The organism is Shewanella salipaludis (assembly GCF_012911865.1).
Lineage (GTDB): Bacteria > Pseudomonadota > Gammaproteobacteria > Enterobacterales > Shewanellaceae > Shewanella > Shewanella salipaludis.
Window position 1 is genome coordinate 173,014 of the sequence record NZ_JAAXYH010000003.1, and the last position, 174,350, is coordinate 347,363.

Below are 174,350 nucleotides of genomic sequence, written 5' to 3' on the forward strand. Positions count from 1 at the left end.
AAGACTTGGTCGGTCACAGCGAGTGGCTCCATGCCCTCGAAGGCCAAACCAGCAAGCAACAGGGGCTGGATCTGTCGCCTATCCTCTATCGGCCCAAGCTGCCGGCAAGCTCGGCGCTCACCTGGCAGGAAACCAATCCACCGGCGGATCAGGGCTTGTTGAACCAACACTTGCTCAACGAATGCCGGCAGGCGGTGGATCTGGGCGAAACCTTCGAGGCCGCCTATGCCATCAACAACACCGACCGCTCGGTCGGCGCCGCACTGTCGGGCTACATAGCCGGCAAGCTCGGCGTCAAAGGCACGAAGCAAGCCCTGAGGCTTAACTTCAGTGGCAGCGCCGGCCAAAGCTTTGGCGTGTGGAATAGCCCAGGACTCGAACTCAGGCTCTGCGGTGACGCCAACGACTATGTCGGCAAGGGCATGTCCGGCGGCAAGCTGGTCATCAACCCGCCGCTGGGCAGCCCATTCCAGAGTGAGCGCAGCGCCATCGTCGGCAATACCTGTCTGTATGGCGCCACCGGCGGCAAGCTGTTCGCCGCCGGCCAGGCGGGCGAGCGCTTCGCAGTGCGCAACTCTGGGGCCATCGCCGTGGTCGAAGGCACGGGCGATAACGCCTGTGAGTACATGACGGGCGGCATAGTAGTGGTGCTGGGCAAGACGGGCGTCAATTTCGGCGCCGGCATGACGGGCGGCTTCGCCTATGTGTTCGACCAATTCGGCCGCTTCAACCGCAGGGTCAATACCGAGCTGGTCGATACCCAGAAGCTGGAGTCTCCGATCCAACAGCAACACCTGAAGGGCTTGATCCAGGAGCATGTGGCCGAAACCGGCAGCGAACATGCCAGCGCTATCCTGGAGGAGTTCGATAACTGGCTGGACTGTTTTGTGTTGGTGAAACCTAAAAATATCGCCGTCGCCGATCTGCTTAAGATAGAGCAGTCGAGCCCGGAACTAGCAGTAAGAGTGGGGTAAGCAGCATGAGCAATGATTTTCAATTTATCGAGGTCGGACGCCAGGATCCTGCCAAGCACCCGGCGGCCAAACGTGCGACTCAGTTCATCGAGATCTATCAACCCTTCTCCCAGCCCCAGGTGGCCGAGCAGGCGGATCGCTGTCTGGATTGCGGTAACCCTTATTGCGAGTGGAAGTGCCCGCTGCATAACTATATCCCCAACTGGCTGAAGCTCGCCGAGCAGGGGCGCATCATGGAAGCGGCGGATTTGGTCCACGAGACCAATACCCTGCCGGAGATCTGCGGCAGAGTCTGTCCCCAGGACAGGCTCTGTGAGGGCGCCTGTACCCTTAATGAGGGCTTCGGTGCCGTTACCATAGGCAATGTGGAGAAATACATCACAGATACCGCCATCGCCCAGGGCTGGCGGCCGGACATGACCAAGGTCAGCCCGCGCAGCGAGCGGGTCGCCATAGTAGGTGCCGGTCCTGCCGGTCTCGGCTGTGCCGATATCCTGGCGCGCAACGGCGTCAAGGCGGTGGTGTTCGACAAGTATCCCCAGATAGGCGGCCTGCTGACCTATGGTATTCCGTCATTCAAGCTGGACAAGGAAGTGATGGCGACTCGCCGCAGCGTGCTCGAAGGCATGGGCATAGAGTTCAGGCTCGGCGTCACCATAGGCAAAGATCTGGCGTTCGCCCAGCTGCTCGAAGAGTACGATGCCGTCTTCCTCGGCATGGGCACCTATACCGCCATGAAGGGCAACCTGCCGGGCGAGGACGCCCAAGGGGTACACCAGGCACTGCCCTACCTCATAGGCAACACACATCACATAATGGGCACCCAGGATGAGGCCACTCCTTACCTGAGCCTGGCTAACAAGCGGGTGGTGGTGCTGGGCGGCGGCGACACCGCCATGGATTGCGTGCGCACCGCAGTGCGCCAGGGCGCCACCCAGGTGACCTGCGTCTATCGCCGCGACGAGGCCAACATGCCGGGGTCGCGGCGTGAGGTGCAAAATGCCCGCGAAGAAGGGGTCAACTTCCTCTTCAACCGTCAGCCGGTCGAAATCGAGACCGTCGCCGGCCGGGTGAGCGGCATCGCCTGTGTCGAGACCCGGATGGGCGCCGCCGACGCCAGTGGCCGTCAGAGGGCCGAAGCCATCCCCGGCAGCGAGCAGGTGCTGGAGGCAGATGCCATCATCATCGCCTTCGGTTTCCAGCCGAGTCCTGCCCCCTGGTTTGCCGAGCATGACATCGCCCTGGATCAATGGGGTCGGGTCGAGGCCAACAAGCAGAGCGACAACCCCTTCCAGACCAGCAATCCCAAGGTATTTGCCGGGGGCGACATGGTAAGGGGCTCCGACTTGGTGGTCACGGCCATCGCCGAAGGTCGGGATGCCGCCATGGGGATACTCAACTACCTGGATTAACCCGGGCACATAGGGCTCGAGTGAAATGCCGGCGCATCCATGGATGCGCCGGCATTTTTTGCGCCGCCGCCAAACTGGCCCGACGTCTTAGGCGACTAACATTTTCATCACTCTATGCTATATTAGCGCGCATATTTTACCCCGATAAGCCTGCGGACTCACGGCGCAGCTTATTGTTATCAGGAAAGATCCCCATGAAACTAGGTATCATAGGCGCTATGGAGCCGGAAGTGGCTCACCTCATCGCCTCGATGAAGCACCCCAGCTCGCAAACCATTGCCGGCATTGAATTCGTATCCGGCCAACTGGCAGGCAAAGATGTGGTAGTGACTCGCTCCGGCATAGGCAAGGTCGCCGCCAGCATAGCCACGACCCTGCTGATCGAGAAATTCGCCCCGGATGCGGTGATCAACACAGGCTCGGCCGGCGGCTTCGTCGACACCCTGTCCATAGGCGACATAGTCATTTCCTCCGAGGTGCGGCATCACGATGTGGATGTCACCGCCTTCGGTTATGAAATGGGTCAAATGGCACAGCAGCCAGCGGCATTCATCCCGGATGCACGCCTGGTCGCCGCCGCCAAGCAGGCGATTCAGCACCTGGGTGAAGTCCAGGCCATCGAAGGTCTCATCTGTACCGGCGACAGCTTCATCTGCGATCCCGAGCGCACCGCCACCATGCGCAAGCATTTCCCAACCATGGCTGCCTGCGAAATGGAAGGCGCCGCCATTGCCCAGGTATGCCACCAGTTCAAGGTCCCCTTCGTGGTGATCCGTTCCCTGTCGGACAATGCCAACAACGATTCGCCGGTGGATTTCGATGCCTATCTGGTCAAGGCCGGGCACCATTCGGCCTTGATGGTCATGGCACTACTAGAGCAACTCTAAGCGGCAGAGACTGAACCCATGACTACCCCCTTCTATGAGCAATTGGTCCTTGTCGATGGCAACTTGTTTGAGGGATTCCTGGTTCTGTTTTTTGCCCTGCTGTTGGCACGACTGGCACCACTGCCGCGGGAAATGCAGCCGCTGATCTGGTTCGGCCATCTGGCCAAGCGACTGGCCGCCAAGGTCAACAAGCCGGAACGCTCGCCGTCACAGCGGGTCACCGCCGGCTTGCTCGCCAGTCTGCTGTTAATCTTGCCCTTCTGGGGCATCATCAGCTTCCTGCTCGAACTGGCGGCCTTCCCCTGGTTTTTCGAGTTTCTGGTGCTGTACCTCTGCCTCAGTGACGCCAGCTTCAGCCAGGTGGCCGACGATGTCGCCCAGGCGCTGGAGCGGGATGACAATGCCGGCGCCAAGCGCCTGCTCCGTCTCTGGGTGGCGCGTGATACCCAGAATCTCTCCCCCGTGGGGGTGAGTAAGGCCACCATAGAGAAACTGGTCTCCTCGCCGGTTTACGGCACGGCGGCCACCCTGTTCTTCTTCGGCCTGGCCGGCGCCTCGGCGGTATTGGCCGTGCGCATGCTCAAGCAGCTGGAACTGGCTTGGCCGGCACTGGACCCACGCTATCGCCACTTTAACCGCCCCGTGTACCTAACCAGCTCAGTGCTGCTGCTCATCCCCTCCTGGTTATGGAGCTTTTCGCTGGCGATCCAGGGCGGGCCCAGGGCGCTGAAGGCGCTACTGAGTCCACCCGTCAGCCGCTTCCCGCTGGGAAATACGCTGCTGAGTCTGCATGTCAGCGCCACCATATTGGGCCTGGAACTGGGCGGACCGCAGAAGTTCAACAACATACGGATCGCCGTCGAGCCCATAGGCCGGGGGCCGCTGCCCAACGGCGCCCAGATCCGCCCTGCGGTGAAACTCGCCTCCCGCGCCTGCGCGCTCTGGTTCAGTTCCGTGGTCATTTTACCTCTGCTATGGGCAGGCCTGCGCTGGCAACAGAGCCTCTAACCACTTGTTTTAAAAGATACCCATGAGTCATACTCTTTGGGCCATATTCCAGAGTCATTAGTTCATAGAAAGAGGCTGCCATCTTGCTGGAAAATATACACCTGTCGCTGACGACCCCCGCCCTGCTATTCCCGGCGATATCTTTGCTGTTACTGGCCTATACCAATCGCTTCTTCGCCCTGGCGGCATTGATCAGGAGCCTGAGCGGCGAGAATAAACCCGTACATGACGATCAGATCAAAAATTTACGTCAGCGGATAGTGCTGATCCGCAGGATGCAGGAGGCCGGCGTCTCCAGCTTCGCCCTGTGCGTGCTATGCATGATCTTCCTCTACGCAGGCTTCACCCAGACAGGCTCGGTGATCTTCGGTTGCAGCCTGCTCCTGCTGCTGTATTCGCTGATCTTGTCCGTGATAGAGATACGCATCTCTGTCATCGCCTTGAATATTCACCTCAAAGAGATGAGCAAGTAAGCGAGTGCCGCCGACAAAGCCCGGGTTGCAGAGCCAATGCCATGGTCCCTGCATCCCGAGCTTGATCGCAGCCCCATGAGTAGGCATTATTCGAATATTGTGTCTGGCGAGCCGCCCCATACGCCCGAGCCCTGGCTTACCCGGGCCTGACATACCACAAGCCGCGCGGCGGCTGATATAAAAACAAAGAGACCTTAGTGTGCGAATACTCTGCTTCATCCTCAGCCTCTTGTGTTTGCCCGTGTCGGCAAATTCGGGTGACATGCCCGAGGAACAACGGCTGGCGATGCGTTATCTGCAGGCGCTGACCGAGCATGATTACCCTGCCTTGAAACGCTTCTACAACCGCGACAGTGTCTTTTATGACAGGACCGCCGACCGCAAATACAAGGGACAGCGCCACATCATAGCTTTCCTCGAGCGAGCCCATGAAGGGGTGCTCGAATATGAATTCAATATCGAGCATATGTTCAACTCCGGCTCCCTGGTGGTGATGATAGGCAACTATCATTTCAAGGGGCCGGGCGAACAATTCGGCAAACCAGGCAAGATCATCGACATCGCCATTCCCGGGGTGACCAGCCTCAAGCTGGACATGCAGCATAGGCGAGTGATGGAACACTTGGATCTGATGGACTATCAGACCATGTCGGATCAATTGGCCGGCCAATAGGCGTTAGGCCGCAACGACGCCCACAAAAAAGGGTCTGTACTCAGTACAGACCCTTTTTTAATCGGCTCGAAAACACGCTATGAGTCAGCTCACACTGACCTTGGCGAACTTGCGCTTGCCGACCTGGAACACAGCTTGGGTACCCGCGGGCAGCAACAGCCGGCTGTCATCCAGCTTGTCGCCGTCCATCTTGACCGCACCTTGCTTGATCATCCGCATCGCATCCGAGGTCGAGGCGACCAAACCTGCGTCTTTGAGCAGGTTGGCGATCGGCAGGCCCTCAGGGGCAATCAAGGCCACTTCGGGGATGTCATCCGGGATGGCACCCTTCTGGAATCTGTCGATAAAGGCCTGGTGGGCCGCTTCGGCAGAGGCTGCATCGTGGAAGCGGGTGATGATTTCCTTCGCCAGGAGTATCTTGGTATCCCGCGGGTTGGCGCCCTGGGCAATATCCTGCCTGAACTGTTCGATTTCGGCCAAGGGACGGAATGACAGCAGCTCAAAGTAACGCCACATCAGCTCATCCGAGATAGACATTATCTTGCCGAACATCTCGTTGGCCGGCTCGCTCACGCCTATATAGTTGTTGGCCGACTTGGACATCTTCTTGACGCCGTCCAGGCCTTCGAGCAGTGGCATCATGATCACCGCCTGGGGCTTCTGGCCTTCGGCCTTCTGCAACTCACGCCCCATCAGCAGGTTGAACTTCTGATCCGTGCCGCCCAGCTCGACGTCGGCCTCGAGGGCAACAGAATCATAGCCCTGCAGCAGAGGATACATAAATTCGTGAATGGCGATCGACTGGCCGGAAGCATAACGCTTCTTGAAATCGTCCCTTTCCATCATACGGGCAACCGTCTGCTTCGACGCCAGGCGTATCATGCCGGCGGCGCCGAGCGGCTCCAGCCAGCTGGAATTGAATTCGATGCGGGTCTTGGCCGGGTCCAGGATCTTATACACCTGTTCCTTGTAGGTCTCGGCATTGGCCAGCACTTGCTCACGGGTCAGTGGCGGGCGCGTGCTGTTCTTGCCGCTCGGATCACCCACCATGCCGGTGAAATCACCTATGAGAAAGATGACCTCATGGCCCAGCTCCTGGAACGCTCTGAGTTTATTCAGAATAACCGTGTGTCCCAGGTGAATATCCGGCGCCGTGGGATCGGCACCCAACTTGATCCTTAAGGGGCGGCCTTCCTTGAGTTTTTCCAACAGATCCGCTTCGAGCAAGATCTCGTCGGTACCACGTTTAATTTCTGCTAATACTTGGTCTAAATCAGCCATCTGGGCAGCGACTCCTGGGCCTTACGCATAAAATAATGGCGCTTATGTTACTTGTTAGCCAGTCTAAATGAAAGTGTGTACACTAAGGGGATAATAAAGAGCTCAGGAAATTGGTACAGTCGTCGATGGGAAAGGTCATTAGGGTATTCAAATTACTGCCGAAAAAGCATCAAATACTGCTCAGCATCCTCATGGTTATCCTGACCGTCACAGTATTGCTGCCCGCCGAAGATGCCGAAGCGTCCAGACAAACCCGGGACCAGACTATCGAGATCAATACCCGTTATCCAGTGCCCTTGGCATTTCGCACTCCGACACCGCCTTCGGCCACCGAGACCAAGGCAGCGGCAGACACCTCGGCCCAGTCCCAGCCCTTGTTACAGTCCCAATCACAATCTCAATTACAATCACAGTCACAGCCTGAAGCAGAGTCGGCTCAGCCGCTCCCAGACACAGCAGAGGCGACCGAGCTCGCCAGACATGCAGACGTTGAGCATTTTGAAGTCAAAGCGGGCGACACCCTGGCGGCGCTGTTCAATCGCGCCGGCCTGAGTGCCAGAGAAGTCTATGACATCACCCAGTTGCCACTGGCGAAGAAAAACCTGTTGAAAATCATGCCAGGGGAAGAAATTGTCATCGCCAAAGATGCCAAGGGTGAACTGACAGAGGTCAGTTACCGGGTCGATGCCATCACGACCTTGCTGATCAGCAAGCAAAACCAGCAATACCAGGAGCGCATGTCGGTCAAGAAGGTCGAAGTACGCACCCAGTTTGCCAGCGCCAATATCAAGAGTAACTTCTGGAATGCCGCCATAGATGCCGGCATGACCCCAAACCAGGTGATGCAGCTGGCGACTGTCTTCGGCTGGGACATAGACTTTGCCTTGGATCTCAGAAAAGGCGACAACTTTGCCCTCCTCTATGAACAGGAATATGCCGACGGTGAGTTCTTGCGCAACGGCAACATACTGGCAGCCGAATTCATCAATCAGGGTGAGCGCTATACCGCGGTGCGCTATAGCGATGGCAATTATTATTCGGAAAGCGGCAACAGCATGCGCAAGGCCTTCCTGCGCTCACCGGTCGACTTCAAATACGTCAGCTCCAACTTCAACCCCAAGCGCCTGCACCCGGTAACGGGCCAGGTCAGGGCCCATAGAGGCGTGGACTATGTCGCCGCCATAGGCACGCCGATCAAGGCGGCCGGCCGCGGCAAGGTCGTAGCGTCAAGCTACAATCAGTACAACGGCAACTATGTGTTCATCAAACACAATGACACTTATACCACCAAATACCTGCACCTGAGCAAACGCCTGGTCAAACAGGGACAAACCATCAAGCAGGGGCAGATCATCGGCAAGCTGGGCAAGACAGGCCGGGTCACTGGCGCCCACTTGCACTATGAATTTATCGTCAACGGGGTGCACCGCAACCCCCGCACCATCAGCCTGCCCAAGGCCGAAGCCATAGATAAGCGCGAAAAACAGCAATTTACCGCCCTCAGCCAACAACTCATGGCTACACTTCAACATGACAAGCAAGTACAAGTTGCCATGCAATCAGCCAGCGGACCCGAATCATGAAAACCGCCTATTACATTGGACTCATGTCAGGCACCAGCATGGATGGTGTCGATGCCGTACTGGTGGACTTCGCCGACGGCCAGCCCAGGCTCATCGCCAGCCATAGCGAAATGATCCCGGCGCACTTGCTCAAGGGATTGCAGCGCTTATGCCAGTCCGATAGCGATGAAATCAACCGCCTGGGCAGGCTGGACCGCAGTGTGGGGCAACTCTTCGGCACGACGGTCAATCGCCTCATAGAGATGAGCGGCGTCGCCAGGGAAGACATAATAGCCATAGGCAGCCATGGACAGACTGTCAGGCATATGCCCAATCTCGAAATGGGCTTCACCCTGCAGATAGGCGATCCCAACACTATTTCAGTCGAGACAGGCATAGACGTGATCGCCGACTTTCGCCGCAAGGATATCGCCCTCGGCGGTCAGGGCGCCCCCTTGGTGCCGGCCTTCCACCAGCAGATCTTCGCCGCCGCCGGCCGGCAGCGGGTGATACTCAACATAGGCGGCATAGCCAATGTGACTTACCTGCCCGGCGACAGCGACCAGGTGCTGGGCTTCGACACAGGCCCAGGCAATACCCTGATCGACGGCTGGATCCAACAGGTCAAGAACGAAGCCTTCGACTTCGATGGCCAATGGGCCGAGTCGGGCAAGACAGATGACGGCCTGCTGCAGCACCTCTTGTCTCATCCCTATTTCGCCCTGGATTACCCCAAGAGTACGGGACGGGAACTGTTCAACCAAGCCTGGCTGGAGCAACAGATGGCGCCCTATGCCAATCTGGACGAGGAAGACATACAGTCGACCCTGCTGGATTTGACTTGCCACAGCATAGCCAATGACATCAACAAGCTCTCCCCCCGGGGTGAACTCTTCGTCTGCGGCGGCGGCGCCCTCAACAAGACGCTGATGCAGAGACTGACCGCCCTGCTGCCGGGTTATCAGGTGCAAACCACCTCTGTGCTGGGCATAGACGCCAAATGGGTCGAGGCCATCGCCTTCGCCTGGCTCGCCATGCGCCATCATCTGGGGCTGCCGGCAAACTTGCCTGCGGTCACGGGCGCCTCGCGTCCGGCCGTACTCGGCGGTCGCTTCAGCGCCAAGTAGCGGCCATTGACTGAGTCCGGACCAGGCACCTGGCGCCACCAACAGTGACAAATGCGGACTTAGTCGGCTCTTCTCTTTTTCAATTCCACCGCAGATGATACCATGCCCCATCTGGCTTTTTTGCTGCGTCGCCCCCGGGCCACCCATCAAGCTCGCCGCAGCAGTTACCACCTATTTATCACAGACAATCCAAGCACGAGAGATACCTATACCATGAGCGACACTGCAAAAAAACTGGCCGAGATCACCGCCATGACTCCGGAAGCACGTTACGATTATATGGTCGAGCAAATCAAGGCAGATAAGACCCTCTGGACACTGCAAGATCAAGACGGCTGCGTCATGCTGACCACGGAAGAAGAAGACTGCATTCCCATGTGGCCAAACGAAGAGAGTGCCGCACTCTGGGCGGTCGACGAATGGAAAGACTGCCAGCCTCTGGCGATCCCACTCAATGAATGGCAGGAAAGATGGGTTTCCGGCATGGAAGACGATGATCTGTTCGTCGCCGTATTCCCGGTGCAGGACGATCTCGGTGTGGTGATCCCGCCTTATGAGCTGGACCAAAGACTCACTCCCAAGACACGTCACTGAGCCGGGTCGTGAAGGAGGAAACAGCCTTGAGCGAGAAAGCAGCCTTGAGCGAAAAAGCAGCCCTGAGCCAAGAAACAGACTTGAGCGAGGAACGAGCCCAGGAAGAAGCCGCTGTCGCGAGCGAGTCGAGCCCCAAGCCCAAGGCGAAACTCCCCAAGCGCTTAGCCGCGCTGATGCTGCTCTATGTGGCGGCCTCCGTCAGCGGCCTGCTGGCCAAGCAAGGAGTACTCTTCTGCGTGCTGACGCTGTTCATGGTAGTGGCTGTACTGGGGCGACAGAAGACGGCCTTGATTCTGCTCAGGGGCTACACCTTGGTGCAGTTGTTCCTGCTGAGTCTGCTGCCGCTGGTCCTGTATGACCCGGACAACCTGGTGGCCGGCCCAACCACGGTCCACCTGGGCGAGTGGCAAGCCAAGCTGCCCGACTATCTGATCTTCATCGCACTGCTGCTGTTGGCCCTGCTGCAAGTCTGGATAGCCTTCAACGCCAAGGTGAAGGCCTGGTTCAAGCCCAGGATCAATCTCAACATCATGGGCTGAGCGGCTCAATGAGCCCGCAGACTTCCCTCTGCGGGCTTTTTTACAAGAGCACAGACGAAACCCAAGCTCACAGCCCATGTCAGCCCCTAGCCAGCCATACCTAGCCAGCCCCTATCCAGCCGCTCATGTTTAGCCGGCCAAAGGGTCTGTTCGCCGGCAATTCAGTCCCCAGCAGAACGCACATACAGGCCACAAGTTCCCGGCTTCTTTCATCCCTGCTTCTTTCATTCCGGCATCTGGCAGCCGAGGCCGCTATTTAGTAAACTGCCAGGCATCATAGGTCACTTAAGATGAAGATAAATGGCTCAGTTTGTATACAGCATGCTGCGGGTGGGCAAGATAGTCCCGCCCAAGAAGCAGATCCTTAAAGATATCTCCCTCAGCTTTTTCCCCGGCGCCAAGATAGGTGTGCTGGGCCTCAACGGCTCGGGTAAGTCGACCCTGCTGCGCATCATGGCCGGCATAGACACGGAAATCGAAGGCGAAGCCCGCCCCATGCCTGGACTGAAGATAGGCTATCTGCCCCAGGAGCCCAGGCTCAATCCCAACCAGACGGTGCGCGAAGCCATAGAAGAGGCGGTGTTCGAGGCCAAGAATGCCCTGACCCGCCTGGACGAGGTCTACGCCGCCTATGCCGAGCCGGATGCGGATTTCGACGCCTTGGCCAAGGAGCAGGGTGAGCTGGAAGCCATCATCCAGTCTCAGGATGCCCACAACCTGGATCACATACTCGAGCGCGCCGCCAACGCCCTGCGCCTGCCGGACTGGGACGAGAAGATCGAAGTCCTGTCCGGTGGTGAACGCCGCCGGGTCGCTATCTGTCGCCTGCTGCTGGAAAAACCCGAGATGCTGCTGCTCGACGAGCCGACCAACCACTTGGACGCCGAATCCGTCGCCTGGCTGGAGCACTTCCTGCAGGAATACGCCGGCACTGTGGTGGCCATCACCCACGATCGCTACTTCCTCGACAACGCCGCCGGCTGGATCCTGGAACTGGACCGTGGCGAAGGCATTCCCTGGGAAGGCAACTACTCTTCCTGGCTGGAGCAGAAAGACGCCCGTCTGCAGCAGGAATCCGCCACAGAGAGCGCCCGCCAGAAGACCATAGCCAAGGAATTGGAGTGGGTGCGTCAGGGAGCCAAGGGACGTCAGTCCAAGGGCAAGGCCCGCCTGGCCCGCTTCGAGGAGCTGAACACCAATGACTATCAGAAGCGCAACGAGACCAACGAGCTCTTCATTCCGCCAGGCCCACGCCTCGGTGACAAGGTCATTGAAATCAACAATCTGACTAAGTCATACGGCGATCGCGTGTTGATCGACAACCTGTCGTTTACCGTGCCCAAGGGTGCGATAGTCGGCATCATAGGCGCCAACGGTGCCGGTAAGTCGACCCTGTTCCGCATGTTGTCCGGCGCCGAACAGCCCGACAGCGGCACCATAGACATAGGGGATACGGTGCAGCTGGCGTCGGTGGAGCAGTTCCGCGATTCCATGAACGACAAGAATACCGTCTGGCAGGAGATCTCCGGCGGCCTGGACATCATGCGCATCAACAACACGGAAATCCCCAGCCGCGCCTATGTCGGTCGCTTCAACTTCCGCGGCGGCGATCAGCAGAAGATCATAGGCACACTGTCGGGCGGTGAGCGCAACCGGGTGCACCTGGCCAAGCTGCTGCAGGCCGGCGGCAACGTGTTGCTGCTCGACGAACCGACCAACGATCTGGACGTCGAAACCCTGCGCGCGCTGGAAGAAGCCCTGTTGGAATTCCCCGGCTGCGCCATGGTGATCTCGCACGACCGTTGGTTCCTCGACCGCATCGCGACCCATATCCTGGACTACCGCGACGAAGGCCAGGTCAACTTTTACGAGGGCAACTACACAGAGTACACAGCCTGGTTGAAGAACACCTATGGCGCCGATGTAGTCGAGCCCCATAAGCTGAAGTACAAGCGCATGAGCAAGTAAGGCGGCGAAGACAAGAACGGAGACCCTGGGTCTCCGTTTTTTTTCCTGCTGTGCACTCAAGCTTCACTGGGCGGCGAAATGTGCCACCAGGCTGTCCAGCATCAGCCTGAGCGCCGGCGGCAAGTGTTTGCGGGATTGATAGACACCATAGATACCCAAGGACTGGGGTCGATAATCGGGCAACAGCAGCTGCAATTGCCCCGAGTCCAGATAGGGCTGCGCCGCCAGCACAGGCTGCATGGCAACCCCCTCGCCGGCTAAGGCCGCCTCCAACACCACCATGGAATCGTTGGCGCTGAAATTCCCCCGCACCGGCACCTTGAAACTCCGCCCTTCGCGCTCGAATTGCCACAGTGCATCACCAAAATAGGAATAACTCAGGCAGTTATGCAAGGTTAAATCTTCCGGCGAGTTCAGACCGGGTCGCGATGCCAAATAGGCAGGCGCGGCGCAGATGACAGAATCACAGCGCCCCAAGCGTCTGGCGATCAGACCGGGATCCAGTTCATTGGTGATGCGAATGGTGAGATCTATGCGCTCGGCGATCAGATCCACCGTCTGGCTGCTCACGTGCAAATTCACACTCGCCTCCGGATAGCTCGCCAGATACTGCCGCACCACGGGGGCGAGTATCTGATGCGCGACAAACTGGGAGCAGCCGATGCGCAGCAACCCCCTCGGCATGGCCGTGCCATGATCCACCGCCGGCACTTCGTTGGCCAGCTCCAGCAATCTATGGCAATGGCCCAGCACTCGCTCGCCGGCCGGTGTCAGGCTCAGGCTGCGGGTCGAACGGTGCAACAAGCGTGACCCAGACCAGTCCTCCATTTCCGCTAAATAGCGGGTCACCATGGAGCGGGACATCGCCAGCGCGTTCGCCGCCGCGACCAGGCTGCCACGCTCTACTATGGTCACAAATACGTTCGCCGCCGTGAGTCTATCCATTATTCGCTCGATTCATGCAACAAAGATGGGCAAATACTAGCGTTTATCCGATGATTTTTGCAACCTATACTGGGCTCACTCCTGCAGCAGCGACTGTCGGCAGACTATTATTCGAGACGAGAAGCGAGCCCATGATGCACATATTACCCCTTAGCCTTTCCAACCCTCTTTCTACCCGCCTTTCTGCCACAGTATTGAGCTCGGCCTTACTGCTGACGGTTTTGAGTCCCGGGGTCGATGCCGCCCCGCTGCAAGTGACGCATTTCAACCCCGGCGCCGACAGCATCTTTCCCGTGACGTCCAGTTTCATCAGCGGCGAGCACGAACTGGTCCTGGTCGATGCCCAGTTCCAAACTAATGATGCCCAGACCTTGGTGGATACCATCAAGGCCAGTGGCAAACGCCTGACCAAGGTGTTCATCAGTCACGGCGATCCGGATTTTTACTTCGGTCTGGCCCTAATCAGGGCCAACTTCCCCAAAGCGGAAATCCTCGCCACCCCAAGCACCCGTGCCCATATCCAGTCCTCCATGGCGAGTAAACTGGCCTACTGGGGACCGATACTGAAAGACAATGCCCCCAAGGAGCTAGTCCTGCCCGAGGCGATCACCGGCGATAGCTTCAGTGTCGATGGTGAAACCGTCAGAATAATTGGCTACCGGAGCCAAGATCCCGAGCATAGCTTCCTCTGGGTACCTTCGGCCAAGACCATCACAGGCGGGGTCGAAGTGTTCGACGGTATGCATATGTGGATGGCGGACACCCAGACAAAGGCATCACGCCAGAACTGGTTGCAGCATCTCGATACCATGTTGGCCTTGCAGCCAGAGGCGGTGATCCCCGGCCATTACCTGGTGAACCCTGAGCAGGGCAAAGCCTCCCTGGATAAGCGTGCCATAACCGCCACCCGCGACTATGTACAGACATTCGAACAAGCGGCGAGCCAGGCAGACAACGCGGCTCAACTGATACATAAGATGCAGCAGAGCTACCCAGAATACCGCGGCGCCGGCCTGCTCGACATCAGTGCCAAGGTGATCATGGGCGAGATGGCCTGGCCACAATAAGCCGCCGACTCGACTTTCCTGAAGACCAAGGCCGGGGCATTGCCCGGCCCGATACCCAAGAGAATACCCCATGACACAGACAGCCAGACTCCACGCCATCATAGATCCCCTCTGCGGCTGGTGTTATGCCGCGGCGCCACTCTTGGCTGCGGCCGCAGCGGCGGGCTTTAACATAACACTGCACGCCGGCGGCATGCTGACAGGCACCAGGTGCAGACAGATAGATGCCGCATGGCGCGACTATGTGATCCCCCAGGACTTACGCATCGCCGAACTCAGCGGTCAGCCCTTCGGCGCCGCCTACTTCGACGGCCTGTTGCGCGACACCTCAATCCTGCTGGACTCGGCCCCGCCCAGCATCGCCATGCTGGCGGTAGCCGCCATGGGCGGCGACAGCCTGGCATTCTTGCACCGAGTGCAGCTGGCCCACTATCGCGACGGACACTGCGCCAGCGACAAGGCCGGATTAACGGCACTGGCACAGGCGCAGGGATTGGCGAGTGATAGCTTCTTGGCTCACTATGCCCTGAGTGCCGCCGGGCTGACACCACATCTGGAGGCTTCGCGGGCGTTGCTCCGGCGCCTGGGGGCCCGGGGATTTCCGGCCATCGCCATGGAACAGGCGAACGGCGACCTACGGCAGCTAAACATCAACCGCTTCTACGGCCAGGCCGATGCCTGGGTCGCCTACCTGGAAACCCGGTACGCCGCTATGCACTCCTGAGGCACTCCTGAGATGCTCAAAGCAGCACTCGCCCAAGAGCAAAAAACGAATGCCTGCCGTTGAGGCAGGTATCTATCAATCAATATTTGAGCACTGATGCAGCTGATTTTAATCCGGATCGGCTTAACGCGCCGATAAACAGGTTATCCATCTCAAACTTCGTCAAATTAATATCCAAAGTCAATTTAATGACACGATTTTAAATTATTAAAATCAATTTTAAACAGGTTGTTTTTCACTCCAACTCAGTACATAAATAAGCCAAGACAACCTATCCCGGCTTATTTTTTCGGCATGAGAAAGAAGGGTAATCCCTTGTAAAACAAAAATCTTGCCACAGGAAAAGCCAATAAAACAGGGCTGGACAGCATATAACCAATTCCTGGGATACACGGAACATTGGCTCTAACCGTATGACTTACTAATAAGAATATTTTCATGTTATTATTTGGCTACGATTTTATCGATTGATCATCCAGGGTTTGCCAATGAAGTTAAACAGCCTGAAAATAAGACATAGAATTGTCTTGCTCACCTTTGTGGCCATCGCCTCATTCGTTGTTTCTTTAATAATCAACAATCAGAGTGTGCAACAAAATGCTGAGCGCTTAAATGGACTTCAAACTCAGCTCTACCCTGTGCTTAATTTAGCCACTGTCAATCAAGGCCTGCTCATTCAGCTGGAGCAGCACATACAGACGGCTGTGACCACAGGGGAAGAAGACAGCTTGACCACGGCCAACAGCATGGTGGAACAAATATTCAGCAACCTGAACAAAATCAAAACCTTGCTTCCGACAGAAACGTCCGACGCGGCCAGGTTACAGGCTGAATTGACCTTGTACCACACCAACGCCAAGGCCTTGGTGACCGAATTTTTGAAGGACGATGTCGACTTCAACAGCATCAAACGTCAGGCGGCCGATAATGCCGGGCGTTATGAAGACTTGGTAGCACAATTTAACGGCAAACAAGCCGCCTTTGACGAGCTATTCCAGGAGAGCATCCAAACGACCCTGGCCAGTTCGAACAGTGCCGTAAAATCTATGTTATCAATAGGTTTGTTGGCTTCTGTCATCTTGATAGTGGTCGGCTACCTGGTCAACCGCTCGATTATCGTCACCCTGGAGAATGTGACGGACTCGCTGCAAAATATCTCTGAAGGCGAAGGGGATCTGCGGGCGCGCATAAGCTATGACGGCAAGGATGAGATTGCCACCCTGGTCCATTGGTTCAATCAATTTGTCGCCAAGCTGCAGGTTTCGATCGCCGATACCCAGCAGACCAGCGACAGCCTGAGCTCAGTGTCCAGCAGTTTATTGGCCAGCAGCACCAACAGTGAACTGACGGTAAAACAACAAAATGCCGCCATAGAAGAGATCTCTCACGCCATGCGGGAAATGTTCATCAGCGTCGGGCAGATAGCCGAATATGCCACCAATGCCGCATCCGAGGCCGACCATGCCAACCTGGAAGCACTTGAGGGCCAGAAAGTGGTCGCCAATGCCGTCAAGACCATAGAGCAACTCGCCGCAGAAGTGCAGACCACGGCCGTCATAGTCAATCAGTTGGAAGCCTTTACCAGCAATGTGAACGATATTCTGGATACCATCAGGGGCATTGCCGATCAGACCAACCTGCTCGCCCTCAATGCCGCCATAGAAGCCGCCAGAGCCGGCGAGCAAGGACGGGGCTTCGCCGTGGTGGCCGATGAAGTCAGGACCCTGGCTTCACGCACCCAGGCATCGACCCAGGAAATTCAGCAGGTACTGCAGGAATTGCGCTCGACATCCAAGCAGGCCGTCGATGCCATGCAGCGTGGCATAGAAACGGCCGCCGAAGGGGTCAAATCGACCTCGCTGGCGGGAGATGCCTTAACCAGCATCACGGCCAAAGTCAGCGCCATCACGGTAGTCAACGACCAAATTGCCGCCGCCACAGAAGAGCAACACAATACCTCTGAACAGATCCAGGACTATGTGGCCGACATAGAGAAGTACTCGCTAAACGTTAAAACAACGACAGATGAAATGGGTAATATCAGTGCCGACATTCAGAATATCAGTCGGCGCCTGCAATCTATTACGGGTCAATTTAAAGTTTAACGGGATAATTAACCAGCCCGACTGGATAAATATAATAAGTCCTAATGGACAATATAATAACTGGAGTAACACTATGAAGTTTAACTTGAAAACGCTGACTGCAGCGGTTTCGTGCGCTTTATTGCCGACGATGGCCATGGCGGCACAAACCACAGATGAGAAACTGGCACAGCTTGAACAGCAAATTAAAACCTTGCAGACTCAACAAACGGCCAATTTAACCGAAAAATTTAATTTCAACGGTTTCATCAGTGGCGCCTATATAAGTTCAGACAATGATGCCGGCTATGATTATGCGGGCAGCAGTGCCAATTTCGACCAAGACAGTAAGTTTGGTTTGCAAGGTGCGTTTCAGGTCAACGACAGCACTCAAGCCGTCATGCAATTAATGATGCGTGGCGAAGACAATTGGGATCCTGAATTGGAGTGGGCGTATCTCTCACACAGTTTCGCCAATGGTATCCAGGTCCGCGGCGGTAAATTACGTTTGCCCTTGTTCATGTACTCAGATTATCTGGATGTAGGTTATGCCCAGCCTTGGGCCAGGCCACCGGAAGAAGTCTATAACGGTGTGCCGGTATCCGCCTACACAGGGTTGGACATCAGCTATGATCTCGAGCTTGCGGACTCGACCCTGACCTTCCAGGGTTTCGGCGGCTCTTCCAGGGTCAATGCCAATGCCGATCTGAAAAATAGCCTGGGCGGCAACCTGAGCTGGACAGATGAAACCTGGACCCTGAGGGCGACCTATGCCCAGGGGACATTGGAAGGCAAGGTCACCACCCAAGTTAACCTGTCTCCCGATCCGAGCGCGCCTGTCTATGCCGACTACACCCTGATAGCCTTCGATGATGACAAGGCGACCTTCACGGGTGTCGGTGCCAGTTATGATAACGGCAACTACCTGGTGGTTGGCGAATGGACCCGCTCCGAAATCGATGGCCTCTACCCGGATACAGATTCGGGCTACCTGACCCTGGGCTACCGGATTAACGACTTCACCCCCTATGCCACCCTGGCCTATTTAGCCACCCAGGATGACGCACAGCGCACACAGGATGACGCACAGCGCACAATAGTCGATCAGCAATCGGCCGTTTTAGCCGCCGCCTTCAACGCCGAGCGCACCTCATACAGCCTGGGGCTGCGTTGGGATGTCATGGCCAATATCGCACTCAAGTTTGATGCCACCTACGCCCATAAGTTTGGTGACACTTCCGGTCGTTTGCCTGGCAATCTTGGCCGGAGTTTCGATGACACCTTAGTGTACACAGTCAAATTCGACGCAGTATTTTAATAGGGAGCGATGAAATGAAGAAGTTACTTGCTGTTTTAGCGCTCGGTTTGAGTTGTATAAGCTATGCCAATGCTGCAGTCGTCGTCATAGGCAATAATGCGGGTCCAGGCGATATGTCCAAGGCCGATGCCAAGAAATTATTCCTGGGCAAAGGGGCACTATCCAATGGGGCTGCGGCACTGGTATTTGAATTGGACGAAGGCAACCCGCTGCGCAGCCAATTTCATGAACTGGTCACAGGCAAATCGGATGCGCAATTAAAAGCCTTCTGGTCGAAACAAGTCTTTACCGGCAAAGGCAATCCACCGGCGACAGTTGCCAGCGCCGCCGCCATGAAAACGGCCGTCGCCTCGGCGCCCAATGCCATAGGTTATCTGGATGAAGCCGATGTCGATGCCAGCGTCAAGGTGATCTTGAAACCCTGACACTCACACAGATATTGCGCCTGTCTTAATATCTGCGTTGTATTTCTGGAGCCGGGGCCATCATGGCCCCGGCTCTTTTCATTCAGGTCAAGTTCACCCCTCCAGCATAGCGCTCTGGCCCCTGCGGAACAGGGCCTGCTTCCTCTGGGTCAGCAAATTCCCCGTCAGCACCAGCATGAGCCCAAGACTCGAGTACCAGGTCCAGCGGTAGCCCTCGAATAGGCTGGACACCAGCAAGGCGATCACCGGGGTTATCAGCAGCAGGTAGGCGGCATTGTTGGCGCCCATGCGATCGACCAGCATCAGGTAAACGGTGAAGCCTATGACGGATGCTGGAATGGCCAGATACAGGAGGCTGGCGACATACTGCGGCTGCCAGTCCAGCTCCAGACTCAGGCCCTTGGCGGCTATGATGAGCAACAAGGCCAGGCAACCATAGGCCATGGCATAACTTGTGGCCGTGAAGGGTTGGATGCTGTTGCGGCTGTTGCGCATGCTGATCATATTCCCCATGGAGAAAAACCAGGTACCCGCCAGTGAGAAGCCCAGCCCCAGCAACACCTGGCTCGACCAGTGAGTGATGGCCAAGTCGGCGCCGAACAGCAGGCCTATGCCTGCCAGCCCGATGAACATGCCAGGCCAAAAGTTGGCACTGACGTCGATGCGGTAAAACAGCTTGCCATGCACCGCATTGAAGATGGGGGCGCTCGCCATCACCACGGCCGTCAGGCCACTGGCAATGTAGTGGGTGGCGTTGTAGAAGGCCAGAAAATTGCAGCAAAACAGACATAGCCCCTGCAGGGCGAAGAAGGCCTGTTGTTGCAGGGTGGTTTTTTGCAATTTATTGAAGAGCTTGCCTATGATGAACATCAACATGGCCGCTATGGCGAAACGGTACAGAATAGAGACTTCGGTCGACACCTCGCCCTGCTGCCATTTTATCGCTATCCAGGAGAAACCCCACACCCCTATCATCAAGCCATACATGAGTGCTGTCATCTTTGTCGCCCGCCAAGCTGTTAGAGTGCCTTATGTTGTCAGCGGATTATCAACCCTGGGGCAGGCTTTGTCTGTCACTATCTTGAGCCTGATAACACTATCTTGCGGTTTTATTTAACCGTCTGGATTGAGTGGCAAAAAGCCAGCAGATATGATGCTCTCATGAGCGCAAAACCCAAAATCGTCAGCTTCGAACAATCATCCAAAGTCTGCTTCCGGCACCAATCTCTGACGGAGGCCTTGTCCTGGGCCCATTACCAGAATGCCGACGATCGCCTCTATTACCAGAACGATCGCCAACATACCCTGAGCATGTATCTCGCCGGCGGTTATCAGACCCATAGAACCGATGTTCGCGCCGACTATGGGGCGCCCGGACGCTTCTGCCTCATGCCACTTGGCAGCCAAAGCCATTGGCAGTTGGGCGCGCCGCAGCAGTTTATGCACTTGTACTTCGACGATGCCCACCTCAAGCAGCTGGCCATCCGGGTGTTCGACATGGATCCCCGCACAGTGCAGCTGCCCGAGCAGACCTTCATCAGCAACCCTGGGCTCGAGGCCCTGTATCGCCATAACATGGCGCCTCTGGATTGGTCGGCCGGCGAGAACAAGCTGCTGCTGATGCAGATCACAGATACCATACTGGTGACCATGTTGCAGAGCATGGGATTAACCAAGCCGCTGGGACGGCTCAAGGGGGGACTGTCACCCGTCATCGCCGGGCGGGTAAAAGATTTCATCCAGGCCAACTTTGCGCGGCAGCTCTATTTGCAGGAACTCGCCGCCATTGCCCAGCTGAGCGAATACCACTTCTGCCGCATGTTCAAGACGAGTTTCGCCGTCACGCCGCAGGAATACCTGATGCAGATCAGAGTCGAGCGGGTCAAGCAGCGGCTGATACAAGGCGATGCAAGCTTGAGCGACATAGCCCTGAGCTGCGGCTTCTCCAACCAGAGTCATATGGGGCGCTACTTCAAGAAATGGGTCGGGCTCACCCCGGGCGAGTTCCAGAAACTGCAGCGCCCATGAGGCCAAGGGCGGCTCTATGCACACTGACTCGCCACTTTTGTGGCTCTTTTGCCACTCTTTTGCCTAAGAATGGCGGCGGGGATGTATCGGCAGCGATTTTTATAGTATAAGCATCGTCAATTTCGTCTTCTCACTAGAGGCTCCCCGGATGTCTGATAAATTTTTCTTCAAAGGCCGTAAAACCCCCAAGCCAAAACACGAAAGTTTCGGCTATAACACCAAACGCGCCGCCAAACTCGGCACCCAAGCCTTTCCCCTGACCCTGACTGTGACCAGTGAGGCCCGCAGGCTCGAAGTCCAGGCGCTGCTCGACACCCATGGGCTGTTTGCCAAGCTGGATCTCGATGCCAAGGGGCAGGAAGATCTGCTCGAGCTGGATGCCTGGTTGAACAAACCCAAGACCACCAGCTTCGAGAAGAAACCCAACCGTAACGAGGCCTGTCCCTGTGGCAGCGGCGACAAATACAAGAAGTGCTGCGGCCAGTAAGCCAACCTGTGGCTCAGACCTGCTTCTTTTTCAAAATTTTCTTGGCTGCCTTGGTTAAGCTGCCGTCATCGCTGATGCTGAGAGCCTGGTTCGCCCAGGTCTTGGCCTGGCTCAACTCACCTTTGGCCAGCAGCAACTGGGCCATACGCAGTTGTGCCCAGCCCTGATACTTGTCCCATTGCACACTATCGCCACCTGTCATCAGGCGCTGCAGACTGATTATGCCCAGCTCTGTCTGGCTGCCCGACTTGGCGCAATATTTCCCCAATTGGTAGTACACATCTGCCAGCAGCCCGGTTTGTTCTTCCGTGGCGGCAGGGTAATCTTTGGCCCGGGAGAGTATGGCGATGGCCCGCTCGGGCTTGTCCTCGAACTGGCGAGCCTCTATCAGGGCGAGACTCAAATCCTGTGGAAACGCTTGCTTGGTCTCCAGCAACAAGGCATCGAATGCCTCTCGCTTGTCCTCTTTGGCATAGTATTGCAGCAGCGCCAAGGCCCCCTCGCGCGGGGCTGAGTCCCGCAAGGCTTGAGCGACGGCCAAGGCCTTGTCGGCATCGCCGCCGGCCATGCCCGGGGCATACAAATAGAAGGAGAATAAGGCATCGGCAATCTGTGGCGTTGCAGGCGCCAGTCGGTAGGCTTGCTCATAATTGTGGCGCGCCTGCTTGGCGTAGCCCAAGGCGGAAAAAATACTGGTGTGTTGCGCCATGGCGGCATAGACATCTCCGGCCATTTTCAGTACCAGCGGCGCCTCCGCCCTCTTCGACAGATATTGCTGCGTCAGTTGCTCGGCGTCATCCAGCTCATCTTGTTCCACCAGGGCCATCAGCTTAACGGCGTAGAGCTCGATACTCGCCTGGGCATCTATCTGGCTTACCAGCTCGGCATAGTGTTTCTTGCTGAAGAGGTTATTGGCTTCTTTCTGTGTGAGTCCGAAACCCGGAGCCGACAGCATGGCCAGGGAAAGTGTCAATGCCGGCAACATCAGGCGGATCCTTTGCATATTACGTCCTTTTTTGTGGGTACCCTAGGCCCGAGGCGAGCCTAATGTTTAATATTAGCTTTGGGGTTGGAGCACTAAGCCAGAGAAAAGTTCAATAAATTCAAGCTAGTTACCAGATGAAGGAGTCTTATCGGTAGATGGCGCCGATTTCAGTTGCCGTCAGTTCACGACTCTCGCCGGGTGCCAGTCCGGGATCCAGGCTGATATCGCCGATGGACAGCCTATGCAGCGCCAGCACAGGATTGCGGAAGCGACCGAACATGCGCTTTATCTGATGGTACTTGCCCTCACTCAGGGTCACCCGGGCAAGATGCTCACCGAGGATCTCCAGCTTGGCCGGCGCCGTGGTGATGTCTTCGAAGCCAAAATACATGCCCTCGGCGAAGGCCGCCACATAGTCGCAGGTCAAGGGGTTTTCCAGGGTTACAAGATAGACTTTGTCGACCTTATGCTCGGGAGATGTCAGCGCCGCCGACCAGCGGCCATCGTTGGTGATAAGCAGCAAGCCCGAGGAATTAAGATCCAGCCGGCCGGCGATATGCATATGGGTTTTATCTATCCCGCAGAGCAGGTCCAGCGCCGTCTTGTGTTGCTCATCCCGGGTGGCGCTCACCACGCCGACGGGTTTATGCAGCATCAAATAGCTGGGCGTATTGGCCTGCAGCAGCCGGGAGTCGACGCTGATCCGGGAGAACTCATCGACCAGCCTGTCCATCTGGGTGACTATGACAGAATCCACCTCGACCCTGCCCGCCAGCAACAGCAGGCGGACCTCTTTGCGACTGATTTGCAGCTTGGTGCAGATGAAGCGGTCCAACCGCCCACGTTTGGATTGCATGCAGAATTTTTACTGGCTGTGATTTTAGCGGCCAGTTTACCAGCAGGGGCCGCAATTCGATAGCCGGACCCGCAGCCGAAACCTAAGCCGCTTGCCGCGTTAATCGGCTGAATAGGCAATCCGATGAGACTCATCCCGAGGTAATTTGTTAGGCTGGGAGGCCAGGCACACGCAAATGTGCACAGACGATGCCGGATTTTCACCGAAAATAGGAATGAATCACTATGACCCGCACTCTCATGTTGGCCTTCAGCCTCGCCCTGCTGGGGCTTTCCACCGTCGCTTGGGCGACGGACTCAGCTGCGGTTCAACCTCAGTCCCAGGGCGGCATCTTCGACAAACCCCTCATGGAAAGGTATGTGCTCGATGAGCTCAAGTCACTGCGTCACGATCAACAAGATCTGGAGCGCAAATTGACGGTCGACATTACCGACAGGGAATTATCCGTCGCCGACAAATCCCTCAACTACGCCAATGTGACTGTGACTTACTTCTTCTACATCATAGCCGGCGTCGCCTCCCTGGTAGCTTTCATTGGCTGGCAATCCTTGCGGGAAATCAAGACCAACACGGCCAAACTCGCCGCCAACCAGCTGCAAAACATAGCCGAACAATACGAAGAAAAATTTAAACTGCTGGAGCAGGATCTGAAGCGCAAGAGCCGCATCATCACCGAAAACAACCGTGAAATTGAAATCATCAACGAAGTCCATACCCTGTGGTTGCATGCCCAGGGGGCACAAACGCCGGAGCAGAAAATTGATGTCTACGATGAGATCTTGAGCATACGCCCGGGCGATTTGGAGGCGCTCACCTACAAAGCCGATGCCGCCATGGAAATGCGGGAATTCAACTGGGCCCTGAGTCTATGCAACAGGGTACTGGAAGTGGACACCACCAATGCCCACGCCCTGTATCAAAGAGCCTGTGCGTTCGCCTGTCTCGGCCGGGAAGACAGAGCCATCTCAGATCTGGAGCGCGCCATCAACTACAGCGCTTCTTTCAGAGAAGTGGCCGCCGAGGAAGCCGATTTTGCCCCGCTGAAAGAAAATCCCAAATATGAGGCCCTGGTCAAGGCTCCCGAGTCCTAATTGGGAAGGAAGCAGGCGCAAATTCTGCTCATAGCGCCGGGATCTAATCCGGCGCTAATCCGGCGCTGGGTGTCGAGCCGGCATCTTATGCAGCCAGCCGTCCCGTCACTGGGCCAAGGGCACCAATTTATAGGCACAGCGGCGGGCCCCTTCGATGATGTGCTCCTCCCGCGTCACACTGGCTAACCCCGCAAAGAGCGTCTGAAACAGCTGCAGTTCGGAGCGGCAGAAGTTCTGACAACTGCTGGCGGCTGCACAAATGGGGCAATGATTTTCCAGCAACCAGTACACCCCTTGCTGCACCTCGACACAGGCCATGTAGCCTTCATCGCTGCGCAATTTTGCCAAGACGCCGAGCTTAGCCTCCATGTCATCGACCCGCATCAATGCCTGTCCATAAGAGGTCAAGGATGCCTGCTCTCTATGGGCGATCAATTGCTCCAAACCCTGCTCACCGAAGACGGTTTTAACCGAGGTAATGAGTTGCACAGTGAGCTCATCATGACGATCGACAAAATGGCTGTTGCTGCTCTGGGTCAAGGCCCAATAGCGCGCCGGCCGGCCACGGCCTTCGGCCCTGTCTTCGAATGTCACATCGCCATCATCTTCCAGAGCCTGCAAATGCTGGCGCACACCCATGGTGGTCAATGCCAGTTCCGCCGCCAGACTCTTGGCCGTCATAGGGCCCTGGAGCTTCAACAGCTGTATGATCTTATCTGTAGTCTTCATTCCTACCTCCGTCCCTCATTATTGCCGATCGACAGATTAAGTAAACTTTTTTATTTACTTTCACTTTACTTTATTAAGTAAAGCTATTACCTTACAAATAAATTAATAAACAAAAAGGTTTACTTAACATGAATCTACTCATCGTCAGCAGCAGTCAAAGATTGCCATCGGAAAGTGCCAAAGTCGCCGAATATATAGCGAAAACCAGTCAGGGATACGATGAGATATTCCACCTGGAACTCTGCCGCTACCAGCTTCCTTTCTGGAATGGTGAGTCCTTGGCCAAGGGAGAGGATTGGGATGAGATAGAGCTAAGGCTATCCAAGGCCGATGCCTTAGTCCTGGTCACTCCTGAGTGGGGAGGCATGGCATCGCCGCTGCTGAAGAATTTCTTGCTCATGTGTGACCGCCAGACAACGGCCCATAAGCCTGCTCTGCTGGTCTCTGTATGCAGCGGCATCAGTGGCGCTTACCCTATCGCCGAATTGCGGATGAATTCGTTTAAAAACAATAAACTCGTCGCCATCCCGGATCATCTCATCATCAGGGATGTCAACAATATGCTGGGTGAACTCTGCAGTGGTGAGCATGACATAAACCTCAGGTCCAGGGTGGCCTACAGCCTGCATATGCTAAAGCAATACAGTCAGGCGTTAAGCCAGATACGCATGGCCCATGCGGCTCAAGCCTATCCCATGGAACAAGAATACGCTTACGGCATGTAAGCAACTGAAAAACAAACACAATAGACAAGGAGTGCATCATGATACATCTGGAACATCTCAACCTGGTCGTTGCCGATATCCCTTCAACATTGAACTTCTATCGGGCCGCCTTGCCCCACTGGCGCATTCGCGGTGGCGATAAGGGCTCCTGGTATGGCAAGCCCCGCAACTGGGTCCACTTCGGTGATGATTACCAATACCTGACCTTCAACGACTCGGGTGAAGGCCAGAATCGGGAGCTCAGCGGTCATCAAGTCGGACTGGCACACTTCGCCTTAGTCACCAGCAACGTCAGACCACATCGATACAATGGTGGTTTGAGCCCAAATGAGTCAGAGAGAAGATACTGGCTTAACTATAAACCTGTGACCAGTTTTACTTGACCACTACATAGCCAGGCTCGCCCAAGCGGGCTTTCCCATTGCCAAGGATGGGGCAGAAGATCCCTATCGCAAGAACGTGTATTTCGTCGATCCCTCGGGCTATGAGGTCGAGTTTGTCGAATACTTGAGTGACTTGCCTTCGCAGCGCAATAGCTACTGAGATCCAAACAGGCTGTCCGCCAGACATGGCGACAGCCTGTTTGCGCCGCCCCGGAAGCAGTGGATGATGTTAATTTTTAGCTTGCTCAATTTCCTGGCGTTGCTCCGCCAATGCATTTTTCAGGTTTTTCTGTGCCCGCTCGAAATAGCTCGGCGAGCTGTCTATCGCCTTCTGAAACAACTCGATCGCCTGGGCGTATTGGCCTTCCAGCATCAGAAAATAGCCGAGATCATTTAAGGCATCGGCCGGACTCATGGTCTGCTCCAAGGTAGAGAGCGCCTTGGCATACCAACCTTGCCTGATATAAATCAGCCCCAAATTAGTTCTGGCTCGCTTAAACCCAGGGTCCTCACTGATGGCGCGTTTGAGGTAGTGCTCGGCGGTGATAAACTCCCCGGTCAAATAATATGAATAGCCAAGATTGGTGGCTATCATTGCCGATTGCGGCTGAAAGTCGAGCACCAACCTGAAATAGTCTCTCGCCGCTTCATGCTGATTCTCCAAATCATCCAGAATCGCCAACGCGTTATAGACCCTCAATGGCGAGTCTTGATCTAAAGGAAAGTGTGACTTGAGTTGAGTGCTGTTCTGCAGCGCCTCCAACCTATGCTGATCCAGGCCGACGGCTTTTTCCAGGTGCAGACGTGCCTGGTGATATTGCCTCTGCTCCATCTCTATCACCCCCAACTCGGCATGCGCCAGCATATGCTCAGGATTGAGCACCAGGGCCTCCTGGTAGGCCCTATAGGCTATGGGAGCATTGCCCCTGACGGACTGAACATTGGCAATATGATACAGGGTGTCGGCGTTGGACTCGTTGAAATCCAATGCCTGTATGTAGGAATATAAAGCCTTATCCAAATGACCGGCGCGCTCTTCTGCCGCGGCCCTATCCAGGGCTTCCTGTTCCGTCCTGGGTGGGGCATCTGGGCTCGCCGTCGGTACGGATTGACCACCGAAGAGGTCCTGCCTTTGGGGCGGCTTAACGGCCCCGACTTCTGACTGTGTCGACGAACATCCCGCGATACTGAGCACGCCGCAGAGCAGCAAGAAGCTCATCAACGCCTGGCTCTTTATCCTATTTATCAATAGAGTCCCCATACCTACTCCAATTACTATCCCCGAAATCCCGGTCCTTCAATGGGTTGGCTAGAATGCCTGCCCCCATACCTTCATGACTTTCAACACGGCGGGCCCGACAGCGACGATGAAGAAGGAGGGCCAGATGCAAAACATCATGGGAAATATCATTTTCACCGCCAATTTTGCCGCCTGCTCTTCCGCCTGTTGCAGCCGCTTATTCCGGTACTCATCGGAGAATACCCGCAAGGTTTCCGCTATCCCTGTGCCTAATCTTATGCTCTGGGAAATAGCCGAATTAAGCCCCCTGATATCTTCCAATCCGGTACGGTCGGTAAACTCCTGCAATGCCACCTTGATGGTGAGCCCTGCCCTCACCTTGGCGCAAACCAATTCGAGTTCGCTCGCCAGATTGGGATGACTTATGGATAACTCCCTGGCGACACGCTGCAAGGCGGCCAACAGGCCCAAGCCCGCTTCACAACACACGACCAAGAGGTCGAGTGCATCCGGAAATCCCACTCTCAGGGAACGCATCCGCCGTTTGGCAAGCATCTGCAACACGAGTGAAGGGGTTAAGAAAGCCCCACCCAGGATGAGGCACACTATATAAGCACTCATTAACCCTGAGACTTCGGGAAATAAACCCAGGACAACCACAGACACCACGGCACCGATGAGTAATAACAACAGCCTGATGGCGCTGAATACCGCCAAGGCCCCCTCGGAATGTAACCCCGCGTGTATCAGCAAGCGACGGGTTTCATCATTGGAAAGGTTCAGATAGGGTTGTTTGGCAAGTTTGCCTATGCCATGCTCCAGCGTCTTGCTGACATCTTGACTTTCCTGAGCCTGTGTTGGCGCATTTTTATTCAGCACCTGCATCCGCTTGCGGATCGGGGAATATACGCCACTGATAAGGTATGAGAGAGACACGGCCAGGGTCACTCCGGCAATGGCGGCGACGGCATAGATAGCCCATTCCACATGCTGGGGATCATCGAATGTGGCGCTGAAAAGTCCAATTAAGTAGTCCATATCACATATCTATCCTAATCAGTTTACTAATCCATAGACCACCGGCAGTCATACCTATGGCCCCCCACATCAATAACCTGTTGCCATCCTCCGTGCCCGTCAACTCGGCAACATAACCCGGGGTTTGCAGGTAAATAACGGCAAATAGCACGAAGGGTAGCAAAATCAATATCCAGGCAGATAAACGCCCTTCTGCAGACAGGGTCCTGACGCGACGCCTGAAGGTAAATCTCTGTCGTATCACCCTGGATAAGTTATCGATATTCTCGGCGAGATTACCGCCGGTTTCTTTCTGCACCATGACGGCGCTGGCGAAGGCCATCGCCGACACACTGGGGATCCGCTCGATAAAGGCTAAAATCGCGCGTTTGGTATCTTTGCTGTAGTTAATGTTGGCAAACATCAGGCTGAACTCTTTCGCCAGGGGGCCCTCCATTTCTTCGGTGACCAATTTCACCGCATCGGAGAAAGAATAACCAGCCTGTAATGCCCGCCTCAAGACATCGAGCGCGTCGGGGAAACTGCCCTCGATGGCATCCATTCGCTTAGTCGTATCCCTGCTCAATTTGAAATGAAACAGCATGATGGTGATCCACACCACGAAAGCACTGAGAACCGGCTCCCTGAAATAAAACCAGCTCGCAATCCCCGACACCGCAGCGCAAAAGAGTGCCAGAGCCAAGAACTGATGCCCCAACATCTTATAATCGGCCAGCTCGAGGCGATAGCTCAGGTTTTCAATGAATTCAATGCCCTCCAAACCCCGGCCAACGGGGCCCAGCTTACTCAAACGGCTCTTTCGCAGCAGTGATGTTTCAAAATTGCCATCACCCGAATCTTGCGACAGTTTTTTCAGGCGCTTACGCACCAGGGCCGCATTGGCTCTCTGGGGACTGTAGACAGGCAAAAAGAGTGCCTGGGATAGAAAGATAACGGCGACGAAAATAAGCCCGAGAAAGATAATCTCATTGGAAAACATCAGAATTTCTCCTAAAAATTCGCAAAGGGATCACCACAGTTAAACAAGTGATAAGGTAGATCTATGCCGTGTTGTTTCAGCTTGGTATGGAAGCCAGGGATCACCCCAGTGGCAGCAAACTTGCCCTTAATATTGCCGTTTTCATCTATCCCCTCACGGCTAAAGCGGAAGATTTCAGACATAGTAATGATGTCGCCTTCCATACCATTGATTTCCTGAATGCTGGTGACCCGCCGACGACCATCTTCCTGGCGCTCCAACTGCACTACTATGTCTATTGCCGAGGCAATTTGCGTGCGAATATTACTGACGGGCATCTCGAACCCCGCCATGCACACCATGTACTCCAGGCGGCCTAAGGCGTCCCTGGGACTATTGGCATGCAGGGTGGTGAGCGAGCCCTCATGACCAGTATTCATCGCAGTCAACATGTCCAGCGCCTCGCCACCACGCACCTCACCTATCACTATCCTGTCGGGTCGCATCCGCAAACAATTTTTCACCAGATCTCTTTGGGTCACTTCCCCACGTCCCTCAATGTTCTGTGGGCGAGTCTCCAGTCTCACAACATGGGGTTGTTGTAATTGCAACTCGGCAGAATCCTCTATGGTCACTATGCGCTCATCGCTCGGAATATATCCGGATAACATGTTGAGCAAGGTGGTTTTACCGCTGCCTGTTCCGCCTGAGACCAGGACATTGAGTTTGCCTTTCACGGCGCCACGCAGCAGTTCGACCATGGATTCTGTAATTGAGCCATAATCGATCAATTCCTTGGCGGTGAGTTTATCGACGGCAAACCTGCGTATCGACAGGGAAGGACCGTCCAGGGCCAATGGCGGTATGATGGCGTTGACCCGGGAACCATCGGCGAGTCTGGCATCCACCATGGGCGAGGATTCATCGATGCGACGCCCCACACTGGACACTATGCGATCTATGATATTGAGCAAATGGGCATTGCTGTGGAATTTAATATTAACGGCTTCGAGTTTCCCCTTGCGTTCAACATAAACCCTGTCGAAGGAGTTGACCAAGATGTCCGATATTGTCGGATCTGCCAACAAGGTCTCCAGGGGACCCAGGCCTAACACCTCATCGATAACAAGCTTTATCAATCTTTTACGTAGAGATAGATTAATAGGTAAATGCAGATCATTGATAAGCTGTTCACTGATGTCACTGATCTGCTGACGCGCCTGTTCTTTCGAGATAGTTTCAATCAAAGACAGGTCCATCACGCTTAACAGTCGATCGTACAGCTGTATCTTGATCTCCTGCTCTTCGGCACTCAGAGGTTGATACTGTACTGCCGGAGCCATAGATGCTCGATTTTCCATAATTTACTTCCCTAAGATGCGCGCCCAAAACCCAGTTGCTTTTTTGCTGGGATCTTCCGTTGCCGGTAAAAAACGCTCTGTGATGAGCTTCAGGTCTTGCAGCATGCGCTGGCGTTTAGCCACTTTGGTGATAGGTTTTCCCAGATCGGCACACTCGCTCGCGAGTTTGTAGTCATTGGCGATCACGAATATCGATTCGATACCCACGGCATTCTGTATATCTATGAGTTTTATCGCCGTATTGGACTTGTCATAGCGATTAACCACCAAATGAATTTTATCTTTCGCTATGCCCATGTTCGTCATCAATTGTTGCACCAGGGCCTTGGTCTCACGCACTATCATTAAATTCTGCTGCGTCACGATAAGAATATCGGCATTGCGGAGCAGTTCACCGTTCCAGTTTTCCGGCCCTCTGGATAGATCTACTATGACCTGGTTATAGTGTTGCCGGCATTTCCATAGCAAGTCGTAGATATTGCCTAGCTTGATATCCTCATAGGAATTAAGCATGGAGAAAGGGGCCGCCGCCAGAAGATGCAATTTTCCCCGGCTCGTCATGGCGCTTTTTAAGGCGACTTCATCCATATCCCCCAGTGCCTGCAAGGCGTCTGAAATGAAATAGGTAGGCTCGAACCCCAAGATGTGTGCCAATGAACCATAGTGTAAATCTGTGTCCAACAAGGCCACGTCTTTGTCATTACGATCTGCGGCAATGACGGCCAAGCTGGAGGCGATGAAACTGGCACCCGAGCCCCCTTTACCGTTGACCACCACCAACACTGAGGCCAATTCGGTTTTCTCGCTCAGCTGAAGCGCTATTTTCTTCAAGGCTTGGAATAGCTCGATATCCGGCGCATCCAATGGGATGAAATCACTCACACCATGTTGAAATGCCAGCCTTAATACGGACTGAGGAGTGTCCTGGCCCAGGATGATAATGTCGGCACCATAACTGGAAGCACATTTGAGGGCTTGCTGAGCAAGCAAGTCATCATGGGGGATGACCAGGAGGATCAAATTGAAGGGTTTGCCCGATGATTTACTCGTCTTAATGCCACTTAAATCTGAGGTTTTTTCCCAACTCAAGTTGATACAGCGGGTCAGGTTGGCCTCGAGTTGAGGTAAAAACTCTTTCTGAGCATCGATGAGGAGCGCATTGATGGGGAAAGGCATGGCAAAAACGACATGCTCCTCTGACTGGGGCGCATCCTGGGTATCTGACATCAATAATTCCAGCGGCTTATCCATGGTCTACCCCTTCCTTGCACGTAAAAACCTTATGTTTACTATAGTATTCATTTCCTGCTTGATGATTTTATTTAGCTGCATGTCGTGGTCCCCCCGCGGAAGACACCCAGACTCTCTCTGGGCAAGGTGGTAAAAAAAGTTGGAGAATTGAGTGTCCTATATAGACCCGGTACCAAGAACTGGTGTTGATAATTGCGTATCTCTGCCCGTACCAAATAAATATCTGAACCATCGGGTGCCGAGGCATCATTGCCATTCTTATTTAAGTAGCGGATAACCAGGTTACTCGGGCCGAGATTGGGAACCAGCTCAGCGCCATTGAACAGTGCCAGGTTGTCTATGTCTGTACTGGGATGGCACACGACGGCGAGTCTGGCCGCACGTCTGGAAGCTTCCTGCAACACACTGTAGGTGTAGAGCAGGCGTCCCACTTCGATGGCGCCGAACAGGAGCAGGAAAAACACCCCGGCGACGATGGAAAATTCAACCATGTAGATACCTTTATGCTGTTTCATAATGCCGTCACCGCGTAACTGGTATTTAAGTTAAAACTCAGATCCAGGGTGTCACCCAGCCCGAAGGTATTGAAGCTATCGCCAAACAACGGCTGCCAATTGTAGCTGACCGACACCACCAGCCGCCGGCTGCCCGCTGGGGACTCGAGGATAGTCACATCGGCCGTGGATAACCCATTGAGTAAGGGAGTCCCGCCTGAAGCCATATTGCCGTACACAAGGAGATTTTTGGTTTCGGTAATGCAGTTACCACAGCCGGCATCTGTCAGGGGGTTAGGTAAATTACCCGTCTGTCTGGTATCTGCGGTACCGGCCAAGTACCTGGCGGCATCCCGCACCAGGAGGGTCAGGGTACTGTATTGATACATGGCCCGGCCAAATTCGGCGGTAGCGAATACTATGAGGAGCAATAGAGGCAGCAAGATGGTTAACTCAACCGCCGCAACTCCCTTTTGTCGCAAGAAATGCATCTCGGCCTCCTATCCTAAGAGTCTGGACTATCGGGATCTCGGTACAGGACTATGGTGTAGTTATTGCTGACGAAGTTGGGATCGATCGAGGCATTGCCTGTACCGGCACACTCCTCGACAAACTCGCCGACGATGAATGACTCCTGCCCGCCTTGATCCATGTCCTGTACCAGGAAGAAACACCCGATACTGAGCACATCGATATCGTTGCGCCCGTTGGCCAAGCCATCGCACAAGCCTATGACCACAGGCATTTCCCGCCTGCCGTTCACTTCTATGGTCGTATCTATGCAGCTGTCGATATCGTCATCGTTCAGATACTGCCCATGGGTATAGAAAGCCGCTGCCTCGTTGGCTATGTTGCCATCGGCATCGAGTGTGACTCGCTCGCCCTGACATATGTTTCTGTCTCTGGGATGATCTATGGAGTTCAGGCCGCCGCCCTGCCACTGACCGAAACGGGTATTGATCCCCTGAGAGACGGGACCGACGTTGTTGCCCGGCTCGGTTGGCACTGTGTCGCCGGCGCCGACACAGGCATCGGGCGAGTATTCCCCCGCCAAAGATTTACGCACTATGTTACCGCCTGTGCCCGACAGCGCCAGCAGCTGGAAATTCCCCGGACCTATGGTGGAACTGTCCTGCGCCGAACCGGATTTCATCGCATACAGCTTCTCGGTTTCAATGCCATAGGGCCCATTGGGATCATCCGGATCTTCGCTGGCGGCGCAGACGAGCAGGGGCACTATTTTATGGTTGCACATGATATCCGTGCTGCGACCCGCGACGGCAGAGGCCCTGAGACGCTTATTGAAACTCATGATTTGCGCCAGGAAATTGCCCTGGGCAATATTCTCCACCCTCACCCGCACATACTCGCTGCCTTCAGCCAGGGTAGGAATAAAGGGGTCCGGTAACGCGGAAAACTCGACAGATATATTACTCGTGACTTGAGTGATGTTGTAATTCGGCGCGCTGAAACTGACATGGGTTTCCAGCGCATTGTTTTCGGCGTACGCCAGATTTTGTGCCAGCATGACAACGGCAGCCTGACGCGCCTCGGCGAGCGTAGCGCCATCATCCAGGGCTTTGGCCGCATGTAAGGCCGACGCATCGACCGCATTCTGTATCCGCCCCTTATTGAGCAGCATGTCACCGCCATCCAGGGCCAGGGCGGCAACGGCAATGATTGCAAACAGCCCTATGGTGAACATCACCAGTATGGCACCAGCTTGTCGCTGCATTCCCCCGTCAATAGATACTGCCGGTCTAGGCCTAGGTTGCATGGTATTCATATCCCCCTCCAAAGACGGATATCAATTCGAAGAAATAATCGACTTACCCATATCCTTGGCGGTGGCGGGAGCCACATTGCTTTCCCTATAGGTCACCATGACCCTGCGACCATAATTTCCCTCCAGGCTGAGTACAATACCGTCGTTGCGCTCGGCCGCGCCGGGATCAAGGATCTGCACTTGTCTGACCTGGTTGTAACTCGCATCCATGGGAAAGTCATGAAGCTGGGCACAAGCAGATAGAAACAACAGCCCAGCCACTGACACACAACGACAGATCACAGTCATACTCTTAAAGAAAATAGCCATTTAACCAACCTCCACACTATAGTGAATGCCCGTATTTTTGCTGGGTCCCACTGTCTTCTGCTGTTGTGCCCGCCTCGACAGGCTCGTATGGCATATCGCCCCGCGCCTGACGGCGTTCTTTATGCGATAACTTGCCTAACAAGTAAAATTCGACATCTGACGGAGAGACGAAACCATCCGTTGGCAGTGAAATATCTTTCTTGTTGAAAGGACGAACCAGACGAGGTGTCACCAAGATCACCAATTCACTCTGGCCACTGCGGAAATTCTTGCTCGAGAACAATTGCCCCAATACGGGCACATCTCCCAAGCCGGGGATCTTATCGACATTCTCCCTCAGGGTGTCGCTTATCAAACCACTGATGGCAATGGTCTGGCCATCGGCCAATTCGACCGTAGTCGCAGTGCTGCGTTTAACCAGAGACGGGACAATCAACACGGACGAAGTCGAGTTGGCAGCAACAGAGACGGAATTGGCATTACTCAGCTCACTCACCACCACATTCAAGTTCAGGTTTATCTGCCCGGAATCCAATACCGTAGGCACAAATTTAACCCCTACACCGAAGTCCCGATATTGTATGGTCGTGCTGCCATTCTTATCGGGCACAGGAATAGGGAACTCACCACCGGATAAAAACTCTGCCGGTTGGCCGCTGAGTGCTGTGACATTGGGTTCTGCCAGTACCTTGGCCAGGCCATTCTGTTTCGCCACATCCAAGGCGAAATTCATCAAGAGATCCTTATTGATGTACTGAGCGAAGAAGCCCTTGCTGGTCACCCCACCTATGTTGGAATTAAAACCACCACCTCCGCCGACTATGCCTCCCGAGAGATGCGAGCCCTGATTGAATATCAAGAATTTGGAATCGAACTGCCGAGCGACCTCACGTTGCACCTCTGCGACGACGACTTCAAGCATCACCTGATGACCACCGCCTATGGTCATCATGTTAAGCACATTGCTCTTGGATTTACCTACTGTGGCGGCATCCACGTACCCCTGAGCCAATTCAACTGCAGTATTCATCTTCTGTAAATTAGAGGCTTGTCCGCTGAGCAACAACTGCCCCTGAGAGGTTTGCACCCCCAGTTTTTCACTCGGCAAAAACTCATGTAAACGTGACTTCAGGCCATTGAGGTCATGGGTGACCTCTATGTCTATCACGTTGTTCAGCACCTCATTTTCATCCCAAACCATCACATTGGTACTGCCCAGCTGCTTACCCAAGAGATACAGCTCATTGTTGGGCAAGAGTTTGATATCTGCTATGTCGGGATTGCCGACCGATACCCTGTGAACCTGCTTGGGTAGCTTGAGAACCCGGGATTTGAAGATAGGAATGAGCTTAATGTCATTCCGCCCCCCCATGGGTCCGCCCGCAAAGGCCGTACCCTGAAGTAGCATCGAGCATAAAGCCAGTAAACAGCATCCCAGCTTCATCATATTGTGAATTGAACGCGGCATGGTGCACTCCTTTTTAAACTCTCTTGTTGTCGCCCATAAACCCTGAAATGATCAGTTTTCCAATTTAACCTCTTGCTCGCGTACCCCTCTCAGCAAGTAGACCTTCTCTCTCCCCTTGGGTGCCGGAACATAAACCACTCTTTCCACGGGTTTGGGATCTGTGACTTTTGCTGCAACCGGCTCCGGCGGCTTATTCATGTCGGCCAAACTCACCTCGGTTTCATCGTTGGGATTTCTCAGCGCCAGCTGCAAAGACCCACGCCCCTCGGCGATCATCAGGATTTCAGCCTGTTTCAGGTTCAATTCCAAGGTGACGGCCCGCACCAGTACAGGCTTATTCTCATCATTCGATGCACGCTGATCTATGGCGAGGATTTTGACATTCGACAGCACCACGTCAGTCTTAAAGCCGTCATTCTTATATAGGTTAATGACGTCGACACGATTACCGGGTAACAGAAAACCTGCCACCCCGACCACATCATTGACCCTAATGGTTACCGCACGCATTTGTGGTTTAATCAGGCTCGCCAGGGTACTGCCCTCACCCTTCTTGGTCAGCCTTTCTTCCCGCAATACTTCGCCCTGATACAGCTTCTGATTGACCACTTTGCCTTCGGCATCCTCAAGCTTTCTCACCGACCCCAGGGGCACCAGAGACTCAGGCACAGGTGTCACGGCAAGGTGTTTTCTTTCTATGATGGTGCCCATGGGAACCATAGTCGCCATGGTGATGACGTTACTCGTCTGTTCTGTGGTTGCACTATTGCCGCTATTTGACTTCAACCAGTTTTGCGCCAGATAAACGGCAAACACGCCAAAGACCAGCGACAAGAGAACAAATAAGATGGTTTTGTTGTTCATAATGAGCTCCTTTCGTTTAACGACTGGATGCAGTCATCAATAACGCTAAACAAAATATATTGACCATGCCGAATCGATCAGGGATTGAGTCACCACGGGTTCATATCTCATGAAATGAATTTGGTCTGACATAATTCCCAACAAATCCCTTGGATAACACGGAATCAGCGGACGTTCATAACGCTTGTGATATTCAAGAAGTAAGTATTGAAACACTTCTTCACTGCAACTCAGGCCCAAGTCCTGGCAAACCTGAAACCAAATCTGTCGATATAAGTCTTGATCTAAGGCATCGAAATGAATTTTGTAGCCCAAGCGTCGCAGGAACGCCTCATCCACTAATTCCTTGGGATCAAGGTTAGTAGAGAAAAGCAAGATAAGCTCAAATGGAATTTCAAAATGTTCACCCGACTGCAGGCTTAAAAAATCCCTGCGCTCTTCCATAGGAATGATCCAGCGATTAAATAGTTGTTTGGCGCTGATACGCTGCCGTCCGAGGTCATCGAGTAATAAGATGCCATTGTTCGCTTTTAATTGCAGGGGGGCCATGTAAGTGCGGCTGTGAGTATCGAATTGCACCTCAAGCATTTCAGATGTCAATTCACCACCCGTTATCCGCAACGGCCTATGGCACCGAATCCACCTGGGATCATGTCCCTTGGCCAAGTCCAGGGGGTTCAATTTTCTTTCATCTTTCACACTGTGATGCAGCTCAGGATCGAATACCTGAATGATCTCGTTGCCTATTGCCAAAGCATAGGGGATAAGGACATCGTCGCCGATAGTAAGGTTGAGGTGCCGGCATAGATAACTCTTCCCGGTTCCCGGTGGGCCATAGATGAGTACCGGACGACTCGAATTCATCGCCGGGCCTATCTTATAGAGCAGCTCCTTGGGCAGTACCAAGGCCTTCAGCCCTTGAGCCAACATCTCATAGGTGATGGGATTGGCCCGGCTCGATTGCAGCTTACAGACAGGAATATATTGTTTCAGCGGTATTGGGGCTAACCCCAGATAACCATTGCGGGCAAAGGCTTGTTTGGCATGGATTTCCCCCGCAAGGCTCAAGGCATAACGCATCTGGCCATCCGCTGTGGTTTGGCGGTTTTCAACCCAGCCAAGTTTCTTGGCGGTATCCAATAACGCTTGCAGTATCCCACCTGTGACGCCGATTTTGGCAACCATTTGCTCTTTGGTCAGCACACCCGAGGTGAATATATGTTTAGCCACCAGATCCAGTAACAAAGACTCGGACAGTCCGGTATCGGCCATGGTTGTCGGCCGGGGCGCCAACTGAGTCGCATCCAAGGACGGCTGTGACTGAGGGTTTATTTGATAGAGAGGTGTTTTTTCTGAATTTGTTCCTGGGCTGGATTGCAACATATCATGCCCCCAAAGTACCAAAATATTGATTCAATTCAACATAAAGACCGACCACCTGATTATCCAGGGAACAGGCCCAAATCCAGCCTAGCGCGAGGGCCGGTGCATAAGGCACTTTCTGCCCCGCCGCTTCCCCGGGTTCGGGTCGAAAATAAGTTCGGCAATAGACACAATACCAATAGCGCTTGAGTGTCTTGACCAGGCCGGAGAAACCCGTCTTCCACATGATCAACATCAGGCTGGTAATAGCGCCGGCCGCCACGCCGTATGCCAGACTCCAGAATAATAACTGGGGGCCCATCAGGGCACCTATTCCCATCATGAGTTTCACGTCTCCCGCCCCCAGGATGCGTATTGCGAAAACAGGGAACAAAACCACAAATGCCAGCGCAAAACCCAAACTTGCCAACAAGACACCCTGCAGCTGGGCAAAGTAGCCATTGATGGCAAAACCACAGAAGATAGCCCACAGACATAAGGCATTGGGAATTTTCTCTCTGGAAAGATCGAAGCCTATGGCCAGGATGAAGAATAGGCCAGAGAGCAATAGCTGTAGTGTTAATTGGGGATCACTCATGACAGTTTATATCCCTATTCCTGTCTCAGTCATCTGACTGAGATAATACCCAGACCGAGGACCGGTCCGGGTATTATGGGAGGCTATCTAACTAAGGTGCACAATTAGTGCTGACACCATTTACGGCAGAAGCTAAACATTCGATTTTTGCTGTCGCATTTTCACCCAAGAGATTAAATGCAGCGATCATTCCTCCGACAACCAGCCCCCCCGCAATCGCGTATTCCACTGCGGTCAGACCGCTTTCGTCTTCAACAAATTCTGTCAGTAAATTTTTAAGATTCATAACCGTTATCTCCTAACGACAAGATGCAGCACGTACCGAGATAACCGAGTAACACTCATATTTTGAATGACGCTCTTCTAGGGCTCACTCATATGCTACTCAATACTCTTTTCCGTGTAGTCCAAATTAGTCAACATGCATAACATCATCTTCCATCGTTCCATCGACCTCACCTTCCATCGGCTAGCCTGCCAACCTCAACAACACCTTAACTGCCCACTCAATATGAACGCTAAAGCTGTACTTAAAGGTAGCAAAGCCAATCAACTTACTTTGTATTGATTAAATTAGTGCCCTATCTGTTGTCTGGTGACAAAATACCGACCAGAGATACGATTTACAATGCAAGCCATTATATTAATAGGAAGTTTTATATCGTGGCGGGCGATAACGCCACGAAACAGGACAGGCCATTCCAGCCGACAGTGAACACAGTTAAAATATAGGCTATTGATATTAAATTAAAAAAATATCGAAGCCCAGTCAGAGCAACTCAAGCCCTTGCAAGTTAAAAATTTGTAAACAGAAGCAAAATCAGGCCACTTTATTAATCAGTAATTCATGTTGAACAAAAGCATCCAAAGGATTAATTCCTTGTTTCACAATATTAATTCTCATTCAGAAACTATGGCCTGATGTTGGCTCACAAGGATGGACTTGCAAACAGACTCCAAAACAAGGAAACAAGAGAGATAAAAAGGAGGCGAACCGAGCTTAGATATCACCCGGGCCCTAGGTGAAAACATTAACATGGGATGACGACTGCCTGGCCATAGAGCTTAAGGCTTAAGCCTTAAGTGAACGGCATAAATTGAGAAGATTAGGCTCTGGCATCAAAAATAAGCCGGGCAAAAAACCGTCGGCAGACTCAACAACCTAGCTTCAAGACAAGCCCAGACGGCTTAAAATACGGTAGACGCTCGATATTTCATAGTCGATACCGAATGAAGATGAAATGTATGCTTTGATTTCGGGCCCACCGATCTTGTCTTTATCCATTTTCTTCAATCTTTTGGTCACATAAGCAGACAACTGCGACTCTTGTTCCGGCGTCAGGAAGGGAGGCCGCCCCGAATGCTTCTTATCCTTTAGCCCTTTCAAACCATGGGACAGATAACTGCTTATCCATTTATTGACACTGGTGCGACTGACTTTTAAATAAGCGGCTATCTGATAGCGGGACTTGCCATCATGAAAATGCAGCAAGGCTAACAGTTTCAACCGCATTCGGGCGTTCTTCTCTTTGCGAATGAGTTGCGTGAGCTCCTTGGCCTGAACTTCCATAGCCTCATCCTTTATGATCTAAATGATAGATATCGGGGCGGATCTGCAGCACTCCGGCATCATCGACCCAAGTCGTGTGATAGGTGATATACACTGGCATAGGTCTGGGCAGGTTAAAGTCACTTGGATGCTGCTGAGCCGCCAAATTATCGATAACGGCCGCATTCAGTGCGGCATTTTTTCGCAGCAAATACTTTAACAGAGCCTGTGGTTGTTCGAGACGGATACAGCCATGGCTCAGGGCGCGGTTGCGCTTGCGAAATAGCGACTTCACCGGCGTATCATGCAGATAAATGGCATTGGTATTGGGAATGGAAAATCTCAGCTTGCCGAGCGCATTTCTCGTGCCCGGCGCCTGAACCAACTGGTATTCCGACAAATGCCCGGCTATCTGACTGGCCGACATATCGGCGAGCGGGAGCACCTGGGCCTCATTAGCTCTTGGCTTGCGCAACTCGAAGCCCTGACTCGATAAATACCCGGGCTCCCGGCTATTTTTGGGTATCAGTTCACCATAGATGATGCTGGCCGGCGGGGTCCAGGTCGGATTGAGGGTAAAACGGGTCAAATGCGTCGTAAACTGAGGGGTTGGGGTAGATGATTTGCCCACTATCACCTTCATGCTCATCACCTCTACGGCGCTGTCGATGACATCCAACCTGAACGCCGGGAGATTGATCCACAGATAGTCCTCGGGCAAGGCGGGGAGTTCAAGCCAACGCCAAAGATTGGCTTGCATCTGTGAGATGCGTGCCTCGGGAGGGGTATTCAATGCCTGCAGCGTGGCGCCGTCGAGCTCGCCATTTATCGCCAATCCATGCCTTTGCTGGAAATGTTTTATCGCCGAGACCAGAGCCGGCTCATAGATAGCCTCCCGATACGCATCCGCCTCTGCCGCGGCCAGATCTCCCAGCTGGCGTAACATCCACCTGAGCTTAGCAATCTGTGGCGATCTCTGTCCCAACTTGAACTCCAGCTGTTCCAGCGAAGGCCAAACATAGCGGGTCATGTCCCGATAGCGCCTGATCATCTGCCGCAGCCGGGTCACTTCCCCTGGCTGTGGCAACATTTGCTTGATGAAGGACGGCAGCTGTCCTTGGCTGGCTTTGAGCCTCAGCGCCTGAGGCGTGAGTGGCACATCCAGACCGCGCTCCCTGGCGACGCTATTGAGCAGGGTCAGAAACAGCCGAGTATAACTGGCATCCAACTCGGCCGTGGCAGCGGCGCCAACCCCGGGTCTGGTTTCCTGTGACGATGACGGTATCGAGCCCAGATCTTCGGCCCAAGACAAGAGCTCAGAGGTCAAGGCCTTGGGCCCATTGCCATCGAACCAGAGCAAACTCTGCGCTGCGTGAGTTTCCTGTGCCGATGACACTGCATTGACGGCCTGGTTTGCCGCCAGCGCAGTGCAATGACCAAGAAGGCAAGCGAGAGCGAGCCAAAGACCAGGGCATCGCCGCCCCACGACCTTGCCATGACTGAGCGCCAACGGCGAGGCATGCAGCCATTGCCGACAGGGCCGCGCCTGCTGCCTGGAGGAAAGAGTGCCGGATATGCCTGTCACTGAGCTGGTCTTTGTATCCATAATTCCCGTCTGCTCAAACAAATAACCGAATAAAACGGCGAGCCCCAATAACTCAAAAGACGCATTGCAACCCAATTCAGGGGCGAGTCATGGGCAAGGCTCGTGTAGCAAGCTTGTATAAAGCTCTAGTACAAAACCAGGCCAACGACAACTCGGGAGAGCGGCTCAGCCCCTTGGCCACGCCGATATTTTTTAGTCCAGGGAAAATTCATGACTATACTTTTTAAGTGTTGCCATTCGATGGTTTAGCTTGTCCACCACAGGATTGGCGTTAGACGAAGGGAGTTGTGAGTGACATGAAGCTAAGCAAAACACATTCAGCACAAATCATTCTGACACTCATCATCTTGCTCTTGTTTGCCGTCATACTCTTCCCAGCCTGGAGCCTTGTAAACGCCCGCTTCGCGGTGCAATCGGAACGGGAATCCGGGGCCACATTGGCGGAGCGTTATCTCATTCTGGGAGACTGGCCATCGGGCCGGGGTGAAGATGCATTGCGCCACTACGGCGATTTCCAGGTGCATGACGACGCCCAACCCCATGACCCCATGGCAGCTGAGGATAATGGTGACTAGGAGTCATGGCAGCTAAAAAATATGGCCTGGGCCAAGATGATAGGCTCACAGAGGCACACCAAGTACAGGAAGAGCAGGACATGCAGGAAGCGCAGGAATGAAGGGATGAGTCGGGGGACATAACACATGCCGGAAACCCAGAGCCAAGCAGCACAGATCTCGCTGATGCGTACCTACCTGAGAACGCTGGCATTCATGCTGTTTCTATTAGTCATTCTGTTCAATTACAAACACTTGATACAATACTACTCCGCCTTTTCGCTCGCCAATGCCATGACACGCCTGGACCCGGAGCAGCTGTTGAGCGAGGGGCTCATCCTGGATATCGGCTATTTCCTTGGGGTCGTCATAGTGCTGCATGCCTGTTGGGCCGCCGTCATCACCCTGTCCTGTCGTCCCTGGTTCAAGCTGATCCGCAATGAGAATATCAAGACCCAGATCTGGCTGGTCCTGCTCCTGCTGCACCTGATACTGGCGTTGGCGGCAAACTCCTACTTTTACCCAACCTCCCTGTTAGGCATCTTCCGCGGCACCCCTCTGGCCAGCGCGCCCTTCATCGGCTTGCTGGCCAGTCTGTTGGCGGCCAATTTCCTCTATGGCCTCATAGGCAGCCTCTACGCCTCATTGGGCATAACCAGAGTGAACACACTGCTCGCATCCATGCTGCTGCTCACGGCCCTGCTCTCAATCAATAGCCCCAAGAGTGGTAACAGCACCGCCAGCCAGACGCCGAATATCTTCATCATAGGCATAGATGCCTTGCGTCCGGATCATCTGGCCTATCGGGGAGGAGATAGCAAACTGGCCCCCAATCTCAATGCCCTGCTCGCCAAGGCCACTGTCTATAACAAGGCATATACCCCCCAGGGGCGCACCTATGTCGCCTGGATGAGCATCCTGTCCGGCCAATACCCGACCACCAATGGCGCCAGATTCAACCTGGCACCGCCCGAGTTGGTAGAGCACAAGTTCCCGCTGTTGAGCGAATTATCGGCCCTTGGCTATCAGACCAGCTACGCCATGGATGAGCGGCGCTTCAATCAAATAGATGAAGACTATGGCTTCGATATCAGCATAGGCCCCAAAATCGGTGCCGCCGATGCCGTCATCGCCAGCCTCGCCGATCTGCCACTGGTCAATCTGCTGAGCAATACCCTGGGCTCCCGCTATCTATTCCCTTATCTGTTTATCAACAGGGCCTATGGCAAGGCCTATGATCCCGAGGTTTTCAACCATGAGGTCCTCTCCGGGCTCGCCATGGACAGGCCCAATTTCCTGGCGATCCATTTCTGCCAGCTGCATTGGCCCTTCACCTCGAAAGACTTTGTCGAACTCGAACCTGCCCGCTGGGATGGCAACTACAACCACTATATGTATCAACAAATGCTCAAGAAGGTCGACAGGCAAGTGGCTGACTTTATCCAGGGGCTGGCGCGGCTTGGGCTGCTGGACAATGCCCTTGTGTATCTGCTGTCGGATCATGGCGAGGGCTTCATGCTGTCACAGGATAGACTCATGGCCGCTACCTCGGCGGACAAGGCGTCCCAGAGTCATGGGAAGCTCAAGGTGGCCGCCTGGGGTCATGGCACCAATCTCCTGGCTCAGGAGCAATCGGATGTACTGCTGGCCCGGCTGAGATACCGTAACGGCCGGGTCGTGAGTGCTCCACAGCGAGTGGATGGCCTCTTCTCCCTGGTCGATCTGGCACCCAGCATATTCAAGGAGCTCGGCCTGGGGGCAAAATCCAAGGCGGCCAAGTTCGACGGTGAGCCGCTGCCCAGACCATGGATGCCCAAGGATCTGGAGCGCAAAATCTATGTCGAGTCCTCTATTCCCGTGCGTTCAGTCAATGCCAGCTTCATAGATGAGAAGCGGGTCCTGTCGGAGACGGCTTCATTCTATGAAGTCAGGGATAATGGCAGGGCCGTGATGAAACCCGAGGATTACAAGCTCAGTATCGCCCTGAAACAGAGGGCGGTTTACTACCGCCAGTGGCAACTGACCCTGCTTCCCAAGGAAGACAGGCTCATACTGGTCGACACCCAAGCCAAGAATTGGCAGAGCCTGGCCGATTACCGGGGGGCAGCCCCCTGGCGCGAGATGCTGGCCGCCCTGTGTGCTCACTATGCCAAGGACCCAGGCTTTCCCGGGCCGAGGCAATGTGTTGACAAGTATCTGGCGAGCAACCTGGGCGGCGCGGCGCGGCAAGCCCCCGGCTCTCCGCCTTAACGGCCAGAGCCTTAACACCCAGCGCCTCAATATAAGCGATAAGCGCCTTAACATGAGCGGCCACCCGATAGACACAGCCACCAGGAAGCAGACATGGACACATTCGAAAGCGGCGCCAGGCTCCCGGCATGCGAGCCGACGGCAAGCAGTGCGCTCCGGGTCGGGCGCCAGGAGCATACTCAGGTCAAGCTGCTGCTCGGCTTGCTCGGACTGGCCTTCGGCGCCCGCTTATTTGTCGCCTTTCGCTATGAAATAAATTGGGATGAGTTTTACTTCTTGTCGCTCATCTATCGATATCTGGATGGCGAGCTGTCCAGCGGCTTGCAGACATTTCATGTGCGACTCTTCACTTGGATACGCTGGTTAGGCGGCGATGAAGTAGAGCAGATAATACTGCTCAGGCTATTGATGTTGGGCCTGCAACTGCTGACCTGCGGCTTCATCTACCGTATCTGTCGCCGCTACACGGGCCCTGCCGCCGCCCTGTTCGCCGTGCTGGCCTACGCCTCTGTGTCCTACAATGTCAGGATGGGCGCGAGTTTCAGGGCAGATCCTCTGGTGACTTGCTGCTTGATGGCCAGCCTGGATTGGCTGCTCGCCAAAAAATCCGGGCTCACCGCCTACCTGCTGGCCGGTGCCGCAACCGCATTGGCGCTGCTGCTGACGCTCAAGTCGGCCCTGTATCTGCCGACGCTGGGCATCATAATGCTGGTCCCGATACTGACCTCGGCCAAGCCCAAAACCGCCGTCTTCAGGCTCCTGGCCTTTAGTCTGGCGGGACTGGTTATCTTCTGGCTGCTCTATCTTTATCACAGGACAGGAGTCAATGTCATAGACGCAGACAAAGATGTTTCCATGCTGGCCAACAGCTTCGACAAGACGGTCAAACACCCAGGCCTGCTCCCCAGGAAACGCTATCTCTTCCGGAGTTTCATCCTGGATATGGCCTATTGGTTGACTCTGCTCTACGGCGTCAGGCATGTCTTGGCCGCCATGGTTAACGGGCCGAAGGCGGCCCGGATCAGGGGCTGCATACTGCTGGCCTTGCTCTTGCCATTGGCCTCAGTGTTGTTTTATCGCAATGCCTTCCCCTATTTTTACGCCTTCATCTTGGCGCCGGCCAGCCTACTATGCGCCATCGCCTGGGATAGCCTGGGGAAACAAACAGACATGCGCGCGGCACCAAATGCGAGAGAAGAGAGAGAAGCGAGAGAGGCAAATATCATCAAGGGCCTGGTGCTGCTCGGCCTAGGCATCAGCCTAATAGGCAATGGCCTGGTGCTGCCGCAAACCCGGAATCTGGATCGCCAACGGCAACTCCTGGCCCTGGTCCACAGGGCATTTCCAGCTCCGACAACTTATTTGGATCGCTGCGCCATGGTCGCCTCCTACCCCAGAGTGGGATTCTTCATGAGCACCTGGGGGATGGACAACTATCGCCGGCAAAACCGCCCCCTGCTGGCACAGGCCATAGAAGAGCGGAAGCCTAAATTTTTCATCGCCAACCTGGGCTCGCTCGATGTCGAGCACAAGACCAACCTGAAAAGCGTGGCGGCATACCGCCTCCTGGATCCGGATCAACGGGCGCTGAGTGACAATTACATCCATCATTGGGGGGAGCTCTATGTCGCGGGTAAACGCTTTACCCTGGAGAACGCCGCCAGCGAGATACGCTTTCCCATCATCATAGACGGCCGTTACACACTCGAGAGCGAGGCCAAGGTCTCGATAGACGAGATTCGGCTTGCCCCTGGAGAGACCCTGTGGCTCGAGGCCGGAAACCACAAGATCCAAGGCGCAGCGGCCCCGGGACGCTATACACTGAGATGGGGGGAGCACTTGTATCGCCCGAGCGAGCCAGCGCCGAACACAGACATTTTCACCGGGTTCTAAAGCCTGCAATCAATACGGATAGCTAATACGGATAGCCGAGGTATGGAAGATGAAACTGATAGTGCAAATTCCCTGCTACAACGAAGCCGCCAACCTCACCTCAGTCATCGAGGCGATCCCCAGGCGCATTCCCGGCATCGACAGCATAGAAACCCTGGTCATAGATGATGGCTCCACCGATGGCACGGCCGAGGTCGCCAGAAAGGCCGGGGTGCAGCACATCATAGTCAATACCGGCAATAAAGGGCTGGCGCGCAGCTTCCATACCGGCATAGAGACCTGCCTGCACCTGGGAGCCGACATCATAGTCAACACGGACGGTGACAACCAATACTGCGGCGAAGACATAGCGCGCCTGGTGCAACCCGTCCTGGGCGGTCGGGCGGATATCGTCGTCGGCGACAGGGGCGGTTATCGCAATCCGCACTTTTCGTTTTTTAAACGCAGCCTGCAGGTGTTAGGCAGTTTCATCATTAGAAAAGCCCTGGCGCTGGACATAGCCGATGCCGTCAGCGGTTTCAGGGCGATTTCCCGCACCGCCGCCCAACAGCTCAACATAGTCTCGGACTTCAGCTACACCATAGAGATGCTGGTGCAGGCGAGCGCCAAGCGCCTGAGTGTGCAATCTGTCCCGATACGCACCAACGGTAAACTGCGCGCCTCGCGCTTATTTCGCAACATCCCCCAGTTCCTTTACCTCTCCTGCAGCACCCTGGTGCGCATCTATACCATGTACCGGCCGCTGCGGGTGTTTTTCAGCCTGGGGCTGCTGGCGGTCATCATAGGCGGCGTGCCTATCATACGCTTCCTCTATTTCTATTTTCAGGGCATGGGTGATGGCCATGTGCAATCCTTGATCCTCGGCGGCACCCTGTTGGTGCTGGGCTTCATCATACTGCTGATCGGCCTGGTGGCAGATCTCATCAACTTCAATCGCAAGCTGATGGAAAAAATGCTCTATCGCATGGAGAAACTGGAGCAAATGCTGGCCGACACCCGGGCGGACGGCTATGTTTTAATTAGCGGCAGCAATGAGATTAACAACAAGAGCAGCAAAGACTTAGATGTCCTTAAGCAGCAGGGGCCGCCGGAGTGCCGGGTCGCAGCCACGGACACAAATACAGACACACAGACAGAAGCCAATCTCAGATGATGGGCGGACTTGGGAGCAGAGATGACACAGGCACGAGCCGGCGGGCATGGGGGACATGACAAGAGACGTGTCCTCTGCGTCACCTCCAACTACCCCAGATGGGAAGGCGACAGCACCACGCCCTTTGTACAGCACTTGGCCCAGGATCTCCTGGCCTTGGGCTGGGAGGTGGATGTGCTGGCCCCCCACGCGCCGAGCGCGGCGAGCCGGGAACAACTCAATGGCATCAGTGTCGACCGCTTTCACTACCTCTGGCCCGAGCGCCTGGAGACAGTCTGTTACCAGGGAGGCGCCTTGCTGAATTTGCAAAAGAACAAGTTGAATTACCTCAAGTTACCCGCGCTGGTGTTCTTTCAATGGACGGCGATAGTCAAACGCCTGCTGTCGGGTCACTATGATCTGCTGCACTCCCACTGGATACTGCCCCAGGGATTCACAGGTGTCCTCGCCGCCAGGCCCTTTAACCTGCCCCATGTGGTAACGGTACACGGCAGCGATGCCTTCGCACTCAAGGGCGAACTGCTGAGCAAGTTTAAGGCCTTCTCCCTGATGGGCGCCGATGCTGTGACAGTCAACAGCTCGGCGACCCGGCAACAGGTGCTTGCCATCGCCCCCGAATTGACCGCACTCAGCCTGATCCCCATGGGGATAGCCCTCAACCAGCCCAACCCGGACAGGGTCGCCCAGTTGCGGCAGCAATTCCGCGGCGACCAGGGGCCGCTGTTGATCTATGTCGGGCGCCTGGTCGAGCAAAAGGGCATAGGCGACTTGCTCAGGGCCGTGGCGCTGCTGAGCCAAACGCTCACGGATTGTCGCTTGCTCATTCTGGGGGAAGGCCCCTGGCGTGATGCCTTGGTGAGCCTAGCGGACCGCCTGGGCATAAGCCAAAGAGTGAGCTTCATTGGCTGGGTTGAGCCCTCGGACGTCCCCAATTACCTCGCCGCCGCCGACATCTTCGTCGGCCCTTCGAAGCAGATGCCCGACGGCAGCACAGAAGCCCAGGGGCTGAGCTTCATCGAAGCCATGCAGGCCGGCACCCCCGTCATAGCCACGGATGTCGGCGGCATAGGGGATACGGTAAAACACGAGGAAACCGGACTCCTGGTGCCCCAAGACGATCCCGGGGCCATCGCCGGCAGCGTGTTGCGCCTGCTGTCCGAACCCCAGTTGGCAGACAAGTTAATCTTCCAGGCGAAACAAGCGACCAAACATTACACCAGAGAGGCCACGGCGGTACAATTTGCCCAGCTTTTCGACGCCATGCTCCACCACAAATCCCATAGAAGTTAAGGCTTGGCGCAAGCCTGGGCTACAGGGACAACCAGAGCACACTCGGTTTTTGCATTGAGTCTTACGGCACTCGGTTGGCTTAACAACAAGGAGCGATGAAAAGGAGCAATGAAATGACAGAACGACTCGATCTCCGGCAACGTCAAGGGCTGCACGGTGCCGACTATGTCGCTCGCTATCGCCGGAAATCACCGCTGCGATTATGCCGTCTGGTTGATTTGATGACGGCCAGCAGGAGCCAAGGGCTACAAGGTGCGGATGTTGTCGATTTCGGCTGCGGTGATGCAGTGATCGTCGAGTACATCAGAGATAAGGTAAGCACTTACAAGGGGGTCGACTTCTCGGCAGAGTTTATCCAGGTGGCCAATCAAAGAAAGGCCGCGCTGAAGGCCAGCAATGTGGATTTCAGCTGTGATTCCATAACCCATTTCGGCCGACAACATAGGGATTGTTTCGACATTGGGTTTTCTTTCGATTTAAGTGAACATGTCTATGATGATGAATGGCAAGAAATTGTAAATTCAATGTATTCCTGCCTACGTCCAGGCGGGCACCTGTATCTGCATACACCCAACGCCGATTTTCTATTGGAAATAATGAAAAAACACAATTTTTTGCTGAAACAATTCCCGGAACACATAGCGGTAAGAAACGTCCAGGAAAATTGTCACTTCCTGGCTGAGGCTGGATTTGAGGATGTCAGCGCGCAGGTTATCCCACACTATAATATTGCACGCATAGTTCACCCATTATCACTGCTGCCTTGGGTAGGCAAATACTTCCAGGCGCGCCTTTTTATTACGGCCAAGAAGCCAATGACGGCCTGACTGAGGGGGACGATTGAACACACTAGTGCGCTGCTGCGGCCTGATCCTGGTCCTGTTAACCAGTCTATTCTTTGTCAAATACGCACTGGACAACTGGTCTCTCATCGCCGGCAGCCTGATCTATGCCGATACCTTGCCCAGCGTCTTGGCCGGGCTCTTCTGCTATCTCAATGCCTTCCTGATAAGCGCCATTGCCTGGCACCTCTTGCTGCGTGCCGTCGGCGCCAGCCCCAGGCTGCCTGGGGTATTGACTGCGCTGCTGCTCTCCCAATTTGCCAAGTACCTGCCGGGCAATGTTGGCCAGCATATCAGCCGGGCAGTATTGGCCCACAAGATGGGTCTGACCAATGCCAGTATCGCGGTGACCATGGTACTGGAGATCCTGCTGGTCATACTGGCAGCCGGCGGCACCGGCCTGCTCGCCCTCTGGCTGAATAACAGCCTCCTGCTCTCCAGCCTGCCTCAGGTGGCGGCGCCCGGCAAGATCGCCCTCCTTTGTCTGCTGCCGCTGGCGCTGCTGGCCGGCCTCTGGTTGGCCAAGTCTTTCGGCCTGAAGAGACTGACCGCCAGGTTCGGGATAACGAGCGTCAGCCTGCCGAGGCCCCCCTGCCTGCTGGCTTGCTATCTGCTCTACAGTGTCAACTTCCTCATCATGGGGCTGATCCTATATCTGCTGATGGCGGCATTCGGCGGTGGGCCGGCGACGGATTTCTGGTTGTTGACCGGGGTCTTCTCCCTCGCCTGGATTGCCGGCTTCATCACCCCGGGCGCACCCGCCGGCATAGGGCTGCGCGAGGCAGTGCTGGTCGCCACCCTGGATCCCCTCTATGGCTCGGCTATGGCCTTGTCACTGGCCATAGCACTGCGCCTCATCACCACCTCGGGTGACGGCCTGGGTTTTCTCATCGGCATGGCGTTGCGGCAGTGGCTTAAACGCAACCCCAGGCGGGTCATCAACTAGCAAACGGGCATGCCATGACGGCAAAAAAATATCACCGAAATTGGCAGTCTTTCTCAATATCTTTATGAGGTTAGCGGTGCTAGATTGCTGGTGTAAATGGCACTGAATTCGAGACGGGATCCGAGCGGTTCGCATCATGGCCATTGGTTGTGGTATTCAAATAACAAAAGGAAAAATCATGAAAATTTTATCCAGCCTGCCCTTCAGCGCCAAGATCCTTATCGCCTCGGCATTGATGAGCTTTACGTCATTCGCAGCAGAAGAAGAGACCCTGCCCATGGCAACGGATGCGGATGTCGCCGAACTCACGGCAGCTTGTCAGCAGATGGCGGCCGAAGATCAGGTGGAAGACGCAGACCTGCCCCAATACCTGCTCGATTGTGTCAACGATCAGCTCACGGAAATGGGCTACCAAACACTCCCGGAACTCAAATGAGCACTCAAGTAAGCACTCGAGTGAGCACCGCGGCACCCGAGTGAATGAGGGGACCTGTCGGCTCAGGCCCTTCTGTTCAGACTATCTTGTCAAAATAGCCTGGTGCAGATAAGCGACCCGCCACACAAGAGAGGGGCATCGAATCGATGCCCCTCTTTCATTCAGGCAAGAGCCCAATCCATGGCCGGTAATGGCGGCAGCTTGGCTAAACCACAAGTTGCCGCTGTTCCTCGTTGCCCATGGCCAGCATCACGGGATCTTGCTGCTGCCGCGCCGTGAAATCCCCCTTGGCATGCCAGTCGAACCAACGTATGCCAATCAGACTCTGGGCCACAGGGCCGCCCAAGGTATTGCCAGGCCCGAGTATGATGACCTTGTCCGGGGCAAACTCTTTCACCGCCACCTGCAACGCCAGGGTGAAATCATAGGGCTCCACCACCTGATGCCCCAAGGTGTAGTCCCGCAACTTGTCGACATCCGCCCCATAGCTGGTCCAGATGCTACCGCTGCCGTCTATCAGTGGCAGCTGTGGCCGCTTGAATAGTTCGGGCCCCAGGAGGGCCAAACCTCTGGCCGAGACCCCCTGCAACAGCGGCGAGTGAAAGGCGCCATGGTTGTAGAGCCGCAGCGGATAGCGTTCATCCAGTGGCGGCAACCGCGCCTCGGCCAGCTTGAGTCCGGCCTCGTTACCCGCCAGCACCCGATAGCCGCCCAGGTAGATGGAAGTGAAGATCTCGGCGCCATCCTCGGCATTGATGTCCCTGATGCAAGCATCTATGAGTGCCGTCTTGGCCGGATCTTTCACCCAGTCGGCATCCATTTCCGGGTAGATGAGCTGGCCGCCGATCAAACCGTCCTGCATCATGGAGCCCATGGTGTTGATCAGGGTAATCGCCGCCTTGGGGTCGAGCGCACCGGCACAGGCCAGGGCGATATACCAGCCCATGGAGTTGCCCGTGACTGCGACTATCTCGTACTTGTCCCTGTCTATGTCCATGAAGTCGGCCATGGCGCAGGCATAGATGAGTGCCGAGGCATTTTCGCCTGGGGTATGCAGCTTGAAGGCATACTTGGCTGCGGCGTCCAGTTTCGCCACCCCGGGTTGTTTCTGGCTCGCCCTGTAGTCATCTATGGCGGCGATGAACTCTGTCTTGCCGCCATGAAAACGCTGCAAATAACCCAGTTCGTCTTTGTTGTAACAGCCCCGCCCCGGGGCGACCACCAGCACACGCTGGCGGGCCTTGGGCTGGCTCGTCTCAGAGCCGTCCAGGGCTTGGGCATCAAGAGTCTTGTGATTGAGAGTTCCGTTCATGCTACGCCTCCCTCTGACGTTGTTGCGGTACCGTGTTTGCCAGCAGGGCCTGCGCCGCCGCCACTATGCCGTCTTTGCCCGGCAGTGGCAGGGTTGCCGCCCCGGCCAGCGGAATGAAACTGTCTTCGGCGGTAACCCTGGCCAGCGGCGGGCACTCGGCCCCCAGCGCCTCATGCAGGCAGGTCACTATGGCTTCACTTATGGATGCCGTCCTGCGGCATTCGTCGACGATCAACACATGGCGACACTCTCTGGCGGCCGCTATGATGGCCTGCTGATTGAGCGGTGCCAACCAGCGCAGGTCCAGCACCCGCGCCGCCACCCCCTGTTCGGCCAGCAGCTTAGCGGCCTGGCGGCTGAGATAATAACCGTTGCCATAACTTATGATGCAGAGCTCTTCACCCGTGCCGTGCTGGCCCGGCGTACCCAGCGCCAAGGGGGCGGCCGCATGCTCGGGCACATAGTCGAAACTCCATAGGGCATCGCCCGCCTCATGCAGATCCCGGGTCATGTAGAGGGCGATAGGCTCGAGGAAGATCACCACCCTCTGTTCCTCCCGCGCCAGCCTGACGGACTCGCGCAGCATGGCGACGGCATCGGCGCCATTGGAGGGACAGGCGATGATGAGCCCGGGAATATCCCGGAACACGGCGAAGGAATTGTCGTTGTGGAAGTGGCCACCGAAGCCCTTCTGATAGGCGAGCCCGGCGATGCGGATCACCATGGGGTTGCTGAATTGGCCGTTGGAGAAGAAAGGCAAGGTGGCGGCCTCGCCGCGGATCTGATCTTCAGCATTATGCACATAGGCCAGGAACTGGATCTCGGGGATCGGCAGTATGCCATTGTGGGCCATGCCGATCCCCAATCCGAGGATCGAGGTCTCGTCCAGCAGGGTATTGATCACCCTGTTGGGGCCGAAACGCTCCACCAGACGTGAGGTGACATTGTATACCCCGCCCTTCTTGCCCACGTCTTCCCCGCAGACCAGCACATTGTCGAACCTGGCCATCAGCTCGGTCAGCGCCAGGTTGATCAGCTTGCCCATGTGCTGCGGCTTGCTCAGGGCCAGCTTATCCGTGCTCAGCAGCCGGCTCAGCTGTTCCTCGGTCAGGCAGGCAACCTCGGGAACCTTCGCTCTGGGCGGGATCACCCCGGCAATCACCTGCTCGGCCGTGGTCAGCTTGGGACGGGTGACGGCCTGGCGGGAAATCGCCTCTATCCTGGCTTTCAGCGTCTGGTACATGTCGACTATCTGTTCCGCCGACAGCAGGCCCGCCTGAATGAGCTGCAGGGCGCTGATCAGCAGGGGATCCTGCGCCTCGTTGTCTCTGATTTGTTGTTTCGTCAGATAGGCCACCTCGGCATCGCTGCCGGCATGGCCCATGAGGCGCACCGTGCGTACATGCAAAAACACGGGTTTGCGGTGGGTACGGGCAAAATCGGCGGCCGCTTTACTCACCTTGTAGCAGTCGAGAATGTCCCGGCCATCACAGTAGAAGTACTTGAGTTCTGGCCTGTTGCCGAAATTGGCCCGGATCCAGCCTTTTGGGGTCGGCGTCGATATGCCTATGCCATTGTCTTCACAGATGAACACCAGGGGCAGAGGCACATTCTGGTACGCGGCCCAGCAGGCGGCGTTGATGGCGGTCTGGGCACTGGCGTGGTTGGCGGAGGCATCGCCGAAATTGCACAGCACCAGGCTGTCGTAAGGCATGTTAGCCGCCAGGCCCAGGCGCTGCGTCAGTGGAATGCTCAGCGCGGCACCGACGGCCTTGGGCAGGTGCGAGGCTATGGTGGAGGTCTGCGGCGGGATCGCCAGCCGCTTGCTGCCAAGCACCTTATGGCGGCCACCCGAAATAGGATCCTCGCTGGAGGCGGCGAAGGACAACAACATGTCGTAGAGCTGGGTTTCACCTGCAAGCTGGCGTCCACGCTCTATCATGAAGGCGGCACTGCGGTAATGCAGGAAGGCCATGTCCGTCGGCCTGAAGGCCAGGCCATAGGCGGCGTTGCCCTCATGCCCCGAACTGCCTATGGTGTAGAAGCCCTGGTTGCGGCCGCGCATCTTGCGGGATTCGAGATCCAGCAAGCGACTCTTGAGCTGGGATTCGAACAGGCCGATGAAGTCGCTGTCCGTCAGTCCCAGCCGCCGGTGATCCCAGCCGTTGGCCAATTCCTGGCTCGACACCTGACTGCCTGGCCGGCGGCCAAAATCCTGCCCGAGCACACGTTCGATAAATTGCCTGTCTATCAGAGTCGCACTGTCTTCCATATTCTCGCCATCCGTCATAGGGCCATAGCTTGTCAAGAGAGCTTGCCAAGCTATGGCAGCATAGCTGCGCCCCTCATCCATCCGGGCTCGGGGCGTTTCACTCGAGGGACCGGACTCTCAGCCCGGCGCTGACCGCTCTGTGGCTATCAGCCGAAGGCCTGAATGCCCGTCTGTGCCCGGCCGAGGATCAAGGCATGCACGTCATGGGTGCCTTCATAGGTGTTGACCGCTTCCAGGTTCATCACATGGCGGATCACATGGAACTCGTCGCTGATGCCGTTGCCACCATGCATATCCCTGGCGACACGGGCGATATCCAGCGCCTTGCCGCAGGAATTGCGTTTGATCAGCGAAATGGCTTCCACCGGCAGGGTCCCGGCGTCCATCAGGCGGCCGGCTTGCAGGCAGGCCAGCAGGCCGGTGGCGATTTCCGTCTGCATGTCGGCGAGCTTCTTCTGGATCAGCTGGGTCGCCGCCAAGGGGCGATTGAACTGGATCCTGTCCAGGCTGTATTGGCGCGCCGCATGCCAGCAAAACTCGGCGGCGCCCAGCGCGCCCCAGGCGATACCGTAACGGGCCTTATTCAGGCAACCGAATGGCCCCTTGAGCCCCTCGACATTGGGCAATATCGCCGACTCGGGCACTTCGACCCCGTCCATGACGATTTCGCCGGTGATCGATGCCCGCAGGGAAAACTTGCCTTCTATCTTGGGGGCACTCAGGCCCTTCATGCCCTTGTCGAGAATGAAGCCACGAATGACCCCATCTAGCTTGGCCCAGACCACAAACACATCGGCGATGGGCGAGTTGGTGATCCACATCTTGCTGCCTGTGAGACGGTAACCGCCGTCTATGCGCTCGGCGCGGGTCTTCATGCTGCCGGGATCCGAGCCCGCATCCGGCTCTGTCAGGCCGAAGCAGCCGACCCATTCACCCGTGGCCAGCTTGGGCAGGTAGCGCATGCGTTGCGCTTCGCTGCCGTAGGCATGTATGGGGTGCATCACCAGGGAGGACTGGACACTCATGGCGGAGCGATAGCCACTATCGACCCTCTCTATCTCCCTTGCCACCAGGCCATAACTGACATAGTTGACGTTGGCACAACCATAGGCTTCCGGCAGCGTCGCCCCCAGCAGGCCCAAGGCCCCCAACTCGTTCATGATCTCCCGGTCGAAATGCTCGTTGCGGTTGGCCATCAACACCCGGCTCATGAGTTTGTCCTGGGCATATTCGTGGACGCTGTCACGTATGAGGCGTTCTTCCTCGCTGAGCAGGGAGTCGAGTTGCAGTGGGTCTTGCCAGTCGAAATGCTGTCGGGCCATGGTTATCATCCTTATCTTGGCTGAAATGTAACTGTCTAATATCGTGACTTAAGCGGCCTGTTGCATCCTGTTGCATGAAGTGCGAACGCAAGCTGCCGATAAATCAACCATTGCTTATTGGCCTAGCATAGGCATAATTTTGACTTAGGAAAAATATTCTTTTTCTCTGGCATCTATAGGTTTTACCTATAGCATTGCTGCCACCAGTCCTGGCACCATTTTGGCGCCAACAGTCCATTTGCAGGAGAGCCGGGTGAACCTCAGAGCCTTGAGTTATTTTGTCGCTGTGATAGAGAAAGGCAGCATAAGCCAGGCGGCGAAGCAGTGTTTCATCGCCCAGCCGTCGATCTCGGCCGCCATAGCCCAGCTGGAGTCTGAGCTCAATGTGCAGTTATTCCATCGCCACGGCAAGGGGGTGAGTCCGACCGAAGCCGGCATGCGTCTCTATCCCCTGGCCCAGAAATTACTCAATGACTCGCGGGCAATTCAGGCCCTGTTTACCAAGGCCGAGGCCCAAGTCCCCTTCAAGCTGGGGTTGATCCGCTCCCTCGGGGTACAGCGCATGAGCATGCTGCTCAAGGACTTCACCAACGCCTGCCCGGCCATGGATCTCACCCTGGTGGAACCGGATCAGCAGGCCGACGCCCGCATAGTGACCACCTGTGATTTGACCTCGAACGAACACTTCTTCCCCATGTGGCATGACAAATATGTGTTGGCTATCCCGCCGTCCATGAGCCTGAGCCTGAAGGGCCAGATACGCTTGCAGGATCTGCAGCAGCAGCCCTTCATTCACAGATCCCCCTGTGAGGCCCTGACGGCATTGCAGCAGCTGCTGGATCTCGAAGGCATCAGGGTGCAGGTCAGGGCCAGGATCCAAACCATAGAATATGCCGTCGGCCTGGTGGCTGCAGGTCTGGGGATCGCCCTGGTGCCTGCGCTGCCGGCGTTGCTGGAACAGCAGGAAATCGTTTTCCGACCACTGCAGGACATAGATCTGAAGCGTACCGTCGGCCTGGCCTTGCCCCAGGTGGCGGTGCTGAGCGAGCAACAGCTGGCATTACAACATCTATGCGGGCAATACAATTGAAGTTGCGGTTAAAGCTGTAACACTTTGCATCAAGCGGCAAATTGCCGCTGCCCTGGATGGCATTCGATGCTACTCTCATGAACCCTTTGTCAAGCAAGCACTAAAAGCACCTGCCATGTCCAGAAATTGCCTCAGCATTAGCCTAGGTCTGCTGCTCTTTAGCCTGTCGGGGCTCGCACTGGCCGACTCTGGCTGCAACCAAGACGAGGAGTGCATCCCCGTCGGCCAATGGGAATTGGGCCTGGCGCTCGGCTGGGGCAAGAAAACCAATCCCTTGGCGGATTATGAGGATATTCCCCTCTATCTGTTGCCTTCGGTAGCCTACTATGGCGACAACTGGTTCTTCGACAATGGCAACCTGGGCTACACCCTGGCCGAAGATGAGCACTTCAGCGTCAATCTGACGACCAGCTATAGCCTGGACAGGGCCTACTTCTACCGCTGGGATCCCAGCAATATTTTCATCGCCAATGGCAACAATCAGGCCGCCGCGATAGCGACCCAGGAAAGCTTAAGGGACCAGGGGCCTCAGCCCGCCATCGGGGCCCTGGAGGCCAGGCATTTCACCCTGCTCGGCGGCGCCGAAGCCTTCTTCTATACCCCCATGGGGACATTCAGGCTCGCCCTGGGCCATGACCTATTCGATGTGCATCGGGGGACCGAGGCCCAAATCAAATGGGCCTATAAACTGGCGCTGCAGCGTTGGCGATTCGATCTGGCACTGCTGCTGGAATGGAAGAGCCGGGAAATAGTCGACTACTACTATGGCATCAGACCCGGTGAAAGCCGCTACTGGAACCAAGAATACCGGGCCGAGGCGGCATGGAACCGGGGAGCCGAGTTCAGCGGCCGCTATGTGCTGAACGAGCATTGGGAATTATTGCTTGCCACCCGCTACACCAAGATTGCCGCTGAAATAGTTGCCAGTCCCTTGTTGAATAAAGACTATAGCAGCAGCTACTTCATCGGCGCGGCCTATAGGTTCTGATTTTGGTGACTCGCGGCATTCAATACATTCACTTTGGCATACTCTGTTGGCTGCTCGCCATGGCGCTGCATGGCGAAGCCTTGGCGGCTGATAAACCCCGGCTTGCCCGCCTCAAGCTGACCCCGGAGCAATGCATCACCCAGACCAAGGCACAGAGCTGTGACATGCAAATCACCCTCCAGTGGCAATTGGTACACGAGGAACTCATCTGCATCATCTCGGACTATGGCGCCAGGCAACACTGGTGCAACGACTCGCCCGAGGTCGACAGGCTCACACTGCAGATTGAGACGCACAAAGACATACATTTTGTCATGATAAGCCAGGCAACCCATAAGACCCTGGCCAAGGCACAGCTGACCGTCAGCTCAGTCGCGGCGCCGCAGGTACGCAGGCGCTATCGCAACCCATGGAGTGTATTTTGATGACCCCCACCCAAGCCCCCCATAGAGTATTATTGGTCGAAGACGATACCCGCCTGGCCAATCTGATCCTGGACTACCTTAAACTCAACGGCATGCACGTAGAGATAGAACGTCGCGGCGATACCGTGTTGAGCCGGCTGATCACCTATCAACCCGATATCATACTGCTGGACATAATGTTGCCCGGCATGGACGGTCTCAGCCTATGCGAAAAACTGCCCGAATATTTTGCCGGCCCCATATTGCTGATGAGCGCCCTGGGCTCGAGCGAAGATCAAATCCGGGGACTCGAGCTGGGGGCCGATGACTATGTCGTCAAACCCGTGGATCCCGCCCTGCTGGTGGCGCGCATCAACAATCTGCTGCGACGCCAGCAACAGCAGCAACCTGCTTCATCCCACTGCCTGAGCTTCGGCAAGCTCAGCATAGATCCCCACACCCAGGCGATACACCTGGGCAGCAGCGACATAGATCTGACCAGTCACGAATTTGAACTCCTGTGGTTGCTGGCCTCGCAGGCGGGCCAGGTGCTCAGCCGACAATACATATATCACTACCTGCTCAACATTGATTTCGATGGCAAAGACAGGAAAATCGATGTGCGCATCTCCCGTCTGCGGAAGAAACTGGGGGATAGCCTGGACACCCCATTCCGCATTAAAACCGTCTGGGGCCAGGGCTACTTGTTTGCCCCCGGGGCCTGGAATAATTGAGCCAGAGGCAAGTGCCCGAATGAAACGTCTCTTCATCAGTCTCTATCTGCTGTTAAGCCTGAGCTTGCTCGGCATAGGCTGGACCCTGGACAGCCTGTGGCAACAGCATGTCGATGACAACGGCGTCTTAGATGCGCCGCTGCTGGCGCTGGCACAAGTGCTGGCGCAGCTGCCTGTCGCCGAACGCCAAACCTATCTGCAGGCAATCGACACCCGCGGGGCCATGCCGCTGCAACTGCTCGCCCCCGAGCAGCTGGCCCTGCCGCAGCAACGCCGCCTGACTCGGGGCGAGCTGTTCACCACCACAACCCCTGAGGGACGTCAGCTGCAGTTTGTCGGGCTGGGCACCCAGGTGCTGGTGGCAGGACCTATCGACATGGATCCCAGGGCCGAGTCACGCGGCCTGTTTACCCTGCTGTTTTATCTGGCGCTCGCCCTGGTCATCCTGCTCTGGGTCGCGCCGCTGTCGCGGGACTTGCGCATCTTGCGGCGGGCGACCGAGGCCTTCGGCGCAGCCAAGTGGGATACCCGCATCGCCTTGTCCAGCCGCTCCCAGGTGCGGCCGCTGGGCAACACCTTCAATGACATGGCCCGGCGCATCGGCACCCTGATCGACAACCAGCAGCACTTGTCCAATGCCGTGTCCCATGAGATCCGTACCCCACTGGCCCGGCTCAAGTTTGCCCTCGCCCTCTTGGCGCAACACAGCCCATCCGCCGGGCATGCGGATAAACGCCGGCAGTTGCTCGAAGGCATGGGCCAAGATGTCGCTGAAATGGAAAGCCTGCTGCAGGAGCTGCTGACCTACGCCAGCCTGGAGACCCAACCCCAGACGCCTGGGAGCGAGCCCATAGAGCTGCTCGTCCTGGTGCGCCAAACCGTCGCCAGAGTCCAGGATCTCGGCATCCAGGCCATTTTATTGCATGCCCGCCAAGAGCAGATCCGGCTGCAGTGTGAGCCGGCGCTGCTCGAACGAGCCTTGCAGAACTTGCTTACCAATGCCCAGCGCTTCGCCAGGACGGCTATCCGGGTCGAAGTGGGTCTATCCCAGGGCATGATAACGCTGGCGGTGAGTAACGATGGCCCCACCATCCCGGAGGAAGAACGGCAACGTCTGTTCGAACCTTTCTATCGCGGCAAAGTGGCGGACGGTGAGCATAAGGGGCATGGGCTAGGGCTGGCGATAGTCAAACGCATCATGGCGCGGCACAGGGGGCGGGTGACACTGGATAGCGAGAGCGGCGAAACCCGCTTCAGCCTCATCTGGCCACAAAGCCCGGAACACTAAGCCCGAACCTCAATCCAGGCTGAAATCACCGAAGTCGAGATCGGCTTCCGGGGCCGGGTCGAAATTCAATTCAGGATTGGCCTCGGCCCTTTGCTGTTGCAATTGCGCCTGCTGCGCCTTGAGCAGCGCCAGCTGACGCCGGCGTTTGCGCTGCTTGCACAGGCGGATCACATCGTATTTCTGCGCATCGGAAAAAGTCTGCCAATTAAACCTCTCATCCCGGCTGCGCATGCAGCCGAGGCAATAGCCTCTGTCATCGGACTGGCAGACGCCGATGCAGGGGCTGGGAATGGCGAAGAAGGCTAATTGTTCCATGGGTTAAAGCTATAAGAAAATGCGCTATTTTTCTACAGCCCAGGCTAAATAATGGGCATTTTTGCTAAAATTGCACACACTCAAGCAAAGTGCATAAACCCATAAGCCCAGAGAATAACAAGGAGCCCAACATGCCCTTTCGCCGCTTAGCCCTTCACCGGCTGATGTTAGCCTGTTTGTCCCTGTGTCTGCTCTATGGCTGCAGCAGCCAGCCCAAGCAAGACTATGCCCTGAATTATGACTTCACCCGCCTGCACAGTTACGCCCTGTTGCCGAATATTGCCACGGACGATCCCCTGAGCAGCCAGCGCATCCAAGCCGACATAACCACAGAGCTGAGGCGTAAAGGCTTTGCCGAGCTGGCTCAAGGGGCCGATTTCCTGGTCGGCTTCAGCGTCCGGACCCAAGACAAGCCCGCAGATTCCGGCCTGTCCCTCGGCCTGGGCACAGGCAGCTGGGGGCGCTCCGGCGGCGTAAGCGTCGGCACCAGTGTCGGGATCCCCCTCGGCAGCGAGACCGCCAAGCGTCAGACAATACAGATAGATATCCTGGACTCAGCCAACCGCCGGCTCGTCTGGCGCGGCAGTGACAGCTTCGATTTCGATACCGGCGCCGCAGACAAGGCCATGGCATCGGCCAAGGCAGTCGCCCGGATCCTGGCCCGCTTCCCACCACGGCAATAGCAAACAATCCGGGCCAAACGCCCGTTTAGTGATATAAGATGAGGTAAACTAAGGCAAAAATAATCGGCCAACGGCCAGTATATAAAGGTACCCGAATGAAAGGCTTTCAATTGACAGAGATGCAGCCGCTGGGCACACCCCATTGCCAGGGAGCTGTCCGTGCCATGTTGCTCGGCTGTGGCGAGCTGGGCAAAGAAGTCGCCATAGAATTACAACGCCTGGGGGTGGAAGTCATAGGGGTCGACAGATACCCCAACGCCCCGGCGATGCAGCTTGCCCACAGATTTCATGTTATCGACATGCTGGATGGGGCGGCGCTCAGGGCCGTTATCGCCCTGGAGCAACCTCAACTTGTGATCCCGGAAATCGAGGCCATAGCCACCCAGACCCTGGTCGAGCTGGAAGCCGATGGCCTGCATGTCGTGCCTACCGCCAGGGCGGCGCAGCTGACCATGGACAGGGAAGGCATCCGCAGGTTGGCGGCACAGGACTTGGGCCTGCCCACCTCGGATTATCGCTTCTGCGACACCCGGGCCGAATTTGAGCAGGCCGTATCCCAGATAGGCCTGCCCTGTGTCGTCAAGCCGCTGATGAGTTCATCGGGCAAAGGCCAGAGCCTGATCCGCCGGCCAGACACTGTGGCCTCTGCCTGGGACCATGCCCAGCAGGGTGGCCGCGCCGGCGAAGGCCGAGTGATAGTCGAAGCCTTCATTCCCTTCGACTATGAGATCACCCTGCTGACGGTGAGCGCCATAGATGGGATTCACTTCTGTGCCCCCATAGGCCACAGGCAAGAGGATGGCGACTATCGCGAGTCCTGGCAGCCACAGGCCATGTCCGAGATGGCGCTCACCCGCGCCCGGGAGATAGCCCATAAGGTGGTCACTGCGCTCGGCGGCTATGGTCTGTTTGGGGTGGAGCTGTTCATCAGAGGCGATGAGGTGTACTTCTCCGAGGTCTCGCCCAGGCCACACGACACTGGCATGGTGACCCTCATCAGCCAGGATCTGTCTGAGTTTGCCCTGCATGTGCGCGCCATCCTGGGCCTGCCGATCCACGGCATACGCCAACTGGGTGCCTGCGCCTCGGCGGTGATCCTGGCCGAAGGCCACTCGGACAACCTGAGTTACACCGGCCTGCCGCAGGCGCTGGCGCAGCCGGACACTCAGTTGCGCCTGTTCGGCAAACCCGTTATCGCCGGCCGCCGCCGTCTTGGGGTCGCCCTGGCACGGGCCGAAGACACGGACGGCGCCATCGCCAAGGCATTGGCGGCCGCCGCCGAGGTAAAGGTAAGCTTCTGATACGGCGCCCAGGGCCTGAGGGCGAGGGTGCCCTCAGTTCACCCTGTTGATCGCTTTGCCGGCCAGGAAGGCCTGAATGTTGGCCACGGCGATATCCAACAAGTTTTGCCTGGCCTCGCGCGTCGCCCAGGCGATATGGGGACTGATGCTGATGTTGGCCGCGCTCAGCAGCGGGTTGTCCGCGGCCGGCGGCTCGGTCGACAGCACATCGACACCGGCGCGCAGCCGACCGGCATTGAGGGCGGCGGCCAGTGCCGCTTCGTCTATCAGGCCGCCCCTGGCCGTGTTGATCAGCAAGGCACCCGGCTGCATCAGCGCCAGTGTGGCGGCGTTGATCAGCTTGTCGGTTTCCCGGGTCAAGGGGCAATGCAGGGATAAGATATCCGCCTGGGCCAGCAGGCTTTCGAATGGGGCCCAGGCGATGCCCTCGGGCAACGCCTGGCGGTTGCCGCTGGACTCTCCCCCAAGACTGCGGCTATGCACCAGGACGCGCATCCCAAAGGCCAAGGCGATGCTCGCCACCCGTTGGCCTATGGCGCCATAACCTATCAGTCCCAGGGTCTTGCCTTTCAGCGATTGCAAGGGCGCCAGGGTGAAGCAGAAGTCTGCCGCCCGGCTCCAGGCGCCGGCCTTCACCGCACTGTCATGCAATGCCAGGCTTTGGCTGTGGTGCAGTATATGGGCAAACACCATCTGCGCCACCGCATCCGGACCATAGCCCGGCACATTGGTCACACATATGCCCTGCTCGCTGGCGGCAGCCATATCCACCACATTGGTGCCGGTGGCCAACACCCCGATATAGCTGAGCTCGGGAAGCCGGGCCAAGGTTTCCCGGCCCAGGGGAGTCTTGTTGGTGAGCAAGACCTGCGCCCCCCTGGCTCGCGCCGGGATAGACTCGACCCGGGTCCTGTCGTGGCTTATGACCTCCCCCAGGGACTGCAGCGCCCGGTCATCCAAGTCCCCGGGATTCAAGGTAAAGCCGTCGAGTATCACTATCTTCATCTTGGCCACACTCATATTGCCCGCCTTCATCAGTTAGCTTCAACAGTTAGCTTCAACAATCTCAGCCGGCTTAGCCGAGTCTGCAGCAACCTCAGCGCATGCCGCGCTCGGTTTTGACCCTGTCGTAGGCCGCCTGGATATCCTGAGCCTTGGCCTTGGCCAAGGCCATCATCTCGGCCGGCAAGCCCTTGGCAATTAACTTATCCGGGTGATGCTCATTCATCAACTTGCGGTAGGCCCGCTTGACCTCTTGATCCGTTGCCGATGACGCCAAGCCGAGCAAGTGATAAGCATCTGTGATGGAGGTTCTGTTAGTGCCCGGGGCTTGGTGGAAACGATACTCGGCCTGCCAGCGCTTCAACATGGCATCCAGCTGTGCCCGGCCGAGCCCCAGCTCCTGGGCTATGACCAGCAAGATGCCGTGCTCCTTGGCATCCAGCTCGCCATCGGATAAGGCCGTCTGGATCTGGATCTCGATAAACATCTGGATAAGTTCCGGTCGCCCCAGGGTGAGGCGGCGCAGGGCACTCAGGCTGGCGTGAATATCGAAATCGGCCTCCTTGCCTTGCCTGAACGCCTGCTGCGCATCGCGTCTGGCATCGCCGCTCAGCTGCATCTGGTCCATCAGCAGCGTCGCGATGCGGATATCCGTCTGGGTCACCTGGCCCGATGCCTTGGCCACATGGCCCATGACGGCAAAGGTGGTATTGAAGAACAGCGCCTGGCGACTGCCGCCATGCAGGCCCGCCGCCAACGGCTGACGCCTGTCGTACATATGTCCCAGCCAGAGACCGAGAATCGCACCGAAGATGCGGCCAAACATGAAGCCTATGATGAATCCGAAAACCTTGCCCCAAACGCGCATGCCTATTCCTATATTGCCTGTTTTGAGTATGAGTACTGGGTATGAGTACCGGGTATGAGTACCGAAAATGGGCACAGGGTATCAGTAGTGAGTCCCCATTTCCTGCCCCTATGGCCTGGCGCCGGACCGGCTCAAATGCGCCTCGAGTGCCCGCAGGCGCTCGACCGTGCCCACATCGCACCAGAAGCCGGAAAAATGCGCCCCGCTCACCCTGTCCAGCGCCATCTGTTGCCGCAGCAAGGGCGCCAGGGCGACCGCGCCTTGGGGGATACCGGCAAATAACGCCGGATGATACAACCCCATGCCCGAAAACGTCAGCCTGACATCGCCCCTATCCTCGACCCTGGTGTCACACAGGGCAAAGTCCCCCAGGGGATTTTGCTCTGGATTGTCCACCAACCAGAGGTGGGCCAGCTTGCCTTCGGCCAGGGCTGGCATATCAGGCAGGCTGTCGATGAAGACATCGCCGTTAATCACCAGGAAAGGCGCCTCGCCGAGCAAGGGCAAGGCCTGCTTGATGCCGCCGGCCGTCTCCAGCGGCGTTGGCTCGGCGCTGTAATGCAGCTGCACTCCCCAACGGCTGCCATCTCCCAGGCTGGCGGGCAATGTATGTCCGAGCCAGGCGTGGTTGATGACTATCTCCTTAACCCCGATCGCGGCTAAGCGTTCGATATGATAAACAATCAGGGGTTTACCAGCCACTGGGATCAACGGCTTGGGCAAGGTATCCGTCAGGGGTCTGAGGCGCTCACCCCGGCCTGCGGCCAAGATCATGGCCTTCATCCTCTGGCCTCCAGCGCCGGAATGACGCGGGCGGCGACCCAATGAGCGAGTGGCTGCAACTCGGGATAGCGGCCGGCAACATCGACTATGTAACTCAGGGTCAGTGGAATATCCGCCATATAGGCCGGCTTATTGTCCCTGTGGTTGAGCCTGGCGAAGATGCCGGCGGCCTTGAGATGACGCTGCACCCCCATGAGATCGAACCAACGGCGATACCTGCCTATATCCGTGTTGTTATCCAGCAGGCCTTCCGCCATACAGAGACGATAGTGGTACTCCATGAGTTCATCGACCAGAGCGTCCGGCCAACGCACATAGCAGTCCCTGAGCAAGGACACGGCATCATAGGTCACGGGGCCCAGGACGGCATCCTGGAAGTCGATCACACTCAAGCCCTCCTGCTGCAGCATCAGGTTGCGACTATGAAAGTCCCTATGCATGCCGACTGTCGGTTGTTCGAGGGCGCTGGCTACCAGGCACTTGAAGGCGGCATCGAGCAGCCTCTCAGTGTCACCGTCCAGTGGCAGCCCCAGGTGCGTGCCCAGCAACCAATGGGTAAAGATCTGCAGCTCGCGCTCGACAAAGGCCGCATCATACTCGGGTAGGGGGCCGGCTGCCGTAGCAGTGACCCCGGCTATCCGAGGCAAGAGTGTCAGCGCCTGGCGATAATAATCACCGACATTGCCCTGGTTAAGCACGGCTAACAGCTGCACATCGCCCAAATCGGACAACAACATGAAACCCATCTCCTCCGAGGCCGCAATCGTCTGCGGCACCCTCAACCCGGCATCGGCATAGGCCTCGGCCAATTGCATAAAAGCTGCGATAGGCACCTGCGCCGGCGGGGAATCGACGGCGATAAAACTGCGTTGCTCGCCATGAACTCTGAAATAACGTCTGAAACTGGCATCGCCCGAGATCAACACTGGAGTGACGTGGGTATCTAAATACTGGCTAAGCCAGTGAGTTAGGGAAATAAATCTCGGATCGGATAAGGTCATCTCATGGCTCTTCAGGAAAAATTGCTTTATTATAGCCGGCATAAAATTTGGAAACAGCTAAGAAATTATCACATTGACTCAGCTGAGTTAGTTATTCCTAGCTAACTTTCCCGACCCTATACTTGTCAAGACTAAGAAATCATAATCATTGACCAAGATGCAGACTCGTTACCTTCTGGCCCTGAGCCTATTACCCGGATTCGCTTTGGCAGAAGCCTCCTCCGCTGACATCCAAAGCCAATCCCAATGCATCATTGCACTGCCGGCCAGCCGTGTGGTTGCTCCGCCGCCACAAGGCACCCCTGCGGAACAGATACGGATCATCTCCGACAGCACCCGAGCCCAGATGGGCAAACAGGCTGTGTTCAGCGGCGATGTCAGTTTTACCCAAGGAGAGCGCAGCATAGCCGCCGATAGGGCCAGCCTGGATCAACGCACCGAGCGGCTCAAGGCCAACGGCAACCTGATGTTCCAGGACAGTCTGTTTACCGTGACGGCCGATTCCCTCGAGGCGCGGATGCGCACTAACACGGCCACGCTGAAGGGGGCTCAGTACTGGCTCCATGGACAACAGGTCCATGGCGATGCCGAGCAGCTGGAGATCACCCAGAAGAACAACCTGATCCTGACCAATACCAACTTCACCACCTGTCCACCGGATAATGTCTCCTGGTTGCTGGAAGCCGAGAAGATCAAGATAGACAGTGAGGAAGAATGGGGCGAGATCTGGAATGCCAAGCTCAGAATAGCCGATGTGCCTGTGTTCTATATCCCCTATATGACTATCCCTGTGTCAGACAAGCGTAAATCCGGCTTCCTGTTTCCAGGCTTCAGTACCAGCACCACCAATGGGGTCGAATTCGCTCTACCCTACTATTGGAATATCGCCCCTGAATACGATTTGACCTTTACCCCTAACTATATGTCATCCAGGGGCCTATATCTCAAGACCGAGTTCAGGTATCTGGCGGGCGACGCGCAGGCAGGTCAAATCAATCTGGAATATTTGCCGGACGACAAGCTATTGGACACCAGTCCCAACAGGTATCTGTATCACTGGCAGCACAAGGGGGCACTGGATGAGAACTGGCGGGTACAGGCCAACTTTACCGATGTCTCGGACAACAATTACTTCAATGATTTAAAGTCGGACGTGAACCGGGCGACAGACAACCAACTATCGCGTATCGGGGAGCTGAGTTACTTCGAACGTAACTGGGATCTTGGCATCAGGGTACAGGACATCAAGGTGTTGGGCGAAGACGAAAAACCCTATCAGGTGCTGCCACAGGTCAACTTCAACTACAGAGCGCCTGACTTTTGGAAGTTTGTCGATTTTGACTTCAATACCGAAGTCGCCAATTTCGAACACAGCAGATCGGACCATGCCACGGCCACCCGCTTTCATCTGGCCCCCAGCCTGACCCTGCCACTCCATGGTCCCGCCGGCTCATTAACCAGTGAACTCAAGCTGCTACAGACCTATTACTGGCAACAAAACACCCAGGCCGACTCTGGGCTTGAAGAAACCGTCAGCCGCACCCTGCCGCAGGTACGAATCCACGGTCAGATCAACTTCGAACGCCCGGCACAGATGTTCGGCCAAGACTATCGCCAGACCCTCGAGCCCCAGTTCCAGTATTTATACGTAGGCTATCAGGATCAGTCCAACATAGGGCTGTACGACACGGCCCAACTGCAGGAGGATTATTTCGGCCTCTTCCGTGACCGTCGCTTCTCCGGACTCGACAGGATAGCCGACGCCAATCAGGTGACTCTGGGGCTGTCCACCCGGTTGTTCGACGAGCATAATCTGGAAGACATGAAACTCAGTCTGGGCCAAATATTCTATTTGCAAGACAGCAGGGTCAATATGTCTGACACGGCCAATGCCCAGGCGCCCTCACGCTCAGTGCTGGCCGCCGAGCTCGACACCCGCATCTACCAAGACTGGTTCTTCAGTGGTGCCATCCAATACGATACCCAACAGCAACTGACCAAGAAGAGCGAAGTCACCCTGGACTTCAGGCCTGGTGCCAACAAACTGCTCCAGTTCAGCTATCGTTACGTCCCGGATCTGCTCAACAGCAGCACCAACGCCCAGGTGAATGTCTCCCAGGCGGGTCTGCGCGGTGCCTGGCCCATAAATGATTCACTCTATTTTGTCGGCAACTGGTACTATGACATGGACCAGGCCCGCAGTGTCGAAGTCTACTCAGGCTTTCAATATGAGGCTTGCTGCTGGGCGGTGCGCCTGAGTTACCACTATAGGATCAAGACCAATTTTGATGACGACTTTGCGCCAATCCAAGACAATCGCGCCGAGTTCGAAACCGGGGTCTTCTTAAACTTTGTCATCAAGGGACTGGGCGGCTCAGGCCCTCTTGGGGTCTCAGACATGCTCAACGATGGTCTATTTAACTACCGTAAACCGCTTTATCTGAGGAATTAGCAAAGATTTATGCTAGATTGCTGAACCTAGACGGCGGTGGAGAGTCCAATGGATTCAACCCCTGACAACTCGCTATCGAATAAGCTGTCGAAACAGACATTAGAACGTGCCAAGGATTTTGTGGATGAAGCCCAGTAAAAAACTGATTTTTGCGTTATTAGCCCTGGTGGTTAGCCAAGCATCATTGGCAGCCCCGGAGCAACTTGACCGTGTTGCCCTGCAGATCAATGAAGGCATAGTGTTGGAAAGTGAAATCACCAACCTGATTGCCACCGTCAAGGCCAATGCCCAGGCGGCGGGGCAATCCCTGCCATCGGATACCGCGCTGCGCACTCAGGTGATCGACCGCCTGATCATGACCCGACTGCAACTGCAAATGGCGGATCGCATAGGTCTGCATATAGGTGATCTGCAGCTGGATCAGACCATAGCCAACATAGCCAAAGAGCAGAAGATGACTGTCGCTCAGATGCAACAGAAGATCGAAGCCGAAGGCCAGAGCTTCAGCCAGTACCGTGAACAGCTGCGGGAAGAAGTCACCCTGGGTGAGATCCAGCGTATCCAGGTGCAACGCCGAATTCAGGTGTCACCTCAGGAGATTGCCAGCCTGGTCAAGCTCATAGAAGAACAGGGGCTGAAGGACGTTGAATTTCAGGTAGGCCACATACTGATAGACGTGCCAAGCAATCCCAGCGGCGAGCAATTGGACGCCGCCAGCAAACGCGCCAACATAGTACTCAAGCGTCTCAAAGAGGGTGAAGACTTCCGTCGTACCGCCATCGCCTCTTCCTCCGGCCCCAAGGCGCTCGAAGGCGGCATCTGGGACTACATGAACATCAACGAGATGCCGACCCTGTTTGCCGAAGTGATCCGTGGCAGCAAGAAAGGCGACATCATAGGCCCAATCAAGAGTGGCTCAGGTTTCCACATCATCAAGATCATGGATGCCAGGGGCCTGGAAACCAAGGAGTTGGATGAAGTCAGGGCGCGTCATATCCTGCTGAAGCCATCCCCCATATTGTCCGAAGATAGAGCCAAGGCCATGCTGGAGCAATTTGCGAAACAGCTGCGTGCCGATGACAGCAAATTCGCCGAGTTGGCCCATCAGTACTCGGAAGATCCCGGTTCGAGTGCCAAGGGCGGTGAACTGGGTTGGGCCGATCCCAACATCTATGTTCCCGAGTTTACCCAGGAGCTGAAAGGTTTGCAGCTGGGTGAGATAAGTGAGCCCTTCCGCACTACCCATGGCTGGCATATAGTGCAGCTCGAAGAGCGCCGCAAGACGGATGCCACGGCTCAATTCAACAGCAACAGGGCACATCAACTGATCTTCCGCCGCAAGTTCAACGAAGAACTGCAGAGCTGGCTGGACGAGATGCGCTCAGAAGCCTACATTGAAATTTTTGAGCCGATAAGCAAGCGAGGTTAACCTTAATTGACGACTAAACGTATCGCCATTACCCCGGGTGAACCCGCAGGTATTGGTCCCGATTTAGTGATCCAACTAGCTCAGCAGGCCTGGCCTGCTGAGCTCGTCGTTTGCGCCGCCCCTGAGCTGTTGCAAGACAGGGCCAAAATGCTCGGACTGCCGCTCACGCTACAGCCCTACCAACCTGGCAGCACGCCCAAGCCACAGCAGGCCGGCACCCTCACCCTGCTGCCATTTTCCCTGGCGGCACAAGTACAATGCGGTGTATTGGATGAACAGAACAGCGCCTATGTGATAGATACCCTGCGCTGCGCCGGCGAAAAGAACATGAGCGGCGAGTTCGATGCCGTGGTCACAGGCCCAGTGCATAAGGGAATCATCAATCAGGCCGGTATCTCCTTCAGCGGCCACACGGAATTTTTTGCCCAGCAGGCCAATTGCCAGGACGTGGTGATGATGCTGTCCACCCCTGGATTACAGGTGGCGCTGGTCACGACCCATATTCCACTGGCCTATGTCGCCAAGGCCATTACCAGAGACAGACTGCAGCATATCATCAAGATCTTGCATCGGGATCTGGTGGACAAATTCGCCATAGCCTCACCGAAAATTTATGTCTGTGGCCTCAACCCCCATGCGGGCGAAGACGGTCACCTGGGGCGCGAAGAGCTGGATGTGATCATCCCCGCCCTGAATGAACTCAGGGATGAATTGAATATGGACATAGTCGGGCCCTTGCCCGCCGATACCCTGTTCCAGCCCAAATACCTGGATGACGCCGACGTGGTGCTGGCCATGTACCATGATCAGGGCCTGCCTGTGCTAAAATCTCAGGGTTTTGGCAAGTCAGTCAACATCACCTTAGGGTTACCTTATATCCGTACCTCGGTCGATCACGGTACCGCTTTGGATCTCGCGGGCACAGGCAAGGCCGATATCGGCAGTTTCGTCTGTGCACTGAATAAAGCCATTGAGTTATCCTCAAAACACTAAACGATTACATTATTAATGAGCAGCAAAGTACATTTGGGCCATACGGCCAGAAAGCGTTTCGGACAGAATTTCTTAACCGACAGCAATGTGATAAATCGCATCGTCGGCGCCATAGCGCCGGACAATGAGCATGTCATGGTCGAGATCGGCCCGGGCCTTGGGGCATTGACCGAGCCGGTTGCCGCAGCCGTGGACAAGCTGACCGTGGTAGAACTCGATCGGGATCTGGTCGAACGCCTGCACCAGCATCCGGTATTGAAGCATAAGCTGGAAGTTCACCAGGGCGACGCCCTGCAATTCGACTTCATGCAACTGGTGCAGCCTGGCAAGAAGATGAAAGTGTTTGGCAATCTGCCCTATAACATCTCTACCCCCTTGATGTTTCATCTGTTCGAATTTGCCGAACAAATTGAAACCATGCACTTCATGTTACAAAAAGAAGTCGTGCTGCGCCTGTCCGCGAGTCCGGGTTGCAAAGCCTACGGCCGCTTGACCGTGATGGCCCAGTACTTCTGTCAGATAGTGCCAGTACTGGAAGTGCCGCCGACCAGCTTTACCCCGGCGCCCAAGGTCGATTCGGCCGTGGTCCGCCTGCTCCCCTATGAGACCAAGCCCTGGCCCTGCAAAGACGTCAACGTCTTGCGTCACCTATGCACCACAGCATTCAATATGCGACGTAAGACTTTAAGAAATAACCTGAAACTGCTATTGTCCGATGAAGACTTTGCCCAGCTGGGGATAGATGCCAGCCTGAGACCAGAGCAAATCAGCGTGCCGCAGTATGTGGCCATGGCCAATCTGGTGATCGACAAGAAAGCCGGCTAACCCGGGTTATAGGAACCGCCATGACGACATTGGAAGACTCGATCAGAGTAGAAGTGACCACTGAGTATATAGAACAGCAATCGTCGCCGGACGAAGACAAGTATCTATTCAGTTACACCATCACCATAATCAATCTCGGGGATAGCGCCGCTAAGCTCGAGACCCGTCATTGGCTCATCACGGATGCCAACGGTCATATCAGCGAGGTGCAGGGCGCAGGTGTCGTGGGCGAGACGCCCACCATAGCTCCCAATACCGCCTACCAATATACCAGTGGCACTGTGCTCGAGACCCCCGTGGGTATCATGCAGGGCAGCTACGGCATGGTGAGCGAAAAGGGCGAGAGCTTCAAAGCCATCATCCCCCCATTCAGGCTGGCCGTACCCGGCCTGCTGCATTGATGCTCGGGTAAGAGGCGCTGTGGCACATTATTTTGTCGGCGACATTCAGGGCTGCTTCAAGGAACTCCAACGCCTGCTGGATAAGGTCGACTTCAGCCCTTCCCGCGATGAACTTTGGTCCGTCGGTGACTTGGTGGCCCGAGGCCCGGACTCGCTGGCGACACTGAGATTTTTTGCAGCATTAGGCGATGCCGCCAAGGTGGTGCTCGGCAATCACGATCTGCATCTGCTGGCGGTGCATGGCAAGCTCAAACGTCCCAAGGCCAGTGACAAACTGCAAGCCTTGCTCGAAGCCGCCGATCTCCCCGCACTCATCCACTGGTTACGGCATCAACCCTTGTTCAGGGAATTGGCTTCACACAAGGTCATAATGACCCATGCCGGGGTTCCCCCCCAATGGTCCTTGCCGACACTGCGTGAAGAAACGGCCAGGGTCGGTAGATTGTTGGCAGCTGATAATTATCTGAGTGACGTCATAGAACATATGTACTCTGATACCCCGGCACTCTGGGATCCACAGCTGACGGGCATGGCGCGGCTGCGCTATTGCATCAATGCCATGACGCGCATGCGCTATCTCTACCCCGACGGCAGCTTAAATTTCGATTGTAAGCAGCCGCCCCAGAGTTGTGATATTCCGGAACTGCACCCCTGGTATCAGGAAATGACGCCGCTGCGCCGGTCGCATACCCTGGTGTTTGGCCATTGGGCAGCCCTCATGGGACGGGTAGAGGATCCTCAACTCAAGGCACTGGATACAGGTTGCTGCTGGGGCGAACACCTGACGCTATGGCATTTGGAGGCGGACCAAAAAATTACCCAAAAGAAGTTAAAAAGGGGTTAAACTAACCCGCATTGTGGCCGATAACCTGCCTAGCATCTAGACAGTAATACCAGACAATTTAGCCTGTTATCGTTCGGGATAATTATAATAGCCGGAGTACCTATGAAAATTAATGTTGCCACCCGAGTCATTGGCGGATTTAGTGTAGTAACACTGCTACTGATCTTATTAGGTGGAGCGTCGCTATTCAACAATAGCAAGCTCAAGAGCAGCACCCTCATGCTGCAGGAGCTCAGCCTGCCGGCTCTGGAGTCTACCGGTCATTTATCTGAAACCATCAGCGAGCAGCAACGCCAGATCCTCATGGCTTATCACACGAGCCGGTCATCGAAAATTCCCGCGATTCAAAAAGCCTTCGCCGAACATAGCAAGCAGTTCCAGGCAGAATTCAACACCCTGTCGACTCTGGTGCAGGATCAAAATAACTTCACCACAGTCTTATCCCAGCTCAAGAGCAGCTACGGCAGTTTCGAACGTGACAGCCAAACCATGATCAACGAGCGCGAAACCGCTCTCAGCCAACAAGAGGCATTGATCAAACAAAGATCGACACTGGAAAATGCCGCCGATGAGGCATCCTCCATGCTGTTGGACATCATAGACCTGGAAACCAGTCCCGACGAAGTGAAGCGAGGCCTTGCCGCCTCGGCGACTTCGGTCGACACCAACCTCAGCAGCATAATCACGACTATTTTCGATCTGGTCGCCACCGATGAGCAGAGCAAATACGACATCATCATCAAAGAGCTGGATTACATCATAGGCGAAGCCAAGACTAAACTGGCCTATATTAACCGCCATGGCCAAGGCCTGATTGACGCCGACACCCTGACCTCGATCAACAAGGAAAGCGCCAAGGTCTTCAAGTTGCTCGAAGGCAACGATTCCATGGTCAGCCAAAAAGCCAGCCAGTTGAATCATGAAAAACTCGCCGCCGCTAAGCTGGCCGCCATAGAAAACGACGCCAAAGATGTGAACAGCAAGATGGATAATCTGGCCAAAAGTATCGAAGGTGTCACCAGCGAGAACAGTAACGCGGCAATCAACAACATAGACTCTGCCAGCATCCAGACTATGGTGGTGGTTGCTATCGCCATCCTGGTCGCCATCATGGTCAGCATAGCCGTAGTACGCCCCCTGACCCGGTCACTGGGCCAGGTCAACAATGCGCTCAACATCCTCGCCTCCGGCGACTTGACCCACAAACTGGACGACAGCGGTCACGATGAATTTGCCGAGCTTGCCAAGAACTGTAATCGCTTGGTGGACAGCTTGCGCGGCCTGATAGTTGGCATACTGGATCGCTCCAACCAACTGGCGGCAGCGGCGGAACAAACTTCGGCCATCACGGCACAAACAACCGTTGGCATTCAGGAGCAGAAGAGCCAGGTCGATCAGGTTGCCACCGCAACCACAGAATTGAGTTCCAGTGCCCAACAAGTGTCCATGAGTGCAGATCAGGCCTTGGAGCAAATAAAGCAGGCAGATCAGGAAACCCAGCACATGCGGGCTCTGGCAGAAGAGAATAAACGCACTATCCTGGCCTTGGCAGACGAAGTCGCCAAGGCTGGACAAGTGATCAATAAGGTTCACTCGGACAGTGCCTCTATCGGCTCCATCCTGGATGTGATCCGCGGCATCGCCGAGCAGACTAACCTGTTGGCACTCAATGCCGCCATCGAAGCCGCCCGTGCCGGTGAGCAAGGCAGAGGCTTTGCCGTGGTTGCCGATGAAGTTCGCAGCCTAGCCTCGAGAACTCAGGATTCAACCCGCGAAATCCAGCAGATGATCGAGATGCTGCAGCAGGGGGCACAGCAGGCCGTATCCGTGATGGATCTGGGCCGCAGCCAGGCCAATACCTGTGTCGAGAAAACCGAACAGGCGAACCTGGCACTGGAAACCATCAGCCAATCCGTGCATAAGGCCTATGACTCCGGTACGCATATCGCCCATGCCGCCCAGGAGCAAAATATCGTTAGCCAACAGGTTTCCGAGAAACTTGAGCACATAGCCGCCATCTCGGAAGAAACCTCCATAGGTGCGGATCAAACGGCGCAGTCCAGCCATCAGGTGGCGCAACTGGCCGAAGAGCTGCAAGCCTCGGTCGGTGAGTTCAGGGTTTGATATGACCAGTTTGATATGACATAGAGGAGGAGCCTTGCTCCCCCTCTATGTATTGCAGATATCAAAGAATTGCAGATATAAAAATGCCGGACCTGGGTCCGGCATTTTTATATCTGTTACTTTTATATCAGTTACTAGGGGACGCGATGCTTACTCTTCGTCGTCGCCACCACCGCCGCCCAAACGCTCATTGATGGCAGCGGTAATAGGGCTGGCGCCATGGCCGTTGGCATTGGCCCAGGCTTGGATCGTCATGCCATCGGCTTCGGCACCGCTCAGCTCGGTCGCGGTCAAACGTTTGGCGATAAACTCACCTACCTCATTTGAGCCGGCGGTCAATGAGGTCCGCAACAGACTCACACCATCACAGCTGACACCCGAATATATATTGCGTAACTTTACCCGGCTCTCTTTCAGTTTCTTACGTAAACGGTTTTTATCGTTCGACTTCACATAGTCACATATGTTGGCAACCAGCTGATCCTGATCGGCCACCGCAGGGGTAGGCACAGAGGACGCAGCAATCAGCGCAACCATAGCCACAGGCAAAAGACGCATCTGATACTCCTTTCTATTTTTATTTTACTTATCAAGCAACCAAAGAACTTTTCAGGCCAGGCTGCAATTTAGGGTAAAAACTACGCGCCTAATTTAACATTTTTTTACTAAAGTGATAAAGCGATATTGCAAACCGTCGGCATTCTTCCCCATTTCACTGTCGACTAATGCCCACGCATCTGGGTCCCAGGCGGGAAAATGCGTGTCCCCATCGACCTCGAGCTCTATCTCGGTCAGGTACAGAACCTCGGCCTGATCCAGTATGGCGGCATAGAGTTGACCGCCGCCTATCACCACCAATTCTTCACACGGTCCGGCTGCGGTTTTGGCTTCCTCGAACGAAGCTACCCGGGTAACCCCCTCAGGGGCATAATCGGCCTGGCGGCTGATCACTATGTTATGCCGTCCGGGAAGGGGTCTGCCGATGGATTCAAAGGTCTTTCTCCCCATGACCACGGGTTTGCCCAGGGTCAGCTGTTTGAAGTGTCTGAGGTCCTCAGGGAGATGCCATGGCATCTGATTCTCTTTCCCTATGACTCGATTCTTTGCCATGGCGGCAATCATAGCGATACGCATGCGATGTCCTTGTATTCTTATTGGAGTGAAGCTGAACGCCTAAGTGGCTGCTACTTTAGCATCTCGGACAGTATCTTCGAAACCTTTGAGCGCGTGCGCAAGCCAAGTGACGACAATCAGAATCGCGGCTCTATGTCTTTAGCTGGAGAAAATGGGGGAAACAAGCAAACCTTTCCTGGGAAGCAGGCAGGAGAAATGGGGCTGGTCATAAAAACAATAAGGCAAGGCTATACGCCTTGCCTTATCGATTCGCTGCTGACCTGAAGAACTAAGCCAACGGGTATCCGCTCTTATCTTTGGTAGATAACTTCGACATCATAGTCATCATCATCGAAATCGTCATCGAAATCATCGTCATAATCTTCGTTGACCGAATCAGTGTTGGCCTGATGATAATTATCCCACTTGAATTCGACTTCGGCGTCAGGATCTTGGATGACATCTTCGGCCGGCAGACTCTGGATATAGTCCAACAGCTTAAGGCTCAACGCCTGAGTGCCTTCACGGTTATAGGCAGACATGGTATACACATCCCCGGTCCACTCTAGCTCGCTGACGATGCGCGCCATTTTTTCCTGCAGTTCTTCCTCGAGCAACAGATCTGTCTTGTTGAACACCAACCAGCGAGGCTTGGTCGCAAGCTTGGGAGAGTATTTCTCCAGCTCGCCAACTATTGCCCGTGCCGCTTCGACGGGATCACTACCATCGATAGGCTCTATGTCTATGATATGCAGCAGGATACGACAACGCTCAAGGTGCTTGAGGAAGCGGATCCCCAAGCCGGCACCGTCGGCAGCCCCTTCGATAAGGCCGGGAATGTCGGCGATCACGAAGCTCTGCCCCGGACGCGGATTCACCACCCCCAGGTTAGGTACCAGGGTCGTGAACGGATAATCTGCGACTTTGGGTGTGGCGCGGGAGACGGCACGAATGAAGGTCGACTTACCGGCATTGGGCATGCCCAACAGGCCAACATCGGCCAACAACAACAGCTCGAGTTTCAGACTGCGGACTTCACCCGGAGTACCCAAGGTTTTCTGACGCGGCGCCCTGTTGGTACTGCTCTTGAAGCGGGTATTACCCAACCCATGGAAACCGCCCTTGGCAACCAACAGCTTCTGTCCATGGGTAGTTAAATCCCCCAGCACTTCCTCGGTTTCGTGATCCACGGCACGGGTACCGACAGGCACTTTCAGCACCAGATCTTTACCGCTATGGCCGGTACAATCGCGACCGCGGCCATTCTCACCACGTTCTGCCATATGGAAGCGTTCGAAGCGAAAATCGATCAGTGTGTTGTAGTTTTCATCGGCCTGCAGAAACACGCTGCCGCCATCACCACCGTCACCACCGTCAGGCCCGCCATCGGGTACATATTTTTCGCGTCTGAAACTCACGCAACCGCTTCCGCCGTCGCCCGCTTCAACCCTAATTACTGCCTCATCGACAAACTTCATACTTACTCCTGGCACCACCGAATGGAGGAATTATACCGCCTAACTTCGCAGGTCGCCAAAAAACTCTACATACCTTGTTCTAATCCGATATTAAGCAACCACTTACCTATCTTTGACAGCCAGGGTTGCAACATGAGATCAGAACACAAAAACAGAAAGCCCCACCAAAGGCGGGGCTTTAACAGTACTGCTGAGTTCGAAAATTAAGCTTCGATGCTAATAAACTTACGGTTATTAGGACCTTTAACTTCAAACTTAACTTTACCGTCGGTCAGGGCAAACAGAGTATGGTCACGACCAATACCTACGTTTACACCGGCGTGGAACTTAGTACCACGTTGACGAACGATGATGTTACCAGCTAGAACTGATTCGCCGCCAAAGCGCTTAACACCAAGACGTTTACTTTCTGAATCGCGGCCGTTACGAGTAGAACCGCCAGCTTTTTTATGTGCCATGAGTCAGACTCCTATTATGCGTTGATAGCAGTAATTTTAACTTCAGTGAACCACTGACGGTGGCCCATCTTCTTGTCGTGATGCTTACGACGACGGAACTTAACGATAGTGACTTTATCGCCGCGACCGTGGCTTACAACTTCAGCAACGACTTTACCGCCGGCAACTAAAGGAGCACCAACGTGCACAGTTTCACCGTCAGCGATCAACAGAACTTGATCGAACTCAACAGTAGAACCTGTAGCAACTTCTAATTTTTCTAAACGAACTGTGTGGCCTTCGGCTACACGGTGTTGTTTACCACCACTTTGAAAAACAGCGTACATAGCTATTTTACTCCGATATTCCTAACACGCGGGCTCACTCTTGGGCGAGGCAGGGTGCTACAAAAATTTTATTGACAATGGGCGCGGAGTTTACGTGAAGAATCCACTTCTGGCAAGCCCTAATCGACAAAGAATAAAAAAAGCGCGGAATAGTGACGACAAAGCTGCCACAACTACTGTCTTATACGGATAATTTAGGTAAAATCCGGGGTATTATAACACATGAGCCTAAATAAGGGCCGGCTAACTCAACAGCCCTGATAACCAGAGACTATTATGGACTTAAATGCCATTCGTCAGCTGGCTGACACTGACATGCAAGCGGTCAATCAGCTGATTTACACACAACTCGAATCTGATGTTGCCCTGATCAATCAACTGGGATTTTACATCATCAATGGTGGTGGTAAGCGTCTTCGTCCTCTTCTGTCTGTGCTCGCGGCACGTGCGGTGAACTATGAGGGCGATGCCCATCTCAAGCTCGCCGCCATCATAGAATTCATCCATACCGCCTCGCTGCTGCACGATGATGTGGTCGATGAGTCGACTCTCAGGCGCGGCAGGGAAACCGCCAACGCCTTGTTCGGCAACAGTGCCAGCGTACTGGTCGGTGACTTCCTCCATACCCGTTCATTTCAGATGATGACCGAACTCGACAGCATGAAAGTGCTCAAGGTATTGGCCGATACCACCAACTTATTGGCCGAGGGCGAAGTGTTGCAGTTGATGAATTGCAACGATCCCAATACCACAGAAGAAAATTATATGCGGGTCATCTACTGCAAAACGGCCAAGCTGTTCGAAGCGGCGACTCGCCTGGCGGCGGTACTGGCCGGCAGCGATGAAGCCCTGGAGCTGGCGCTGGGGGAATATGGCAAGTATTTAGGCACCGCCTTCCAGCTCACAGACGATCTGCTCGACTATACCGCCAATGTGGACGAATTGGGTAAGAACATAGGCGATGACTTGGCCGAAGGTAAGCCGACACTGCCACTCATCTATGCCATGATGCATGGCTCCGAGGCAGAGAAGGAACTTATCAAGCAAGCGATAGAAAGGGGTGATGGCAGCCATGCCGTTGCCGAAATCGTCGCCGCACTGCATAAATCCGGAGCCCTGGAATACACCCAGAGAAAGGCAATAGAAGAGTCCAACAAGGCGATAGCCGCCCTCGATATCCTGCCCGAGAGTGATTACAAGTTGGCACTGATTTCCTTGGCCAAGCTCGCGGTAGAACGCACCCACTAGGCCCTCCGAGGCTCAATCTCAATACCCGAAGCCGTCGCCTGAGTGCAACGGCTTTTTTATGCCCTGTGCCCTCATGGCGCCAACCCTTGATCCCATCCCAGTACCTAGGATTGTGCCAAGGGCCGGATTAAAGCTGCCAGTCTATGGCTCTCGAGCCCCGGGATGCCAACAGCTGATTAGCCCTGGAAAAGTGTCGGCAACCGAAGAAACCACGATAGGCTGACAGGGGCGATGGGTGAGGACCGCTGAGCACAGTGTGCTGGCTGGCGATGATGACCTTGCCCTTCTTGATGGCATGGCTGCCCCAGAGGATGAAGATGATGGGCTGGGCTTGCTGGTTGAGCAATTCGAGTGCATGGGTAGTGAAGATTTCCCAGCCCGCCTTGGCATGGGAATGCGCCCTTCCCCGTTCGACAGTCAATACGGTATTGAGCAGCAGCACCCCTTGCCTGGCCCAGTGAGACAAGTCGCCATGGGATGGGATCTCGAAGCCGTCGATATCGCTCGCCAGCTCCTTGTAGATGTTGGCTAGGGATGGCGGCGGCTTGATCCCGGGTTTGACCGAGAAACACAGTCCATGGGCTTGCCCCGGGCCATGATAGGGATCCTGGCCCAGGATCACCACCCGCACCTCTGCCAGCGGCGTCATCTCGAATGCATTAAAGACCTCGACCTCGGGTGGGTAAATGTGTTTGCCTTGGCCGCGCTCGGCCGCAACATAGGCCATCAGCTCTTGAAAGTAGGTTTGTTGCTTCTCGGCATCGATAAAGGCCCGCCAACTGGCTACAGCTGCCATAGGTAAAACTCCCTGAAAAAATGCTGCCTAGCTTAAGAGTCTCCGGCCCAAGGCGCAAGTGCCCTATAACTCAAGTCACCATTCGGATAAAAAGCCAAAGACAGGCAACAGCTATAGACGAGTGGCACTAAACGGCTGAACCCCCTTCACTGGTATCGAAGCCGCCCTAGGCACCCTCCTGAAAGCACTGCTGGCTCACAAGGTCCACAGCACCCTGGCCGCCAGTAGGATTAACACTACCCCGGAAATCTTATCTATCAGTCCCGCCTTCTCCCTGAGCCTTGGCAGGACATTGGGGTGTGACAGCAACAAGGCTATCAGGGTATACCAGAGGCCATCCACCAACAGCGGAGTCAAGACGATGAGGGACTGGCCGGTCAGGTTATCCGCCGCCAGCACGAACTGACTGAATAAGGCGATAAAGAATAACATTATCTTGGGATTAAACAGGGAGATGGCCAAGCCATCACGGGCGGCGGTCAGCACATCTGTCGCTTCCCCTGCCATGAGTTTGGCCTGCATGCCCCCCCGGGATCTCAAAGCTTGTACACCTATCCAGGCTAAATAGAGTGCCCCGAGGATCGCTATGCCATTAAACAGGAGCGGGGCTTTTTTCAACATCACCGCCAGCCCCAACAGGGTCACGAGTGCGTAGACGCCAATGCCGATGGAATGGGCCCAGGCACAGACTATGCCCTTGCCGCGACCGCCCCCCAGGGTATGCCTCACCACCATGGCCAGACTGGGTCCTGGCGACATGGCCCCCAGACAACAGATGGCCAGCAGGCTCAACCACACGCTCACACTCATAGATGCCCCTCATTGTTCATGTTACAGCCATTAAAAAGGGCCCTCAGGCCCTGAATTTATATCGCCCCTGACTCGCGGCAGCTATTGCTCAATATACAACGTCTGCCCCACAGGATAATAGTGCCTATTGGCCCTGTCGCTAATGTTAACAGCAGCAATGAGGCATAGCGCCCACAGCCAAACAAGCATAGCCTCCAGCATAGACGCAAACACACTATCGAAAATTCCCAATAAAAAAGGCTGCTACTGCAGCCTTTTTGCTCACGTCAAATCGGTCTGAACCCGTCTGCTGAAAGGTGGGCAGCAGACGCTTGGTTCCCAGGCTTAACGCCTAGAAACGATAGCTCAGACGTCCATAGTAAAAACCGCCGTTATAGTCGAATGGACCACTTTCATAGTAGACACCACCCAACTCGCCCAAGGTGCCGTCTTTCAGTTTTTGCGCCTTTTGATCGAATAGGTTGTTCGCACCTACGGACAGGGTTAAGCCATCCGTCAGGGCGTAACTGACTTCCAGATCGACTGTGACTGCCGCATCTGCGACTTCGGAGCCCCAATCAGAGGTGTCGTCCGCATGGGTGGCGTAATATTCACCGAAATAGTTACCACGCAACGTCATACTCAGGTCATCCCAGGATTGAGCCCAAGTCAAGGTAGCGCGATGCGCCGGAATACCATCCTCCAAGCGGCGAACCTTACCCGCATCAGTGGTTGCAGGATCATATTTGTCGACACTGGTATCTGTCCAACCATAGGCCAGACTGAATTTAGCGTAGCCAGACAAGAGTTCAGTGTCATAAGAGCCAACTATGTCAACACCTTGGGTTGTGGTATCGAAATCATTGGTATAGAAAGTAACTGCGGAAATGAGCTCGGGATGATCAACGCCCGCCGCTCTCAAGGCATCATAATCTTCAGCTTCTACCGAAATCTGGCTCGACTGAGCAATACGTCCTTCCACCTCGATATGGTAGTAATCGACAGTCAGGAAGAAATCGCCATCCTCATACACCACACCGAAGGCATTGCTCACCGACTCTTCAGGTTCCAATACTTTACCACCATAGAATGCCGAGAGAGGATTGGTTGGTGGTGCGATAAAGGTCTGAATTAAATCACCGTTTACAATAGATGTCTGAGTGTTGACAACGTTTTCCTGGCCCACGGTTGGTGCCCGGAACCCTGTGCTGTGCGAGGCACGGAGTGACAACTCATCTGTGGCAGAGAACTGAGCGCTGAGCTTGTAATTTAAGGTATCACCGAAGGTGGAGAAGTCTTCATAACGCAGTGCCGCCCCGAGCAGCCAACGATCACCTATGTAGGCCTCTGTATCTGCATAGATACCTATGTTATGGCGTGAGTTTTTACCCGCAGACTCTGGGCCGAAGCCTTTGAAACCGTGGGAGCCGATATTGAACCCTTGATCCGCATAGGGTCCCGCTATCCATGAGGCTTCTTCACCCTGGGTAATCTCAAACGACTCTTCACGCCATTCGAAGCCCGTGGCAAAACTGATATCTTCTGACAAGCCGACATTGATGAAACGCGAGACATCCAGGTTCACTGTGGATTCTACTTGCTCATAGGCACCGGTTTCAAAATCGGTCGGGGTATCCAGACCCAATGAAGGGTTCAGAGAATTTCTCAGGCTAAAGGTCGATTTATTCTTACCTGTCCCGGCGCTGGCATCATAGTTCCACTCGCCAACCACCCCCTTAACCCCGGCGAAAAATGACCTGTCTTCGACCGTACCGGCAAACTGCGGCGTATAACCGCCCGGACGGATCTGGTTCATTGAAAAACAGTTGGGATCGGCAACCATATCGAGATAAGGCTGACTCGTCAGCACATTGCCATCAACCGTGTTGCCGTTGGCGTCGGTGGTTTTGGGAATAGGCACTATGCCGCAGCTCGATTGATCCCCATTGACGGCCCCGACCAGCAAGGTTTCGCCCTCATCGTTCGAATAAACGTTGCCGCGATTATGTGGGTTACGATAGTAGAAACCGCCTACAACATCCCGCGATGAGTAGTTACCGAACGCATAGAGATGGGCCTTGTCATTGATATCGAATCCGGAATTAATAAAGATGCTGTAGTCGTCGTTGATTTCAGGATTACCCCAAATTTGCGCCGGATCTTTAACCTCTGTGTTGCCCTGGGCAATCAGGTTTGCCGCATCGAAGCGCTGCACGCTGCGACTGGTGGCATCGGCATTCTTGTATTGAGCACTGATGTTGACGAAACCATCGTCGGTCAGGGGCAGGCCTATGTTGCCGTCGACTGTCGTAGTCGCGCCATCGCCCTTGTAATATTCACCCTGGCTAACAGTGATGGAGCCGCCCTCGGAATCATCCTTCAGGACGAAGTTCATCACCCCGGCGATGGCGTCCGAACCGTATTGCGCCGCTGCGCCGTCGCGCAGTACTTCCACCTGCTTCAATGCAGCACCCGGGATCACTGAGATATCCGGCCCCTGGGCACCGTCGTTGATGCCGCCGCCCTGGAAGGCGATGACAGAGGCTCTGTGCCGACGCTTGCCGTTGACCAAGACTAAGGTGCTGTCAGATGGCAAGCCACGCAGGTTCACCGGGCGCACCAAAGTTGCTGCATCGCTGATAGGTTGGGCACGGGAGTTGAAAGAGGGGACCGAAGTGACCAACATATCGATCATATCTGTCGAACCATTTTTCTTGAGATCATCGCTGCTGATGATGTCGATAGGTACCGGCGAGTCGCCTATGGAGCGTGGGGCGGCGCGCGAGCCGACTACGGCAATTTTTTCAACATTTTCAAGTTTTGCTTCTTCCTCTGCAGCAAAGGCTTGGGTACTGACCAGTGCTCCCGATAGCGCAATTGAAATGGCCAAACTTAATGAGCTAACCCCGAACTTTTTATTTTTCATCATCATTCATTCTCTCAACTGCTTGTTATCATTATTTTTCATGTTCGTATCTGTTGGCTTATCCGGAATTAATCCTTAGACCAAAAAACACTAAACAGGAACACCTTGAAAACATTTTTATAACAATAAGTGAACAATTGCCATAACAAATTGTCATCATAAGCAGGGTAAATCCATCAATCCTGCATTTTCAAATAGTTACAAATTAAATTATTTGCGAACTTCCATTTGGTATCGGGCGGTGCATGAAGACAGCTTAGGCGCTCATGCATCAGACTGTGATCCCGATCCAATGCGCGATATGTCGTGAGTTGATTTTTGCCGCTATACTGAGCCAAAGTCGACGAATGCAGCCTGCGCCCATTTCTATGTCCCAGCCTAAACAAACACTAGAGCCAGCCTCGACGGCATACCCGAGTTTTCTGCCGGAAAATACCTTACTGCTCAACGCCGTCGGTGAAGGCATTTATGGCTTCGATCTGGCGGGTAATGCTGTCTTCATCAACCCGGCCGCCGAACGTATGACGGGTTGGAAGAATGCCGAGCTGCTGGGCAAGAATATCCACGAATGCCACCATCACAGCCATGCCGACGGCAGCCACTATCCCAGGGAAGACTGCCCCATCTTCAATACACTCAAAGATGGCATCGCCAGGGAAATAGATCAGGATGTCTTCTGGCGCAAAGATGGCAGCAGTTTTCCCGTGCATTACACGTCCACCCCTGTCTACAAGGACAATAAGCTGGTGGGAGTAGTGGCGATATTTCGTGATATCAGCATCCAGAAACAGACGGAAGCCTCCCTGAGACAGGCGCTGTCACAGGTACAGGCCTTATCCGAACGTCTCACCAGCGAGAATCACTATCTGCAGGCCGAACTGGCGGACAAGAGTGGTGACATGGGGATCTCAGGCAAGAGCCCGGCGATACAGGAGATGCTCAAACAGATCCAACTGGTCGCCAACACCGACAGCACAGTGCTTATTTGTGGCGAGAATGGGACGGGCAAGGAATTGGTCGCCCGTAACCTGCATAGATTGAGTCATAGGCGGGATAAGCCGATGATCAGCGTCAATTGCGCCGCCTTCTCGGCCGCATTGCTCGAGAGTGAGCTGTTCGGCCATGAGAAAGGGGCCTTCACCGGGGCGACCCACAGGCGCAAGGGCCGTTTCGAACTGGCGGATGGGGGCACACTGTTTCTCGACGAGGTGGCCGAGCTGAGCCTGCAAGCCCAGTCCAAGCTCTTGCGGGTGATCCAGGAACAGACCTTCGAGCGCGTCGGCGGCAGCGACACCCTGAAGGTGGACATACGCCTGGTGGCCGCCAGTCACCACAACTTGCTGAAAAGAGTCGAGCAAGGCCTGTTTCGTATGGATCTCTTCTATCGGCTCAACGTCTTTCCCATCAATGTGCCGCCGCTGCGGGAGCGTCTCGGCGACATTCCCAGCCTGGTGGCGGATATACTCCCTAAACTGAATCATAAGCTGGGCAAGAAAATACGCGCGGTCAGCCAGAAGGGGCTGGCCAAATTGGCCTCATATACCTGGCCAGGCAACGTCCGGGAACTGCAGAACCTGCTCGAGCGAGAAGCCATACTGGCCCAGGGCGAACTCTTGCACATAGGCACCATGCCCAGCACCTCCTCCCCCCAGACGGGCGCACTGCCAACCTTGGCCGAGGCCGAAGCGGCACTGATCCTGCGTACCCTGAAACAGCTCAACTGGCGCATCGCCGGCGACAAGGGGGCCGCCAGGCTCTTGGGGGTGCCGCCCAGCACCCTGAGATCCCGGATGCAAAAACTGGGGATCCAAAGGCAAGCATCAGAGTAAAAACACGATATATCGCCAATACGCGACATATCGTGTCACAAGTCTGGTCTACTGAATTTAAAATTCAGTAAAATCAATGCGATACAACAAATTCATTGTTGGCCCGCGATTTGCTCTGACTCCTGATAATTCGTATGCAATACTTCAGGAAACCTTATGTCGAATCACAACCCCTCCCCCAGCCCCAGCCAGAGCCAGAGCCAGGGCCAGGGCCAGGGCCAGGTGCAGCAAGCCATTCCCCGTGCCATTCAGCAAACAATTCCAATCGTCCAGCTCGAGCCCGGCGGCGGCAAGATCCACTTCAGGGAGCAGAAAGGCGATTTCCAGCGATTGCGCACCCGGCTCAACAGCCTGCTGGTGTGCCTATTCCTGTTCATTCCCTTCCTGAACTACCAGGGACACCAGGCCATTCTGTTCGACATAGTGCAGCAACAGTTTTTCTTCTTCGGTATCAGCCTCTGGCCCCAGGATTTCACTCTGCTGGCCTGGGTATTCATCATCGCCGCCTTCGCTCTCTTCTTCGTCACTGTCTTCTGGGGGCGGGTCTGGTGTGGCTATCTCTGCCCACAGACGGCCTGGACCTTCATGTTTTCCTGGATAGAAAACCGTATCGTGGGCAACAGCAACAACCGCAAGGCATTGGATAAGGCGCCCTGGAGCCTGGCCAAGTTCAGGAAACGCCTGGCCAAGCATAGCCTCTGGGGACTGATGGCCTTGTTGACCGGCTGTGGTTTCATAGGTTACTTCATTCCCGCTCGCGAACTCTATGTCGACATCTTCAGTTTCAGCGCCGGCTTCTGGGTCACCTCCTGGGTATGGTTCTTCGCCCTCTGCACCTATCTCAATGCGGGTTGGATGCGGGAGATGATGTGCCTGCACTGCTGCCCCTATGCCAGATTCCAGTCGGTGATGTTCGACGCCAATACCAAGACAGTGACCTATGATGCCGCCAGGGGTGAAGCCAGGGGACCGAGAAAACGCAAACAGGAGACCCAGCTGGGCGATTGCGTCGACTGTAACCTGTGTGTCGATGTCTGCCCGACCGGCATAGACATACGCAACGGCCTGCAGTACGAGTGCATCAACTGTGGCGCCTGTGTCGACGCCTGCAATCAAACCATGGAGAAATTCGGCTATCCTCTCAATCTGATAAGCTACGCCAGCGAGAATCAACTCAAGGGCCAGAAGCATGTCATCTGGCGCTCACCGAGATTCCTTGGCTATGGCGCCGCCGTGTTGATCATGCTGATCATCCTGGGGCTGGACATGCGCAGCCGCAGCGAGATCCAACTGAACGTGATCCGGGATCGCCAGAGCCTGTACAGGGAAACCCTGGACGAGATGATAGAAAACAGTTACCGGCTCAAGATACGCAACAAGACCCAGCAGGACAGGGAGTATCAGTTGCAACTCGGCGGCAACCCTCAGTATCGGCTGCTGGCCGACGCCAGGCTGCTGATCCATGCAGGTGAACAGCTGGACTACCCCATCACGGTTCAGGCACCGAGTGCCGCCCTGGATACGAGTCGTCAAACCATAGACTTTATCGTCACAGACATGGACATGGACGCAAACGGCCAGGCCCCGAGCGTCTCTCAATCCTCGAGCTTCTTCAGCCACTGAGCCGCCGACTTAGCCCCACCGGCTCGGACCCGGCCCCTCTCGCCCAGGTGCATAGTGCAAACTATGCACCCGGGTCGAGCCGGCTGGCCATTCCACAGACTGACCATTTGCATCCCACAACTCACTGCCGCAGCCGCTGCCGGGACCAGGTTGGCGGCCGACGGCTTTTTTTCACTCTGGCATTGCCTCCCAAGTCATTCCACACTAATCTAAACAACTGTTTTATTTTATAATAACAATAATAAGCTTCGCGGCCAGAGGTAACAGAAATGCCCTATGATATAGATACTAAGCTGACATTGAGCCAATATCCGTCCCTGATCGACCTCATAGAACAGAGCTGCGAGCGTTATCAAGATAAGCCCGCCTATATCTGCCAGGACAAGTGCAGCAGTTTCACCGAGATAGAAACTCTGTCGCGTCATTTCGCCGCCTACCTGCAGCACAGGACAGAGCTGAAGCCGGGGGATAGAATCGCCATCCAACTCCCCAACATCACCCAGTTTGTGATCGCCGCCTATGGCGCCATCCGCGCTGGATTGGTGTTGGTCAACACCAATCCCCTCTATACCGAGCGGGAACTCATCCACCAGTTCAATGATTCGGGTGCCAAGGCACTGGTGGTGCTGTCGGATCTGCTGCCGACCCTGGCCAAGGTGATCAACAGTACCCGGCTGAGCCTGGTGATCTCCACCCATCTGCAGGATCTTATCTCCCCCCAGATACACCCCAAGACGGGACTGAAAAATGTCGAGTTTTGCCGGGTGCTCGCCGAGGGAGCCAAGCTGGCATATAGCCGCTGCCATGCTACCCAAGACAGCTTGGCGGCACTGCAATACACGGGCGGCACCACGGGCCTGTCCAAGGGAGCCATGCTGAGCCACGGCAACCTGATTGCCAATGCACTGCAGTGCAGATCGCGCCTGGGTGATACGCTGGTCGAAGGTGAAGGCATCTATGTTGCGCCCTTGCCGGTTTACCACATCTACGCCTTCCTGCTCAATCTGGTGCTGTTTTTCGAGCGCGGCGCCTGCTCCCTGTTGATCGCCAATCCAAGGGACATAGGGGCGCTGATAAAGACACTGGCCAAATATCCCTTCACCGGGTTTGCCGGGCTCAACACCCTGTTCGTCGCCCTATGCCATCAGCAGGAATTCAAGGCACTGGACTTCAGTCACCTCAAGCTCACCATCTCAGGCGGCACCGCCTTGACCCAGACGGCGGCCAGCCTATGGCAACAGATCACGGGCTGCACCATTTCCGAAGGCTATGGCCTGTCCGAGACTTCCCCAGTGGTAACACTCAACGCCCCTGGCCAGGAACAACTGGGCACCATAGGCAAGCCTTTGCTGGAAACCCGGGTGAAACTGCTGGATGAGGAAGGCCATGAAGTCGCCCCTGGGCAGGCCGGCGAGCTAGCGGTGAAAGGCCCACAGGTGATGCAGGGCTATTGGCAGCAGCCGGAAGAAACCGCGGCAGTGATGACTCAGGATGGTTTCTTCAAGACAGGGGATATTGCCATGGTCACGGCCGCCGGCCTGTACAAGATAGTCGACCGCAAGAAGGACATGATCATAGTCTCGGGCTTCAACGTCTACCCCAACGAGGTAGAGGAAGTCTTGAGCCGTCATGCCAGCGTGCTCGAATGTGCCGTGATTGGGGTCGAGGATGAAATCACGGGCGAAGCCGTGAAAGCCTTCATAGTGCCGGCGGCCCCCGAGTTCGAAGCGGCCGCGACCGAGGCGCAGTTACTCGCCCATTGCCGTGAAGAACTGGCGGCCTATAAGATCCCGAAAATTATCGAATTCGTGCCGCAACTGCCCAAGAGTACCGTCGGCAAGATACTCAGGCGGGCCTTGCGCTAAGGCCTATCGACGCCATCAGCAGCACGGCGCCGCATTTTCCGCTCTCAAGCTTCCCCAAAACCCAGCAAAACTCAGCAAAAAAAAAGCCGGCTCAGTGAGCCGGCCTTGTCATACAGTAACGGCCAGAGGCGCAGCGCGCCTCCGGCGGCTTAACGAGGTTGAATGATCAAAGGTTCGAAGGTCGCAGTGGCATTGGCACTGGCGCCCTTACGTCCAAGATATTGCTGGCCTTCCATCAAGGTGTAGTAGACATCGACATAGTCATCGTCGTTGGTAAACCAGGCATCTGGCATGGCGCTCAGGATGCCATTGGTGATCTGGGGGATGATGGCGAATTGCTGCACCTCGGGATCCGGGATCAGCTTCATGATGGCCGTCGCCGCCTCCAGCAACTTACTGGCCAGATCCTTGTAGTTGGTACCATCGTCATGCTCCATCAGTATCATGTCGGCAGCGCCCCAACGATAGCGATCCCAGTGGATCACCACCTGATTGGGGTAGTAGCTGGACTCGGCGTAATCCAGATAAGGCATTTCTACCACATCCAGCATGGGCTCATCGCGGCTGGGATCGACCCCGGTGACTATGCCATAGATCTCGGCCTTGCCCGATATCCAGGGTTCCATATCGTCCTGCAGGCTGATCTCCTTGATCAGCGTCGTCGAAATGGGGTTGGTCTCCGCCAGCGTCGTCAGGCTGAGCGCCTTGGCCTGAGCCGTTCCATCGGCCAGATGGGCGGCGAAGGTTTGGCGCATCTGCTCCATACCCGCCTGAAAGGCTTTTTTCTCATCCAAACCTATGACGAACACAGGCTGATCAGGCAGATTATAGACATCCAACTGATGAATATTGCCCTGTACATCGAAGGCCTCGATATAATCCCAATGGCTGTCATCGCCATCCGGGGCGTAGGCAAACAGCGGATTCTCGCCCTGTTGCCAATCGGCAACCATGGACTCATCGGCCAGGCGCAGCTGTACCAGTGAATCTTGCATCTCATCCAAGCCCTTGGCATGGCGAATATGCTGATCGGCCTGGCGCAACGTCTTACCGTTCACCGTACTGCCAGACAGTAACTCATCAGCATTTATCACTAGATCATACTGGGTAATCTTCTCACGCAATATGGGAGCCAACTTGGCGTACTGAGCACTGATATTCAGGGCTATGTCACGCTTGCTGTCGGCGAGATTGACCTGGGTATCGGCGAGACGAAAATCGGCGGCTTCTCTGTCCTTGGCTTGTACCGCCAGTGACGAAGCAGATAATAACAATATCAGGGTAGATGTTATTTTTTTCATGTAAGTTCCTATAAATTATTGTAAATGAGGCATCCAAACCTCGGGTGATATACCAGCATATGTCGAAGAAGATGTAAACAGAATGCAACGCATTTTCATTGCCCAAGATCCACTGCCCCTATGCAGTTAAAACAACATCGACATTGGCACCCGAAAAAAAAATAAGCCTAAACAAAAACATCTGCAGCACCGAACCACAAGGTTCAAACGCCAACAATGAAAATAGTTAAATACTCTTTACAATTAAATATTTACAGCATGAAAAACTGTTTGAAATGAAATTCAGATATAAGCAACAGCACAGGATACGGCGCCAGAGCGGAAGCCGAATGCCAGGGAATAGGCTTATGCTGGGTTGATGACGCTTCGGGCATGGCTTTTGTCTATGGCATTCGCCTATGGCTATGCCACGCCAAACAGGCCGCGAGGCGCGGCTGAGCCAAGGGGGCTTTCCGGGCAAAGACACTGAGCCCGGCTCATTGCGGCTCAGATCATCGCGGCTCAGAGCATCACAATCCAGATCATTGCAACCCGGATCGCTGCGACTCAGGCCCCCCAAGCCATACGCCGCCTAAGCCGGGCTAGAGGGCGCCTCGGTCAACAGCTGCAGGCTGGCAAACTCGCGATAGAGATCATTGCTGCTCATCAACTGTTCATGGGTACCGCTGGCAACCAAATGGCCCTTATCGAACACCAGGATGCGGTCGGCGTTGACGACTGTCGAGAGCCTATGGGCTATGATGAGGGTGGTCTTGTTCTGCATCAGGCTATCGAGCGCCTGCTTGACTTTCTGTTCGCTGATGGCATCCAGGGCACTGGTGGCCTCATCGAGCAGGAGTATGGGCCTGTCGGCCAGTATCGCCCTGGCGATGGCGATGCGCTGCTTCTGTCCGCCCGATAACCGCACGCCTCGCTCCCCCAAATAGGTTTGGTAACCTTCGCTGAACTCGCTGATGAATTCATGGGCCCTGGCGGCGATGCAGGCCTGGATGACCTCCTGCTCGCTGGCATCTATCCGGCCATAGCGCACATTCTCCAGCACACTGGTGGCGAAGATCACCGCCTCCTGAGGTACCAGGGCGAACTGCTGCCTGAGCACCGCAGGGGCGAGATCGGCTATGTCTATGCCATCCAGGCTGATACTGCCCTGGCTCGGCACATAGAAACGCTGCAATAACTGGAACAGGGTACTCTTACCGGCACCGCTCGGGCCCACCAATGCCACCCGCTCGCCGGGACTGACCCGAAACTCGACCCCGGAGATCACCGCCTGTGTCCCTTGGCTCGGATAGGCAAAATGCAAGTCGGTCAGCTTGAGCTCGCCGCGAACCGGCGCAGCCAATGCCTTGGGCCTGGCCGGAGCAGGAATATCGACCGGGGCTTCGAGCAGTTCGAGCAGCCGCTCCGTGGCCCCGGAGGCACGCTGAATATCGCCTATCACCTCCCCTATGGTCGCCACGGCCCCCGCCACCAGCACGGCATAAAACATGAAGGCCGTGAGTTCACCGCCTGTCATGCTGCCGGCCATCACATCCAGGGCACCGACCCAGGTCACCAGGGCCATGGCCCCTATGCTCAAGAACATCACACTGGAGATCAACACGGCACGATAGCCGATCCTCGCCTTGGCCGCCGACATCACCTCTTCGACCCTGACACCGAAGTGCCGCCTGTCCTCGGCTTCATGACCGTAGGACTGGACAGTATGTATCTCATGCAGGCTTTCATCCACATAGGCGCCGAGATCTGCGACCCTGTCCTGGCTCTGGCGGGCGAGTCTGCGCACCTTGCGACCGAAGAAGCTCACCGGGCCAAGCACCAGAGGCACCGCCAGCAATACCAGCAGGGTCATCTTGACGCTGGTCACCCCCATCATCACCAAGCCCCCCAGGACAGTCACCCCGGAACGCAGCGCCATCGACAGGCTGGAGCCCACCACGGTTTGCAGCAGGGTGGTATCCGCGGTGAAGCGGGAGATCACCTCACCCGTGCGCAAGTTGGCGTAGAAGGTCGGCGACAGGGTCAACAGATGGTTATAGACCTTGATGCGAATGTCGGCGCTGATGCGCTCCCCCAGCCAGCTCATCAGATAGAAACGGCAAAACACGGCGCCGGCGCTCACGGCGGTGATGCCCAACAACAGGAAGATGCTCCGGGCCAGGCGCGCGCCGCTGTCCCCACCGAAGCCCTCGTCGACCAACAGCCGTACCCCCTGCCCCAGCGACAGCCAGGCCAGAGAACCGATAAATAAAAACACCACGGCGGCCAAGACCTTGAGTTTATAGGGTGCCAGAAAACCTGCTATCCAAGGCAGCACAGATTTATAGCCGGCATCTTTGCCCCGACCCGGTGTTGGGCCCGAGCCTGTGTCGGCAAGCCGGGCGGCAGGGTTGCGACCGGCGGCTTCGGCAGCGGCCCCGCTCTGACTGGAGGTTAAATGTTGGCTCACCTTGGCAATCCTTTAGGTAACATACTGATGTAGCAGCGGGAAGATCACTATACCTTAAGTTTAACCGCCCAGGCGAGCCTGTATCAGGGCAAATCCGGCTCAGGGCTTCACCGGCAGGAGGCTTTTGCTTTATAGTACAAGTAAGTACACAGATTGTAGCGACAGTCATCCCAGCCGTGAGTAATGCATCCAGATGAAGAGCAACATTTCCAGCGAAACCCAAGAACAGGCCTTGAAACTGGCCAGAGCCACCCAAAGCCAGGGGCAAACCAAGGAGCAGACCAGGCTGATTGCCCAGGGGATAGAGAAAGGCATCGCCGAGTACAAGAAATTGCACAAGGCGAAGGCCAGGGAGAGGGATAAACTGCGTAAACAGCAACTCAAGTCCAAGAGTCGCAGCGGCGATAGCAGCCAGGAGCAGGAGGCAGCACTGCCGCAGCCCCGGGCCGGCGGCCGGTTACCCTGGGTCTTGCTTGGGCTCAGCTGGGCAGGCTTCATCGCCTTCCTGCTGTTCAGTCATGGCTAACAGCGGCCGGCATGGCCAGGCCAGCAGCACAGAAGTCGAGTCACTCTCGGTTGCTGCCAGGGTATTTATGGGATACCCGGTTTTCCCCTTGGTCTCTGCTATGCGAAATGCTGGTATGCAAGAATGCTGATATGCAAGAAGACTGGTATGCAAGAGTACTGATATGAAAGAATATTGGGATACTAGAGTGCCGGGATTAGACGGGTTTAAGGATTGAAAATATGGGGAGCATGGAATGACTAAATTACCTTTGATGCTGGCGGCGTTACTGCCGCTGTGTTTGACGTCCGCTTGCGCCGAACTGGCGTGCAGTGCCAGAACCGACGTCGACCCTTATGATCCTCTCCTCGACAAACAACGCTGTGTTGAGCAGGTTGAAAAAAACATGGCGGACAATAAACGTGCCGAGCGTGAAGCCGAGAATAAGCGCTTGAAAGCCGCCCTGGCCGATGCCATGAATAAAAAGCCCTAGATTAACGCGCAATAGGCTGGCGAGCCGTCAGCCGCTCATTAGTCGATCGGGGCTTATGGGGTACTGGATAGAAAGGGCTACAGGACGGATGCGTCCGGCCCAAACATTGCGACCCGGCTCTTTATTCCCAGCCCCATCAATCCCTGGCCAACAGCGCGCGGATCTCGGCCAGATGGGTATCGACCCAGGCGCTGCTGATCGGCCCCCAGGTCAGCACCCGGTAGTAACCCGCATTATGGCGCTCGCCATCCTGAACAAACTCCACCAGCACACCTATATCGGCGAAGGCGCTGATGGCATCCTGCAAGGTGCGCCTCGGCATGCCGGTTAACTTGGCCAAAGACAGCAAATTATGTCGTTCATCGTCCATCAGGTGCGCCAGATACAGTTTGCGCAAGAATGCCTTTTGTTGCTTGCTGGCTGGGCCTTGTAACACCATAGGGACTCCCGTCCTGATAATCATGCCCCCAAGCTACTTGATATTCGCCAAATAGCGCAATAGCTTAGCGAAAAAAAGCCTGCCCTCCACCGCCCCCCCATGGCCGTCAGCCCCGGCCTTGATGCCAGCAATGCCTTAGGTTAGATTAGTGGCAGCCAATCCCATCCACCCGAGGAAGATGCAGATGATGACCCACCCGGAGGCCAAGCAAATACTGGAATTTTGGTTCGAGGAAATCACCCCAGGCCATTGGTGGAAGAAGGATGCGGCCTTCGATCTCCTGGTGGCCAAACGTTTCGGCGCCCAGCTCGAGCGGGCAAAACGCGGCGAGCTTTACCCCTGGCGCAATACGGTTCAGGGGCGGTTGGCAGAAATCATCCTGCTGGATCAATTCTCCCGCAATGTCTATCGTGACACCCCGGATGCCTTCGCCGCCGACGCTATGGCCCTGGTCCTGGCCCAGGAGGCGGTCGCCGCCGGCCTGGATAAAACCTTGCCCCCCAGGCAGCTCGCCTTCCTGTACATGCCCTACATGCATAGCGAGTCGGCCGTCATCCAGGAAGTCGCAGTGAGCCTGTTCAGCCAAGAGGCGGTGGCCGGCAACTTGGACTTCGCGCTGCGCCATAAGGCCATCATAGACAGATTCGGTCGCTATCCCCATAGGAATGCCATTCTGGGGCGGACCTCCGGCGCCGAGGAGCTGGCATTTCTCCAACAGCCAGGCTCGGGTTTCTGAGCCGTCCTGGCCTGGAGGCTATTTCACCACCAGCACAGGGCATTTAGCCCTGTTGGCCACGGACTCGGCGACATTGGTATGCAAGAAGTGGGCTATGCCGGTGCGCCCATGACTGGCGATCACCACCATGCCGACTTCATCGCTGTCGATTTCTTCCAATATCTGCTCGGTGGCGTTGCCACGGCGGATCACAGTTTCCACCTTGAGCTCTGTCTTCAACTGCGCCAATAGTTTATGCATCTTATCGGCGGCTTCATCTTCCATGCTCTTGGCCAGTTCATCCGGGGTGATAGCCAACAGCATATAGTTTTCATCACCTATGGGTTGCTCGACCACGTGGAGTATCTTGAGCCCGACGTGATACAGGTTGGCCATTTCTATGGCATAACGCAGGGCATGAGATGCGGTTTCGGAGAAATCCGTCGGCCACAATATTTTCCCGGTACGCATAAGCAATCTCCTCAAATAACATGCACGGCGGCGTGCGCCTCGAACCTGGCCATGCCGCCGCTGCTCATTCCTTCAACCAGTCCAGGGCATCCGTCTCATCCCGAAAATACCTGACCTTGATAGGCGTAAACCAGTCGGCCATCCGACTCATCCAATGTTGCAGTTCCGTCTTGCCCAGTATGGCGATCTTCTCGAATTGATGACCGTGTTTCAGCCCGAGTTTCAAGTCGTCCCACATGGCCCTGGCCTCCCAACCGTCCATTTCTGTCACGTCCAGGAAAGCATAAATATCCGGTGACTTAACCCCGGCGATGGCCGACTCCAGCATGGGAACCATGTACTCATAATCTGCGTGGGTCAGCTTGCCGACGGCCTTGATGTTGACGAAGAAGTCTCCCTCGCCATGCCTTTCTATACCTAGCGAAATACCGTGTTTTAACATAGTGATAGCCTCGTCCTGAATCCATGCCATGAGTTAAGTTTAGGCCCGGGCAGGGTAAAGATCAGTGTTTGAGATCAAACAAAACGCACAAAGTTTGTCTCATTTCGATTAGAGGAGTAATATCAAACCGACTAATCAGTCGGTCAATTTGCCGGCACGGCAATCAGGAGAAAACCATGAATATGGTCGCAGAGGGAATAAGGGAGCTGTCTTTGGAAGAGGTATTACGCAACCAGCGCGCCGGCTTCAACGCCGAGCCGGCCCCAGGCTATGAGCAGCGGCGCTCGCGGCTCGAACGCCTCAAGACCGCGCTGCTAGGACATCGACAGCAGCTGATCGAGGCCCTGAGTCAGGATTATGGCCAGAGATCGGCCGATGACAGCCTGATCGCGGATATTCTGCCCTGCATCAACAATCTCAACTACACCCTGAAGCACCTCAAGCGCTGGATGCAGCCCTCGACCAGGCATGCCGGCATACTGCTGGCACCTGCCAGGGTGAAGGTTCACTACCAGCCCCTTGGCGTCGTCGGCATCATAGTGCCGTGGAACTTTCCCGTGATGCTCTCCATAGGCCCGTTGACCACGGCGCTGGCCGCCGGTAACAGGGCCATGCTGAAACTGTCCGAGTTCACCCCGGCCACCAACAAGGTGCTCAAGGCCATGCTGGCCCAGGTATTCGATGAGTCTGTGGTGGCCGTCATCGAAGGCGAGGCCGAGGTCGCCGCCGTCTTCTCGGCCCTGCCCTTCGATCATCTGCTGTTCACCGGCTCCACCACTGTCGGTCGCCAGGTGATGCGCGCCGCCGCCGCCAATCTGACCCCAGTGACCCTGGAGTTAGGCGGCAAGTCGCCGGTGCTCATAGCGCCCGACATGCCGCTGGCCGAAGCGGCCACGCGCCTCATTTATGGCAAGTGCCTCAATGCCGGGCAGATCTGTATCGCCCCCGACTATGTGCTCTGCCCCAGGGAGAGCGTAGAGGCCCTGGTGCAGGCCTATAAGGCCAGGTTCGCCGACCTCTATGGCAAGGTGACCAACAACCCTGACTATGGCTGCATCATCAACCAGCGACAGTTCGAGCGCCTGCTGGCCCTGCTCGAGGATGCCGAGGCCAAGGGCGCCGACATCATCCCCGCCACAGACGAAGACATAGACATGGAGCAACGCAAGCTGGCGACTCGGCTGATCACCGGAGTGACTGAGGATATGCATTTGATGCAGGAGGAGATCTTCGGTCCGCTGCTGCCCATCCTGGCCTATGATTCCCTCGACGAGGCGCTGGCCTATGTCAATGGCCATCCCCGCCCCCTGGCCCTATACCTGATGAGTTTCGACGCCCACACCCAGCAAAAGGTGCTGGAGCAGACGCATTCCGGCGGCGTCTGCATCAATGAGACGGTATTCCATGTGGCGGCCGACGATGCCCCCTTCGGCGGCATAGGCCCTTCCGGCATGGGCCACTATCATGGCAGGGAAGGCTTCATGACCTTCAGCCACGCCAAGACAGTGCTCAGTCGTGGCAGGTTGAACACGGGCAAGCTGGTGCATCCGCCCTATGGCGGCTGGATCCAAAGGCTGCTGCTGAAGGTCTTCCTGCGATGATGGCGACAAGCAAGCCACAGACAGACAAGCGCCAGGCGATTCTGGACAGTGCCCTCAGTCTCTTCGTCGAGCAGGGGTTTCATGCCAGCTCGACGGCTTCGATAGCCAGGAATGCCGGTGTCGCCACCGGCACCCTGTTTCACCATTTTCCCAGCAAGGATGCCCTGCTGGAATGCCTGTTTCTGGAGATAAAACAGGAATTTGCCGACGCCATCCTGGCCGGCTATCGCAGCGGCACAGGACCGAGTGGGATACCGCAGACCGAGGAGAGTCAGGGCATGAGTCTGCAACGAGCCGCCAACCTGTTATGGCAGAGCGCCATAGACTGGGGGTTGCAACACCCGCAGAAGCAAGCCTTCTTTCAGCAGTATGCCATGTCACCCGCCATCGCCGCGCCGGTGCGCGCACAGGCGATGAACCTCATACTCGGCTTCATAGGCCAGCTTATCGGTCAGGGGCAACGCCAGGGACTCATCGCCGACTATCCCCTGGCGCTGATGCTGGAAAACTGCCAGGGCCAGTACCTGGCCGCCAGCCGCTTCTTCCTGGATAACCCCCAACTGGGCAAGGATGAGAGCCACAGGCAGGCCAGCTTCGCACTGTTTTGGCGGGCCATGGCACTTTAGGCCTGACGTCAAGTCATGGCGGTTTAAGTCTGACGTCAGGTCATAGGCAACCAGCAACTGACGCTCAGGCCACCGCCCTGACGGTTGCTCAGGCCGATGCGGCCTTCGTGGGCTTCGATGATCTCCCGGCATAGCGCCAGCCCCAGACCTGTGCCGGCCTGCTTGGTCGAATAGAAAGGCAGCAGCGCCTGCTCCAACACTTCGGCCGACATCCCAGGCCCCCTGTCATCGACATGGATACTCACCCCCTTGCTGCCACCCTGCTCGCCACTGACTATGCTCATGCTGATGTCCTCCGGCGCCGAGCCGGACTCATGGGCATTCTTGAGCAGGTTGAGCAACACTTGCTCCAGTTGAATAGGATCGCATAACCCGGGCGCCTCGGGCAGGGGCGCCGCCAGGCTGAAGGGATAATGCTGCGCCAGCTGGCCCGTGAGCTTGGACCAATTGATGGCTTCCAGCTTGGGCAGCGGCAATCTGGCAAACTTGGCATAATCTGAGATGAACTGACTCAGGTGATGGGTTCTGTCGGCTATGGTGTCGAAGATCAGCCTGAGTTTGGGCTCGTCCAGATCTTGGGTCAGCAGCTTGCCGGAATTGACCATGGAGGCGATGGGCGCCACGGAGTTGTTCAGCTCATGGCTGATGATGCGGATGACCTTCTTCCACACGGCCACCTCCTGGCGGTGCAACTCCCGGGTAAGCTGCTTGAGCAGGATAAGCTGGTGCCGCTGATTATTGAGCAGGAAGCGCCCGCGGCTCAGGTGCCAGGTCTCGGGTTCATCCTCTCCCATCACGAACAGGCCGTCCTTGCCCTGAGCCACCGCGGCCACCAGCTCGACAGGCATCCCGCTCAGCAGTTCATCCAGCATCAAACCATCGACCCTCTGGCCCTGGTAAAACAGATGCCGGGCGGCATCGTTGGCATAGAGCACCCGCTGGCGATCGTCCAGCAACAGCATCACGTTGGGGGAGCTCTGGATCACCTTGTCCAGCAACAACTCCCGCTGATATATGTATTGACGCTCCTTCCTGAGTTTATCGGCCGCCTCGTTGAACAGCCGCGCCAGCGCCCGCAGCTGGGGATCGCCGCTGACGGGAATACTGACACTGAAATCATTGTCTTTGAAATTCAGCAGGCCTATCTCCAGCGCCGCCAGACTCCTGGCCAGGTTGCGGGTCAGCATCAGGCCACAGCCCCAGGCCAGCGTCAGGGAGAGCAGGCCGGCCAGCCAGAAAAAGTCCGTCCCCAGCCACAACTGCACCCCATAGGCGAGCCCGAACCCCAGGATGCAGGCTAACATGGAAAAAGCGATTAACTTTGTTCTCAGTGACACAGATACTTCCTTAATACATGGGCTTAATGCTCTGGCTCTGGCTCTGGCTCAGCCTCAGCTCCCTATGCCGAACTTTTCCATCCGCCGGTACAAGGCCTGGCGACTGAGTCCAAGTGACTTGGCCACCCTGGCGATCACCCCTTTATGCTCGGCCAAGGCCAGCTCTATGGCGTGCTTGCTGATGTCCTCGGGCGGATGCGCCGATGTCGAGACGGGCTGAATTGCGGCCGCAGAGCCAGCAGCCGCCTGGACTGGGGCATTGGCGGCTGCCGGCGCATCACTGGCGAGTGCCAGACCAAAGTCGGCGGCGGTTAACAGCCTGGCCTGTGCCAGCAACACGGCGCGCTTGCAGGCATTTTCCAGTTCACGCACGTTCCCCGGCCAGGGATGGGCCAGCAGGGCCTGCTTGGCCTGCTTATCCAGAGTGAATTTGGGGCCGATGAAGTGCTGCACCAAGGGCAGAATATCGTCCTTGCGTTGATTGAGCGGTACCAGGGCCAGTTCGATCACATTGAGGCGATAGAAGAGATCCTCCCGAAAGCGGCCCTTGGCTATGTCGTCCGCCAGGTCCGCATTGGTGGCGCTGAGCACCCGTACCTTGACCTTACGGGTCTGGTGGCTGCCCAGACGCTCGAACTCGCCGGTCTGCAACACCCGCAGCAACTTGACCTGACCGGACAGCGGCAGGTTGCCTATCTCGTCCAGGAACAGGGTGCCGCCGTCGGCGGCTTCGAAGCGTCCCAGGCGCGCCTTGGTGGCCCCCGTGAAGGCCCCCGCCTCGGCGCCGAACAGCTCGGCCTCGAGCAACTCCATCGGCAGCGCGCCGACATTGACCTTGATGAAGGGCTTGTCCTTGAGTGACGAGTTGGCGTGTATTATGTCGGCCAACTTATCCTTGCCGGCGCCGTTGGGGCCGGTGATCAACACAGACACATCGGATTTTGCCAGCTGCAGCGCCAGATCGACACAGCGCTGCATGGCGCCGCTGGCAAACACCAGACCGCAGAGATCCGCACCCACTATCGCCGCCATTCTCTGGGTCTCGACCCGCTCCAGGCGGTTGTTGGCGCTGGACAGCTTATACAGGGAAACCAAGTTATTGATGCTGTTGAGCAGCTTGGCATCATCCCAGGGTTTACCCATGTAATCGGCGGCGCCGGCCTTGACCAGCTCCACCGCGGTTTCCAACTGGGTCCAGGCCGTCATCAGTATGATGGGGATATCGGGTTGCGCCTCACGCAGGGCATAGAAGAGGCTCTTGCCCTCCTCCCCCGAAGTGGTGTCTCGGGTGAAGTTCATGTCCTGGATCACCAGCGAGATGTCCTGTTGTGACAACAATGCCAAGGCGGCTTCCGGCGTATTGCAACACAAGGTCCGATAACCGTGGAGTTCCAGCATGAGTGCCAGCGCACTGCAAATGGCCGGATTATCATCGACGACGAGTAGGGTATCCATAGTTTTGAGTTCTGATTCTTATATGAAAATAGCCAATTTAATAACAACTTAACCTAAAGCAGGACAGATTTCTAATCCTATCCTGCTCGAGTGCCGGGTCAGACGCTGCGGGTGGCGAGCGCAGGTGAGATATCGGCGGCCTTCCTGGCGGGGAAAAATACCGCCATAGTGGTCACCAACAAGAGTCCCGCCAGGGTCAACAGCGGATAGATGAGCTCCAGCTTGGGCAGGCTGTAGAACTTCATCAGCTGCTGGCCCAGCAGCACCGCCAGCAGGGCCCCAAGGATGCCGCCGGCGAGGCAGATGAGGTAATTCTCCACCAGGAAATAACTCATGATGTCGCGTTTCCTGGCGCCCAAGGCGCGGCGGGTGCCTATCTGCTTGGTGCGCCGCTCTATGTTGAACATCACCATGCCGGCGAGCCCCAGGGAGGTGATGAGCAGCAGCAGGACCACCATCATGGACAGTATTGTCACCATCAGCTCATGATCCCGGTAAGAGCTTGCCCTGTGCTCGGCGATAGTCTTGAAGTTGTCTATCACACGATTGGGGTTCTCCCTGTGCAGCGCCGCGATGATGCTGTCTTTCAAACCCGGGAGTGCCGCCGCACCGGCCCGCACCATGTAGCTGCTGTTGGCGCCCTGCCCGCCCCAATCTACATTCGCTATGACGCTGTATTCGAAGTTGCGGTGATCGACCCAGGCCCCCTGCAGCTGCTCTATGACACCTATGATCTCCACCTGTTGATCTGTGCCCTGGTACATGATCTTGCCCACAGGCGACTCCTCACCCCAGAAGGCCTGGGCCAAAGGCTTGGATACCAGGGCCAAGATGCCGCTTTCTGCCGGGCTGGAGCGGATCTCCTCGGCAAAGAAGTTACGCCCCTCGACTATTTTGACCCCCAGGGTGTCGACCATCTGCTCGTTGCCCAGGTAAAAAGCAAATCCCGGCGTACTCTTGGCCGTCTCCACGTCGGGACCATCGACCAACCTGTCCATCCAGCCACCGCCACTGAGCGGCAGCATGTTGGTGGAGCTGGCACTGATGACCCCGGGCAGGGCACGCAATATTTGCTGATCCTGTTTGTTCTGCTGCGCCATATCCATGCTGGGATCGAAGTTGTACACATTGAAGCTTAAGATCTCCTCCTCGGCGATGCCCGAGTCCCGCGACATGAGCGCCAGGCGCTCATGTATGATGAAGCTGGCGTTGGCCACTATGGCCACAGACAATATGATTTGAATGAGCAGCAACAGCGGACCGCTTTTGCTGCGCAGCAGGCTGCTCAAGATAGGTTTGATATGCAACATGGTCAGTCCCTTATTGGCTTTTCAGGTAAACGCTTGGCTTGGTGCGGCACACCACCCAGGCGGGATAGAGGCCGGCAATGACGGCGGTGCTGATGGCGATCATGGGCGTGATGAGCCACATGCTGAGATCCAGCCGGGTCAGGCCATCGGCGATATCGAAGCGCGCCGACAAGATCTGCAACGCACCTACCGCCCACAACAGCCCCAGTACGCCACCGAGCAAGCCTATGCTGCCCACCTCCACCATGTACTGGGCGAAAATCTGGGCGCGGCTGGCGCCTATGGCCCGGCGCACCCCGACCTCGGGTGCCCGCTTGAGAAACTTGGTCAGCAGCAGGCCGAGGATGTTGACCAGGCAGACCGACAGGAAGAGCACGCTCAGACCCACCAGCACCTTGTTGTCTTCGGCCACCACATTGTTTTGGGCGAGCCAGGCCGCAATGTCCACCAGGCGCTGCTTGTCCCTTGGCTGCTTGGGATCTGTGAAGCGACCCAACGCCTGCTGCTGCTCGACATAGCCTGCCAGATAGTCGCTGTAGGCGTCGATTTGCTCCTTGCCCTGCAACTCGACCCAGTACTGGATCCAGGCTTTCTCTGAAATGAGCCTGTCGTTGTAGGTCAGCATAGGTTCGAACTTCCAGCCATTGGTATTTCCCCACACCTCGAACTCCTCTATGGGTGTCAGGGAGAAGGGCACGAAGATCTCCTCGGCGTCATTGAAGGCGCCATTGGTGGGATCATAGTATTTGGGCTGCGGGTTCCATTCCTTGATGACCCCGACCACCTGATAAGGCTTACGATTGAGATAGACAGTCCGGCCGACGCTGTTTTCTCCCTTGAAGAAGGTCCGGTTGAGCTTCTCACCTATCACCACTTGGTAGGCGGGCTCAGTGTCGACACTTGCCTCCCAGGCGCTGCCATAGAGGAAAGGCACGGAAAAAATCCCGAAGAAGTCGCTGTCTGTCACCCGTATGCTCTGAAGCACCGGTGCTATCGATTCGTCGTCCGATTGCAAGGCCATGCCGGTGCGAAAGGCCGCCGCTTGGCGCTGAGCGAGATTGGCACTGCGCAGGTTGATCACATCCTGGTAGGTGCGGTTGACATCGAATTCGTCCCAGGAATCCGGGCCCTGACTCCAGAGCTGCACCGAATGGATCTGAGTGCTGCGCTCGCCTGCCGGGTTGAAGGACATCATCTTGTAGACATTGAGTGTGGTGATGGTGATGCCTATGCCGATGGAGATGGCCAGCACCATGAGGAGTGACAAGAAAGGCGTCTTCCTGATGCTGCGCCAGGCGAGATCCACATAATATAAGAACATAGCTATCTCCTCAGGCGCTGGCTTTGGCTTTGGCGGCAAAATCGGCAGCCAGGTCGGCAAGGGGGGTCAGCTCTTGATCCTGGCGCAGTCCCTGCTGCTGACCCAGGCCGGAAGCGGCGAAATCGCATACCTGACCATCGACAATCTGGATATTGCGCTGGGCGCGGCGGGCCAGTTCAGGGTCATGGGTCACCATGACGATGGTGGTGCCTGCCTGGTTGATCTTCTCCAGCAGCTCCATCACCTGACGCGCCATCAGGCTGTCGAGGTTACCCGTAGGTTCGTCGGCGAGCAGGAATCTGGGTTCCCCCGCCAAGGCGCGGGCAATGGCTACCCTTTGTTGCTGGCCACCGGACAGCTGGGTCGGCAGATGCTTCATCCTGGCGCCCAGTCCCACCTGCTCCAGTGCCTGCTCGACCCTGCGCCTGCGCTCGGCGGCCTTGATGCCGCGATAGCGCAGCGGCACTTCGACGTTTTCGGCCAGGTTCAGATCCGGGATCAGATTGAAGCCCTGGAAGATGAAACCTATCTTCTCGTTGCGTACCGCGGCGCTCTTGTTATCGCTCAGGTTGGAGACATCGACACCATCGAGCAGGTATTCACCGTGGGTGAAGCCTTCCAGCATGCCTGCTATGTTGAGGAAGGTGGTCTTGCCCGACCCAGAGGGGCCTGTCACTGCGACAAATTCCCCTTCGTTGACCTCGAGATTAAAGTCGCGCAGTGCGTGGGTCTCGACCAGATCCGTCTTGAATACTTTGCTGATATTTCTCATAGATAACATAGTAATTTTCCTTTTAATTTATTTAGGCGCGTTGCGTAGCAAACCGCAGATTAAATCCCACACACTGGCCAGTAACTCCCGCAACAGCTCGGAGAATAACTGGCTCACACAGATAACATCGGGCCTGGCTGAGCCCTGGGTCCATTCCAACAGGTTCACACTCAGCAAGAACCAGGAGTTAAACTCGGACAGAGCCACTTCTATTCCGGCCGCCAACATGAGCAGGACCACCAGGGTCAGTAGCTTATGTTGCACTGCCTTGGCCGCTAATGCCGCGGCGCTCCGGTACTGTTCAGCCGACTTGTACATCAGCGTACCCTCACCTGCTGCGCCTGACCGAAGCCCTCCAGGCTGGAAATCACCCACACGTCCCCTTCCTGGCCGCCGCCGAGCACTTCGACATCGCTCATGCTGCGGGCACCCAGCTTGATCCGGGTCCTGCTGGCGACATCACCCTCGACCACATAGGCCAACTCGCCGCCACCACTGGTGACGAAGGCGCCGCGTCTCACCATCAAGACGTTTGCCCTGTTCTCCAGCAAGACCCGGGCCGACAGCCGCTGATTCTGACGCAGCTTGAGCCCAGAGTCCTGGGCGAAACGTACCCGTGCCGTCACCTCGCGGTTGCGCACTTCCGGTGAGATGGACGCCAGCTGTCCCATCAGGGTCTCGCCGCCGAAACTCAGCTCCACATCCATGCCCAGCCCCAGCTCATCGGCATAGGATTCGGGCACCGCCAGTTCGGCCTCGAAGGCACTGAGATCCACCACGGTCAAGATGGGCTGACCGGCCGAGATGCGTGCCTTCTGCTCCGTCAGCCAGTTGCCTATGATGCCATCCACAGGGGCCTGGACATCGAGCGCCGCCACCTGCCGCTGCAGCTCGGTCACCACCAGCGCCTGACGCTCAACCTCGAGCGCCTTGTTTTTCAGCTCGAAGCTCAGGGTATCTTTCATCAGCGCCGCTTCCTGCTCGGCGTGCTTGAACATCAACCCGGCCTTATGCAGCTCGTCCTTGCCCTTCTCATAATCTATCTTGCTGATCAGGCTGGCCTGGATCAGCTGTTCGCCACGGCGGCTCTCCCTGTCCGCCGCCGCCATGTCGACCCGCGCCATGTCCAGAGCCTTGTTGGCCTGTAGCTGCTCCCGTCTGGCATCCAGCTTGGCCCGCTCCAGGCTGCCCTGCAGGCCGGCGAGCACCGCCTGTTGTTGTCTCAGGTTGCTGGTCAGCTTGGGACTGGCGATATTGGCCAACACGTCCCCCTTGGCCACCATGTCACCCGGCTGACTCAGCAGGGTGACAGTGCCCTCCTCCGTGCTGTAGAGGATAGGCGCATTGGCGGCCACTATCTTGCCCGTGGTGGCTATGTCACGCACCAGGGTGCCGCGGGTCAGGGTCGCCATTTTCAGCTCGGCGCCATCGACTGACTTGCTGACATCGCCGCCATCCAGGCCGGCCCACACCAGGGCACTGACAAGCACGGTGGCGGTGGCGACCAGCAGTGGTAACTTGAGCCTGCGTCTCAAGCCGGGTTGTAACACCTTGTCCTGGCCACTGGTATCCTTGATCATCCTTTATTCTCCCGCATTATCATCGTCTAATCGAAACTGTCCGCACCCGCTGCCCGGGTGCACCATGGCAAGCTATAGAGCAGGGAATGTGCCAATATTAAATTATCATTATATTTCATATAGATATAATTTTATTTTAATGAGCCAAGGAGAATAAGTGTCCGCGGACACGGGGAAAGTGTCCGCTGTTCGGCCGGGGAAGAGTAAAAGTGTCCGCGGGAATCACTATGTTGACAAGGTTCTTGAGAAAAAACATAAATACCAGTAAGTTAGCCTTATTAACATCGGGGCATGCAGAGACGCTTCCTGTGGCCAGCAATCAAAGGACTGAATAGTCCAGCGACTAAATAATAAGAAGACGAAACAATGGACTATGTAACGATAAACAAAGCCGCCTGGGACAAGTGCACCAAAGTGCACCTGGAATCGGAATTCTATGATGTTAAAGGTTTCATCGCAGGTAAATCATCACTGAATGCCATCGAGTTGGAGCAGGTTGGGGAAGTCAAAGGCAAGAGTCTGCTTCACCTGCAATGCCATTTCGGCCAGGACACTCTGTCTTGGGCCAGGTTGGGCGCCAAGGTGACTGGGGTCGATTTGTCTTCCGAGGCCATAGGGCAAGCCAAAAACCTGGCCAGGGAACTTGGCCTCGATGCCCACTTCATAGATGAGGATATCTACAGCTTTGGGAAAACCAACAGCACGGAATTTGATATCGTCTTCACCTCTTACGGGGCCCTGTGCTGGTTGCCTGACCTGGATCTTTGGGCCGAGACCATAGCCGCGTCACTGAAAGTCGGCGGACAATTCAACCTGGTTGAATTTCATGCTGTTCACGATCTGTTATCGGGTTACTCCTACTTCCCCTCCGACACCCCAGACATTGAAGACGAGGGTACTTATACGGAGAATTGTCCGGGGGAGACGTCGATCCAGGTGACCTGGGCACACTCGTTGAGCCAAGTCATAGGCGCCTTGATAAAGGCGGGAATAGTCATAGAAGACTTTCAGGAATATCCCTACAGTCCTTACAATTGTTTTCCCGAGTTGGAGTTCATCGAAGGCCACGGCTATCAAATGCTGTTCAAAGGCCGGCAAGTCCCGCTCATCTACTCGGTTAAGGGGCGAAAAATCGCCCGATAAGCCTCGGCAAAGGCCTATTTGCCGACATTCTTAAACTTGTACTCGCGAAATGCGCAGCTGAACCCGGGGTGCTCACGGGAGGCTTCATAGCTGCAGCTCATCAGCTGCCGCGGGCTGCAGCACTGCGACACCAGTGCCCGTTTAGGGTGCCACTTCAGTTTTAACCCGCTGGGATTGAGCTTAAAACACCTGCCAGAAGATGCCGAAGCTGGCGAGGGTGGCGATGAACCAGGACAGGGATCTCAGGCTGCCTTTATTGAGCAAATACAAGCAGTGGTACGCCAGGCGGGCGGCGACATGCACCAACGCCAGGGTCGCGGCCGTGTCGTTGACCTTATTGGTGGCGATCACCGCCAAGACGGCCAAACCGAAGATCAGCAGGGATTCGAAGGCGTTCTGATGCGCCGCCAACGCCCGGGCGCCGAAGCCGGTCAGGCTCGCCTCCTGGATCCTGGGATAGGCGTTATCATAGCCGCCGGTTTCGGCCCCGGCTTTAGCCATGGCCCAGGCCAGCGGGCCCTTGGCCAGGTAAGGCAATAGCATGGCGACAAACAGGGATATCAATAGGGTATTCATGGCAATTCCTTTTAAAAACGATTCCAGCGTTCCAATTCCTGGCCCTTTGCATGGGGCCTTAGGTTCTGACTATTAAATACTTGGCCTCGTCTGTACAGGCTCTTTCTCTGCAGGTTCATTCCCTACAGGCTCTTTATTTACAGGCTTTTTATTTACAGGCTTTTTATTTACAGGCTCTGGCCCCCTGGCCTTATCCAGCGCATCACACACCAACTGCACCCCCAGCAGGGCCCTGGGCGCGGCCCTATGCAGCAGATCTGCGTCGAGTTGATAGATATGCCCGCCCTTCACCGCCGGGATCTCCGGCCACTTGGACCAGTCCAGGCCATGCACATTGCCCTCATCCCGGCTCTGGAGTATGACCTGCGGCATGGTCAACAAGACGTTTTCCAAACTGACCTGGGGATAGTCGCTGGCGGCCTGGTAGAACACATTCCGCCCGTGGCAGACTTGGATGATCTGCTGGATCCAGCTGTTCTTCGCCACCGTCATCAGGGGGCTGGACCAGAGCTGGTAGAAGACAGATACCTCGGGCTTGGCCTGGTTCCGGGCCCGAATTTGCGTCAAAGAGGCCAGAAAATCCCCGGCCACCCGGTTCGCCTCCGCCTCATGGCCCACCAGTTTACCCAAGTCCTGCAGCTCATGGGCTATGGCTTCCAGCGTCTTGGGATTACTGTGATACAGCTTGAAGCCCAGGGCTTGCAGCCGGGTTATGTCTTCGACCTTGTTGCCCGAGTCCCACACCAGCACCAGATCCGGATTGAGCTCTATCACCTTCTCTATCTGGATGCCGTAGTAACCGCCGATGCGGGGGATCTGTCTGGCCGCCTCGGGATAATCGGCATGATCTGTGGTGGCGACTATGGCGTCACCCGCCCCTATGGCGTAGAGCATCTCCACCCCATGGGGCGACAGGGCTATGATGCGCTTGGCCGGGTGCTCCTTGGCAACCGAGGGCTCGTCCCCCGCCTGGACCAAAGCCAAAGGCCCATACGGGCCGAATAACAGCGCCATGGATATCAACATCCGGCTTATATGTTTCATGGTATTTCCCTCGTGAATGAACAGCCCCTGACTAAGCAGCGATAAAGTAACATGAAAATGCCCTTTCACTGAGAGCCTGATTCAGTTTCAAGGCTCAGGTTAGCCCGCCGATCCAGGCACAAAAATGTAACATTTAATGAAACTCGCTCTCGAAGCGATTGCAGTTTGCTAAACTGACCGCCGCTATGCCACGCTCTCCAGCCATTACCCCATAAATAACAAGAACAAGGACGGATTTAGATGATACTCAAGAGAAACCTGCTCGCCGGCGCCGTGCTGCTGGCCCTCGGCGCTTGTGGTACCCAAACCCCGACCACGGGCGCATCGGCTGCAGCGACCGAGGCCAAGGTGTCCGGTGTCGACATGACGGCACTCGATACCCAGGTGCGCCCCCAGGATGATTTCTATCAATTTGCCAACGGCGGCTGGCTGGATAATACCGAGATCCCGAAAATCTACTCCGGCTACACCATCTACCACCAGGTCTATGAAGATGCCGAAAAAAGTCTGCTAGAGATCATCAAGCATGCCGCCGCCAGCCAGGCCAAGCCGGGCACAGAAGCCCAGAAGGTCGGCGACACCTATGCCGGCTGGATGGACACAGCCAATATCGAAGCCAAGGGCCTGACGCCGCTCGAGGACGAACTGCAGGCCATAGCCGCGCTCAAGGGGCAAGACGGCTTGGTTGAACTGTTCGCGCAGATGATCCGCGATCAACAGGAAGCGCCGCTGGGCATGTATGTGTCACCGGATCTGAAAGACTCTTCGCAATATGCCGTGTATTTCTACCAGAGCGGCCTGACCCTGCCGAACCGCGATTACTACCTGGATAAAGACAATCAGAACTTCGCCAACATTCGCGAGCAGCTCCCCGCCTTCATCCAAAAAATGCTGAGCTTTACCGATGCCGGCATGACACTCGAGCGCGCCAATGCCGTGTATCGCCTCGAACATAAGATCGCCGAACACCAGTGGTCACAGGTTGAGAACCGGGACGATGAGAAGACCTACAACCCCTACAAGCGCAGCGAGTTGCCGCAACTGGGTAAACACCTGCAGTGGCAGCCCCTGATGGCGGCATTGGGCTTGGATGAGGTCAACCGCGTCATCATAGGCCAGCCCAGCTATTTCAGCGCCCTGGATACACTCATTGCCGAAACGCCCTTAACCGTGTGGCAAGACTACCTCAGCTTCCACTTGGTGCTGGGCTACGCCGGCGACCTGCCAGCGGCCATAGACAGCACGGCCTTCGAGTTTATGGGGCAGAAGCTGCAGGGCCAGAGCGAGCAGACGCCACGTTGGAAGCGCGGTGTCGGCAAGGTCAATGGCGCACTGGGTGAGGCCGTCGGCAAGCTCTATGTCGAGCAACGCTTCCCGGCCAAGGCCAAGGAGAAGATGACCGAGCTGGTCAACAACGTGCTGGCGGTATTCGACGACAGCATAGACAAGCTGGATTGGATGAGTGAAGCGACCCGCAAGGCCGCCAAGCTCAAGCGCTCCCAGTTCACCACCAAGATAGGCTATCCCGATGTCTGGCGCGACTATTCGGCACTGACCATAGTCCCTGGCGATCACCTGGGCAATATGCAGCGCGTGCATGCCTTCGACTATCAACGCCAACTCGACAAGCTGGGTAACCCCATAGACAAGAACGAGTGGTTCATGACGCCACAGACGGTCAATGCCTATTACGATCCGACCAAGAACGAGATAGTGTTTCCGGCGGCGCGCCTGCAACAACCCTTCTTCCAGCTCGATGCCGACGATGCCATCAACTATGGCGCCATAGGCGGGGTGATAGGTCATGAGATCAGCCATGGTTTCGACGACAGCGGCAGCAAATACGATGGTCGGGGCAATTTGCACGACTGGTGGACCAAGGCCGACAGAGCCGCCTTCGAGGCCCGTACCCAGCGCCTGGTCGAGCAATATAACCAGTTTTCCCCCATAGAAGGCATGACGGTCAACGGCGAACTCACCCTGGGTGAGAACATAGGGGATCTGTCCGGGGTCACCATGGCCTACCGCGCCTATATCCGCAGCCTCAAGGGCAAGAAAGCACCGGTGATCAACGGCTTTACCGGGCCGCAGCGTTTCTTCATCGGCTATGCCATGTCGCGCAAGGGCAAATACAAGCGCGAGACCACGGTCAGCCGCCTGGCCTCGGATCCCCATTCACCGCTGCAATACAGGGTCAATGGCGTCTATCGCAACCTGACCGAGTTCCAGCAGGCCTTCGACGTCAAACCCGGCGACGGCATGTACCTAGCCCCCGAGGACAGAGTACAGCTCTGGTAAGTGGCTAACAGCCCAAATAAGAAGCAGGCCTAAAAAGCCTGCTTTTTTATTGCCAGGCGGCAGCTGGCAGGTGCAAGCACTAAGGTGACACGCTTGTCGAGATAGCTGGCACGCCGACTTTTGATCTTAAAAGAGTTGTCCCTATAAGCTCTACGCTGGTATCTGACCGCCAAGGAGGGTGGAAATGCCTATGGCGTATGGAACGCCCTAAATAGCGGTTCCTAAATGTAGTTCCACCAAGCCGACATCAAGCGCAGACACGCATAAATCCATCCATGGAGCTCCTACGTGCCATCCATGGCGCGAAGGGTCTGCTTATTGAGGTCGGCTTGCTTGGGGTGATAGTTGCATCATTCGAAACACTTATAAAGCCCCTCCTTGCGAAGGCCAAACGCCCGCTTGCACCCTATGAGTTACCTCTTCGTATCGACAGCGCCCGAAGTCTGCGACTGTCTTGACTCGCCGATCGATCCACTTCGAGGAACGACTGGATGCTTACATCGCTATGACAGGCTCGCACAGGTAAATATTATTTCGTAAAAACCTAACGCATATCATCAATTTATTTTATGAGCGCGAAGCAAGCGATTAAAATTCCACTGAATGCTTATGTCAGGATTCGCTACCATATTCAGTGAAACAAGTCTTTCTCTAACGCGTTTTAAGATGCGATATGTTCTATAATCTCTACCAACAACCGCTGCAATCAATATAAACATTATCATTACAAAAAAACCAGCTATAGACTCAACCCCAGTGCCCATAACAATATTAGCCGAACCCATAATCATCCCAAACAAAAACAAAAATGTAGCAGCAAAAAATGAGTAAGTAAACTGTAGCTTATCAAACCAATCAACCTCGACAGCAGCTTTCATATTGTCCGACCTTATATATTGAGACAATCTTTTTAACTCACCATTACTCGCCACGCCTAAAATGTATATCTCCATCAAAATATTATTATTCTCAGGAGTAGACTTAACCCCAGAAGCAAGTCTAAATATCTCATTTTCTTTCAACAACTTAAGGTACCGACCAGAAACAGACTCTTCATCTAGGTGCTCATTTAATGATATCAACCTTTTAAAATATCGTTTCACAAAAACTTCTTCGTAAAAATCAATCAACCCTTTAACTACCCTCACAGCGACACCTATAAGGGCTACAGTTAAACCGATTCCGAATGTAATTGTATTCTCTTTTACAATTTCAGGGATAGCTATGTCCATATATTCCTCAAAAAATTCAAGCCAAAAAAAAATTCAAGCCAGCCATATTAAAACAATAACATAATGCCCTTTCAGTTAGTGCTCAAGCTAGGGAAAATGATTTAGCCGATAAAGAGTCGACAGGACATGATGCAAAACGGATGAGGATTGATAAAACAGGTCTACTTCACTCAAAAACAGTGATTTTTGGCGCCAGTTACCCAACCCATTTCCATTCATAGGATCCTGAAAGGTACCGCTTTAAACAATGAAGTTAACGTCAGCCTGCATTGAGGTGCTGACAACTGGCGTAAAAATGCCGTCGTCGTTTCTCTAAATGCTCACAATAGCTGCTGAGCTCTTGCAGCGTTCCCACCTCCGATAGGACATGTGAACACTTCGCTTGACGTCGCGGATCCGGAATGGATTCTAGGTAATCGAGCAAAGACTTCTGGGCCATTGACCAAAAAAAAGCCACTAATGCTCTCACCCTGGGCTCTCGGGTAGACTTGAATATTTCTAGAGGGTAGGATTGCCATAGAGCCTATAAACACGGAGGGTAAATAATGCACGATCGAGTTCCAGAAGGAATAGAGGCACTTGAAGTCCCCTATAACGCCCCTATACTCCCATACGAAAAACCTGAACTTGAAGTCAATTATTGGATTGCTGATGATTTTTTCCCGGAACAGCATGCGATAGAAATTTCAAATAGATGTTTTAACAAACCAAAATGGAAATTAGGAAAACCATATACAAATGAATTATGGCCCGGTAGACGCTCACATAATGCATTAAATAAAAAGGAATTATCTATTATTGAAGAGTGGGTAAAAGTTAAAATCAAGAAAGACAAATTGTGGGTTGAAAAATCGGACACTGTTGTGGTTGACAGTAATGCGGCTATCTTGGTGGGAGAAGAAGAAGGGAGTGCTAGACCGCATGTTGATAATAGGAAATTATGCAGGTATGCCGCAGTGCTATTTTTAAGCCCTAAACCAGAAGCATCAGCAGGCACATCATTTTATCGCCTTAAATATACAAATGGCGCTGCAGGCGGGAATATTGTTCCCTCACCATTTTTCAATTTGGTTGATGCCTTGAATGTCACTAGTTTACCATCGAGTGCCTGGTATTTGGACCAGACAATTGAAAACAAGTTTAATAGACTTATTTTATTTAAGGGCAATATGGTTCATAGCGCCAGCGCTTATTTCGGGAAAGAAAAACGAGAAAAAAGATTGGCTGTCACATTTTTTTGGATGACAGAGGATTAATTTTTTTCGCAGCCTGAATATATGCCAGTACAACAGCTGAAAGCGATAAATGAGCCACATCTAAAGCAACGATAAGAGTGAGAATATTGAACAGAAAATTGAGGCAAAAAAGCCTTGAGTGAGCAGAACATTACCTTGACTCACAGGGAACGTCCATATATGGACTTATTTTTTAAGCTTCCTTAGTTATTTAAGCCTCAATTTAAAAACAGCTACACATTTTATATAAGTTTTCTTTTGTTCTTAGGCATCAACACGTTCCCATAAATGAACTAATGCAGAAGCAAGAGTTATTTTATGTATATTCTATGTAGAATTATATATCAAAGAGTTAATTTTATCATGGAATTTATCTCTACCGGTGCTACCCACTAATTTCTCAAACACCTCCTGATTAATTGCATCATAATCGCCAGGAAAATCCCAATAAGATCGCTCAATAACAAACATTAACACTCTTTACTTAAACTCAGCGCTAACAGTATCCTCACATCTCAACAACCACGACAAAAAATTTAATTACACCCCGAAATCAAAATTGTAAAACAGCTTTTAAAACTGCCTTTTCAACGAATATGTCTTTAATATTTAAGCGTGTTTTCATTGGATATTCCATGTGATGTTTACTGTAATAAGTTAAGGTGACAAACTCAGTAAATCTCTCTATTGCATATGGTATCCTATTTTTATTCAAGCTTTGCCAGTGTTTTTTAATAGAAACGGTATGCAGCAAACACTCCCTTCAATAGCTTGCTTTTCATAAAATGAAAACATTTCTTTAATATTTGAATGCTCTACAAAATGTTTCATTGCAATGTAAGAGACGGGAAACAAGCCTCGTTTCAGTATCCCATCAATCCGATGTGGATTAAAATCGCGACTTTCTACTCCCGAACTAAAGAGATGTTCAGTAAACAACTCATCATTAGCAATTAATTCATGGCACTTTTTCCATCCTTGTGTATCAAAGCCATCTAATTTTTTCTCTAAAAAAGACGCAGATAAAAATCCTTAAGGCTATGTGACTGATGCATTATTGCTATTCTACGAACATCATCTTCAAGGACACTAGATTTATTCACCAAAACTCCTAGGGATTTAACGCCCAGCTCTAGCGAATCCCCAGATAATTCCTTTTGGATTCAATTTAGCAGACATGCATGGTGTTGTTTGATCTAATCAATTTCGCCACCTATTCTAGGAACTGGCTACTAGAGCCTACTCCATGCGCGTTACTTTCGTCATGTGAGCGTATCTTACACGATTTACTCAAAAAGCAATGCTCTCACTCTCGTATATAAAAGAAGAATAAAAAATACCTTAATTATCTGATGGTTGCCATGAAGACCTTGCTTGATCATATTAATTGGAGAGGCATAACTTTTTTCAAGCCAATACACTCCAATCGAAGAGACAAATTTCCCCATCGAAGCTCCACGACTTTATTCCAAGCGTAGTTTGGAAAAATGAAGACAGCACAGGCACAACTCCCCAATGAACCTTACAGCTGCGCAGGCATTGTTTCACCAGTGACCTTCGGCGCTTAATTTCGAGACAGCAGGGATGTTTTAGTAGAGCCCACATGGGCGTGCTTGCGGTAGGTCACTGGTGGAACAATGCCAAGGTCAAATTAGCCGAAGTCTTGGTCCAAGTTCTTCTCTAATGCTCCAATAAAAAACCGCAGTCAGACTGCGGTTTTGTTTTTGAGACCGACACTTGGGTCACAGATGCTAATCTGGGTCAGATTAGAAGCTGTAGACCGCCTTGGCGTAGTAGGCGCCGCCGTTGATGCCGAAGGGCAAGGTTTCCCAGCCATAGGTGAAACCTGCCTGACTGTAGACGTCGCCTTCTTCACCCCACTTGTCCGGATAGACGTCGAAGATGTTGGTGCCGCCGATGGTCAATCTCAGCTCATCGGTCGCCTGATAGCTCACCGACAGGTCCGTCAGCCACTTGCCGCTCCAGGTCTTCTTGGAACCGAAGGCCTGACCGGACACTTCGCCATAGTAAGTGTTGTTCAGCGCCACTTCCCAATCGCTCAGCTGATAGATGACCGACAGGTTGAGCTTCTCACCCGGCTGGCCCTCTTCCAGACGCAGCTTCTGCACGTCGCCGAACAGGGTCTCAGCCGGAATGATGGACGACTTGGAATGGATCGCCTTGACCTCGTTATCCACCAGACTCAGTGCCGCCGCCAGCTTGAGATCGGCGCCGTGATCCAGCGATATGTCATAGGTGGCCACCAGATCCAGGCCGCGGGTGCGGGTGTCCACCGAGTTGGTGAAGAACTGCGCCGCCCCCAGGCGGTTGGCCGCCAGTGCCGCCGCCACCTCAGGGCCTATGTCGGCGGTCAGGGGATCTGAGATCACTATCCTGTCGTCTATGTCTATCTGGAAGATATCCAGAGACAGCTTCAGATCGTCTATGGGCTCGGCCACCATGCCTATGCTGTAGCTGAGCGAGGTTTCCACGTCCAGATTTTCGATGCCGAACTCGGCGGCCACTGGGCTGGAGTTGGCGACTGTGCCTGTCTCAACCAGCTCGCCATTGACCAGGTTGGTCAGCACCTGGCTGTAGTTGATCTGCTGCACGCCCGGGGCCCGGAAGCCGGAAGACACTGTGCCCCTGATGGAGAAGCTGTCGTTGAACTCGTAACGGCTCGACAGCTTGCCGGAGACGTTGTCACCCGCCATCTGGTAGTGCTCATAGCGCACCGCGGCGCCGACCAAGAGTTCGTCGGTCAGATTGGTCTCGGCATCGGCATACAGGGCATAGCTGCTCCTGTCCTGATCCACCGCCTGTTTGGGGCCGAATCCCGGGAAGCCCTGGATACCCGCCATCACTGGGGTGCCTGTGTCGCTGTGCAGTATGGGGGTCGTGCCGTTGTTGCGGCCATAGCTGTAGGACCAGGGATCGCCCGCCACTATCTGGTAGGCATCCTGGCGCAGTTCCAGACCGAAGGCCAGGTACAGGGGCTCGAGATTGGCGCCCCAGTCCACGCTGCCGTTGATGTCGGCGTTGACCGTGGTCTGCTCGAAGATCAGCGTGCCGTCGTGGGCCGAGGTCGGTGTCTCGCCATAGATGCCGCTGTTGTCCGGCTTGGGCTCGTAGTACCAGCTGACGTTGGCCGAATTATTGGAGTTGAAGGAGAACTCGCTGCGGCCCCAGACGGCGCCCACGTCCCATTTCCAGTCTTCGTTCAGATCGCCGCGCAGGCCTGCCGCCGCCGAGGTATCGTCGACATTGGTGCTGAGTTGCGGCAGGAAGCCCTCGGGATAGAGCTCAGGAATAGTCCTGTCGCTGCCCGGGCCACGGAAGAAACCGGCCGACTCGCCGTCGCGGCTGGAATAGCCACCGAAGAAGTACAGCTCAGTGGTGTCGCTGAGATCGTAGCCGCCGTTGACCCAGGCATAGAGGTTTTTGGACTCGGCATCCCCTATGTGCAGGCGCACCACGCTCTGATCGTTCTCATCCCACCACTTGCCGATGAGATTGCCGCCGGTCAGTTCCAGCGTCGCCGGCCCCGCCCTGTTGGTCTCGCCCCTGTCCCTGTACTCCAGGCTCAGGTTGATGAAGCCGGCGTCACCCAGGGCGAAGCCCTTGTTCGCCGCCAGCACCAGGTTTTCACCGTCGCCCTCGTAGGTCTGGCCGGCTTCCACCCGCAGGCTGCCCGCTTCGCTCGAGTCCTTCAGCACTATGTTGATCACCCCGGCAATGGCATCCGAACCATACTGGGCGGCGGCGCCGTCACGCAGTACCTCGACCCTTTTGACCGCACTCAAGGGGATGGCGTTGATATCGTAACCCGCCGAGCCCTTGCCCACGGTTTCCTGGGTATTGACCAGGGCCTGCTGATGGCGGCGCTTGCCGTTGACCAGCACCAACACCTGATCCGGGCCCAAGCCCCTCAGGGTGGCCGGACGTATGATGTCGCTGCCGTCGCTGACCGTGGTGCTGGAGAAGTTGAATGACGGGGCGGCTATCTGCAGCGCCCGGCCAAGCTCGGTGGCGCCGCTCTGTGCCAGCTGCTCCTCGCCTATGATGTCCACCGGCGCCGGTGATTCTGTCGCCATCCGGCCACTGACCCTGGTGCCTATGGTGGTGATGACCTCTATCTTCTTCTGCCCGGTCGCCTGGGGCGCATCCTCTGCGGCCAACACCTGAAAGGAAGCGCCCAGACACAGGGCGGCAATGCTGGCCGCCAGGGGAGAGAGACGCACTATGTTGTTCGTTTGATTTCCCGTGTTCTTGTTCAACTTAAATACTCCACTTCATTGATTTTAAGTTATATTTTTCTGTTTGCATCCGGTGCCCTGACGGCATCTTGTTATCAAACAGCAAACAGCTGCACCCACGCTAACATAGGTGTAACCCATGATTAACAAAATGCAAGGTGAAAATTTTTCACCTTGAGGCTGACTGCAAAGCGGCAGGGGCATAGCGAGCAAGCCAGGGATGGATTTAGTCGGTTTTAAACAAAGAGTTAACTCTAAAGCCGTGAAAACCCTTGGGGGTGTTGAAGAAAGCAGCAGGAGTCAAACATGATGCGCTTGAGCCTATGGCAGGCAAGGCGTCCACCAAAGCAGATGAGCCGCCTTATTCAGGCAGTATTGCCGACGCAAAGCCGGATAATTTCCTTTCACGGCGCTGTTTTGTTACTCTCGACGCCCAGATTTGAGCCCGGGTGCATACAGTACCTGAGGTTTCTCCCCCACATCACTTGGTACAGGAGCATAAAAACAATGACATCCCCCCAGTCCACGCCCAAGGGCTTTCCCAAGGCGTTTTGGATAGCCAACTGCGTCGAATTGCTGGAGCGCGCCGCCTATTACGGCGTCTTCATAGTGATCACCCTGTATCTGTCACGGATCCTCGGATTCGATGACATAGAAGCCGCCTGGATCGCCGGCTCCTTCTCCGCCGGCCTGTATTTCCTGCCCACCTTCTCCGGCGCCCTGGCCGACAAGATAGGTTTCAGGCGCGCCCTGATGCTGGCATTCGGCCTGCTGACCCTGGGTTATGCCGGTCTGGCACTGTTTCCGGCACTGCTCGAAGGTCAGGGGCTGGTACAATATGGCCGCGAGGTGGTATTCAATGGGCTGCAACAGGCGGATATCCGCTGGGCGATAGTGCCCATCATGGTGGTCATAATGATCGGCGGCTCCTTCATCAAGGCGGTGATCACAGGTACCGTCGCCCGGGAAACGACGGAATCCAACCGCGCCAAGGGCTTTTCCATCTTCTACATGATGGTCAACATAGGTGCCTTCTCCGGCAAGACGATAGTCAAGCCATTGCGGGAATCCATGGGGGACTTGGGTCTCATTAACCTCAACTATTTTGCCGCCGCCATGACCCTGCTGGCATTTTTCTGCATTCTGCTGTTCTACAAGAATGCCGAATCCAGCCAGAACGGCAAATCCGTCGGCGAGATCTGGCAGTCGCTGCTCAAGGTGCTGGGCAACACCCGCCTCATCACCCTGATCCTCATCATCACAGGCTTCTGGATGGTACAACACCAGCTCTACGCCACCATGCCCAAATACGTGCTGCGCATGGCCGGCGAAGGCGCTTCCCCTTCCTGGTATGCCAACGTCAACCCCCTGGTCGTGGTCGTCACTGTCGGCTTCGTCACCTCGCTGATGAAGGGCCGCAGCTCGCTGTTTTCCATGACTGTGGGCATGTTTATCATGCCTGTCTCGGCGCTCGCCATGGCCTCGGGCAACCTGCTCGGCGGCGGAAATATAGATCTGGGCCTGGTGCAGATGCATCCGGTTGCCCTGATGATGATAGTCGGCATCATATTCCAGGGTCTCGCCGAATCCTTCATCTCGCCGCGCTTCCTGGAGTTCTTCTCCCTGCAGGCCCCCAAGGGTGAGGAAGGCCTGTATCTGGGTTTCTCCCATCTGCATTCCTTCATCAGTTCCCTGATAGGCTTCGGCCTGTCGGGCTATCTGCTGAGTGCCTACTGCCCGGATCCCAAGACCTTTGCCACCACGGCCGAGTGGCAGGCCGCAGCCAGCAACGCCCACTACATCTGGTACGTGTTCGCCGCCATAGCTTTGGTGTCGGCCATCTCGCTGGTGATCTACGGCAAGGTGATCGCCCGCCTGGATGCCAAGCAGCAAACCGGCGGAGCGACCGAGTTGGCCGCCGAAGTGTGAGCGGCAAAAACAAGATGATATGAAAACAAAAAAGGAGCCCAGGCTCCTTTTTTATTGCTCACAACTCAGCATACCAACAGCGGGCTATTTCACTCGCCAGATTTCACCTGCCAGGCGATGGTCTCACCGGCACGGATCGGCACCACACAGGTGTCGCCCAGAGGGTAAGACTCGGGCACGGACCAGTCGGCCTTAACCAGGGTGATGCTGTCTGTGTTGCGCGGCAGGCCGTAAAAATCCGGGCCGTTGAAGCTGGCGAAGGCCTCCAGCTTGTCCAGGGCATCGACCGACTCGAAGGCTTCGGCGTACAGTTCTATGGCGGCATGGGCCGTATAGGAACCGGCGCAGCCGCAGGCGGCTTCCTTCTTGTCCTTGTAATGGGGCGCCGAGTCGGTGCCGAGGAAGAACTTCTTGCTGCCTGAGGCGATGGCGCCCAACAGCGCCTCTTGATGTGTGTTGCGCTTGAGGATAGGCAGGCAGTAGAAGTGTGGCCTGATGCCACCGGCCAACATATGGTTGCGGTTATACAGCAGGTGATGGGCCGTGATGGTCGCCGCCACCTTGTCCGATGCCTGGTTAACGAAGTCCACCGCATCCTTGGTGGTGATGTGTTCCAGCACCACTTTCAGCTCGGGAAAATCCGCCACTACCTGGCTGAGTATCTTGTCGATGAAGATCTGCTCGCGATCGAAGATGTCGATACTCGAGTCTGTCACCTCACCATGCACCAACAGCAGCAATCCGGCCTCCTGCATGGCGGCCAGCACGGGATAGATGTTCTTCACATCCGTCACACCTGAATCCGAGTTGGTGGTGGCACCGGCGGGATACAGCTTGGCGGCAACGACTTTCCCCGAGGCCTTGGCCTTGAAGATCTCCTCGGCCCTGGTGTTGTCCGTCAGGTACAGGACCATCAAGGGCTCGAACTGACCTTGGGGTTGTGCCTGTTGGATCCTGCCGTAATAGCCCAGCGCCGCCGCCGTGTCCATCACGGGTGGCACCAGATTCGGCATCACTACCGCGCGCCCCATGTAGCGGCTGATGTCTCTCACTGTGTCTTTAAGTTGACTGCCGTCACGCAGGTGTACGTGCCAGTCATCCGGGCGGGTAATAGTAATACTTGTCATTGCCGTCTCTTTTGCTTGCAGGGTTTGAGGGATCTTATTGCCCGCAGAGGGCGCTGTAAAGCATTCGAGAACGAAACAGCCTATCGTTGCGGCCTTTCCCATGCCCTAAGCCCGGAAAAGGGTGCCTACAGCCGCAGTGGCCCGAGCCCGTAATAAAGAGCTGGCATCACAAAACTGTCATCTTGGTCTATATTTTCTAGCGGTGGGATTGTCAAATCCCCTGTCATAAAACCAATTAAGGATGATGAATGATGAACAGATCATGGTTACTAGTGCCTGTCCTGGGCACACTCTATCTCAATGGTGTCAGTGCCAACGAGCTTTATCCTCACGACAACGTACAACACATGTACCTGGGACTCAGCGGCGCTTTCGTCGATGTCGATGCAGACGTTGTTGATTTTGATACTCTGGCGGCAGGGTCTCTGAGCATAGACAACACCCTGCTGGGGGTTATCGTCGGCTATCAGCTGCACGAGAACTTCGCCTTCGAGGCCAGGGGCTATGGCAATACCTCTGATGAAACTATTGATGGCATTGATTTTTCAGTGGACAGCCATTTCAGCGTACTGGCCAGAGGGATCTTGCCGTTAAATCAATATTTCAGGCCCTATGTCCTCTTGGGCTATGGCAAGTCAAGGGCGTCGATCGGAGGATTTTCTGACGACGACAACGACATCATCTATGGCGCGGGACTCGCCATATCCAACGGCAACAGGGTGCAACTGGAGCTGGAATGGATGCGGATCTACGATGAGAGTTTCAGTACGGGAAGTGGAAGCCTGAGCCTGAAAGGCGACAGCATCAACCTGAACTTGGTGTACCACTTCCCCAGCCCCTAGATTAACCCTACTGCACCTTAGCGATGGGCCGACACTCGGCTGAGTGTCGGCCCATCAAATATTCCACCAGCCTGGAAACGAAGCCGGCCGATGACCCCCTGAGTCAATAATCGAACCCGGGCTGGGCCTTGATGCCGGCTTCGAAGGCATGTTTGATCGGCTGCACTTCGCTGACCGTGTCGGCCAGTTCTATTATGTCCCTGTGGCAGGCGCGGCCCGTGACTACCACATGCTGCATCGGCGGACGGTTTCTCAGGGCATCCAGCACCCGTGCCAACTCCAGGTAGTGATAGCTGACCATATAGGTCAGCTCGTCGAGCAGCAGCAGATCCACGCTGGGATCCTTGAGCAAGGTTTCCGCCGCCGCCCAAGCCGCCTCGGCCGCCGCCGTGTCCTTGGCCTTGTCCTGGGTTTCCCAGGTGAAGCCCGTGCCCATCACATGGAACTCGACCCCGGCACCTTCGAGCAGGGTGCGCTCGCCGCATTCCCAGGTGCCCTTGATGAACTGCACCACGGCCGCCTTCTTGCCGTGGCCGACGGCGCGGGCGACGGTGCCGAAGCCGGCCGTGCTCTTGCCCTTGCCGTTACCCGTGAGCACCAGCAAGATGCCCTTCTCCTCCTGGGCGGCGGCTATCTTGGCATCCACCCCGGCCTTCACCTTCTGCTGGCGGGCCTTATGGCGCTCGGCCTTGCGTTCCTGCTGTTGCAGCTCTTGCTGCTGAGTCTGTTTATCCGTCATGCCTTGCTGTCCTCCCGTAGAATTTGCTGTAATTTGTCCATGTCCAGATGGGCCGCCAAGACGTCGGCGAGCCGGTCGAGCTGTTGTTCGCGGATGAGATTGATATCGACCGCCCCTGCCCCTGGATCCATTCCAGTCGATGCCATCCCGGCCCATTGCAACAGCAGGCCACAGGCTGTGGGTGAATCGAACAGCCCATGCAGATAGGTGCCGAGGATCTGGCCGTCGTCACTGAGCAGGCCGTCGCAAAAGCCCGAGTCTGTTCCTGAGTCTGAGTCTAAGCCCGAGCCCAGGGCATGCTCAAGTGTTAGCCTGATGGGCGAAGCGGCATTCGCCGGCAAGTCCGAGCTGCCGCAGTGGATCTCATAGCCCTGCACGGCCGCGGTTTGCCCAAGCAATGAGAGCTCCCCCGTCACCCGCCGCAGCTGCTTGTCGGCTTCGAGTCCGGTCGTCAGCGGCAACAGCCGGAGGCCTGGGCTGAGTCCCGGCGCGCCTTCCACTCCGAGGGGATCGGCTATCCACTGGCCCAGCATCTGATAACCGCCGCAGACGCCCATGAGCTTGCCACCGTACCTCAGATGCCGTGCTATGTCCCCGTCCCAGCCCTGCTGTCGCAGGAAGGCCAGATCGGCGCGCACATTCTTGCTGCCGGGCAAGATGATGAGATCCGCCGCCGGCAAACGCTTGTCACCGCACTGCGCCTGGCTCTGCAGCGACACATACTGAAAGTCTACCCCTGGATGCAGGCGCAAGGGGTCGAAGTCTGTGTGGTTGCTGATGTGCGGGTAAACCAGCACCAGCACCCTGAGTCCGGCGCTTGCCTGACTTGCCTGAGACGAGAGCCCTGCTTGCGACTGAGTGGCTTGCGGCAGCGCATCCTCGGCGTCCAGATGCAGATCGTGCAGATAGGGCAGCACCCCGAGCACGGGCTTATGGGTATAGGCTTCGAGCCAGTCTATGCCGGGTTGCAGCAGGCCGATGTCGCCGCGAAAACGATTGATGACGAAGCCCTTGACCCTGGCCCGCTCGCTGGCCGACAGCAGCGCCAGGGTGCCCACCAGATGGGCGAACACCCCGCCCTTGTCTATGTCGGCGATGAGGATAACAGGGCAATCGACCGCCTCGGCGAAGCCCATGTTGGCTATGTCGCCCTCGCGCAGGTTGATCTCCGCCGGGCTGCCCGCCCCTTCCACCAGCAGCAGGCGATAGCCCAGCCGCAAACGGGAGAAGGAGTCGAGCACGGCCGCCATGGCCCGCGCCTTGTAATCGCGACTGGCCGGGCCGAAGAACTGCCCCGCCTCCAGGGTCGTCAGCGCCTTGCCCTGGATGATCACCTGGGCGCCGGTGTCCGAGCTGGGCTTGAGCAGCACGGGGTTGAAGTCTGTGTGGGGCATGAGATAGCAGGCGGCCGCCTGCAGCGCCTGAGCCCGGCCTATCTCGCCGCCGTCCGAGGTCACAGCGCTGTTGAGCGCCATGTTCTGCGGCTTGAAGGGCGCCACGGAATCGAACCCCAGCCCTGGATCTCTGGCGAACAGGCGGCAGAGGCCGGCCACCAGGGTGCTCTTGCCCGCATCCGAGGTGGTGCCCTGCACCATCAGCATGTTAGCCCCAGGCGCAGGCACCTCAGGTGCAGCAGCTCCAGACAGAGCAGTCTCAGGTGCAGTAGTCTCAGGCATAGCAGCCTGGGTCATGCAAACTTTGGCGTTCATGCCATGCCTCCCTTGAGTGGCAGCGGCAAGCCGGCCACCACCAGGGTGACGCTGTCGGCAACCTGGGCCATGGCCTGATTGAGCCAGCCTGCCTCGTCGACGAATTGGCGGCTCAGCTCCCCCATGGGCACTATTCCTGAACCTACCTCGTTACTGATCAATATGATATCTCCTGGTAACCCTGGCAGGCATGCCAGCAGCCTGGCCTTATGCCCCGGCCAGTCGGCAGGGCATTGCAGCAGTTCATTGGTGAGATACAAGGTCAGGCAATCTACCAGTATCACCCTGTTCGCCGCCGCCAAGGCCGTCAGCGCATCAGCCAGAGCCAGCGGCACTTCGTGCAGCTGCCAGTCCAGGCCCCCCGCCTGCCGCTGGCGGCGATGGCGGGCGATGCGCGCCGCCATCTCCCCGTCCCCGGCGGTGGCCGTCGCCAAATACAGGCACTCATGGCCCTCGCGTGCCAGGGCCTGCACCAGAGATTCGCCGTAGCTGCTCTTGCCGCTGCGGGCACCGCCCAACACCAGATGTATCATAGGGCATTCCCCATGGCCAGGAGCACCAGGTAACAGCCCAGCTCGGCGAGCTGCTGGGCCGCCCCCAGGGTATCGCCGGTATAACCCCCTATCTGGCGCCGGAATAGGGCCACCAGCAAGCAGCGGATCAGCCACAGGGCGATAAGCAGGGCGAAGGCAACCACCCCATTGAGACACAGGAGCAGCAGGAGCCCGGTCGCCAGCAAGATCAGCAACTCGTCGATGCCCTGTGTCTGAGCCAGAGGCCTGGACTTGCTGCTGTCATCGTCACGCACATAGGTCTCGGTGAAGATGATGCTGGCCGCCAGCACCCGGCTGAGGCAGTGGCCCAGCACCAGCGCCCACACAGCCACCATGGGGGCATACAGGGCCAGCTCAACCAACAGCTGCCACTTGAGCAGCAGCGCCAGCACCAACGCCAGAGCGCCATAGGTGCCCAGGCGCGAGTCCTTCATTATGCTGAGCTTGTCGGCGACGCACCAACCACCGCCGAAACCATCGGCGGTGTCGGCCAGGCCATCCTCATGAAAGCCGCCGGTGAGCAATACCCCGGCGATCATCGCCAACAAGACGGCCACCCCGGCCGGCAACCACAGCTGACTCAGCCAGAACACAAAGGCGCAGCACAGGCCGATGCACAGGCCCACCAGGCCGAAGTAACGGCTGGCCTGGTTGAGCTTGTCGCCGTCCACCTCGACCCAGGAGGGCATGGGGATGCGGGTGAAAAATCCCAGGGCCACGAAGAAGAGATCGCTCTGCCTGTGCCAGTGATGCTTGCGTGACATGGAACATCCTTAACCTTGTTGATACTTATGCTGCCCAGCCGGACCTGGCCGGCAGCAGGTTTACTGGCCTTGTTACTGGCCCGTTAATCAGACGACCGAAGTCACCCCGGCCTCGTCGAAGCTCGCCATCTGGTTGTAGAAATTCGCCGCCGCCTGCACCAGAGGCAGGGCCAGCGCGGCGCCCGTGCCCTCTCCCAGCCTCAGTCCCAGGCTCAACAGGGGTCTGGCACCCAGCTCGGCGAGCAGCAGCTTATGGCCGCGCTCCTCGGACTCGTGGGCGAAGATCATATAGTCCCTGGCATTGGCATTCAGCCTGACCGCCAGCAGGGCCGACACCGTGGCGATGAAGCCGTCGACCAACACCAGCATCCCAAGCTCGGCCGCCGCCAGCATGGCGCCCGTCATCTGCACTATCTCGAAGCCGCCGAGGCAGGCGAGGACTCGCAGCGGATCCGGCCGAGCCTGGGCCTGCCCGGACGTCGGCTCATCCCCATGCAAGGCCAGCGCCCGGGCCAGCAGCGCCCTCTTGTTGGCCAGCGCGGCATCGTCTATGCCGGTGCCGCGGCCGACACAGTCCGTCAGCGGCAAGCCGGTCAAGGCCGCCATGACAGCCGCCGCCGAGGAGGTATTGCCTATGCCCATCTCGCCCAGGGCGATGAGGTTAGCCCCGGCCTCATGGTGGCGGGCCACCAGGGCGCGCGCCAATGCCAGCCCCTGGGTCACCTGGGCCTGGGTCATGGCGGCCTCCAGATGTATCGCGCCCGTGCCTGCCCCCAGACGCTGTGCTACCAGGCCAGGGGTTGGCGGCAGCGGCTCTAGGATGCCGCAGTCTATGACCTCCAGCTCATAGCCCAGCTGGCGGCAGAACACATTGATGGCGGCGCCGCCGCCGAGGAAGTTATGCACCATCTGGGTGGTGACAGCACTCGGGGCTATCGATACCCCATGGGCGGCGATGCCGTGATCTGCGGCAAACACCAGCATGGTCGGCCTGCGGATCGCCGGCGCCTCCTTGCCCAGCACCCTGGCCAGCTGCAACGCCAGCGGCTCAAGTTCCCCCAGGGCCCCTGGCGGTTTGGTCTTGTGGTCTATCCTGTGCTGGATCTCGGCGTCGCCGGCATGGCTGAGGGCGGGAATATTGAACATGGCTACTCACTCTAAGGTTAAGGCTGCTGTTAAGGGCAATCTTGGCTGGATAAGAGACCCGGCCTAGCCGTAGCGGCCACGGCGACGCAGCACGAACAGGAAGAACACGCTGCCGATCGCCGCGGTAATGATGCCGACCGGCAGCTCCTGGTTGCCCAACAAGCATCTGGCCAGCACGTCTATCCACACCATGAACAGCCCGCCCACCAGGGCCGTCAGCAATATGGGCTGCCGGCCGGGAAACAGCAGCCTGACGATATGGGGGATCATCAGGCCGACGAAGCCTATGCCGCCACAGCTGGCGACCAGTATGGCGGTGATCAGCGAGCATAGCAGCAAGATCCCCAGCCGCAGCTTGGGCACATTGACCCCCAGGGTATGGGCCGTCTCATCCCCGGCCTGCAGCGCCAGGATCTGCCGCTTGAGTGCCAGTATCACCAACAAGCTCAGGCTCACCACCAGCAGGGGCAGTGACAACAGGGCCCAGCTGGCCTTGGCGAAGCTGCCCAGGCTCCAGAAGAGCACAGAGGCCGTGGCCTGGGGACTGGCGAAATACAAGAGCAAACTGGTGAGGGCGCCGAACATGAAGGAGGTCGCCACCCCGGACAAGAGCATGCGCTCGACCTGGCTGCTGATGCCGAGCCCGGAGAGCAGCAGCACCAGGAGCACTGACAGGCTGGCACCGCAGAAGGCCCCCAGCGGCAGAAGCAGCCACATCAGCAGCGACAGCCCTGAGCCGGCAGACAGCCCTGAGCCTGAGGCGGCAAGGCCTGAGTCGACGGCGAGCCCGGAGCCCGCCAACAGGCCGGTGCCTGTGAACAGGGTCAGCATGACCACGGCGCCGAACGAGGCCCCGGAGCTGATGCCGAACAGATAAGGATCCGCCAGCGGATTGCGGGTCACCAGCTGCAGCACGGCGCCGGCGATCGACAGCCCGGCCCCCGCCACGAAGGCCAGCACTGTCCGCGGCAACCTCAGCTCCAGCACTATCCGCTCCGTTATCGCGCTCGGTTGGCCGATATCGAACAACTTATGTCCCAGCACCCGCACCACGTCCAGCATGCTGATGTTGGCGGCCCCGAAGCTGGTCGCCAGCAGCGGCGTCAGCAGTGCCAGCAAGGCCAGCGCCAACAGCAGCCAGCCCTGCAGCGACAAGGGGGTGAGCAGTAAGCCCAGAGACGCTTTCAAGCCCCCTTTCAATGCCCGGTCCTCAAATTTCTCAGTCGATTGCATCTTGGGTTCCCTGTGTCATAGCGGCCGTCGCGGCGCTGTAACCGTAGAAGTAGCTGATCAGCGGCTTGCCATGCTGGGGATGGGGCTGCACCCGGCAACAGACGCCGAAGACCTCGGCGATGCGCTGCTCCGTCAGCACCAGATCCGGGGTGCCGCTGACGATGCAGCGGCCCTTATCCAGCAACAGCAGGCTGTCGCACAGGGCGCTGGCAAGGTTGAGATCATGGATGGAGGCGATGACGCTGATCCCCAGGCTGCGCACCAGTTCGAGGATCTGGATTTGGTATCTGATGTCCAGGTGATTGGTGGGCTCGTCGAGGATCAACAATTGGGGCCGCTGCACTATGGCACGGGCGATCAGCGCCCGCTGCTTCTCGCCGCCGGACAGGTGTTCGTACTGCTGGGCCGCCTTATGGCTCAGGCCGACCCTCGCCAGCGCCTGGGCTATGTCGGCCTTGTCCGCCTGGCTGGTGCCGTCGAACGGCCCCTTATGTGGGGTCAGCCCCATGGCCACCAACTGAGTGGTGCTCATGTCGAAATAATGGGGGGTATCCTGCTGCACCACGGCCACCCTGCAGGCGAATGCCTTGGCGGCTATGCCGGCTATGTCCATGCCATGCAGGCAGATCTCGCCGGACGTAGGTCGGATAAACTTGTACAGGCAACGCAACAGGCTGGACTTGCCGGCGCCATTTGGGCCTATGATGCCCAGCATCTGCCCCTGGGTCAGTCCCAGGCTGATGCCCGACAGAATGGCCTTGTCGCCGAGGCGCCAACTCAGATCCGAGACAGACAGAGCCAGGGGCATGGTCCCGGTTTCGGCGACTGTCATAGCCGGCGACCTGCGAGGGTCAACGCCGCCATGGCACGGGCCATGGGTAAAAATAGTGTCATCTTAAGCTCCCCCGAGTCACCCGCTCGAGCACAGTGATGGAACCGGCGCAGCGCTGCGACGGCGTACAAACCCAGGCAGGTATCCTGACTCGAGTGGCAAGAGGCCGGCCTCCTTGCTCCACACTCACAGTTGCGGGCACAGTTCGGGCTGGCGGCAGCTATTGCCGTTCCCCGATTCCCTGTCACGCCGGGTTGATGGCGGCGCTTGGCCAACCATCCCCGACACCTGGGTTCATTTACCCCGGCCAGGCCGGGGACGGATTATTATCCGGCTTTTACATCAATAGGCAAGACGGCTAGCTTCCGGGCCAGTGCAGCCGGTAGCTGCAAGCGGCCTCGCGCTCTTCGTCATGGCCCCAGAACACCTCAAGGCGCACCAGGGCGGCGTAGGGCAAAGCCAGGCTATGGTAGAAACCGGCACTCGGCGCCACCCCCAACACCCGCGCCAACAGATGGCGCATCACCCCGCCGTGGGTCAGCAGCAAGGCGGTCTCAGGCCCGGCGGGCGATTCACCGGCGGCAGAAGAGGCACGGCGCAGCGCCGCCAGCACTGAGGCGAAGGCGGCATCCACCCTGGCCTCGAAGGCCGCCATGGACTCGCCGCCCGGCGGCGCTGCCGCCCAAGGGTCTTGCCAATAGGCGTCGAGCGCCTCTGCCTGGGTGAGATACAGCTGCTCCCAGCTCTGCCCATCCCAGTCACCGAAGTCCAGCTCGCGCAGACCCGGGAGCTCCCTCGGCCGCCAGCCGTCGGCGGCCAGCTCGGCGGCAAAATCGGCACAGCGCCGCAGTGGCGAGCTGTACAGGTGCGGCGCCGTCCCCCAAGCCAGTGTCTCATGGCCAGGCGCCGACACCTGGACCTGAGTCTGGACCTGAGTCTGGGCCAGAGCCTTGGCCTGGGCCTGAACCAGAGTCTGGGCCTGGGCCAGAGCCGCCCGCATCTGCGCCCGCCCCTGCGCCGTCAGGGCCACATCCGTGCGGCCGCGCAGTATGGCACCGCCCTCGCATTCGCCATGCCTGAGTAAGAAAATCTGTGCCCGTTGCATAACACCCCGATAGCGTCAGTTTTCCGGCCGCGGTCCAGGGCCGGGAAAAGAAGTGCGCGCCGGGGGCCGGGCTAACATTGACCTTGCCCTCGAGCGATTATGTCGCGTATTATGGACGTCTATACGTATGTATGTCCAAAAATAATTAACCGACGGCAACATTTTCCCGTCGAAAACCAGACACCATACGCTCGATTCGGTACTTTTAACTTAGCACTCTTAACTGAGCACTCTTAACCGAGCACTCTGCAGGTAACGACTTATGGCGACAGCGACTCCCATCACATTGCAACGGGCCCAGGCCCTGACTCAGGCGCTAAGAGCCCAACTGCAACAAGGCATACTGATCCTCGATGGCGCCATGGGCACCATGATCCAGGACCACAAACTGCAAGAGGCGGATTACCGCGGCGAGCCCTTCAAGGACTGGCATTGCGACGTCAAGGGCAACAACGATCTGCTGGTGCTGAGCCAGCCAGGGCTCATCAAGCAGATCCACCTGGACTACCTCAATGCCGGCGCGCACATAATAGAGACCAACAGCTTCAACGCCACCACCATAGCCATGGCCGATTACGACATGCAGGCCCAGTCCAGGGACATCAACTTCGCCGCCGCCCGCCTCGCCCGCGAAGCCTGTGATGAGGTGGCCGCCGCCAGCGGCATTCCCCGCTATGTGGCCGGGGTGCTGGGTCCCACCAACAGGACCTGCTCCATCAGCCCGGATGTGAATGACCCAGGCTACCGCAACGTCAGCTTCGATGAGTTGGTGACCGCTTACATAGAATCCACCCGGGCGCTGATTGAAGGCGGCGCCGACATCATCATGGTGGAAACCATCTTCGATACCCTCAACGCCAAGGCGGCGCTGTTCGCCATCGAATCCGTGTTCGACGAGCTGTTCGGCGTGCCTGCCGATGGCAGCCAAGAACGCCTGCCTGTGATGATCTCGGGCACCATCACGGATGCCTCCGGCCGCACTCTCACGGGCCAGACGACCGAGGCCTTCTACAACTCGCTGCGCCACATCAAGCCCCTGTGTATCGGCCTCAACTGCGCCTTGGGGCCCAAGGAGCTGCGCCCCTATGTGGAAGAGTTGGCGCGCATCGCCGAATGTTATGTCTCGGCCCACCCCAACGCCGGCCTGCCGAACGAGTTCGGCGGCTATGACGAAACCCCGGAGGAGATGGCCGACGTCATAGGCGAGTGGGCGGCCGAGGGCCTGCTCAACATAGTCGGCGGCTGCTGCGGCAGCACCCCGAAACACATAAGTGCCATACGCGACGCGGTGAGCAAGCACTCACCTCGGGTGATCCCCGAGATCCCCGTAGCCTGCCGTTTGTCCGGGCTGGAACCCCTGACCATAGACGCCCAGTCGCTGTTCGTGAACGTGGGCGAGCGCACCAACGTCACCGGCTCGGCCAAGTTCCTCAAACTCATCAAGGAGGGGCTGTTCGAGAAGGCGCTGGACGTGGCCAGGGAGCAGGTGGAGAACGGCGCCCAGATCATCGACATCAACATGGACGAAGGCATGCTCGACGGCGTCGAAATCATGCACAAGTTCCTCAACCTCATCGCCTCCGAGCCCGACATCAGCCGGGTGCCCGTGATGATCGACTCCTCCAAGTGGGAAGTGATAGAGGCCGGCCTCAAGTGCATCCAGGGCAAGGGCATAGTCAACTCCATCTCCCTCAAGGAAGGCGAAGCCAAGTTCATCGAGCAGGCGCGGCTGGTGAAGCGCTACGGCGCCGCCGCCATCGTCATGGCCTTTGACGAACAGGGCCAGGCCGATACCCGCGCCCGCAAACTGGAGATCTGTACCCGCGCCTACCGGGTGTTGGTGGATAAGGTCGGCTTCCCGCCGGAAGACATCATCTTCGACCCCAACATCTTCGCCATCGCCACCGGCATAGAGGAGCACGACAACTATGCGGTCGACTTCATCGAGGCCATCAGGGACATCAAGGCCAGCCTGCCCCATGCGATGATCTCCGGCGGCGTGTCCAACGTGTCCTTCTCGTTTCGCGGCAACAACCCGGTGCGCGAGGCCATCCACGCCGTGTTCCTGTACCACGCCATTCAGGCCGGCATGGACATGGGCATAGTCAACGCCGGCCAACTGGCGATCTACGACGACATAGATCCCGAGCTCAAGCTTTTGGTCGAAAACGTGGTGTTGAACCTGCCCTGCACCGCAGTGGATGCCAACGGGGAAGCGTCGAGCAACACTGAGCAGCTGCTCCATGTCGCCGAGAAGTACCGCGGCGACGGCGCCACGGCCGGCAAGAAGGAAGATCTCCAATGGCGCAGCCTGCCGGTGAGCGAGCGCCTGGCCCATGCCCTGGTGAAGGGCATCACGGAATTTATCGATCAGGATACCGAAGAGGCGAGACAGGCCGCCGCCCGGCCGCTGGATGTGATCGAAGGCGCGCTGATGGACGGCATGAATCTGGTCGGCGATCTGTTCGGCTCGGGCAAGATGTTCCTGCCCCAGGTGGTCAAGTCGGCACGGGTGATGAAAAAGGCCGTGGCCTACCTCAACCCCTACATAGAGCTGGAGAAGGTCGCCGGCCAGTCCAACGGCAGGATATTGATGGTGACGGTCAAGGGCGACGTCCACGACATAGGCAAGAATATCGTCGGCGTGGTGCTGGCCTGCAACGGCTTTGAGGTGTTCGATCTCGGGGTGATGGTGTCGGTGGAGCGCATTCTCGAGGCCGTCAAGGAGCACAATATCGACATCATAGGCATGTCCGGGCTCATCACCCCCAGCCTGGATGAGATGGTGCATAACGTCAAGACCTTCGCCCGCGAAGGCCTGACCATTCCCGCCATCATAGGCGGCGCCACCTGCTCCAAGATCCACACTGCGGTGAAGATAGCGCCCCACTACCCCCATGGCGCCATCTATATCGCCGATGCCTCCCGCGCCGTGCCCATGGTGAGCAAGCTCGTCAGCAACCAGACCCGCCAGGCCACCATAGATGCCGAATACGCCGACTACGACAACCTGCGCGAGAAGCGGCTGTCGCAGACCAAGCGCAAGCACATTGTCTCCATCGCGGCGGCGCGGGACAACCGCTGCCAGCACGACTGGGCCAGCTATACCCCAGTGACCCCCAAGGTGCTGGGCAAGCAGGTATTCGACGACTACCCGCTGACCGATCTCGTCGAGCGCATCGACTGGACGCCCTTCTTCCGCGCCTGGGAGCTGCACGGCCACTATCCTGAAATTCTCGACGACAAGGTGGTCGGCGAGGAGGCGCGCAAGCTGTTCGCCGACGGCCAGGCCATGCTGGAGACCCTGATCCGGGAGAAATGGCTCACCGCCAAGGGGGTCATAGGCCTGTTCCCGGCCAATACCGTCGGCCACGACGACATAGAGCTGTACAGCGACGAGTCGCGCCAACAGGTGCTCATGACCACTCATCACCTGAGGATGCAGCTGGAGCGGGTCGGCAACGACAACTTCTGTCTGGCCGACTTCGTCGCCCCCAAAGACTCGGGCGTCGCCGACTACATGGGCGGCTTCGCGGTCACCGCCGGCCACGGCATAGACGAACATGTGGCGCGCTTCGAGGCCAACCACGACGACTACAACGCCATCATGCTCAAGTGCCTGGCCGACCGCCTGGCGGAGGCCTTCGCCGAGCGGATGCACGAACGGGTGCGCAAGGAATTCTGGGGTTATGCCGCGGATGAACGGCTGGACAACGAGGCGCTGATCCGCGAGAAATACAAGGGCATAAGGCCGGCGCCCGGCTACCCCGCCTGCCCGGATCATACCGAGAAGGGCCTGCTGTGGGACTTGCTCAAGCCCGACGAGTGTATAGATCTCAATATCACCGAGAGCTTCGCCATGTTCCCCACGGCCGCGGTCTCCGGCTGGTACTTCGCCCATCCCAAGTCGCGCTACTTCGGCGTCACCAACATAGGCAAAGATCAGGTGGCGGATTACGCGGCGCGCAAGGGCATGAGCCTTGAGGAGACGGAGAGGTGGTTGGCACCGATATTGGATTATGACCCAGAATAGGGAGCGATCTTGAGTCATCGCCATGACTCTTGCCGGCAGCCAAGCTGCGCTTGGAAAAGGTCGTGGAACTCCGTTCCACACCAGGGCAAGAGGGGGATCAACAGCAATCCCCCTCTTGCATCTCCCCGTGCCAACAACTTCCCTGTTTAACAGCCAGTTCGGCATCCATGCCTCTCGTTCGTAACGCTGCTATGCAGCACTCACCCCGACGAAGTTGAAAGCCCCTTGGGCTTATTCAAAAATAACTAACGCTTACGATGGTACATCCTGTACCTCGCAAGCTAACTCGGCATCCATGCCGAGTTCACGCTATTTTCTTCAACGCCCTGCAGCAACTTCGAAGGGGGATTCTGTATTCTGCGGCAGCATTTGAAATCACTGGCTACGGTAGATATCCGCCATTTTTATTGATAAAACTTAAGATTAGCTCCCTTCCAAATTACATCTAAACCCAGTACAATTTAAAATTATAGTCACCACTAAACCTAAGGATATTCGGTTGGCCACACAACAAGAAGATATTAGAGTCGTCAAACATTATCTTGGTAAAATTGATTATCAATCTCGAACTCAAGGAGTTAGTGATGAAAACATATCAGAAGACAGAGTCATTACTATTGAAGAACTTTATGACTATATCTTTGAAATAATTGGGTTTAGTAAGGAATACAGTAAGGGGAAATTGTGCTTCACTCTTGAACACATAAAAAAAATAGATAATCACTTAGCTTTAATGATAAATATCTTAGATAAAAGCAAAGCCACTACAGTTTTAAAGAATCAAAACACTAAAGAAAGAACAGAAATAACTCCAAACATAAGTAAAGGACAAGGGTATGAGTACTCTTGTCACATTTTAATAGATCTAACCCCAAACAAAAATAAGAATTACAATGTTCTGATAGAACAAGTAAACAAAATAAGCCAACAAATAATTAACCTATTCATTAACAAAGTGCTCTTTCAAATAGCAAAAACAAATGAGGTAAGATTTAGTTGCTCACCAAGATATCAAGACAAAAATTTGAAGCATATAAAATACAAACCAGTAATCACTTTAAACTCAAAACCATGCGATGATTTTTTAAATGATATTAGGCATGGAACAATATCTAACGTAACTTTAATTAAAGAGAAACATATAGACATATCCATTCCCGACAGTCACCAAATAATTCGCCCTAAAGATTTTAAAATGAGTATAGACACCAGCATTATAACACAAGACTCTATTGGGTATTTAAAGTCTGTATGTGGCTACATTATGGAAAGTGAAGATTATAATTTTGATAAAATAAAAATATCATATAAAAAACGAGGTACTAAGGTTGCATCAAACACTGCCACATTACTTGTTGATGGTTTCGTTGCAGAATCTATGGACAATCTAGTCACAAAGAAATATATACTCCAGAACTTTGAAAACCAACTGAAAGATTCATATAATGAAATCAACACAGAAATAGTCAAAAAAATGATCACTGAAAAGGAAGCATAAAATGCTATATCAGTTAACCAGACCATTTAGCTACTTAACAATAAAAGGTATGGGTGGAAAAAAATTTTATGATATTGTGATACCGTTCACATTAATGACTATCACAGTTTCGTCCATATTGTACCCTGAATTTAATATAAAAGCATTGATTGGAGAAAATAGCTTCATCGCTAAAACCATTTCATTTACTTCTGGGCTACCAGGCTTCTTCATTGCTGCTTTGGCTGCTATCGCTACATTTAAAAGAGAAGGTATTGATGAGCCAATAAGCAGCAATGGCGAGTCACCCTACATTTTTGTAAAAGGAGTCAGGGATAACGGAAATGAATACATGTCAAAAGAAATCATTACAAGGAGAGTTTTTCTTTGCATGCTTTTTTCTTTTTTAACAGCTCAAAGCTTTATTTTAATTATAGGTTGCAATATTTACACATCAATTTTTGAGGTGACATCGCACGTTTTCACATCTACAATATCATCGTGTATCTTTACATTTATGTTCTATCAAATTGTAGTTACCACTTTTTTTGGCCTATACTATCTTGGTGATAGAATACACCATTAACAAACACACTAAATCTCCGAGTTTAAACATATTCATTCCACACCACTTCAAAATTACTTATTTCATCATTAACTCTAGAAAGAGTCTTATCATAGTCACCTTTAAACATAAATTCTTCCCCAGTGGTCAGGTCGAGAACACTATACTCAAACCTCGGGTCATTAACGGCTTCTTTAATCAAAACACATATAATGTTTGCTCTTACCTGCGTCATCTTTTCTGACTCGTTAAAATGTAGTTTAACAAGTCTTGGTTCGCCATTAAGGACAACATTTAACTCAGGATTACAATTAATACTTGTGGCAGAATGTACATAACACTCTCTAATTGGGGTGTATGCGCTGATAGTTTTACCAGATTGCCAATTTTTAAACACTCCAGAAATTTTCTCAAACTTCGCTTTTTTAGTCGGATTGCTTTGTTTCCTAGAAACATCATACAAATATGAAATGTGCCTTTTTTGAGTAAATATACTCTTAATCGCTGTACGAAGACCTAAATAATAGTCTTTATAAAATGCGTAAGGTTCACGATTAACAATCTTACGAATTTTTGTATTTTTTGGCTTACCTGTCGTAACTGCGATCATTGAAAATTCTGAAACTCCCAGTTCAATCATACTAACTCCTTAAAAAACTTAGTTATGCCAACAAAACCCTTGGTCTAGTGTTAATAGCAAAAAAAAGTTAGTGACAACAGCCATTACTCTCATTTGCACCTATCTCCCGAGATCGATCCAACACGGATGTTTTTAGTTCCCTGTTTCAACTCCTTGCACAACATCATATTCAAACAACACTTTGCTGGTCGGGTGTGAGCGAGCTTTTAGCCTTCGACTTTCTATTTAAAAATAGTAGGATGTTTTCGCAGAGCCCACACGGATGTGCTCGCGGCGTGCCAAAAGAGCGCTGGCACCTGAGCCTAGGGCACTTCAGACAGATTACCGTTCCGCGTTGCGGGCCGTAATCCCTTGGCGTCCGCTAAACGACTGACACTCTTCAGTCGTTCGTCCTGCTGACACGCTACCGCCCATAACTTTGGCTGCCACAGAGCAATGTGAAACACCATTTTTAGAGTTAACAACAAGAGTGACCATATCTTAACCGCATCTTGGCGATAAGATATTGATCTGCTGCACTAAGGAGGAAGATGGAATGTGATGCGCTTCCATTCATAACAACGGCTCCTGGAGCACCGCGTTGACTGACACTTATGCCCCCACTCCTTGAAACAACTTAAACACCAGCCTTATGCCTGATTAATCAACGGTTATATGTTTAGCCGAGAACCCAATAAGACTACTCCAGACGCGCTACATACGGCAAGAAAACCCATAAATTACATTCAACAAATCAGTAACATCCAGGACATTAAAATATTCAGCTTCAAAACCAGCCCTTGCCCATGACTGAAAGGTAAAAGGACAGGACTGTCATTTGAGCGTCGTTTTTCTGTGATTTAAATTTCGTCTTAATATCACCTCATTGTCACTCCTTTGTCACTTGGCAAGCCGAATAATGACGCATCAAGGATCCACAGGGAGCAATTAATGACAGGTGTAGCTTTGGTTACCGGCGGTACTGGGGGCATAGGCAGTGCCATCTGCCAGGCATTGAGCCGCGAAGATTATCGGGTGGTTTCCACTTACAGCAACGAGACCAAGGCCAGGCAATGGCAGGATGAGCAGAGGCGACAGGGACACGACATCGCCATCTTTGGCAGCGACGTGCGCAACTATGACCAGTGCCTGCGCACTGTGCTGGATATCGAGGAGGTGCTGGGCCCCATTGCCGTGCTGGTCAATTGCGCCGGTATCACCCGCGACAAGAGCATCAAGAAGCTGACCCCTGAGATGTGGCAGCAGGTGATAGACGTCAACCTCACAGGGGTATTCAACTTCAGCTCCATAGTGGCCAAGTGCATGCTGGAGCGCAACTACGGCCGTATCATCAACATCTCTTCCATCAATGGCCGCAAGGGCCAGTTCGGCCAGGTCAACTACGCCGCCGCCAAGGCAGGGATCCACGGCCTGACCATGAGCCTGGCCCAGGAACTGGCGCCCCACGGCATCACAGTCAACACCCTGGCCCCCGGCTATGTCGCCACCGAGATGGTGATGCAGGTGCCGAGCGAGATACTCGACAAGATAGTGGCCCAGATCCCAGTGGGACGCCTGGGGCAACCGGAGGAGATCGCCCGCGCCGTCAGCTTCCTGGCAAGCCCGGATGCCGGCTTTATCACAGGCAGCGAACTGGCCATCAACGGCGGCCAGCACATGTACTGAGCTCAAACAACTCAAGTAACTCAAGTGACCTAAGCAACCCAACCACGCAATAAGGAAATGACGATGGATTACAACCTTTTCAACAGCTTCAGCGAACAAGCCCAAAAGATGTTCAAGCCCGTCAGCGATATCAACCGCCTGATGGTGGACAATATCCAGATGGTCACAGATTTCCAGCTGACCACCCTCAAGACCTATGCCGATCTACAGCTGCAACAGTTGAAAAGCGCCACAGAGATCCGCGATCCCGACAGCCTGCAACACTATGTCAAGGGCCAGATGGATTTCATGACCAAGGTGAACCAGCAGATGGTGGAAGACGGCAAGACACTGACCGACATGGGTCAGCGTTTCCGTGACCAGATGCAGCAGATCCTGGCTGAGGAAGGCGCTGCCAAGTCTGCTCCCAAGGCCCAGGCCAAGGCCGTCTGACGCTAAGCTCTGAGCACTCGGCTCTGAGCACTCGGCTCTGAGCACTTAGCTCTGAGCATTTAGCTCTGAACTCTCAGTTCTGAATGAAAGAGGCAGCGACCCGACGAGACGCTGCCTTCATGCCAATGCCCATCCAGTGCGGATGAGCAATCCGGGTGGGCAATGGCATGGAGCAACCCAGACGACAGACTTAGGCAACAGACTTAGACAATAGACGCAGCCGGGTCGCAGACTGACATAGGCGAGCGTTGGATAGCATTGGACGAGCGTTAAACAAAATCGGGTGATAAATGACAGCGCATAAAGACTGGGAGCAGGAATGCTTCGAGCTCGGCAAATCCTATTGGCAGGTGTTCGACAACCTCTGGCAGCAGGGCAACAGCTACTGGCAGGGCGATGGCGGCGAGCAGTGGGCCGAGGCAGTCAAGCAGGCCAACCAGGCCTGGCTTGGCAATCCCAGCGGGCTGTTTTCCCTCTACAACCAATGGCTGGAGAAGCAGCAACAACTGTGGCAGCAGACCAGCCAGCGCCTGCTGGGTGGCCAATTTCACACTGTGGCCGAGCCCAGGACGGGCGATCAGCGCTTCAATCATCCCCAGTGGCAAAGCCACCCGCTGTTTGACTTCATCAAGCAGGCCTATCTCATCAACAGCGAATACCTGGACGCCCTCTTCGCCCAACTGCCCGAGCTGGATCCCAAGATGCGCCGGCAATTGCAGTTCAATACCCGCCAGTACATCAGCGCCCTGGCGCCGACCAACTTCCCCTGGTCCAACCCGGACGTGATAGAGCAGACCCTGGCCTCGGGGGGCAAGAACCTCAGCGAGGGCCTCAAGCGCCTGGCGGACGATCTGGAAAACAGCCCTTTGGGGCTCAACCTGCCGATGACAGATTTGAACGCCTTCAAGCTGGGGGAAAATATTGCCGCCACTCCCGGCCAGGTGGTGTTCCAAAACCGCCTGATGCAGCTCATCCAATACCAGCCCAGCACAGACACAGTCGCCAAACGGCCGCTGCTGCTGGTGCCGCCCTGGATCAACAAGTTCTACGTGCTGGATCTCAAGCCCCAGAACTCGCTGATAAAATACCTAGTGGATCAGGGCCATAGCTTATTTGTGATCTCCTGGGTCAACCCGGATGCCAGCCTGGCCGAGGTGAGCTTCGAAGATTATATGCAAGAAGGCCCGCTGGCGGCACTGGAGGCCATAGCCCTGGCCACGGGCGAGCAACAGGTCAATATCCTGGGATATTGCATAGGTGGCACCCTGTTGGCCTGCACCCAGGCCTTGCTCGCCTCCAGGCGCAGCAAACGCATCGCCAGCACCACTTACCTGACCACACTGCTGGACTTTGCCGATCCCGGCGAAATAGGGGTGTTCATCAATGAGCAGTCAGTCACGGCGCTGGAGCGGCAGATGCAACAAGTGGGCTTCTTCGATGGCCGCATGATGGCGCTCGGCTTCAACATGCTCAGGGAAAACGATCTCTTCTGGTCTTTCTTCATCAGCAACTACCTCAAGGGCGAGCTGCCGCCAGCCTTCGATCTCTTGTATTGGAACAGCGACAGCACCAATCTGCCGGCGGCCATGCACAGCTTCTACCTGCGGCAGATGTACCTGGAGAACAAGCTGGTCAAGGATGAGCTCAAGCTGGCCGGGCGCTATCTGCGCCTGGGCAAAATAGCCACACCGTCCTACTTTCTGGCGACGGAGAAGGACCATATTGCCAAGTGGCAGGCCTGCTTCCAGGGCGCCCGCGCCCACGGCGGCGACAAGACCTTCGTGCTCGCCGGCTCAGGTCATATCGCCGGGGTCATCAACCCGCCGTCGGCACAAAAATACGGCTACAGCACCTGTGCTGATCTGGCGTTGGAACCGCTGGAGTGGCAACACAGGGCCGAGCGCCACAATGGTTCCTGGTGGGAACACTGGCAGGCTTGGCTTAAGCCTCTGCGCGGCGCAGAGGTCCCCGCCCGCCAGCCCGGCGACGGTCAGTTGCCTGTGTTAGAAGCCGCCCCCGGCAGCTATGTGCGCAAGCGGCTCTAGCGCACAGTCCCGATCCTGCTTAGTTCTACCTCCCAAATCCATTTAGTCGGCGACAACTTAGCAGGAGATGGGGCCTGTATCAGAGCCTGGGCTAAATCTTGGTGCAGACAAACAAGGCATTGCCCGAGCGATCGCCACCAAGCTCTGCGCCCCAGGGCACGATTCTTTGGTAATCGTGCTCGAAAATCTGCACCTCGAAATAGGGCGTCAGCAGGGCCTGCAGCTCACTGAAACTGGTCGCCACCATGGCATGAGTGTCTTGCCACTGCTCAGTCACCTCATCCCGGGTCTTGGCTATGCTGAGGTTCAGCGCCTGCTGCTCCCCCTCACCGCAATAATGCCAACCGGATTCGAACACAAAGCGGCTGTCTTCAAACTCGGCGCTGTGCCTGACCGATGCCTTATTGTTGATCTTGTGCTTGTCGACACTGTTGAAACAAAACAGTCCGCCGGCATTCAAGGCCCGGTGCGCGCTGGCGATGCAGGCCTCAAGGGCTTGGATACCGGCCGAATAATGGATGGAATACAGGAAGCAGGTGATGAGATCCACACTCTGCTCCAGGCAGAAAGCCGCCATGTCCTGCAGGCTGAAGTGTGCCTCTGGGCAGCGGCGCATGGCGATGTCCAGCATCGGCTGATTGATATCCAGTCCGCCGCTCAGATAACCCAGGTCGATGAAATGCCTGACATGGGGGCCGGTGCCGCAGGCCAGATCCAGATGCTGGTTGCCGCCGTTGCCAAACAGCTGCGCCAGGCGATCTATGCCCTTGCTTTGCTGTTGGTAGTCTATGTCGCAACACATTAAATCATAGTAACAGGACAGATCCGTATAGAGGGCAGTGGAAGACATGGAATGTAAGGGGTGCATGGGGCAAGTTAGGGTGGCGCATCATATATCAGATAACGCAAATCACGAAGCGGCTCGTTAACACAGCTGCCGAGGGATGAGGCACGACAAAATAGGGACAGGCATAAGGCTTTTCCGATATTGGTTGCCTCCCGCCGCCGCTGCGCACGGATTTGAAATCCTATGGTCTTTTGGCTCTACTCCCGGACGCAGGTTTGTTAGAATCGGCAGCCTGCGAATAATGAGCATGCATCCGATGCAAGCTGCCAACACAAGCAACCAACCCAAGGAATGAATGTGAATCCTATTATTGCCCTCTTGAAAGAACACAATATCAGCGACCAGCAAGTCAAGGCCCTGTTCCAGAGCCTCACGGAAAATCCCCTGATGGCCATGGGCACCCTGGGGCAGCTCGGCATCGCGCCGGAAAAACTGCAGGGACTCATGATGCAGGTGATGCAAAACCCTGGCCTCATCAAGGACGCAGTCGCCGAACTGGGACTGGATTTTGCCAAGGTGGAAGCCGCCAAGGCACAGATGAAGTAAGGGTGTTTCGCCCCCACGCTTTTCGGCCTTGCGGTCGATAACGTCGTGGAATTCCATTCCACACCAGGGCAAGAAGGGGATCAACAGCAATCCCCCTCTTGCATCTCCCCGTGCCGCCCCACGAAGTTACATGCATTAGGTAGATGCCTCATACTCCAGTGAAAATTGCCTAACGGCTCAGATGGGGCATCCCTGCCCCTCCGAGCCTTAGCCATCATCCATGATGGCTATTCGGCATTTTCACCTGCGTATTTTGGCAACTTCGAAGGGGGATGGGTGTATTCCTCGGCAATTGGCGTAGCTTTGATCGGACTGAATTATGCTTGCCCCAGCTTTCTGTCGCTTTTCGGGCAATGAATGCTTCAAGCTAGAAACAGAGCGGGGATAGCCTAAAGACTTTTGGAAAAACTAAGTAGTTACTGCTGGAACTGTACTTCAGCTTGGTACATCAGTTTCCACGTTGAGTCATGGCTAAAGGAAATATTGCTGTTACGCAAATTTTCGGGCATAGGAAATGAGCTACTGTTGTAAGCGACTGGTTTTAGGAGCAATCGAAATTATGCCGACTACTATGCTCCGCTCTGAACCTTACCACGGCACCATCTGCCGCCCTGTTGATCTTAAATGCCCACATCGCCCCCCAACGGCCATAGGTACCGTGGTAGTGATGACGATAGATCAGGGAAAATTCCTACGCTCCTACTTTATCTTGACAAAAACGTTCATTCAAGTGTTCATGTGCAGCACTAGAAATATCACATCCTATAGCATTTCGTCCGAGGTTTTTAGCGGCTATTAACCCTGAACCAGAGCCAAAGAATGGATCAACAACCAGCTCCCCTGGACTTGAGCTTTGCTCAATTAGTATTTCTATCAGAGAGATTGGTTTCTCCGTTGGGTATCCATTATAAACTCGCTTGCATTGCAGGACATCGGGGATCCCGAGGTCATTCAGTTTTCTTTTTCCTTTTTCAAAGAAAAGGATAAATTCATACTTAGAACGATAATGGTAACCCATGCCAATACTAGTTTTATCCCAGACTATCGGCTTCCAAAATTTGAAACCTACTTTCTCGGCGATAGGTTTGACCACAAACATAGTTTCTTGATCACAAAATAGGTAAAAATGAGAGTTCTTCTTCAGCACACGAAAAACTTCTCGAAAAAGATTCTCGAATCGTGAGTTAGGGAAAATCTCGAACCATTGGTTATTTGATGATTTACTTACTTTTAATCGAGTTGTCGTACCTATCTTTCTGTGTTTTTCGAGAGATTCATAGGGTGGGTCTGTGATGATCAAGTCGACACTCGCATCTGCAAGCGTCGAAAGCCAGTTAACTGCATCGTCCTGAAATAAGTGCATCTGATTCCTAACTTAAAGTGCTACAAGATCTTCCACTCATATAAGTATTGGAAGGCTCTCCCGTTTCCAAGGCTCTACAACCAATGCAGTAGCTTTGGTCGCCATCCGGATTTCTGGCCGTTACCCGTGCAGGCGTTTTGCCAAACTCCGCTGGATGCGGATGAAATACATGTTCGCTTCCATTAGCTATTGAACAATGAGGACATGATTTAAACTTTTGCCCAGTTGTCGGATCAATTTTATGGATCATTCCGCTGTTAATTTTTTGTCCACAACAATTGCACTGCATAGAAAACTCCTTTTTATCTATTATTGACGAGTGGAAACATCCACAAGTCTTGATGCTAAAACTCTCCATCAACATTTCGCTGGGCGGGTGTTAGCGGGCTTTTAGCCTTCGACAACTGGCCCAAAAATCACAAGTGCTCTTGTCATATGGCTGCCGTGTCGTTCGCTTCCAATGTTCATGATTTCAATGCACCCAAGCGAAATGAGCGCCTCGCTTTGTTCAATACAGTGGCGGGATTACCATCATAGCTCCAAGGTTCTGCCGTATATAAGTGGCGGAATTTGAGTAGATGCTTGGTCGCAAGCAAACGAATATTGGCCTTATAGCCCAGATAGGCATAGACATTACTTGCCATGAGGCTCGAAAAGCGATCTTCGCTTTGCAAGCACAAATCTGTCTTCTCTGCCGTAATCACTTCTTGATGTATGATTTCTTGCTTAAAGAAATAGCCATGAAAAGGCACATCATCCATGACATCAGATTGCCACTTTTCGATGTGTGCACATGGAATTAGCGCATTGTAATAGGGATCCTGTTTTGCCATTGAAAATGCAAAACCATACATTTCTTCATGACTTCCATGCCATTTATCACTCAGGGCCACCAAGGTGCATATCGCCGCCCCCAGATGCCGGGTTCCTGCATCGACAATACGATAAAACACATCCAGGATTTCAGCACTGCCGGGACAAAAGCCGGCAAAGGTCTGCAGCAATCCGACATAGAGTTCGGCATCATCGGCACCGAGTTCCAGGGCTTGCATGAATAATGCGTGAGCATCACAACATCCTTGGTTGAATCTTTCTGCAACAGCATCAGGCAAATAATCGACAGTTAAGGCTCCTCGGATATCCCACGCTTGTGTCAGCTCAAAGCCACCACTGAATTGCAATGCCAGATACGATGAACTGTTCCGGCGCCAGGCATCGTAGAGTTCGCGTTGCTTGAGCTTCTGTGGAATAGCGCACATAAGCAAATGACGCTCATCAACGGATAGGGCCGCATACTGCTCTTCAAACATAGCCCACTGTTTTTCATGCAAATAATGAATGAATTCATTAAAGCGCTGATAACCTAAAGTGGGATCGGGTTTAGCGCCAAAATCCATCCAACGCATCCCATAATAAACCAACCATTTAATCATTTCTGTCCCTTTAAACTTCCGGAATAGGTAAAAACACGCAGCATAAATGAGGACCACAAAGGGCATTCGGTAGGATACGTTCCAGCTACCCCATGGAACTGCAGACAGGCTATCGTTCCGCGTGGCGGGCCATAAGCCCTTCGGCGTCCACTAAACGACTGAAACTCTTCAGTCGTTTGTCCTGCAGACACGCTACCGCCCATAACTTTGGCTGCCACAGAGCAATGTGAAACACCATTTCTAACACTGAAACAAGGAGTAACCTTACCTTAACCGCTTTTGGCAATAAGGTATTGATCTGCTGCATGAAGGAAGAGGGAGATGGAATATGCTGCGCTTCCATGCTGGAGAACGGCTCTAATACTCTTAAGGCATAGCGTCGACTGACGGCCATGCCCCCTTCCTTGAGACAACTTACGCATCGGCTTTAAGCCTGGTTAATCAAAGGCTAAAGATGCTTACTCGAAAACCAGACTACCCCAGGCGCACTGCATACGGCAAGCGGCTAATGTGTGAAAAACCGGCTGCAGCCTGCGGGGATAGAATATGACTTAACTTGGCTGGCGCAGTAAGGCTATCCAGTCATCCGGGTTGGCGAGGATAAACTGGTAACTGCGGCCATCCTTGAGGGTGATTTCAATGCCGTCCGAGGTCACTGGGAGTATGCCGCCGCCCTTGCCCCAACACTTTGTCACCTCGGCAATGGCAGCCAGTGCTATGCTGTAGGGCCCCAGGCCAAATTGCTTGTTGAATGCGCTGAAGTTCAGTGTCGTTGCCGTGAGCTGCAAGCTGCCGTCGGCCCTTGCTACCCCCTGCTGCACAGATGCCAGTGTCGACTTGATGATATCGCCGCCCTTTCCGCCAACGCCGGTTTGAGACATGTTCATGTTTACATTCCCTATAAAATCAATCCTGTAAGATTAACCCATGCAAGAGTCAAGGCTGCAAGCGCCAAGGCTGCCGAGCCCAGGCATTATTTATAACACTGGAACCTTTGCCCAGGCAAACCCGAGCCCAGGACTATGCAAGCTCATCCACACACCACTGCCGCCCAGGCCATGGCCAGACATGGGCTGGCCCCTCGGCGCCGACGCATTATTGCCCCGGCCCGGGCGGTTAAGTCTTTTATGAATTATTGGCTCTGCTATACTCACAGCCCCGAAATACCCAGGCATTTCATAGGTGAGTGCAGAGCATGTCCACAATGTCCCAGATAGGCGTTGAAGTCTTTCATCCCGGCCAGGCGGCCACGAACGAATCCGATCCCCGGCAGCAGACTGCGCCGGTACAGCTGGCCGACAACAGGCTGGAGCTGCTGGCCCCGGCCAAGAATGCCGACTATGGCATAGAGGCCATACGCCACGGTGCCGATGCCGTCTATATAGGTGGCCCTGCCTTCGGTGCCCGACATACCGCCGGCAACAGCGTCGAGGATATCGCCCGCCTGTGTGCATTCGCCCACCGCTATCATGCCCAGGTCTTTGTCACCTTCAACACCATCTTGCTCGATGATGAGCTGGAAGAGGCCAGGCAGCTGATCTGGACCGTCTATGAGGCCGGGGCCGATGCCATCATAGTGCAGGATCTTGGGCTGCTGGAGCTGGAGTTGCCGCCCATAGCGCTGCACGCCAGTACCCAGATGGACAACAGAGTGCCGGCCAAGGTGGCCTTCCTCGAGCATGTGGGTTTTTCCCAGGTGGTACTGGCGCGGGAGCTGAGCCTGAAGCAGATCCGTGCCGTCGCCGCCGAGACCCAAATGCGGCTGGAGTTCTTCGTCCACGGCGCCCTCTGTGTGGCCTACAGCGGCCAATGCTATATCAGTGAGGCCTATACAGATCGCAGCGCCAACCGCGGCGAGTGTTCCCAGCAATGCCGTATGCCGGGCAACCTCAAGACACGCCAGGGCGAGGTGATAGCCAGTAATGATCACATGCTGTCGCTCAAGGACAACAACCAGACAGACAACCTGGAGACGCTGATCGATGCCGGCATTCGCTCCTTCAAGATAGAGGGCCGTCTCAAAGATCTGAGCTACGTCAAGAACGTCACCGCCCATTACCGCCAGCAGCTGGACGCCATCATGGCCCGCCGCCCCGAGTTCCAGAGTGCCTCCCACGGCCGCTGCAGCTACAACTTCACCCCGGATCCCGACAAGAGCTTCAACCGCGGCAAGACGGACTACTTCGTGCATGAGCGCAAGCCGGGGATCAGCGATTTCCGTACCCCCAAGTATCTGGGGCTGGACGTGGGCAAGGTCAGCAAGATAGGCAAGGATTACATAGTGGTGGACTCGGATGTCGAGTTTCATAACGGGGATGGCCTGGGCTATTTTGCCGCCAACTACCAGCAGGCACGGCTGTCGGACGACAAGCTGTCGGGTTTCAGGGTTAACCGCGCCGAGGGCAAGACCCTGTACCTCCCCCAGGTACCCAAAGACTTGCAGTTGGGCGCGACTCTGTACCGCAACAAAGATCAGGCCTTCGAGGCGCTGCTGGCCAAGGAGTCGGCCGAGCGCTTGCTGACACTGGATTTTCACCTCGCAGATCGCGATGGCGGCCTGGCGCTCACGGCCGCCGACCGCTATGGCCACAGCGTGACAGTCCATGCCGACTTCGACAAGCAGCAGGCCAAAGATCTCGAGCGCAACCGCGATTCGCTGACAAAAAACCTCGGCAAGCTGGGCAACACGGATTATCAGCTGGGCGAGGTGACACTCGGCGATGCGGCGGCGGTGTTTGTGCCGGCCTCGGTGCTCAACGGCCTGCGACGCGAGGCCGTCGAGGCGCTGGATAAGGCCCGCATCCAGGGCTATCTCAGGCCTACCCCATGGCAGCGGGACGACAGCGCCCGCTTCCCCCAGCGCAGCCTCACCTATCTTGGCAACGTCGCCAACCAGAAGGCCAAGGATTTCTACACCCGCCACGGGGTGGTGTCGATTCGCGATGCCTACGAGGTACGGCCGGTGAAGGGCGATGCGCCGCTGATGATCACCAAGCACTGCATTCGCTACAGCTACAATATGTGTCCCAAGGAAGTCCCGGGGATCAAGGCAGATCCGCTGGAGATGGAGTTGGGTGGCAAGCAGTTCAAGCTGGTATTCGACTGCCACAAGTGCGAGATGCTGCTGGTAGGCTAACCCCAGTCCCATGTTTGGGCATGGGTATGGGCTCGGGCATGAGTCAGGGCCAGACCTGAGAAAGCCCGGGGACGAGCCGTCGTCCCCGGGCTTTTTGTTATCACTCACACTGGCCGCAATATATTCATTCCAGCGATGCAGATCTCAAAAACGCCTGAACTCAGAGCGCGCCTCTTCTATCTGAGCGCAGCTTGGTTAGGTTAATTGCCTGTGACGTCCGGTGGTGACCTCATACTCAACGCATGGTTTAAGTATTTTATTATTGCCGGGATCCATGAACGCTTATTTTCGATCTGATTGACTAATAGCATTCCCGTTGATAATTTACCCTTCTTTAAGACCGAGTCACAATAACAACTCCCCGAAGTAACACTCGTCATAAAGCAGAACCAGCCGATGCGGGTGTGATATGGATGCCAACAATTTAATGGATTAACGCAATGAAAAAACTTATCTTATGCACCCTTGTCTTAAGTATTTCCGCCTGTAAGAGTACAGATATAAGAACCATAGCCGACTCTGTCTCGGATATTGCCGGGATCGCCGAAAGTGGCAGCACAGGCGGTGGTTCTGTACCAGGCTACCAACACCCGAGCCAACAATACTCGACCAGCTCGACACCATTCTATATTACCGACAATACCAAGATGAATCCTGAACTTGGCGCCATACGTTCTATTACCCAGGAAAAGAATCCCAAGGGCATGACCATGGTGAGAGTGGTGGCTTATCATCAAGACAGCGGCGCGGCGATGGACAGTAAAAGCTATTTCTATGCGGTTGACGCTAACGGTTGGCTGAAAGAGGATGCGGTGACGTCTTTTTACCCGAAAGCCATCAATATTAACAGCGGTGTTTATTATCTGAAGGCCGAGGCCAGGGACGGCGGTGATTTTTATACCTCCGGCATGGTGACCTTGGCCAGAGGCGTCACCAACGTGGTGACCATAGAACTCCAATAAGCACTCGAGTTCGAGCAGATTTAATTGCCTCAATTCAATAAGTGGACCCAGGGTCCACTTATTTTTGCCTGCCTATCCTGTCGCAGTTCTGAAATAACCGGGCCCAAGCCCCTTTCATCCATGCAGCACTCAGGCTGCAAAGGTGAATAGATAAAAAATCAGGCTCCACTCCTTTGCTCGATCAACCGGCTCAATTAACCGATTCAATCAAGTGCTTGAATCAACCGGCTTTGGGCAGCACAAAGTCGGGTCTGGGCAGCTTGTCCAGGATGCCTGACAGTATGCGTCTAATCAGGGCAAAACCTTGGATTCAGGATTGAAACGGCATGGCGCCAAGGTAATCCTTCTTGCCCAGGTCGACGCCGTTATGGCGCAGGATGGCGTAGGCCGTGGTGACGTGGAAATAGAAGTTGGGGATCGCATTTTCTATGGCGAACTCGTAGCCCATGAGGTACTTGCCTTCCCAGCGGGGTTGGGAGACGTGGATAGCGGCGGCATTGGCAAAATCGGCCTCGCTGAAACCGCTGAGATAGTCGAGCACAGAGGCGATGCGCGCCTGCAGCTCGTCCAAGCTGGTTTCATTGTCTTCATGCTTGGGCACGGAATCCAGCTTGCCGGTCAGGCGAGCCACGCCTATCTTGGCTATGTCGCAGGCGATCTGTACCTGGCGCGTCAGGTTGAATTGATCCGGCGCCAGACGCGCGTTGAGCAATACTTCCATATCCACCTTCTTGTGGTGGGCGAAGGCCCTGCCTTCTTCGAGAATATTGCTCAAATTTTTCAGCATCTTGCTAAATTGCACAACGGTGAGATCATAAAGCATGGCATAGCCCTCAGTGTGGAACGCGACAGAAACACGACCTTAAATTATTTGGCGACGCAGCCGATTATTGCAACCTGCACATGAAAGAATTGGGGCTCACGCATTCAGGCGGCAACGCCAGCGGCCATGAAGTTGCTACCTGAGAGTATCGGCCAATTGACCGCAGAACAGATCAAGGCATGCCGGACAATCAGGCAAACTTGCTCAGCAGCTTGAGCACTATGCCGCCGAAACTTTCGGCATTGGCGACTATCTGGTTGACTTTGGTATTTTCTGATGCGGATGACTTCACTATGTTCATCAGCTCATTGAGCTTCTGCACATCTGCGGGTTCGGGAAACAACTGTTGCACTTCCGCGTCCGTCATGCCCGTCAGGGAGGTTATTTGGGGGGCGAGTTTGGCATCTGCCTTGGCCGCGCTGTCCGCAATCGCCTTGTCTATATCCAGATCATCCAAATTGACTGGCATCTTGTCGCCTCCTTATGCTTGCTTCGTTATGACTCAGAGTGAGTTACGTATTGCCTTGAGTTTTTCCAGGTATTGCACCGCCGCATCGGCTTTCTGCTGGGCATTCTGGGTCTTGCTCAGCAAGTCGCTTATCGCCTCGTCTGTGTTGTCTATCAGCTTATCCACTTTGGCCTCTGGAACGCCCGCCATCGCCAGATAGCGGTCACGGTTCTCCGCCACTTCGGCCGCCGACAGCAGAAAGCTGCCGATACTGTTGTTCAGCGCCTTGGCCTGGGTGTAATCGGCACGGATCTTGGCTTCGACGCTCCGCTCCAAAGCATCTATGGGGTCGATGAGCTCAGCCCGCTTCTGATTTATTCTGGCCACCAGCTTAGGCCCGAGTTTAACTATGAAGGCCAGGCGCTGATTGGGGTCATTTTCCTGCACCAGGGTATTCCAGGCGGCCGCGATCGCCGGGGTGGCAAAGAACTCGGCGGCAAAGGTCGGCACCCATTCCTTGTCGATGAAGCTGTCTATCTGTTGGCGCTTCTGCTCGAAGTATTTCTGCAACAGGGTCAGGTGCGCCGCTTCGATGGCGACGAGGCGTTTGCCCAGCTCGGTCGACAGCGCCGGCGCCTCGGGGGGAATATTCACACAAGCCGTGACAGTGCACAGCAAGATGCCGGTAATGCCTGTCCTGAATTTTGGCAGCTTCATCTTCATTCCTTAAAAGTCGCGGCGCCTTTAAAAGTAGCAGTACTCTCCAGTATTTGCCGTTTCCAATTTGTCCTGACTGTCATTAATGTCTGCCCATTCAGCAGCCTGGGCATGAGTAACCATGACCAAGCTAACGCAACGCCAGAATTAAGACCAGCATTAACTCTGCTCGGCCGCCGTTTGCCTTTGCTTGAGCTTCTGCTGTCTATACTCTTTTGCCGCTGTCGGAACCGGACTGATCTTACCCGTTTCCAGCCATTTCCTTAGCCGGTTGGCATCCCCCAGATGGGTGTATTTACCGAACGCATCCAGCACCACCAGGGCCACCTGGCGCTCGGCCATCTCGGTGCGCATCACCAAGCAGTGACCCGCCTCATCCGTGAAGCCCGTCTTGGTCAGGGCTATGTCCCAGTTCTTCTTGGCAACCAGTGGGTTGGTGTTATAAAAATCCAGGCGGTATTTGGGCTTGCGAAAGGTGACGGTTTTTTTCTGGGTGGAACTCAGCTGGCCGAGCAAGGGATATTGCGCACTGGCCTTGAGCAATAGAATGAGATCGCCGGCGCTGGAGACGTTATGAAACGACAGGCCGGTCGGCTCCACATAGTGGGTGTGGCTCATGCCCAGGCGCCTGGCCTTGGCGTTCATCGCCGCGATGAAGGCGGCATAGCCGCCGGGGTAGTGATGGGCCAGGGTAGCGGCCGCGCGGTTTTCCGACGACATGAGCGTCAGCAGCAGGATATCCTTGCGGCTGAGTTCACTGCCTAACCTTATCCGGGAAAATACCCCTTGCACTTCCTGGGTTTGGTCGATCTTTATCGCCAGTTTCTCATCCAGAGGCAAGTTGGCATCCAGGGTTACCATGGCGGTCATCAACTTGGTGACCGAGGCGATAGGCACCACCAAATCCGGATGACTCGAATACAGGACCTCATTGGTCTCAAGATCTACCAGCATGGCACTACCGGATGCCAGCTCCGGCACGGTCTGGGACTTTGAGGTCGTCTCAGCTGTGCTGCTCTTCACAGCACCGGCTTTGGATGCGCCTGTCAGGGAGGCGGTGGCAGCGACGGTAAAACTGCTGCAGGCGAGTATCACACTGGTGAGTAAAACAAATGTTTTCATTGAAGGCGTCTCTTCGTTGGAGGCGTCGCAATAGGGCACGATCGAATAGACAGCAGCATAGGACAGTTTGCTGCCAACGGCAATGTCGAACCTCCGGCTTCCGGGTTATACTACGCCTTCCTTATCGTCCATAAGCTGCAGAGCCTGAACCACAGCAGCCTCCTATGTCGTCAAGAGTCATGTCATCACAGCCAAGCAAAAGTAGCAGCACTGCAACTGCATCCACAACACCGTCTGAACATAGGCATTTCAAGCTGTACAAGCCCTTCGGCTACCTGAGCCAATTCGTCCAGGAACCCAGGAAGCGGAAGAAGCTGGTCGGCGAACTGTTCGATTTCCCCAGCGAGATCATGGCGATAGGCCGGCTGGATCATGACTCTGAGGGGCTGTTGCTGCTGACCACCAGCGGCATGGCAAGCCACAGGGTCCGCAGCGCCGAGGTGGAGAAGGAATATTATGTTCAGGTCGACGGCGACATCAATGACGCGGCATTGGCTCGGCTGACCCGCGGCGTGAGCATCACGGTCAAAGGCGAGCGCTTCGACACCTCGCCCTGCCTGGCCCGGCGCCTGCCTGCCGCGCCCAGCTTGCCAGACAGGGGCCGCAAGCTCAGGGACCCGAGACATGGTCCCACCTGCTGGCTGTCCATCACCCTCAAGGAAGGCAAGAATCGGCAGATCCGCAAGATGACGGCGGCGGTCGGTTTCCCCACCCTCAGGCTGGTACGGGTGCGCATAGGAGACATTCACCTGGATGGAATGCAGGCCGGCGAAGTGCGGCCATTGCCCCGGCTCGGCGCCTGATTGCCCGTCAGTCCTCCAGCTTGGAGATATACAGGCGCTGCACATCGTTCTGCCACAGCTGGATGATCTTGCGGCTCTTGTCTTTATTCCAGAAGCACTTGCCGAACAGTATGATGCCGGCCCCTTCCAGATCCCGCCTGTCGGTTATGCCGAAGCGTTTGAGCAACTCGGGCTTGAAGGGCGCTATGGGGATGCCTATGTCCTTGGCATCCGCCGGATTGAGCCAGAGCAGATCTTTATCCGTATGGGAAATGGTGCCCCAATACATGCGCGGCTTGTGGCCGTCGGCCGGCTCGGCATCGGCGAAGTTGACGAACAGGTTCCGGGCGCGCCAACGGTACTTGCGCTCGCTGTCGGTATAGATCCAGAGATCCGAATCGGCCAAGTCACTGCCCCGCAGCAGGCTGTGGAGCAAGGTCTGCAGTCCCTGGCTGGCAACCCTGGGCTCACGTGTTGCCTGCTCGCTCTGGGGATTGGCCTTGGCCGCAGCCTCCCCGGCGGTGTCTTTAGCACTAACACCACCTGCAACACCAACAACGCCAGCACCAGCGGCCGGCAGTTCAGTGGCTTTCTCGTCAGCCTGCCCATCGGCAGTGAGCGCCTTGGGCGGCCGACGGGGCATGCGACTGAAGTCGATCAGCAAGGCGTCGGCGTCGAGCAACAGCTGCTGCACCTCGAGCGCATCCTGCTCCTCCTGGCTGCGCTGGGCCGAAGGGTGATATTCGCGGCAATCCAGGCTGTGATAGCGCGAGCCGAAACAGGCGGCCTTGCCGTCGCTCGATGCCTTGCGGTAATAGGCCTTGCCGCCGCAGGCGGGGCAAGACAACCACTGACGATAGGCCTCTATCTCGGCATCGCTGAGTTTCTGGAACCGAAACACGCTGTAGGTCACGGCCTCATCGTTGAAGCTGCAAAGGGCATCTAGCATAGGGACTCTCAATTAAAAAGCCGGTTAGGGAAACGCGCTAAATCCTGACGTTTCAGTCTGATAGCCGTTGTTTACCTGCCCAGCTTAAAACGTTACGTCAAGAATGCCAAACGGCTCGAGGAACTCATCCCAGACCAGTGCGCTGCCTCCGGTGGGCGAAATGAGTTGCGCCCGGGCGCAAAAACATAACAATTGGTTAACTTTTGTGTTTGCTTCTGCTATAAAGTCCACTGTCTGTGGGCTTGCTCTTTTTCGCTTGTGGCCGCCGGCGATTGACCGACACTGGCTTGGTTCAGGTGATAATGGCTCTGCCCAACAAAAACAACAATAACAATAACAACAAACTCAATATGCCGGATAAGCAAACTCTGATACTGCCGCTGACCAATGTCCATGCCAAAGGGGATTATACTGTCCGGCTGCAGCTGGGTAGCCGCCGGGATAGCGTCAACCTCATCCTGGATACCGGCAGCAGCACCCTGGTGGTGCGTGAGGGTTCCTATCACCCGGACAAGGATGCCAGTCTCAAGGCCACATCGCTGGCACAGGAAATCAACTATGGCATCGGCGGCTGGGATGGTCCAGTGGTCCATACCCGGGTGCAGGCCGGCACGGACAAGAGTTCGCTGGTGCTGGAAAGCACCCCGCTGGCACTGGCCTGCGCCGGTCAGGAGCATACCTTCGGCGATGCCGACGGCATTCTGGGGTTGGCCTATCGGCATTTGAACAAGAGCTATGACCTCACGGCTTGCCTGCGCGCCAACGGCGTGGAACCGCCGCTCAGCTATCCCTGGCCCTTCGAGTCAAAGGCCCCCAAAGTGGCCTCATCCAGCCCACTGGCAACCGAGGCGTCCCCTCTTGCAACAAAAACCAAGATCCTTGCAACTGAGACCACAGCCCTTGCTGCAGAGCCTAAGGCCATGGCTCCCAAGCCGAATGCTGCCCAAGAGCAAATGAAACTGACGCAGCTGGACTGCAACGACTTATCCGCGTTCAAGCATTTCCTCTGGCAACAGCACGAGCAGGACATAGATCCCTATTTCAGCGTATTGACCCAACAGGGACTGTGCGCCAACAAGTTTGCCTTCTACAGCCGCCGCTCCAGCATACATGTGGCCCATGCCGGCGCCACCCAGGCAGAGCTTGAGGCAGATCCCTTAAATCAGGGCTATCTGGTGCTGGGTGGCGGCGAAGAACTGAGCCGCTTCTACCAAGGTGAATTCCAAACCTTGGCGGTCGAGCACGACATTTATTACAACGTCAGCCTGGTTGCACTGCAGGTTGCCGACGGCCCGCGAATAACGGCCGCGCCGCTGCAACCCGAATATCGGGCCAACTACTTCAGCAACGCCATCATAGACACAGGCGCCTCGGGCATAGCCCTGACCGACGCCTTGTATCAGGCCATGATCGAGGCATTGTGCCGCCACTCGGCCGACTTCGCCCAACTGCTCGCGCCCTTCAAAGCGCTGAGCGCCCAAGAGACAGGCATAGATGCCGCCAACCTCAGGCTGGCAGACTGGCCGGATATTCACTTTATCTTCGCCGCCGCGCCCACAGGACAGTCGCCACAGTCGCAAGCACAGGCCGGGGAGGTCATACTCAGCTGCCGACCTGAGACCTACTGGCAGCTCAACAGCCCTGCCCCCGGCCGGGCCTGCTTCAAGATCATTTCACAGCTGCCCAACTGGCCGAATCAGTCCATTCTCGGCCTGCCGCTGCTGAACAACTATTTCACCCTGTTCGATCGCAGCATTGCGCCGAACGGGGTCATCGGCTTTGCGCCGCTGAGGACAGAAGCATGCTAACCGGGCCAGAGACAGAAACAGCCGGGCAATCGTTGGATACCCATGTATTCACCAGCACCAGGTTAGTAAACCGCCCTCTGGCCGAACGAGATCTGCCGCTCTACTGCAGCCTCTACACCGACGCCAGAATCATGCGCCACATAGCGGCGCCGCTGAGCCAAGCGCGGGCCGAGCGCGCCTTTTGGACCAGCTTGAAGCTCATGGCCGCACCGGCGCCGACGCTGCTGAGCTGGGTCATCACAGACAAACTGACCGGCGAGCCCCTGGGGATCCAGGGCTTCAGCTGGGCCAAAGCCTCTGCACACGAGGCCACAGCGCACAATAAGGCCACAGCGGACAAAAAAGCCACAGCACACAAGGCAGATGCCAGGACAAATGTCAGGCAAGATGCCGCCAGAGCCGAGATAGGCATAATGCTGCTGCGCAGCGCCAACGGCAAGCTGATACCGGAGGAGGCCATGGGCGCGCTGATGCAACACGGTTTCGACCGGCTCGGACTCAAACGGATAGATGCCCAGTTCGCCAAACGTAACCTGGCGACCGAACGCTTCGTGAAGAAATTGGGATTCTGTTTCGATGACGCCAGCGAATTCAAAGCCGACGCAGATACCAGTGACAGTCGCCACTGCCATATGCTGGCCGAACATTGGTTTAAACGTGAAAAAGTTACCTAAAGATTACAGTTAATCTTCACACCGATAACTGTTATCTTAACGGCCAAAACCAACAAGAATAAACGCGGATTAAGGAACTCAGGGGCGATGCAAGTGTCGGATACCGAAGCAAGAACCGGAAGTTTAACCTGTGTCGGCACAGGCATGACACTGGGGGCGCACATCTGCCCCCTGAGCAAGAGTTACATCAGCCAGGCGGATGTGGTGTTCTGCGGCGTGTCCAACGGCATAGTCGAACTGTGGATCAAACAGATGCATCCGGATGTGCGCAGCCTGCAGGGCTTCTACCAGACAGGTAAGGACAGGCGAGTGACCTACGCTGAAATGGTCGACGCCATGTTGACCGAGGTCAGGGCCGGCAAAAAAGTGGTCGGTGCCTTCTACGGCCACCCAGGGGTGTTTGCCTACGCGCCCCACAAGGCGATAGAAATTGCCCGTGCCGAGGGCTTCGCGGCCAGCATGATCCCTGGGATCTCCGCCGAAGACTGTCTGTTTGCCGATCTTGGCATAGATCCCGGCCGCGTCGGCTGTCAGCATTATGAAGCCAGCCAGTTCATGTTCTATAAACGCAGGTTCGATCCCTCCGCCTACCTGGTGCTGTGGCAAATAGGCCTGGCCGGCGATCGCAGCATAGCCAGGTTCGCCACCGGCGGCGACCATCGCCAGCCACTGCTGGAACTGCTGGCCGAGGACTACCCAAGCGAGCATGAGGTGATACTGTACGAGGCGGCAGTATTACCGACAGACATCCCCAGGATGGAGCGGCTGCCGCTGTCCAAGTTGCGGGATGCCGAAATTTTCCAGCACACCACTCTGGTAGTCCCGCCGGGCCGGGCGATGGAGCCCAACCATGAACTGCTGGCACGGCTGGACGCCATAGATGCAGAACTGGCGGCCAGGGCGCCGGAGAGTAGCGATGCAGAGGCAGAAGCCTGAGTCAGGCGTCAGTCGACAGCGCCGCACGTAAGCGACGTACGTTAATTAAAAAGAAAACAGATAACCAACAACACCAACGACACCAAAAAAAAGAAGGAAGCAACATGTCTAACATCATCCAACTGTTCGAACGTATGGGTCAGGACGCCGGACTGCAGAGTCGCGACGCACAATTAACGGCAATCCAGGCTACCGACCTGACGGCCGAACTCAAGCAGGCCTTACTGGCAAATGATGCCGTCAGCCTGGAGCGTCAGCTGGACATAGCACCTGACATCTTCTGTGCTTTATTTCCAGCGGAAGACGAGCAGCCGACCGAAGAGGCTCCTGCCGAACAAGAACAGGACACAATCCGTATGGTGGCAAACGGCTAATTTATGGCCTTACAGCACATAGGCTTAGAGCCGACAAGCGGCTTCAGCAGCGGTTGCATGAAATTGCAGCCACTGCTGTTGGGCTTGCTACTGGGTGCCCTGCTGGTCACGGGAGCTGTGTCAGCCTCTGAGCCGAACACGGCTCCTGAGCAGTCACAGACTGCTGAGCCAAACAGGATCTCTGAGCAGCACAAACTGACACAGCAACTGGCTGCCGCGGAAGCGATCCGCAGCAGCCAGCCTGTGCGTTTCAGCGAGCTGCTGAGCGAGCTCGAGGCCGAGCGCTCCAGTCTATCCAACGAACAAAAACATTATTTGGATTATTTGCAAGGCTATCAACTTTCTTTCACCGGCAAGCTGGAACTGGGACTGGAAAAATATAAACAGCTGATAGGCTCGGATGCCAGCCCGCTGCTGCAATATCGCGCCAACCTCGCCATAGTCAATAATCTCGCAGTCACCAGGGATTGGCCCCAGGGCCTCACTCACCTGGCCCTGGCACTGGAAGCATTGCCCAACATCTCCGACGAAGCCATGCGCCAAAACGGCCTGGTGGTGGCGGCCATCTTCTACAACCAACTGGGTCAATACGAGCTTGGACTCAAGTATGCCAGCCGGCTGGAAAATACCGCCACCGCCGGCCGTACCCTCTGTTTTGCCAAGCAACTCAAGCTGGAGGCCAGGTTTAATCTACATAGCTTAGAGACAGATTCCCCGGAGATACAAGACGGGATAAAGGTTTGTGAGCAACAGGGTGAGGCCGTGCTGAGTAACTTTATCCGCATTCACTTGGCAAACGTTTATCTTAAATCAGCGGATAGCCAGAGTGCCTTAATATTGCTGACACCTCACCTAGCCGAAGTGGAGGCGACCCACTACCCCAGGCTCATTGCCGAGTTCTACTCGGTAATGGCCAGAGCCCATTGGGCGCTGCAACAGCCCGAGCTGGCGGAGCACTATGCCCTCAAGGCACTGGAGCTGGGCAAGAGCCTGGACGCGACCCAACCCATAGTGCAGGTGTATGAGACCCTCTATCAGATAGCACTGCAGCGCAACGACTATCAAACAGCACTGGATTACCACATCAAGTTTGCCGAGGCCGACAAGGCATATCTGGATGAAACCAAGACCAAGTTTCTCGCCTATCAGCTGGCGCAGCACCAGTCCATCGAGCAGCAGAGCAAGATAAGCCTGCTGGACAAACAGAATAATCTGCTGCGACTGGAGCAACAGCTCGCAAGCGCCGAGGCGGAAAATAACCGCCTGTTCATCGCCCTGCTCATACTCTGCGTGACGGCACTGCTGGTGCTGATCTACAGGGCCGGCCGTACCCATAAACGCTTGAGAACCCTGGCAGAATACGATGCGCTGACGGGTGTCTATAATCGCGGCCACTGCACTCAGCTGGCGACCGCCAGCCTGGACTACTGCCGCAACAGCAGTCAGGAGATCAGCTGTATCCTGCTGGACTTGGATAACTTCAAGGCGATCAACGACAACTATGGTCATGCCTGCGGTGACTGGGTGTTGAAGAAGGTCGCCAGCGTTTGCATGGCGAGCACCCGCAAGAATGACATCTTCGCCCGTTTGGGCGGTGAGGAATTCTTCCTGCTGCTGCCCGGATGCGACCTGGACAGGGCCATGGCGCTGGCCGAACGCCTGCGCGCCGGCTTGGCCGCCATAGATACCGCCGACAGCGGCTTCAGCTTCGCTATCAGCGCCAGCCTCGGGGTCACTGGCTCGGCGCTGTCCGGCTTCGAGCTGGAGCAACTGATCGCCGATGCCGACACAGGCATGTATCACGCCAAGAAGTCCGGACGGGACAGGGTCAGCCTGTATTCCAGCGAGCTGCGTGAGCAGGAACAGCGCCAGCACCAGGCGGCTATGGCGTCACAGGACGAGTTTTCGGCGGCCTAGCCAGCGGAAAATGACCCGGAGCCTGTCTTGGCTGGCTTGCCTAGCTTGACCTGGCTTGACCTGGCTACTCAGGCCAAGCTACTCAGGCTCCGGCTATCCAGGCTCAGTGCTCTTTAGGCCAATACCAAATGTTATTGCTTCTCCAGAATAACCTTCAACTGATTCAGCCCTTGCTGCAGATCTTTGCCTACCATGGTCTCCAGATCCACGAACAACAGCATCAGGTTCATGGGGTAATCTATATGCCCCACGAAGCCCCAGCCAACCAAGGTTTCATCATCCTCGACCGCTTCCGTGGTCATGAAGGCCCTGTCCGTGGCGGCGAAGGGAGTGATGAACCTCAGCTCGTAGTCGATGCGCTTTCCTTCTGTTATGGCGATGATTTCCTGCTCACCGGACCCGACCTCTTCCTTGTCGCTGGCCCAGGCCGACACGAAGCCGACTGTGCCGTCCGTGCCGCGAAAGGTCTGCTTCATATCCGGATCCATCTTAGCCCAGACACTATAGTTATCCTGGTTTTTCAGCAGTTTGACATAGTCGAACACCTGAGCAACCGGCTTGTTTATGCTGATACTGGTCGTAACTCCATAGTCTTGCTTAACAAACAACGCGGCCACCAGCGGAATGGCGATGATGACCGCCAGGACGAACAGGATTTTTCTGAACATGGGTAGCTCCTAATGATGCGGGCTAGGCCCGGGAGTGGATGGTGTGTCTATGCCTGGGTTCAGCGCTCGAACCTGCGACAAGTTTATGCAAAGAATTAACACTTTAACAAATCGCCTCTGGATCTTATGTCGCGATACCCGCTATCTGTGCCCCTCGCGGCTTTTTTCGGCCCGGCGTTACCTTTTTGCCGAACAGCTTCTACAGTAATGAAGGAGAATAAACGAAGTAGCGACAACCTCTTAGCAGCAGGAGAATGCAATGAACAACAAGGTAGTCCTCATAACAGGCGCCCTCACGGGCATAGGTTACGCCACCGCCCTCGCCTTCGCCCGGGAAGGCGCCAATCTGGTCGTCAGCGGCCGTCGCGAAGAAGCAGGTTTGGCACTGGTCACTGAACTGCGCGCCCTGGGCGCCCAAGCCGAATTCGTGCGGGCCGATGTGCGTTTCGAGTCACAGGTGCAGAACCTGGTGGAGCAAACAGTCGCTAAATTTGGCCGCCTGGACGTGGCGGTCAATAATGCCGGCACCGAGGGTCGGCCGACACTTGTGCCGGAGGAAACGCCGGAAAACTTCGAGGCGACCTTCGCCACCAATGTGCTTGGCACCCTCCTGTCCCTCAAGCATGAGATGCGGGTCATGCTGACCCAGGGCTCGGGAGCCATCATCAACCTATCCTCCATCGCCGGAAAGATAGGCGTTCCCGGCGCGTCCGTCTATGTCGCCAGCAAGCATGCCGTCGAGGGCCTGACCAAGTGCGCCGCACTGGAAGGTGCGGCTTCCGGGGTCAGGGTCAACGCCGTGGCCCCTGGCCCCATCGAAACCGAGATGTTCGACCGTTTCACCGGTGGCAATGAAGAGTTCAAGAAGGGGTTGATCTCGGCTGTGCCCGCCAGACGCATAGGCAGGGCCGATGAAATCGCCCAGACCATAGTCTTTCTCGCCAGCGACAAGGCCCAATACCTGACGGGACAATCGCTGGCGGTGGATGGCGGTTTCACCAGCCAATAACGGCAACAGAGTTGGCGCGGCAGTTTCAGTTTATGCCGCCAAGAGCGCCGAAAAAGCGAACCTTTAGGGTTCGCTTTTTACTTTCAGCCTCACCCGGTGCGCTCCCCGTTTTTTATGGTAGACTCGAATGACACAAATATTTAACACGATGCTATGCCTCTTAGACAGATACTCAACATCGCTTTTTTCTGTATCACGCTCTTGGCGTTCAACGCCCCGCTGCGAGCCGAACCTGTACCCCCTGGGCCCCTGGAAAGTCATGCCCCTGAGACATATAAGTTACACATCGTCTTCCACGAATTCGCCCCCTTCAGCTTCGTCGATGACCAAGGCAAAGCCACGGGCGCCTTAGTCGAAATCGCCCAGAGAGTCTGCCAGGACTGGCCCGATAAATGCGAGATCAGCCTCAGGCCGAATCGCCGCGCCAAACAGCTGTTCTTTACCGGCGAGATGCAGGCGACCTTCCTGGGTTGGAGCCAGGAAAGGGCCAGCAGCATGTGGTTCTCGCTGCCCATGGTCGAGACTGAGTACGGCTTCTACTCACTGAAAAACAATCCCTTTATCCCAGAGCAAGCCACAGCGGACACAGTCGTCGGGGTATTCTCCCCCTCCAATACCCACGGCTCACTGCAGAAAATAGAGCGGCAACGCCAACAACAGGGAATGGCCAGACTGAGGGTCGAACTCTACCCCCAGGCCAATGAAGCCCCGTTGCGCATGCTGCAGAAGGGCCGCTTCGACGCTTACTATGTCAACAAGGACGTCGGCGCCTATTATGCCAAGCGCCTGGGCCTGACGGCGCTGGATTACACCCCGGGCGAAACCCACGTCCGTTATTGCCTCGCCTTCGAGATGCATCACACCCCCTTCGAGTCGGTCAAGGCCTTCAATCGGCTGTTCCAGGAGCTGCTCAGCCAAGGCCGGCTCGACGCCATCTACCGCAAATGGCACATGACCCCGGCACTCCTGGATCCCATAATGTACCCAGAATTGAATATGCCATTCTAGAATGTGTGAGTCAGCCTGCCGCTGATATCAGGCACATACGCCGGCGCAGTGTTTTACCACTATGGCAAAAGGCGCATTTGCCCGGCCCAGGGTTTCGGTGTCACAATCCGAACATCCGGTTTGAGTGATAGGTTAGCCAATGCAACCCCCAATGAATGTCCCCGAAGTGGCGTTTCGCCAAAGCCCGCTGCCACAGCCGGGCTTTGAAATTCTGTCCTTGGAGAGCCTGTACCAAAGGGCGCTGGCGGCGCCGCAGGACTTTGCCGGCCAACCCCACAGAATTCACTTTTACAATCTGCTGCTGATCACCGAGGGTCAAGGTGAACACTTCATCGACTTTCAGAAATACCAGCTCCAGCCCGGCAGCCTGGTGTTGATCAACCAGGGGCAGATCCAGGCTTTCGACACCCGCAGCCAACCCAAGGGCCATCTCATTCTCTTCACCCGGGAGTTTCTCGACACTGTCACCAAGGGCATAGAAGTGCAGTTGTTTGCCCCCAGCCAGTTCGTCTGCAACTACCGGCCCTGTTTCCAGGCATCCGCCGAGGTCCGCCAAGCGCTGGAAGGGTTGCTTGAGGTCATAGCCGCCGAGTTCACCCAACCCAGGCCCAACAATGCCTATTTGCAACTGCTGTTCGCCGCCCTGCTGACCAAGGTCAACGAAGCCGCCCCCCAACTGCAACACAACACCCTGTCAAAGGCCCACACTCAGGCTTTTGAGCGCTTTATCAGCCAGCTGAACCAACACTTGGACAGGATACATGACGCCCGCCAGTATGCGGCGCGGGTGGGCACCAGCTACAAGACGCTCAACGTCATCTGCAAGGCCGCCACAGGCAAAACCGCCAAGCAGTTGATTGACGAGCACAGGGTGCTGGAAGCCAAACGCCGCCTGCGGGTGGACAATCTCCAGGTGCAACAGTTGGCCTCGGCCCTGGGTTTCGATGAGGCCAGCAACTTCGTGAAATACTTCAAGAAGCATACTTCCATGACGCCGAACCAGTTCAGAAAAGCGCTTTAGGGTTCGACTTTTACCATTTTCTTTCCCATCCTGACCTGCCACCAAAGACGCTCCCGGGCCAAAATATGGCCATGTTCAACCAAGCGAGCCACCAAGATGAAATCAATATCCATCAGCGTCCTGATTGCCACACTCCTGCTGGGCAGCGGCGCCTTTGCCAACGAGGAGTCCACCATGTCGTTATCCAACAGTGAGAAAGCCGTCGCCCTGCTCAATGCCATAGAGACAGGCGATCAGCAGGCCCTGGGCTATGTCGATGCCGCCCGCTATACCCAGCACAATCTGGCCGTTGCCGACGGTCTGGCCGGGTTCGGCGAACTGCTCCAGACCCTGCCGGAGGGCAGCGCCAAGGTCAAGGTAGTGCGGGCCTTCGAGGATGGCGACTTCGTCTTCACCCACACAGACTACAACTTCTTCGGCCCCAAGGTCGGCTTTGACCTGTTCCGCTTCAATGACGGCAAGATAGTCGAGCACTGGGACAATCTCGCGCCCAAGGCCGAACAACCCAACCCCAGCGGTCGCACCCAGCTGGATGGCAGCACGGCATTGACAGATCTGACGCACACAGAGGCCAACAAGGCACTGGTGACTGCTTTTGTCCAACATGTGCTGGTCAATGCCGAATACGACAAGTTGGGCCGGTTCATAGATGGCGAGCAGTATCTGCAGCACAACAGCATGATTGCCGATGGCCTCTCGGGCCTGGCCCAAGCCATAGATGCCATGAAGGCCCAGGGCATCAGCATGGTCTACCATAAAAACCACAAGGTGTTGGGTCAGGGTAACTTTGTGCTCAGCATCAGTGAAGGTGCCTTTGCCGGCGAGCCCACCTCCTTCTACGATCTGTTCCGGGTGGAAAACGGTAAGATAGTCGAGCACTGGGATGTGCTGGAAACCCTGCTGCCCGAAGCCGAATGGAAAAACAGCAACGGCAAGTTCGGTAATCTGTCACGCTAAAGCCATGCCCTGCACGGGATGGGGCGGCAGGCATGAGAGCTCCGCCCCTTGACGTAAACCCAGCTGCCAAGGCAGATATTCATCAGGCACACAATCAACCACAGAGGCACAATATGAGTCAGGGTCAGAGTCACAGCCAGAAAGCCCCCGTCATCTTTATCCCCCATGGTGGCGGCCCCTTGCCGCTGCTCAATGAGCCTGGCCATGGGGAGCTGATAGCTTTCCTTAAGGCGCTGCCCGCAAGTTTCCCGGCACCCGAGGCCATAGTCATCATCAGTGCCCACTGGGAAGAAGAGGTCGCCAGCATTACCTCGGCCGAGGCCCCGGGGCTCATCTACGACTATTATGGCTTTCCCGAGGAGAGCTACAAGATAAGCTACCCGGTCAAGGGGCATCCGCTATTGGCCGAACGCCTCAAGGCGCTGCTGGAACACGCAGGCATAGCCGCCAGGCTGGATGCCAAGCGCGGCCTGGATCACGGCGTGTTCGTGCCGCTCAAACTCATGTACCCAAAGGCCCAGATCCCCTGCGTGCAACTGTCGCTGGTCAAGGGATTGTCTCCGGAGCAGCATATCGCCATCGGCAGGGCCATAGCCGAACTGCGCCGGGAGAATGTGTTGATCCTGGGCTCGGGCTTTTCCTTCCACAACCTGAGAGCCTTCGGCAGCGAACCCGACAGGGACAACCTCGCCTTCGAGGCCTGGCTTGTCGACACCTGCACCGACTCGGCGACCGATGCCAAGAACAAGGCCAGGGCACTGAATGACTGGCAGCTGGCCCCCGGTGCCCGCCATTGCCACCCGCGGGAAGAGCATCTGCTGCCACTGCATGTCTGCTTCGGCGCCGGCGACAATGCCGCCAGCCTCATCTTCGACGGCACTGTGCTTGGCAAGAAAACAGCCGCCTTGCGCTGGTGACATCCCCACGCCTTGCGCCCAGAAGGGCTTGCGGCGCTTGCTGAGCCTGTAAATTGATAATGGGTTTAGCGGCAGCCGGGCCGGGCTAGCCCAGGTCGGTTTGGAACCTAGCCAGTCTGGCCTGGGCGATCGAGCATTGGGTGAGTTGCATCAACTCGCCGAGGGTGACGCCGGGATTGCCTTGGATGAGGCGGGCGAGCTTGGCGTCCAGGGATTCGAGCTTGTCGGCATGGGGCAACAGCCCCTGCTCCAGCTTGTGAATGAGATGCTTTTGGACCAGCTGCTTTTGTTCGAGCTGCTTTTGTTCAAGAGAGTCCGCCCCCGAGTCGGCTCCCCTCAGGGCGGCAATGAGCGCCTGCACCGCCCTCGCCTTGCCACAGAGCGCCCAGTTTCTGGAGCGGCGCACCCTTTTAAGCTCACAATTATGTTGCAGCGCCAGCGTCTGGGCAGCCTTTACCCCCTCCCGGCCTATCCTGTGGATGAGGGAGGGCAGCGCAATGCTGATGGCATCAGTCTGGTCTGGGTTCATGCTGGGCTGGCTTCATGCTTGTTCATGCTGGGTTTATGCTCTGTCAGTTGAGCGCAGGGCTTAGTTGGATTGGTGCAGGCATTGTTTCAGCCGCTCCCCCAAAACTCAAGCTCCAAACTCAAGCTCCACAAAACCAGGCCTCACCCATGCTACATCTCAAGCCGCACTGACACTGACATGACGCCGGCACAGGCAAATTTGCCCATGCATAAGGCCATGAGGTTAATGCCCGGCCACGGCCGCGCGGCGAGTCTTGTTAAGGCAGCGGTAGATCCCCAGCAGGCACATCAGGGTCAGGAGTATCGAGGTGATAACGCTGTCTTCGGGGCCCCCTATGCCGCCGGTCAGCCAAGTGCTCGCCTGACTGTCGAGCCCCAGGTCCAGCACCAGCGGGCGGATATCCAGGGCTATGCCTGTGGTGGGCAAACCAAAACCACAGATGAACAGCCAGTTCCAGCCCGCATGCCAGGCGCAGGAGAACCAGATGCTGCCTGTCTCTATCACTTTCAGGCTCAAATACACGGAAAACACCAAGGTCATGAAGGCAAACAGCACCAGGGTGAGCAGGCTGCGGCTGTCGAAATCAAACCCGGGTAGGTGGATCAGGGTAAAGAGGATGGCGTTGACGGCAATGCCTGTCCACAGGCCATAGCGCTCGGTGAAACGGCTGAACAGATAACCTCTGAAGATAATTTCCTCGGTGAAAGATTGCACGCTGAAGGTCAGCAACAGCAGCAACACGGGCAGCAGACTCATGGCCTGGGTGAGCGTTGGCTGTTCCAGCCGATAACCGCCGGCAAGATAAATAGCGCCGACGATGAACGTCGCCATGCCTATCCCCGTCAGGTAGCCGTGCAAGAGTTTCTTGGGAGTGCCGGGGACACAGCTCAAGCCGATGCTCGCCAATGAACGTCGCTCGAAAAACTTAACCCACAGCAAGACCAGGCAGAGGGAGGCGCTGAATGTCGCCCCCAGGGTGTAGAGAATATTCGGGTAGGTTTCGAAACTGTCGCGATCGATCAACCCAAGCTCCACCATGGGCACCACGGCGAGCATTTGCCCAATGAGGAAACAGGCGAACACCACCAAAGGCATGGCCAGGGGCCAGGTGATTCTGTGTTGTTGACCATGGGGTTCGAACAGGGGGGCAGATAAACCGCCTGTGCTTGTAACTGGCTGCATGATGTGACTTCCTTACTCTAAATGTCCAAAGACCCCGGAGGGCACTTTCGCGTTTGTATTAGCGCTTATGTGTCAGCGCATTTGCGTTGGCAACATTGTTCATCGGCAGTTACAAAGTCGCTATCAGGATCTTGCGGTTATCATGCTATATTCGCGCCCACGTCCTGGTTGACAGCAGCTGGCAAAGTACCGTGCCAATGAGAAAGTCAGGCCCAGGAAACAGAAAAGCCATAGGTGGCAAGAGAAAAGTCATAGCTAATAAGAGAAATGCGATAAGCGATAAGGAGAAGGAGTGCCAAATGCCAGACCATTGCCATAGCAACGCCTTTCACCACGCGGTCACGCCTGTGCTGCAAGTTGACGATATCGCCCATGCCGGGATCACCGCGGGTCACTGGCGGGTCGACAGGCAAGCTGTCGACTATGAGAGGGCCAGCGACCATACCCTGAGTCTCTATCTGGCGGGGGGCGAAGGCAGTTATCGGCTGGACAAGCGTCTGCATAAAGGCGGGCCAGGCTGTGTGTCCATCATGCCCCAGGCCCACAGCAGCCAATGGCATATTGAACAGCCGACCGAGTTCATCCACTGCTATATCAGCGACACAGGACTGAAACAGTTTGCCGCCGGCACCCTCAATCAGGATGTCAGATGTGTCGAACTGCGGGACTTGCTCTACGCCGACGAGCCGCAGCTGCAGCAGTTGATGACGCTGTTTGTGCGGCTGAGCCAAGAGAGCAGTGCCTGTTCGCTGCTGGCACGGGAGCAATGCGCCAACGAGATTTTTAATCGCCTCCTGACGCAACACAATGTGTTTCATCTAAAGAAACAGCAACTCAGCGGCGGCCTGTCCGTGACCCACATGAAGCAAGTCAACGAGATGATCCACAGCCGCCTCGGCACTAAGCTCACCCTGGACGAACTGGCCGGGCGCATACATCTCAGCCCCTTTCATTTTGCGCGCATGTTTAAGATCAGCTTCGGCAGCACCCCGGCGCAGTACATCACCCTGACGCGCCTGAAACAGGCCAGGCAACTGCTCAAAGGCAAAGCCAGCCTGGCCGAAATCAGTCTGCAGACGGGTTTCAGCCATCAGAGCCATATGACCAGCCAATTCAAACAAGCCTACGGCCTCACCCCCGCCCGCTATCGCGCCCTGAGCTAGCCACTAAAACAGAAAGCCACCAAGCCAGAAGCCACTCAGCCACTAAGCCCAGCAAAAAAAGCCCAGAAACAAGAAGCCAAGAAAACCAGCGCTGTGCCACTGCCCCCGGACGCGGCGCATTTTCGCCCTTGAGCAAAAGTGCGCTATTGCCTACAATGGCGCACGATTTTTTACCCTTGACTCAACAAAAGATTAAGACAATGACAGACACTCAAGCACAACCCGCCTTACCGGATCGCCTTTCCGTCAATCCCCGCAGCCCACACCATGTGGCCGCCATCTTCGAGCACGACATAGGCATACTGCTCAACGGCAAAGAAAGATTCGACGTCGAGGAATATTGCATCAGCGAAGGTTGGGTCAAGGTCCCGACAAAATCCCTGGACCGTCGCGGCCAACCCCTGCTGCTAACCATCAAAGGCACGGTTGAAGCCTTCTACCGTTAAGCTGTATCGGTAAGGGCTGGCGCCCTCGAATATGAGATCTGGCGACCTATGCAGTGATGGGCCAAATGCATCCCTGCATAAGGGCCAGTTCGGTATCCTACCTCTCGTTCGTCACGCTGCTTCGCAGCACTCACCCCAGCGGAGCTGATCCTTTTGCACGAATTGTCCTTGGGCTAATTCGAAGGGGATGCTTGTCGTCTGTGGCCTCACTGTTTTTATCAACCCAAGGTGGCCATATATGTCCTTACCGTTTCTTACAACGTTAGCTTTGGCTGAATAAAATCAATAAAAGCCGAGATACGCTTAGCGACGGAAGAAGACTTATAATAAACCGCGTTAACCTGCTCTCTTCCTGGCTTGCTGAATTTTTCGCTTTCCAACAGAGGAATTAAACGTCCTTCGGCAATATCTTTCTTCACCATAAATCCCGATAGGCAAGCAATGCCATTTCCTGCCAAAGCGAGTTGCCGAACCGTTTCCCCATTACTCGATGACATCATCGGTCCTAAATGAGAAAAACCTTTTAAAGGCCAGTCATTTAGTGTCTTAGGGCCAACAAACCCAATAGTGTCATGCAGGGCCAGATCGCTGCTTTTATCGGGAATGCCTCGTTTCGATAAATATTCAGGAGCGGCCACAATATACAAGGGACTTCTACCAAGCGGCCTGGCATGTAGGGTCGAATCACTTAGAGCGCCAATGCGAATAGCTAAATCGGCTTTCTTTTCCAGTAAATCAACAAAACCTTCATTGGAAGTCAACTCCAACTCAATATCAGGATAGGCTTGATGAAATGGCTGAACCAGTGGCACCAGTTGGTGAAAAACAAAGGGGCTGGCAGCATCGACACGTAGACGGCCTTTAGGCAGTTCACCACGCGAGATAATGTCTTCTTCTGCCTGCTGTAATTGCATCAAACTAACACGTACGGATTCCACAAACTGACGCCCTTCATCGGTCAATTCAATACGTCTTGTGGTTCGATTCAAGATGGTGACCCCAAGTTGGCTCTCCACCTTGCTCACGGCTCTTGATACTCGCGCTACCTGTATATCCAGGCTCTCCGCAGCCGCTGAAAATCCGCCGGTATCTACTACGGCGAGCAAAATTGCTAAATCGCCAGATTTTGTTCGCATGCCACCCCCTCAATTTGCATCAAACCACATTCCACTATTGTTGCATTTATAACAAATATCATTTGTAAAAACCTCTGTTTTTAGCAATGACATTTCCACGCAGAATGCCCCATCAAAGCACGGCACGACAACCTAGTGAAATGCTCACTAAATGTTGTTCTTCAGAATCAGACAAGAGAGAGTAATTTATATGCCTTTAGCACTTATCGCGTTGACGCTCAGCGCATTTGCTATCGGAACGACAGAGTTTGTGATTGTAGGACTTATCCCAACTATGGCTTCCGACTTAAATGTATCACTTCCATCAGCAGGACTGCTTGTTAGCCTTTACGCGCTTGGCGTTGCCGTTGGCGCGCCGGTTTTGACCGCGCTGACAGCAAAATGGAACCGCAAACATGTGTTGCTAACCGTCATGTCACTGTTTGTCGTCGGTAATTTACTTGCATGGCAAGCACCCGGCTACAACACCCTGATTGTGGCTCGAATTTTGACCGGTTTGGCACATGGTGTGTTTTTCTCGATTGGTTCAACCATTGCCACTGGCTTGGTGCCAAAAGAGAAAGCAGCGAGCGCCATTGCGATTATGTTTACCGGCCTGACCGTCGCCCTTGTTACTGGGGTTCCTCTGGGTACTTACATTGGTCAAACCTTTGGCTGGCAAGCAACCTTTTTGATTGTGGCTCTATTAGGTTTAATCGCCTTAATTGGCAGTGCTTTTTTAGTGCCAAGCAATCTGAAACAAGCACCAGCGGCCAAGCTATCATCACAACTTAACGTGTTGGCTCAGCCCAGGTTGTTACTGGTTTATGCGATCACTGCACTCGGTTACGGTGGCACTTTTACTGCCTTCACTTTCCTTGCACCAATTTTGCAGCAAGAGTCTGGATTTAGTGCCAATGTGATCAGCTTAATCATGTTGGTTTACGGTGTGTCCGTTGCAGTTGGTAATATTTGGGGCGGCAAAATGGCCGATAAAATGGGCCCCATCAAAGCGCTAACGATTATTTTCTCAGGACTCGCGGCTATCTTGGTGGTGTTCAATTTCACCGCTGTTAACCCTATCGCTGCGGTAGCCACTATCTTAGTTTGGGGGGCATTCGCGTTCGGTAATGTTCCGGGCCTACAAGTGTACGTTGTAAAACTGGCTGAAAAATTTTCCCCTGATGCGGTGGATGTTGCTTCAGGTTTGAACATTGCCGCGTTTAATGTCGGCATTGCACTCGGTTCGTGGGGCGGCGGTTTGATTGTGTCAGAAGTGGGTTTGATGCATACCCCTTGGACCGGTGCGGTGATTGTGCTTGTCGCACTGGCACTGACTCGCTTTAGTGGTCACCTGGATAAGCGCGCCGAGAACCAGTGGACTGAGAAAAGTGTATCAATAAAATAGACACGACTTTTATTAAGCATGAGAAAGACAGGACATATAGGGTCGCCTTGGGTTTAATATTTTGATTTAATAAAGAATATTCAACGTACCGAGGCAACTTATAAGGGCGGGTTCTTGCAGTCTGCGGCGGCATAGGGGTTAACCAACAACTTGGTCATTTGTTGGTTTTTATTCCTATACTTCAATGACCCTGACCCCTTGATTTTTTATGGCGACTAACGGACAGTTGCATACCGGCCGCTATGGCTACACACATGGAAGTACTATGAACACCAACCAGTTAGTCATGATCGCCGCCGCCTTTCTCTTCATCATTCTCGCGCCCTTGTTGATGCGATTGCTGCTGCGATTGCTCGGCTCAAGCACTGAGAGCGGTTATCGATACCGCAAACATAAAACGCTGTTTTCTGCCGCCGAACGCTCGTTTCTCGGGGTACTGGACCGGGCAATAGGCGAACACTATCGTGTGCTGGGCAAAGTGCGCATCGCAGATGTCATCACCCCGGAAAAAGGCATGAGCCGCAAGCACTGGCAGATCGCCTTCAACAAGATCAGCGCCAAACACTTCGACTATCTGCTGTGCGACAAACACACATTGGAGGCTATCGCCGCCATCGAACTGGACGACAACAGCCATAAACACACCAAGACCCAGTCCCGCGACCAACTCATAGCCCAAGCCTGCCAAAGCGCCGGCCTGCCCTTGATCCGCTTCGACGCCAAACGCAGCTATCAACTGGACACGGTACGCAGCACTATCCACGCCGCCCTCCCCTCCGGCCTACAGCCAGCTTTCGCCAACGAGACACAAGCAGCCCAAGCGGCACCAATCGCCCAAGAAACCAGCCCGCAGACACTGACAGTCGACAAAACCTGAGCAACCCAAGGACAGCTTGATACAAGTCATTATTTTTGAAGAAAAATGTGATATTTCATATTGAGTACGCCATACAAAATAGGTTAAGGTGTAACCAATGAGGGAAAACGGGGTAGGCTCATACTCAATCAGCGAGCACGCCATTTAGGGAAGAAGAAGCCAATCAAGATGTGCATCCAAAGCCCTAAAAGTGAACTCTGACCCCATTTGTTGATTCGACTTATGACCTGGTTTATTTATTGGCAGTTCAAGGATAAAAAATAATGCAAAACATAGAGCTATTTAACTTGGCAGCTAAAGAAATACTTGGTATGTGCTACGAGTCTTTCCCTAACCGAGTACAATTCGATAGCTATAAAATAACAAACAAGGTTGTAAACTACTATGATCATTCGGAGTTAAATGCAGGAAAGGCAGAAGAAATATCAAAAGTCTGTCATTCAACTGCAGAATGGTTAGAACAAGCAAATTATATTTGGGTTCGTATGAAAGCTGGTAATGAGTTTCACTCTGTCACATTGACCCCTAAAGCATTTGAATTGCTTAATTTAATGCCTGAATCTCTAAAAATTCAAGAATCATTAGGAAGCGTTCTAATGAAAGGTGCAAAGACAACAGCGAAAACAGGTGCGTTAGCCGCTGTTAAAGTTCTGTTTTCTGAAGGTGTAAAAATGATCAACTAAGCATTAGCTAAACATCATTATTTACTTTCCTTACTTGTTATAAAGATTAATATTAAATAGATGAAAAGGAGTGAAACGTATGCCATTCAAGTCGAACATGAAAGAACTAGCCAAGCTTAAAAAAAATTTAGAGAGTTTAGGTAACACACATGAGGTTGGATTAAGTGAAATCATGACACCAGAATTTATATCAGGATGTTCTGCTTTCTCAGGACTAAACGAATTATTTAGTGCAAGTGGTTTCAAAGTTGAAAGTGCGAAAGACTTTAAAGCAATACCAGATGATGAATGGGAATATTTTATTATCAACAACACCACTTTTGACTCATGGGTTGACATGCAAAAATCTGCTTTAGATAAGTATACGAAATCTGAGATAAATGAAGGATTGAAAAAAGGCTAGCAAATATTTTAATAAACTGGAATAAGTGTGATCAAAGCAAAAGACAGGACAGGCAAAACATTTCCAAGAGCCAAATCAACCAAACCCGGTAGTGTTCATAATTCTGTGTCATTTCATTAAACTACGACAAAAAGAGATGACACATGACCAAACCAACTTTCGATATGGAAGCCGCTATTCAGGCTTTGCGTGATGGTAAAGACCTGACCGGTAA

The 174,350-nt window shown here is 55.4% G+C and carries 161 protein-coding genes, 2 pseudogenes and 1 riboswitch (1 of these 164 running past the window's edge); of the genes and pseudogenes, 85 read left to right on the plus strand and 78 right to left on the minus strand.

Features of this window, described 5'->3' with window-relative positions; translation table 11 throughout:
- From gltB to HC757_RS06465, 6 genes are all read left to right on the plus strand, one after another.
- Positions 1–974, plus strand: the end of a protein-coding gene (gene gltB, locus HC757_RS06440) for a glutamate synthase large subunit (protein WP_169563492.1). 3,493 nt of this gene lie to the left of the window's left edge; only the last 974 of its 4,467 coding nucleotides appear in the window; its start codon lies off the left edge, out of view; it ends in the stop codon at positions 972–974.
- A 5-nt stretch (positions 975–979) separates the two neighbouring features.
- Positions 980–2,386 (plus strand): FAD-dependent oxidoreductase, encoded by a 1,407-nt coding sequence (locus HC757_RS06445; protein WP_169563493.1) that lies wholly within the window; start codon positions 980–982, stop codon positions 2,384–2,386.
- A 194-nt stretch (positions 2,387–2,580) separates the two neighbouring features.
- The gene (locus HC757_RS06450) at positions 2,581–3,273 is read left to right on the plus strand and encodes a 5'-methylthioadenosine/adenosylhomocysteine nucleosidase (protein WP_169563494.1); all 693 of its coding nucleotides are present in this window, start codon (positions 2,581–2,583) and stop codon (positions 3,271–3,273) included.
- An 18-nt stretch (positions 3,274–3,291) separates the two neighbouring features.
- Positions 3,292–4,281, plus strand: coding sequence for a cobalamin biosynthesis protein CobD/CbiB (locus HC757_RS06455; RefSeq protein ID WP_169563495.1), 990 nt, complete (start codon positions 3,292–3,294; stop codon positions 4,279–4,281).
- A 95-nt stretch (positions 4,282–4,376) separates the two neighbouring features.
- Positions 4,377–4,754: a DUF2721 domain-containing protein gene (locus HC757_RS06460; RefSeq protein WP_169563642.1), complete on the plus strand. Its 378-nt coding sequence runs from the start codon at positions 4,377–4,379 to the stop codon at positions 4,752–4,754.
- 199 nt (positions 4,755–4,953) lie between these two features.
- Positions 4,954–5,427 (plus strand): nuclear transport factor 2 family protein, encoded by a 474-nt coding sequence (locus HC757_RS06465; protein WP_342343046.1) that lies wholly within the window; start codon positions 4,954–4,956, stop codon positions 5,425–5,427.
- 84 nt (positions 5,428–5,511) lie between these two features.
- Here HC757_RS06465 and tyrS read toward each other — a convergent pair whose 3' ends face one another.
- A complete protein-coding gene (tyrS, locus tag HC757_RS06470) occupies positions 5,512–6,708 on the minus strand; it encodes a tyrosine--tRNA ligase (protein ID WP_169563496.1) in 1,197 nt (398 codons plus the stop codon).
- A gap of 125 nt (positions 6,709–6,833) precedes the next feature.
- Here tyrS and HC757_RS06475 point away from each other — a divergent pair, with 125 nt between their 5' ends.
- The 5 genes from HC757_RS06475 (at position 6,834) to ettA (ending at position 12,498) form a co-directional block, all read left to right on the plus strand.
- Positions 6,834–8,291 carry a peptidoglycan DD-metalloendopeptidase family protein gene (locus HC757_RS06475; protein ID WP_169563497.1) on the plus strand — a complete coding sequence of 486 codons (1,458 nt, stop codon included), beginning with the start codon at positions 6,834–6,836 and terminating at the stop codon, positions 8,289–8,291.
- Positions 8,288–9,397 (plus strand): anhydro-N-acetylmuramic acid kinase, encoded by a 1,110-nt coding sequence (locus HC757_RS06480; protein ID WP_169563498.1) that lies wholly within the window; start codon positions 8,288–8,290, stop codon positions 9,395–9,397. Before HC757_RS06475 ends, HC757_RS06480 begins: the two co-directional genes overlap by 4 nt.
- A gap of 213 nt (positions 9,398–9,610) precedes the next feature.
- On the plus strand, positions 9,611–9,991 hold the full coding sequence (locus HC757_RS06485; protein WP_169563499.1) for a DUF2750 domain-containing protein: 381 nt from the start codon (positions 9,611–9,613) through the stop codon (positions 9,989–9,991).
- Between the two features lie 80 nt (positions 9,992–10,071).
- Complete coding sequence (locus HC757_RS06490) at positions 10,072–10,530, plus strand: hypothetical protein (protein WP_169563644.1); 459 nt, start codon at positions 10,072–10,074, stop codon at positions 10,528–10,530.
- A gap of 300 nt (positions 10,531–10,830) precedes the next feature.
- Complete coding sequence (gene ettA, locus HC757_RS06495) at positions 10,831–12,498, plus strand: energy-dependent translational throttle protein EttA (protein ID WP_169563500.1); 1,668 nt, start codon at positions 10,831–10,833, stop codon at positions 12,496–12,498.
- Positions 12,499–12,561: 63 nt separating this feature from the next.
- On the opposite strand, the gene HC757_RS06500 is transcribed toward ettA, so the two are convergent.
- On the minus strand, positions 12,562–13,443 hold the full coding sequence (locus tag HC757_RS06500; RefSeq protein ID WP_169563501.1) for a LysR family transcriptional regulator: 882 nt from the start codon (positions 13,441–13,443) through the stop codon (positions 12,562–12,564).
- A 131-nt stretch (positions 13,444–13,574) separates the two neighbouring features.
- Between HC757_RS06500 and HC757_RS06505 the strand changes: the two genes are divergently transcribed.
- From HC757_RS06505 to HC757_RS06525, 5 genes are all read left to right on the plus strand, one after another.
- Positions 13,575–14,510 (plus strand): MBL fold metallo-hydrolase, encoded by a 936-nt coding sequence (locus HC757_RS06505; RefSeq protein ID WP_244623228.1) that lies wholly within the window; start codon positions 13,575–13,577, stop codon positions 14,508–14,510.
- Between the two features lie 70 nt (positions 14,511–14,580).
- Entirely contained in the window at positions 14,581–15,234 is a 654-nt protein-coding gene (locus HC757_RS06510) for a DsbA family protein (protein ID WP_169563502.1), read from the plus strand.
- 638 nt (positions 15,235–15,872) lie between these two features.
- Positions 15,873–17,339 (plus strand): methyl-accepting chemotaxis protein, encoded by a 1,467-nt coding sequence (locus HC757_RS06515; RefSeq protein WP_342343047.1) that lies wholly within the window; start codon positions 15,873–15,875, stop codon positions 17,337–17,339.
- 73 nt (positions 17,340–17,412) lie between these two features.
- Positions 17,413–18,636: a porin family protein gene (locus tag HC757_RS06520; protein ID WP_169563504.1), complete on the plus strand. Its 1,224-nt coding sequence runs from the start codon at positions 17,413–17,415 to the stop codon at positions 18,634–18,636.
- Between the two features lie 14 nt (positions 18,637–18,650).
- On the plus strand, positions 18,651–19,061 hold the full coding sequence (locus tag HC757_RS06525; RefSeq protein WP_169563505.1) for a type 2 periplasmic-binding domain-containing protein: 411 nt from the start codon (positions 18,651–18,653) through the stop codon (positions 19,059–19,061).
- A 93-nt stretch (positions 19,062–19,154) separates the two neighbouring features.
- On the opposite strand, the gene HC757_RS06530 is transcribed toward HC757_RS06525, so the two are convergent.
- The gene (locus HC757_RS06530; protein WP_169563506.1) at positions 19,155–20,060 is read right to left on the minus strand and encodes a DMT family transporter; all 906 of its coding nucleotides are present in this window, start codon (positions 20,058–20,060) and stop codon (positions 19,155–19,157) included.
- 162 nt (positions 20,061–20,222) lie between these two features.
- Between HC757_RS06530 and HC757_RS06535 the strand changes: the two genes are divergently transcribed.
- Together HC757_RS06535 and HC757_RS06540 are read left to right on the plus strand one after the other, a co-directional pair.
- Positions 20,223–21,089 (plus strand): helix-turn-helix domain-containing protein, encoded by an 867-nt coding sequence (locus HC757_RS06535; protein ID WP_169563507.1) that lies wholly within the window; start codon positions 20,223–20,225, stop codon positions 21,087–21,089.
- Positions 21,090–21,237: 148 nt separating this feature from the next.
- Positions 21,238–21,576, plus strand: a complete 339-nt coding sequence (locus HC757_RS06540) for a PBPRA1643 family SWIM/SEC-C metal-binding motif protein (protein ID WP_169563508.1) — start codon at positions 21,238–21,240, stop codon at positions 21,574–21,576.
- A 13-nt stretch (positions 21,577–21,589) separates the two neighbouring features.
- Here the strand turns inward: HC757_RS06540 and HC757_RS06545 are convergent, their stop codons facing one another.
- Positions 21,590–22,579, minus strand: a complete 990-nt coding sequence (locus HC757_RS06545) for a hypothetical protein (protein ID WP_169563509.1) — start codon at positions 22,577–22,579, stop codon at positions 21,590–21,592.
- A 127-nt stretch (positions 22,580–22,706) separates the two neighbouring features.
- Positions 22,707–23,417, minus strand: a complete 711-nt coding sequence (locus tag HC757_RS06550; RefSeq protein WP_169563510.1) for a pseudouridine synthase — start codon at positions 23,415–23,417, stop codon at positions 22,707–22,709.
- A gap of 239 nt (positions 23,418–23,656) precedes the next feature.
- Here HC757_RS06550 and HC757_RS06555 point away from each other — a divergent pair, with 239 nt between their 5' ends.
- The gene (locus HC757_RS06555; protein ID WP_425313952.1) at positions 23,657–24,508 is read left to right on the plus strand and encodes a TPR end-of-group domain-containing protein; all 852 of its coding nucleotides are present in this window, start codon (positions 23,657–23,659) and stop codon (positions 24,506–24,508) included.
- Positions 24,509–24,613: 105 nt separating this feature from the next.
- Here the strand turns inward: HC757_RS06555 and HC757_RS06560 are convergent, their stop codons facing one another.
- Positions 24,614–25,237 (minus strand): helix-turn-helix transcriptional regulator, encoded by a 624-nt coding sequence (locus tag HC757_RS06560; protein WP_169563512.1) that lies wholly within the window; start codon positions 25,235–25,237, stop codon positions 24,614–24,616.
- A gap of 128 nt (positions 25,238–25,365) precedes the next feature.
- On the opposite strand from HC757_RS06560, the gene HC757_RS06565 reads away from it, so the two are divergent.
- Both HC757_RS06565 and HC757_RS06570 read left to right on the plus strand, forming a co-directional pair.
- Complete coding sequence (locus HC757_RS06565; protein WP_169563513.1) at positions 25,366–25,962, plus strand: NADPH-dependent FMN reductase; 597 nt, start codon at positions 25,366–25,368, stop codon at positions 25,960–25,962.
- A gap of 38 nt (positions 25,963–26,000) precedes the next feature.
- Positions 26,001–26,247: pseudogene (locus HC757_RS06570) on the plus strand (VOC family protein); the annotation flags it as partial.
- A 327-nt stretch (positions 26,248–26,574) separates the two neighbouring features.
- Here HC757_RS06570 and HC757_RS06575 read toward each other — a convergent pair.
- The 16 genes from HC757_RS06575 to HC757_RS06650 all read right to left on the minus strand — a co-directional run bounded on the left by HC757_RS06575 (position 26,575) and on the right by HC757_RS06650 (position 42,229).
- Positions 26,575–27,606: a tetratricopeptide repeat protein gene (locus tag HC757_RS06575; RefSeq protein ID WP_244623236.1), complete on the minus strand. Its 1,032-nt coding sequence runs from the start codon at positions 27,604–27,606 to the stop codon at positions 26,575–26,577.
- A gap of 48 nt (positions 27,607–27,654) precedes the next feature.
- The gene (locus HC757_RS06580; protein WP_169563514.1) at positions 27,655–28,623 is read right to left on the minus strand and encodes a type II secretion system F family protein; all 969 of its coding nucleotides are present in this window, start codon (positions 28,621–28,623) and stop codon (positions 27,655–27,657) included.
- Between the two features lies 1 nt (position 28,624).
- Entirely contained in the window at positions 28,625–29,602 is a 978-nt protein-coding gene (locus HC757_RS06585) for a type II secretion system F family protein (protein ID WP_169563515.1), read from the minus strand.
- 11 nt (positions 29,603–29,613) lie between these two features.
- The gene (locus tag HC757_RS06590; protein WP_169563516.1) at positions 29,614–30,942 is read right to left on the minus strand and encodes a TadA family conjugal transfer-associated ATPase; all 1,329 of its coding nucleotides are present in this window, start codon (positions 30,940–30,942) and stop codon (positions 29,614–29,616) included.
- Between the two features lie 3 nt (positions 30,943–30,945).
- Positions 30,946–32,193 (minus strand): CpaE/TadZ family protein, encoded by a 1,248-nt coding sequence (locus HC757_RS06595; RefSeq protein WP_169563517.1) that lies wholly within the window; start codon positions 32,191–32,193, stop codon positions 30,946–30,948.
- Between the two features lie 71 nt (positions 32,194–32,264).
- Positions 32,265–32,708: a TadE/TadG family type IV pilus assembly protein gene (locus HC757_RS06600; protein ID WP_169563518.1), complete on the minus strand. Its 444-nt coding sequence runs from the start codon at positions 32,706–32,708 to the stop codon at positions 32,265–32,267.
- Positions 32,705–33,178 carry a TadE/TadG family type IV pilus assembly protein gene (locus HC757_RS06605; protein WP_169563519.1) on the minus strand — a complete coding sequence of 158 codons (474 nt, stop codon included), beginning with the start codon at positions 33,176–33,178 and terminating at the stop codon, positions 32,705–32,707. The genes HC757_RS06600 and HC757_RS06605 overlap by 4 nt, the downstream gene beginning before the upstream one ends.
- A gap of 14 nt (positions 33,179–33,192) precedes the next feature.
- Entirely contained in the window at positions 33,193–34,422 is a 1,230-nt protein-coding gene (locus HC757_RS06610) for a pilus assembly protein TadG-related protein (RefSeq protein WP_244623247.1), read from the minus strand.
- Positions 34,423–34,494: 72 nt separating this feature from the next.
- Positions 34,495–34,683: a hypothetical protein gene (locus tag HC757_RS06615; RefSeq protein WP_244623249.1), complete on the minus strand. Its 189-nt coding sequence runs from the start codon at positions 34,681–34,683 to the stop codon at positions 34,495–34,497.
- A 115-nt stretch (positions 34,684–34,798) separates the two neighbouring features.
- Positions 34,799–36,229 carry a type II and III secretion system protein family protein gene (locus tag HC757_RS06620; RefSeq protein WP_425313953.1) on the minus strand — a complete coding sequence of 477 codons (1,431 nt, stop codon included), beginning with the start codon at positions 36,227–36,229 and terminating at the stop codon, positions 34,799–34,801.
- Between the two features lie 72 nt (positions 36,230–36,301).
- Positions 36,302–37,114 carry a Flp pilus assembly protein CpaB gene (gene cpaB / locus HC757_RS06625; protein ID WP_169563521.1) on the minus strand — a complete coding sequence of 271 codons (813 nt, stop codon included), beginning with the start codon at positions 37,112–37,114 and terminating at the stop codon, positions 36,302–36,304.
- A 45-nt stretch (positions 37,115–37,159) separates the two neighbouring features.
- Entirely contained in the window at positions 37,160–38,497 is a 1,338-nt protein-coding gene (locus HC757_RS06630) for an AAA family ATPase (RefSeq protein WP_244623251.1), read from the minus strand.
- A 1-nt stretch (position 38,498) separates the two neighbouring features.
- Positions 38,499–39,074: an A24 family peptidase gene (locus HC757_RS06635; RefSeq protein ID WP_169563522.1), complete on the minus strand. Its 576-nt coding sequence runs from the start codon at positions 39,072–39,074 to the stop codon at positions 38,499–38,501.
- A 91-nt stretch (positions 39,075–39,165) separates the two neighbouring features.
- The gene (locus tag HC757_RS06640; RefSeq protein ID WP_169563523.1) at positions 39,166–39,360 is read right to left on the minus strand and encodes a Flp family type IVb pilin; all 195 of its coding nucleotides are present in this window, start codon (positions 39,358–39,360) and stop codon (positions 39,166–39,168) included.
- Between the two features lie 882 nt (positions 39,361–40,242).
- The gene (locus HC757_RS06645) at positions 40,243–40,644 is read right to left on the minus strand and encodes a helix-turn-helix domain-containing protein (RefSeq protein WP_169563524.1); all 402 of its coding nucleotides are present in this window, start codon (positions 40,642–40,644) and stop codon (positions 40,243–40,245) included.
- Positions 40,645–40,648: 4 nt separating this feature from the next.
- Positions 40,649–42,229 carry a L,D-transpeptidase family protein gene (locus tag HC757_RS06650; protein ID WP_169563525.1) on the minus strand — a complete coding sequence of 527 codons (1,581 nt, stop codon included), beginning with the start codon at positions 42,227–42,229 and terminating at the stop codon, positions 40,649–40,651.
- 296 nt (positions 42,230–42,525) lie between these two features.
- On the opposite strand from HC757_RS06650, the gene HC757_RS06655 reads away from it, so the two are divergent.
- From HC757_RS06655 to HC757_RS06690, 8 genes are all read left to right on the plus strand, one after another.
- Complete coding sequence (locus HC757_RS06655; protein WP_169563526.1) at positions 42,526–42,804, plus strand: hypothetical protein; 279 nt, start codon at positions 42,526–42,528, stop codon at positions 42,802–42,804.
- A 126-nt stretch (positions 42,805–42,930) separates the two neighbouring features.
- The gene (locus HC757_RS06660; RefSeq protein WP_169563527.1) at positions 42,931–45,033 is read left to right on the plus strand and encodes a sulfatase-like hydrolase/transferase; all 2,103 of its coding nucleotides are present in this window, start codon (positions 42,931–42,933) and stop codon (positions 45,031–45,033) included.
- Between the two features lie 93 nt (positions 45,034–45,126).
- Entirely contained in the window at positions 45,127–46,926 is a 1,800-nt protein-coding gene (locus HC757_RS06665; RefSeq protein ID WP_169563528.1) for a glycosyltransferase family 39 protein, read from the plus strand.
- A gap of 49 nt (positions 46,927–46,975) precedes the next feature.
- Positions 46,976–48,079, plus strand: coding sequence for a glycosyltransferase family 2 protein (locus tag HC757_RS06670; protein WP_169563529.1), 1,104 nt, complete (start codon positions 46,976–46,978; stop codon positions 48,077–48,079).
- A 21-nt stretch (positions 48,080–48,100) separates the two neighbouring features.
- On the plus strand, positions 48,101–49,369 hold the full coding sequence (locus HC757_RS06675) for a glycosyltransferase family 4 protein (RefSeq protein ID WP_169563530.1): 1,269 nt from the start codon (positions 48,101–48,103) through the stop codon (positions 49,367–49,369).
- A gap of 113 nt (positions 49,370–49,482) precedes the next feature.
- The gene (locus HC757_RS06680) at positions 49,483–50,196 is read left to right on the plus strand and encodes a class I SAM-dependent methyltransferase (protein WP_169563531.1); all 714 of its coding nucleotides are present in this window, start codon (positions 49,483–49,485) and stop codon (positions 50,194–50,196) included.
- Between the two features lie 13 nt (positions 50,197–50,209).
- Positions 50,210–51,157, plus strand: a complete 948-nt coding sequence (locus HC757_RS06685) for a lysylphosphatidylglycerol synthase transmembrane domain-containing protein (protein ID WP_169563532.1) — start codon at positions 50,210–50,212, stop codon at positions 51,155–51,157.
- Between the two features lie 178 nt (positions 51,158–51,335).
- Positions 51,336–51,593, plus strand: a complete 258-nt coding sequence (locus HC757_RS06690) for a hypothetical protein (protein WP_169563533.1) — start codon at positions 51,336–51,338, stop codon at positions 51,591–51,593.
- A 205-nt stretch (positions 51,594–51,798) separates the two neighbouring features.
- Here the strand turns inward: HC757_RS06690 and HC757_RS06695 are convergent, their stop codons facing one another.
- From HC757_RS06695 to HC757_RS06705, 3 genes are all read right to left on the minus strand, one after another.
- On the minus strand, positions 51,799–52,905 hold the full coding sequence (locus HC757_RS06695; protein ID WP_244623253.1) for an ACP S-malonyltransferase: 1,107 nt from the start codon (positions 52,903–52,905) through the stop codon (positions 51,799–51,801).
- Between the two features lies 1 nt (position 52,906).
- Positions 52,907–55,177 carry a thiamine pyrophosphate-dependent enzyme gene (locus HC757_RS06700; protein WP_169563534.1) on the minus strand — a complete coding sequence of 757 codons (2,271 nt, stop codon included), beginning with the start codon at positions 55,175–55,177 and terminating at the stop codon, positions 52,907–52,909.
- A 146-nt stretch (positions 55,178–55,323) separates the two neighbouring features.
- The gene (locus HC757_RS06705) at positions 55,324–56,499 is read right to left on the minus strand and encodes an acyl-CoA dehydrogenase (protein ID WP_169563535.1); all 1,176 of its coding nucleotides are present in this window, start codon (positions 56,497–56,499) and stop codon (positions 55,324–55,326) included.
- 253 nt (positions 56,500–56,752) lie between these two features.
- Here HC757_RS06705 and HC757_RS06710 point away from each other — a divergent pair, with 253 nt between their 5' ends.
- The 5 genes from HC757_RS06710 to HC757_RS06730 all read left to right on the plus strand — a co-directional run bounded on the left by HC757_RS06710 (position 56,753) and on the right by HC757_RS06730 (position 61,003).
- The gene (locus HC757_RS06710) at positions 56,753–57,589 is read left to right on the plus strand and encodes a LysR family transcriptional regulator (RefSeq protein WP_169563536.1); all 837 of its coding nucleotides are present in this window, start codon (positions 56,753–56,755) and stop codon (positions 57,587–57,589) included.
- A 115-nt stretch (positions 57,590–57,704) separates the two neighbouring features.
- Complete coding sequence (locus HC757_RS06715) at positions 57,705–58,577, plus strand: MipA/OmpV family protein (protein ID WP_169563537.1); 873 nt, start codon at positions 57,705–57,707, stop codon at positions 58,575–58,577.
- A 5-nt stretch (positions 58,578–58,582) separates the two neighbouring features.
- Complete coding sequence (locus HC757_RS06720) at positions 58,583–59,002, plus strand: DUF3019 domain-containing protein (protein ID WP_342343049.1); 420 nt, start codon at positions 58,583–58,585, stop codon at positions 59,000–59,002.
- Positions 59,002–59,715, plus strand: coding sequence for a response regulator (locus tag HC757_RS06725; protein ID WP_169563538.1), 714 nt, complete (start codon positions 59,002–59,004; stop codon positions 59,713–59,715). The genes HC757_RS06720 and HC757_RS06725 overlap by 1 nt, the downstream gene beginning before the upstream one ends.
- Positions 59,716–59,734: 19 nt before the next feature.
- The gene (locus HC757_RS06730; RefSeq protein WP_169563539.1) at positions 59,735–61,003 is read left to right on the plus strand and encodes an ATP-binding protein; all 1,269 of its coding nucleotides are present in this window, start codon (positions 59,735–59,737) and stop codon (positions 61,001–61,003) included.
- A gap of 9 nt (positions 61,004–61,012) precedes the next feature.
- Here the strand turns inward: HC757_RS06730 and HC757_RS06735 are convergent, their stop codons facing one another.
- Positions 61,013–61,318 carry a DUF1289 domain-containing protein gene (locus HC757_RS06735; RefSeq protein WP_169563540.1) on the minus strand — a complete coding sequence of 102 codons (306 nt, stop codon included), beginning with the start codon at positions 61,316–61,318 and terminating at the stop codon, positions 61,013–61,015.
- Positions 61,319–61,449: 131 nt separating this feature from the next.
- On the opposite strand from HC757_RS06735, the gene HC757_RS06740 reads away from it, so the two are divergent.
- Positions 61,450–62,001, plus strand: coding sequence for a DUF4136 domain-containing protein (locus HC757_RS06740; protein ID WP_169563541.1), 552 nt, complete (start codon positions 61,450–61,452; stop codon positions 61,999–62,001).
- A 119-nt stretch (positions 62,002–62,120) separates the two neighbouring features.
- Complete coding sequence (gene purT / locus HC757_RS06745) at positions 62,121–63,302, plus strand: formate-dependent phosphoribosylglycinamide formyltransferase (protein ID WP_169563652.1); 1,182 nt, start codon at positions 62,121–62,123, stop codon at positions 63,300–63,302.
- A gap of 33 nt (positions 63,303–63,335) precedes the next feature.
- Here purT and HC757_RS06750 read toward each other — a convergent pair whose 3' ends face one another.
- The 4 genes from HC757_RS06750 to HC757_RS06765 all read right to left on the minus strand — a co-directional run bounded on the left by HC757_RS06750 (position 63,336) and on the right by HC757_RS06765 (position 66,956).
- Positions 63,336–64,307 (minus strand): D-2-hydroxyacid dehydrogenase, encoded by a 972-nt coding sequence (locus HC757_RS06750; protein WP_169563653.1) that lies wholly within the window; start codon positions 64,305–64,307, stop codon positions 63,336–63,338.
- 91 nt (positions 64,308–64,398) lie between these two features.
- Positions 64,399–65,172, minus strand: coding sequence for a co-chaperone DjlA (gene djlA / locus HC757_RS06755; protein ID WP_169563542.1), 774 nt, complete (start codon positions 65,170–65,172; stop codon positions 64,399–64,401).
- Between the two features lie 108 nt (positions 65,173–65,280).
- Positions 65,281–65,955 (minus strand): N-acetylmuramate alpha-1-phosphate uridylyltransferase MurU, encoded by a 675-nt coding sequence (gene murU / locus HC757_RS06760; protein ID WP_169563543.1) that lies wholly within the window; start codon positions 65,953–65,955, stop codon positions 65,281–65,283.
- On the minus strand, positions 65,952–66,956 hold the full coding sequence (locus HC757_RS06765) for an aminoglycoside phosphotransferase family protein (protein WP_244623255.1): 1,005 nt from the start codon (positions 66,954–66,956) through the stop codon (positions 65,952–65,954). The genes murU and HC757_RS06765 overlap by 4 nt, the downstream gene beginning before the upstream one ends.
- A 157-nt stretch (positions 66,957–67,113) precedes the next feature.
- On the opposite strand from HC757_RS06765, the gene lptD reads away from it, so the two are divergent.
- The 7 genes from lptD to HC757_RS06800 all read left to right on the plus strand — a co-directional run bounded on the left by lptD (position 67,114) and on the right by HC757_RS06800 (position 76,024).
- Positions 67,114–69,408, plus strand: a complete 2,295-nt coding sequence (gene lptD / locus HC757_RS06770; RefSeq protein ID WP_169563654.1) for an LPS assembly protein LptD — start codon at positions 67,114–67,116, stop codon at positions 69,406–69,408.
- A 124-nt stretch (positions 69,409–69,532) separates the two neighbouring features.
- Entirely contained in the window at positions 69,533–70,837 is a 1,305-nt protein-coding gene (gene surA / locus HC757_RS06775) for a peptidylprolyl isomerase SurA (protein ID WP_169563545.1), read from the plus strand.
- A 6-nt stretch (positions 70,838–70,843) separates the two neighbouring features.
- On the plus strand, positions 70,844–71,830 hold the full coding sequence (pdxA, locus tag HC757_RS06780; protein WP_169563546.1) for a 4-hydroxythreonine-4-phosphate dehydrogenase PdxA: 987 nt from the start codon (positions 70,844–70,846) through the stop codon (positions 71,828–71,830).
- Between the two features lie 15 nt (positions 71,831–71,845).
- Positions 71,846–72,655 carry a 16S rRNA (adenine(1518)-N(6)/adenine(1519)-N(6))-dimethyltransferase RsmA gene (rsmA, locus tag HC757_RS06785; RefSeq protein WP_169563547.1) on the plus strand — a complete coding sequence of 270 codons (810 nt, stop codon included), beginning with the start codon at positions 71,846–71,848 and terminating at the stop codon, positions 72,653–72,655.
- Between the two features lie 20 nt (positions 72,656–72,675).
- A complete protein-coding gene (apaG, locus tag HC757_RS06790; protein WP_169563548.1) occupies positions 72,676–73,056 on the plus strand; it encodes a Co2+/Mg2+ efflux protein ApaG in 381 nt (126 codons plus the stop codon).
- A 19-nt stretch (positions 73,057–73,075) separates the two neighbouring features.
- Complete coding sequence (locus HC757_RS06795; protein ID WP_169563549.1) at positions 73,076–73,900, plus strand: symmetrical bis(5'-nucleosyl)-tetraphosphatase; 825 nt, start codon at positions 73,076–73,078, stop codon at positions 73,898–73,900.
- A gap of 102 nt (positions 73,901–74,002) precedes the next feature.
- Positions 74,003–76,024: a methyl-accepting chemotaxis protein gene (locus HC757_RS06800; protein WP_169563550.1), complete on the plus strand. Its 2,022-nt coding sequence runs from the start codon at positions 74,003–74,005 to the stop codon at positions 76,022–76,024.
- 150 nt (positions 76,025–76,174) lie between these two features.
- Here HC757_RS06800 and HC757_RS06805 read toward each other — a convergent pair whose 3' ends face one another.
- Positions 76,175–76,582 carry a DUF3718 domain-containing protein gene (locus HC757_RS06805; protein ID WP_169563551.1) on the minus strand — a complete coding sequence of 136 codons (408 nt, stop codon included), beginning with the start codon at positions 76,580–76,582 and terminating at the stop codon, positions 76,175–76,177.
- 93 nt (positions 76,583–76,675) lie between these two features.
- Entirely contained in the window at positions 76,676–77,158 is a 483-nt protein-coding gene (folA, locus tag HC757_RS06810) for a type 3 dihydrofolate reductase (RefSeq protein WP_169563552.1), read from the minus strand.
- On the opposite strand from folA, the gene HC757_RS06815 reads away from it, so the two are divergent.
- A complete protein-coding gene (locus tag HC757_RS06815; protein WP_169563353.1) occupies positions 77,087–77,422 on the plus strand; it encodes a hypothetical protein in 336 nt (111 codons plus the stop codon). The two genes, folA and HC757_RS06815, sit on opposite strands and share 72 nt — an antisense overlap.
- Positions 77,423–77,448: 26 nt before the next feature.
- Here HC757_RS06815 and cgtA read toward each other — a convergent pair whose 3' ends face one another.
- The 3 genes from cgtA to rplU form a co-directional block, all read right to left on the minus strand.
- A complete protein-coding gene (cgtA, locus tag HC757_RS06820) occupies positions 77,449–78,615 on the minus strand; it encodes an Obg family GTPase CgtA (protein WP_169563553.1) in 1,167 nt (388 codons plus the stop codon).
- 203 nt (positions 78,616–78,818) lie between these two features.
- Entirely contained in the window at positions 78,819–79,073 is a 255-nt protein-coding gene (gene rpmA, locus HC757_RS06825) for a 50S ribosomal protein L27 (RefSeq protein WP_007650346.1), read from the minus strand.
- 14 nt (positions 79,074–79,087) lie between these two features.
- Positions 79,088–79,399 carry a 50S ribosomal protein L21 gene (gene rplU / locus HC757_RS06830; RefSeq protein ID WP_169563554.1) on the minus strand — a complete coding sequence of 104 codons (312 nt, stop codon included), beginning with the start codon at positions 79,397–79,399 and terminating at the stop codon, positions 79,088–79,090.
- Positions 79,400–79,675: 276 nt separating this feature from the next.
- On the opposite strand from rplU, the gene ispB reads away from it, so the two are divergent.
- Complete coding sequence (ispB, locus tag HC757_RS06835) at positions 79,676–80,647, plus strand: octaprenyl diphosphate synthase (RefSeq protein ID WP_169563555.1); 972 nt, start codon at positions 79,676–79,678, stop codon at positions 80,645–80,647.
- A gap of 127 nt (positions 80,648–80,774) precedes the next feature.
- Here the strand turns inward: ispB and ung are convergent, their stop codons facing one another.
- The 3 genes from ung to HC757_RS06850 form a co-directional block, all read right to left on the minus strand.
- Positions 80,775–81,443, minus strand: coding sequence for a uracil-DNA glycosylase (gene ung, locus HC757_RS06840; protein ID WP_169563556.1), 669 nt, complete (start codon positions 81,441–81,443; stop codon positions 80,775–80,777).
- Between the two features lie 195 nt (positions 81,444–81,638).
- Positions 81,639–82,253 carry a LysE family translocator gene (locus tag HC757_RS06845; protein ID WP_169563557.1) on the minus strand — a complete coding sequence of 205 codons (615 nt, stop codon included), beginning with the start codon at positions 82,251–82,253 and terminating at the stop codon, positions 81,639–81,641.
- A 331-nt stretch (positions 82,254–82,584) separates the two neighbouring features.
- Positions 82,585–85,164 carry a TonB-dependent receptor plug domain-containing protein gene (locus HC757_RS06850; RefSeq protein ID WP_169563558.1) on the minus strand — a complete coding sequence of 860 codons (2,580 nt, stop codon included), beginning with the start codon at positions 85,162–85,164 and terminating at the stop codon, positions 82,585–82,587.
- Between the two features lie 362 nt (positions 85,165–85,526).
- Between HC757_RS06850 and HC757_RS06855 the strand changes: the two genes are divergently transcribed.
- The 3 genes from HC757_RS06855 (at position 85,527) to HC757_RS06865 (ending at position 90,475) form a co-directional block, all read left to right on the plus strand.
- Positions 85,527–86,987, plus strand: a complete 1,461-nt coding sequence (locus tag HC757_RS06855) for a sigma-54 interaction domain-containing protein (RefSeq protein ID WP_169563559.1) — start codon at positions 85,527–85,529, stop codon at positions 86,985–86,987.
- A 156-nt stretch (positions 86,988–87,143) separates the two neighbouring features.
- Positions 87,144–88,610, plus strand: a complete 1,467-nt coding sequence (gene ccoG / locus HC757_RS06860; protein ID WP_169563560.1) for a cytochrome c oxidase accessory protein CcoG — start codon at positions 87,144–87,146, stop codon at positions 88,608–88,610.
- 269 nt (positions 88,611–88,879) lie between these two features.
- Positions 88,880–90,475, plus strand: coding sequence for an AMP-binding protein (locus HC757_RS06865; protein WP_169563561.1), 1,596 nt, complete (start codon positions 88,880–88,882; stop codon positions 90,473–90,475).
- A 149-nt stretch (positions 90,476–90,624) separates the two neighbouring features.
- On the opposite strand, the gene HC757_RS06870 is transcribed toward HC757_RS06865, so the two are convergent.
- The gene (locus HC757_RS06870) at positions 90,625–91,776 is read right to left on the minus strand and encodes a DUF3103 family protein (protein ID WP_169563562.1); all 1,152 of its coding nucleotides are present in this window, start codon (positions 91,774–91,776) and stop codon (positions 90,625–90,627) included.
- Positions 91,777–92,347: 571 nt separating this feature from the next.
- Entirely contained in the window at positions 92,348–94,093 is a 1,746-nt protein-coding gene (locus HC757_RS06875) for an ABC transporter transmembrane domain-containing protein (protein ID WP_342343051.1), read from the minus strand.
- Between the two features lie 325 nt (positions 94,094–94,418).
- Between HC757_RS06875 and HC757_RS06880 the strand changes: the two genes are divergently transcribed.
- Both HC757_RS06880 and HC757_RS06885 read left to right on the plus strand, forming a co-directional pair.
- Positions 94,419–94,751 (plus strand): DUF2956 domain-containing protein, encoded by a 333-nt coding sequence (locus HC757_RS06880; RefSeq protein ID WP_169563563.1) that lies wholly within the window; start codon positions 94,419–94,421, stop codon positions 94,749–94,751.
- 235 nt (positions 94,752–94,986) lie between these two features.
- A complete protein-coding gene (locus HC757_RS06885) occupies positions 94,987–95,223 on the plus strand; it encodes a hypothetical protein (protein ID WP_169563564.1) in 237 nt (78 codons plus the stop codon).
- A gap of 136 nt (positions 95,224–95,359) precedes the next feature.
- Here HC757_RS06885 and HC757_RS06890 read toward each other — a convergent pair whose 3' ends face one another.
- Entirely contained in the window at positions 95,360–95,662 is a 303-nt protein-coding gene (locus HC757_RS06890) for a winged helix-turn-helix domain-containing protein (RefSeq protein WP_169563565.1), read from the minus strand.
- A 187-nt stretch (positions 95,663–95,849) separates the two neighbouring features.
- Between HC757_RS06890 and HC757_RS06895 the strand changes: the two genes are divergently transcribed.
- The gene (locus HC757_RS06895) at positions 95,850–96,398 is read left to right on the plus strand and encodes a DUF924 family protein (protein ID WP_169563656.1); all 549 of its coding nucleotides are present in this window, start codon (positions 95,850–95,852) and stop codon (positions 96,396–96,398) included.
- Between the two features lie 18 nt (positions 96,399–96,416).
- Here HC757_RS06895 and HC757_RS06900 read toward each other — a convergent pair whose 3' ends face one another.
- Both HC757_RS06900 and HC757_RS06905 read right to left on the minus strand, forming a co-directional pair.
- Positions 96,417–96,848: a universal stress protein gene (locus HC757_RS06900; RefSeq protein ID WP_169563566.1), complete on the minus strand. Its 432-nt coding sequence runs from the start codon at positions 96,846–96,848 to the stop codon at positions 96,417–96,419.
- 64 nt (positions 96,849–96,912) lie between these two features.
- Positions 96,913–97,296, minus strand: a complete 384-nt coding sequence (locus HC757_RS06905; RefSeq protein WP_169563657.1) for an STAS/SEC14 domain-containing protein — start codon at positions 97,294–97,296, stop codon at positions 96,913–96,915.
- Between the two features lie 170 nt (positions 97,297–97,466).
- Between HC757_RS06905 and HC757_RS06910 the strand changes: the two genes are divergently transcribed.
- Together HC757_RS06910 and HC757_RS06915 are read left to right on the plus strand one after the other, a co-directional pair.
- Positions 97,467–98,891, plus strand: coding sequence for a coniferyl aldehyde dehydrogenase (locus HC757_RS06910; RefSeq protein ID WP_169563567.1), 1,425 nt, complete (start codon positions 97,467–97,469; stop codon positions 98,889–98,891).
- Positions 98,888–99,517: a TetR/AcrR family transcriptional regulator gene (locus tag HC757_RS06915; RefSeq protein ID WP_169563568.1), complete on the plus strand. Its 630-nt coding sequence runs from the start codon at positions 98,888–98,890 to the stop codon at positions 99,515–99,517. The genes HC757_RS06910 and HC757_RS06915 overlap by 4 nt, the downstream gene beginning before the upstream one ends.
- A gap of 35 nt (positions 99,518–99,552) precedes the next feature.
- Here HC757_RS06915 and HC757_RS06920 read toward each other — a convergent pair whose 3' ends face one another.
- The 7 genes from HC757_RS06920 to HC757_RS06950 form a co-directional block, all read right to left on the minus strand.
- The gene (locus HC757_RS06920; protein WP_169563658.1) at positions 99,553–100,821 is read right to left on the minus strand and encodes a sensor histidine kinase; all 1,269 of its coding nucleotides are present in this window, start codon (positions 100,819–100,821) and stop codon (positions 99,553–99,555) included.
- A gap of 87 nt (positions 100,822–100,908) precedes the next feature.
- The gene (locus HC757_RS06925; RefSeq protein ID WP_169563569.1) at positions 100,909–102,309 is read right to left on the minus strand and encodes a sigma-54-dependent transcriptional regulator; all 1,401 of its coding nucleotides are present in this window, start codon (positions 102,307–102,309) and stop codon (positions 100,909–100,911) included.
- Between the two features lie 98 nt (positions 102,310–102,407).
- On the minus strand, positions 102,408–103,619 hold the full coding sequence (locus HC757_RS06930; RefSeq protein WP_169563570.1) for an FtsX-like permease family protein: 1,212 nt from the start codon (positions 103,617–103,619) through the stop codon (positions 102,408–102,410).
- A gap of 10 nt (positions 103,620–103,629) precedes the next feature.
- Positions 103,630–104,940 carry an ABC transporter permease gene (locus HC757_RS06935; protein ID WP_169563571.1) on the minus strand — a complete coding sequence of 437 codons (1,311 nt, stop codon included), beginning with the start codon at positions 104,938–104,940 and terminating at the stop codon, positions 103,630–103,632.
- Between the two features lie 10 nt (positions 104,941–104,950).
- Positions 104,951–105,721, minus strand: coding sequence for an ABC transporter ATP-binding protein (locus HC757_RS06940; RefSeq protein WP_169563572.1), 771 nt, complete (start codon positions 105,719–105,721; stop codon positions 104,951–104,953).
- 18 nt (positions 105,722–105,739) lie between these two features.
- The gene (locus HC757_RS06945; RefSeq protein ID WP_169563573.1) at positions 105,740–106,030 is read right to left on the minus strand and encodes a hypothetical protein; all 291 of its coding nucleotides are present in this window, start codon (positions 106,028–106,030) and stop codon (positions 105,740–105,742) included.
- Complete coding sequence (locus HC757_RS06950) at positions 106,030–107,292, minus strand: efflux RND transporter periplasmic adaptor subunit (RefSeq protein WP_169563574.1); 1,263 nt, start codon at positions 107,290–107,292, stop codon at positions 106,030–106,032. The genes HC757_RS06945 and HC757_RS06950 overlap by 1 nt, the downstream gene beginning before the upstream one ends.
- Before the next feature lie 366 nt (positions 107,293–107,658).
- Here HC757_RS06950 and HC757_RS06955 point away from each other — a divergent pair, with 366 nt between their 5' ends.
- Entirely contained in the window at positions 107,659–108,435 is a 777-nt protein-coding gene (locus tag HC757_RS06955) for a class I SAM-dependent methyltransferase (RefSeq protein WP_169563575.1), read from the plus strand.
- 180 nt (positions 108,436–108,615) lie between these two features.
- Here the strand turns inward: HC757_RS06955 and HC757_RS06960 are convergent, their stop codons facing one another.
- Together HC757_RS06960 and HC757_RS06965 are read right to left on the minus strand one after the other, a co-directional pair.
- Positions 108,616–109,011 carry an MAPEG family protein gene (locus tag HC757_RS06960; protein WP_169563576.1) on the minus strand — a complete coding sequence of 132 codons (396 nt, stop codon included), beginning with the start codon at positions 109,009–109,011 and terminating at the stop codon, positions 108,616–108,618.
- A 183-nt stretch (positions 109,012–109,194) separates the two neighbouring features.
- Positions 109,195–110,025, minus strand: a pseudogene (locus tag HC757_RS06965) (cobalamin-binding protein); the annotation flags it as partial.
- Between the two features lie 270 nt (positions 110,026–110,295).
- Between HC757_RS06965 and HC757_RS06970 the strand changes: the two are divergent.
- Entirely contained in the window at positions 110,296–112,353 is a 2,058-nt protein-coding gene (locus HC757_RS06970) for a M13 family metallopeptidase (protein ID WP_169563578.1), read from the plus strand.
- A gap of 557 nt (positions 112,354–112,910) precedes the next feature.
- On the opposite strand, the gene HC757_RS06975 is transcribed toward HC757_RS06970, so the two are convergent.
- On the minus strand, positions 112,911–113,585 hold the full coding sequence (locus tag HC757_RS06975) for a hypothetical protein (RefSeq protein ID WP_169563579.1): 675 nt from the start codon (positions 113,583–113,585) through the stop codon (positions 112,911–112,913).
- A 545-nt stretch (positions 113,586–114,130) separates the two neighbouring features.
- Here HC757_RS06975 and HC757_RS06980 point away from each other — a divergent pair.
- A complete protein-coding gene (locus HC757_RS06980; protein WP_169563580.1) occupies positions 114,131–114,841 on the plus strand; it encodes a DUF6445 family protein in 711 nt (236 codons plus the stop codon).
- 1,745 nt (positions 114,842–116,586) lie between these two features.
- On the opposite strand, the gene HC757_RS06985 is transcribed toward HC757_RS06980, so the two are convergent.
- A complete protein-coding gene (locus HC757_RS06985; protein WP_244623259.1) occupies positions 116,587–119,097 on the minus strand; it encodes a TonB-dependent receptor plug domain-containing protein in 2,511 nt (836 codons plus the stop codon).
- 260 nt (positions 119,098–119,357) lie between these two features.
- On the opposite strand from HC757_RS06985, the gene HC757_RS06990 reads away from it, so the two are divergent.
- Together HC757_RS06990 and HC757_RS06995 are read left to right on the plus strand one after the other, a co-directional pair.
- Positions 119,358–119,519 (plus strand): hypothetical protein, encoded by a 162-nt coding sequence (locus HC757_RS06990; protein ID WP_169563581.1) that lies wholly within the window; start codon positions 119,358–119,360, stop codon positions 119,517–119,519.
- Between the two features lie 64 nt (positions 119,520–119,583).
- A complete protein-coding gene (locus HC757_RS06995) occupies positions 119,584–121,005 on the plus strand; it encodes an MFS transporter (RefSeq protein ID WP_169563582.1) in 1,422 nt (473 codons plus the stop codon).
- Between the two features lie 89 nt (positions 121,006–121,094).
- Here the strand turns inward: HC757_RS06995 and pyrC are convergent, their stop codons facing one another.
- Complete coding sequence (gene pyrC, locus HC757_RS07000; protein ID WP_169563583.1) at positions 121,095–122,132, minus strand: dihydroorotase; 1,038 nt, start codon at positions 122,130–122,132, stop codon at positions 121,095–121,097.
- A 248-nt stretch (positions 122,133–122,380) separates the two neighbouring features.
- Here pyrC and HC757_RS07005 point away from each other — a divergent pair, with 248 nt between their 5' ends.
- Positions 122,381–122,974, plus strand: a complete 594-nt coding sequence (locus HC757_RS07005; RefSeq protein ID WP_169563584.1) for an outer membrane beta-barrel protein — start codon at positions 122,381–122,383, stop codon at positions 122,972–122,974.
- A 103-nt stretch (positions 122,975–123,077) separates the two neighbouring features.
- Here HC757_RS07005 and cobO read toward each other — a convergent pair whose 3' ends face one another.
- The 8 genes from cobO to HC757_RS07045 form a co-directional block, all read right to left on the minus strand.
- Entirely contained in the window at positions 123,078–123,713 is a 636-nt protein-coding gene (cobO, locus tag HC757_RS07010) for a cob(I)yrinic acid a,c-diamide adenosyltransferase (RefSeq protein WP_169563585.1), read from the minus strand.
- Positions 123,710–125,308: a cobyric acid synthase gene (locus tag HC757_RS07015; protein ID WP_169563660.1), complete on the minus strand. Its 1,599-nt coding sequence runs from the start codon at positions 125,306–125,308 to the stop codon at positions 123,710–123,712. Before HC757_RS07015 ends, cobO begins: the two co-directional genes overlap by 4 nt.
- Positions 125,309–125,418: 110 nt before the next feature.
- The gene (cobU, locus tag HC757_RS07020) at positions 125,419–125,955 is read right to left on the minus strand and encodes a bifunctional adenosylcobinamide kinase/adenosylcobinamide-phosphate guanylyltransferase (RefSeq protein ID WP_169563586.1); all 537 of its coding nucleotides are present in this window, start codon (positions 125,953–125,955) and stop codon (positions 125,419–125,421) included.
- Positions 125,952–126,740, minus strand: coding sequence for an adenosylcobinamide-GDP ribazoletransferase (locus HC757_RS07025; RefSeq protein ID WP_169563587.1), 789 nt, complete (start codon positions 126,738–126,740; stop codon positions 125,952–125,954). The genes cobU and HC757_RS07025 overlap by 4 nt, the downstream gene beginning before the upstream one ends.
- Positions 126,741–126,827: 87 nt before the next feature.
- Positions 126,828–127,886, minus strand: coding sequence for a nicotinate-nucleotide--dimethylbenzimidazole phosphoribosyltransferase (cobT, locus tag HC757_RS07030; RefSeq protein WP_169563588.1), 1,059 nt, complete (start codon positions 127,884–127,886; stop codon positions 126,828–126,830).
- Between the two features lie 63 nt (positions 127,887–127,949).
- Positions 127,950–129,119 (minus strand): FecCD family ABC transporter permease, encoded by a 1,170-nt coding sequence (locus HC757_RS07035; RefSeq protein WP_169563589.1) that lies wholly within the window; start codon positions 129,117–129,119, stop codon positions 127,950–127,952.
- Entirely contained in the window at positions 129,106–129,951 is an 846-nt protein-coding gene (locus tag HC757_RS07040; RefSeq protein WP_169563590.1) for an ABC transporter ATP-binding protein, read from the minus strand. Before HC757_RS07040 ends, HC757_RS07035 begins: the two co-directional genes overlap by 14 nt.
- A gap of 119 nt (positions 129,952–130,070) precedes the next feature.
- Positions 130,071–130,252: riboswitch (cobalamin riboswitch) on the minus strand.
- Positions 130,253–130,309: 57 nt separating this feature from the next.
- Entirely contained in the window at positions 130,310–131,056 is a 747-nt protein-coding gene (locus HC757_RS07045; protein WP_169563591.1) for a histidine phosphatase family protein, read from the minus strand.
- A gap of 262 nt (positions 131,057–131,318) precedes the next feature.
- Here HC757_RS07045 and metH point away from each other — a divergent pair, with 262 nt between their 5' ends.
- The 3 genes from metH to HC757_RS07060 all read left to right on the plus strand — a co-directional run bounded on the left by metH (position 131,319) and on the right by HC757_RS07060 (position 137,152).
- Positions 131,319–135,089 carry a methionine synthase gene (gene metH, locus HC757_RS07050; protein ID WP_169563592.1) on the plus strand — a complete coding sequence of 1,257 codons (3,771 nt, stop codon included), beginning with the start codon at positions 131,319–131,321 and terminating at the stop codon, positions 135,087–135,089.
- Between the two features lie 499 nt (positions 135,090–135,588).
- Positions 135,589–136,587 (plus strand): hypothetical protein, encoded by a 999-nt coding sequence (locus HC757_RS07055; RefSeq protein ID WP_169563593.1) that lies wholly within the window; start codon positions 135,589–135,591, stop codon positions 136,585–136,587.
- 1 nt (position 136,588) lies between these two features.
- The gene (locus tag HC757_RS07060; RefSeq protein ID WP_169563594.1) at positions 136,589–137,152 is read left to right on the plus strand and encodes a hypothetical protein; all 564 of its coding nucleotides are present in this window, start codon (positions 136,589–136,591) and stop codon (positions 137,150–137,152) included.
- 22 nt (positions 137,153–137,174) lie between these two features.
- Here the strand turns inward: HC757_RS07060 and HC757_RS07065 are convergent, their stop codons facing one another.
- Positions 137,175–137,771, minus strand: a complete 597-nt coding sequence (locus HC757_RS07065) for a hypothetical protein (RefSeq protein ID WP_169563595.1) — start codon at positions 137,769–137,771, stop codon at positions 137,175–137,177.
- Between the two features lie 930 nt (positions 137,772–138,701).
- On the opposite strand from HC757_RS07065, the gene phbB reads away from it, so the two are divergent.
- From phbB to phaC, 3 genes are all read left to right on the plus strand, one after another.
- Positions 138,702–139,436 carry an acetoacetyl-CoA reductase gene (gene phbB, locus HC757_RS07070; RefSeq protein ID WP_169563596.1) on the plus strand — a complete coding sequence of 245 codons (735 nt, stop codon included), beginning with the start codon at positions 138,702–138,704 and terminating at the stop codon, positions 139,434–139,436.
- A 63-nt stretch (positions 139,437–139,499) separates the two neighbouring features.
- Positions 139,500–139,868 (plus strand): phasin family protein, encoded by a 369-nt coding sequence (locus HC757_RS07075; RefSeq protein WP_169563597.1) that lies wholly within the window; start codon positions 139,500–139,502, stop codon positions 139,866–139,868.
- Positions 139,869–140,158: 290 nt separating this feature from the next.
- Complete coding sequence (gene phaC, locus HC757_RS07080; RefSeq protein ID WP_169563598.1) at positions 140,159–141,913, plus strand: class I poly(R)-hydroxyalkanoic acid synthase; 1,755 nt, start codon at positions 140,159–140,161, stop codon at positions 141,911–141,913.
- A gap of 91 nt (positions 141,914–142,004) precedes the next feature.
- On the opposite strand, the gene HC757_RS07085 is transcribed toward phaC, so the two are convergent.
- Positions 142,005–142,763 (minus strand): class I SAM-dependent DNA methyltransferase, encoded by a 759-nt coding sequence (locus HC757_RS07085; RefSeq protein ID WP_169563599.1) that lies wholly within the window; start codon positions 142,761–142,763, stop codon positions 142,005–142,007.
- 294 nt (positions 142,764–143,057) lie between these two features.
- Between HC757_RS07085 and HC757_RS07090 the strand changes: the two genes are divergently transcribed.
- Positions 143,058–143,306, plus strand: a complete 249-nt coding sequence (locus HC757_RS07090; RefSeq protein ID WP_169563600.1) for a DUF2999 family protein — start codon at positions 143,058–143,060, stop codon at positions 143,304–143,306.
- Positions 143,307–143,997: 691 nt separating this feature from the next.
- On the opposite strand, the gene HC757_RS07095 is transcribed toward HC757_RS07090, so the two are convergent.
- The 4 genes from HC757_RS07095 to HC757_RS07110 form a co-directional block, all read right to left on the minus strand.
- Positions 143,998–144,669, minus strand: a complete 672-nt coding sequence (locus tag HC757_RS07095; RefSeq protein ID WP_169563601.1) for a DNA-methyltransferase — start codon at positions 144,667–144,669, stop codon at positions 143,998–144,000.
- 464 nt (positions 144,670–145,133) lie between these two features.
- Positions 145,134–146,102: a hypothetical protein gene (locus HC757_RS07100; protein WP_169563602.1), complete on the minus strand. Its 969-nt coding sequence runs from the start codon at positions 146,100–146,102 to the stop codon at positions 145,134–145,136.
- A gap of 109 nt (positions 146,103–146,211) precedes the next feature.
- Positions 146,212–146,496, minus strand: a complete 285-nt coding sequence (locus HC757_RS07105; protein WP_169563603.1) for a hypothetical protein — start codon at positions 146,494–146,496, stop codon at positions 146,212–146,214.
- Positions 146,497–146,653: 157 nt separating this feature from the next.
- Positions 146,654–146,989, minus strand: coding sequence for a hypothetical protein (locus HC757_RS07110; protein ID WP_244623262.1), 336 nt, complete (start codon positions 146,987–146,989; stop codon positions 146,654–146,656).
- Positions 146,990–147,306: 317 nt separating this feature from the next.
- Between HC757_RS07110 and HC757_RS07115 the strand changes: the two genes are divergently transcribed.
- Positions 147,307–149,238, plus strand: coding sequence for a peptidase U32 family protein (locus HC757_RS07115; protein WP_169563662.1), 1,932 nt, complete (start codon positions 147,307–147,309; stop codon positions 149,236–149,238).
- A 440-nt stretch (positions 149,239–149,678) separates the two neighbouring features.
- On the plus strand, positions 149,679–150,200 hold the full coding sequence (locus tag HC757_RS07120; protein WP_169563604.1) for a hypothetical protein: 522 nt from the start codon (positions 149,679–149,681) through the stop codon (positions 150,198–150,200).
- A gap of 310 nt (positions 150,201–150,510) precedes the next feature.
- On the opposite strand, the gene HC757_RS07125 is transcribed toward HC757_RS07120, so the two are convergent.
- From HC757_RS07125 to pbpG, 4 genes are all read right to left on the minus strand, one after another.
- Entirely contained in the window at positions 150,511–151,023 is a 513-nt protein-coding gene (locus HC757_RS07125; RefSeq protein ID WP_169563605.1) for a DUF1993 domain-containing protein, read from the minus strand.
- Positions 151,024–151,213: 190 nt separating this feature from the next.
- Positions 151,214–151,492: a hypothetical protein gene (locus HC757_RS07130; RefSeq protein ID WP_169563606.1), complete on the minus strand. Its 279-nt coding sequence runs from the start codon at positions 151,490–151,492 to the stop codon at positions 151,214–151,216.
- Positions 151,493–151,525: 33 nt separating this feature from the next.
- Positions 151,526–152,188, minus strand: a complete 663-nt coding sequence (locus tag HC757_RS07135; protein ID WP_169563607.1) for a hypothetical protein — start codon at positions 152,186–152,188, stop codon at positions 151,526–151,528.
- 159 nt (positions 152,189–152,347) lie between these two features.
- Entirely contained in the window at positions 152,348–153,310 is a 963-nt protein-coding gene (gene pbpG / locus HC757_RS07140; RefSeq protein ID WP_169563608.1) for a D-alanyl-D-alanine endopeptidase, read from the minus strand.
- Positions 153,311–153,474: 164 nt separating this feature from the next.
- Between pbpG and HC757_RS07145 the strand changes: the two genes are divergently transcribed.
- Positions 153,475–154,113: a pseudouridine synthase gene (locus HC757_RS07145; protein ID WP_425313950.1), complete on the plus strand. Its 639-nt coding sequence runs from the start codon at positions 153,475–153,477 to the stop codon at positions 154,111–154,113.
- Between the two features lie 7 nt (positions 154,114–154,120).
- Here the strand turns inward: HC757_RS07145 and HC757_RS07150 are convergent, their stop codons facing one another.
- Complete coding sequence (locus HC757_RS07150; RefSeq protein WP_169563609.1) at positions 154,121–155,041, minus strand: hypothetical protein; 921 nt, start codon at positions 155,039–155,041, stop codon at positions 154,121–154,123.
- A 302-nt stretch (positions 155,042–155,343) separates the two neighbouring features.
- Here HC757_RS07150 and HC757_RS07155 point away from each other — a divergent pair, with 302 nt between their 5' ends.
- The 5 genes from HC757_RS07155 to HC757_RS07175 all read left to right on the plus strand — a co-directional run bounded on the left by HC757_RS07155 (position 155,344) and on the right by HC757_RS07175 (position 160,750).
- Positions 155,344–156,849, plus strand: coding sequence for a pepsin-like aspartic protease (locus tag HC757_RS07155; protein WP_169563610.1), 1,506 nt, complete (start codon positions 155,344–155,346; stop codon positions 156,847–156,849).
- Positions 156,843–157,523, plus strand: coding sequence for a GNAT family N-acetyltransferase (locus HC757_RS07160; RefSeq protein WP_169563611.1), 681 nt, complete (start codon positions 156,843–156,845; stop codon positions 157,521–157,523). Before HC757_RS07155 ends, HC757_RS07160 begins: the two co-directional genes overlap by 7 nt.
- 93 nt (positions 157,524–157,616) lie before the next feature.
- Complete coding sequence (locus tag HC757_RS07165; RefSeq protein ID WP_342343050.1) at positions 157,617–158,459, plus strand: SAM-dependent methyltransferase; 843 nt, start codon at positions 157,617–157,619, stop codon at positions 158,457–158,459.
- Positions 158,460–158,563: 104 nt separating this feature from the next.
- Positions 158,564–158,833 carry a hypothetical protein gene (locus tag HC757_RS07170; RefSeq protein ID WP_169563613.1) on the plus strand — a complete coding sequence of 90 codons (270 nt, stop codon included), beginning with the start codon at positions 158,564–158,566 and terminating at the stop codon, positions 158,831–158,833.
- A gap of 57 nt (positions 158,834–158,890) precedes the next feature.
- Entirely contained in the window at positions 158,891–160,750 is a 1,860-nt protein-coding gene (locus HC757_RS07175; protein WP_169563614.1) for a GGDEF domain-containing protein, read from the plus strand.
- 131 nt (positions 160,751–160,881) lie between these two features.
- Here HC757_RS07175 and HC757_RS07180 read toward each other — a convergent pair whose 3' ends face one another.
- Positions 160,882–161,418: an SRPBCC family protein gene (locus tag HC757_RS07180; RefSeq protein ID WP_169563615.1), complete on the minus strand. Its 537-nt coding sequence runs from the start codon at positions 161,416–161,418 to the stop codon at positions 160,882–160,884.
- Between the two features lie 259 nt (positions 161,419–161,677).
- Here HC757_RS07180 and HC757_RS07185 point away from each other — a divergent pair, with 259 nt between their 5' ends.
- The 5 genes from HC757_RS07185 (at position 161,678) to HC757_RS07205 (ending at position 166,330) form a co-directional block, all read left to right on the plus strand.
- Positions 161,678–162,427 (plus strand): SDR family NAD(P)-dependent oxidoreductase, encoded by a 750-nt coding sequence (locus tag HC757_RS07185; RefSeq protein WP_169563616.1) that lies wholly within the window; start codon positions 161,678–161,680, stop codon positions 162,425–162,427.
- Positions 162,428–162,580: 153 nt separating this feature from the next.
- Entirely contained in the window at positions 162,581–163,435 is an 855-nt protein-coding gene (locus HC757_RS07190; protein ID WP_169563617.1) for a substrate-binding periplasmic protein, read from the plus strand.
- Between the two features lie 139 nt (positions 163,436–163,574).
- Positions 163,575–164,456, plus strand: a complete 882-nt coding sequence (locus HC757_RS07195) for a helix-turn-helix domain-containing protein (protein WP_169563618.1) — start codon at positions 163,575–163,577, stop codon at positions 164,454–164,456.
- A 96-nt stretch (positions 164,457–164,552) separates the two neighbouring features.
- Positions 164,553–165,413: a nuclear transport factor 2 family protein gene (locus HC757_RS07200; protein WP_169563619.1), complete on the plus strand. Its 861-nt coding sequence runs from the start codon at positions 164,553–164,555 to the stop codon at positions 165,411–165,413.
- A 113-nt stretch (positions 165,414–165,526) separates the two neighbouring features.
- On the plus strand, positions 165,527–166,330 hold the full coding sequence (locus tag HC757_RS07205; RefSeq protein WP_169563620.1) for a DODA-type extradiol aromatic ring-opening family dioxygenase: 804 nt from the start codon (positions 165,527–165,529) through the stop codon (positions 166,328–166,330).
- Between the two features lie 85 nt (positions 166,331–166,415).
- On the opposite strand, the gene HC757_RS07210 is transcribed toward HC757_RS07205, so the two are convergent.
- The gene (locus HC757_RS07210) at positions 166,416–166,859 is read right to left on the minus strand and encodes a ribosome recycling factor family protein (protein ID WP_169563621.1); all 444 of its coding nucleotides are present in this window, start codon (positions 166,857–166,859) and stop codon (positions 166,416–166,418) included.
- 222 nt (positions 166,860–167,081) lie between these two features.
- Complete coding sequence (locus tag HC757_RS07215) at positions 167,082–168,041, minus strand: CPBP family intramembrane glutamic endopeptidase (RefSeq protein WP_169563622.1); 960 nt, start codon at positions 168,039–168,041, stop codon at positions 167,082–167,084.
- Between the two features lie 299 nt (positions 168,042–168,340).
- On the opposite strand from HC757_RS07215, the gene HC757_RS07220 reads away from it, so the two are divergent.
- Complete coding sequence (locus HC757_RS07220; protein ID WP_169563623.1) at positions 168,341–169,204, plus strand: helix-turn-helix transcriptional regulator; 864 nt, start codon at positions 168,341–168,343, stop codon at positions 169,202–169,204.
- 200 nt (positions 169,205–169,404) lie between these two features.
- Positions 169,405–169,650, plus strand: a complete 246-nt coding sequence (locus HC757_RS07225) for a DUF3297 family protein (protein WP_169563624.1) — start codon at positions 169,405–169,407, stop codon at positions 169,648–169,650.
- Between the two features lie 254 nt (positions 169,651–169,904).
- On the opposite strand, the gene HC757_RS07230 is transcribed toward HC757_RS07225, so the two are convergent.
- A complete protein-coding gene (locus HC757_RS07230; RefSeq protein ID WP_169563625.1) occupies positions 169,905–170,786 on the minus strand; it encodes a LysR substrate-binding domain-containing protein in 882 nt (293 codons plus the stop codon).
- A 190-nt stretch (positions 170,787–170,976) separates the two neighbouring features.
- Between HC757_RS07230 and HC757_RS07235 the strand changes: the two genes are divergently transcribed.
- From HC757_RS07235 to HC757_RS07250, 4 genes are all read left to right on the plus strand, one after another.
- The gene (locus HC757_RS07235; RefSeq protein WP_169563664.1) at positions 170,977–172,173 is read left to right on the plus strand and encodes an MFS transporter; all 1,197 of its coding nucleotides are present in this window, start codon (positions 170,977–170,979) and stop codon (positions 172,171–172,173) included.
- Positions 172,174–172,438: 265 nt separating this feature from the next.
- The gene (locus HC757_RS07240) at positions 172,439–173,050 is read left to right on the plus strand and encodes a DUF2726 domain-containing protein (protein ID WP_169563626.1); all 612 of its coding nucleotides are present in this window, start codon (positions 172,439–172,441) and stop codon (positions 173,048–173,050) included.
- A gap of 263 nt (positions 173,051–173,313) precedes the next feature.
- Entirely contained in the window at positions 173,314–173,733 is a 420-nt protein-coding gene (locus HC757_RS07245) for a hypothetical protein (protein ID WP_169563627.1), read from the plus strand.
- 79 nt (positions 173,734–173,812) lie between these two features.
- Positions 173,813–174,136, plus strand: coding sequence for a hypothetical protein (locus tag HC757_RS07250; protein ID WP_169563628.1), 324 nt, complete (start codon positions 173,813–173,815; stop codon positions 174,134–174,136).
- Positions 174,137–174,350: the final 214 nt, after the last annotated feature.

Excerpts from the sequence above, each read along its gene's own strand:
- HC757_RS06445 (WP_169563493.1), top strand. The coding sequence starts at position 980 with ATGAGCAATGATTTTCAATTTATCGAGGTCGGACGCCAGGATCCTGCC.
- HC757_RS06450 (WP_169563494.1), top strand. The coding sequence starts at position 2,581 with ATGAAACTAGGTATCATAGGCGCTATGGAGCCGGAAGTGGCTCACCTC.
- HC757_RS06455 (WP_169563495.1), top strand. The coding sequence starts at position 3,292 with ATGACTACCCCCTTCTATGAGCAATTGGTCCTTGTCGATGGCAACTTG.
- tyrS (WP_169563496.1), bottom strand. The coding sequence starts at position 6,708 with ATGGCTGATTTAGACCAAGTATTAGCAGAAATTAAACGTGGTACCGAC.
- HC757_RS06475 (WP_169563497.1), top strand. The coding sequence starts at position 6,834 with ATGGGAAAGGTCATTAGGGTATTCAAATTACTGCCGAAAAAGCATCAA.
- HC757_RS06480 (WP_169563498.1), top strand. The coding sequence starts at position 8,288 with ATGAAAACCGCCTATTACATTGGACTCATGTCAGGCACCAGCATGGAT.
- HC757_RS06485 (WP_169563499.1), top strand. The coding sequence starts at position 9,611 with ATGAGCGACACTGCAAAAAAACTGGCCGAGATCACCGCCATGACTCCG.
- ettA (WP_169563500.1), top strand. The coding sequence starts at position 10,831 with ATGGCTCAGTTTGTATACAGCATGCTGCGGGTGGGCAAGATAGTCCCG.
- HC757_RS06500 (WP_169563501.1), bottom strand. The coding sequence starts at position 13,443 with ATGGATAGACTCACGGCGGCGAACGTATTTGTGACCATAGTAGAGCGT.
- HC757_RS06505 (WP_244623228.1), top strand. The coding sequence starts at position 13,575 with ATGATGCACATATTACCCCTTAGCCTTTCCAACCCTCTTTCTACCCGC.
- HC757_RS06510 (WP_169563502.1), top strand. The coding sequence starts at position 14,581 with ATGACACAGACAGCCAGACTCCACGCCATCATAGATCCCCTCTGCGGC.
- HC757_RS06520 (WP_169563504.1), top strand. The coding sequence starts at position 17,413 with ATGAAGTTTAACTTGAAAACGCTGACTGCAGCGGTTTCGTGCGCTTTA.
- HC757_RS06525 (WP_169563505.1), top strand. The coding sequence starts at position 18,651 with ATGAAGAAGTTACTTGCTGTTTTAGCGCTCGGTTTGAGTTGTATAAGC.
- HC757_RS06530 (WP_169563506.1), bottom strand. The coding sequence starts at position 20,060 with ATGACAGCACTCATGTATGGCTTGATGATAGGGGTGTGGGGTTTCTCC.
- HC757_RS06535 (WP_169563507.1), top strand. The coding sequence starts at position 20,223 with ATGAGCGCAAAACCCAAAATCGTCAGCTTCGAACAATCATCCAAAGTC.
- HC757_RS06540 (WP_169563508.1), top strand. The coding sequence starts at position 21,238 with ATGTCTGATAAATTTTTCTTCAAAGGCCGTAAAACCCCCAAGCCAAAA.
- HC757_RS06545 (WP_169563509.1), bottom strand. The coding sequence starts at position 22,579 with ATGCAAAGGATCCGCCTGATGTTGCCGGCATTGACACTTTCCCTGGCC.
- HC757_RS06550 (WP_169563510.1), bottom strand. The coding sequence starts at position 23,417 with ATGCAATCCAAACGTGGGCGGTTGGACCGCTTCATCTGCACCAAGCTG.
- HC757_RS06555 (WP_425313952.1), top strand. The coding sequence starts at position 23,657 with ATGTTGGCCTTCAGCCTCGCCCTGCTGGGGCTTTCCACCGTCGCTTGG.
- HC757_RS06560 (WP_169563512.1), bottom strand. The coding sequence starts at position 25,237 with ATGAAGACTACAGATAAGATCATACAGCTGTTGAAGCTCCAGGGCCCT.
- HC757_RS06565 (WP_169563513.1), top strand. The coding sequence starts at position 25,366 with ATGAATCTACTCATCGTCAGCAGCAGTCAAAGATTGCCATCGGAAAGT.
- HC757_RS06575 (WP_244623236.1), bottom strand. The coding sequence starts at position 27,606 with ATGGGGACTCTATTGATAAATAGGATAAAGAGCCAGGCGTTGATGAGC.
- HC757_RS06580 (WP_169563514.1), bottom strand. The coding sequence starts at position 28,623 with ATGGACTACTTAATTGGACTTTTCAGCGCCACATTCGATGATCCCCAG.
- HC757_RS06585 (WP_169563515.1), bottom strand. The coding sequence starts at position 29,602 with ATGTTTTCCAATGAGATTATCTTTCTCGGGCTTATTTTCGTCGCCGTT.
- HC757_RS06590 (WP_169563516.1), bottom strand. The coding sequence starts at position 30,942 with ATGGAAAATCGAGCATCTATGGCTCCGGCAGTACAGTATCAACCTCTG.
- HC757_RS06595 (WP_169563517.1), bottom strand. The coding sequence starts at position 32,193 with ATGGATAAGCCGCTGGAATTATTGATGTCAGATACCCAGGATGCGCCC.
- HC757_RS06600 (WP_169563518.1), bottom strand. The coding sequence starts at position 32,708 with ATGAAACAGCATAAAGGTATCTACATGGTTGAATTTTCCATCGTCGCC.
- HC757_RS06605 (WP_169563519.1), bottom strand. The coding sequence starts at position 33,178 with ATGCATTTCTTGCGACAAAAGGGAGTTGCGGCGGTTGAGTTAACCATC.
- HC757_RS06610 (WP_244623247.1), bottom strand. The coding sequence starts at position 34,422 with ATGCAGCGACAAGCTGGTGCCATACTGGTGATGTTCACCATAGGGCTG.
- HC757_RS06615 (WP_244623249.1), bottom strand. The coding sequence starts at position 34,683 with ATGGATGCGAGTTACAACCAGGTCAGACAAGTGCAGATCCTTGATCCC.
- HC757_RS06620 (WP_425313953.1), bottom strand. The coding sequence starts at position 36,229 with ATGATGAAGCTGGGATGCTGTTTACTGGCTTTATGCTCGATGCTACTT.
- cpaB (WP_169563521.1), bottom strand. The coding sequence starts at position 37,114 with ATGAACAACAAAACCATCTTATTTGTTCTCTTGTCGCTGGTCTTTGGC.
- HC757_RS06630 (WP_244623251.1), bottom strand. The coding sequence starts at position 38,497 with ATGTTGCAATCCAGCCCAGGAACAAATTCAGAAAAAACACCTCTCTAT.
- HC757_RS06635 (WP_169563522.1), bottom strand. The coding sequence starts at position 39,074 with ATGAGTGATCCCCAATTAACACTACAGCTATTGCTCTCTGGCCTATTC.
- HC757_RS06640 (WP_169563523.1), bottom strand. The coding sequence starts at position 39,360 with ATGAATCTTAAAAATTTACTGACAGAATTTGTTGAAGACGAAAGCGGT.
- HC757_RS06645 (WP_169563524.1), bottom strand. The coding sequence starts at position 40,644 with ATGGAAGTTCAGGCCAAGGAGCTCACGCAACTCATTCGCAAAGAGAAG.
- HC757_RS06650 (WP_169563525.1), bottom strand. The coding sequence starts at position 42,229 with ATGGATACAAAGACCAGCTCAGTGACAGGCATATCCGGCACTCTTTCC.
- HC757_RS06655 (WP_169563526.1), top strand. The coding sequence starts at position 42,526 with ATGAAGCTAAGCAAAACACATTCAGCACAAATCATTCTGACACTCATC.
- HC757_RS06660 (WP_169563527.1), top strand. The coding sequence starts at position 42,931 with ATGCCGGAAACCCAGAGCCAAGCAGCACAGATCTCGCTGATGCGTACC.
- HC757_RS06665 (WP_169563528.1), top strand. The coding sequence starts at position 45,127 with ATGGACACATTCGAAAGCGGCGCCAGGCTCCCGGCATGCGAGCCGACG.
- HC757_RS06670 (WP_169563529.1), top strand. The coding sequence starts at position 46,976 with ATGAAACTGATAGTGCAAATTCCCTGCTACAACGAAGCCGCCAACCTC.
- HC757_RS06675 (WP_169563530.1), top strand. The coding sequence starts at position 48,101 with ATGACACAGGCACGAGCCGGCGGGCATGGGGGACATGACAAGAGACGT.
- HC757_RS06680 (WP_169563531.1), top strand. The coding sequence starts at position 49,483 with ATGACAGAACGACTCGATCTCCGGCAACGTCAAGGGCTGCACGGTGCC.
- HC757_RS06690 (WP_169563533.1), top strand. The coding sequence starts at position 51,336 with ATGAAAATTTTATCCAGCCTGCCCTTCAGCGCCAAGATCCTTATCGCC.
- HC757_RS06695 (WP_244623253.1), bottom strand. The coding sequence starts at position 52,905 with ATGAACGGAACTCTCAATCACAAGACTCTTGATGCCCAAGCCCTGGAC.
- HC757_RS06700 (WP_169563534.1), bottom strand. The coding sequence starts at position 55,177 with ATGGAAGACAGTGCGACTCTGATAGACAGGCAATTTATCGAACGTGTG.
- HC757_RS06705 (WP_169563535.1), bottom strand. The coding sequence starts at position 56,499 with ATGGCCCGACAGCATTTCGACTGGCAAGACCCACTGCAACTCGACTCC.
- HC757_RS06715 (WP_169563537.1), top strand. The coding sequence starts at position 57,705 with ATGTCCAGAAATTGCCTCAGCATTAGCCTAGGTCTGCTGCTCTTTAGC.
- HC757_RS06725 (WP_169563538.1), top strand. The coding sequence starts at position 59,002 with ATGACCCCCACCCAAGCCCCCCATAGAGTATTATTGGTCGAAGACGAT.
- HC757_RS06730 (WP_169563539.1), top strand. The coding sequence starts at position 59,735 with ATGAAACGTCTCTTCATCAGTCTCTATCTGCTGTTAAGCCTGAGCTTG.
- HC757_RS06735 (WP_169563540.1), bottom strand. The coding sequence starts at position 61,318 with ATGGAACAATTAGCCTTCTTCGCCATTCCCAGCCCCTGCATCGGCGTC.
- HC757_RS06740 (WP_169563541.1), top strand. The coding sequence starts at position 61,450 with ATGCCCTTTCGCCGCTTAGCCCTTCACCGGCTGATGTTAGCCTGTTTG.
- purT (WP_169563652.1), top strand. The coding sequence starts at position 62,121 with ATGCAGCCGCTGGGCACACCCCATTGCCAGGGAGCTGTCCGTGCCATG.
- HC757_RS06750 (WP_169563653.1), bottom strand. The coding sequence starts at position 64,307 with ATGAAGATAGTGATACTCGACGGCTTTACCTTGAATCCCGGGGACTTG.
- djlA (WP_169563542.1), bottom strand. The coding sequence starts at position 65,172 with ATGCGCGTTTGGGGCAAGGTTTTCGGATTCATCATAGGCTTCATGTTT.
- murU (WP_169563543.1), bottom strand. The coding sequence starts at position 65,955 with ATGAAGGCCATGATCTTGGCCGCAGGCCGGGGTGAGCGCCTCAGACCC.
- HC757_RS06765 (WP_244623255.1), bottom strand. The coding sequence starts at position 66,956 with ATGACCTTATCCGATCCGAGATTTATTTCCCTAACTCACTGGCTTAGC.
- lptD (WP_169563654.1), top strand. The coding sequence starts at position 67,114 with ATGCAGACTCGTTACCTTCTGGCCCTGAGCCTATTACCCGGATTCGCT.
- surA (WP_169563545.1), top strand. The coding sequence starts at position 69,533 with ATGAAGCCCAGTAAAAAACTGATTTTTGCGTTATTAGCCCTGGTGGTT.
- rsmA (WP_169563547.1), top strand. The coding sequence starts at position 71,846 with ATGAGCAGCAAAGTACATTTGGGCCATACGGCCAGAAAGCGTTTCGGA.
- apaG (WP_169563548.1), top strand. The coding sequence starts at position 72,676 with ATGACGACATTGGAAGACTCGATCAGAGTAGAAGTGACCACTGAGTAT.
- HC757_RS06800 (WP_169563550.1), top strand. The coding sequence starts at position 74,003 with ATGAAAATTAATGTTGCCACCCGAGTCATTGGCGGATTTAGTGTAGTA.
- HC757_RS06805 (WP_169563551.1), bottom strand. The coding sequence starts at position 76,582 with ATGCGTCTTTTGCCTGTGGCTATGGTTGCGCTGATTGCTGCGTCCTCT.
- HC757_RS06815 (WP_169563353.1), top strand. The coding sequence starts at position 77,087 with ATGCCATGGCATCTGATTCTCTTTCCCTATGACTCGATTCTTTGCCAT.
- folA (WP_169563552.1), bottom strand. The coding sequence starts at position 77,158 with ATGCGTATCGCTATGATTGCCGCCATGGCAAAGAATCGAGTCATAGGG.
- cgtA (WP_169563553.1), bottom strand. The coding sequence starts at position 78,615 with ATGAAGTTTGTCGATGAGGCAGTAATTAGGGTTGAAGCGGGCGACGGC.
- rpmA (WP_007650346.1), bottom strand. The coding sequence starts at position 79,073 with ATGGCACATAAAAAAGCTGGCGGTTCTACTCGTAACGGCCGCGATTCA.
- rplU (WP_169563554.1), bottom strand. The coding sequence starts at position 79,399 with ATGTACGCTGTTTTTCAAAGTGGTGGTAAACAACACCGTGTAGCCGAA.
- ispB (WP_169563555.1), top strand. The coding sequence starts at position 79,676 with ATGGACTTAAATGCCATTCGTCAGCTGGCTGACACTGACATGCAAGCG.
- ung (WP_169563556.1), bottom strand. The coding sequence starts at position 81,443 with ATGGCAGCTGTAGCCAGTTGGCGGGCCTTTATCGATGCCGAGAAGCAA.
- HC757_RS06845 (WP_169563557.1), bottom strand. The coding sequence starts at position 82,253 with ATGAGTGTGAGCGTGTGGTTGAGCCTGCTGGCCATCTGTTGTCTGGGG.
- HC757_RS06850 (WP_169563558.1), bottom strand. The coding sequence starts at position 85,164 with ATGATGATGAAAAATAAAAAGTTCGGGGTTAGCTCATTAAGTTTGGCC.
- HC757_RS06855 (WP_169563559.1), top strand. The coding sequence starts at position 85,527 with ATGTCCCAGCCTAAACAAACACTAGAGCCAGCCTCGACGGCATACCCG.
- ccoG (WP_169563560.1), top strand. The coding sequence starts at position 87,144 with ATGTCGAATCACAACCCCTCCCCCAGCCCCAGCCAGAGCCAGAGCCAG.
- HC757_RS06865 (WP_169563561.1), top strand. The coding sequence starts at position 88,880 with ATGCCCTATGATATAGATACTAAGCTGACATTGAGCCAATATCCGTCC.
- HC757_RS06870 (WP_169563562.1), bottom strand. The coding sequence starts at position 91,776 with ATGAAAAAAATAACATCTACCCTGATATTGTTATTATCTGCTTCGTCA.
- HC757_RS06880 (WP_169563563.1), top strand. The coding sequence starts at position 94,419 with ATGAAGAGCAACATTTCCAGCGAAACCCAAGAACAGGCCTTGAAACTG.
- HC757_RS06885 (WP_169563564.1), top strand. The coding sequence starts at position 94,987 with ATGACTAAATTACCTTTGATGCTGGCGGCGTTACTGCCGCTGTGTTTG.
- HC757_RS06890 (WP_169563565.1), bottom strand. The coding sequence starts at position 95,662 with ATGGTGTTACAAGGCCCAGCCAGCAAGCAACAAAAGGCATTCTTGCGC.
- HC757_RS06895 (WP_169563656.1), top strand. The coding sequence starts at position 95,850 with ATGACCCACCCGGAGGCCAAGCAAATACTGGAATTTTGGTTCGAGGAA.
- HC757_RS06900 (WP_169563566.1), bottom strand. The coding sequence starts at position 96,848 with ATGCGTACCGGGAAAATATTGTGGCCGACGGATTTCTCCGAAACCGCA.
- HC757_RS06910 (WP_169563567.1), top strand. The coding sequence starts at position 97,467 with ATGAATATGGTCGCAGAGGGAATAAGGGAGCTGTCTTTGGAAGAGGTA.
- HC757_RS06915 (WP_169563568.1), top strand. The coding sequence starts at position 98,888 with ATGATGGCGACAAGCAAGCCACAGACAGACAAGCGCCAGGCGATTCTG.
- HC757_RS06920 (WP_169563658.1), bottom strand. The coding sequence starts at position 100,821 with ATGTTAGCCTGCATCCTGGGGTTCGGGCTCGCCTATGGGGTGCAGTTG.
- HC757_RS06925 (WP_169563569.1), bottom strand. The coding sequence starts at position 102,309 with ATGGATACCCTACTCGTCGTCGATGATAATCCGGCCATTTGCAGTGCG.
- HC757_RS06930 (WP_169563570.1), bottom strand. The coding sequence starts at position 103,619 with ATGTTGCATATCAAACCTATCTTGAGCAGCCTGCTGCGCAGCAAAAGC.
- HC757_RS06935 (WP_169563571.1), bottom strand. The coding sequence starts at position 104,940 with ATGTTCTTATATTATGTGGATCTCGCCTGGCGCAGCATCAGGAAGACG.
- HC757_RS06940 (WP_169563572.1), bottom strand. The coding sequence starts at position 105,721 with ATGTTATCTATGAGAAATATCAGCAAAGTATTCAAGACGGATCTGGTC.
- HC757_RS06945 (WP_169563573.1), bottom strand. The coding sequence starts at position 106,030 with ATGTACAAGTCGGCTGAACAGTACCGGAGCGCCGCGGCATTAGCGGCC.
- HC757_RS06950 (WP_169563574.1), bottom strand. The coding sequence starts at position 107,292 with ATGATCAAGGATACCAGTGGCCAGGACAAGGTGTTACAACCCGGCTTG.
- HC757_RS06955 (WP_169563575.1), top strand. The coding sequence starts at position 107,659 with ATGGACTATGTAACGATAAACAAAGCCGCCTGGGACAAGTGCACCAAA.
- HC757_RS06960 (WP_169563576.1), bottom strand. The coding sequence starts at position 109,011 with ATGAATACCCTATTGATATCCCTGTTTGTCGCCATGCTATTGCCTTAC.
- HC757_RS06970 (WP_169563578.1), top strand. The coding sequence starts at position 110,296 with ATGATACTCAAGAGAAACCTGCTCGCCGGCGCCGTGCTGCTGGCCCTC.
- HC757_RS06975 (WP_169563579.1), bottom strand. The coding sequence starts at position 113,585 with ATGGACATAGCTATCCCTGAAATTGTAAAAGAGAATACAATTACATTC.
- HC757_RS06980 (WP_169563580.1), top strand. The coding sequence starts at position 114,131 with ATGCACGATCGAGTTCCAGAAGGAATAGAGGCACTTGAAGTCCCCTAT.
- HC757_RS06995 (WP_169563582.1), top strand. The coding sequence starts at position 119,584 with ATGACATCCCCCCAGTCCACGCCCAAGGGCTTTCCCAAGGCGTTTTGG.
- pyrC (WP_169563583.1), bottom strand. The coding sequence starts at position 122,132 with ATGACAAGTATTACTATTACCCGCCCGGATGACTGGCACGTACACCTG.
- HC757_RS07005 (WP_169563584.1), top strand. The coding sequence starts at position 122,381 with ATGATGAACAGATCATGGTTACTAGTGCCTGTCCTGGGCACACTCTAT.
- cobO (WP_169563585.1), bottom strand. The coding sequence starts at position 123,713 with ATGACGGATAAACAGACTCAGCAGCAAGAGCTGCAACAGCAGGAACGC.
- HC757_RS07015 (WP_169563660.1), bottom strand. The coding sequence starts at position 125,308 with ATGGTGCAGGGCACCACCTCGGATGCGGGCAAGAGCACCCTGGTGGCC.
- cobU (WP_169563586.1), bottom strand. The coding sequence starts at position 125,955 with ATGATACATCTGGTGTTGGGCGGTGCCCGCAGCGGCAAGAGCAGCTAC.
- HC757_RS07025 (WP_169563587.1), bottom strand. The coding sequence starts at position 126,740 with ATGTCACGCAAGCATCACTGGCACAGGCAGAGCGATCTCTTCTTCGTG.
- cobT (WP_169563588.1), bottom strand. The coding sequence starts at position 127,886 with ATGTTCAATATTCCCGCCCTCAGCCATGCCGGCGACGCCGAGATCCAG.
- HC757_RS07035 (WP_169563589.1), bottom strand. The coding sequence starts at position 129,119 with ATGCAATCGACTGAGAAATTTGAGGACCGGGCATTGAAAGGGGGCTTG.
- HC757_RS07040 (WP_169563590.1), bottom strand. The coding sequence starts at position 129,951 with ATGACAGTCGCCGAAACCGGGACCATGCCCCTGGCTCTGTCTGTCTCG.
- HC757_RS07045 (WP_169563591.1), bottom strand. The coding sequence starts at position 131,056 with ATGCAACGGGCACAGATTTTCTTACTCAGGCATGGCGAATGCGAGGGC.
- metH (WP_169563592.1), top strand. The coding sequence starts at position 131,319 with ATGGCGACAGCGACTCCCATCACATTGCAACGGGCCCAGGCCCTGACT.
- HC757_RS07060 (WP_169563594.1), top strand. The coding sequence starts at position 136,589 with ATGCTATATCAGTTAACCAGACCATTTAGCTACTTAACAATAAAAGGT.
- HC757_RS07065 (WP_169563595.1), bottom strand. The coding sequence starts at position 137,771 with ATGATTGAACTGGGAGTTTCAGAATTTTCAATGATCGCAGTTACGACA.
- phbB (WP_169563596.1), top strand. The coding sequence starts at position 138,702 with ATGACAGGTGTAGCTTTGGTTACCGGCGGTACTGGGGGCATAGGCAGT.
- HC757_RS07075 (WP_169563597.1), top strand. The coding sequence starts at position 139,500 with ATGGATTACAACCTTTTCAACAGCTTCAGCGAACAAGCCCAAAAGATG.
- phaC (WP_169563598.1), top strand. The coding sequence starts at position 140,159 with ATGACAGCGCATAAAGACTGGGAGCAGGAATGCTTCGAGCTCGGCAAA.
- HC757_RS07085 (WP_169563599.1), bottom strand. The coding sequence starts at position 142,763 with ATGTCTTCCACTGCCCTCTATACGGATCTGTCCTGTTACTATGATTTA.
- HC757_RS07095 (WP_169563601.1), bottom strand. The coding sequence starts at position 144,669 with ATGCACTTATTTCAGGACGATGCAGTTAACTGGCTTTCGACGCTTGCA.
- HC757_RS07100 (WP_169563602.1), bottom strand. The coding sequence starts at position 146,102 with ATGATTAAATGGTTGGTTTATTATGGGATGCGTTGGATGGATTTTGGC.
- HC757_RS07105 (WP_169563603.1), bottom strand. The coding sequence starts at position 146,496 with ATGGCCGTCAGTCGACGCTATGCCTTAAGAGTATTAGAGCCGTTCTCC.
- HC757_RS07110 (WP_244623262.1), bottom strand. The coding sequence starts at position 146,989 with ATGAACATGTCTCAAACCGGCGTTGGCGGAAAGGGCGGCGATATCATC.
- HC757_RS07115 (WP_169563662.1), top strand. The coding sequence starts at position 147,307 with ATGTCCCAGATAGGCGTTGAAGTCTTTCATCCCGGCCAGGCGGCCACG.
- HC757_RS07120 (WP_169563604.1), top strand. The coding sequence starts at position 149,679 with ATGAAAAAACTTATCTTATGCACCCTTGTCTTAAGTATTTCCGCCTGT.
- HC757_RS07125 (WP_169563605.1), bottom strand. The coding sequence starts at position 151,023 with ATGCTTTATGATCTCACCGTTGTGCAATTTAGCAAGATGCTGAAAAAT.
- HC757_RS07130 (WP_169563606.1), bottom strand. The coding sequence starts at position 151,492 with ATGCCAGTCAATTTGGATGATCTGGATATAGACAAGGCGATTGCGGAC.
- HC757_RS07135 (WP_169563607.1), bottom strand. The coding sequence starts at position 152,188 with ATGAAGCTGCCAAAATTCAGGACAGGCATTACCGGCATCTTGCTGTGC.
- pbpG (WP_169563608.1), bottom strand. The coding sequence starts at position 153,310 with ATGAAAACATTTGTTTTACTCACCAGTGTGATACTCGCCTGCAGCAGT.
- HC757_RS07145 (WP_425313950.1), top strand. The coding sequence starts at position 153,475 with ATGTCGTCAAGAGTCATGTCATCACAGCCAAGCAAAAGTAGCAGCACT.
- HC757_RS07150 (WP_169563609.1), bottom strand. The coding sequence starts at position 155,041 with ATGCTAGATGCCCTTTGCAGCTTCAACGATGAGGCCGTGACCTACAGC.
- HC757_RS07155 (WP_169563610.1), top strand. The coding sequence starts at position 155,344 with ATGGCTCTGCCCAACAAAAACAACAATAACAATAACAACAAACTCAAT.
- HC757_RS07160 (WP_169563611.1), top strand. The coding sequence starts at position 156,843 with ATGCTAACCGGGCCAGAGACAGAAACAGCCGGGCAATCGTTGGATACC.
- HC757_RS07170 (WP_169563613.1), top strand. The coding sequence starts at position 158,564 with ATGTCTAACATCATCCAACTGTTCGAACGTATGGGTCAGGACGCCGGA.
- HC757_RS07175 (WP_169563614.1), top strand. The coding sequence starts at position 158,891 with ATGAAATTGCAGCCACTGCTGTTGGGCTTGCTACTGGGTGCCCTGCTG.
- HC757_RS07180 (WP_169563615.1), bottom strand. The coding sequence starts at position 161,418 with ATGTTCAGAAAAATCCTGTTCGTCCTGGCGGTCATCATCGCCATTCCG.
- HC757_RS07185 (WP_169563616.1), top strand. The coding sequence starts at position 161,678 with ATGAACAACAAGGTAGTCCTCATAACAGGCGCCCTCACGGGCATAGGT.
- HC757_RS07190 (WP_169563617.1), top strand. The coding sequence starts at position 162,581 with ATGCCTCTTAGACAGATACTCAACATCGCTTTTTTCTGTATCACGCTC.
- HC757_RS07195 (WP_169563618.1), top strand. The coding sequence starts at position 163,575 with ATGCAACCCCCAATGAATGTCCCCGAAGTGGCGTTTCGCCAAAGCCCG.
- HC757_RS07200 (WP_169563619.1), top strand. The coding sequence starts at position 164,553 with ATGAAATCAATATCCATCAGCGTCCTGATTGCCACACTCCTGCTGGGC.
- HC757_RS07205 (WP_169563620.1), top strand. The coding sequence starts at position 165,527 with ATGAGTCAGGGTCAGAGTCACAGCCAGAAAGCCCCCGTCATCTTTATC.
- HC757_RS07210 (WP_169563621.1), bottom strand. The coding sequence starts at position 166,859 with ATGAACCCAGACCAGACTGATGCCATCAGCATTGCGCTGCCCTCCCTC.
- HC757_RS07215 (WP_169563622.1), bottom strand. The coding sequence starts at position 168,041 with ATGCAGCCAGTTACAAGCACAGGCGGTTTATCTGCCCCCCTGTTCGAA.
- HC757_RS07220 (WP_169563623.1), top strand. The coding sequence starts at position 168,341 with ATGCCAGACCATTGCCATAGCAACGCCTTTCACCACGCGGTCACGCCT.
- HC757_RS07225 (WP_169563624.1), top strand. The coding sequence starts at position 169,405 with ATGACAGACACTCAAGCACAACCCGCCTTACCGGATCGCCTTTCCGTC.
- HC757_RS07230 (WP_169563625.1), bottom strand. The coding sequence starts at position 170,786 with ATGCGAACAAAATCTGGCGATTTAGCAATTTTGCTCGCCGTAGTAGAT.
- HC757_RS07235 (WP_169563664.1), top strand. The coding sequence starts at position 170,977 with ATGCCTTTAGCACTTATCGCGTTGACGCTCAGCGCATTTGCTATCGGA.
- HC757_RS07240 (WP_169563626.1), top strand. The coding sequence starts at position 172,439 with ATGAACACCAACCAGTTAGTCATGATCGCCGCCGCCTTTCTCTTCATC.
- HC757_RS07245 (WP_169563627.1), top strand. The coding sequence starts at position 173,314 with ATGCAAAACATAGAGCTATTTAACTTGGCAGCTAAAGAAATACTTGGT.
- HC757_RS07250 (WP_169563628.1), top strand. The coding sequence starts at position 173,813 with ATGCCATTCAAGTCGAACATGAAAGAACTAGCCAAGCTTAAAAAAAAT.